The following is a 230686-nucleotide window of genomic DNA, read 5'->3' on the forward strand; positions in this document are numbered from 1 at the left end:
CACCACGACGGCGATCTCGGTGTCCACCCCGGTCTGCCGGACGACGGCCCCGCCGAGCAGTGCTATCCGCCGCTGCTCGGCGGCGGGCAGCAGGGCGGTCGCCCCGTCGGGCACCGGATCGACGAGGGAGAGCTGCCCGATGTCGTGCATGAGGGCCGCGTACTCCAGCACGGTCAGCTCGGACCCGGACAGCCCGAGCTCCCGGCCGACGGCGGTGCAGAGCATCGCCACCCTGCGGGCGTGCCCGTGCGGGGTGTAGCCGGCGATCTCGGTCGACCGGGCGAGCGAGGTGATGGTCTGCCGGTAGGTGGTCCGCACAGCGACGAACCGGCGGAACGACACCTGGGTCAGCAGCAGCGGTACGCAGAGCACGGGCAGCGCCCACAGTCCGGCGACGGCGACGCCCAGGGCCATCACCGCCCCGGTCGCGCAGACCGCCGACCCGATGCCCAGCAGGGCCCGCAGCTCGTCGCGGAGCAGTGGCCCGTAAGGGAAAGGGGTACGCGACCGCAGCAGCAGGGCGCCGAGCACGGCGTCGCACAGGGCGGTGAGCCCGAGCAGTACGAGCAGGAAGACCGCGAAGTACGGGCCCTCGCCGAACCAGATGGCGGACCGGCCGGAGGTGTACAGCGGCTGGAAGCACACGGCGGCGAAGGAGACGAGCACGATCCGCCGGGCCGCCTGATCGGCGGTGGGCCCGTTGCCGCGCGCCACATGGGGCACGGCGGCGACGAGCTGCGCGGCGACGAGCACGGCGATGACCTGGAACACCCCGTGGCCGGCGGGCCCGCCGCCGCTGCGTCCGAGCAGTGCGTAGGCGAGCGCCCCGGCGGCGCCGAGCGGGGCGGGCTCCCGCTCCCCGGGCAGCGCACCCCAGCGGGCCAGCTCACCGACGGTGATGAGCACCCCGAAGGCAAGGGCGTGCCCGGGCTGGTGGACACCGTGCCAGAGGGTGTGGGCAAGCCCGGCAACGGCGAGCAGAACGGCGGCGGCGCGGACGGCGAGAACGGCAGGAGGCGGCCGCGTCCGCCCCCGGCCGGGGCTCACCGCGGCCGGGGGCGGCCCGACGCCACCCCCGGCGTTCGTTCGATCCCGTCCGCGGACGGCACCCCGCCGGTCGCCCCATCGGCCCCGCACGCAGGCGGCGCCCCACCGGCCGTCACATCACGTCCCTCCGACGACGACGCACCCGTCATCTCAACCAGCCCCTCCGGCGATCGAGGAGGAACCGGCCCCCGGACGGCCCCGGTGTCCCCGCCCACCCGCGGCACCGGCACCCGCACCGCCCCCGCCTCGTCCGCGGTCGACGCCGCCGACCACCCGTGCCGGTCCAGCCCCCGCGCCAGCGCCCGCACCATCTGCGGATCGAACTGCGTGCCCGCACACCGCTTCAGCTCCTCCACCGCCGCCTGCACCGGCCTCCCCCTCCGGTACGACCGCGTCGACGTCATCGCGTCGAACGCATCGGCCACCGCGACGACCCGCGCGAACTCGGGAATCTCCCGTCCACTGAGCCCGTACGGATATCCGCTGCCGTCGAGCCGCTCGTGATGGTGCAGGATCGCCGCACGCGCCTCGCCCAGAAAGCCGATGCCCCGGACGATCTCGTGCCCGTACTCCGGGTGCAGCTCGATCACGCGCCGTTCCTCCGGGGTGAGCGGCCCGTCCTTGCGCAGCACCCTGGTCGGGACGCAGAGCTTGCCGACGTCGTGCAGGATCCCCGCGAACCGGAGCACTTCGAGCCGCTCCTCCGCCATGCCGAGTTCCCTGGCGATCAGCACGGATGCCCGCCCGACGCGCTCGCTGTGCCCGCGGGTGTAGGTGTCCTTGATGTCGACGGCCTGCACCAGCGCCCTGATGGTCGCGCGGTGGGCGGCGTGCTCGCGGTGGTACTGGGCGAAGACCCAGCAGGAGATGTACATGGGCAGCAGGACGAAGAGCGCGGACAGCGGCCCGTAAGAGCTGCGCCACAGCACGGCCATCATGAGCCCCGCGAGACCGTGCACCAGGTGCGGTCCGAGCGAGCGCGGCAGGAGCCCGCTCCAGGCACGTCGCAGCGGCAGCCGTTCGGCCGTCACCAGGATCGATCCGTCGAGCGCGGTGAGGACAAGGCTGAAGGCCAGCGCGGCGGCGCAGGCCGGCACCAGTGCGTACGGGAAGTCGGGCAGACGTTCGAGACCCGGACCGCCGAGCGTGGCGGCGCCGCCGAGCAGACCGTGGACGAAGGACGCCGCCCAGACGGTGAGAGCGAGCTGCGCCGCCCGCCACACGCGGCGGGCCGTCGCCGGCGCGGTCTCCACCCGTCCGACGAGCGAGCCGGGGATCACGACCAGCGCGGCGGCGGCGGGCGGCAGCAGGAACGCGGCGGCGAGCAGCAGCGGGAAGAACGACCCGGTGCTGATCGGCACGGAGCCGCCGAGGAACCGGCAGCGGCCGGGGAGTTCGCAGGCCAGATAGAGCGCCGCGAGAAGACCGGCGGTGCCCCACGGCACCTCCGCGCCGGGCCGGAGCACGGGCACCGCGCAGAGCGTGGCGCAGACCGCGGTGACCAGAATGTGTGCGCGCGCCGCTGAGGGTGTGGCTCTCAGCCGCCCCATCCCCGCCCCCCAACGATGGTCAATGGAGGCGCCAGGCTAGCGAGTTGGGCGAGCTGTCGAGAGCCGATGAGCCGGATTAGCACGTTCGGGTGATGCGTCTGCGGTACCGGTGGTACGCGTGAGGGCGCGCCGCATCAATCACGGCGCGCCCTCACGCGTACAGAAATCGTCCTGGACGATACCGCCCCTGAGCGGCACTCGCCCGCCGGCCGCCGCCTGTCAGCGACGGCCGCCCATCACTCGCCGGCGGCGGACGGCAGCTGGCTCTCGGCCACCACGTCCTGCTCCGGCACCGCCTGCCCCGAGCGGATCAGATCGATCCGTCCCATGACCTTGGAGCGCAGATCGCTCGGCACGTCGTCGTGCCCGCAGCAGCGCTTCACCAGCTTCTTCACGGCCTGCTCCAGGCCGTACTTCTCCAGGCACGGGGAGCACTCCTCGAAGTGCACCTCGAACTTCGTGCAGTCGCTGTCGGGCATCTCATGATCGAGAAACTCGTAGAGATGATCGAGGACCTCAGAGCAGTCCGTCTCGTGCGGCTCTCCGCAGCTCATGAGCCCGAGCCTTTCCGATCGTCCGACTCCCCGGCGCCGGCCGGGACGAGCCCGCGCTCGCGGGCGTAGTCCTCCAGCATGCCGCGCAGCTGGCGGCGGCCCCGGTGCAGTCGGGACATCACCGTACCGATGGGAGTCCCCATGATGTCCGCGATCTCCTTGTAGGCAAAGCCCTCTACATCCGCAAGATAAACGGCAATGCGGAACTCTTCGGGAATCGCCTGCAGCGCGGACTTCACGTCCGAGTCCGGCAGGTGGTCGAGCGCCTGCGACTCGGCGGAGCGCAGACCTGTCGACATGTGCGACTCGGCGCGCGCCAGCTGCCAGTCCTCGATCTCCTCCGCGGCGCTGCGCTGAGGTTCGCGCTGCTTCTTGCGGTACGAATTGATGAAGGTGTTCGTGAGGATGCGGTACATCCACGCCTTGAGGTTCGTACCCTCGCGGAACTGGTGGAAGGAGCCGTACGCCTTCGCATACGTCTCCTGGACCAGGTCCTCGGCGTCTGCGGGGTTGCGCGTCATGCGCAGCGCCGCCGAGTACATCTGGTCGAGGAAACCGAGAGCGTCCCGCTCGAAGCGCGCATTGCGCTCGGCGGTCGTCTCCTCCGCGCGGCCGTCGTCGGTCCCTGTGTCGGTACCGGTGACCGGACCCACCTCCTCCAACGCTGTGGCGGATCCGAAACCGGAACCGCTCGAATCGGAGAATAGTCGACCTTGCTTCGACGCGGGCTGTCGATCCGATCCGCTCAGTGCCCGCTCGGCAGTGGTCTTCGCCGCATGCAGCACCGTCCACTCCAGGTCAGCGGCGTTCGAGCGGCGCGGGCAGATGGTCGAACCCATGCGACGGACTCCCTCTCCACGTACGACGTTGATGTACCGACGTCCCGGACAACAGTGACCCCCCACTCAACATTCCCGGAGGGTGTGCCCGGTCGACCAGGCGTGGGATCCGGTCACCCGTAAGGGGGTGACGCTCACCCGGAAGGGGGTGCGGAACCTGCGGTACGGGCGACTACGGAAGCCGGTCCAGCCATGCGGTGACGGCGGCAGTGACGATCTCCATCGACTGTTCCTGGGTCGGCCCGGCCTTCTTCGGTACCGCGAACCCGTGGTCCGCGTACGGCACCTCGGTGATCTCGTACTCCCCCGGCGGGAATTCGCCGGGCCGTCCGAACGGGTCGTGGCCGCCCTGGACGACGAGCGTGGGCACGCCCGAGCCGAGCAGCTCGTCCGCCCGGGACTTCTCCGGTCTGCCCGGCGGGTGCAGAGGGAAGCTGAGCGCGAGAACCGCGTGGGCGCCGAGCTCGGTCGCCGTCCGGCAGGCGACCCGGGCCCCGGCGCTGCGCCCTCCGGAGACGACCGGGAGTCCCGGGGCGGCGAGTGCGGGCCACAGGCCGCGCCAGCCGCTGTCCAGGGTTTTCGGGGCGGGTGCGAGCTTCTTCCCGGCGACCCGCCACGGCTGCTCCACCAGGGCGACGCTCACTCCGTGGGCGGGCAGCACGGCGGCCAGGGCCTGGAGGTCGCGGGCCTCGATGCCGCCGCCGGCCCCGTGGCCGACGGCGAGCACCAGGCGGGGCTTCTTCGCGGGCAGCCAGGTGATCCGGGCCGGGCCCGCTTCGGTGTCGACCGTCTCGGTCGTCGTACGACCTGTCTCTGTAGGGCTCACGCGTCTCATCCTGCCCGGTCAGAAGAGTGTGCCGACCTCCGGCGCGGCCAGCTCCTCCAGCAGTTCGGGCCCGTTGTTGCGGACGTTGCTGACGGCCGTGGCCACCGGGTAGGCCCGCATCAGTCCGCCGGGCGGCGGGGCGAGCAGCGCCCGGAGGCCCTCGACGTCGGTGTGCGACGGGTCCAGCCAGGCGTCCCAGCGGTCCGGGGTGAGCATCAGGGGCATCCGGGGGTGGATGTCGGCGAGTGCGGCCGGTCCCTCGGCGGGGGCGACGGCGAGCGGGGTCGTCTCGGCCTCGGTGGTGATCACCGAGCAGGTGACCCACCAGGCCTGCGGGTGGTCGTCGGGCAGGGTGCGGTCGCGCCAGAACTCGTACAGGCCGGCCATGGCGAAGACCGACCCGTCGGCGGGGGTCACGAAGTACGGCTGCTTGCGGGGCCGCTTCTTCTTCCCCTGCTCCTCCAGCTGCCGCTCGTCGGTGCCGGTGACCCACTCGTAGTAGCCGTCTGCGGGCAGGATGCAGCGCCGCGAGACGAACGGGCGGCGGAACGACGGCTTCTCGTGGAGCGTCTCCGACCGGGCGTTGATCATCCGGGCGCCGCCCTCCGGCGACTTGGCCCAGGACGGCACGAGCCCCCATTTCAGTGCGCGCAGCTGCCGAACCGGACGGCGGTCATCCGCGTCTTTCACAGGACGTTCCAGTACGGCGTAGACCTCTTTGGTCGGCGCCACGTTGTAGTCGGGCTCCAGCGTCTCCGCCGGTTCCCACTTCTCGACGCCGAAGAGTCCGGTCAGATCCTCGGGCCGCCGACTCGCTGCATACCGTCCGCACATAAGTGCCAGACTGCCACGACCCACCGGCACGACCGCAAGGAGCCGCCCGCACATGGACAGCACCGATCTCGGCGATCTGTGGGATCGCGTATTCGGCACCCAGCCCGCACCTGCCCAGTGGCTGGTGGTAGTGACCGCCACGGCCGCGCTCATCGCCGTCGTGCCGAACGTCCTGTGGCGGCTCTCCCGCAACGCGATCACCATCGCGCACGAGGGCGGCCACGGGCTGATAGCCCTGGTCACCGGGCGCCGGCTGCAGGGCATACGGCTGCACTCGGACACCAGCGGGCTGACCGTCAGCCGCGGCAGGCCCACCGGTATCGGGATGATCCTCACCGCGGCCGCCGGCTACACCGCGCCGCCGCTGCTCGGGCTCGGCGGTGCCTGGCTGCTGACCAACGGGCGGATCACCCTGTTGCTGTGGGTGGCGACCGCGCTGCTCGCGGTGATGCTGGTGATGATCCGCAATGTGTACGGGGCGCTGTCGGTGATCCTCACCGGCTCGGCCTTCCTGCTGGTGTCCTGGCTCGCCTCGCCCGACGTGCAGTCGCTGTTCGCATACACCGTGGTGTGGTTCCTGCTCCTCGGCGGCGTGCGCCCGGCCTTCGAGCTCCAGTCGAAGCGGCGCCACGGCGGCGCACCGGACTCGGACGCCGATCAGTTGTCCCGGCTCACGGATGTCCCGGCGGCGCTGTGGCTCTTCCTCTTCCATGCGGTGTCGCTCTGTTCACTGATCGGCGGCGGCCGCTGGCTGCTCGGCCTGTGAGCTGCGTCAACACCCGGACCATGGTTCGCCGCGACGGGTACTCGTCTTGTATTACGCCCCGGTTTCCACCTATTTGATCAAGATCTGGGTTTGCTGTGAGCCACTAAAGTGAGGGCCATGACCGAAAGCTCCGTGCACCCCGCCCTCTGGCCCGCTCCCCATGCGAGCGGATCCGTCGACGCCACCGTCACCGTGCCCGGGTCGAAATCGGTCACCAACCGGGCGCTGGTCCTCGCCGCTCTCGCCGCCGAGCCGGGCTGGCTGCGCCGCCCGCTGCGCTCCCGCGACACCCTGCTGATGGCGCAGGCGCTGCGCTCGATGGGCGTCGGCATCGAGGAGGGTGTCGGCCCCGACGGCTCCGGCGAGGCCTGGCGGGTCATCCCGGCCGGGCTGCACGGGCCCGTCACGATCGACGTCGGCAATGCCGGAACGGTCATGCGCTTCCTCCCGCCCGTCGCCGCGCTCGCGGACGGACCGATCCGCTTCGACGGCGACCCGCGTTCGTACGAGCGGCCGCTGAACGGTGTGATCGACGCACTGCGGGTGCTCGGCGCCAGGATCGACGACGACGGTCGGGGCTCACTGCCCATGACCGTGCACGGCGGCGGTGCGCTGGACGGCGGCCCGGTGGAGATCGACGCCTCCTCGTCCTCCCAGTTCGTCTCGTCGCTGCTGCTGTCGGCGCCGCGTTTCAACCAGGGCGTCGAGGTACGGCACACCGGTTCCCGGCTGCCGTCGATGCCGCACATCCGGATGACGGTCGACATGCTGCGGACGGTCGGCGCCCAGGTCGACGAGCCGGAGACGGGCGGCGAGCCGAATGTCTGGCGGGTCTCCCCGTCGGCGCTGCTCGGCCGCGATCTGACGGTCGAGCCGGACCTCTCCAACGCCCAGCCGTTCCTGGCCGCGGCACTGGTCACCGGCGGCCGGGTCACCATTCCCGACTGGCCCCTGCGCACCACCCAGCCCGGTGACGCGCTGCGCGAGATCTTCACCACGATGGGCGGCAGCTGCGAGCTGACCGAGCACGGTCTCACGTTCACCGGTTCGGGCCGCATCCACGGCATCGACGTGGACCTCGGCGAGGTCGGCGAACTCACCCCGGGCATCGCGGCGGTCGCGGCCCTCGCCGACTCCCCCTCCACGCTGAGCGGTGTTGCACATCTGCGGCTGCACGAGACGGACCGGCTCGCCGCGCTCACCAAGGAGATCAACGAGCTCGGCGGCCGGGTCACCGAGACCGCCGACGGGCTCCGCATCGAGCCGCGCCCGCTGCACGGCGGTACCTTCCATACGTACGACGACCACCGGATGGCCACCGCGGGGTCGATCATCGGCCTTGCAGTCCCCGGAGTGGAGATCGAGAACGTGGCGACAACCGCCAAGACCCTGCCGGATTTCCCGCAGATGTGGACCCGAATGCTCGGGGTCTGAGTCATGCGTCGCTACGGCAAGAACCCCGACGAGGACGACATCCGGATCCGCCCCAACCCGAAAGGCAACCGGCCTCGTACGCATACCCGTCCGAAGCACGAGGACGCCGAGGACGGCATGGTCCTCACGGTCGACCGCGGCCGCCTCACCTGCCTTGTCGACGACCGTACGGTCATGGCGATGAAGGCCCGCGAACTGGGCCGGAAGGCCGCGGTGGTGGGCGACACCGTCTCACTCGTCGGCGATCTGTCCGGCGAGAAGGACACCCTGGCCCGTATCGTCCGCATCGGTGAGCGCCGCTCGGTGCTGCGGAGGACGGCGGACGACGACGATCCGTACGAACGGGTGGTCGTCGCCAACGCCGACCAGCTGGCGATCGTCACCGCGCTCGCCGATCCGGAACCCCGGCCGCGGATGATCGACCGCTGTCTGGTGGCGGCGTACGACGGCGGGCTCTCCCCGCTCCTGGTCCTCACCAAGTCGGACCTGGCGTCCCCGGAGAAGCTGCTGGAGGCGTACATCCCGCTGGGCGTCCCGTACATCGTCACCAGCCGCGAGGAACTGGAGAACGGCGATGCCCCGGACCGGGTGCGCGAGCAGCTGAACGACCGGATCACCGCGTTCGTCGGGCACTCGGGGGTCGGGAAGACCACGCTGGTCAACGCCCTGGTGCCGAAGGACCGGCGGCGTACGACGGGTGTGGTCAACGCGGTCACCGGCCGTGGCCGGCACACCACCACCTCGGCCCTGGCACTTCCGCTGCCGGGCGGGCGCGGCTGGGTGGTCGACACCCCCGGTGTGCGTTCCTTCGGGCTGAACCACATCGACCCGTCCCGGGTCATCCACGCCTTCCCCGACCTGGAGCCCGGCACCGAGGACTGCCCGCGCGGCTGCACCCACGACGCCGTCCAACCGGAATGCGCACTGGGCGCCTGGGTGACCGCCGGACATGCCGATCCGGCCCGGCTGGACTCGCTGCACCGGCTGCTGGCCACGCGCGAGCGACGCGAAGGCGACTGACCCAGGCGCGTTTGCGATCTGCTGCTACCGGTAAGTGCATAATCGCTCAGCGGAACAGAGCAGTCACCGACGTGGGAGGGCACCGACGATGGCGTGGCTGCTGGTCGTGGTCGCAGGACTTCTGGAGACCGGCTTCGCCGTCTGTCTGAAGCTGTCGCACGGCTTCACCCGGCTCTGGCCGACGATCGCCTTCTGCGTCTTCGCGCTCGGCAGCTTCGGTCTCCTCACGCTCTCCCTGAAGAAGCTCGACGTGGGGCCCGCCTATGCCGTGTGGACGGGCATCGGCGCGGCGGGCACCGCGATCTACGGCATGGTCTTCCTGGACGATGTGGTGTCCACGCTCAAGCTGATCTCGATCTCCCTCGTGATCGTGGGCGTGATCGGGCTGCAGCTGTCGGGCTCATCCCAGTGACCTGCAGGGATCCGTCGACTGCACCAGGGCCGGCCGGCGAAGCGGCGCCGACGTGGCCCGCCGTCACACCGCGGGCCACCGCTCCACCACCTCGCGCACCAGCGGCGCCGCGTCCGTGGGGACGGCGGACGCGGCGACCGCATACGACAGCGCGAGACGCAGCACGATCTCACAGGTCACGGCCGGCAGAGCCGGGTCGAGCGGCGGGCGCCCCTCGCTCAGGGCGGCCACCGCGCGGTCGCACACCAGACCGAGGAGCTCCGCGGGGGTCGGTGGCCCGGCGTCGGCCCGGCGCTGCGCCGGTACGGGCGAGGAGGACGGCACCGCAAGAGCTGCGGGGCGGGGTAACCACTCGCCCCAACAGCCCGTGAGCAACGCCCTGACCAGGGCGTTCGTGCGGGCGGCCCGCACCGTCCAGGCCGCGGTGGCGGCCAGTCTGTCCCCCGTACCGCCAGGCGGTTCCAACGCCCGCTCGACACCGGCGAGGTAGCCGTCGGCGGCGCGCCGGACGAGGGCCCGGGCCAGCCCGTCCTTGCCGCCGAACTCGTTGTAGAGGGTCTGCCGGGAGACTCCGGCGGCGAACGCGACATCGACCATCCGCACGGACGGCCAGGGCCGGGTGGTGAGCGCCGAGAGGGCGGCGTCCATCAGTGCTTCTCGCGCCGTAGGCATCGTCGCCTCCCACGCCAGGGGTCTGCGGTTCAGAGTTGACTCGCCGCCCCGCACTGTCAAGGGCTCATGCAGCCTCCGGGGTCGTGTAGCCCTGTTCACCTGCGGTCGATACTGTGACGACATGCCCGACTACCACGATGATCTGCGCCTCGCCCATGTGCTGGCGGACGCCGCCGACGCGGCGACGATGGACCGGTTCAAGGCTCTGGACCTCAAGGTCGAGACCAAGCCGGACATGACGCCGGTGAGCGAGGCCGACAAGGCCGCCGAGGAGCTGATCCGCGGTCACCTCCATCGGGCGCGACCGCGCGACGCGATCCTCGGCGAGGAGTACGGGATCGAGGGCACCGGCCCGCGCCGCTGGGTCATCGACCCGATCGACGGCACCAAGAACTACGTGCGCGGTGTGCCGGTCTGGGCGACCCTGATCTCGCTGATGGAGGCGGGCGAGAACGGCTTCCAGCCGGTGGTCGGCGTCGTGTCGGCGCCCGCGCTGGGCCGCCGGTGGTGGGCGGCGAAGGGTGCGGGGGCGTACACCGGCCGCAGTCTGACCTCCGCGACGCGGATGCACGTATCGAAGGTGGAGCGGATCGCGGACGCCTCGTTCGCGTATGCGTCGATGACCGGCTGGGAGGAGCAGGGCCGGCTCGACGGCTTCCTGGACCTGACCCGGGCCTGCTGGCGTACGCGTGGGTACGGGGACTTCTGGCCGTACATGATGGTCGCCGAGGGTTCGGTGGACATCTGCGCGGAACCCGAGCTCTCGCTCTGGGACATGGCGGCGAACGCGATCATCGTCCAGGAGGCGGGTGGCCGGTTCACCAGCCTGGACGGGGTGCCCGGTCCGGGCGGCGGGAACGCAGCGGCCTCGAACGGGCTGCTCCACCACGAGCTGCTGGGGTATCTGAACCAGCGCTACTGAAACAGGTTGCCGCCTGACCTGCGCACTTTCCCTTCCCTCACGCTCCCTGGGCCGTCGTGGGGCCGTCATCGCTCTTCGGGCCGTCCCCGAACACGCGGCTGACGGCCTCCCGCGTGCGCTTCTCGCTGCTCGGCATCAAGTGCGTGTACGTCCGCAGGGTGAAGCCGGGATCGTGGTGTCCCAGGTACTCCGACAGGGCCTTGATGCTCTCCCCCGCGTCCAGCAGCACGGACGCGTAGAAGTGCCTCAGCGCGTGCATGCCGTTCTCGCGCCCGCGCGGCACGCTGGCCGTGTCGAGAGCGGGACGCCAGGCAACCTTGTTGAAGACCACGCGGTTCACCGCGCGTCCCTCGATGTGCGGAAGAGCACGGATGCGGTGACCGGAGGGCCGTCGACCGACCGCCATGGCAGAGACACACCCGTCGGAGGCTGCTGCGCGATGTGCTGCTCAAGCGACCGCGCGACGCTCTCCGGCAACGGGACGGTGCGCGTCTTGCCGCCCCTGGGCAACGCGAACACCTGCCGCCCGGCAAAGAGCTTGACCTGTCGGACCACGTGAACCACGCCCGCGGCGAAGTCGACGTCGTCAACGGCGAGGTCCCGGTGCCTGCAGCCCCAGCGCCCCACCCACGCCGCCCGGCACACCTGCCCGCAGCACGTCGCGCCTTCGATCCGGGCGTTCGCCGTCTCACCCTGATTCATGCTGTCCCAGCTTTGACCAGTGCGTGTAAGCCTTCGAGGTCGCCGCGGGGCAGACACTCGACGAGGAGGTGCGCCTCCTCCAGCGCCTCGCCGTCTAGACTTTCTCCGTCACGCACAGTGAGGAGTCATATGGACAGGGTCACTGAAATGCTGCGTAAACCGTGGCGCCCCCTTGTGCTCGGGGCAGCGCTGATCGTCGTGCTCATCGCGGAGTCGGCTGCGATCGTCGCCCAACAAGAGCAGATCGACGATCTGCAGACGCAGCGCATCGACCTCCAGGGGCACTCCGTCGAGCCCAGCGCCTCCGGTCCGTCCGGCCCCCCTGGTCCGCAAGGTCCCCCCGGCCCGCCAGGCAACGACGGGAAGGATGGGCAGGATGGGCAGGATGGGCGGGATGGGCGGGATGGCCAAGACGGCCCGCCGGGCAAGGACGGGAAGGACGGTCAAGAAGCTGCAGCCGAGCCATCACCGACTGAGACCCAGAGTCGCCGTGGGGAGGCTGACGACAGAGCCCTCCCGGGCAGCTCCGCCGTCATGCACTAGAAGATGTTCAACCCTTCCATGACCGGACGGGGACACTCGCAGTTACAGATGGCGACGGGCGGCGAACTGCAGCAGTGGGTGCTTGTGAGGTAGTCGATCCTGTGGCTGGCCATAAGCCGACGCGCTGCCATGCGGTCGACTCGGGTGGCCGTTGTCTTGTGCCAGCGAACCCGCGAGGTCGCGCTTCGCCGCAATGACGTGCTTCAGCGGCTCCGCGCAGTGATGGACAAACTCGGGGCCTGTGAGGTCGCCACGGGGCAGACACTCGACGAGGAGGTCCGCCTCCTCCAGATCCTCGTCATTTACACTTTCGTCGTCACGCACTGTGAGGAATGATGTGAGCAGTGTAAACGAAGCGCCGCGCAGACCGTGGCACCCCCTTGCGCTCGGCGCCGTGCTGATCGTCGTGCTCATCGCGCAGTCGGCTGCACTCGTCGCCCACCAAATGCAGATCGACGATCTGCAGACACAGCACATCGATCTCCAGGTACACCCCGTCGAGCCCAGTGCCTCCGGTCCGTCCGGCCCCCCTGGTCCGCAAGGCCCCCCCGGCCCGCCAGGCAAGGACGGCAAGCCCGGGCGAGACGGGGAAGACGGTCATAACGGTAGGCATGGTCATAAGGGAAGGAAGGGGAGGGACGGCCAGGACGGGTAAAACGCTGCTGGTACCAGAAGTGGGCCATCGCGTGACACGTCGAAGCCCCCTGGAGGGCTCCGGGGGCCACTGCCACCCTTAGGTGGAGGATCCAGTTGCCTGGTTCCGACCTCGTCCCGGCAGCCCGCCAGGGGGCTCCGTACCGCTCTCGCGGCGCATATGAACAGCACCCCGCCCAAGCCGTGAGTGCGCACTCGCGGGCGCCAATTTCGTCGTCTCCTTATGACCAGCGGCGCTACGCGCGCGGCCTGGTCGACGGCTTTGCTCGGTGTGGTCTCGGTTGCGGTCTCAGTCGCTACACGATCCATCGCTGTCCGTCGTTGTCCGCTGGGGTCCGGCCTCCTTCTGAGCAGGTACGGAGCCCGCTGCGCAGGCGTCCATGGATACCCCCGTACCAAGATCGGACAACTCGTAATGCGTAGAACGCCAGCGTCCTGTGCCTACTGTCGTTCCATCCTTGCTTGGCCTTCTCCCGGGCCGTCTGTGGGCCGTCCGAGGGCGGCCCACCATGACCGACAACGACCAGTGACGCCCACAACCACGCAGCTCTCCGGCATGTTGCGGGCGATGACGCACCCCACCGGAGGGGCGGTTCTATACCGGCGCCACTGATCTGCCTCTGCTGATGCTGATCCGGAACGGCCGATACGAGACGTACGGACCCCCGAGGGGTGTGCGAGGCGAGCGAGGGGGCGCGGTTTACGTCCGCGCGCCCCCCGAATGATCTCCGCGCACCCCTTGTTGCCGTCCCGTAAGGATGCAACGCTGAAGGTCCCCCCACTTGTGAACTTGTGAATCGGCTCACGCAGTCGCTTCACGAAGGAGGTGGCTCCTTTCATGCTCGTCCGTGACGCCATGAGCACGATGGTTCTCACCATCGGCCCCACCCACACGCTGCGCCAGGCGGCCCAGCTGATGTCGGCCCGCCGCATCGGAGCGGCCGTCGTCCTCGACAGCGACACCAGCGGACTCGGCATCCTCACCGAGCGCGACATCCTCAACGCGGTCGGCGCCGGCCAGAACCCCGACTCCGAGACCGCGTCCACCCACACCACCAACGATGTGGTCTTCGCCGCACCCACCTGGACCCTGGAGGAGGCCGCGGAGGCCATGACGCACGGCGGCTTCCGGCATCTGATCGTGCTGGACGACCACGGGCCCGTCGGCATCGTCTCGGTCCGCGACATCATCCGCTGCTGGGCGCCCACCAGGCGTCACCCGGTGGAACTGGTCGGCTGACCTCCCCACGCACATACGCCGGTGGGCCGGCCCCTCGGTGCGAGGGAGCCGGCCCACCGACGTCGTCGGACGCGTCCGTGCCCACTAACCGCGCAGGGCCTGGACCGCTGTCTCCAGCCGCTTGCCGAAGTCGCCGTCCGCCCGGCGGAAGTTGTCGATGGCGCGCTCGGCGATGTCGTCGCGCGAGACCTTGGCGATGAACCCGGCGAGGTTGTCGATCAGCCGGACCTTCTCGTCCTCGGAGTAGAGCCGGTAGAGGTTCCCGGCCTGCACGAAGTCGTCGTCCTCGGCGTGGCGTGGGGCCTCGTGCGTACCGGTCCCACCGCTGACCGTGGTGGCCTCCCACAGCGGCCGGTCGGTCTGGACCGGACCGCCGAAGCTGTTGGGCTCGTAGTTCTTCGCACCCTTGTGCCGGCCGTCGTACAGGTAGCCGTCACGGCTGTTGGTCCGTGCCTCGGTGGCGTGCGGGCGGTTCACCGGCAGGTGGTCGGCGTTGATACCCACGCGGTAACGGTGCGCGTCGCCGTACGCGAAGAGGCGCCCCTGGAGCATCTTGTCCGGGGACGGGCCGATGCCCGGCACGAAGTGCGCGGGGCTGAAGATCGACTGTTCGACCTCGGCGAAGATGTTCTCCGGGTTGCGGTTGAGCTCCAGCTTCCCGATCTCGATCGGCGGGTAGTCCGCGTGCGGCCACACCTTGGTGAGGTCGAACGGGTTGAAGCGGTAGCCGGCCGCGTCTGCCGCGGGCATGATCTGGACCTGCACCGTCCAGGACGGGAAGTCGCCGCGCTCGATCGCCTCGCGCAGGTCGCGCTGGTGGCTGTCCGGGTCCTCGCCGGCGAGCTTGTTGGCCTCCGCCTGGGTCAGGTTCTTGATTCCCTGGTCCGTCTTGAAGTGGTACTTGACCCAGAAGACCTCGCCGGCCTCGTTGTTCCACTGGTACGTGTGCGAGCCGTACCCGTTCATGTGACGCAGTGTGGCGGGGATGCCGCGGTCACCGAAGAGCCAGGTCACCTGGTGGGTCGACTCGGGCGACAGACCCCAGAAGTCCCAGACGTTGTCCGCCTCCTGCGAGCCGGTGTACGGGTCGCGCTTCTGGGTGTGGATGAAGTCCGGGAACTTGATGGCGTCCTTGATGAAGAAAACCGGGGTGTTGTTGCCGACGAGGTCGTAGTTGCCCTCCTCGGTGTAGAACTTCAGCGCGAAGCCGCGGGGGTCGCGCACCGCGTCGGCGGAGCCGAGATTGCCGGCGACAGTGGAGAAGCGCAGGAACGTCTCCGTCTGCTTGCCGACCTCCGAGAGGAATTTCGCACGCGTCCACTGCGAGACGTCGTGGGTCAGCGTGAAGGTGCCGTACGCACCGGCGCCGCGGGCGTGCACGATGCGCTCCGGAATGCGCTCACGGTTGAAGTGCGCGAGCTTCTCCAGCAGCGACTGGTCCTGCACCAGGACCGGACCGCCGGCGCCCGCGGTCTGGCTGTTCTGGTTGTCGGCGACCGGTGCGCCGGCCTCCGTGGTGAGCGGTCCCTGTGTCACGTGCGCCTCCTGCGTCGTTCCTGCACATCGTCATGTCCTGACGCCTGCACAGCCTGTCCCTTGGCGTATGCCGAACTCGATCCTACAATGGACCAAGTCCAAGTCAAGGTGCCATCCAAAGTCACACCTGTTCGGAGCCAGGCTCCCCCACTGTTAGGCTTGCCCTTATGAGTGACCTGCTGGAACGACTGCGCGGACGTGGCTGGCGCATGACTGCGCAGCGGCGCGTCGTGGCCGAGGTCCTCGACGGAGAACATGTGCACCTGACGGCCGACGAGGTGCACGCCCGCGCCGTCGCCAAGCTGCCGGAGATATCCCGCGCCACCGTCTACAACACCCTCGGCGAGATGGTGACGCTCGGCGAGGTCATCGAGGTCTCCACCGACCGCCGGGCGAAGCGCTACGACCCGAACGCACACCGCCCGCACCACCACCTGGTCTGCGCCCGGTGCGGCGCGATCCGTGACGTGCACCCGGCGGGCGATCCACTGGCGGACCTGCCGGCGGAGGAGCGGTTCGGCTTCACCGTCTCCGGCGTCGAGGTGACGTACCGCGGCATCTGCCCGAACTGCGCCGCGACCGCCTGAGGCGGAACGAAGGGCCCGGCGCGAGTGACACTCGCGCCGGGCCCTTCGGCGTCGCACCCGACCGGAACCGGGGCGGACCCGCACGCCGGAGGCATCCGCACCGATCCGCTCCGCGCGCACCCTCTTCCCGAATCTGACGGGTCGTCATGTCGTCGGCGGCGATCGTGTCCGCCCCGCGGCGGATCCACACCTCGACCGCGCGAGGAGAGACCCGTGGGAGATCCGCACCCGACCGCATCTTCACCCGCACCCCCGCCCCCACGCTCCGGGCCCAGGCGCTCACCCGGCATGTGCTGCTGCCCGCCTCGCTGCCCGCGGTGCTGGTCGGCGCACGGATCGCGGCGGGCGTGGCCGTCCTGGTCATCGTCGCGTCCGAGCAGATCGCGGCGGCCGACGGGCTCGGCCATCTGATCTTCGACTCCCGGGCTCTGTTCCGGAACGACGTGATGTTCGTCGGCACCGTCTGCGTGGCGGTGCTCGGCGTCGTCTTCTCCGAAGCGGTGCGGATCGCCGGACGGCTGCTCACCCCGTGGGCCCCGCGCGACCGCGGCCGCAGCCAGTCGTGAACGGCACCCCGCCTGCTCCACCGAGCTCTTCGTACGGAGGCACCGTGCGTACTCGTACCCCTCTCACCTGCACCGTCGCGCTCGTGGCTGCTCGCCGCGGCGGGCTGCGCCACGAACGATCCCGGCAGCGGTGGCGCCGACGCCGCGCCACGCACCGTCGAGCCCGTCGCGGGCAGCTGGACCGACCCCGCCGATCTGGCGGCCGACCGCGAACCGGCGCGCTGCGACAAGGGCGCGCCCGCCCCTCGGCCACTGGCGAAGAAGCGGAAGATCACCGTCGTCACCGGCACCCTGAGCGCGGAGTACGTCGCTCCGCTCCAGGTCGCCGCGGCGAAGGGCGAGTTCGCCAAGGAGGGCCTGGACGTCGAACTGAAGGTGCTTCCCACCCCGGACGCCCTGCCGCTGCTCGCCAAGGGCGATGTCGACGCGCAGGGGGCGGCGCCCGAGACGGCCGTGATGAACGGCATCAACGGCGGCTTCGACATCAAGTGGGTGGCGGGGAACTTCTCCCCCGACCCACTTCCAAGAGCGGCCTCTGGGTGCGTCTCAAGGACGGTGAGAGCGCCGATCACGTCACCATGGCGGGCCGGAGAATGGGCACGATGATCGGCAAGGGCTCGGTCATCGCGTATCCGATGGACAGCTCGCTGAAGAAGCACGGCGGCGGTCTCGACCGAATCAGCTTCCAGCAGCTCGGCTCCGCGGACGTGCTGACCGCCCTGCGCAACGGGGGCGTGGACTCCGCCTGGCTGCTCGACCCGGTCTGGCGCAAGGTGGACGGCGACAAGCGGTACGCGTTCCTGGGCGGGCAGCCGGCCGGCGAACTGCTCTTCGGGCCGAAACTGCTGACCGAGGACCCGGACGCGGGCGTCGCCTTTCTCCGCGCCTATATCCGGACGGTGAACACCTACTTCGCCGGGGACTACAAGTCCGATCCCGCGTTCGTGACGGAACTGGCGAAGCTGATGAAGATCGACGAGGCGACGCTGCTGTCGACGCCGTCGCTGCGGATGGACTGGGAGATCCGGAAGGGTACGACGGACCGGCTGCAGCAGGCCTACACCGACGCGGGCGTCTCGGAAGGCAGGCCGCCGATACCGGAGGAGAAAGCCGTCGACCGGGCGATGTACGGGGAGGCGGTGGGCCACAGGCTCTGACCGGCGCCCCTGCGGCAGGCACGGACGCCGGCATGCACAGAAGGCCGGATCCTCGAAAGGATCCGGCCTTCTGTCTTCAGTAGCGGGGACAGGATTTGAACCTGCGACCTCTGGGTTATGAGCCCAGCGAGCTACCGAGCTGCTCCACCCCGCGTCGGTGAACACAACATTACGTGACGCCCCGGACCAGCGCAAATCCGTTTCCCGGGGCCGTGGGACGCGGCACCGCAGGCCGGTCGGCCCCGTGTCGCGCCCCACCCGCACCGCTACGCCGTCAGTTCCTGGTGCAGTGCCTCGCGGAGCCGGGCGGCCCGCTCCGCCACCTCCGCTGGGCCCAGCTCGACCGCCCGCGCACACCAGCGCTGCCCCTCGGTGAGCTCACCGCGGCGGGCGGCGAGCAGGGCGAGGCGCAGTGCGGCCCGGCCATGGCCGTCGTTGGCCGCGCGGCTCCACCACAGCGCGGCCTCGCGCTCGCTGCCCTCGCGGGCGAGGAGCAGACCGAGGTTGAAGGCACCGTTGCGGCTGCCCGACTCGGCCGCCTCGCGGTACCAGCGCGCGGCGTTCCCCAGATCGCCGCGGGCCGCCGCGAGCATCCCGACGCGCACCTGGGCGCGGCGGTGCCCCTGCTCGGCGGCCCTCTCGTACCAGGCCTCGCACTCGGTCTTCTCCGGCGTCGGCTCGCCGAGCGCCGGCGGCCCCGGCGGCGGCTGACGCGCGTCCAGCACCCCGGCCAGCCGGAAGGCCGCCTCGGCGCTGCCACCGCCCGCGGCGCAGCGCAGATGGCGTTCGGCCTCCTGCTCCTCGCCGTGATGCAGCAGGGCCATGCCGACCTGGAGGGCGGCCTCGGTGTGCCCGGCGGCCGCGGCACGCTCGTACCAGCTCAGGGCCGCCCGGTCCTCGTCGCGCCCGGCGTGCAGGATGCCGAGATTGAAGGCGGCGTCGACGCTGCCCGCCTCGGCGGCCTTGGAGAACCAGGGCTCCGCGCCGGTCGCGTCGCCCGCCTGGAGCAGCAGGACGGCCAGTGCGTTGGCGGCCTCGCGGTGACCGGCGTACGCGGCTCGGCGGTACCACTGCTCGGCCTGCGGCGTACGGTCCTGGGCGGCGCAGAGCAGCCCCAGGTTGTACGCACCGTTGACGTCGCCCGCGTCCATGGCGGCGCGGTACCAGCGCTCAGCGGTCTGCGGCTCGCCGCGCGCGGCGTGCAGGGCGCCCAGGGCGTTGGCGGCGTTCCCGTCGCCCTCCTGGGCGGCGCGCAGCCACCACACGGCCGCACTCTCCTCGTCGCCCGCGTCGCGCAGCAGGAAGCCGAGCGCGCAGGCGGCCCGGGCCTCGCCGGCCTTGGCGGAGGTGAGGTACCAGCGGCCGGCCTCCTTGAGCTCGCCGCGCTGTTCGAGGATGGCGCCGAGGTGCAGGGCGGCGCGGCGGTGGCCGCGCGCGGCGGCCTGCCGGTACCACTGCTCGGCCTCTCCGACGCGCCCGGCGTCGGGGCCCGCCACGGGCCCGTCGTCCTTGCGCCCGCTCGCGCGGCGCGCGACGGGTGCCCCGGTCCTGGCTCCTGCGCCGTCGGAGGCGCCCCCGGCCGCGGGCAGGGCCGCTCCCGTTCCGGCGTCCGCGCCGGGGCGGCCGAAAGCGTCGTGCGGGTCGTCGGTGGCCTTGCGCTCCAGGGTGCGCGCCAGGCGGTACGCGGCCTCCCGGTGCCCCTGCTCGGCGGCAGCGCGCAGCCAGCGCTCGGCACCGACGTCGCCGCGGTGTTCCAGGAGGTCGGCGAGGGCGTACGCGCCCAGCGCATGGCCCTGTTCGGCGGACTGGCGCAGCCAGTACTCGGCGCCGGGCTCGTCGCCGCGCTCGCGGTAGTGGCGCCCCAGCGCGTGCGCCGCGGCGGCGGAACCGGCGACGGCCGCGATGCGCCACCAGCCGGCCGCCTCGTCGGCGTAGCCGCGCTGGTGGAGGAGGACGCCCAGGTTGTTGGCCGCGGCCCGGTCGCCGTCGGCGGTGGCTGCGCGCAGGTAGGGCTCGGCGCCACTCAGATCGCCCCGGCGCAGCAGCAGCGCACCGAGGACGCTCATCGACGCGGTGTCACCGGCATCGGCGGCTCGACGGTACCGCGCCTCGCTCTCGGCGCTCTCGGTGCTCTCGGTACCCGCTGCGGTCCCGGCGTCCGTCGTGGCATCGATCCCGGCGCCGGCGCTCGCGGAGGGCTCAGCGCCCCCCGTGATCCCCTCGTTCTCTACGGCCTGGGCCGCCGCGGCATCGCTTTCGACATCTGCGGCAAAAGCCGCATCTGCCATGTTCCCCATCCGATGGACGCGCCGCTGCACAAACCGCCCTGTCTCCAACAGAGTTGCCCTGTCCCCCATAAATACCATCGTCGCACCACCTGTAACCCGCGTACACCTGGTATATCGCGGCCAGTGAGGTCACTTCAGCGTTTTGTCGACATGCCCACAGAGAGATAAGTCAAACACGTCCGGGCTCAACTCGTGCCCTGCGAACCGCACTTCAGGCCCTCCGCGTAAGAAAGTCTCCGGGACACGACGAAGGCCCGGATCCTCGAAAGGATCCGGGCCTTGGTCTTTCAGTAGCGGGGACAGGATTTGAACCTGCGACCTCTGGGTTATGAGCCCAGCGAGCTACCGAGCTGCTCCACCCCGCGTCGTTGTGTTCAAACCGTACCACGACGCGGGGGTGGTGCTTTACCGGTCCCTACCGGGTCCTACCAGCTGCAACCGTCCCTGCCGGCTGGTGCGACCCATCACTCAGCTGCCCTTCTCCGTCTTGGGCTGGGCCGCCGCCGCACGCTGCAGGGCGTCCTGCAGATCCGCCTGGGCCTTGCCGTAGGCGGTCCAGTCCTGCTTCTTCAGGGCCGCCTCGCCTTCCGCATAGGCCTTCTGCGCATCCGCGATCGCCTGCTTCAGCGCCGCGTCACCGGTGGCCGGTGGCTTCGTGGTGTCGCCCGGCGGCCGGGTGGTCTCCGCCGGCGGCTCCGTGGTGCCGGAGTCCTCCACCCCGAAGACCGAGTTGAGCGCCTCGCCGAGGCTGTTCTCGAAGACGGTCTTCGATCCGTACGAGGCGGCGACCTTGCGCAGCAGCGGGTAGTTCTGCGTGCCACCACGCGTGTACACCGGCTCGATGTAGAGGAAGCCCCCGTCCAGCGGCACGGTCAGCAGGTTGCCGTACTCGATGTCGGAGTCGGTGCCCTTGAGGTTTCTCACGAACTCGGCGACATCGTCGTTGCCGTTGAGCTCGCTCTGCACCTGGCCCGGGCCCTTCACCGTAGTGGTGACTCTCAACAGCCTTATCGTGCCGTAGTCCTTGCTGGCCGCATCCGCGTCCACCGCCATGAACGCCCCGAGGTCGGGCCGCCCCTTCGGGGTGAACGTGGTGGTCAGCGAGAATTTCTGGGCCGTCTGGTCCGGCATCTTTATGCTCAGGTAGTACGGCGGGACAGCACCGGACTCCTTGTTGGTCGGGTCGTCCGGGACCTGCCACGCGTCACTGCCGCTGTAGAACTGCGCGGGGTTGGTGACGTGGTAGCGGGTGAGCAGCTCGCGCTGCACCTTGAACAGGTCCTGCGGGTACCGCAGGTGGTCCATCAGATCCTGCGGGATGTCGGCCCGCGGCTCCACCGTCCCCGGGAACGCCTTGCGCCAGGTCTTGAGGACCGGGTCCTCGGTGTCCCACTCGTACAGCTTGACCTTGCCGTCGTACGCGTCGACGGTGGCCTTCACCGAGTTGCGGATGTAGTTGACCTGGTTCTGCTGGGCGACGACCGCACGCTGGTTGGTGGTCAGCGAGTCGGCCGTGGTGTCACCGAGCGTCGTACGCGAGGCGTACGGGTACCCGTTGGTGGTGGTGTAGGCGTCGACCACCCACTGGATGCGGTGGTTCACCACGGCCGGATAGGCGTCGCCGTCGATGGTCAGCCACGGGGCGACCGCCTCGACGCGCTCCTTGGGCGTGCGGTTGTAGAGAATCCGCGAGCCCTCGCCGATGGCCCCCGAGTAGAGGATCTGCGGCTCGCTGAACGACACCGCGTACGCGGCACGGTTGAAGGCGTTGGAGAGGCTGACCCCGCTGTTGCCCTGGTAGCTGGTGGTCCGCTCGCCGTCCTCCTCGTAGTCGAGCTCCTTCTGGGGCCCGCCGACGATGGAGTACTGCTCCGTCTTCTCGCCGTAGTAGATCTGCTGCTGGTACGAGCCGAGTTCGCCGGTGGTCGGCAGACCTGATTCGGTGAAGTCCGGGGAGCCCTTCGGGTTCTTGCCCGTCGTGGTACCCCGGGCGGCGATGGCGCCGTAGCCGTGCGTGTACGTGAAGTGGTCGTTGATCCAGTTGCGCTTGGGGATGCCGTCCAGGTTGAGCTCGCGCAGACCGATGATCGTGTCCTGGTCCTTGCCGGCGGCGTCCTTGTAGCGGTCGACGTCCAGCGTCTTGGGGAACTGGTAGTAGTTCCTCTTCTGCTGGAGCTGCTGGAAGGCCGGGGACACGACGTTGGGGTCCATCACCCGGTAGCTCGCCGCTTCGTCCGCGGAGGCACGCAGCTTCGCGTCGTCCGTCGTGGTGCTCTTGCCCGTGTAGTCGTCCACCTGCGCGTCATCGATGTCGTACGCGTCACGCGTCGCGTCGATGTTCTTGCGGATGAACGGGGCCTCCTTGGCCTGCTCGTTCGGCTGGACCTGGAACTTCTGCACGATCGCCGGGTACAGCCCGCCGATCAGGATCGCCGAGAGCACCATCAGGCCGAAGCCGATCATCGGGAGCTGCCAGGTGCGGCGCCACAGCGTCGCGAAGAACAGCACGGCGCAGATCGCGGCGATGCAGAACAGGATCGTCTTGGCCGGCAGGTACGCGTTGGCGTCGACGTACCTCAGGCCCGTCCAGTTGTCCGTCGCCTTGAAGTCGCTGGACTTCACCGCGAGGCCGTACCGGTCGAGCCAGTACGCCACGGCCTTCAGCGAGACGAAGACGCCGAGCAGCACCGACAGATGGCCGGTGGCCGCGCCGGTCGCCCGCGCGCCGGGACTGGTGATGCGGAGTCCGCCGTACAGGTAGTGGGTCAGCGCGGCGGCGATCAGCGCGAGCACCGTGGCCGCGAAGCCGAAGCCGAGCAGGAATCGGTACCACGGCAGGTTGAAGGCGTAGAAGGACACATCCAGGTGGAACTGGGGGTCCTTCTGCCCGAACGGCACGCCGTTCACGTACATCAGCCAGGTACGCCACTGGCCCGAGGCGGACGCTCCGGCGATCAGTCCGACGAGCGCGGTGATCGCGAGCAGCACCCACTTCTTGTACGGGGCGAGGCTCATGCGGTAGCGGTCCAGGCTCTGCTGCTCCAGCGACATCGCGCTCAGCGGCGGCCGGAGCCGGTGCGCGAGCCAGATGTTCACACCGACGGCGATCGCCATCAGCAGTCCGAAGACGAGGAACAGCCCGATCTTGGTCCACAGGGTGGTGGTGAAGACGGACGAATACGCAACCGACCGGTACCAGAGCCAGTCCGTCCAGAACCCGGCGAACATGACGAACGCCATGGCGAGAACCGCCAGGACGCCCAGTGTCATGAGCAGGGTACGGGCGCGCCGGGACGGGCGGCCGACTCTGATCCGTGGCCCGGTCGGGCCTCCGCCGCGGTCCGGCATCTGGAAAGCCAACGTGCGCACCTCGAAGTTCGCGGTCGTGTGAAGCGGGCCCAGCGATCGTAGAGCCCACCTATGCAACTTACTGAGGCTTTACCTAGTTCCCGATCCCGGGGCGGAAGGAGGCAGGATATTGAGCATGCCCAACGTTTCCCCTTCAGGCCCTCCGATGGCCGCGAGCCCCCTCACCGTCGCCGTGCTCGAAATCGACGAGTACGCCGCCGGCCTCGGCTGGGACCAGCCGGCCCGACTCTTCGCGCTCGTCGACACCGCCAAGCTGCGCGTCCAGGAGCCCGGCCTCGCCGCCCAGCTCGGTCTCGACAGCCCCGATTCGAAGGCCCCCGCACTCACCCCCATCGAGCAGGAGGAGCTTCCCCGCGGAAAGGCGCTGGACGAGTTCCTCGCCACGATCGCCTGGCCCGACGCGGTGGCCGGCTGCGCCATGACGGTGGAGCGCCTGATGCTGCCGCCGTCCGCCGAGTCCTCCGTACCGGAGGGGCTCAGTGACGCACAGCTGACCAAGTGGGTCGCCAAGCACCCCGACCGGCAGGAGGTGCGGATGACCGTGGCCGTCCTGCGGGACGGTGCCCGGGAGTCGGCCGTACGACTCCGGGAGAAGGACTCCCCGACCGAGGTGCTGACCGGCGCCGGCCTGGTGCCGGGGCTCGCCGAGGCGCTGGCCGCCACATTCGAGTCCTGACCGGATCGAACCGCACCGCCCGTTCCGCCCGCCGGGGCGGCGCGGTCAGCCTGCCGAGCAGCTCGGCAGGCCGGCCGTGTCGCCCGTGCGGATCTTCTCCAGCGACTGCTTCGCGTCGTCGATCGTCTTCACCTTCACCAGGGTGAGCCCGCTGGGGGTGTCGGACGCGGCGGCCTTGCAGTTGTCGGTCGGCGTCAGGAAGTACCTGGCGCCCGCGTTGCGCGCGCCGACCAATTTCATGTTGATACCGCCGATCGGGCCGACCTTGCCCTGGTCGTCGATGGTGCCGGTGCCCGCGACGAACTTGCCGCCGGTCAGCTGCCCGGGTGTCAGCTTGTCGACGATGCCCAGGGAGAACATCAGGCCCGCGCTCGGGCCGCCCACATCGGCGAGCTTGATGTCGATCCGGAACGGGAACGTGTGGTCCGTCCCGGCCTGGATCCCGACGATCGCCCGGTTCTGCTCGGGCGCCTTCTTCGTCGTGATGGTGATCTTCCGGCTGCCCTCGGGCTCCTTGCCGGCCTTCTCGGCCGCGGCCGCCGTCTTCGCGGGGATCACCGTGAAGGTGACGTTCTGCCCGGGCTTGCGCTGGGTGACGAGCTTCGCGACGTCCTCGGGCTGCTTGACCGCCGTACTGTCGACCGCCTTGATCACGTCACCGGCATGCAGCTTCCCCTGCGCGGGGCTGTCCTTGATCACCGTGGAGACCACGACGCGCGAGGTGACCGGGATGCCCAGCTCGTCCAGGGCGGCGACCTTGGCGCTCTCCTGGGACTGGCTGAACTCCTCGGCGTTCTCCTGCGTCGACTGCTCCTCGGTCTTGCCGTTCGGGTACAGCGTGTCGTGCGGCACGACCACGCTGTCGTGGGCCAGCCAGCCGTAGACGGCCTCGACGAGGTTCATGGTGTAGTCGGCGCCGGTGACTCGGACCGTCGTCATGTTGAGGTTGCCGGACGTCTTGTACGTCGGGTGCCCGGAGATCTGCAGAACCGGTTCGCCGTCGACCTTGCCGAGGGTGTTCACGGTCGGCCCGGGAGACATCTCCGAATACGGCACGGTGATCATCACGCCTGCGCAGAGGAGCGCGATGAGGATCAGCGTGGAGGCGAGCATCGTCGCGGTGCGGCGTGGCATGGAACGACAGTACGGGAAGGGTCTGTCAGTGCACCGCCGGGGCCGGTCCGTACGGGGCGGAGGGCCGGGCGTCGTGCTGTGCCGGGTGGCGGGGCCGCCGGGATCCGGATCGGCGACTGCGGATGTTTCGGTGCTGCGTCAGGCGGCGTCGGAACCGGAATCCGATCGCTCCATCGCTTCGCGGAACCGGGCGTATCCGGCAAGTTCGGTGACATCACCGGCTGTGCGATTACGGGCGGCCCAGGTTGCCCATATCGCAGCGCCGATAGCAGCAAAAAGCGGAATCAACAGCCAGGCGAGTGCTGCCATGACGACCTCCCTACCCCATGAGCGACCGCAACTGACCGATCAGCAGATTAACCATCTGCAGAAACAACGCTCATGGCAGGGGTGCGGTTACGCAAATCGGGGCGGATCACGGCCGGACGGGTTTGCGCTCAGCAGGCGCCGACCCACTCCTCCGTGCCGTCGGAAAACCGCTGGTGCTTCCAGATCGGGACCTCGTGCTTGAGGTCGTCGATGAGCCTGCGGCACGCCTCGAAGGCCTCCGCGCGGTGCGGGCAGGAGACGGCGACGACCACAGCCGTGTCGCCCACCTCCAGTTCACCCACTCGGTGGACTGCGGCCAGCGCCCGGACCGGGAAGTCGGCGACGACCTTCTCGGCCACCCGGCGCAACTCGTCCTGCGCCGACGGATGGCAGGAGTAGCCCAGCGCACCGACGTCCTGGCCGCCGTCGTGATTGCGGACCGTGCCGACGAAAAGCGCCGTGCCGCCCGCGGCGTCGTCCCCGACGACGCGGAAGATCTCGTCGACGGACAGCGGTGTGTCCCGGATCTCCAGCAGCCGGATCGGGTCCTGCGCCGCCTGCTCGCCGGGGTGGTCGTGGGTGGATGCCATGGCGTCCATGGTGCCGTACCGCGCCGACATCGCGGAATAGCGCCTTTCACCGGCGGGCTGCCGACCGCCTTGGAGCCTTCTGCAGCCGGTGGCACCGCCCGGACCTGTCTCAGATGCGACGGCGGGCCTTGCGGGCGCGGCGGACCAGAGCAGCGGTGCCGAGCAGCGCGACGGTCGCACCGGCGGCGCCGGCGGCGGTGGCGTCCTTGCGGCCGAGCCTGCGTCCGGCGACGGTGTGGCGGCCCTCGACCTCTTCGAGGAGCGCGGCGAGCACTTCCTCGTTGGTCCACCCGGGGCGCCAGCCCGCATCGTGCAGCCGGCTCACGCTGACCACCCAGGGGTGCATCGTGTAGGCGAGGTCTCCGGCCGGGGACGGGGTGAGGCCGATCCGGTGCAGCCTGGCGGCGGCGCCCAGGGCGACCGCGGAGGGCAGTTCCATCCGGCGCACGCCGCTGAGCTCCTCGACCTCCTCCTGCTCCAGCCAGCCGTCGCAGCCCACCGCGAACTCTCCGTCGATCTTCTCCAGGGCGGCGTACTCCAGGGCCGTCACCAGGTCCTCGACATGGCAGAACTGCCAGGTGGGGCGCGATCCGGCGACCACCAGGAGGCGCGGGGACTCGAAGTAGCGGGTGAGCGCCGTGTCCGTGCCGCCGACCAGGACGGTGGGGCGGACCACGGTGACATTGAGGCCGGGGTGGGCGCGGGGTGCGCGGCGCCCCAGCCGCTCGATCTCCAGGAGGTCGCCGACGCCGGTGGCCTCCGCGGTGGCACGCAGCTCGGCGTCCTCGGAGAGGGGAATGTCGTTGTCGGGAAGCGCCCCGTAGACCATCGCGGAGGTGCAGAGCACGACGCGGTGGACCCCGACGGCCGCGGCGGCGGTCAGCACGGTCTGGGTGCCGCGGACGTTGTACGCCGTGCGGGCGGCGGGGTCCGTCTCCAGGTCGAGATCGAGTGCCAGATGGACGACCACGTCTGCGCCGCGCAGCTTCTCGGCGATGGCGGGGTCACGTACGTCGAGGATGTGCCAGGTCGCCTCGGAGACCTCGCCTCGCCGCTCGTCGATGGCGATGACCTGCTTGACCTCCTCGGAAGCCGCGAGGCGCGCGGTGAGCAGCTCACCGACGCCGGTCGCGGCGCCGGTGACCGCGACGACGGGACCGCGGTTCTTGGAGCTGCTCTTCGAGGGCTTGCTCTCGGGCGAAGGGTCGGCCAGGTTTCGCGCTGCGCGAACCTGAGGATCTGGGGAACTCACCGGGCGTCTCCAGCGGTTGTCTTCAGTACGTACCCGAATGACGCGTACGTACCAGGTGGCGTCCATCCTGCCGCAGGCCGGGAGCCGGCGGAGCACTGAGGCCCCGAGCGGGCCAGGTGTCTACGCTGGATGGTGATGTCGGGCAGTCGCCGTCGGTTCGAGCCGGCGGCCCTACGAGCCGAGGAAACCCGTGAGTGACACCCCATTCGGATTCGGCCTTCCGCCGGAGGAGCCGGAGAACGGCGACGAGGGCAAGAAGAAGGACCCCACCGGAGGTGGGCAGGGTTCGGGCGGGCCGGCGAACCCGTTCGGCTTCGGGCCGGGCGCGGGCGGGGACAATCCGTTCGCGGCGATGTTCGGATCGATGAACCCGAACGACCTGGGAGCCGCCTTCCAGCAGCTCGGCCAGATGCTGAGCTACGAGGGCGGTCCCGTGAACTGGGACATGGCCAAGCAGATCGCCCGCCAGACGGTCGCCCAGGGCACCCCGGACGGCACGAAGGACGCGAGCGTGGGTTCTTCGGAGCGGGCCTCGGTCGACGAAGCCCTGCGGCTGGCCGATCTCTGGCTGGACGGCGTGACGTCCCTGCCCTCCGGTTCCGTCTCGACCGTGGCATGGAGCCGTGCCGAGTGGGTCGAGGCGTCCCTCCCCGCCTGGCAGAAGCTGGTCGATCCGGTGGCCGAGCGTGTCGGCCTGGCCATGGGCGACGTGCTGCCCGAGGAGATGCAGGCGATGGCGGGCCCGCTGATCGGCATGATGCGGTCGATGGGCGGTGCCATGTTCGGCCAGCAGATCGGGCAGGCCGTGGGCGTGCTGGCGGGCGAGGTCGTCGGCTCGACCGATATCGGGCTGCCGCTGGGCCCGGCCGGCAAGGCCGCTCTCCTTCCGCTGAACGTCGAGAGGTTCGGCAAGGACCTGAGCGTGCCGCAGGACGAGGTGCGGCTGTACCTGGCCCTGCGTGAGGCCGCCCACCAGCGGCTCTTCGCCCATGTGCCGTGGCTGCGCTCACACCTGTTCGGCGCGGTCGAGGGGTATGCGCGCGGCATCAAGGTCGACACCAGCAAGCTGGAGGACGTGGTCGGCCAGTTCGACCCGTCGCAGCCCGAGCAGCTGCAGGACGCCCTTCAGCAGGGCATGTTCCAGCCGGAGGACACCCCGGAGCAGAAGGCCGCTCTGGCCAGGCTGGAGACGGCTCTCGCGCTGGTCGAGGGCTGGGTCGACGCAGTGGTCCACGAGGCCGCGAAGTCCCGGCTGACCTCGGCGGACGCACTGCGCGAGACGATGCGCAGGCGGCGCGCCTCGGGCGGTCCGGCCGAGCAGACCTTTGCCACGCTGATCGGCCTCCAGCTGCGGCCGCGGCGGCTGCGGGACGCCTCGCGGCTGTGGGCGTCGCTCACGGACGCGCGTGGCCTCGACGGGCGCGACGCGCTCTGGGCGCACCCGGACATGCTGCCGACGGCCGGCGACCTGGACGACCCGGACGGGTTCGTGCACCACGAGCAGCTGGACTTCTCCGAGCTGGACAAGATGCTCGGCGAGGCGGCGAAGGGGTCCCAGACGCCCTCCCAGACGCCCTCCCAGACGCCCACGGACGAGCAGAGCGACGCCGGCGACAAGGGCGACGGAACCGGCAAGGGCGACACCGACGGCAAGGGCGACACCGACCAGTGAACCTGTACGACGACGCACTCCTCGTACTGAAGCGGTACGAGGACCCCGCGGACCCGGACACGGACCAGGAGCAGCTGCGCCGGGTCTATCTCGACCATCTGGCGCGGCACCCGGACGGCATGTGGAAGGCCTGCGAGGCGGGACATCTGACGGCCAGCGCGCTGGTCGTCGATCCGGAACGCGGCCGGGTTCTGCTGACGCTGCACCGGAAGCTGCAGATGTGGCTGCAGCTGGGCGGTCACTGCGAGCCGGACGACGCCACGCTGGCGGCTGCCGCGCTGCGCGAGGCCACCGAGGAGTCAGGCATCAGCGGTCTGACACTGCTGTCGGGCGGTCCGGTGGCACTGGACCGGCATCCGATCCCGGCGCCCTGCCACTGGCATCTGGATGTGCAGTACGCGGCGCTTGCACCGCACGGCGCCACGGCGCAGATCAGCGACGAGTCGCTGGACCTGCGCTGGTTCACGTACGACGAAGTGGCCGAGGTGGCCGATGCCTCGGTCGTACGGCTGATGGCACGTACGCGCGCGGCGCTGGACGGCGGCTGGTAGCGGCGAGTGACCTCGACGGGTGAGGGGCGCCCTCCCAGGAGGGCGCCCCTCACCCGTTTCCGTGGGGCTTGTCCGTGCGGTGCGGCTCAGTTCCAGGCGTTGTTCTGGTTCTGGCCGTGCGCTCCCTGCGCGCCCATGCCGTACTGGGCGCGTACACCCTGACCGATCTGGGCGTTCTGCGGCGGCAGCACCTCGCTCGGCTGGACCAGGGCGAAGCCCTGTCCGAGGAAGCTGAGCTCCCAGCCCTCGCCGGTGTTGCCGCGCCGCCGCCAGACCCCGGAGGAGTGCGTCTGGGCCTGCATCTGCACCCGCAGCGAGCTGGACCAGGCGACGATCGCATCGGCGTCGACGTTGACGTACTTGTCGGGCGTCACCTGCATCATCAGCGGCTGGCCCGAGGTCATCAGGGCGACCTTGCCGGTGCCGGAGATGTTGAGCTGGTACTTGCCGGTGCCCGAGATGCCGTACTGGCTGTCCACGGCGATGACCTCGGCGTGCAGCGACGAGTCGAGCGCCAGGACATAGGCGCTGTCCACCGTCATGCCGTCGTGGTCCACGTCCACGACGTGGACGTACTGCGCCAGATTGGCGAGGTAGACGGTCCCCTGCCCCGAGCAGCGCATCAGGTCGAGGCCCTCACCGGTCCTCGCGCGGGCGCGGCGCTGCCCCTGCGACTGGTACTCGCCGTCGAACTCCATCAGCCCCTGGTAGGCGACCATCGCGCCCTTGCGGGCGAGGACGTCGTCACGGCCGGTCAGCGACACCCGCAGGAGCTGCGGGTTCTGCAGGGTGTACCGGTCCTGGGACTGCTGTTCCGTGTGGTTGAAAAGCGGACTCTGCATGGTGTGTACTCCCTCCCCCTCAGTTCCGGACCCGCAGGCGGTCCGTACTGTCCTCACTCGGCTGGACGACGACGATGCCCTGGCCGGAGAACGCCATCTGGTACGCCTCGCCGCTTCCGCGCCCGATGAGCGAGGAGGCCTTGAAGCTGCGCTTGCCCTTCACCTTGAGGTTCGGGGACCACGCCACAAGGGCGTCCGGGTCGACGTAGGTCTCGTCCTCGCCGCGTCCGCAGTCGACGACGATCGGCGTGCCGCGTGAGGTGATGGCAACCCAGCCGGTACCGGAGATGCAGACGTTCCACAGGCCCTGGCCGGCGAACTTGGCCAGCCCCTTGACCCGCTCCACACCCCAGGTGAGGTGGCCGTCGAAGGCCAGGACGTTGGTGCCGTTGACCGAGAGGGAGTCGTTGTTGAGATTGATGACGACCACATCGGCGCCGTAGTCCGCGAGGTACAGCAGTCCGTCACCGGCGCACTTCATCAGGGGCGCGCCCTCGCCGGTGATCCACTGGGAGGCGATCTGGCGGACCGCGGGCGGATTGGGTTCGTACTGGATGAAGCCCTCGTACGACACCATCGAGCCGGTACGTGCGTAAAGGTCCTGGCCGGTGGCCATGGCGACCTTGAGCATCGAGTGGCCGTGGTTCTCCATACGGGCCGTGACGGGGGTCGGGGCGAAGCCCGCGAGTTGCTGGTTCATGACGGGCTCCCTCAGACCTCGTAGGGCTGGACGACGATGAAGTTGCCGGGCGCTCCCCGGAACTGCAGGTTCACGGTCTCTCCGCTGTGCCCGGGATACGCGTTGCGACGCAGCCGGACCTGGCTGGAGATGATCACCTGGGACGCCGACGACCAGGCCACGATGGCGTTGCAGTCGGCGAATGTGGTCGGCGTGACCGGCAGCACGACGGGAACGCCGTGCGTCTTGACGACGACCGTGCCGGTGCCCTGGAACTGCATGGTGAACAGGGCGCCACCGGGGATGCCGTGCCCCTCGATCCGGCGGACCTCGTACTGCAGCGACTCGTCGAAGGCGAGGACGCTCTCCGCCGAGACGCAGATGCCGTCGCCCTGGAGCTCGATGGGGTGCAGGTGGGCGGCGTCCTCGGCGAGGAAGACCTGGCCCCGGCCGGTGCACCGCATCAGCTGCATTTCCTGTCCGGTGGCGTTTCCGACCACGCGGCCGGCGAAACCGGCACCCTTGTAGCCGAAGTCGACCTTGCCCTGGTACATCACCATGGAGCCCTGGCGGGCGAGCACGGGCGTGCCGCCCATGGTGAGGTCGACTCGCATCAGCTGCTGGTTCTGCGGGGTCCAACGCTGGCCGGTGGCCGTCTCCTTGTACGGCTGGAGCGCGGCCTGCAGACCGGCACCGGACTGCGGCGCGCCCTGCGGTACGCCCTGGGGCATGCCGGGGGGCTGCTGCCCGAACGGGGCGGGAGCCTGCTGACCGTACGGGGCGGGAGCCTGCTGGCCGTAGGGGGCGGCGGGCACCGGCTGGCCGGGGACCTGTCCGAACTGCGGCTGCTGGGGCGGCTGCCCGTACGGAGCCGGTGCGGGCGCGGGCGGTGGAACGGTGCCGCCCTGCGGCATCATCGGAGCCGCGATCGTCGGCGCCGCATGCATCTGCTGCTGCGGTGCCGGAGCCTGGCCGGCCGGAGCCCCGAAGGACGGTGCAGGCTGCGGAACTTGGGGGGCGGCCGGAGCTCCGAAGGACGGTGCCGGGGCGGCTGGCTGCGCGGGCGGGGCGAACGACGGGGCGGCTGCCTGCGGCTGCGGCGCGGCGGGCGCCTCCTCGGCGACCTCACCGCCGAAGTTCTTCAGCAGCGCGTCGAGGCCGCCGTCGAAGCCCTGGCCGACGGCAGCGAACCGCCAGACGTCCTTCAGGTAGAAGTCGCCCAGCATCACCGCGCGCTCGGTGGTGAACTCTGAGCCGGTGAAGGCGTACCTGACGACTTCCTCGCCGCCCGCGACGATCCGGATGTACCCCGGGCCGACCTGGGACATCTGCCCCGCGCCGTCGACGGTCGCCGTGAAGGAGAGTTTGTGGATGTTCGCCGGAATGCGGTCCAGCGTGACGCGGAACGACTCGGTGTCACCGGCCTGGGCGCCGAGGAGCTGAATGGACTCCTCGGGCGATTTCGGCTGGTTGAAGAAGATGAAATACCGGTCGTCGGAGAGCTGCTCATTGGCATCGAGACCGAAGCAGCTGATGTCAAAGGTCAGCCCCGGGCCGGCGATCTGCACACCTACGTACAGGTCCGTCCCCGGCGTGAGATCACTGATCTTGGCCTTGTGGCCGCGTTGGAATTCCCTGGCCATGCGTAACGACCGTCCCCCATCCCGAATATGAATGCGTCGCGCCAGGCTAGCCGCAAAATCCGACATTGGGCCAAGTCGGTACACACCCGGTACAGAACCACCGCGCGTCACTCACTGCGGGCGGCCGGCAGATGCGGCAGCCGGTCGGCCGCCACCACCCCTTCGAGGTAGCCACGGGCCCGCTCGGTCCGCGGGTACGCCTCCAGCAGCCGCCAGAAGCGCGGACCGTGACCAGGGACCAGCAGATGCGCCAGTTCATGGACGAGCACGTAGTCGACGACGTACTCGGGCATGCCCTGCAGCCGGTGCGACAGGCGGATGCTGCCCTCCGCCGGAGTGCACGAACCCCATCGGGTGTTCTGATTGGTCACCCAGCGAACGGACGCCGGTCTGGCCCGGCCGTTGAAATACTGGGCGGACAACCGCTCGGCCCGCTCCGCCAGTTCACTGTCCCCGAGGATCCGCTTGCTCTCCTGAGCGGCCAGTTTGTCGAGCATCACGCTCACCCAGCGCCGCTCCTCCGCCTCCGACATCCGGGCGGGGATCAGCACGATGGTTCGGTCGCCCTCCCGGTACGCGGAGACCGTTCTGCTGCGCCGGGCGCTCCTGCGGACCTCGACCGCGCTCGTCACCGGGACGCGGGGCGGATGGCTGGCCGCGCTGCGCTGATGATCTCCGGCGCTGCGCGCGGGGGTCTCCCCGGCGAAGCCGGGTGACAGGTCGGCGGGCACGGCACGACGTTACCCGGTGCCGGCAGGGGAAGTCCCGCCCCCTGGGCTGTTGATGCTTGATCCACTCCACGGCATGCACCATTTGAACGACTAATGCCCCCGCCTGTGGACAACTTTCTGCACGTTTCGAGGCCGGACTGCATTCTGGCAACGGATCAAGCGGAGCTCCGCACGAAGGACACCGACCGGGGGAAACCATGCATCCGATGCTGAAGCCCGCGCTGCGCCGCGCCTGGCGCGGCAGGAACACCGTGCAATTCGGAGTGACACGCGCTCACGCTGTGAAGCTCGGCCCGGTGGATATCGCCACGGGCAGTTTCCTGGAACTTCTCGACGGAACGCGCGGACTGCCGCTGCTGCGCGAAGAGGCACGGGCGCTGAATCTGTCGGCCCCTCAGGTGGACACACTGGTACGGCGCTTGGCGGACGCAGGGCTGATCGACGATGTGCGGGCGGGCGGCCCGGAAGCCGATGCCCTGCGGAACCGGACCGACGTCCTGGAGCGGCAGCGCCCCGACCTCGCGTCGCTCTCGGTCGTCCATCCCGAACCGGGCGGCGGACTGCGCCGGCTGGCGGCCCGCCGCTCGATGCGGGTCCAGGTGCGAGGCGCGGGCCGGGTCGGTGCCGCAATCGCCGCGGTGCTGTCCGGGTCCGGAGTGGGCCGGGTCGAGGTTCTGGACGGCGGGCTCGCCGAGCCCTCGGACGTCACACCCGGCGGACTCCCGGCGACAGCGGTCGGAGAGCGCAGGGACACCGCAGCCCGGCAGTTGGTGCGCCGATCGGCCGTCGGCCCTGCGCCGCGGGCGACGGAGACCGCGGCGGCCGGCACCCGAGGAAGTGGCGTCCCGGCACTCGGCGATTCGGCGAACGGCGGGCCCGGGCTGTCCCTGGTCGTCGTCGCCCCCCGGGACGGTCTCGCGGTGTACGCCCCCGACCCGCGCACCGCCGAAACCTGGATCGCCTCCGGCATCCCTCACCTCTATGCCGGGGTGATCGAAGCCACGGGCGTGGTCGGCCCCTTGGTTCTCCCCGGGGGCACGGCCTGCGCGGGATGCCTGGCGCTGACCCGTGCGGACCGCGATCCGCAGTGGCCGCGGATGCTCGCACAGTGGCGGTCCGGTCGGCGCAACGCGGTCCAGGCGTGCGATCTGGGGCTCGCCACGGCGGTGGCGGGTTTGGCGGCAGCCCATGCACTGGCGTTTCTGGACGGCGAACTGCCCGCCACCACCGGGGCCCGGTGGGAGGCTGCTCTGCCGCTGCTGGACTGGCGGTCGGAGCAGATCGGGGCTCACCTGCGCTGTTCCTGCGGTGCGGGTGGGCACACTGAGGGGGAGCGCACCTCGGTGCTCGACGCGGCGCACGACACAATGGCCGGGTAACCGCCGCACGCGGCACAGCAGTCTGGGATTTGGAGGGGCGCATGTCTGATCTTCCCCGGAAAGCGGTCACCCGCACCGCCAAGCTGGCTGCGCTGCCACTCGGCTTCGCCGGCCGTGCCACGTGGGGCCTCGGCAAGCGGATCGGCGGCAGGTCCGCGGAGATAGTCGCCCGTGAGCTCCAACAGCGGACGGCGGACCAGCTGTTCAAAACGCTGGGGGAGCTGAAGGGCGGCGCCATGAAGCTCGGCCAGGCCCTGTCCGTCTTCGAGTCGGCGCTGCCCGAGGAGGTCGCCGGTCCCTATCGGGCGGCGCTCACCAAGCTGCAGGAAGCCGCACCTCCCATGCCGACCCGCACGGTCCACACGGTGCTGGAGGAGCGGCTCGGTGAGGACTGGCGGGAGCTGTTCCTCGAATTCGAGGACAAGCCCTCGGCCGCCGCCTCGATCGGGCAGGTGCACCGGGCGGTCTGGCACGACGGACGCGACGTCGCGGTGAAGGTGCAGTACCCGGGCGCTGGGGAGGCCCTGCTCTCGGATCTGACCCAGCTCAGTCGTTTCGCCCGGCTGCTCGGCCCGCTGATCCCCGGGATGGACATCAAACCGCTCATCACGGAGCTGCGTGACCGGGTGTCGGAGGAGCTGGACTACGAGCTGGAGGCACGGTCGCAGCGGGAGCACGCCGAGGAGTTCGCGGGCGATCGCGATGTGGTGATTCCCGATGTGGTGCACCAGTCCGATCAGGTGCTGGTGACGGAGTGGATCGAGGGGGTTCCGCTCTCCGAGGTGATCACCGGGGGCACACAGGAGCAGCGGGACCGGGCGGGCCAGCTGCTGGCACGTTTCCTGTTCTCCGGCCCGGCGCGCACGGGCCTGCTGCACGCGGACCCGCATCCGGGCAACTTCCGGCTGCTCCCCGCGGACAAGGAGGACGGCGAGGCCGGGCAGTGGCGGCTCGGGGTGCTGGACTTCGGCACGGTGGACCGGCTGCCGGGCGGTCTGCCGCAGCCCATCGGGGACTCGTTGCGGCTGACACTGGAAGGTGACGCGGAAGCGGTGTACGCACTGCTGCGCGAGGAGGGATTCGTCAAGGAGTCGATCGCTCTCGACCCGGAGGCGGTACTCGACTATCTGCTGCCGATCATCGAACCGGCGCAGGTGGAGGAGTTCACCTTCACCCGGAGCTGGATGCGCAATCAGGCGGCCCGGATAGCGGATCCCCGCTCCCCTGCCCATCAGCTGGGCAAGCAGCTGAATCTGCCACCCGCCTATCTGCTCATACACCGGGTGACGCTGAGCACGATCGGGGTGCTGTGCCAGCTGGGTGCGAAAGTGAGGCTGCGGGACGAACTGGAGTCCTGGGTGCCGGGGTTCATGCCGGTCGAGGAGGCGACGGCCGAGGAGGCGACGGCCGAGAAGCTTCCCGGGCAGGGGCAGCTGGTGGGAGACGCGGCGACCGAGGCATAGGCTCTTTCGTTCGGATCAGACCGGATCAGGGAGCGGCCCGCCGCGGAGCGGCTGATGACACCGTGGTGCGTGCAGCTGCAAGGCGGAGGAAGGAGCCCACGCGGAGCGCATGGGGTCTCCCCTGCTCGAGCGAAGCCGAGAGCTCGGGGATGACTGACGACAACGCGGCGGATGCGCGTGCCCGACCCCGCGAGCCCAGCATGATCCAAACGAGAGGCCCCAGGCGGGGATCCGAGTGCGGGGACCGGGCCCGGCCGGGCCCGTCACCACCAGACCGAGTCGAGGCGGCCCTCGATCGCCCTGATGTGGAGGCGGGCACAGTCGTCACAGAAGTACTGGCGTCTGCCGTTCTCCACGGAGCAGACCCAGGTCGGCGGCGCGTAGTCGCTGTCGGCGGCGGCGCCGCACCGGGAACACACCACGGCACCGGCGCCCGGTTGTGCGGGGTGATGAGTCTCCTCGTCCACCACGTGACGATAACTCCGTCCCCACCGCGCGGCGCGGCACCACACAGCACGACCGCGGGGCCGGCCCGTTCGGACCGGCCCCGCGGAAGGGGTACTGACTGCTGTCTGGCAGAGCGGCTGCCCGACAACGGGTGCTGCGCTGGTGGGGCCTGACTAGTGCATGACCGCCATGGCCAGCGCGCGGCGGGCGCGCATCGAAGCGCGCTCCGCCCGGCGCTGCATCCGCCGGGCCGAGACCAGGCGCACGGCCCGGCGCTCGGCGTCGGCTTCCCTCAGGCGGTCGTGCATATGCGCACGAGCCAGGGCTTCTGGGATGAGTTGCATTTCGCGGGTCCTGTTCTGACGCGAGTCGTTCGCGCCGATGGTCGTGGCGTTCGGTGTTGCGGAGCCGATGGGCTCATGTGTGGGGACGGACATTGGTGCCTGATTCCGGGGGTCGTGGGTTCGGGGACGGTCGATGGTTCCGATGCGCTTCATGGGTTTGGGGGCCGTGACCCCCAGGCCGGCGGTCACGCCGCGACCGGGTTCTTGCGCGGACGGCCACGCGGCCGCTTGCGAGCGACGACGACGCCCTGGATGAAGAGCTCGCCACCCCAGACACCCCACGGCTCGCGGCGCTCCTTGGCGCCGGCGAGGCAGGCCTCGACGAGCGGGCAGGTGCGGCAGAGGGACTTGGCGTACTCGACATCGGCCGGCGACTCGGCGAAGAAGACCTCCGGGTCGTAGGAACGGCAGGGGACGGGTACGCCGAGGTTCTCGATGGCGTCGTCGAGCGCGGTGAGCGCAGTGAGGGGGATCAAGGTGGAGTCCTCCGTGAGGCCGGGCGGGGGGATCGTTTCGGAAGGCGGTACGGACGGGGCGTGCGCTTCGAGTTGCACGGTGGTGGTGTCCTCGTCTGGTCGTTCCGGCCGGTCGGCCGGGTGGCTGCTGGTACCGGGTACTGCTTGTCCCGAGGCGCCTTCTCGCTGTGTCGTCCGTTGGGACAAACAAAAGGGCCGCGGATCCCGAGTGGGGTTCCGCGGCCCTGAAGGCGCCGGCCTGATGGTGCATCAGGCTGGATCACTCCAGGGTTCAGGCCCACGGAAGGCCCACATCGTGTGGTGGTGCGTCGTCTGCTGCTCGGCTCCGGCTCCGGCACCGACCGCCGCAAAGGCATAGGCCGCCTTGGCCTGTCCCTTCGCTACTGCTGCCGTCGGTGCCTGGGTCGGTCGCTCATTGCGCTCCCGCACGGGAAGGCTCGCCAGGGACAGCGGGCTGACGGCGGGAATGCCGGACAGACCGGTGCCAAGCAGCGAAGATTCCGAAGAGCAGGCGAGGCCGAGCGAGCAGGCGGAGGCGACCGAGAGATCGGTCATTTTGTTGGTCTTGATGATGCTGATCACGACAATCGCCTCCTCTCGGCGTCTCGGTGGACCGGCCGGGCCGGTCCTGCGTATTCGGATAAGTACAGCACGGGGTCAGGGCTTCAGAGAAGTCGCTGTTCCCGTGGTTAAGAACCTATGGTGATGACTGGGGCGGGCGCAAACTATTTTTTCGACGAGTTTTGCTCACACCTCCCCGTCGTCCTCCCCGCTCTCCTCGTCCGGGTCCTCACCTGCGCAGATGGCCAGTACGGCGGCGCCGAACCGGTCCAGCTTCCGGACACCGACCCCGGCGATTCCCGCCAGTTCGCCGTCGCTGCGCGGGACCGCCTCCGCGATCGCCATCAGCGTCTTGTCGGTGAACACGCAGTAGGCGGGCTGGCCGATTTCCTTGGCTCGGACCGCACGCCAGTCGCGCAGCCGCTCGTACAGCGCCTCGTCCATGTCCGAGGGGCAGTCCTCACAGCGCATCAGCTTCATCTCGCCCGCGTCGGTGAGGGTCTTGCCGCAGACCCGGCACAGGGCGGGGCCACGGCGCCCGCGCCTGACCACCGCGGGCCGTTCGACACCGCCCCCGCCGCCACCCCCACCACCGGCCGCACCGCGCCCGCCGAGCGCAGCCGACCCGGGCCGCAGCCCGTTCAGGAAGCGGCTCGGGCGCCGTCCGCCGCGGCTGCCGGGAGACCGGGACAGGGACCAGGACAGCGACAGATGCAGGCGCGCCCGGGTGACGCCGACGTAGAGCAGCCGACGCTCCTCCTCGATCTGCTCGTCGGTCCTGGCGTAGGTGATCGGCATCATGCCCTCGGTCAGCCCGACCAGGAACACGGCGTCCCATTCCAGACCCTTCGCGGAGTGGAGCGAGGCCAGCGTGACTCCCTGGACCGTCGGGGCGTGCTGGGCAGCAGCCCGCTCGTCCAGCTCCGCCACCAGGTCGGAGAGCGTCGCCCCCGGCCTGGCCTGTTCGAAGTCCTCGGCCAGCCGGACCAGGGCGGCCAGGGACTCCCAGCGGTCGCGCACCGCCCCGGACCCCGCAGGCGGCTCCGTGGTCCACCCCTTGGTGGAGAGCACCGCCCGCACCTGCGAGGGCAGCCCCTCCGCGTCGTCGAGCAAGGAGTCGTTGCCCCCGGCGCGGGCCGCACCGCGCAGGGCGACGCCCGCCTCCCGCACCTCGGCACGCTCGAAGAAGCGCTCCGCGCCCCTCAGCTGGTACGGCACGCCCGCGTCGGCGAGAGCCTGCTCATAGACCTCCGACTGCGAGTTGACCCGGTAGAGCACGGCGATCTCACCGGCCGGCACACCCGCGGCGATCAGTTCACGGATCCGGCGGGCGGTGCCCTCGGCCTCGGCGGGCTCGTCCGCGTACTCCGTGTAGCCCGGCTCGGGGCCCTGCTCGCGCTGCGAGACCAGTTCGAGCCGGTGCTCGGCGGCCCGGCCGCGGGCCTGGCCGAGCAGGCCGTTGGCGAGATGGACGACCTGGGGCGTGGAGCGGTAGTCCCGGACCAGCTTGACCACGGTCGCGTTCGGGTAGCGGGCGCGGAAGTTCAGCAGGTGGTCGGGGGTGGCCCCGGTGAACGAGTAGATCGTCTGGCTGGCGTCCCCGACGACGCACAGACTGTCCCGGTCGCCGAGCCAGAGGTCGAGGAGGCGCTGCTGGAGCGGGCTGACGTCCTGGTACTCGTCGACCACGAAGTGCTGGTACTGGCGGCGGACATGGTCGGCGATGTCGTGGCGGTCCTGGAGGATCGCGACAGTGAGCAGCAGCACATCCTCGAAGTCGATCACCGAGCGGTCGCGCTTCAGCTGCTCGTACATCGCGTAGACCTGGGAGATCTCGGCCGGGTCGCGTGGGGCGTCCCGCTGGGTCTTGGCGACCACGGCCGGGTAGTCGGCGGGCACGGTCTGGGTGACCTTGGCCCACTCGATCTCGCTGGTGACGTCCCGCAGCTCGTTGCGGTCGAGCCGGATGCGGCAGCGGGCCGCGGCCTCGGCGACCAGTTGGACCTTGCGCTCCACCAGCCGCGGCAGATCACCACCGACCGCTTTCGGCCAGAAGTACTGGAGCTGGCGGAGGGCGGCGGAGTGGAACGTCCGCGCCTGCACCCCGGCCGCGCCGAGCTGGCGCAGCCTTCCCCGCATCTCGCCCGCGGCCCGGTTGGTGAACGTGACGGCCAGCACACTCGTCGGCTGAAGTATCCCCGCGCGCACCCCGTACGCGATGCGGTGCGTGATCGCGCGCGTCTTTCCCGTGCCGGCTCCGGCCAGCACGCACACCGGGCCGTGCAGGGCCAGGGCGACCTCGCGCTGCTCGGGGTCCAGCCCGTCGAGCACGGCGTCCGCCGACTCGGGGACCTGGGGGAAGAAAGAGGAATGCGTTGCTGATGTCACCCCGCCATGCTGCCAGGTCGGGAGGGGCGGACGCGGAAATTGTCCACAGGGGAGCAGTATCCGTCGTACTAATGCGGGGTCACCGCGGGAATGGCAACCGGGTCACGTACGTTCCACTCCCAGCGAGGACTCACCTTTCCAGCTTTTCCGCGAGATGTGACGACGCGACGTGACGAGACGAACAAAACAGAGGAGAGCGAAGACATGCCGGGCACTGTGACGATGTACAGCACCACGTGGTGCGGCTACTGCCGTCGGCTCAAGGGCCAGATGGACCGCGAGGGCATCACGTACACCGAGATCAACATCGAGCAGGACCCGGAGTCCGCGGCCTTTGTCGAGAAGGCCAACGGGGGCAACCAGACCGTTCCCACCGTCCTCTTCGCCGACGGTTCGACGCTGACGAACCCCTCGCTGGCCCAGGTCAAGCTGAAGGTCGGCGTCTGACCTCGCGCCCGCGAAGAGCACGAACGCCCGCCTCCTTCCGGCCGGTCCGGAAGGAGGCGGGCGTTCGTGTTCCCGGAAGCCCCGGCCTCGGATCAGGCCGCTGCGGCGCCGAGCTGTCGGGCCGCAGCGGTGACCGTCCGCTCGAGGAGGACCGCGATGGTCATCGGCCCGGCACCGCCGCGGACCAGGGTGATCGGGCGGGCCCGCTCGGCGGCTGTGTCGAAGCCGACATCGCCGACGTTGCCCTCGTCGCGCCGGCATCGATCACCACGGCGCCCGGTTCGATGTCCGCGCCCGCGATGAAGCGCGGCTTGCCGACCGCGGCCGGCAGGACGTCCTCCTGCCGGACCGTCGACATCACGGCCCGTGGCCGGATCAGTGGACCGGAGCCGTTTCCCGGGAGGCGCGAGCGGGCCCACGTCACCGTCAGCCCGCAGACCGTCAACGGCCAGCAGCCAGCGGTCAGCCGACGCTGCCCGGCCTCGGGAGCGGCTTGCCGTACCAGAGTTCGATCAGACGGGCCGCGATCGAGATGCCGAAGGGCGGCAGGACCTCGCCCGACTCGAACGCCGCCGTCAGGTCCTCGCGGGAGAACCAGCGGGCCTCCTCGATCTCCTCGCCGTCCACATCGATCTCCGACGACGTGGCCCGCGCCATGAAGCCGAGCATCAGACTGGACGGGAACGGCCAGGGCTGGCTTGCGACGTACTCGACCTCGCCGACCGTGATGCCCGCTTCCTCGTACACCTCGCGGGCCACCGACTGCTCGATCGACTCCCCGGGCTCGACGAAGCCCGCGAGCGTCGAGAAGCGACCCTCCGGCCAGTGCACCTGACGGCCCAGCAGGGCACGGTCCTGTTCGTCCGTGACCAGCATGATCACCGCCGGGTCGGTGCGCGGGTAGTGCTCGGCGCCGCAGGCCGGGCAGCGACGGATGTGGCCGGCCGCCGCGATGACCGTGCGCTCGCCGCAGCGGGAGCAGAAGCGGTGCAGCCGCTGCCAGTTCTCCAGCGCCACCGCGTGCACCATCAGCCCCGCGTCGCGCGGGCCGAGCAGCAGTCCGGCCTCGCGCAGGCCGGCCGGGCGGGCCGGCTGGTCCATGCGGCCGGGCAGGGAGTCCTTCTGGAGCGCGAAGTAGCTGACGCCGTCCTCGTCGGTGCCGAGGAAGTAGCGGTGGGTCTCGGTGACCGGGGCCTCGAAGGCCGGGGTCATGACGATCTCCGTACCGCCGTCGGCCGTGTCGTCGATCAGCACCTGCCCGCCCGAGACCACGAAGACCCGGGTGGTCGGGTGGCTCCAGGCGGCGGAGAGCCAGGCCTCGTCGAGGCGGTGGTGTGCGGCGCGGTCGATGCCGCTGGGCGCGGTGAGACCGATGGGCCGGTCGGTGGTGGCGTTGTCGAAGGTACTCACAGGTGCTTCCTACTCCCCCGGGATGGATCGGGCGTTCAGAGGATTCAGCGGAGTGCGGCGGACAGTTCACCCCAGAGGTGGGCGGCCGTCTCCACGCCCTTGAGCAGAAGGTCGAGCTCGACCTTCTCGTTGGGGGCGTGCCAGCCGTCGGACGGTACGGAGATGCCCAGGAAGAGGACAGGTGCGCCGAGCACGTCCTGGAGGTCGGCGGCGGGTCCCGAGCCGCCTTCGCGGGTGAAGAGGATCTTCTGGCCGAAGGCCCGCCCCATGGCGCGGGCCACGGCCTGCAGTGCGGGGTGGTCCAGCGGGGTCAGACAGGGGCGGGTGGCCGGGGAGAAGGTGATCCGATGGCGGACACCGGCCGGGAACTGTGCCTCGGCCCAGGCCCGGACGGCCTGCTGGACCCGGTCGGGGTCCTGGCCCGCGACCAGCCGGAAGCTGAGCTTCACGAGGGCGGAGGACGGGATGATGGTCTTGCTGCCTGCGCCCTGGTAACCGCCGCCGATGCCGTTGACCTCGGCGGTGGGGCGGGCCCAGATGCGCTCGAGTGTGGAGTAGCCGGCCTCGCCCGTGGTCGCCTGCGACTTGGCGGCGCGCAGCCAGGTGGCCTCGTCGAACGGCAGCTCGGCGAAGAGGGCGCGCTCGGTGTCGGTGAGTTCCGTCACGCCGTCGTAGAAGCCGGGGATCGCGACCCGTCCGTCCGCGTCGTGCAGCCCGGCGACGAGGCGGGCCACCACGGTGGCCGGGTTGGGGACGGCGCCGCCGAACGATCCGGAGTGGATGTCCTGCTCGGGGCCGTGCAGCTCGATCTCGCACTCGGCGAGGCCGCGCATACCCGTGCAGACCGTCGGGGTCGTCTCGTCCCACATGCCCGTGTCGGAGACGATCACAGCATCGGCGGCGAGGCGTGCGGCCTGCTGCTCGACCAGGGTGCGGAAGTGCGGGGAGCCGGACTCCTCCTCGCCCTCGACGAGGAGCTTGAGGTGCACGGCAGGGGTGGTGCGGCCGGTGGTGGCGAGGTGGGCCCGGACGCCGAGGGTGTGGAAGAACACCTGGCCCTTGTCGTCGGCCGCGCCACGCCCGTACATCCGCCCGTCCCGGATCACCGGTTCGAACGGGTCGGTGTCCCAGCCGTCCTCCCGGGCGGCGGGCTGCACGTCGTGGTGCCCGTAGACCAGGACGGTCGGTGCGTCGGGGTCGTCGGACGGCCACTCGGCGAACACCGCGGGCGCACCCGCGGTCTCCCAGATCTCCGTGACCGGGAACCCGGTCTCCTTGAGCTTGGCGGACAGCCACTCGGCGCTGCGCCGTACGTCTCCGTCGTGCTCCGGCTGGGCGGACACGGAGGGGATGCGCAGCCACTCGGCAAGATCGTCGAGGAAGGCCGTGCGGTGCTGCTCGGTGTACGTACGGACGGCGCTGTCCGGGGTGTCGCTCATGGTCTTGAGCCTATCGGCCCGGCGGAGGTGGCTCGTCCAGGAGGAGCCGTTCCAGCTCGGCCCGGCCCGGCAGACCGGCAGGGTGGACGGCCTCTCCGCTGCGGACGAACAGGAATGTGGTGGTGACGGAGTCGAGCGGTACGTCGTGGAGCTCGGCCCAGGCGAGGCGGTAGACGGCCAGCTGGAGCGGGTCGGCTGCGGGGGCGCCCCGGGCGCCTTCGCGGCTGCTGGGCACGTTGCGGGTGGTCTTCCAGTCGACGATCTCGTACGTGTCCCCGTCGGGGCTCTCGTTGCGGTACACGGCGTCGATCCGGCCGCGGATCACCCGGCCCGCGAGGGTGATCCGGAACGGTGTCTCGACGCGGTAGGGGGTGCGGTGGGCGTACGGGGTGCGCTCGAAGGCCTCCTTGAGTGCGGCGAGGTCGCGCTCGTCCGCGATGTCGGCGTCGCTCTCGTCGCCGCCGGGCAGCTCGTCGGGGCCGAGCATGGGCAGCGGCAGCTCCTCGAATCGCGACTCCACCCAGGCGTGGAACCGGGTGCCGCGGCGGGCCGCGGGCGCGGGCGGGCGCGGCATGGGGCGGGCCAGTTCCTGGGCGAAGCCGTCGGGGTCGTCGGCGAGACGCAGCAGCTGGGTGGCGGAGAGCGAGGCGGGCACGACGACCTCGCGCACGGTGGCGCGGGCGCGGCGCAGCTCACCGGCGAGCGCGTCGAGATCCCTGTCCCAGGAGGCGAGGGTGCGGGACTCCTCCGGGGTGAGCCGTGCGGGGGTGCGTGCCGCGGGGACGTGCGGGACGAGGGCGTCGGGGGCGTGCTGGGCGGGGACGTGGGGAACCGGGAGCTGTGCGGCCGGGGCCGTGGGGGGTTCGTTCGTCCAGGAGTCCCAGTCCGCGGCCTCGTCCGGGTACGGCTCGCCTTCGGCATGCGGGGCGTCCGGGAAGGGATCGTCCGGGAACGGGTACGGCTCGTCGGGGAACGGGACCGCGTCGTCGTCCGCTGCGACGGGATACGCCCCCGGCACAGCGCCGCTCCCCGCCGTCGCCAGCTTCTCCAGATGGGCCAGCACCGTGTCCGCGGCCGCCCGGCGGCGGAGGAGCGCCGTGTCGTCGAGGGGCAGCGGCCAGACGTGGTCGGCGGCCGCCTCGGCCAGCGCCGGGTTCTCCTCGCCGTCCGCCGGCTCGTCCGCCCAGGCCTCGATCTCGCCGTGTCCGGCCGCGCAGTGCTCGTACAGCGCCTGCAGGAAGCCGGACGGGCCGCGCGGCTTCTTCTGGGACGGGCCCCACCAGTGGCCGGAGCCCAGCAGCAGGGAGCGGGGCCGGGTGAAGGTGACGTATCCGAGGCGCAGCTCCTCGGTGTGCTGGTGCTCCTTCATCTCCGCCTTGAAGCCCCCCAGCCCCTTGGCATCCCAGGAGTGGACGACGGGCAGCGTGGCAGCGTCGCCGCGCAGGGCGTGCGGGAGGACCTTGGACTGGGACGTCCACGCGTCGCGGGACTGGCCGCTGGGGAACTGGCCGGTGACCAGGCCGGGCACGGCGACGACGTCCCACTCCAGGCCCTTGGACTTGTGGGCGGTGAGGACCTTGACGGTGTTCTCGCCGCCGGGCAGCGCGTTGTCCAGGCCCTTCTCGTACTGGACGGCGGTGCGCAGGAAGCCGAGGAAGGCCAGCAGCGTCGCCTCGCCGTCGACGGCGGCGAAGCGGGCCGCCACGTCCAGGAAGTTGGCGAGTGTCTCGCGGCGGCGGGCTGCCAGGGCATGCGGCGACGCGGAGAGTTCGACTTCGAGGCCGGTGGTGGCGAGGACGCGGTGCAGGACGTCCATGAGGGGGTCGGCCAGCGACCGGCGCAGGTCGCGCAGTTCGGCGGCGAGGCGGGCGAAGCGGATGCGGGCCTCGGTGGAGAACGGCAGCCCGTCGTCCTCCGTACCGCCGGATTCGAGGAACGTGTCGAGGGCGTCGGCGAGCGAGATCACTTCCGCCGGGTCGATGCCCTCGACGGCTTCGGCGAGCCGGCGGTCGGGGTCGAAGTCGTCGTCGGCGTGGGTCGCGCGGTGGACGAGGAGGCGGGCACGGCGGCCGAGGAGGGCCAGGTCGCGGGGGCCGATCCGCCAGCGGGGGCCGGTGAGCAGCCGGACCAGGGAGGCGTTGGCACCGGGGTCCTGGAGGACTTCGCAGACCGCGACGAGGTCGGCGACCTCGGGCAGGTGCAGCAGCCCGGAGAGGCCGACGACCTCGACCGGGATGTCGCGGGCGACGAGCGCCGCCTGGATCTGCGGGAAGTCCCCGGCGGTGCGGCACAGGACGGCGATCTCGCCGGGCGCCTTGCCGGTCCGAACGAGATGGGCGATCGAGTCGGCGAGCCACTCGATCTCTTCGGTGTGGGTGCGCAGGAGGGCACAGCGGACGATGCCGTCGCGCTCGGCGCCCGGGGCGGGACGCAGTGCCTCGACGCCCTCGTGCATGGCGCGCAGCGGCTCGGCGAGCCCGTTGGCCAGGTGCAGCAGGCGGCCGCCGCTGCGGCGGTTCTCGCTGAGTGCGTAGCGGGTGGCGGGGGTGCCGTCGGCGTGCGGGAAGTGGTGCGGGAAGTCGTCGAGGTTGGCGACGGAGGCGCCCCGCCAGCCGTAGATCGCCTGGCAGGGGTCGCCGACGGCGGTGACGGCGTGCCCGGACGCCGTGCCGTCGGGGCCACGGCCGAAGAGGGCGGAGAGCAGCAGCCGCTGGGCGACGGAGGTGTCCTGGTACTCGTCGAGCAGGACGACCCGGTATGCGTCGCGCAGGATCGCACCGACCTCGGGACGGGTGAGGGCCAGCTCGGCGGAGAGCGCGATCTGGTCGCCGAAGTCGAGGAGGTCACGGCTGCGCTTGGCGTCCCGGTAGCGCCGGGTCAGTGCCAGCAGCTGGCGGCGGGCCTCGGCGGTCTCGGGGATCTTGCGCAGCTCGGCGTTGGTGAGCCGGGCCGATGCGAGCGTCCGGAGGAGCTCGGTGTCGTGCTCGGCAAGCTGTTCGGGACGGACGAGATGCTCGGCCAGCTCGGCGTCGAGTGCCAGCAGATCGCTGACCAGGGTGGAGAACGACCTGGTCAGCGCCGGGTACGGGCCGGGTGCCTCGCGCAGCACGCGGGCGGCGAGCTGGTAGCGGGTGGCGTCGGCGAGGAGGCGGGTGGTGGGTTCGAGCCCTATCCGCAGACCGTGCTCGGTGAGGAGCCGTCCGGCGAAGGCGTGGTACGTGGAAATGCCGGGCTCGCCGGGCGGATCGTCCGGGTCGATGGCGTCCGGATCGGTGACCCCGGCGGCGACGAGGGCCTTGCGGACGCGCTCCGCGAGCTCGCCGGCCGCCTTGTTCGTGAAGGTGAGCCCGAGGACCTGCTCGGGGGCGACCTGCCCGGTCCCGACGAGCCACACCACGCGCGCCGCCATCACCGTGGTCTTCCCGGACCCGGCTCCGGCCACGATCACCTGCGGGGCGGGCGGCGCGGTGATGCAGGCCGTCTGCTCCGGGGTGAAGGGGATCCCGAGGAGCTCCTTGAGCTGCTCGGGATCGGTGATGCGTGAGGACACTCCACAGAGGCTAACCGGGTGCACTGACAAAACGCGCAGGACGACCGGCGGCGGCATCGGTACCAGGTGACCGTCTGGCTGCGAGGGCCGGCCGTCCGCGACCGGTACCCGCGTCACTCCAGGATGTGGCGGCCCTCCGGCTGCGCGCTGCACGAGGCGCGGAACGTGCAGTGGGTGCAGTGCTGACCGGTCGTCGGGGTGAAACGTTCGTCCAGGACGCGGCCGGCGGCGGTGGCCAGCAGGTCGGAGACCCACTCGGTGGCGGGCGGCTCCTGGGCCTGCACCTTGGGAAGCGCGTCGCCGCCCTCCTTCTTGGGGGCGGGCTGCCTCAGCTGTACGAGTTCGGCGCCACCGGGGTCCGGACGGTGGCCGTCGAAGATCTCGTCGACGGCCCCTTCCCGGACGGCCAGCTGGTACACGGCGAGCTGGGGGTGACGCGCGACCTCGTCCTTCGTCGGCGACTGCTTGCCGGTCTTGAAGTCGACGACGTACGCCCGGCCGTCGGCGTCCTGCTCGACGCGGTCCATGGAGCCGCGGATCCGTACCTCGTACTCCCCCGCTTCGAGCGTCACGTCGAAGTCGTGCTCGCTCGCGGCGGCGGTACGGCCGGTGCGGTCCATGACGTGCCAGCGCAGAAAGCGTTCGAGCGCGGCCCGCGCCTGCTCCTTCTCCTGCCGGGACTTCCACGGGGCGTCGAAGACCAGGCCGTCCCAGACGGAGTCGAGGCGCTCCATCAGGACCGCCAGATCGGCGGGGGTGCGGCCGGAGGCGACCTCGTCGGCGAGTACGTGCACGACGTTGCCGAAGCCCTGCGCGGCCGTCGCGGGGGCGTCCGCCTTCACCTCGCGGCCGAGGAACCACTGCAGGGCGCAGGTGTTGGCGAGCTGGTCGAGTGCGCTGCCCGAGAGCGCCACGGGGTGGTCCCGGTCGCGGAGCGGGACGGCCGAGCGGGTCGGCTCGTACAGGCCCCACCAGCGGTACGGGTGGGCCGACGGTACGAGTGGCTGACCCTCGTCGTCCGTGAGCGCGGCCAGCCGGGCCAGCCGGTGGGCCGCCTCGTCGCGCAGGGCGTCGGAGGCATCGGGGTCGACGGTGGTGGCGCGCAGCTCGGCGACGAGCGCGGCGACGGCGAGGGGGCGGCGGGGCCGGCCGGTGACGTCGCGCGGGGTGACGCCGAGCTCGGTGAGGAAGCGCGACGGCTGGTCGCCGTCGTCGGCGGGGGCCTTCACCGCAGTGACGATCAGGCGTTCGCGGGCGCGGGTCGCCGCGACGTAGAAGAGGCGGCGCTCTTCGGCGAGGAGTGCGCCCGGGGTGAGCGGTTCGGCGAGTCCGTCGCGGCCGATCCGGTCCGCCTCAAGGAGCGAACCCCGCCGGCGCAGGTCGGGCCAGAGGCCTTCCTGCACCCCTGCGACGACGACCAGCCGCCACTCCAGCCCCTTCGACCGGTGCGCGGTCATCAGGCGTACGGCGTCGGGGCGCACGACGCGCTTGGACAGGGTGTCGGCCGCGATGTCCTGGGCGTCGACCTCTTCGAGGAAGTTGAGCGCGCCGCGGCCGCCGGTACGTTCCTCGGCGCGGGCCGCGGTGTCGAAGAGCGCGCAGACGGCGTCGAGATCGCGGTCGGCGTTGCGGCCGCCCGCACCGCCGCGCAGCGCGGCCCGTTCGAGCCGCCCCGGCCACGGCGTGCCGGCCCACAGCTCCCACAGGGCCTCTTCGGCGGTGCCGCCGCCTTCGAGGAGCTCCCTGGCCTTGCGCAGGAGTGCGCCGAGACGCTGGGCACCGCGGGCGTACGCGGGGTCGTGCGCGACGAGGCGCTCGGGCTCGGCGAGCGCACGGGCGAGCAGATCACCGGAGGGCGGCGGTACGCGGTTCCCGGCGGCCCGCTCCTCGTCGCGCAGCGCCCGGCCGAGCCGTCGCAGATCAGCGGCGTCCATCGAGCCGAGGGGGGAGCCGAGGAGGGCGAGAGCGGTCTCGGTGTCGAGCCAGGGGGCAGGGGGGTCGTCGGGGGCGGGGTGCGCGGGCAGGGGCTGGGTCACGCCCGCTTCCGCGCCCGGGGCGGTCACGGAGTCCGGAGCCGTGGTCGCGTCGGACGCTGCCGCCGAGGCCGCCACCGAGGCGGGTGCGCGGTACAGCGCTGCCGTGGCGACCGTGCGCAGCGCCGTGAGCAGCGGAGCCACCGCCGGTTCGTGGCGCAGCGGCAGGTCGTCCCCGTCGACCTCCAGGGGCACCCCCGCCGAGGTGAGCGCGCGGCGCACCGCGGGGATCGTGCGGCCGCCGGCGCGTACCAGCACGGCCATTTCGTTCCACGGCACGCCGTCCTCCAGATGGGCGCGGCGCAGCAGGTCGGCGATGTTGTCGAGTTCGGTGGACGCGGTCGGGTAGGTGTACGCCTCCGCGTGGCCGCCCTCGCGGGCCGCGGCGAGCTCCCGGTGGGCGCGCACCTTCGCCGACGGCAGACGGGTCAGCGGCATGCGGCGGGTGAGCAGCCGGGTGGCGGCCAGCAGTTGTGCGCCGGAGCGCCGCGAGGTGGTGAGGACGCCGACCGGGGCCGGGGCGCCGTCCGCCCGCCGGAACATCTCCGGGAAGTCGAGGATGCCGTTCACATCGGCGCCCCGGAAGGCGTAGATCGACTGGTCCGGGTCGCCGAACGCGATCAGATCCCGGCCGCCGCCGGTCCCCGGAGCCGTCCCCCGGTTGCCGGCCAGCGCATGGAGCAGCCGCACCTGCGCCGGGTCGGTGTCCTGGTACTCGTCGACGAACACCGCGTCGTACTGCCCGGTCAGCTGCGCCGACACCTCGGGGCGCTCGGTGAGGAGCACCGCCCGGTGGACCAGCTCCGCGTAGTCCAGCACCCCCTGCGCGTCCAGCACGTCCAGGTACTCGGCGAGGAACTCGGCGGCCGCACCCCAGTCCGGGCGGCCGGTGCGGCGCGCGAAGTCGCCGAGTGCGTCCGGACCGAGACCCAGCTCGCGGCTGCGGGCGAGCACCGCACGCACCTCGTCGGCGAAGCCACGCGTGGTCAGGCAGGCCCGCAGCTCGTCGGGCCAGCGGATGTGCGCGAGGCCCTCCTGCGCCAGTTCGAGCTGGCCGGCCAGCAGATCGCGGACGGTGACGTCCTGCTCGGGCCCGGAGAGCAGCCGCAGCGGTTCGGCGAAGAGGTCGGCGTCCTGATGGGCGCGGACCAGTGCGTAGCAGAACGAGTGGAAGGTGGTGGCCTGCGGACCGCGGGCAGCGCCGAGCCGGGCGGCCATCCGGTCGCGCAGCTCCACCGCGGCCTTGCGGCTGAAGGTGAGCACGAGGATGCGGGCCGGGTCGCCGCCCCGGGCGACCCGGGCGGCGACCGCCTCGACGAGCGTGGTCGTCTTGCCGGTGCCGGGCCCGGCGAGGACCAGCAGCGGGCCGCCGGGGTGGTCAACCACCGCCCGCTGCGCCGCGTCAAGGAGAGGGGGCTCCACGGAACCCGGCCGGGTACGCACCAGTCGGTACGCACCCGTGGTCCTCTGCCGTGCGTGACGGTGCGGACTGTGCCGGGTGAAGGAGGAGGAGCTCACGTGGATCGCCGGTCCTGGTGGGTGTGCTGGTGGTGAGGGGGCGGGGGTGCGCGCCGCGAACTGTCGACGCTACGCCAGCGGGGGCGTGCAATGTGGCGAGTCCGCTGCGTCGATCGTCACGTTCCACATCGCCCGGACGGTCACGCGAAGGGTGGTCCCGAGTGCCGGGTGACCCGGCAATCAGCAGGTCAGGAGGCAGATCAGGAGGTACGTCGCGCAGCCGCTCCCACACGTCGCACGGACCCGGCGCCTCCCGTGGCGGAGCCGAATGGCGGAAGCTGTCAGGTGTGAGCTTCCCCAGTCCTGTCCCCCGCCCCGGTCACGCCGTCCCACCGCGCGCGCTTCATGTCGAGGCGTGGCACGTGGCCGGCCGCGCTGCGGGACGCCTCACGCAGCGGGGTGCTCTCCTCGCGGTAGTGGTCCAGCGCCTGCAGTTCGTGACCGGGGAGGAGTGCCCCGTCGGCGCGGACCACACGCCACCAGGGCGCCGCACCGCCGTACAGCGCCATGACCCGGCCGACCTGGCGCGGGCCGCCCTCACCCAGCCACTCCGCGACATCGCCGTACGTCATGACGCGGCCGGGCGGGATCAGGTCGGCGACGTCGAGCACGCGCTCGGCGTACTCGGGAAGCTCGTCGGGCGCCCGGTCGTCCGTCGCCCCGCCGCCGCTCGTCCGCTGTTCGCTCATCCGGCCCATGGTGCCGTACGCCACCGACAGCCCGGACCGGACGGCGACCGAGCGGACCGTACACCTACGTTCACTGAGTGTGCACGCACGGGCAAAGGGGCGTATGTTGCGCATCGCGCAACCGCGCGATGCACCCTGATGCCCCCCTCTGTCTCCGGGCCGTGCCACCATCATGCGGGCGGTGACCGGTGATACGAGAACACGAAGACCAATCAGAGGCGACGAAGGAGCAGGGCGTGCAGCCACCGAAGGCGGCGGACGCCTCTGATGCCGAGCCGCGCCCGGAGAAGGGGCAGGACCGGACCGGGGCACCGGAGGAGAAGGACCGGGCCGAGGCACCCGGCCAGGAGCGGAAGCCCGACCGGCAGCGGTCCCCGGAGGCGGCGCCCGAGCGGGAGCACCATCTGGTCGGCTCCACCCTCTCCACCGTCGCCGAGGCCGAACAGGCCGACCGTGTCTCCGGGGACGAGCCGCTGCTCCCCGCGCGCGTGCACCGCCCTTCCGACCTCATGCGGCTCCTCGTCGGCGTGCTGGCGATCGCCGTCCTGATCTCCATCGCCGCGTTCGCCCACGGCACGACCACCGGCCTCGAACACGACATCAACAAGGGCACGAACCAGGCACCCGACGTCCTGATCAAGCTCGCCGGTCTGGTCTCCAGCATCGCCGTGCTCCTCGTGCCCGTCGCCTTCGCCATCGAGCGGCTGATCAAACGTGACGGGCTGAGGATCGCGGACGGGGTACTCGCCGCCGTACTCGCGCACGGCGTGACGCTCGCCACCGACCTCTGGGTCGCCAAGTCCGCCCCCGGCACCATTCAGGACGCTCTCACCCAGCCACAGCCCGGTGACGCGCTCACCGATCCCGTGCACGGCTATCTCGCGCCCGTCATCGCCTATATGACGGCGGTCGGAATGGCGAGACGGCCGCGCTGGCGGGTCGTGCTGTGGGTGGTGCTGCTGCTCGACGCCTTCGCCATGCTGGTCGGCGGCTACACGACACCGTTCTCGATCATCCTGACCGTGCTGATCGGCTGGAGCGTGGCGTACGGCACGCTGTACGCGGTCGGCTCGCCGAACGTCCGGCCGACCGGTCAGCATCTGATGGCCGGTCTGCGCCACGTCGGCTTCCGCCCGGTCACCGCGATGCGCGCCGACGACACCCCCGACTCCGGCGACCCGAGCGACCGGGGCCGCCGCTATCTGGTCTCACTGGAGGACGGTCCACCGCTGGATGTGACGGTCGTCGACCGTGAACAGCAGGCACAGGGCTTCTTCTACCGGGTGTGGCGCAGGCTCACCCTGCGCGCCTTCACCCAGCGCCGGTCCATCCAGTCGCTGCGCCAGGCGCTGGAGCAGGAGGCGCTTCTCGCGTACGCGGCGATCGCCGCCGGGGCCAACGCCCCCAAGCTGATCGCCACCTCCGAGCTCGGTCCCGACGCCGTGATGCTGGTGTACGAGCACATCAGCGGACGTTCCCTGGACGCGCTGGAGGACGCGGAGATCACCGACGACCTGGTGCGCGGCGCCTGGTGGCAGGTGAGGGCACTGCAGTCGCGGCGGATCGCGCACCGCAGGCTCACCGGCGACGCGATCCAGGTGGATCGTTCCGGCACGGTGTTCGTCACCGATCTGCGGGGCGGCGAGATCGCGGCCGGTGATCTGGTGCTGCGGATGGACATCGCCCAGCTGCTCACCACCACCGGCCTGCGGGTGGGAGCCGAGCGGGCCGTCGCCGCCGCGCTCGAGGTCCTCGGGCCCGATGCGGTCGCCGACTGTCTGCCGCTGCTCCAGCCGATCGCGCTGAGCCGGTCGACCCGGGCGGCGCTGCGCAGGCTCGCCCGGGAGCGGTCGCAGCGCGAACGGGAGGCGGTCCTCGAGGCGTCGGACGCGGCCAAGCGCGCCAAGGTTCAGGAGTCCGAGGCGCTGGAGCGGGAAGGGACCCCCTCGGTCCCCGCCGACCGCAAGGCTCTGCGCAATGAGAAGCAGGCGGAGAAGCGCGCCGAGAAGCGGGCCATGGACGATGCGCTGGACGAGGCTCGCGAGGAGGACCTGCTCACCCAGATCCGCCGCCAGGTGCTGCTGATCCGGCCGCAGGCACCTGTCGAACCGGTCCGGCTGGAGCGGATCAAGCCGCGTACCCTGCTCAGCTTCATCGCCGGTGCGATCGCCGCGTACTTCCTGATCTCGCAGGTCACGGAGGCCGACTTCGGTGCGGTCGTCGAGCAGGCGGAGTGGGGCTGGGTGGCGGCGGCGCTCGGGTTCTCGGCGCTCAGTTACATCGCGGCCGCGATGAGCCTGCTGGGGTTCGTGCCGGAGCGGGTTCCGTTCGGCAGGACCGTGCTGGCACAGGTGGCCGGCTCGTTCGTGAAGATCGTGGCGCCGCCCGCGGTCGGCGGGGTGGCGCTGAACACCCGGTTCCTGCAGCGTTCCGGGGTGCGCCCGGGGCTGGCCGTCGCGAGTGTCGGTGCCTCGCAGCTGTTCGGGCTCGGCTGCCACGTACTGCTGCTGGGTGCGTTCGGCTATCTGACCGGCACCGAGAAGACGCCGTCCTCGCTCACCCCGTCCAGGACGGTGATCGCGGGGCTGCTGACGGTCGCGGTGCTGGTGCTCGTGGTGACCGCGATTCCGTTCCTGCGGAAGTTCGTGGTGACACGGGTACGGTCGCTGTTCGCCGGAGTCGTACCGCGCATGCTCGACGTCGTGCAGCGGCCGCAGAAACTGCTCACCGGCATCGGCGGGATGCTGCTGCTGACCGGCCTGTTCGTGATGTGCCTGGATGCGTCGATCCGGGCGTTCAGCGGTCCCGACGTACCGCAGCTCAGCTACGCGAGCATCGCGGTGGTCTTCCTCGCCGGCAACGCGCTGGGCTCGGCGGCGCCGACCCCGGGCGGGATGGGCGCGGTCGAGGGTGCGCTGACGCTGGGTCTGATCGCAGTTGGTCTGCCCAAGGAGGTTGCGGCGCCCGCCGTGCTGCTGTTCCGGCTCATGACGCTGTGGCTGCCGGTCCTTCCCGGCTGGATCTGCTTCAACCACCTCACCCGCAAGGGCGACCTGTAGGACCTGGTTCACCGATACGGCCTACGGCCCGGCCTCCCCACCCTCAACCACCCGCATGGACCGTGCCCCGCGCGCCCGCCGGTACCCCGCCGCACGATGGGGCGATGAGCACCTCCCCCGCCCTGCGCGCCGCGGCCCTCGCCGCCACCGCCACCGTTCTGCTGCCCCTCGCCGCGTGTTCGGACGCCGGCAGCGACCCAGCGGCCGGTACGGGCCGCATAGCGAGCTCGCCCCATGCGGCGAACGCCGCCGAAACGACCGCGCCCCGCGACCTGGCGTCCCAGAAGCTGGAGTGGAAGCCCTGCCCCGCCCCGTCCGAGGCCGAGGGCGGCGGCACCGCTCCTTCTCCGCTGCCCGGCGGCGCCGCTTGGGAGTGCTCCTCCATGCGCGTGCCGCTCGACTACGCGAAGCCGGACGGCGACACCATCGAGCTGGCGCTCATCCGTGCCAGGGCGATCAACCAGAACCGGCGGATCGGCTCGCTCATCTTCAACTTCGGCGGCCCCGGCGCCTCCGGCATCACCACGCTGCCGGCCTTCGGCACCACGTACGACAAGCTCCGTTCCCGCTATGACCTGGTGAGCTTCGATCCGCGCGGGGTAGGCCGCAGCGAGGGCGTGGAGTGCCTGGACGACAAGCAGCTCGACGCCTACTTCCAGAGCGACCTCACCCCGGACGACGCCGCCGAGGTGAAGACCTTCGCCAAGGGGCAGCAGAAGTACGTGGCGGCCTGCGAGAAGAACTCCGGCAACGAGCTCCCCTACGTCGGCACCACCAACGCCGCCCGCGACATGGACCTGATGTACCGGGTGCTCGGCGACAAGAAGCTGAACTACTTCGGCATCTCGTACGGCACCGAACTGGGCGGCGTCTACGCCCACCTGTTCCCGAAGAACGTCGGCAGGGCGGTACTCGACGCGGTCGTCGACCCGACCGAGAACTACGAGCAGTCCTCCCTCGGCCAGGCGAAGGGCTTCCAGCTGGCCCTGGACAACTTCACCAAGGACTGCGCGGACCGCTCCGGCGCCTGTCGACTCCCCGGTGCCACCGGCAAGGAGGTCGAACTGTGGATCGCCGACCTTCTCCAGCGGCTGGAGAAGCGGCCGATCCAGGGGCTCGGCACCCGGAAGCTGACGCAGACCCAGGCCGTCACGGGTATCGCGGCCGCCCTCTACTCCAGGGAGACCTGGACCCTGCTGGAGCAGGGGCTCGACGAGGCGGACGGCGGGAACGGCGCGCTGCTCCTGGCCCTCGCCGACTCGCTGAACGGCCGCTCCGACGACGGTCATTACAACAACTTGTCGCCCGCCAACACGGCCATCAACTGCACCGACTCCAAGCAGCGGTTCAACGTCGACGAGGCGAAGGCGAGGCTCCCCGAGTTCCAGAAGGCCTCGGCGATCTTCGGCAGCTACCTGGGCTGGGGCCTGGTGGCGTGCAACGACTGGCCGGTGCCCGGCGCCTGGGACACCCCGGACGTCAGCGCCCCCGGCGCGGCCCCTGTCCTGGTCATCGGCAACACGGGTGACCCGGCGACCCCGTACAAGGGCGCGAAGGCGATGGCCGACGAGCTGGGCCAGGGCGTGGGGGTGCAGATGACGTACGAGGGCCAGGGGCACGGCGCGTACAACAGCGGCAATGCCTGTGTGCAGAAGGCAGTGGGCGGCTACCTGCTGGACGGAAAGGTTCCGGCGGCCGGCACCGTCTGCCACTGAGGGGCTGTCGACGGCGGCCCTTAACATGGCTCGCACGCCGTACACACGGGCCCATCGGGGAGGGACGTCCACGTGGTTCACCACGCACGCGCCGGGGCGCTGGCTGCCGCCGCACTGCTGCTGACGGGGGCACTGGCGGGCTGCGGGGGCGCGGATCCGGTGGCGGACGGGAAGACGGGCAGCAGCGCGGCGCCCTCGTCCGCCACAGCCTCGAAGGCGGCATCCGGCGCTCCGTCCGACGGGACGGACGGGAAGCCCGAGGCGCTGCCCGCCCTGCCGGCGGCCCTCACCTCCCAGCAGCCGGACTGGGGCCGCTGCAAGGCCGTCCGGGGCGGGAGCGCACCGGGTTCCGGCTGGAGGTGCGCGACGGTCGAGGTCCCGCTGGACTACGCGAAGCCGGCCGGTGACACGATCAGGATCGCGCTGATCCGCAAGGAGGCCCGGGACAAGGGCCGCCGGCTCGGCTCGATGCTGTTCAACTTCGGCGGCCCCGGTGGTTCGGGCGTCTCCATTCTGCCGCGCGCCGCCGGCTCGTACGGGAAGCTCAACACCCGCTACGACCTGGTGAGTTTCGACCCGCGCGGGGTCGCGGCCAGCTCCGGGGTGAACTGTCGCACGGACCGGGAGCAGGAGGACGCCGCCCGGAAGATCGACATGACTCCGGACACGGCGACGGAGGAGGCGGCGTTCATGAAGGACGGCGCGGACTTCGGCGCCGGCTGCGAACGCCGCTCGGGCAAGGTCCTCCCGTACGTCGGTACGGCCAATGCCGCGCGGGACATGGATCTGATCCGCGAGGTGCTCGACGACAAGAAGCTCACGTACTTCGGCATGTCGTACGGGACGGAGCTCGGCGGTACGTACGCGCACCTCTTCCCGGAACACGTGGGACGCACGGTTCTCGACGCGGTCGTCGACCCGACCGCCGACACGATCGGGCACGCCCGCAACCAGACGACCGGCTTCCAGCGGGCGCTGGAGAACTACTTCAGGGACCGCGGCCAGGACCCGAAGGCGGGCACCCGGCGCATCACACAGCTGCTGGAGCGGATCGACGGCAAGCCGCTGCCGACCGGCTCGGGCCGGAAACTCAACGAGACGCTGGCCCTCACCGGCATCGTGACGCCGCTCTACTCCAAGAGCAACTGGCCCGTCCTGACGCAGGCGCTGGACGAGGCCGAGAAGCAGGGCACCGGCAATCTGCTCCTGCAGCTGGCGGACTCGTACAACGGCCGTGACGAGAACGGGCACTACGACACCCAGAACCACTCGCAGCGCGCCATCTCGTGCGCCGACAGCAGGCTGCGGCCGACGGCTGCCGATGCGAAGGCACTACTGCCCGAGTTCCGGAAGCTGTCCCCGGTCTTCGGTCCGTTCCTGGCGTGGGACACGGCCGGCTGGTGCTCCGGCTGGCCGGTGAAGGGGGAGCACGACACCCCGGAGGCGAGTGCTCCGGGCGCCGGTCCGATCCTGGTCGTCGGGACGACCGGTGACCCGGCGACGCCGTACGAGGGCGCGCAGAAGATGGCGGACGAGTTGGGCAAGGGCGTCGGCATCATGCTCACCAACAAGGGCGAGGGCCACGGCGCGTACGGCGAGAGCACGTGCGTGACGTCGGCCGTGGACGCGTACTTCCTGGACGGGAAGGTCCCGGCGAACGGCACGACCTGCTCGTAGAGCAGGTCGTGCACACGGCGAAGGGGCCGGTCCGCGGTGTGCGGACCAGCCCCTTCGAAGCATTCGGCTCCGGTGCCGGAGGCTCAGTACACCGGCTTCTCGGGCTCGATCTGGTTGACCCAGCCGATCACGCCACCGCCGACGTGCACCGCGTCGGCGAAGCCCGCCGACTTGAGGACCGCGAGGACCTCGGCGCTGCGGACACCCGTCTTGCAGTGCAGCACGATGCGCTTGTCCTGCGGGAGGTCCTGCAGGGCGTTGCCCATCAGGAACTCGTTCTTCGGGATCAGCTTCGCGCCGGGGATCGAGACGATCTCGAACTCGTTCGGCTCGCGGACGTCGATGATCTCGATCTTCTCCTCGGCGTCGATCCACTCCTTGAGCTGCTTCGGAGTGATCGTGGAGCCGAGCGCCGCCTCCTGGGCCTCTTCCGACACGACGCCGCAGAAGGCCTCGTAGTCGATGAGCTCGGTGACGGTCGGGTTCTCGCCGCAGACCGCGCAGTTCGGGTCCTTGCGGACCTTGACCTGCCGGTACTGCATCTCCAGGGCGTCGTAGATCATCAACCGGCCGACCAGCGGGTCGCCGATGCCGGCGATCAGCTTGATGGCCTCGTTGACCTGGATGGAGCCGATGGACGCGCAGAGCACGCCCAGCACGCCGCCCTCGGCGCAGGACGGAACCATGCCGGGCGGCGGCGGCTCGGGGTAGAGGCAGCGGTAGCAGGGACCGTGCTCGGACCAGAAGACGGACGCCTGTCCGTCGAAGCGGTAGATCGAGCCCCACACGTACGGCTTGTTCAGCAGCACCGCGGCGTCGTTGACGAGATAGCGGGTGGCGAAGTTGTCCGTGCCGTCCACGATCAGGTCGTACTGGGCGAAGATCTCCATCACGTTGTCGGCTTCGAGCCGCTCTTCGTGAAGGACCACGTTCACGTACGGGTTGATGCCCAGGACCGAGTCCTTGGCGGACTGGGCCTTGGAGCGGCCGATGTCGGCCTGGCTGTGGATGATCTGGCGCTGCAGGTTCGACTCGTCGACCTCGTCGAACTCCACGATGCCGAGCGTGCCGACACCGGCCGCGGCCAGGTACATCAGGGCCGGTGAACCGAGACCGCCGGCGCCCACACAGAGCACCTTCGCGTTCTTCAGCCGCTTCTGCCCGTCCATCCCGACATCCGGGATGATCAGGTGGCGGGAGTACCTGCGGACCTCGTCGACGGTGAGCTCGGCGGCGGGCTCGACCAGGGGTGGCAGCGACACAGGAACCTCAACAATGCAGGTGGTCGGTTTATACGTACTTCATCTGCGTACGGTTCTTCTTGCGGTAACACTGCCACGCCCCCCGTCATTCCGAGATACCAGGTCCGATCCGCGAGACGATTTCGTCCCAGTACCCGGGCAGTGCCGCGAATGGGTCGGTTTGCCCGCCGTGGTGGGAACGGACCGTGCGATCGGTGAAGAAGATCGTCCCGGCCCCCTGCCAGCGGGCGATCCGCATGGCCTCGTCGAGGTGGGTGCGCGGAACGCCGTGCACGAAGTGCGCGAAGCGCCCCGGCGGGTAGTCGGCGGTCCACTCCGCCACCTGCGACCAGCGGTAGTCGGTCCATGCCCCGGAGAAGGTGACCAGCTGGTCGGCCGTCTCGGCGTAGCCGGGGTACGGATGGGTGCCGTGCCCGAGCACCAGCAGCCCGCTTCCGGCCTCCTCGCCGCCGTGGTCCACGCCGCCGTCCAGGAGCGCGGCGAGCGTGCTGGTGAGGCGGCGGACCGCCGGGAGGTCGGCGCGCTCGGCCGGGCAGCGGTCGAGATAGAAGCCGTCGACGCGGTACCAGTCGAGGAAGGACTGCGCGTCGGCGACCAGTTCACCGAACGGGCGGTTGCCGAAGGCCAGATCGAGATGGCCCAGCAGCCGTCCGGCGCCCGCCCGGACGGTGTCCTGCGCGGCCCCGCTGCGCACGGCCCGGTCCCGGGCGTTGCGGAGCCGGCCCGCAGCCTCCAGGCAGTGCGGGTCGGGGCGGGCGCCGGGGCCGGCGTCGATGTTGAGGACCGCCCAGTGCAGCGGGGTGCCGGGACGGGTCAGTTCGGCCCATTCGGTCGGCGCGAGCAGCGGATGCGCGTACCCCGGAACTCCGAAGCCGAGCTGGTCGGCGCCGCTGGTCCGGCGGGCGGTTCCGGTACGGGTCAGATGCGGCATGCCGCCTCCATCCAGATGTCGGCGAGGGACTCCTCAAGATTGATCCGCGGGCGCCAGCCGAGCCGGTCGCGGGCGGTACGGACGTCCGCCTGCTGCCAGGCACCGCAGCCGTCGGGGTACGGCGACGGGGTCGCCGAGAGATGTTCGATGACGGACTCGGCGGAGGTACGGGGGGCGCCGATGGGGAGCCGGGCGGGCGGTGTGTCGAGCTCGTGGAGCGCACCCGGATAGCCCGCGACCTTGGCAAGCACGGCGGCCGCGTCGCGCAGCCGCACGGCCCGGCCGGTGCCGATGTTGACGACGCCCTGCGCGGCGGAGAGCGAGGCGGCGTGCACGGCGCGGGCGACGTCCCGTACGTCGACGAAGTCGCGCTGCACCCCGAGGCCGCTGAGCTTCAGTTCGCCGTCGCCGGACTGCATGGCGCGGCGCATCGCCTCGGCGAGCCGGCCCAGCGGGGAGCCGGCCGGGGTGCCGGGGCCGACCGGCGAGAAGACCCGCAGCACGACGGCGTCGAGGCCGGAGCCGAGGACGAGTTCGGTGGCGGCGAGCTTGGAGACACCGTACGGGCCGCCGGGGCGCGGGACGGCGTCCTCCGCGGTCGACGAACCGGGCTGCGAGGGCCCGTACTCCGAGGAACAGCCGAGCTGGACGAGGCGGGCGCTGCAGACGCTGCGTCGCATGGCCTCGCAGACGGTGGCGACGGCGACGGTGTTGTGGCGGGTCAGATCGCGGGCACCGCCGCGGGTGGCACCCGCGCAGTTGACGACGACCCCGGGGTGGACGGCGTCCAGGAAGCGGGTGAGCGCTCCGGGGCTGCCGCCGGCCAGGTCGAACCGCACGTCGGCATCGTCGCCGCGGCCGAGCGCGGTCAGGTGCACCGCGGGGTCGGCGAGCAGCCGGTCGGCCACGAACCGGCCGAGAAAACCATTGGCTCCGAGCAGCAGAACCCTCATCGTGCGCCCCCTTCGAGCCGACGGCGGCCTACCGGTGCGAGGGTTTGGGCGGTCATGTCCGGTGTCTCCTTGGGGAGGTTGCGATCAGTACGGAACAGGCACCCGCGGCGTCGGCTCCGCGGGGTCGTGCGGGGTTACGCGATGGTGTGGGCGGAGGCCCTGGAGAGAGCGACGGTGGCGTGGACCAGCAGCCCGAGCGCGGCCGCGCCGCAGGCGAGGGCAGGAACGGCTCCGGTGCCGCCCGCCGCAATGACGGCGTCGACGGGGCGTGCCACGAAGTGGAGGCCGGGCAGCCGGCCGGTCAGGATCAGGGCGGGCGCCGCCGCTTCGACGGCGCAGGCGGCGGCGAGTCCGGTGGTGGCGGGCTCGGGAAAGCCGTGGACGGTCAGCAGCCGGGCCAGCAGGAGCAGCACACCGAGAGCGGCGGCTGCGACGAGGGAGCCGCCGCCGCCGTACCCGAGGTCGGCGAGGCGGAGCAGTCCGGTGAGAACGCAGAGGAAGAGCGCGACGGTCCCGAAAAGCAGGGGGCGCACACCTGCCGCGAACTCCTCCAGCGCGCGGCTTCCGGCGAGTTTGCGCTGTGCGTGTACGGAAAAGAGGTGCGCGCACCAGGCTGCCGGGGCGACGGCGAGCGCCAGTCCCAGCAGGGGTGCGGGCGTGATCGTCCAGGGCCCTTCGGGGCCGCCGCTGAGCACCTGGTGGAGCAGGGCGTCGCCGTAGAGGACGTATCCGAGGAGCCAGTAGCCGTAGACCGGGGCAGCGGCCGAGGAGTGCCCCTCGACGGCGCGCAGTGGGCCGTTGCGCAGGCACAGACTGAGGCCGACGAGCGCGACAAGCGCCCCGCCGAGGGTCACGGTGAGCCGCATCCCGCCGCCGAGCACCCCGTCGGAGAGCCGCAGCGCGACGGCGGTCGCGACGCAGGCGGCGCCGGGCAACAGCGCGAGGAGCGTCCAGGCGGCACGCGTCTCGACGTCACGCATCGGTGCGGGCGCGGGCGCACGACCGGGCTCGCCCGCGACGGCGGGCACCCGTGCGTAGAGCTCCTCGGCGAGCGAGAAGACATCGCGGTGGCGGTAGCGGGCGGCGGTGCGGTCGGTGACCCCGTGGGCCTCCAGCCCGGCGGCGATCTCCAGCGGGTCGACGGCGCGTTCGCAGAGCTCGCGGTGGCGGTGCATGAGCGTCTTCACGGGGTCGACGGGCCCGCGCCGGGACGTACTGGGCTTGCGCGCGGGGACGGCGGAGGGGTGCGCGATCTCGGGGGCGCGACGGGTGTCTGCGGGGGTGGGCCGAGACGTTCGTGGGGCCGTGGCCGTGTCCGTGCTCTCGGAGGGGCGCGTGGGCTCGGGCGCGGGCGTGACCTCGGCCGTGGGCTTGAGAGGGCGCGTGTTCTCGGGTGCGGGCGTGCACGCGTCCTCGGGCACATGCGTGACCTCGGCCGTCTTCGACGCGGGCGCGGCCTCGGCCGCCGCCGGCTCGGCAGTCGGAGGGCGCCCGGGCCCCGGGGCGGCGCGCCCCTTCGGCGAACGGCGGGTGTCCCTGCGTGAGAGCGGAGCCGGGTGCGGACGTGCAGGCCGGCCCGGCTCCGCGGTCGCGGGGCGGTCACATCCCGGATCACCGGTCGTGTCCGACGGGTGGGACGTGTCCGGGTCCAGGGCGGCGTCCACGTCCCGGCCCCCGGTAGGACCCGGAGCGGCAACCGGGTCCTGACCCCGGTCCCGGTCCAGGTCGGCGTCAGGAGCACGGCCCCGATCCGGACCCAGGGGGGCGTCCCGGCCCTCCCCCCGATACCGGCCCGAGACCGCGTCCTGTTCCTCGTCCCGATCCGCGCCCGGAGCAGCGTCCCGGTCACCGCCCCGATCCGGGTTCGGGCGCCCGCCCCGCTCTGTCGGCCGTCCCATGACCGACACCGCCCCAGCCCCGGAGAGGCCCGGCATCACCGGGGCTGGCGCCGTCCCGGAAAGGCCCGGCACCTCCGACAGCGATGCGGGCAGGTCCCACATCGGTGCGGAGATCTCCGCGACCTGTGCCGCGGAGATCAGGGCCTCCGAGCGGGAGTCCCGGCTTCTGCCGGACATCGGTGTGCCGGGTGCCTCGGTCGGGCGGCCGCCCATGGGGGTTCCTCCGTGTTCTTCGCCTGCTCCGCCGGGCCGGCCGCCGGACGCACCCGGCCGACCCGCCCTCGCGTTCGTCTCCTGCTCACACATCGCCGTCCCCCGTACCTCGCGCGCCGGCGCACACGCCCTCGGCGGCCCAGCTCGGGGTGCGCTGACCGGCCGCGGACGGGACGGGGGCCGTCCAGCTGCCCAGCACGTGGGCCTCCGGCGGCGTCGCGAACGGCCGCGGGGCATCGTTCGTCCGGAGCCCGTCCGTCGGCCGCACCGGGGCCCGCGAGATCAGGTCCAGGTAAATGCCGCGAAATGCCGCAAGGTTCTGTTCGACGGTGAAGAGTTCGAGCGCGCGGGCGCGCGCCGCCGCGCCCAGTCGTGCACGGCGCTCCGGGTCGCGCAGCAGCGCGATGCACGCGTCGGCGAGCGCCCGGGGGTTGCGCGGGGGCACCACCAGCCCCGTACCGCCGATGACTTCGACGACCGCTCCGACGTCCGTCGACACCGTGGCCCGTCCGCAGAACATCGCCTCGACCAGGCTGATCGGGAAACCCTCGACCACGCTGGAGAGGACCACGATCCCGCCCGCCGCGTACGCCTCGGCCAGGTCCGGGAGATCGGCGTCGCCGATGTCCTCGAAGGAGACGGGGTTGTCCCCGACGGCATGTGCGTCGGCGGCCTCGTCGGGGAAGAGCTGGGCGGCGAACGCCCGGCAGTGGGCGAGGTACGTCGTACCCTCCGGGCCCGGCGCCGGTGCGCCGACGATGCGCAGCCGCGCGTCCGGTTCGGCCTTCCGCACCTCGGCGAAGGCGTGCAGCAGCGCGATCAGGTCCTTGGCGGGTTCGACCCTGCCGACCCAGACCAGCGTGTCGGGTCCGCCGTCGTCGTCGCTCTCGCCGAGCGCGGCGAAGCGGGCGGCCTCCATGCCGGGGTAGACGGTGCGCAGCTTGGCCGGGTCGGCGCCGCACCGCTCCTGCCAGCGGCGGGCGTGCGTGTTGCCGGGGGTGATGAGCGCGGCCTGCCGGTACACCTCGGTGGCGAGCCGCCGGTGGAAGCTGGCGAGCAGGGCGCGTACCGGCGCACTCAGCGGCGTGCCGGTCGCGGCGAGGTAGTGCGCCCGCAGCTGCACACCGTGTTCGGTGACCAGCAGCGGCACTCCGAAGAAGCGTTTGGCCAACAGCCCCGGCAGCGCTGCGGCGCCGCCGGACGTGGCGTGGCAGACGTCGACCGCGCCGAGACTCTCCTCGTCGTACCAGTCGAGCGAGAGGGGCCTCAGGACACGGTCCAGCTCAGCGGCGAAGGCGAGGAGGTCGGGGACGGTCGCGGTCTGGACCGTGCGGCTCGTGCCCGGGGCGCGGCACGCGGCCTCCAGCACCCGGACGGCGGTCTCGGAGCGGAGGGCGGCGGTGAGTCCGCCGTGTTCGCGGGCCAGTTCGGCGAGTCCGTAGAGCCCCTCGGTGAACTGCGCATCGGCGGCGCCGGGGGCGCTCGTACGGCGTACGCCGTCCTCTTCGTCGCCTGCCGCCTCCGCCGTGCAGATCGACGTCGCGAGCGCCGTGAAGGACGCTCTGAAGTGGCGCCGTTCACGCCGTCCGTAGGGCCGGCCGCCCCCGCCGGTCAGCATCCGGGCGAGCAGACCCTTGGGGGTTCGGCCGCCCAGGATGTCCTCGTCGGCCATCCACAGCGGCGCCGTCCGCACCCGGCTGACCTGGTGCGGGAGCTGCACCCAGCCCTGGGCCTCCTGCTCGGCGGAGCGGCTGAGCGCATAGAGATCGAACTCGTGCTGCGCCAGCCCGCGCACCAGACGGTCGCACCAGAGTCTGGACTCACCGGTCGCATACGGATAACCACCGTCGGTGAGGAGTCCGATCCGCACGAGTGCACCCCCGATCTCCTTTGTGGGCGGCCGCCGTTGGATCGGCGACTCACAGCGGGACGACCGTAAGCGGATATTCGGGTGGCGCGATGGACGGTTGTCCATCGCGCCACCGAAAGGGGTGAACCGTCGTAACTTTCCCGCCCCGGTAGCGTTCTGTCGCGCTATGAGCGAGATCGGTCACGCTGGGTCAGGCTGCGGCCAGCTCCTTGCGAGCCGCGCGGCGCACGGCGGCGAGCGCCGGATCGAGCGCGGGCACGGCGGCCAGGAGCTGCTTGGTGTACGGATCCTGGGGCGCCCCGTACACCTCGTCGACACGCCCCTGCTCGACGATCCGGCCCTGCCGCATCACCGCGACCCGGTCGCTGACCTGCCGTACGACCGCGAGGTCGTGGGCGATGAAGACCAGCCCGAGGCCGAGTTCGCGCTGCAGCTCGGCAAGGAGTGCGGTGACCTGTGCCTGGGTGGTGACATCGAGCGCGGAGACCGGTTCGTCGCACACGATCAGCTTGGGGTCGGCGGCGAGCGCACGGGCGATGCCCACGCGCTGGCGCTGTCCGCCGCTGAACTCGTGCGGGTAGCGGTCGTACCGGTCGGGGTCGAGCCCGACCCGTTCCAGCAGCTCCTGGACGCGGGCCCGGATCCGGGTGTCGTCGAGCGCGCCGGCTGCCCGCAGCGGATCGGCGACGGATTCACCGACCGAGCGGCGCGGGTTGAGCGAGGCGACGGGGTCCTGGAAGACCATCTGGAGCTCACGCCGGTGCGGGCGCAGCGCCTTGTCCGACAGCGATCCGATCTCCGTACCCCGGTAGTGCAGCCGGCCCGCGGTCGGGTCGAGGAGGCGTACGAGCATCCGTCCGAGCGTCGTCTTGCCGCTGCCGCTCTCGCCGACGATGCCGAGCGTCTCGCCGGGGTGGACGGTGAGCGAGACCCCGTCCACGGCGGTGACCCGGTCACGGCCCCGCCCGAAGGCGCGGCGCAGATCGACGGCTTCGAGCAGCGGCTCACCCACCGGAGCGACGTGAGACACGGCTGCTTCGGGTGCCGGCTCGGCCACGTCGGCGACGCGAGCCGCCGGCACGGGTACGCGTGCCCCCGCCCGCACCGGACGCTCCGCGTCCACCCGCGGTACCGCCGCCAGCAGTTCGCGCGTGTACGGCTGCCGGGGGGCGCCGAGCACCTCGGCGACCGGCCCGCGCTCCACCTCCCGGCCCGACTGCATGACCAGCACGTCGTCGACGCTCTCCGCCGCGACCCCCACGTCGTGGGTGACCAGCAGCAGGCCCATGCCGGTCTCCTTGCGCAGGGTGTGCAGCAGATCGAGGATCTGGGCCTGGACGGTGACGTCCAGCGCGGTCGTCGGCTCGTCTGCGATCAGCAGCTGCGGCTCGCAGGCCAGCGCCATCGCGATCAGCGCGCGCTGTCGCATCCCGCCGGAGAACTCGTGCGGCCGGGACCGTGACCGCCGCACCGCGTCGGGGATGCCGACCCGGTCGAGCACGTCGACGGCCCGCGCCCGCGCCGCCCGCCCCGAGGCGCGTGTATGGACCCGGTACACCTCGGCGATCTGGTCGCCGACCGCGTAGTAGGGGTCCAGCGACGACAGCGGGTCCTGGAAGACCATCGCGGCCTTTGCGCCGCGCAGCGCCCGCAGTTCCGCGTCGTCCGCCGCCTGTACGTCCACGCCGGCGACCCGGATCGAGCCGCCGACCGCGGCCCCGGTCCCCCGGTGCAGCCCGAGCAGGGCGTACGCCGACGCGCTCTTGCCGGAGCCGGACTCGCCGACGACGCCGAGCGCGGCGCCCGCCTCCAGGGTGAAGGAGAGGCCGTCCACGGCTCGTGTGCCGTCCGCTCCGTCGAAGGCGATCGTCAGATCGGATACCTCGACCAGGCTCATGCCAGCACCACCCGACGGTCGGCCATCGCCTGGAGAATGTCCGCGACGGCATTGGCAAGGACGACGAAGAAGCCGGTGACGAGCACCAGGCCGACGACGACCGGAAGGTCGACGTTCTTCACGGCTTCGACGAGTTCGCGACCGACGCCGGGGATGTTGAAGAGTGATTCGGTGAGCACGGCGCCGCCGAACATCGAGCCGATGTCCAGTGCGCCGAGCGCGATCACGGGGCCGAGAGCGCCGCGCAGCGCGTGCCGCCCGACGAGCCGCCGTTCGCTCACGCCGTACGCGCGGAAGGTGCGTACATGGTCCTCGGCGAGGGTCTCCAGCATCGACGCCCGGGTCATCCGGGCGTACGGAGCGGCGGAGACCAGGGCCAGCGAGACCCAGGGCAGCAGCAGGTTCCAGGCCCACTGTTCCGGGTTCTCGGTGAGCGGTACGTAGTCGGGGAACGGCAGCAGTTGCAGCGCCGAGCAGAAGACGATGATCAGCAGCAGCCCGATGACGAAGACGGGTGTCGCCGTGCCGGCCAGGGTCAGTCCGGTGAGGAGCCGCTCGGTCGCGCGGCCGCGCCGCCACACCGAGAGCAGCCCGGTGCCGACGCCGAGCACGATCCACAGCACGAAGGCGCCGATGGCGAGCGATGCGGTGGCCGGGAGCTTGGTGAGGATCATCTGGGTGACCTGCTCGTCGTTCTGGTACGAGCGTCCGAGGCAGGGTGCCTCGCAGTGCAGGATTCCGGTGCCGGTCGAGTAGTCGTGGCCGGCGAAGATCCCCTGGAGGAAGTGCGCGTACTGCAGGTACAGCGGGTCGCCGAGCCGCAGCTGGTCGCTGACCTGTGCCACCTGGGCGGGCGAGCAGCGCGGACCGCAGGCGATCTGTGCGACGTTGCCGGGGGCGACGTAGAAGGCGGCGTAGACGACGACGCTGAGGGCGAGGAGCACGAAGAGTGCCCCGCCGACGCGCCGCAGCAGGAACCGGCTCATGCTCCGGCCTCCTTCTTGCGTCCGGTGCCGACCCGCAGCCGGGAGGCGACGCGCGGGTCGAGTGCGTTGCGTACGCCCTCGCCGAGGACGGTCAGCGCCAGCACGGTGATGAAGATCAGCAGGGCGGGGATCAACAGATATGTGGGCGCCGCCTGGTACCAGGTGTCGGCGTCGCTGAGCATCTGTCCCCAGGACGGCGTGGGCGGCTTGATGCCGACGCCGAGGAAGGACAGCGCCGCTTCGACGACGATGTTGCCGGGGAAGAGCAGCACGGCGTACGTGATGACGGGCGCGGCGAGCGCGGGCAGCAGTTCGCGCCGGGCGATGCGTACCCCGCGCCAGCCGCTGAGCCGGGCGGCCGCCACGTGGTCGAGCGACTTCAGCGCGAGGGTCCGGGCGCGCACGATCTTGGAGATGCCGGACCAGCCGACGAGTCCGACGATCGTGGCGATCAGCACCGGACGCGGGAAGTCCGCGGGGACCACGGCGAGCGCGCCGAGCGCGATCACCATGACGGGCAGGGCGACGACGACGTCGGTGACGCGGCTGAGGACCTGGTCGACGAAGCGGTTGCCCAGCCCGGCGGCGAGACCGACGGCCAGCCCGATGATCACCTGGAGCAGGGTCGCGGCGAGCGCGACGCCGAGGGACACCCTGGCGCCGTACACCACGCGGGCGAAGAGGTCGCGGCCGGTGAGCGGTTCGACGCCGAGCCAGTGGTCGGCGCTGATCCCGCCGAACGAGCCCAGCGGCACGCCGCCGGTCGCGGAGTCGACGAGGTTCGCGTGGTACGTGGTGGGGTCCTGGCCCTCGATACCCACGAGCAGCGGGGCGGCGAGCGCGACCAGGACCAGCAGTGCGACGACGACGGCCGCCACGGCGGCGGACCGCCGGGCGCGCAGCCGCCGCCAGAACGAGGAGGCCCCGGAGGCGGGGGCCTGCACGGCCCCCGCCTCCTTGACCAGCAGAGCTTCGGTCATGGCTACTTGACCGCGACCTGCGAGATGTCGAGAACGCCGGTCCAGTCGCTGATGACGACGTTCTTGACGGCCTCGCCGTAGAGGCGCTGGTAGACGGGGTGGAACAGCGGCACGGTCACCGCCTGCTCACCGATCTTCTTGTCGAGTGCGCCCCAGCGCTCGGCGGCCGCGCTCAGGTCGGTCAGCTTGTTGATCTCGTCGACCTCCTTGTTGACGGAGGCGTCGTCGAGCTGGGAGGCGTTGAAGTTGTAGCCGTTCTTGACGATCTGGCGTCCGTCGAAGATCGGTGCGAGGAACGGACCGCCGGACGGCCAGTCGGCGCCCCACCCGGTGAGGAAGAAGCCGGGCTCGCTCTTCACGTTGTAGATCGTGTCCGAGTACGCGTTGGACTCCAGGCCCTGGAGCTTGACCGTGATCCCGGCCTTCTTCAGCGCCTCCTGGATCGCGGTGGCGATCTCCGGGCTGGTGGCGAAGTTCTTGTCGTTGGAGTGCGTGAGGGTGACGGTCAGGCCCTTGGCGTAACCGGCCTCCTTCAGCAACTCCTTGGCCTTGGCCGCGTTGCCCGTCTTGCCGGCGGGGAAGGCGTCGTACGCGCTGTAGCCGAAGGACGCCTGCTCCGGCAGGAAGGTGGTGGCGGACTCGGCGAGCGAGGAGCCACCGGCCGCGTTGACGACCGAGGTGCGGTCGACGGCGTACGAGATCGCCTGGCGCACCTTCGGGTTGTCGAACGGCTTCACCTTCGGGTTGAAGGCGATGTAGTTGGTGTAGCCGAAGTGGCCGGTGCCGACTCGGGCAGCGAGCTTCTTGTCTCCGGTGACCTTGGCGAGCTCGGCCGGGCCCAGGTTGGTGTCGGTGGTGACAGCGGCGGCGTCGGCACCCCGGGAGGCGGAGAGCCGCTGGTTGATGACGGCGGAGTCGAGGCCGGAGCGAACGTCGATACGGTCCGGGTACGCCTTGCGCTCCTCGTCGGTCGCGGCCGACCAGTAGGTGTTGCGCTCCAGGACGAGGCGCTCGCCGTCGCCCTCGTTCTTGACGACCTTGTACGGACCCGAGGAGATCGGGTGGTTCTCGTACTTCGTGCCGGTGTCCTTGGCCTTCGGGACGGGGGTCGTCTGGGTCTGCGTCGCCAGGTAGGGGAACTCGCCCTCCGGCTTGTTGAGGTGGAAGACGATCGTCTTCGCGTCGGGCGTCTCGATCGAGGCGAGACCCTTCTTGTCCTTGTACGGACCCTCGTAGTCGGCCCCGCCGATCAGCCAGTCACGCAGGTAGGGCGCACCGCCGGAGAGTTCGGCGGCGAACGAGCGCTCGATGCCGTACTTGATGTCGGCGCTCGTGATCGCGGTGCCGTCCTCGTACTTCAGGCCGTCCTTGAGCGTGTACGTCCACACGGTGGCGTTCTTGCTGGGCGTGCCCAGGTCGGTCGCCAGGTCGGGGACGACCTTCGCGCCGGCCGCACCGTCCTCCCGGTTGCGGGTGGTCAGCGTACGGAAGACCAGGGACGGGACGTTGCCGCCGCCCGAGGTGTACAGCCGCGCCGGGTCGAAGTCCTCCTGCGGGCTGCGGTTGAGGACGGTGAGCGTGCCGCCCTTGGCGGGCTTGCCCGCTGCGCCGGAGCCGGCGTCGCTGCCCTTGCTGTCCTGGGGGCCGCAGGCCGCGGCGCCCGAACCCACGACGAGAACCACGACGGCCGCTGCCACGCGGCGCGATATGACGGACGGTTGACGCATCGGAAGATGACCTCTCGGAGTACTGCCTGCGGAGAAAAACGGAAAGGGGGTCCGCGCAGGCTGCGGCGAGAGTGGGGACGAACCAACCGGCCGTCATCAGAAAAGGACGACCGGAAAACCGGAACTGCCGCGCCTGCGGACGTGTGCGCACCGGGCGCGGCAGTCGGAAAGGGCCGTTCGGACCGAGACCAGGGCTCGGAGAAGGGGGTCGACGCGCGCTCGGGCAGGCGTCAGCAACAGTGAATGTCGGCGACGCTGAGCCCGGTCACGCCGATGAGCGCCAGCACAAAGGCGGCGCGCTCGGAGGTGACAGGGCTGCGTGACATGCCGAGAAATATGCGGGACCGGCTCGGCGATGTCAACGCGGGAATGAGACGCCGTCTCACATCATGGACGCCATCCCGGACGTCCGCCTCCTCGCCCCGGGCGCGGACACCGGAAGGCGGTCGGCCGAGGGGCGGCCGGCGAGCACCGGCGGGCACCTGCGCCCCGATCAACTGGCCGGGTACACCCAGGCGTTGGGGCGGCACTTGATGCCGCCGATGTCCAGCGACTTGGTCTGCTGCTGCATCACCGGAGCCAGCGCTCCCGGCGTGCGGCAACTCACATGGTTGTGTCCCAGTCGGTGGCCGACCTCGTGGTTGATCAGCATCTGGCGGTAGGAGAAGAGCTTCTCCGGGCCGAACGTCGACGACCCCTGCGCCCAGCGATAGGCGTTGATCATCACGCGCTCGGTCGCCGCGGAGTCGCACGAGACGTTGTCCTCGGTCGTGTCGAGTCCCGACTTCCTGCACCAGTCGCCGGTGGTTCCCGGACTGGCCAGAGTGATGACGAAATCGGGGTCGCCCGAGGAGATCCGCTCAAATGTCATGGCGCCGTCGTGCGCCCAGCTGCGGTCGTCGTTGAGAGTTTTCTGAACCGCTTCGGCAAAGAGCCCGGCATCGAGACCCAGGCCCTTTTCGACATCGATCCGATAGCGGTACTTGTGCCCCTTGCCCGGAGCTTTCGCCGAGCCCGGGACCACCTCGAAACGCCCGGAACCCTTCATTTCCGGGTCGAGCGGATAGGCCTCGGCCATCTTCTGCGCGTACGAGAGCGGCTTGACCGCGGCCGGTTTCGGCGTCGGCCGGTTGTCCGAGCGCGAAGGGGTGTCGACGCCGCCGTTGCGGTCCACGCCGGACGGCGCCGTGGCGATGCCGACCCGCGCGCTGCCGTCATGGGCGACCTGTCCGGCGACGACGACCGCGAGCACGGTGGTCACCGCCGCGGCCGCGATGCCGGTGAACGTACGGCCCTTGGTGCTCCTGCTGTCCTTGGCGTCCTCGGTCCGGTCGAGGTCTTCACCGGGGGGCCGCTCGTCCCACTCGCCGACCGAGCTGTACGGATCGTCCGACGGGGATCGCGGTGCGGGCGGCGTGAGCGATGCCGGCGGTACGTCGAAGGCGTCGACGAACTCCCGTCGCGGCCCGGGTATCAGCGGCCGCTCATCGACCGCCTGCTGCTGAGCCGTCCGCGGGTACTGCGGCGCCGGCGACCGCCGGGAGGACAGGGGCGAACGCTCGAACATCGACTGCCCGGACATCGACGGCGCGGCCGTCGACGGCTGCTGGGACGTCGGCCGGGGTGCCCCCGGACCTCGGCCCGGGCCACCGCCACCGGGCCGCCCCGGGATCTGCCAGTCGCCGTACCGCTGCTGCGTCCCGGTTCCCCAGCCGCCACCCGGTTCACGCTGCTCGGGGTGGCCACCGCGCACCTGGGGGACCCCCTGGTACGGCGTGTGCCCGTCCGTGCCGGGCGGCGCGTCGGCCGCCCTCCGGCGCCGGCCGCTGCCGGGCTGCGGCCGGACCCCCTCGCGGCCGGCGCCTGCGTTCGCAGCGGCGGCATCGCCCTCGGGTCCCTTGGGCTGAGGGCCCTTTCGACTGTGTCGTCCCACGCCCCGAATCAGCTCCTGCCGCGTTCGTCGAGCAGTTCCCGGAACGCCTGGGCGACCGCCTCCGGGTACTCCATCATCGCCACGTGCCCGGCATCGGGCAGTGTCAGCAGCCGCGAATCGCGGAAAGCCGCGGACGCCCTGCGTGCCATCCGGTACGAGACGAGCTGGTCCCGTCCGCCGTACACGAGCTGGGTCGGAGCGAGTACGCGCTCGGCCTGGCGCCACAGCCCGTGCTGCCCGCCCAGCGTGTACGCATCGACGATGCCACGCGCCGAGCGCGTCATCGCGTCCCAGAAGTACGGCAGTTCCAGCCGTCGCTCCATTTCGGCCACCGCATCGCGGAAGCCGGCCTCGGAGACACGTGCCGGATCGCCGTAACAGAGTGCCATGACTCCGCGGGTGCGTTCTTCCGCGGTCCAGTCCTTCGTCATCCGGGAGAACAGGGTTGCGGCACCCGGAAGGGCGAGCAGTGCGGTCGGCACGGCGGGCCACTGCACCCGGATCTCCGGCAGTGCGGGCGAGATCAGAGTGAGTGTGCGCACCAGATCGGGACGGACGGCCGCGACCCGGGTGGCCACCGCGCCGCCGAGCGAATTGCCGAAGAGATGGACAGGGCCGCGCTCCCCCGCGTCGAGGAGCCGGATCACCGCGCGGGCGTGGCCGGTGACCGAGTAGTTGCCGTCGTCCGGCGGCGGGGAGTCCCCGAACCCCGGCAGATCGACGGCCTCGCCGTCCACCACGTCCTGGAGCAGCTCCATCAGCGCCGACCAGTTCTGCGAGGAGCCGCCGAGCCCGTGCACATACAGCGCGGGCTCCGGGCCGGCCTGCTGCGGCGGCCTGGAGCGGATGTTCAGCGTCAGTCCGGGCAGCGCGACCGAGTGCAGTTCCTCCCCCTCGGCGACCCGGACGGCGCGCCCCGGGGGGACCACGGCGGCAGAGACGTGGACTCCCGGCAGCTCGGTCGAAGACATGCGGCAATGTTACGAGACGATCACACCGTGGTTCGTGTGTTCGCCGTCACAGATCGCATAGCGCCGTGAGGGGCTAGCTCCTAGGCTCGAATCAAGGAAGGGAGTCACCATGACGGTCGACCCCAGTGACCCGGAGACCTTCGAGGACATTCAGCCGGACGAACCGGACCAGGAGGCGCCCGAGGCGGACGCCGCAGAGCAGCATGCCGATCTCCAGCAGAAGAGCGACGAACCGCTGACCAATATCGATCAGGCCACCGCGAATGCGGCGGATGCCGCCGAACAGCACCGTGTCGTCGCACAGGATGAGGACGATTACCGCTGATACGCCCTGCTTTTACCGTGCGGGTCGACAGATCTGTGGCTACCGCAGCGGTCCGGTACGTGAAATTCTGCGTCCGCACCGCGCGCACCCGGGTTACTCAAAAGTACGATGGCCGAACGGCGCAGTGTGCAGGCAACGGCTGTGTTCGATCACAATTTTGGGAGGCGGCGTGACAGCCATCGAGCAGACAGAGGCAGCGCGCCCGCGGGGCACTCGCCTGCCCCGCCGCGCCCGACGCAACCAGCTGCTGGGCGCCGCGCAGGAGGTCTTCGTCGCACAGGGGTACCACTCCGCAGCGATGGACGACATCGCGGAACGGGCCGGCGTCAGCAAGCCGGTGCTCTACCAGCACTTCCCGGGCAAGCTGGAGCTCTATCTGGCCCTGCTCGACCAGCACTGCGAGTCGCTGCTGCAGTCGGTCCGCACGGCACTGGCGTCGACGACGGACAACAAGCTGCGTGTCGCCGCGACGATGGACGCCTATTTCGCCTACGTCGAGGACGAGGGCGGCGCCTTCCGGCTGGTCTTCGAGTCGGACCTGACGAACGAGCCCGCGGTACGCGAACGGGTCGACCGGGTCTCGCTGCAGTGCGCGGAGGCGATCTCCGACGTCATCGCGGGTGACACGGGACTGTCCAAGGAGGAGTCGATGCTGCTCGCGGTGGGCCTGGGCGGTGTCTCCCAGGTGGTCGCCCGCTACTGGCTGTCCAGCCAGTCGGCGATCCCGCGCGACACGGCGGTGCAGCTGCTCACGTCGCTGGCCTGGCGCGGCATCGCCGGGTTCCCGCTGCACGGCATCGACCAGCACTGACCGTGCCGGGCGGGCCCCGGGACCGTTGTTCGCTGCGGGCGTTGCCCGCCGACCCCTGACAGCTCCGCTCACCGGGCTAATGTGTGGTGCGTACGGCGCGGCTCACGCGCAGAGGACTGACCGTCGGAGGGACATAGCCGTGGAGGTCAAGATCGGCGTGCAGCACGCACCCCGGGAGATCGTTCTGGAGAGCGGACTTTCCGCCGAGGAGGTCGAGAACGCGGTAGCCGAGGCTCTCACCGGCAAGGCGCAGCTGCTCAGCCTCACGGACGACAAGGGCCGCAAGGTCCTGGTGCCGGCCGACCGGGTCGCCTACGTGGAGATCGGCGAGCCGAGCACGCGGCGGGTGGGGTTCGGCGCGCTGTAGGAGCACGCTCGACGCACAGCAGTGAGAAGCGGCCCGGTGGGGATCGACCCCCGCCGGGCCGCTTCGTCGTGCGGTGGCCGGGGATCTCCGGCGGGTCGGCGTCGCGGCCCCGGCCGTGATCCGCCGGTCACGGCCTCCCGGCTCTGCGACAGCTGTGCGAAACCTGTGCCGAAAGGGTTGCATTCCACGGCCCACGGGTAGGACCGTCTACGACCGATTTGCCCTCCCCGCACCTTCCCGAACAGGGCAGATCCCCGTCCGCAACCCCCCGCGAGGTGAATGTCTGTGATCTGGGAATCCCTCGGCTCCGTCGTGCTCGGACTCGCCCTCTCCTGGGTGGCGCTCCGATCCCTGTCCGGCCGGCTCCCGGCCCGCCGTACGGTCTTTGCCACCGGCGCTCTGGGAGCCCTGTTCGGCGCGTATCTGACGCACTCGGTGCTGGGCCCGGGCCATGTGCCGGCCACGCTGATCGGCGCGGTATTGATCGCGGCGGTGACGCTGTCCCTGTTGCTGCGCCCGCGTAGCCGCCGTCTGGGCCGATCAGCGGCGGCCTGACCCTCGTACGAGGTCCCTTCTGCACTCCCGTACGAGGTCGGCCGCGGTCCCAGGGGGCTCAGGCAGCAAGTCCGAGCGCGGCCATCCGCTTGGTGTGCGCCTCGGTGATCCGCGAGAACATCCGGCCGACCTCGGCCAGGTCGAACCCGTCGGCCACCCCGCCGACGAGCATCGTCGACAGCGCGTCGCGGTCGGCAACGACCCGCTGGGCCTGCGAGAGCGCCTCTCCCATCAGCCGGCGGGCCCACAGCGCGAGCCGGCCGCCGACGCGCGGGTCGGCCTCGATCGCGGCACGCACCTTCTCCACGGCGAAGTTTCCGTGGCCGGTGTCGTCGAGCACGGCGAGAACGAGCGATCGGGTGTCCGAGTCGAGGCGGGCGGCGACCTCACGGTAGAAGTCACTGGCGATCGAGTCGCCGACGTACGCCTTGACCAGGCCCTCCAGCCAGTCCGACGGAGCGGTCTGGCGGTGGAAGTCGTCGAGCGCCTTGGCGAAAGGTTCCATCGCCGCGGTCGGCTCCGTGTCGATCGCGGTCAGCCGGTCCGTGAGCTGCTCGAAGTGATGGAATTCGGCGGACGCCATCTTTGCCAGCTCCGCCTTGTCGGCCAGCGTCGGCGCGAGTTTGGCGTCCTCGGCGAGCCGCTCGAAGGCCGCAAGCTCTCCGTACGCGAGCGCACCCAGCAGGTCCACGACCGCAGCGCGGTACTGCGGCTCCGCGGATGCGGTGGCCCAGTCCTGGGCGGCGATTCCGGTGGGTGCGGGTGCTTCAGTGGCGTTGTCAGGCGTCTCCATGAACCGCAGAATAGCCCGCCCGTCGAGGGATGGACGGGCCTGGTCAGCCGGTGACATCACACCGTTCCAATGAATTCGCCCAACACACATGCGCGAATCCGGGGTACAGTGGTATTGCGGCTACTGAGTATTTTGGATGTACCGGTGGCGCGAAATTGAATGAGGATGCCCGGTCGGTGGCCCGATCGGCTCCGACCCGACAGCCCTCCACGTGGGTCGTACGACACGTACGACCGCAGATGAGGGGCCCCCTCAGCGGCACGAGCGCTCGAGCGACGGCAGTGGTCCCGCGCCACCCGGCCCATCCACGGCCGGATGACCAACCCCGGCACGGTACGACCCCCAGCGTTCGCCTCGGACCGCGTCTCACAGAAGAGGCAGCACCCTGACTACGTTCCGAGACCTCGGGATCCTTCCCGAGACGGCCGAGGCCCTTGAGGCCGTCGGCATTGTGTCCCCCTTTCCCATCCAGGAGATGACGCTCCCCGTCGCACTCTCCGGCTCCGACGTGATCGGACAGGCCAAGACCGGTACCGGCAAGACGCTCGGTTTCGGTCTTCCGCTGCTGGAGCGCGTCACCGTCCCCGCGGACGTCGAGGCGGGCCGGGCGAAGCCCGAGCAGCTGACCGAGGCGCCGCAGGCGCTGGTCGTCGTCCCCACCCGTGAGCTCTGTCAGCAGGTGACCAACGACCTGCTGACCGCCGGCAAGGTGCGCAACGTCCGCGTTCTCGCGATCTACGGCGGCCGTGCGTACGAACCGCAGGTCGAGGCCCTCAAGAAGGGCGTCGACGTGATCGTCGGCACCCCGGGCCGTCTGCTCGACCTGGCCGGGCAGCGCAAGCTCGACCTGTCGCACGTGCGCGCCCTGGTTCTCGACGAAGCCGACGAGATGCTCGACCTGGGCTTCCTGCCCGACGTCGAGAAGATCATCACCATGCTTCCGCCGACCCGCCAGACGATGCTGTTCTCGGCGACCATGCCGGGTGCGGTCATCGGCCTCGCGCGGCGCTACATGTCGCAGCCGACGCACATCCGCGCCACGTCGCCCGACGACGAGGGCGCGACCGTCGCGAACATCTCGCAGCATGTCTTCCGGGCCCACTCGATGGACAAGCCCGAGATGGTCTCGCGCATCCTGCAGGCCAATGGCCGCGGACTCGCGATGATCTTCTGCCGTACGAAGCGGACGGCCGCCGACATCGCCGAGCAGCTGGAGAAGCGCGGTTTCGCCTCCGGCGCGGTCCATGGCGACCTCGGCCAGGGCGCCCGTGAGCAGGCGCTGCGCGCGTTCCGCAACGGCAAGGTGGACGTGCTCGTCTGCACCGACGTCGCGGCCCGCGGTATCGACGTCGAGGGCGTCACGCACGTCATCAACTACCAGTCGCCGGAGGACGAGAAGACCTACCTCCACCGCATCGGCCGAACCGGTCGTGCAGGCGCCAAGGGCATCGCGATCACGCTGGTCGACTGGGACGACATCCCGCGCTGGCAGCTGATCAACAAGGCGCTCGACCTGAAGTTCCCCGACCCGGTCGAGACCTACTCCACGTCGCCGCACCTGTTCGAGGAGCTCGACATCCCGGCCGGCACCAAGGGTGTGCTGCCGCGCACGGAGCGGACCCGCGCGGGGCTGCGGGCCGAGGAGATCGAGGACCTGGGCGAGACGGGCGGCCGCGGCCGCAAGTCGTCCGGCCCGTCGTCGACGCCTGCGGTACGTGAGGAGCGGGCGCCGCGTACGCCGCGTCAGCGCCGTCGTACCCGGGGCGGGTCCACGGTCGCGGACGGCGCCGCCACCGCGCTGCCGGCGCCCGCCGCAGAGGCCGTGCAGGCCCCGCCGGCCGCTGACGCGCCGGTGGAGCCGCGTACCCCGCGCCGCCGTCGCCGTACCCGTGTCGGTGCCCCTGAGATCGCTGTCGCCGAGGCCGCGGTGGCCGTGGCGGAGGCCCCGGCCAGGGCCGAGGTGACGGTCGAGGAGCCGGTGGCCGAGGCCAAGCCGCGCCGCCGCCGTCCCCGGGTCGCCGCCAAGCCGGCGGACGAGGTCGACTTCCAGATCGCCCCCGTCGCCGAGCCGGTGCAGGAGACGAAGACGGTGACCAAGCCGCGTCGCCGCGCCCGGATCGTCGCCAAGCCGGCGGCGGACGAGGTCGACTTCCAGATCGCGCCGATCGCCGAGCCGGTGCAGGAGAAGCCGCGTCGGCGGACACGGGCCGCTGCGAAGCCGAAGGCGGAGACGGTGGTCGAGGCTCCGGTCGCGGAGGGCGAGGCGAAGCCGCGGCGTCGGCGCGCGTCGCGTGCGGCCACGCAGACCGAGGGCTGATCGCCGTTCCGGGGCTCTGCCCCGGACACCGCTCCTTCCTTGCCGGAGGGGCTTGATGTGCCGGACGGGCTTGAGGGCGACCTCAGGCCCGTCCGGCGTTTGTGGGCACCTGATTCGGCCCGTCCGGCGTGTGAGGACTTAGCCTCGTTCCATGAGTCGGCCGCACACCTTCATCCCGCCCTCCGGCACCCGCACCCACCCGCTCCGTACCGTGCGCGGGGACTTCGCCGTGCTGGACGTCCTGCCGCCCACCGAACCGCGCGGCACCGCTCTCCTGCTGCCCGGTTACATGGGCAGCAAGGAGGACTTCATCGCGCTCCTCGAACCGCTCTCCCACGCCGGATACCGCGTCGTCGCCGTCGATGGGCGAGGGCAGTACGAGACAGAGGGAACAGACCGTCAGGATACCTACGGACAGGGAGAGTTGGCACTCGACGTGCTCGCGCAGGCCGCGGAGCTCGACGGCCCCGTGCATCTGCTCGGGCATTCGCTCGGCGGGCAGATCGCCCGCGCAGCCGTGCTGCTCGACGCCTCGCCGTTCCGGTCGCTGACGCTGATGTCCTCCGGCCCCGCCCAGGTCGTCGAGGCCCAGCAGCTCAAGGTGAAGATGCTCGGCGACGCGCTCGCGACACTGAGCATGGCCGAGGTATGGGCGGCGATGCGCGCCCTCGACCCGCCGGAGGACGCGGCCGCGGCGGACGGCGAGGGTCTGCGCCGGCGCTGGCTGCGGCACCGGGCCGCCCAGCTGATCGCCACCGGCCGGCAGCTGGTGACCGAGCCGGACCGGGTGGCCGAACTCGCCGCCGTACCGCTGCCCGTCCATGTGCTGTCCGGCGAGCGCGACGACACCTGGCCGGTGGAGCTGCTCGACACGATGGCCGAGCGCCTCGGCGCGCGCCGCACCCGGATCGCGGGCGCCGAGCACTCCCCCAACACCGACCGCCCGGAACAGACCGCTGCCGCGCTCGTCTCCTTCTGGGACGGGGTGTAGCTCAGTACTGCGCCTGCAGGTGCTGCCAGAATCCGTCGCGCAGCGCCCGCCGGAGGTGGGCGTGACCGCGCAGCGAGTGCTGGAGCAGTCGTTCCGCCTCGACCAGCAGGTCCTGGTCGACGGAACCCGGCAGGTACGGGTGGCCGGGCAGCAGGTCGGCGAGGGCGTCCCGGCCGCGCGCGGAGAGCCAGGTCGCGGCGATCTGCGCACCGACGAAGCGGACGTCGTCGCGCGAGGGGGCCGGGGTGTCGTCCTCGTAGGTGGTGACGGGGCGTCTGGTGACGTAGGGGCGGCAGAAGTCGAGGTCGAAGGTGCGCTGGCTGTCGACCTCCCAGAGCAGCGGCTCGGCCTGGTTGCGCCCTTCTCCGGCCTCGATGCCCCACAGGTGCACCCGGGCCCCGTAGCCCTGCGCCGCCTCGACCGCCGACACCAGGTCCTCGTCGCCGCCGACGAGCGCCGCGTCGCTGATCGCGCGGTGCCGGGCGAGCGATTCGAGGTCGGTGCGGATGAGTGAGTCGACCCCCTTCTGCTGGTTGTTGGCGTTGAGGTTGCCGAGTCTGACCTTGACGTCGGGCAGTTCGGCGATGGACTGCTGCTCGACGGTGTGGATCCGGCGCCTGGCCCCGTCGTACCAGTACACGCGCAGGAGTCTGCTGTCCGCGAAGATCGTGCGGGCCTTGTCGATGAATGCCTCGATCAGCCCTTCCGCGTCGAGGTCGAAGGAGCGCCGGTCCTCGGTGCCGGTGACGAGCAGCCCGGCTGCCGCGTACACATAGCCCGCGTCCACGAAGATGGCGTGGGTCGAGGGGGTCTTCGACACCTCGGCGAGCACGCGCTGGAGCAGCTCGTTGGTGCGGTTCAGGCGCTCGCCGATCTCTGCGGCCGCTGCCTCGTTCATGCCGGCCTCATCGTCCGTGCCCGGCCTGTCACCTGCTGGTACTTAGACATCCAAAAAATTTCCTTAGCGTAGGGAATGTTTGCAGGAAGCAAGCCGTTGAACCCTGTGGAGCGCGGGACACCGATGACCGGCACTCCACATCCTTGCGGACGGATCATCCGTCCTCCCAGTAGTTCTCCAGCAGGAGGATCAGACGAAGGGAAGCCCTATGCGCTTCGAGATCATGCGACTCGACGATGTCGACGGTACCGCCGTGGACAGCACCGTCGTGGACGCCGCCTCCGTCAACCGGATCGTGCAGCAGGCCGCCGCAACAGGCCAGCGCATCTACATCCGCCCGGCCGACAGCTCGGCTTCGTAACGCCTGACGACGCACAAAGACGAAGCGCCCCCGTACGGACGGTCCGTACGGGGGCGCTGTGGCGTCCGGGGACGCCGTCAGGAGTTCTGCACGATCTGCGTGATGCCGTTGATGATCTGCTGTACGGCGATGGCGGAGAGCATCATTCCCGCGAGCCGCGTCACCAGCACCACACCGCCGTCCTTGATCACGCGGATGATCAGCAGCGAGTAGCGCATGGCCAGCCAGAGGACGACGTGCATGGCGAGGATCGCCGTCCAGACGGAGAGCTGCATGGCGAAGCTGTCGGCGTGCTGCACCGCCAGAATGACCGAGACGATCGCGCCGGGTCCGGCGAGCAGCGGCATGCCCAGGGGCACGAGCGCCACGTTGACGTCCTTCGTCTGTGTCGGCTCGTCGGTCTTGCCGGTGAGCAGATCGAGGGCGATCAGCAGCAGGAGCAGCCCGCCCGCGATCATCAGGGCGGGGACCGAGACATGCAGATAGTCGAGGATCTGCTGGCCGAGCACGCCGAAGACGGCGATCACACCGAAGGCGACGGCGACCGCCTGGAACGCCATCCTCCGCTGGACCTTGGCGGGTCGGCCGGCGGTGAGGGCGAGGAAGATCGGAGTGATTCCGGGCGGATCCATAATCACAAAAAGCGTGAGAAAAAGGGATCCGAAGACAGCAACGTCGAACACAGTGAGGCCTTGCGAGAAGAGAGCGAATCAGAACAGGACACGCGCTGCCGACAGCCGGGTCCGGCCGGGCACGCGAAGAGATCGGAGTGCGCGCGACGCGACGGTCTGTGCGATGCGCGCAGGAACGGCGTTACACAGGGCGGGGTCCGCCGGCGCCCGGCACCGGGAAGGCTCCCGTGGCGCGCCGGGTGATCTCGCCGTAGATCTCCGGGTCGGTGGTGTACTCACCGAGCCGTACGGTCTTCCGGCTGCCGTGGTAGTCGCTGGAACCGGTGGCCAGCAGCCCCAGTTCGCCGGCCAGCCCGCGCAGCCGGGCCCGGGTCGGCTCGTCGTGGTCCATGTGGTCGACCTCGATGCCGTCGAGGCCCGCCGCGGCGAGCCGGGCGATCGACGCCTCGGGCACCACCTCACCGCGCTTGACGGCGAGCGGGTGGGCGAAGACGGTGACGCCACCGGCGGCCTTGACCAGCCGGATCGCGTCGAAGGGGTCGAGTTCGTGCTTCTCGGCGTACGCACGTCCGCCGTTGGCCAGCCACTCGGGCGTGAAGGCGTCGGAGACGGTCTCGACGACACCGAGCTCGACGAGCGCGGTGGCGATGTGCGGTCTGCCGACCGATCCGTCGCCGGCGATCCGGGCGACCTGCTCCCACTCGACGGGAACGCCGAGCGCCTGGAGCTTGCCCACCATCGTCTGCGCACGCGGCACCCGGTCGTCCCGGACCAGCTCGCGTTCGCGCGCCAGCTCGGGCTCGTCGGGGTCGAAGAGGTACGCGAGCATGTGCAGGCTCACACCGTCGATCTGGCAGGAGAGTTCGGCGCCGGTGGCGAGGGTGAGGCCCTCGGGGAGGGCCGCAATCGCCTCGGCGTGGCCGCGGACGGTGTCGTGGTCGGTGAGGGCGACGACGTCGAGGCCCGCCGCTGCGGCGTTCCGCACCAGTTCGGCGGGGGTGTCCATGCCGTCCGAGGCGGTGGAGTGGGTGTGCAGGTCGATGCGCACGACGCGTACTCCAGGGCTCGCAGCAGGACAGGGGGGACGCCCAAGGATAACCGGGATTCGAACACTGCCCGGTCGGCCGCGTCCCCGCCCTCAGGGCGGGTCGAGCAGCCGAGGGGTGAGCGCCCCGACCGGCACCAGGTCGAGCTCGCCCCCGGCCTCGCGCAGATCGGCCAGTATCAGCTCGTCGTACATCAGCAGCGCAGAGTGCTCGGGCCAGACGACCGCCCACAGCCACAGGCCGCGCGCCTCGCCCGCGAAGACCGCCCGGTCGTCGGGGGCTCCCTTGACCTGCCAGAGCGGGGTGGGCCGTCCGCCGGCGAGCACCTTGGCGTCGGGCGGGCCGTCGACGTGGAGGTACGGACCGGGGTCGGGACCGTCGATCCCGGCGTACCGCGCACCGAGCCCGACGCCGAGCTCCTCGGCGACGAGCAGCATCTCGCCCATCCCGCCGAGTGGACCCGGTCCCGAGCAGGCGACGGCGGTGGCGCGGCCGCCACTGCGGTCGTCGCCCGCATACGCCACGCCGGTGAACAGCCAGCCGACCGGCAGCGGCCACGGCATCCACACCGGCACCTGGGCTCGGTGCACCACCACGCCGAGCGACTCGACGCTCGGTGGGATCACCGGCTGCAACGGATACACGGCGCCGTGCACGGCGCACTGCCAGGTGTCGGCGAAAAGACCGGGCGCCCTGACCCGGCCACCGCACTTCGGGCAACTGGGTTCGCCCCTCATAGCGACCAACGGTCCTCCCTGGTCGTCGCCACGTCAAGGACGATCACCCGTCCGCAGCGTGCCTCCCGTCAGGGAAATTAGATGCATGTTGCATCAATTAGGTTCTCTAACTTATTCTGTGTAGGACGCATCGATCTACTGGAGAGCGAGAACCCCCATGTCGGCACAGGATCCGATCGATCAGGGAACGGGCAGCATCCTGCGCCAGCCCAAGGCCGTCTGGGCCACGGCCGGCGCCTCGGTCGTCGCCTTCATGGGGATCGGGCTGGTCGACCCGATCCTGCCGTCCATCGCCAAGGGTCTCGACGCCACGCCCAGCCAGGTGTCCCTGCTCTTCACCTCGTACTTCCTCATCACCGCCTTCGCGATGCTCGTCACCGGCTTCGTCTCCAGCCGCATCGGCGGTCGCAAGACACTCCTGACCGGCCTCGCGCTCGTCGTCGTGTTCGCCGGGCTCTCCGGCACCTCGTCGTCCGTCGCGGAACTCGTCGGCTTCCGGGCGGGCTGGGGGCTCGGCAACGCGCTCTTCGTCTCGACGGCCCTCGCCGTGATCGTCGGCGCGGCGGCCGGCGGCAGCTCGGCGGCGATTCTGCTCTACGAATCGGCGCTCGGCCTCGGCATGGCCTGCGGGCCGCTGCTCGGCGCGCTGCTCGGTGACGCCAGCTGGCGCTACCCGTTCTTCGGCACCTCGGCCCTGATGGCGATCGGCTTCATCTGCATCACGGCGTTCCTGAAGGAACAGCCGAAGCCGGCCCGTAGGACCTCACTGCTCGACCCGGTCAAGGCGCTCGGCCACGGCGGCCTCGCCTCGGTCGCGACCTCGGCGTTCTTCTACAACTACGCGTTCTTCACGATCCTGGCCTTCACACCGTTCGTGCTGAACATGACGCCGTACAGGTCGGGCGCGGTCTTCTTCGCCTGGGGCCTGCTGCTCGCCGTCTTCTCGGTGCTCGTCGCACCGATGCTGCAGAAGCGCTTCGGCTCGCTCAAGGTGCTCGGCGGCTCGCTGGTCCTGCTCGCCGTCGATCTGCTGGCCCTCGGCTACGGCGACCACACGACGGCCATCGTCTGCACGATCCTCTCCGGCGCCTTCATCGGCATGAACAACACCGTCTACACGGAGCTGGCGCTCGGCGTCTCCGACGCACCGCGCCCGGTGGCGAGTGCGGGCTACAACTTCGTCCGCTGGTTCGCCGCGGCGGCCGCCCCGTATCTCGCCCCGAAGATCGAGGAGTGGAGCAACATCCACGTCCCGTTCTTGGTCGCCGCGATCGCGGCCGTGGTCGGTGCGCTCGTCGTCTGGCTCCGGCGTACGGCCCTGACCCACGAGGCGGCGGAGCTGCAGCCGAAGCACGCCACCGAGGACAGCGTCACGGTCTTCGCCAACTGACCACCGCGTCAGCCCTGTTCCGCCCCGCCCGCGGCTCTCCCTCCTGGCCGCGCGGCGGGGCTCCCTGCAGTCCCGTGTGAGGTGTGTCTCAGTCCAGGGTCACGGACGGCCGATGCGGATCACGCAGATCCGTCCCGTGCGACAGCCACCGCTCCTGGAGTTCCTGTGCTCCGCGCACCCGCTTCCACGCCGCCTCGTTGTGCGTCATCGGCAGCAGCGGGAGAAACCGCACCGGCTCCATCGGCTCGTCCAGCTCCAGGTCCTCCACCAGACCACCCGACTCGGCGACGAGCACCGAGCTGAACGGGGCCCCGGGCCACAGTGGTCCGCCGAGGTCCAGTGAGGCGCCGGGCGCGACGATCACCCCTTCGACCTGCGGAGAGGCCGCCAGCACGGCCAGTGCGCGGAGCACCTTGTCGGTGTCGGCGAGCCCGGCCCGCACGGAGAGGACCAGCTCGGCACGCGGCCCCTTCACCGGATCCGCGAGGGTGGCGGTCGGGTCGGCCATCGGCTGCGCGGACATGCCGAGCGTGGCGTAGCGCACCACGTCGCCGTCGACGAAACGGAGCACCTCGATCCGGTCCGTACCGAGGAACGTCACCGCGGCGCGCGCGTCCGGTTCGCCGAGAGCCGTCCGCAGACGGGCCTCGACCAGAGCAAGAATTTCTCCCATGTGGCGAGCATAGAGCGCGTATGGAACGGGCAAAGTAAGGGATTGGCCCGGTGTCGGCTGATAGTCTTGGGCGCTGGTCGGGACAGCACGCAGAAGCGTCGCTCTCAGTCCCGACGACACGTCATCCCCCACGGGGGACCGGCTGGAGGAGGTGGGGCTGCAATGGATCGAAGTCGATCGTGCAGTACCGATCGCTCTTCCGCCCGACACTTTTCCTCGGTGATCTGAAGCCTTCTCGGTCAAGGCTCAGGGCATTGCGCACGACGGAAGAGCACTCCTTTTTTGCCTGTCTGTAGCGAACGCCGTCATCGCGCTGCTGCGGTGCCGCCCGCTTTGCGGATGTGAGCACACGTCCCCATTCCGGGCTGTTCCACGTGCCCGACGACGGCCCCTCCGTGAAGGAGCCAGCCATGTCGATGATCCGTGACCTGCGCGCTGCCGTGCGTCCCTCCCTGCGCAAGACCAACGCCCTGCACAGCAATTACGACACCACCCGTGACCCGTCCGCCTCCAGCGCGGTCGTCGACTGCGCGGTCTACCGCGACGGACGGCGCCAGGAGGGCGGCAACTGCCTCACGCCGCACGAGGCGATGCTCCGGGTGCGCGAGGAGGGCGGCTTCGCCTGGATCGGCCTCCACGAGCCGACCGAGGCGGAATTCGCCGGGATCGCCCGTGAGTTCGGCCTCCATCCGCTCGCCGTCGAGGACGCCGTCCACGCCCACCAGCGGCCGAAGCTGGAGCGGTACGACGACACGCTCTTCACCGTCTTCAAGACCATCCACTACGTCGAGCACGCCGAGCTCACCGCCACCAGCGAGGTCGTCGAGACCGGCGAGGTGATGTGCTTCACCGGACGCGACTTCGTCATCACCGTCCGGCACGGCGGGCACGGCTCGCTGCGTGCGCTGCGGCACCGGCTGCAGGACGACCCCGAACTGCTCGCCAAAGGGCCGTCGGCCGTCCTGCACTCCATCGCCGACCATGTCGTCGACGGCTACATCGCGGTGGCGAGCGCCGTCCAGGACGACATCGACGAGGTGGAGATCGAGGTCTTCTCCACCCCCGCGAAGGGCAGCCCGCGCGGTTCGGACGCCGGCCGGATCTACCAGCTGAAGCGTGAGGTGCTGGAGTTCAAGCGGGCCGTCTCACCGCTGCTGCGGCCGATGCAGCTGCTCAGCGAGCGGCCGATGCGGCTGGTCGACCCGGACATCCAGAAGTACTTCCGGGACGTCGCCGACCACCTGGCGCGGGTGCACGAAGAGGTCATCGGCTTCGACGAACTGCTGAACTCGATCCTGCAGGCCAACCTGGCGCAGGCGACCGTCGCGCAGAACGAGGACATGCGCAAGATCACGTCCTGGGCGGCCATCATCGCCGTACCGACCATGATCTGCGGCGTCTACGGCATGAACTTCGACCACATGCCGGAACTGCGGTGGACCTACGGCTATCCGATGGTGATGGGTGTCATCGGGGTGGTCTGCTTCTCCATCCACCGCTCGCTCAAGCGCAACGGCTGGCTCTGATCCCGGCCCTTGTACGGCTCGAATAGAGTGCGGGGCATGACTGCTGCTGCCGCTGACTCCCTGCTCGGACCGGCCCTCGTCGAGGAGGCCACCAAGAAGTCCGGCCTCATCTGGGTACGGGGCACCGGGCCCGCGCGGGCTCTGTGGCACGTATGGCACGAGGGCGCGGCTCATCTTGTCGGGGACGGCCCCGGCGAGCAGCCGCTCCCGGCCGGTCTCACCGACGGGTCCGCCGCCGAGGTGACCGTGCGGAGCAAGGACAAGGGCGGCCGGCTGATCGCCTGGACGGCTGCCGTGACGGAACTCGCGCCGCACTCCGAGGAGTGGGAGGCGGCGGTCGCCGAACTGAAGGGCAAGCGCCTGAACGCGCCGGACGCCGAGCAGATGACCGAGCGGTGGGCGCGCGAGTGCCGGGTGCTGCGGCTGACGCCCGGCGACTCCCGTACGGAGCTGCCGGACGTCTCGCACGCGGCGGCGCCGCTGCCGACCCCGGCGACCACGCGCCACCCCGTGCCCGACGCGCTCCCGCGCCTGCTACTGAAGCGCCGCCGCAAGAGCTGACGCGGCCGGGCGGCGCTACGAGGAGGACCTGGGGAGCTGCCGTCCGTAGTCGACGGTGTCGCTCTTGTCCGGGGCCTTCAGATCGAAGTCCGTGCCCCAGTCGGCGAGCGTGACGATGCCTGCGCCACCGCCGCGGGCGAACCGCAGCGGATACGGCGTGCCCTTCAGCGAGACGTCGAGCGCACCGCCCTCGCCCTTGCCGCCGAGGATCTGGACGGTACGGACGGAACCCACCTTGCCGTGCTCGCCCTTGTTGACCTTGCCGTGCAACGTGAGCATGCCGTCGAGCAGGGTCTTCATGTCCGTGAAGCCGCGCAGCTGCTTGTACGTGGGGTCGTCCTGGGGAACCTTCACATACTTGTCCTCGAGCTTGTCCCCGGCCGCGTCACCCTTGCTGTCCTCGCCGCCCTTCTCGTCGTGGCTCCAGAAGCCGGAGTCGGCCTTCAGATAGACCTCGTCGCCGATCCGCAACAGCTCGAACGTGCTGCTCTTCGACGTGACGGAGCCCGTGCCGCCGTCCTCCTTGAGCCGCATGTCGATCTTGTACGTGCCGCCCTTGCTGACCAGCGTGCCGGCCAGCCGCACCGCGTCCGCGGAGTCCGCCGCCTTCTGCGCCTGCTTCTCGATCTCCGTCGCCTCGAGTCTGCCGACGCCGTTGGTCCCCTTGTCCGGATCCTCGCTGCCGCACGCCGTCAGGGCTGCGGTCAGACCCGCACAGAGCAGGACGGCAACAGCGGTCCGGCGGCGGGGAGCGACGGGTGGGACAAAAGAGGTCACGGGCGCACTGCCTCTCATCTGCGTGTCGGGGGTGGCTGACGGCAGCGTACCGGTGCCGGGTACGCCGTCCGACGCAGAGCCGTACGGGCGGCTCCACCGGGCCGACCCGCAGCGGCACGGGCTAGCCTGATCACGACATAACGGTTAATAAGCAGAAAATACGGACGGCTCCCTCTCGACGGGGCGGAAGGAGGCGCACCACATGGCATCAGGCACCCCCCGGGTCTTCGTCTCGCACCTCTCCGGTGTGCCCGTCTTCGACCCCAACGGTGACCAGGTGGGCCGCGTCCGCGACCTGGTCGCGATGCTGCGCGTCGGCGGCCGGCCGCCCCGGCTGCTCGGATTCGTCGTCGAGGTGATCAGCCGGCGCCGGATCTTCCTGCCGATGACCCGGGTGACCGGGATCGACTCGGGCCAGGTGATCACCACCGGAGTGGTGAACATGCGGCGCTTCGAACAGCGCCCCACCGAGCGCCTGATCCTCGGTGAGTTCCTGGACCGGCGGGTCCAGCTGGTGGAGACCGGCGAGGAGGTCACCGTCCTCGATGTCGCGATCCAGCAGCTGCCGGCCCGCCGCGACTGGGAGATCGACAAGTACTTCGTACGCAAGGGCAGGGGCGGCGCCCTGCGCCGCAAGGGCGAGACCCTGACGGTGGACTGGTCGGCGGTCAGCGGCTTCTCGCTGGAGGAGCACGGGCAGGGCGCCGAGTCGCTGGTCGCCACGTTCGAGAGGCTCCGCCCCACCGATGTGGCCAACGCCCTGCACCATCTGTCGCCGAAGCGCCGGGCCGAGGTCGCCGCCGCACTCGACGACGACCGGCTCGCCGACGTCCTGGAGGAGCTGCCCGAGGACGACCAGGTGGAGATCATCGGCAAGCTCAAGGAGGAGCGCGCCGCGGACGTCCTGGAGGCGATGGACCCGGACGACGCGGCCGACCTGCTCTCCGAGCTGCCGGAGGAGGACAAGGAACGGCTGCTGATGCTGATGCGGCCGGACGACGCGGCGGATGTACGGCGGCTGATGTCGTACGAGGAGCGGACCGCGGGCGGTCTGATGACCACCGAGCCGATCGTGCTGCGGCCGGACGCCACGGTCGCGGACGCACTGGCACGGGTACGCCGCTCGGACCTGTCCCCGGCGCTCGCCGCGCAGGTGTACGTGTGCCGGCCGCCGGACGAGACGCCGACCGGCAAGTACCTGGGCGCGGTCCACTTCCAGCGGCTGCTGCGCGACCCGCCGTTCACCCTGGTCAGCTCGATCCTCGACAGCGACCTCGTACCGCTGACCCCCGACACCCCGCTGTCGGTGGTGACCAGCTATCTGGCCGCGTACAACCTGGTCTCGGTGCCGGTCGTGGACGAGGGCGGGGCGCTGCTCGGTGCGGTGACCGTCGACGACGTGCTCGACCATCTGCTGCCGGAGGACTGGCGGGAGACCGATATCCACGGCGAGGAGTGGGTCGCCCATGGCGGGTGAGGACCGCTCCCGTACCTCCGGGGCCGGGTCCCGTGTGCCGGGTACCGGGTCGCGGGCATCGGGTGCCGGGTTCCGGGCGTCCGGGTCCGGGCCGGGACCCTCGCTGACGGGGTCGTCGGCGATGACCCGCACCAGGGGCCGGCTCGACCAGCCGAAGGAACCGCGTCGGCAGCTGCTGCCGGAGTACGACCCCGAGGCGTTCGGCCGGTTCTCCGAACGGATCGCCCGCTTCCTGGGCACCGGGCGGTTCATCGTCTGGATGACGCTGATCATCATCGTCTGGGTGCTGTGGAACATCTTCGCCCCGACGCCCCTGCGCTTCGACGAGTACCCGTTCATCTTCCTGACGCTGATGCTGTCGCTCCAGGCGTCGTACGCGGCCCCGCTGATCCTGCTCGCGCAGAACCGTCAGGACGACCGCGACCGGGTCACCCACGAGCAGGACCGCAAGCAGAACGAGCGCTCCATCGCGGACACGGAGTACCTCACCCGGGAGATCGCGTCCCTGCGGATGGGGCTCGGCGAGGTCGCCACGCGGGACTGGATCCGCTCGGAACTCCAGGACATGGTGAAGGACATGGACGAGCGGCTCTCCCTATTCCCGGCCGAGAGTGACGAAGACCGCTGACGGCCCATCCCGGAGGCGGGCGCGGGCGCCGTAACATCGTCGTATGGCTACCGAAGACGCGGTGCGCGAAGCACTGGCGACAGTGAACGACCCGGAGATCCACCGACCGATCACCGAACTCGGCATGGTCAAGTCGGTGGAGATCGCCGCTGACGGTGCGGTCGCTGTGACGGTGTATCTCACGGTCTCCGGCTGCCCGATGCGCGAGACCATCACCAAGAACGTGACCGACGCGGTGTCGAAGGTCGAGGGCGTGACCCGTGTCGACGTCACGCTCGACGTGATGAGCGACGAACAGCGCAAGGAGCTCGCGACGTCGCTGCGCGGCGGCACGGCGGAGCGCGAGGTGCCGTTCGCCAAGCCCGGCTCGCTGACGCGGGTGTACGCGGTGGCGTCCGGCAAGGGCGGCGTCGGCAAGTCGTCCGTGACGGTGAACCTGGCGGCGGCGATGGCCGCCGACGGCCTGAAGGTCGGTGTCGTGGACGCGGACATCTACGGCCACAGCGTTCCGCGGATGCTCGGCGCGGACGGCAAGCCGACCCAGGTCGAGAACATGATCATGCCGCCGTCGGCGCACGGCGTGAAGGTCATCTCCATCGGCATGTTCACCCCGGGCAACGCCCCGGTGGTGTGGCGTGGTCCGATGCTGCACCGGGCGCTGCAGCAGTTCCTCGCCGATGTGTACTGGGGCGACCTGGACGTCCTGCTTCTCGACCTGCCGCCGGGCACCGGTGACATCGCGATCTCCGTGGCACAGCTCGTGCCGAACGCGGAGATCCTGGTCGTCACGACCCCGCAGCAGGCCGCGGCCGAGGTGGCCGAGCGGGCCGGCTCGATCGCCGTACAGACCCACCAGAAGATCGTCGGCGTCGTCGAGAACATGTCGGGCATGCCGTGCCCTCACTGCGACGAGATGGTCGACGTGTTCGGCACGGGTGGCGGCCAGAAGGTGGCCGAGGGCCTGACGAAGACGGTGGGCGCGGAGGTGCCGGTGCTCGGCTCCATCCCGATCGACGTACGCCTGCGCGAGGGCGGCGACGAGGGCAAGCCCGTGGTCCTCTCGGACCCGGACTCCCCGGCCGGCAAGGCGCTCCGCACGATCGCGGACCGGCTCGGCGGCCGCCAGCGGGGTCTGTCGGGCATGTCCTTGGGCATCACCCCCCGCAACAAGTTCTGACGGACACCGAGTCCTCGGTCTCCGCGGCGGGAAACACGCCCGTCCTCAATCTCCCCCACGCCCTTGGGGCCATCGGGGAGATTGAGGACGGAGCGGCAGCCGGCCGCCCCGGTGAAGCGCTCTACGCGTACGCGCCAAGGTCTCCGACCACCGAGAACCCCAGGCCGTAAGCGCTCATCCCCCGCCCGTACGCCCCGATGTGCACCCCGCCGTGCGCCGACCCCGCCAGCACCCACCCGTACTCCGACTCGCGGTAGTGGAACGGCACCGGAACCCCGTCCACCGGCAGGGACAGCACCGACCACGCGGGCCCGCCCAGATCGTCGGCGAGTTCGAACGCCGTCTCCGTCTGCTGGTCCAGCCAGTCGTCGCGCAGCGTGTGGTCCAGCTGCGGGGGCCATGTGTAGGCCAGCAGGCCGGAGCCCGCCAGCCAGGCGGCCGACGAAACCGTGGTCGCCTCCAGCACCCCCGTGCCGTCGCCGCTGTGCCGCACGGGGCTGCTCGCCACGGTCACCACGACCGCGAACCGGTGCTTGTCGCCGGCCGAGTCGCCCCGTACCAGAGGCTCGTCGCCGTGCCCGGTCGATCCGTGCTGCACCGTGCCGTCCGCCGCCGTGCCGACCTGCATCAGCCAGCGCGGCCCGGTGAAGGCCGCATCCAGTCCGTACCAGGGGAACGGCGCCTGCAGATAGCCGTCGATCGTTCGCCGGGCCGCCGGCACCTCCTCCTCGGTGACTGCGCTGGGCGCATCCTCCGCGCCTGCCCGACTCGTCGTCTCCATCTGCCCGGCCGCCTCCTCGATCCCTAGGGTCCGGAGTGGCCCGCCCCCCTCGGGCAGCCTCGCAACCGGACAGTTGGAGAATAGCCATACCGTCCGGACGAGTCGGGATTGACCGGTGTCAGGTGGCGTCTGCGTCGAAGGGCGGACGGTCGTCCTTCGACGGCTCTTCGCGCTTCTTGAGACGGTCGGAAGCGCCCGGGGAGCCGTTCGCCGCGGTGATCGCCGCACTGCCCGACACGCCGGCCGCGGCGTCCGCGGACGTGGTCTCGCGCCCGTTCACCGCGTCGGTGACTTCGGCCATTTCCTTACGGAGGTCGAAGCTCTCGCGGATCTCCTTCAGCCCGAGGTCGTCGTTGCCGTCCATGAGCTGCTTGCGGACGAACGTCTTCGGGTTGAGGTCCTCGAACTCGAAGTCCTTGAACTCCGGGCCGAGCTCCGTGCGGATGTCTTCCTTGGCGCTCTCGGAGAACTCGCGGATCTTGCGGATGAAGCGTGAGGCGTCCTGGATGACCTTGGGCAGCTTGTCCGGGCCGAAGACGAGCACGCCGAGGATCACGAGCGTCACCAGCTCGAGTGCGCCTATGTCATTGAACACCTAGCTGCTCCTCGTGTTCTCCGAGACCATGGACCAGGTCGGATGAGGTCCGGCCCCGGACCACGGTACCCGGCGAAACTGTCCGGGCGGTAGCGTCCCGGTGCTGTCACGTCCCTGTTGCGGACCCGAGGGTCAAAGTCATGGACAGGTCTTTACCACCGCGGGTCAAGCCGAGGTCCAGACGGTCGCCCGGACGGTGTGCGCGGATCTTCACGATCAGCTCCTCGCCGCTGTGCACCCGTTGGCCGTCCACCTCGGTGATGATGTCGCCCGGCTTGATGCCGGCCTTCGCCCCCGGACCTCCCGGTGTCACCGAGGGCTTGCCCTCGGCGCCCTTCGCGCCGACCTTGGCGCCGTCCCCGGTGTACTTCATGTCCAAGGTGACGCCGATCACCGGATGTGTGGCCTTTCCGGTGTTGATCAGCTCTTCGGCGACCCGCTTGCCCTGGTTGATCGGGATGGCGAAGCCGAGGCCGATGGAACCTGCCTGGCCGCCCTCGGTCGTGCCGCTGTCGGCGGCACGGATGGCGCTGTTGATGCCGATGACATGAGCGTCGGTGTCGACGAGCGGGCCGCCGGAGTTGCCCGGGTTGATGGGGGCGTCGGTCTGCAGAGCATCGACATAGCTGACGTCGCTGCCGTCGCCCTTCTCGCCGCCCGCGGTGATCGGCCGGTCCTTGGCGCTGATGATGCCGGAGGTGACGGTGTTCGACAGGTCGAAGGGGGCGCCGATGGCCACAACCGGGTCGCCGACCTGCACATTGTCGGAGTTGCCGAGCGGCAGCGGCTTGAGCCCGGAGACGCCGCTGACCTTGACCACGGCGAGGTCGTAGCCGCTGTCCTTGCCGACGACCTCGGCACGCGCGGTCTCGCCGCCGCTGAACGTCACCGTGATGTCGCCGGAGGCGCCGGCCGGGGCGACGACGTGGTTGTTGGTGAGGATGTGGCCCTCGTTGTCGAGGACGAAGCCGGTGCCGGTGCCCGATTCGGTGGTGCCGCTGACGTGGAGGGTGACCACGCTGGGCAGGGCGCTGGCGGCGATGCCCGCGACGCTGTCGGGGGCGCGGCCGCCACCGTTCTTCGCGGCCTGCGGAAGTTCGACCGTGGTCAGACCGCCGTTGCGCTCGATGTAGGCCCCGATGGCGCCGCCTATGCCGCCCGCCACCAGGGCCAGCAGCAGAGCGCCGACGAGCAGGGAGCCACGCCTGCTCTTCCTGCGTCCGCCGTCGGGTCCGGTCGGCGTACCGGGGTGGGTCAACGGCTGCCGGGGGGCGCCCCAGGGGTCGTACTGCAGCCACTGCGTGGCCTGGGGCGGCTGCGGCGGGGGCGTGAAGGCCGGAGCGGGGCCGGGCACCGGGGCGGGCCCGGGCGCGGGCACAGGGGGCATGGCGGCGCCGTTGGTGCCCGCGTAGGGCGGGGGGACGGGGGTGCCGTGGGCGGGTGTCGGGACCGGGCGCTGCACGGGCGGTGCGGGCGCCCAGGGCCCGGGGCCGCCGTAGGGCGGGGTGCTGTACTCGTCGGGCTCGTGGAGCGGCTTCATTCCGGGGGCGGGCGCCTGGACCGCCGGGGCGGGCGCGGAGGCCGGGGCGACGGGAACCGCGGGTGCGTGCGCCGCCGCCTCCGGAGCTACGGGTTCGGGCGCCACAGGCTGTGCGGGCACGACGGGAGCCGGCGATGCGGGCGGGGCCGCCTGTGCAGGCGGCCCCGGCACGGGTGGGACTGAGGTGTCCGCGGCCCGCGCGTCCTCGACCGCTGCATCCGCCGTGGCTGCTGCATCCTCCGGAGCCGAGGTGGTCGTGGTGCGCCCCGGCGTGGGGCGGCTCCACCACTTCGCCTTCGGCCCGGTGGGCTTCCCGTCGTCCATGTTCTCCCCGCAACTGCCGCAACCGGCCTCTGCACGCCCCCGGAGGGGCGCCCCTCCGGAATTCCTCCCGGGATTCAACCAGGTTTGCGAACGACTGCGCAGACCCGGTCAGCGCCGGGCGGAGAGCGGCAGCGCGTGATCGGCGGAGCTCGGCATGGCCGAGGTCGTTGTGGGTGTCCAGGAGGAGGTCGGCGAGGGCGCGGGGGACGCGGCGGCCACGGGGGGCAGGCCGCTGCCCAGCGCCCGCGTGAACAGGGGGCTGGTGGCTGTCGGACGTATCAGCGGAGGCGCGGACCCATCGGTCAGCACCGAGGCCACGAAGGGATTGGGCATCGTGGGACCCGCACCGAACACCGCCGGCACCAGGCCGTTCGGCTGCCGGAGCGGCGTGGCGACGGTCAGGCGGCTGTCGGGCGCGGCCGGATTGCCGTGCGGGCCACCGCTACGGCGGCTGGTCGCGCCGGCGCTCTCGGCGCGGGAGGCGGCATCGAGCGGAGTCGCGTTGTTCCCGGCGCCCTCGGCACGGATCGCGGTGTCGGAGCCGGAATCCGTCGGCAGTGCGCCACCCAGCGCGATGGCCGCCAGCGAGACGGCGCTGGCCGCCGCGAAGACGAACCTCCGTCCGCGCCACGGCGAACGGTCCGCGTCCCGGCCCACCTCATGGATCCGGAACGCCGAACCCGATGCGGAACCCGGAAGCACGGCCGCAGCGCCGTGCGGCGTCGGAAGATAACCGAAGCGCTCGAGCGGCGATTTCCCCGAAGGCGAATCGCTGCGGCTACCGGAAGGCGGGATCACGGGGAAGATTCCGTCGGCGAACCGTCCGGCGCCGCCGAATGGTCTTCCTTGGCCGTCGTCGTCACCCCCCGGCCCTCCGGGAAGGCCTTGCAGCCGGGCGAGGAACCCCTCGGACGGCGAAGGCGGGGCGGACTGGGCGAAGACGCTCTTCAGCCGCCGCTGGGCGGCGGCCTCGGACTTGCACCTGGCGCATGTCGCGAGATGCGCGAGCACCCGGTCGCGGACGTCGTGTGTGAGCTCACCGTCGACAAGCGCGGCGAGCCGGTCCCCGAGGTGCTGTTCCGCAGGGGTCGGTCCTGTGCCGCTCACGCCGATCCGCCCTCCCCCGCCATCATCGCGCCCGCCAGCGAGCGCTGCTCGGCGCGGGCCTCGGGCGAACGGTGCTGCAGCGCCTTGCGCAGATGCGAGCGCCCGCGGTGGATACGGCTGCGCACCGTGCCCAGCTTCACACCGAGTGTCGCGGCGATCTCCTCGTACGAGAGTCCCTCGATGTCACAGAGCACGACCGCGGCACGGAACTCGGGCGCAAGGGTGTCCAGCGCCTGCTGCACGTCCGCGTCGAAGTGGGTGTCGTTGAAAACCTGCTGCGGGGACGGCTCACGGCTCGGCAGCCGCTCGGCGGCGTCGTCGCCGAGGGAGTCGAAGCGGATCCGCTGCTTGCGGCGGACCGTGTCCAGGAACAGATTGGTCGTGATGCGATGCAGCCAGCCCTCGAAGGTGCCGGGCGTATAGGTCGACAGCGAACGGAACACCCGGACGAAGACCTCTTGCGTGAGGTCCTCGGCGTCGTGCTGGTTACCCGTCAGTCGGTAGGCAAGGCGGTAGACACGACCGCTGTGCGTGCTGACGATCTCTTCCCATGTGGGCAGCGTCCAGGCCTGGGAGTCCGCGTCCGAGGCGAAGGCCGCGGTAGGTGCGGAGTCGGTGGAAGAACGGTCAGCAATGTTGGTCACGGATTTCGGCTCACCCGCCGACCTGAGAAAGCGCCGCAGCACTCCTCCCCGATCCACAGGCGCAGCCGCACCTCCCCTGTCGGCTCCGGTGGTGTCCAGTGGAGCCCCTACCATAGCCACCTCGCCCGTTAGCTCCGGATAAGCCTTTTTCCTGCTGGGGCCGGGATCTCCCCGGAACCACCTGCCGTGACGCACGGTGCCCGTTCCGCGGGCCCTGTCCACGCGCTTTCCCCTGCCTCCTCATAACGCCCGGTCCCATCTGCGGGTTCCCGGGTCCAGCGGATACAGTCACCGTTGCGCCAACTACGGGGACAGGAGAGGGTCATTACCGCCAACCGGCAGACGAGCTGGGCGTTCGCCGACGCCTTTGTCGCCGAGGACGAAGCACTGCGCTGGGCCAGAGACCGGGCCCGGGACGCAGGACTCCGCTCGGTGTCGCCAGGCACCGGCGCCGCGCTGCGCCTGCTCGCTGCCACGACGGACGCCAAAGCGGTGGCCGAGATCGGCACCGGGACCGGCGTGTCCGGCATCTATCTGCTGCACGGGATGCGGCCCGACGGCGTCCTGACCACCGTCGATCCGGAGCCGGAGCGTCAGCAGTTCGCCCGGGAGGCGTTCCGGGCCGCGGGGTTCGCCGCCAACCGGGCCCGGTTCATCCCGGGCCGCGCCCTCGACGTACTTCCGCGGCTCGCGGACGGCGGATACGACCTGGTGTTCTGCGACGGCGACCGGCTGGAGAGCCTGGACTGCCTCGCTGAATCGTTGCGCCTGCTGCGACCTGGCGGTCTGGTCTGCTTCGAGGGCGTCTTCGCGGACGGCCGCACGGTGGACTCCGCGGCGCAGCCCGCAGAGGTGCTGAGGCTGCGGGAGCTGCTGCGGGCGGTGCGGGAGAGCCAGGAGCTCATGGCCACGTTGCTGCCGGTCGGCGACGGGCTGTTGTGCGCGGTGCGGCGGGGATAACCGTCCCGCGCGCTCACGGGGGTGTCCGCCGGTCCGTGGCCGGGGGCGCGTGTGCTCGACGGGCTCCGGACGCACCACTGCCCCGGCACGGGATCCGTGGCGGGGCAGTGGTGAAGTGTGGGCGCCTCTGCGTCAGCCGACGACCTTCTTGAGGGCATCGCCGAGCGCATCGGCCTCGTCCGGAGTCAGCTCCACAACAAGCCGACCGCCGCCTTCGAGCGGAACGCGCATGACGATGCCCCGCCCCTCCTTTGTCACCTCGAGCGGGCCGTCGCCCGTCCGCGGCTTCATGGCCGCCATGCTCGTTCCCCTTCCTGAAACCAGCTCATATCTACCGGCGGCCCCATGACAGGCGCTGTGTCACCGGCATCGAACACATTGCTTCCTGGCCATTATCCCGCATCACCGACCCCGATGACCAACATCGGTCTGCATCGCTTGCGCAACGCGCTCCCGCAAAACCACTCAATTCGGCGATCCGGCTGCGATACTCCGCCGCCATCACCCCCGCATCGGAGCGCAATTGTTAGACGCAGGTCACATGTGCGCGCTCCGTGATGTCGGCCATGCTTGCCTCGACAGGCATTGCCCGAGGCGCAAAGGGGACAGCAAATGGCGGACAACGTGGCCGAAACGGTGCTCTACGAGGTGACCGACGGGCTCGCGACGATCACGATCAACCGGCCCGACGCGATGAACGCCATGAACACGGCGGCCAAGGTGGCGCTCCGTGACGCGTTGCAGTCGGCTGCGGCCGACACCGCCGTACGGGCCGTACTGCTCACCGCGACCGGGCGCGCCTTCTGCGTGGGCCAGGACCTCAAGGAACACGTCGCCACGCTCTCCGCCACCCGCGAGGCCGGCACGGGCAATGCGCTGAGCACCGTGCAGGAGCACTACAACCCGGTCGTACGGGCGATCACCGAGATGGAGAAGCCGGTCGTCGCCGGGGTCAACGGCGTCGCGGCCGGTGCGGGCTTCGGGTTCGCGCTCGCCTGCGACTACCGGGTGGTCGCCGACAGCGCGTCCTTCAACACCTCGTTCGCCGGGGTCGCGCTCACCGCCGACTCGGGCGTCTCGTGGACGCTGCCTCGGCTGATCGGCCGGAGCCGCGCCGCCGACCTGCTGCTCTTCCCGCGTTCGATCTCCGCGCAGGACGCCTACGAGCTGGGCATCGTGAACAAGCTGGTGCCTGCCGCAGACCTCGCCGCCGAGGCGCTGGCCGTGGCCCGCAGGCTGGCGGACGGCCCGACGGTGGCGTACGCCGCGCTGAAGGCGTCCCTGGCGTACGGCGCCGCCCACACGCTGTCCGAGACGCTGGAGAAGGAGGACGAACTCCAGACCAGGGCGGGCGCGTCGGAGGACCACACGATCGCGGTGCAGGCGTTCCTGGACAAGGCGACGCCGAAGTACCTGGGAAAGTAGCCCGCCCGCTACGCCGTGGTGCCCCGGGCCACGCAGTCGGCCATGTGGTCGTCGACCAGGCCGCACGCCTGCATCAGGGCGTAGGCGGTCGTGGGGCCGACGAAACGCACGCCGCGCTTCTTGAGGTCCTTGGCAAGGGCGGTGGACTCCGGGGTGACCGCCGGAACGTCGCCGGGGGTGCGCGGGGCGGGGCGGGTGGCCGGGTCGGGGGCGTACGACCAGATCAGTGCGTCCAGCTCACCGTCCCGCCAGCCGGCCAGCACCTTGGCGTTGGCGAGGGTGGCCTCGATCTTCGCGCGGTTGCGGATGATCCCGGCGTCGGCGAGGAGCCGCTCCTTGTCGGCGTCGGTGAACTCCGCGACCGCGGAGATCTTGAACCCGGCGAAGGCGCTGCGGAACCCTTCGCGGCGGCGCAGGATCGTCAGCCAGGACAGCCCGGACTGGAACGCCTCCAGGCAGAGCCGCTCGAACAGGGCGTCGTCGCCGTGGACGGGGCGGCCCCATTCGGTGTCGTGGTACTGGAGGTAGTCGTCGGTGGACAGTGCCCAGGAACAGCGCAGCCCGCCGTCGGCCGCTGCTGCGACGCCGGCGCCGCTCATCGCTGCCCCTCCTCGTCGGGCCGGTGCCCGGACTCGGGCCCGCGCGAAGGTCCCGACGGTCCCGACTCGGACCCGGAGGGCCGGAACGCAGACCCCGACGGTCCGGACCCGGACCCGGTCGGCCGCGCCGGATGCGGCGGTTCCCAGGGGACCCGGCCGGGCTGCGGCGGCCGGTCCTGCGGGCCCTTGAAGAGCCCCTTGCCGCCCGCCGCGGTCGCCTGGGCACCGGCGAGGGCCGACTCCAGCTCGGCGATCCGCGCGTCCCGTTCGGCGAGCTCGGCGCCCAGGCGGCCGAGGGCGTCGTCCACATCCGTCATCCGGTAGCCGCGCGGCACCACCGGCAGCCGCATGGCCTCGATGTCCGCGCGGCCGACCGGGCGGTTCGCCGGCAGCGGGTCGGTCAGCTGCTCGGGCGCCACGTCCTGCAGGATGTGGCTCCCCCCTCCACCGACCACCGCGAGGGTGACCGCGGCCACGACCACCACCATCGCCAGCAGCAAGAACCAGAACACGCGCATCTCCCCGGGTGCGAAAACCTGTCCGGCTCCGATCGTGCCATGCGCTACCGACAGTTAGGGTCGCAGACGACCCACGGAGCGGTCTGCAGGGCGGTCTACCAGAGGAGATACACGGAATGCGAAGCGGTGCGCTCAGGCTGGGGCGGCGCGAATTCGGGGCGCACGAGCCGGTGATCATGGCGATCGTGAACCGTACCCCGGACTCCTTCTACGACCAGGGCGCGACCTTCCGCGACGAGCCCGCGCTCGCCCGGGTCGAGCAGGCCGTCGCGGACGGGGCCGCGATCATCGACATCGGCGGGGTGAAGGCCGGTCCCGGCGAGGAGGTGACGGCGGAGGAGGAGGCCCGCCGCACGGTCGGGTTCGTTGCCGAGGTACGGCGCCGCCACCCCGATGTCGTCATCAGCGTCGACACCTGGCGGCACGAGGTGGGCGAGGCGGTCTGCGAGGCCGGTGCGGATCTGCTGAACGACGCGTGGGGCGGGGTCGACCCGAAGCTCGCGGAGGTCGCCGCGCGGTACGGGGCGGGGCTGGTGTGCACGCATGCGGGCGGCGCCGAGCCGCGGACGCGGCCGCACCGTGTCGTGTACGACGACGTGATGGCGGACATCCTGCGGGTGACGGTGGGGCTGGCCGAGCGTGCGGTGGAGCTCGGGGTGAGGCCGGACGGCATCATGATCGACCCCGGTCATGACTTCGGGAAGAACACCCGGCACTCGCTGGAGGCGACTCGCCGGCTCGATGAGATGGCGGAGACCGGCTGGCCCGTCCTCGTATCGCTGTCCAACAAGGACTTCGTCGGGGAGTCGCTCGACCGTCCCGTGAAGGAACGGCTGATCGGAACGCTGGCGACGACGGCGGTGTCGGCGTGGCTGGGGGCGCGGGTGTACCGGGTGCACGAGGTGGCGGAGACCCGGCAGGTGCTGGACATGGTGGCGTCGATCGCGGGACACCGGGCACCCGCGGTGGCGCGGCGGGGACTGGTGTAGCCGGGGCGTCGTCGCCTGCCCGCCCTTTCCGGAAACCGGGGCAAGCTCTCGTACTCTCGTCGCACTCAGCCGCCGGACGGGCTCGTTCAAGCCCTCCGGCGGCTGAGGAGCGGGGCCGTCCCCCGCCGGCGGACTCAAGCTGCAGGACCGTGCGGGCCGACCTCCTTGGAGACCAGGTTGACCGCCTCTTCCACGCTGTCCGTGACGTGGAACAGCATCAGATCGCTCTCGGACGCCTTGCCCTGCGCCACCACCGTGTCCCGCAGCCAGTCCACCATCCCGCCCCAGTAGTCCGTACCGAACAGGACGATCGGGAAGCGGGTCACCTTGCCCGTCTGGACGAGGGTGAGCGCCTCGAAGAGTTCGTCGAGCGTGCCGAGCCCGCCGGGCAGGACGACGAACCCCTGCGCGTATTTGACAAACATCATTTTTCTGACGAAAAAGTAGCGGAAGTTCAGCCCGAGGTTCACGTACTCGTTCAGGCCGGACTCGAAGGGCAGCTCGATCCCGAGCCCGACCGAGACACCCGCCGCCTCCCAGGCCCCCTTGTTCGCCGCCTCCATCGCCCCCGGGCCACCCCCGGTGATCACCGCGAAGCCGGCCTCGACCAGGGCCCGCCCGATCTGCACCCCCGCCTCGTACGCCGGCGTGCCCACCGGCGTGCGGGCCGAACCGAAGACACTGATCGCACTCGGCAGCTCGGCCAGCGCACCGAAGCCCTCCACGAACTCCGACTGGATGCGCATGACCCGCCAGGGGTCGGTATGCACCCACTCCGAGTCGCCTTCGGTGTCCAGCAGGCGCTGATCCGTGGTCCCCGGCTGGATCTGATCCTTGCGGCGCAGCACCGGCCCGAGCCGCTGTTCCTCCAGTGCCCGCAGGCCCTCGGAGTCGGGGTTGCTCATCGGCTGCTCCCTTCGCGTACCGGTCGTTCCGCTCAAGCGTAGATCTACGCGGGTTACACGCGAGGGACATCAACATGTCCACCGCGAAAGCCCGGGCCGGACGCCCCACGCCACCGGTGGCCCGGGTGTGCGCCGGGCCGAAGAAGCCGGTCGCACCCGGCGAGCGCGCCGACCCCCTGGACGAACACCGTGGGTCAGCCGGTGAGCCAGGAGCGGAGCCGTTCCTCGCAGTGGGTGATGTGGTCGACCGCCACGTGTTCGTTGCGCTTGTGCGCGAGGAGCGGGTCGCCGGGACCGTAGTTCACCGCGGGGACGCCGAGCGCGCCGAAGCGCGAGACGTCCGTCCAGCCGAACTTCGGCCGGGCGGTGCCGCCGACCGCCGTCATGAACGCCTCGGCCGCCGGGTGGGAGAGGCCGGGCATCGCCGCTCCGGAGTGGTCGTCGACGGTGAATTCGACGACGCCGCAGTCCGCGAAGACCTCGTGGACATGGGCCACGGCCTCCTCGGCCGTGCGGTCGGGTGCGTACCGGTAGTTGACGACGACGGTGCAGGCGTCCGGGATGACGTTGCCGGCGACGCCCCCTTCGATCCGTACGGCGTTGAGACCCTCGCGGTACTCCAGCCCGTCGATCACCGGCCGGCGCGGTTCGTACGCGGCGAGGCGGCCGAGGATCGGTGCGGCCGCGTGGATGGCGTTGGACCCCATCCAGCTGCGTGCGGAGTGCGCGCGCTCCCCCTCCGTACGGAGAAGGACCCGCAGGGTGCCCTGGCAGCCGCCCTCCACCTGGCCGTCGGACGGTTCGAGGAGGACGGCGAAGTCGCCCTCCAGCCAGTCCGGGTGGGCGTCGGCGACATGGCCGAGCCCGTTGAGGTGCGCGGCCACCTCTTCGTTGTCGTAGAAGACGAAGGTGAGGTCGCGGTTGGGCTCGGGCACGGTCGCAGCGATCCGCAGCTGCACGGCGACTCCGGACTTCATGTCGGAGGTGCCGCATCCCCAGAGCACGCCGTTCCCGTCGAGCCGGGACGGAACGTTGTCGGCGATCGGGACGGTGTCGATGTGTCCGGCGAGCACGACGCGTTCGGTGCGGCCCAGCCCGGTCCTGGCGACGACGTTGTTGCCGTGCCGGTCGACGGTGAGATGCGGGAGGGCGCGCAGCGCCGTCTCGATCGCGTCGGCCAGCTCCTTCTCGTCTCCGCTGACCGACGGGAAGTCGACGAGCCGGGCGGTGAGGGACGGGCCGTCCAGGGTGAGGTCAAGCGTGCTGTCAGACATGCCGTCGACCTTAAGGGCTGTCCCGTGATCCCTGGCGGCCGCACGACGACAGCTGCGGCACCTCGCTGCGCTGCCGGAACGCCCGAATACGCCCCGTACGAGGACGCTCCTCCGCCTTGTGATGCACCACATCCGGCGCCGCGTGCCGATCCACCGGGGATGACGGGACGCCCTCAGGGGCTGCGGGGGGGGCGAGGCCATGGGGGACTTCGCCCTCGGCCGCCGCGGGGCCCTCCAGTACGGTGACCCCGTGCCCCGGACCCCCTCATCCTCCCGCCGACACACCGGCCGCAGCCGCCTCTTGCGTATCGCGGCAGCTCTTGCCGTGCTTCTCGCCGTGGCCGGCTATCTGACCGTGCAGTACGTCACCGGCAACAGAGGCACCGAGCAGTGCACGGTGCAGTCCGCCGACGGTTCGGCGGGCCGGGGGCGTACGTACCGGATGAGCCCGGAGCAGGCCGCGAACGCCGCGACGATCTCCGCGGTCGGCACCTCGCGCGGGATGCCGGAGCGCGCGGTCACGATCGCGCTGGCGACGGCGCTGCAGGAGTCCGGGCTGCGCAATATCGAGCACGGCGACCGGGATTCGCTCGGACTGTTCCAGCAGCGTCCCTCACAGGGCTGGGGCACCGAGAAGCAGATCCTGGACCCGGTCTACGCGGCCGGGAAGTTCTATCAGCATCTGGCCAAGGTCCCCGGTTACTCGCGGCTGCCGCTGACGGTCGCCGCGCAGCGCGTGCAGCGCAGTGGCTTCCCGCAGGCGTACGCGAAGCACGAGCCGGACGCCGCGCTGCTGGCCGCCGTGCTGACCGGCCGGACGCCGGCCGCGCTGGACTGCACGCCGACGCGGACGGCGGCCGTTCCGGCCGACGCGGCGAAGGTGCGGACGGAGCTGGTGCGGACCTTCGGCAAGGGCGTGCTGCCCACCACCGGCGCAGCGACCGGTGGGACCTCGGGCGGGGCGTCGACGGCGGGCACGGTCTCGGTGCCGGTGAAGTCCGCCCGTGGTTCCGGGGACGGCGCCACGGCGCAGCGCGGCTGGGAACTCACGCACTGGGCGGTGGCGCAGGCCGAGGCCCTGGACATAAACGAGGTCGCCTACGCGGGCAGGGTCTGGGAGGCCGGATCGGGCTGGCGGACGGAGCGTGCGGAATCGGGCGCCACAGAGGTCCGCATAGGACTCGTCCGCTAGTACGGAAGGTCCCTCGCACGAGCTATCCGGCCTTTCCGGAACCGCCCCTTGTCACGCTCTCCGGGAGCCTTCTCCCCCATGCGCCAAATCCCTTGACAGCAAAGGGAAGTGACGGTTCATCGGGCACCTCGGGAATGCAATGTTTGCCCGGGTTCCTCCATTGCCGATTATGTGACGCATTACCGACTCTTTACCTCGGCACACCGCAACCTCCCCCGCCCCCACGACGGTTGTCACAGCGTCCGATCCACGGACAGACAGATTCCACACCCGTCGAAGGAGCATCATGTCCCTCCCCCTGACCCGTCGGATCGCCCGTGCCGCGCTGCTGATCGCGGCGGGCGCAGCCCCCGTGGTCGGTGCGGCCGGCGCCGCAGGTGCCGCGGAGCTCCCGCAGGCCCCCGAGCTCGGCGGTCTGACCACGGTCGACGGCGCCGGTCTCGGCAAGGCCGTCGACGGCGCGCCCCAGCAGGACACCCAGGCCGCGGGTGCCGCCAAGCTCGTCGGGACGACCCTCCCGGCGGCGGCCAGGACCGTCGGCAAGGCGGGCAGCCAGGCCGCCCCCACCGCGGAGAAGGCCGCGGGCGGCGCCGGTGAGCTGGTCGGCGGGGCCACGGGTGCCGCACCCAAGGGCGGCCTGCCGGCCAAGGGACTGCCGCTGCAGGGCCTGCCGATCGGCTGATCCGGACGACACGTGCGGGAGGGCCCCGGGAGTGCGTACTCCCGGGGCCCTCCCGCACGTCCGCCCGATCACGCGGGCTCCGGCCGTGCGGCCTGGGACCGTGCGGTCGCAGACCGTCATGCGGCCCGGGTCAGGACAGCCGCTTGACCGCGGCCTCGACGCGCTCGTCCGTCGCCGTGAAGGCCACGCGTACGAAGCGGTCGCCCGCCGGCCCGTAGAAGTCGCCCGGCGCCACCAGGATGCCGAGCTCCGCGAGATAGGCAACGGTCTCCCAGCACGGCTCGTCGCGCGTCGCCCACAGGTAGAGGCTCGCCTCGCTGTGCTCGATCCGGAAGCCGTGCGCCTCCAGCGCCGTCCGCAGCGCCGCGCGCCGGTCCGCGTACCGGGTCCGCTGCTCGGCCACATGGGCGTCGTCGCCGAGTGCCGCGATCGTCGCCGCCTGGACCGGGGCGGGCGTCATCATCCCGCCGTGCTTGCGGATCAGCAGCAGCTCGCTGAGGACGTCCGCGTCACCGGCGATGAAGGCCGCGCGGTATCCGGCGAGGTTGGAGCGCTTGGAGAGCGAGTGGACGGCGACGATGCCCTCGTACGTACCGCCGCAGACGTCGGGGTGGAGCACGGAGACCGGTTCGGCCTCCCAGCCCAGCTCCAGGTAGCACTCGTCGCTGAAGACCAGCACGTCGTGCTCGCGCGCCCAGGCGACGATCCGGGTCAGCTCGTCCTTGGCCAGCACACGGCCGGTCGGGTTGGACGGCGAGTTGAGCCAGAGCAGCTTGAGTCCGGCCGGGTCGAGCTCGGTCGGGTCGTCGTAGGCGACGGGCTCGGCGCCGCAGAGCCGGGCGCCCACCTCGTACGTGGGGTAGGCGAGCCGCGGGTAGGCGACCCTGTCGCCCGCGCCGAGGCCGAGCTGGGTCGGCAGCCAGGCCACCAGCTCCTTGGAGCCGACGACCGGCAGCACGTTCTCGTGCGCCACGGAGACCGCGCCGAGGCGCCGCTCCACCCAGCCGGTGAGGGCGTCGCGGAGTTCGGCGGTCCCCCACACCGTCGGATAGCCCGGGCTGTCCGCGGCGGCGACGAGCGCCTGCTGGATCAGTCCGGGCACCGGGTCGACGGGGGTGCCGACGGACAGGTCGACGATGCCGTCCGGGTGGGCCGCAGCGGTCGACTTGTAGGGCGTGAGCTTGTCCCAGGGAAAGACCGGGAGGCGGGAGGAGACTGCTGCGGACACGGATCTCTGCTTTCTCGTACGAGGGTTACGAGGGTGATACGGGTGGTTCGGGGGCTGTCGGCAGCCCGGCCCGGAAAACACCCCGGCCCCGCACGGTGACGAGCCGTACGGGGCCGGGGCGGCGCACGTGCCGGCCGCCGCTTACTGGTTCTGCGGCGGCAGCGCTGCGATGAACGCGTGGTCGCGCTCGATCAGGCCCAGCTTGGAGGCACCACCGGGCGACCCGAGGTCGTCGAAGAACTCGACGTTCGCCTTGTAGTAGTCCTTCCACTCCTCCGGGGTGTCGTCCTCGTAGAAGATCGCCTCGACCGGGCATACCGGCTCACAGGCTCCGCAGTCGACGCATTCGTCCGGGTGGATGTACAAGGACCGCTGGCCCTCGTAGATGCAGTCGACGGGGCACTCTTCGATGCAGGCCTTGTCCTTTACGTCGACACAAGGCTGCGCGATGACGTAGGTCACGCTGTCGTTCCTCCTCGGTAGGGCGTTGGCTCTCGCGCGGGAGCGCGGCGTCGTCGATGCCCGCACCTAGTATCTCCGTTCCTGGGCACGAACCGAACAGGAGGGGCGGACAGAGCTGTGGAATTCACCATCGGCGGACGACTCGAGGTCCGAATTACACCCGCTGACGTGGGCAAACGGGTATCAGTCCGACGCCGCTCCGAGAGTGGTGCGGCCGGGTCGCAGTTCACGGACACGGTAGGTGTTCTCACATCATGGGACGACGGCGTGCTGTCGATCACACCGAAGAGCGGCGATTCCGTCCACATCCCGCAATCGTCGCTGGTGGCGGGGAAGGTCGTACCGTCCGCACCGGCCCGCCGACGGGGCCCGGCGGCCACCTTCGCCGAGCTCGCCCCCGTCTGCGCCCGGGCCTGGCAGCCGGTGGAGAGCGAGCCCCTCGGCGACTGGCTGCTGCGCTCCGCGAAGGGCTTCACCCGGCGCGCCAACTCCGTCCTGCCGCTCGGCGACCCCGGGACGCCGCTCGACGAGGCACTCGCGCGGGTCGAGCGGTGGTACGAGGACCGCGGACTGCCCGCGTACGTCCAGACCGCGACCGGCGCCGAGGGCACGCAGGAGGAGCTGTGCGCGGAGCTGGAGCGCCGCGGATGGCGGCGCGAGGTGACGGCCGAGGTGCGCATCGCGGCGCTGGCCCCGATCGGTGACCAGGACGCGGACGTGGCGCGGGTGCGGCTGAGCCGGGAGATCGACGAGACGTGGCTCTCCCGCTACCAGCGCTTCGACACCCCGGGCCCGCATGTGCTGAAGGTGCTGGGCAGCGGGCCGTCGGTGTGGTTCGCCACCGTGCCGGGCGACACGGAGGGCGACCCGCCGGCGGCGATCGGGCGGTGCGTGGTGGACGGGCGCTGGGTGGGCTTCATGGCCGTCGAGGTCGATGCCGCGTACCGGCGGCAGGGGCTCGCCACCGCCGTGATGACCGCACTGGCCCGGCAGGCGCTGGACGAGGGGGCGTCGGCTGCGTGGCTGCAGGTGGAGGCGGACAACGAGCGGGCGCGGGCGCTCTACGACCGGATGGGTTTCGCGACGCATCACCTGTATCACCACTTCAGGTCGGCGTAGCCGGGGAAGGTACGTACGTGTCCCCCATGGACCCAACGAATCCCCCGAACCCGCCGGGCCCGGGGAGGGACGAGCTGCGACGGCAGTTCGCCGAGGAGGCGCGCGCCGAGCGGCCCGACCTGGCGCTGCTCTGCCTGCTGCTGGCCGCGGAGGCCGACCCGGCGCTGGACACGGACGGGATCGACACGGCGCAGATCGAACTGGACCGGCTGGCGGGCCTGCTTCCGTACGGGATCCGGGGCGGGCGCGCCTGGGCCTCGGCGCTGGCCGAACTGCTGGGTGAGCGGTGCGGATTCGCGGGCTCCTCGGCCGATTACCAGCGGCTGGAGTCGTCGTTGCTGCACGACGTGCTGCGGCGCCGGCGAGGGCTGCCGATCCTGCTGTCGGTGGTGTGGATCGAGGTGGCCCGGCGGGCGGGCGCCCCCGTGTACGGGGTGGCGCTGCCGGGTCATTTCGTCGTCGGGTTCGGCGATCCGGCGGAGCGGGTACTGGCCGACCCGTTCGCCGGCGGCCGTCCGATGACCGGCCAGGACGCGGAACTGCTGGTGACGGGGGCGACCGGGGCGGCGCTGGAACCGTCGATGCTGGTGCCGGCCCGCCCGCTGGAGATCGTGCTGCGGATCCTGAACAACATCAGGGCGTGGGCGGCGGTGCGCCCGGAGTGCACGCGGGTGGCGCTGTGGGCGGTGGAACTGTCGCTGCTGCTGCCTTCGCACCCGGCGAGGCTGCGGTACGAGCGGGCACAGCTGCTCGTACAGAGCGGGGAGTTCCTGCGTGGGGCCGCGGAGATGGAGGAGTACGCGGATCTGGTGGGGGCCGTGGAGCCGACGGCGGCGGAGATGATCCGCGGGCGTGCGCGGGCGGCGCGGGCGTTGCTGAACTAGGGGCTGCAGCGAGGCCCGGCGGCCGGCGGCCCCAAGAGGCAGGCTTTGACATGGGCACGCCAGATCGCAGTCCACTGGACGCACCCGCGCAACCCCGGCCGGCACCGGGGGCGCTTCCGCCGGTCCGGCCGACACCCTTGACGGATCACTCACGGGGGAACAGAATCCGCAGAGAAATATGAACTTAAGTTCATCTGGCGAACAACATGCGTGAGGCGGGCGGATGGACAAGGTGATCGCCTCGGCCGCACAGGCCGTGGCAGATGTCCACGACGGAGCGTCGTTGGCAGTCGGTGGCTTCGGCCTCAGCGGCGTACCGAACACACTCGTCCAGGCCGTGTACGACACCGGAGTCGCCGGACTGGGCGTGGTCTCGAACAACTGCGGCGCCATGGACTCCGGTCTCGCCGTCCTGCTCTCGGCAGGCCGGATCGCCCGCGTCACGGGCAGCTACATCGGCGCGAACAAGGAGTTCGCCCGGCAGTACCTCGCCGGCGAGCTGGAGGTGGAACTGATCCCCCAGGGCACGCTCGCCGAGCGGCTGCGCGCCGGAGGCTGCGGCATCCCCGCCTTCTTCACCCCGGCCGGCGTCGGCACGCAGGTCGCCGACGGCGGACTGCCGTGGCGCTACGACGGCGAGGGCGGGGTCGCGGTGGCATCGCCGCGCAAGGAGACCCGCGAGTTCGACGGCGTCGAGTACGTGCTGGAGCGGGGTATCACCACCGACTTCGCACTGGTCCGGGCCGCCAGGGGTGACCGGCACGGCAACCTGGTCTTCAACAAGTCGTCCCGCAACTTCAACCCGCTGGCCGCCATGGCGGGCCGGATCACCGTCGCCGAGGTCGAGGAGCTGGTCGAGCCGGGCGAGATCGACCCGGACCAGGTGCATCTGCCGGGCATCTTCGTCCAGCGGGTCGTGGCGCTCACTCCCGAACAGGCCGCTGACAAGAAGATCGAGAAGCGCACCACCAGGGAGGTGTCGGCCTGATGGCCTGGACGCGAGACGACATGGCCGCCCGCGCGGCCCGCGAGCTTGCCGACGGCGAGTACGTGAACCTCGGCATCGGGCTGCCCACGCTGATCCCGAACCACCTCCCCGAGGGCGTCCAGGTCGTGCTGGAGTCGGAGAACGGCATCCTCGGCACCGGCCCGTTCCCCTGCGACGACGAGGTCGACCCGGATCTGATCAACGCCGGCAAGGAGACCGTCACCGTCCTGCCCGGCGCCTCCTTCTTCGATTCGGCGCTCTCCTTCGGGATGATCCGCGGCGGTCACATCGACACCGCCGTGCTCGGCGCCATGCAGGTGTCCGCCCGCGGCGACCTCGCCAACTGGGCCGTGCCCGGCAAGATGGTCACCGGCATCGGCGGTGCCATGGACCTGGTGCACGGCGCCCGCCGGGTCATCGTGACGATGACCCACACCGCCAAGGACGGCAGCCCGAAGATCGTCGACGAGTGCACCCTGCCGCTCACCGGCAGGGCCTGCGTGGACCGCATCATCACCGACCTCGGCGTCCTGGACGTCACCGACGACGGGCTCGTCCTGGTGGAGTGCGCCCCGGGCGTCGCCGCCGAGGAGATCCGGAACAGGACGGCCGCCCCGGTCCGGATCGCCGCGGCCCTCGAAGGGAGCGCCCGATGACCCGTCAGCTGAGCGACGTCTACGTCGTCGACGCCGTCCGCACCCCGGTCGGCAAGTACGGGGGCGCCCTGTCCGGGGTGCGCCCCGACGACCTCGCCGCCGGAGTACTGCGGTCCCTGCTGGTCCGTACGCCGGACCTCGACCCGGCCAGGATCGACGACGTCTTCTTCGGCAATGCCAACGGCGCCGGGGAGGAGAACCGCAACGTCGCCCGGATGGCCGTGCTGCTCGCCGGACTGCCCGTCACCGTCCCCGGCAGCACCGTCAACCGGCTGTGCGCCTCCGGCCTCGAAGCCGTCGTCCAGGCCGCCCGCGCCATCGCGGTCGGCGACGCATCCGTCGCCGTCGCGGGCGGCGTGGAATCGATGAGCCGCGCCCCCTGGGTACTGCCCAAGCCCGAGCGCGCCTTTCCGGCCGGCAACCAGGAGCTGTTCTCCACCACGATCGGCTGGCGCATGGTCAACAAGCGCCTGGAGCCGCAGTGGACCGTCCCGCTCGGCGAGGGCGCCGAACTGATCGCCGACCGGTACGGCATCACTCGCGAGCAGCAGGACGCGTTCGCCGTGGCGAGCCACGAGAAGGCCGCCCTCGCCTGGAAGAACGGCCTGTACGACGGTGAGGTCGTGCCCGTCGAAGGCGTCGCCCTCACCCGCGACGAGACCATCCGGGACAACACCTCGCCCGAGTCGCTGGCCGGGCTGAAGACCGTCTTCCGCCCGGACGGCACGGTCACCGCAGGCAACGCCTCGCCGCTCAACGACGGCGCCGCCGCACTGCTGCTCGTGGACGAGGAGGGCCTGAAGGCCACCGGCCGTGAGCCGCTGGCCCGTGTCCGCGCCTCGGCCGTCACCGCCGTCGAGCCGCAGTACTTCGGCCTCGGCCCCGTCGAAGCCGTCGGCAAGGCCCTCACCAGATCCGGCCGCGGCTTCGGCGACCTGACCACGTTCGAACTCAACGAGGCCTTCGCGGCCCAGTCCCTGGGCTGCCTGGCCGAATGGCCCGACCTCGACCCCACCGTCGTCAACCCGCGCGGCGGAGCCATCGCCATCGGCCACCCGCTCGGTGCCTCCGGTGCCCGTATCGCCGGAGCCGTCGCCCACCAGCTCGCCGCCGCGGGCTCCGGAACCGGCGTCGCCGCCCTCTGCATCGGCGTCGGACAGGGCCTCGCCCTGGTCCTGGAAAGGTAGGAAACCCCGTATGACCACCCCCCTGACCCAAGGTCGGATCTCTGCCGAGATCGCCGAGCAGCGCGAGGCCTACGCCAAGGCCGTCGCCGGGGGCGCGCCCGAACGCAGCCACCCCGACCGCGGTTACGCCCCGTACCGCAGCAGCGTTCTGCGCCACCCCGGCAAGCCGCTCGTCGCCCTGCACGACCCCGAGGCGGTGGAACTGTCCGGCCCGGTCTTCGGCGTCACCGATGTCACCGCCCTCGACCACGACCTCACCCGGCAGCACCACGGCGAGCCGCTCGGCGAACGGATGAGGGTCACCGGCCGGGTCCTGGACCGCGACGGCCGCCCGGTGCGCGGCCAGCTGGTCGAGGTCTGGCAGGCCAACGCCTCGGGCCGCTACGCCCACCAGCGCGACGACCACCCCGCCCCGCTCGACCCGAACTTCACCGGCGTCGGCCGCTGCCTGACCGACGACCAGGGCCGGTACGAGTTCGTCACCGTCAAGCCCGGTGCCTACCCCTGGCGCAACCACGTCAACGCCTGGCGTCCGGCCCACATCCACTTCTCGCTCTTCGGCAACGCCTTCACCCAGCGGCTGATCACCCAGATGTACTTTCCGGGGGACCCGCTCTTCGCGTACGACCCCATCCTCCAGTCCGTCACCGACGACTCCGCCCGCGAGCGGCTCGTAGCGACGTACGACCACGACCTGTCCACCCCCGAATGGTCGCTCGGCTACCGCTGGGACATCGTCCTCGACGGTCCGGCCGCCACCTGGATCGAGGAGGGCCGCTGATGTCCACCACCCCGTCGCAGACCGTGGGCCCGTTCTACGGCTATGCGCTGCCCTTCGCCAGGGGCGGCGAGATCGCCCCCGCCCGGCACCCCGAGGCCCTCACCGTCCACGGGTACGTCTACGACGGCGCCGGGGCACCCGTCCCCGACGCCGTCATCGAGATCTGGCAGCCCGCCCCCGACGGCTCCCGCCGCGGTGCCCCCGGCTCGCTGCGCCGCGACCCGGTCACCGGAGCGATCATCGGCCGGAGCGACGTCGGCTTCACCGGATTCGGCCGCGTCGGGACCGACGCGGACGGCCACTACGAGCTGCACACTCTGCAGCCCGGCGGTGTCCCCTACCTCTCGGTGATCGTCTTCGCCCGCGGCCTGCTGCACCATCTGCACACCCGGATCTACCTGTCGGGTGCGGCCGGCACCGCGGCCGACCCGCTGCTGGCCGTTCTCGAGCCCGAGCGCCGCGCCACACTCCTCGCCGTACCGGACGGGGAACGCGTGCACCGCTTCGACATCCGTCTGCAGGGTGACGGTGAGCACGAGGAGACGGTCTTCCTTGCCTTCGACTGACCAAGCCGGGGACTTCGGCCTGCTCTCCCCCGGGCAGGCCGGGTCACCGGTCGAAGCCGCCACCGGCGACGCCGCGTACGTCCGCGCGATGCTGGACGCCGAAGCCGCGCTGACCCGCGCCCAGGCCGCACTCGGCCTCGTGCCCGCCGCGGCGGCGCGGGCCGTCACGGCGGCGGCCGCCGAGACCGCCCGCTACGACGTCCAGGACCTTGCGCTGCGCGCCCGCTCCGGCGGCAACCCGGTCATCGCACTCGTCGCCGACCTCACCGCGGTCGCCGCCGCGCACGACCCGCAGGCCGCCGCCCATGTGCACCGCGGCGCCACCAGTCAGGACATCCTGGACACGGCCGCCATGCTGGTCGCCGCCCGGGCCCTGGAACCCGTCCTCGCCGACCTCGCGCGCACAGCCGGCGCCCTGGCGCGGCTGGCCGCCGAGCACCGGGACACTCCGGTCGCCGGACGCACGCTCACCCAGCACGCCGTGCCCACCACCTTCGGTCTCAAGGCCGCCGGCTGGCGCTCGCTGGTGCTCGACGCCCGCGAACGCCTCGCGGCGGCCCGAGCCGCGCTGCCCGTGCAACTCGGCGGAGCGGCCGGCACCCTGGCGGCCTTCCACGCCTTCGCGGAGGCCGACGGCGTACCCGACGGCCCGGATCCGGGCACGGACCTCGGTCTGCAGCTTCTGGCCGGCTACGCGGCCGAGACCGGTCTGGCCGAACCCGCCCTGCCCTGGCACACCCTGCGCACCCCGGTCGCCGACCTCGGCGGCGCCCTCGCCTTCACGGCAGGGGCACTCGGCAAGCTCGCCGCCGACGTCCTGCTGCTGACCCGCACCGAGACCGGCGAGCTCGGCGAGGGCACCGGCGGCGGCTCCTCCGCCATGCCGCACAAGGCCAACCCGGTCCGCGCCACACTGATCGCCGCCGCGGCCCGCCAGGTCCCCGCCCTCGCCTCCGTGCTCTACGGTGCGCTCGCCGCCGAGGACGAGCGCCCGGCCGGCGCCTGGCACGCCGAGTGGCAGCCCCTGCGCCAGGCCCTGCGCCTCGTCGGCGGCGCCGCCCGAGACGCCGCCGAACTGGCCGAGGGCCTGCGCGTCCACCCGCAGCGGATGCGGGACAACCTCGACGCCACCGGCGGCCTGATCATCAGCGAGCGGCTCGCCGCAGTGCTCGCGGCGCTGATCGGCCGCGGCGAGGCCAGGCAGGCGCTCTCCCGGGCCTCCCGCCGCGCCGTCGAACAGGGCAGGGAACTTGCCGAGGTCCTCGGGGAGGAGCCCGCCATCGCCGGTGTCCTCCCCCCGGGCCGGCTGCGCGAGCTGACCGACCCGACGCACTACACGGGTTCCGCGGGTGCACTCGTGGACCGCGCCCTGCTCCGCACCACCGTCGCCCAGGACCCGAACTGACGCAGCGTGACCGCTGCGCGAGGCTCGATGCGCACCGGCGCCGTCCGGCGCCCGCACTGACGCGGCGCCGGATCGAAGCAACGTCGCGCAGCCCCGCCGGCGGCCCCGCGCCACCAGCACGAGGAGACCCCCGGGTGAGCCGACCCTGCGAAGGGCCCGCTCATCCCGAGCAAGAAGGTAGGACCGCATGAGTACTTCAGCCCCCGCGCAGCATCTGCTGCACCACCGCGTGGACGGCCGGGACTCCGCCCCGCCGCTGATCCTGGGCCCCTCGCTCGGCACCTCGCTGGCCGTGTGGGACCCGCAGACCCCGTCGCTGGCCCGGGCCCACCGCGTGGTGCGCTGGGACCTGCCCGGCCACGGCGGGTCCCCGGCCGGGCTGCTGCCCGACGGCGGCTCCGTCGCCGGCCTCGGGCGCCTGGTCCTCGGCCTCGCCGACGCGCTCGGAATCGACGAGTTCGCCTACGCCGGCATCTCGCTCGGCGGCGCCGTCGGCACCTGGCTCGCCGTGCACCACCCCGAGCGCGTCGCCTCGCTCGCGATCCTCTGCTCGTCGGCGCACTTCGGCGACCCGCAGGGCTGGTCGGACCGCGCGGCGCTGGTGCGCGCCAAGGGCACCGCCCCGGTCGCGGAGACCGCCGCCACCCGCTGGTTCACCCCGTCCTTCGCGGCCGACCCGGCCGCCCGGGCGATGGTCGACGACCTGTCCGCCACCGACCCCGCGGCCTACGCCGGGCTCTGCGACGCGCTCGCCGGCTACGACATCCGTTCCGAGCTGTCCCGTATCACCGCACCGACCCTGGTCGTCGCGGGCCGCGAGGACCCCGCGACACCCGTCGCGCACGCCCGGGAGCTGGCCGACGGCATCCCCGGCGCCGCGCTCACCGAGGTGGCGCACGCCGCGCACCTCGCCGGTGTCGAGCGTCCGGTGCCCGTCCTGGCCGCTCTGCTGGGGCACTTCGCGGCCGAGTCCGCACCGCCCGCCGACGACGCCTCCCGGTACGGCGCCGGCATGGCCGTGCGCCGCGCCGTACTCGGCGACGAGCACGTCGACCGGGCGATCACCCGCACCACCGACTTCACCGCCGGCTTCCAGGACTTCATCACCCGCTACGCGTGGGGGGAGATCTGGACCCGTCCCGGACTGAGCCGCAGGACCCGCAGTTGCATCACCCTCACCGCGCTGGTGGCCCACGGCCACCACGAGGAACTGGCCATGCACGTGCGGGCCGCACTGCGCAACGGTCTCACCGCCGAGGAGATCCAGGAAGTCCTGCTCCAGTCGGCCGTCTACTGCGGCGTGCCCGCAGCCAACGCCGCCTTCGCCGTCGCGAACCGCATCCTCGAAGAGGAGAAGTAGTCACCATGGACCACACCACCGTCGGCATCATCGGCGGCGGCCCTGCGGGGCTGCTGCTCGCCCGGCTCCTGCACAACGCCGGCGTCGACTGCGTCGTTCTGGAGAGCCGCGACCGCACGTACGTCGAGCAGCGCCAGCGCGCCGGAATCCTCGAGCAGAGCACGGTCGACGTGTTGCGGGAGTCCGGTGCGGGCGAGCGGCTGGACCGTGAGGGGATGGTGCACGACGGCATCGAGCTGCGCTGGGATCGCCAGGCGCACCGCATCGACTTCCCGTCGCTCACCGGCGGCCGCCGCGTGTGGGTGTACGCCCAGACCGAGGTCGTGAAGGATCTGATCGCCCTCCAGATGACGGACGGCGCACCGCTGTTGTTCGACGCCCATGTGAATGCGGTCGTCGGGGCCGACACGGACCGGCCCGTCATCCACTACACCCACCAGGGCCGTGACAAGACCCTCAACTGCGACTACGTCGTGGGCTGCGACGGGTTCCACGGGGTGACCCGCTCGGCGGTCCCGGACGGCGTCATGCGCACCTTCGAGCGGGTCTACCCCTACTCCTGGCTCGGCATCCTGGCCGACGTCCCGCCGTCCTGCGACGAGTTGATCTACGCCCACTCGCCGCGCGGCTTCGCCCTGCACAGCATGCGCTCCGCCACGGTCGGCCGGCTCTATCTGCAGGTCCCCAACGGCACCGACCCGGCCGACTGGTCCGACGAACGGATATGGGACGAGCTCGCCGCCCGTTTCGCGACCGACGGCGACTGGCGGCTCGAACGCGGCCCCATCACCTCGAAGGCCGTGCTGCCGATGCGCAGCTTCGTCACCGAGCCCATGCGCTGGGGCCGGGTCCTCCTGGCCGGCGACGCCGCGCACATCGTGCCGCCCACCGGTGCGAAGGGACTCAACCTTGCCGTCTCCGACGTCGTCGTGCTCGCCCGGGCCTTCGCCCAGCTGAAGGACAGCGGCTCCACCGAGCTGCTCGATGCGTACTCGGACACCTGTCTGCGCCGGGTGTGGCGCGCGGAGCACTTCTCGTACTTCATGACCACGACGCTGCACACCGACCCGGAGCAGAGCGCGTTCGAAACCCGGCTCCAGACCTCCCAGCTCGACCGCATCGCGGCCTCTGCGCATGCTGCCGCCGAACTGGCCGGAAACTACGCCGGCCTGACGATCGAATAGGTCTCGCCCCGCAGCGGCGGTACGCCCGAGGGGCGGGTGCACTCCGTCCGGACGGGACCGGTCCGGCTCCTGACGGCACCCGGCCGCGCCGGTGCGCAGGGGCCGGGCGCCGGTCTCCTCACGTCTCGCCGAGGTCCCCCGGCACTCCGATTCCCCCCCGGCCACCGCGCACCGCCCGATGAAGGAACCGGCCGAGCGGGGGCGCCCCCCGAACGCGAACCGAGAGGCTGCACCGGCCTGCGCCCGGGGGAGATCCCCTCGCTCGTCGCCCGGATGAGCGCGTGGTGCGGCCCGGCCGCCCCGCGCCGCCACCGCGCGTCCGACGGTACGGTTTCCGGACATCCCAGAGCTTCGACGAGGAGGACGCATGCCGCATGCCGCGACCGCATCCGGGGCGGACGCCGCAGCGCCCGGCGGCGAGCCGGTCGGGCCGCTGGAGCGCGGTCTGGCCGTGCTGCGTGCCCTGGCCGCCCACCCCGGGCCGCGGATGCGCCCGGGCGACCTGGCCCGCACCACGGGCCTGGCCCGCTCCACCGTCGACCGCATCGTCACCACGCTGACCCGCCTGGGCTATCTGCGCATCGAGGACGGCCGCGACGTGGTGCTCGCCCCGCGCCTGATGGAGCTGGGCAATGCCTACCTCGCCTGCTGCGGCCTCCCCGACACCCTGGAACCGTTGGCCGTCGCGTTGGCCGACGAGCTGGACGAGTCCGTCTCCCTCGCGGTGCCGGACGGCGCCGGAGTGCGGTTCATCAGCCAGTCCACCCGACGCCGCACCATGGCACTGGCCTTCCAGATCGGAGACCTGCTGCCCGCCGAGCGCTGCGCCCCGGGCGTCCTCTTCGCCGCCGACTGGAGCCCCGAGCAGCGTGCGGCATGGCGCACCCGGCTGCATGACGACCCCCGTGACCTCGGTTTCCCTGCCGTCCCTCCGCGTCCGGAACCCCCGGCCTCCGACGAGGTGGAGGCTGCCTTCCGGCAGCGGGAGGCCGACGCCCGGAAGGCCGGCTGGGCCGTCGACGACCAGCTGATCGAGCCCGGTCTGGTCGCCGTCGCCGTGCCTGTGCACGCATCCGACGGCAGCACGGTGTGCGCGCTCAGCGTGGTCAGTCACACCAGCAGGCACAGTGCCCGGTCGCTGGCCGAGCACGCCCTGCCCCGGTTGCGGGGGTGCGCGGCGCGGATGGAGGCGGCACTGGAGTCCCCCGTACCGGCCACCGCGCGGCCCGCGCCCGCCGGCCCGGACCGCTCCCGAGCCCCCAAGGAGGAGCTGGGCCCGGAGTTCCTGCAGTCGCTGGCCCGCGGGCTGGCCGTGCTCACCGCCCTGGGCTCCGCACCCGGTGGGCTCACCCTGTCCGGCGCCGCGGAGGCCACCGGCCTGCCCCGGGCCACCGCCCGCCGGGCGCTGCTCTCCCTCCAGCAGCTGGGGTACGCGGCCTCTGCCGGCGACGGGCGCCGCTTCACCCTGCTGCCCACGGTGCTGGAACTGGGCTACGCCCGGCTCTCCCGGCTGGCGTTCGCCGAGATCGCACAGCCCCACCTGGCCCGGCTGGTGGAGCAGGTGCACGACTCGGCTTCCGTCGCCGTGCTGGCCGGCGACGACATCATGTACGTCGCTCGGGTGCACACCGTGCGCATCATGAGCGTCAGCATCACGGTAGGTACCCGCTTCCCTGCGTACGCCACGTCCATGGGCCGGGTGCTGCTGGCCGGTCTGCCCGAGCAGGAGGCGGCCGCGCGGCTGGCCCGCGCCCCGGTCCGGCGGCTGACGCCGTTCACCAGAGTCGGCGCCGCCGAACTTGCCGAGGCCGTGGCACAGGCGCGCCGGGACGGCCATGCCCTGGTGGACCAGGAGCTGGAGGAGGGGCTGCGGTCGATCGCAGTGCCGGTGCACGACCGCGCGGGCCAGGTGGTCGCCGCGGTCAACGTCTCCACACACGCCAGCCGGGGCACACCGGACGACGTGCGGCGCGCACTGCTGCCATCGCTCACGGACGCGGCTGCCGCGATCGAGGAGGACCTGGCCGTCGTGACGGAACGGGCCGGACTCCCGATCCCCTGACCGGTCCGCTCGCCCCGTCACACGAGTTCAGTGCCCGCCCGCTCCGGCACGGGCGGGACCGGCCCCTCCCGTCCGGGCACCGGCTACCGGGACTCCCCCTGCCCGGCGATCCTGCGGACCGTGTGCAGCAGGTACTCCTTGCGGTTGAGCGGGTTGTGGTCCGTACGCGGGCGGTCCGGGACCGTGCCGACGACCGCCCGGTACGAGTCGAAGGCGGTCTCCAGAACGCCCTCCCCACGGGTGAGCGCCGGGAGTTGCTGCTGCAGCTCATGGACCCGAGCTGCCGGAATCTCCCCCTCCAGCACGCACGAAGCCCCCTGCACGGCCGGTGTCCGCGGCACGGCCCGCAGCCGTGCGAGCACGGGCAGGGCAGGGCCGAGCGTGTCCGCCGGAAGCTCCAGCCGGAACCGGTGCATCGGCTCGTGCACCGTGGTGCCGGCCTGTTTCAGTGCGGTCATCAGGACCAGAGGTGTCAGATTGCGGAAGTCCCCGGCGGTACTCGACATCGATTTGTCGAACACCGCATGGGAATGACTCTGCCGGGGCCAGTAGCCGGAATGCGTCATCGTGACGATGCAGTCGGTGACCTGCCAGCCGTGAATTCCCTGCCGCAGCGTCTCCCCGACCGTCTCCTCGACCGCCCTCATCAGTGAGAACGGCATGGATCCGAGTTCCACCTCCAGCCGGTACTGCACTCCGCTGCCGATCGGACCGGGATCGACGCGCAGGCCGATGGTCGCCAGGAAAGGATTGGGATCCTTGTCCCCGACCTCGAAAGCGGATCCGGTGCCGACCACCCGTTCCAGACAGATGGTCGTCGTCCTGCGGAAAGTGACGTCGATACCGAATTCATCGGCCAGCGTCGCCTGAATTACTTCCTTCTGCACCTCACCGTAGAGGGATACGGACACTTCCTTCCGGATGTCGTCCTGGCGCAGATTGATCAGCGGGTCCTGTTCGGCAAGTTGCGCAAGCGCGAAATGCAGTTCGCCGCGGTCGGCCGGAGGGCAGGGAACGACGACTGATTCGAGCGTGGGCGGGGCGAAGAGGTGATCGATCGCACCGGCGTCGGCCACGCCGACAGCATCGCCGATCCGGACGTCGCCGAGCCCCCAGAGCTTCCCGATCTGCCCCGCACGGACCGACGCGGCGCGGACCGTGGAGCCCTGGTCGAAGACGCTGATGGCGGTGACCTTGGCCTCGTCGCGCCTGCCCGGCTCACCCCGCTCGCCGCTTTCGCCGCGTCCGCCGCCCCGGCCGAACGGCAGCCGGTCACGGGTCCGCACGGCCCCCGAGAACATCCGGACGTAGGCGACCTTCTCGCCGGCCGGACCGCGCTCGACCTTGAACACGGTGCCCGAGACCGGCCCGTCGGCGTCGCCCCGGGAGGCAGGCAGCAGTTCCCTGATCCCGCTGATCAGCGCGTCGACGCCCGCCCCGGTGATGGCCGAGCCGAAGAAGACCGGGTGGATGAGCGCCTGCCCGGTCTGTGCGGCCAGCGCCTCACGGAGCCTGCTGTACGGAAGCGGCGCGCCGTCGACGTATGCGGCGAGGAGAGCATCGTCGCGCTCGGCGAGCAGCTCGGTCAGCCGGGAGACGAAGACGGGGTCGGATTCCCCGAACGGCGCACAACGGGCGCCGCGCGTACCGATTCCGTCGACCGAACCCATCGCGACCACGGCGGGGGTGAGCTTCTCGGACACGGCCCGCAGGACGGACGCGTACCGGGCACCGCCACGGTCGGTCTTGTTCACAAAAACGATCGTGGGAATGCGCAGCCGTTGCAGGGTCCGCATCAGCACACGGGTCTGCGCCTGCACACCCTCCACGGCAGAGATGACCAGTACCGCACCGTCGAGCACACTCAGTACCCGTTCCACCTCGGCGATGAAGTCCGGGTGCCCGGGCGTGTCGATCAGATTGACCGTGATGTCGTCGATGGCGAACGAGACGACGGCCGATTTGATGGTGATGCCGCGCTGTCGTTCGAGCGCCAGAGAATCGGTCCGGGTGTTTCCGTCGTCGACGCTGCCGATCTCGTCGATGACACCGGCGGTGTGGAGCAGCCGCTCGGTCAGGCTTGTTTTACCGGCGTCGACATGCGCCAGAATTCCCAGGTTCAGCAGGTGCACGAAGCTTCATGTCCTCGAGATCGGTGGCAAATTCCGTCTGAATGAACATGAAAGTTCCGCGCATGACCGTCTCCCGGGTCGATGGCCAATGGCCGATCAGCTGATTCCGGGAGTACAGCAGGACACCGCCCGGCCGGGCAACCGATTAAGGGCCGGATTCACGACCGGTACTGCCGGGTGCCCGACTGCCCGCCGACGTCCGGCGCCCTCAACCGATGCCGGTCCCGGCTCCTCATGTCCCGTCGGGTGACATGACCACGCACGGCCGACGCACTCAACCAGCCGCACCGCCAAGCCAGTTCGCGCATGCGGCAACGAGTTTCCCGACCTCGCCGAACGGCCCGTCACCATGAGGCGCCGTCAGCAAACGGGTGGTGCGGCACACCCAAACCTCATTACTGCAGGGAATGCAGTCCAACGGGTGATTATGGGCATATTACCACCCGAAAAGACCACGACTTAGCTCCCTTGCGGAGCGCCCCGGTCGCGCGACGGGGCATTCCGATCGACGGTGGATCACGTCGAGACTGCGTCACCTTGAGTCGGCAGCCAGTCACTCATCGCAGTTGCGTCGAAAGGAATGTGTTCAGATGCGCTCTGCCCGCACCCTGTTCGCTACGGCCGCTATCAGTGCGGTCCTCGCCATCACCTCCCCTTCCGCCTACGCCCTCGCCGTGGCCGACGGAAGCAGCGGCTCCTCCTCCTCCTACGGCGAAGACCACGGCGGCAAGTCCGGCCGCGGCGGCGACTACGAAGACGATTCCGACTACGGCGGCAACGAGGAGAGCAGCGGCTACCTCGAGAAGCACGGCGGTGACAAGAAGGAGAGCGGCCACCTCGAGAAGCACGGCGGCGACAAGAAGGAGAGCGGCTACCTCGAGAAGCACGGCGGCAAGGGCGGCCACGGCAGCCAGCCCAACGGCGGCATGCGCACGGGTGGCGGTGCCCTGGCCAAGGTCGTGGCCGATGACGACGGCTACGACGATGACGGTGGTTACGACGGCGGCGACGAGGAGGACAGCGGCTACCTCGCGAAGCACGGCGGTGACAAGGAGGGCAGCGGCCCGACTGAGAAGGAGTGCCGTGACAAGAAGGGCAGCGGCTACCTCGAGAAGCACTGCGGTGACAAGAAGGGCAGCCACGGCAGCCAGCCCATCGGCGGCGTGCACACGGGTGGCGGTGCCATGGCGAAGGTCGTGGCCGGTGACGAGGGCTACGGCGACGACGGTGGTTACGACGACGGCGAGGGCTACGGCGACGACGGCGATGGCTACGGCGGCGACCGCGGCGGCAACAGCGAAGACAGGCCGCGCGGTGGCGTCCACACCGGCGGTGGCGGTACGGCCATGACCGGCAGCGGCCTGGCCGCCGGTTCGGCGCTGCTCGTCGGCGGCCTCGGTGTCGGTGCGTACAAGCTGCGCCGCCGTCAGGTCGTGGGCGGTGCGGTGGCCTGAACAACCTGAGCCACCTGAACCGGTTGCGCATCTGTCGCGGTCGCTGTCCTTCGGGGCGGCGGCCGCGGCGGCTGCGTTTCTCCGCCCGACGTGCCGAACGGCCGACCCCACACCTGACTTGACGCCACATGGAAGAAAGGCTTCCGCCCATGGTCGCCCCGCAGTCGTCCGACCCCAACCCATCCCAGCCCGGCTCCTTCGCCATCGGCCGCGCCCTGCTCTGGCCCGCAGCGGCGGCCGGGCTGGGCATGATTCTGATCTTCAACTCCTTCGGTACGTCGGACGACAGCAAGCCGCTGGCCGCCCCGTCGGTGGTCGCGCCCGCAATGCCCGCACCTGCTCCCCCTGCTCCCCCTCCCGCCCCGTCGGCTGACGCCTCTCCCAGCCCGACGGGGCTGGCCATGCCGCGTTCCGCGCCGAAGCGCATCCAGATCCCGTCGATCGCGGTCGACGCCCCCTTCACCCCGCTGACCCTCTCCGCCAGCGGTCAGCTCAACGCCCCGCCGCCGAACGACAAGAACCTGGTCGGCTGGTACAAGAACGGTGCCACGCCCGGTGAGCGCGGCTCGTCGATCGTCGCCGGCCACGTCGACACGAAGACCGGACCTGCGGTCTTCCTCCAGCTCCAGTTCCTCAAGCCCGGATCCACGGTCGTCATCACCCGGGCGGACGACAGCGTCGCCACGTTCAAGGTCGACAGCGTCGAGAAGTTCAGCAAGGCGAAATTCCCCAACCAGAAGGTGTACGCCAACACTTCGGACGCGGAGCTGCGGGTGATCACGTGCGGCGGCGACTACGACAGGAAGGTGAAGGACTACAAGGACAACGTGGTGGTGTTCGCCCATCTGGACTCGATGAAGCGCGCCTGACTCATCGGACGGTCTCCGTCCGTTCCAGCTCCTTGAAGAAGTGGTGACGGGTGTGGCCGCCCGGTATCCCACCGCCGCTGCCGGTCTCCTGCCGGCCCTGCCGACGGTCGGAACCGGGCGCCCGGAAGGGCATCGACGAGGCGATCATCGATGTGCTGCCGAAATCTGTCCTGGCCAGGCCGGTGACGGAGCTGCCTCCCCCGGCCCGTTCGTAGGGTGACGTGGGTGATCGTTCGCGAGGGCGCAGTGAACGCAGGCGGTCGTCGGCGGCCGGGCTATCAGGCTGCGGCAGCGGTGTTCGCCATCGGGATGGCAGGGACCACTCTGCCCACACCGTTGTACGGGCTCTACCAGGAACAGATCGGGTTCTCCGAGCTGTTGGTCACCGTGGTCTTCGCCGTGTACGCCGTCGCGGTCATCACCGTGCTTCTGGTGGCGGGAAACTACTCCGACAAGGTCGGCCGCAGACCCGTGCTCCTGTGCGCCATGGCCCTGTCGGCCGCAAGCGCGGGATGCTTCCTCCTGCAGAGCGGTCTGCCTCTGCTCTTCGTGGGACGCGTGCTGTCCGGCTGCGCGGCCGGCCTGCTGAGCGGCGCGGCTACAGCAGCCGTGATCGAGCTGGCCGGTCCCGGGCAGAAGGCGCGTGCCGGATTCGCCGCCACGGCGGCGAACATGGGTGGTCTGGGCTGTGGGCCACTGCTCTCCGGCCTCCTGGCGCAGTACACGCCCTGGCCGCTGATGCTGCCGTTCTGGGTCCACCTGGGGCTGGTGGCTGTGGCCACCGGGATCACCTGGTTCCTGCCGGAGACCGTGGCGGAGCCGAAGAGATGGCCACCTCTGACGCCGCAGGGCATCACGGTGCCTCCCGAGGTGCGGGGTGTGTTCACGCCCGCCTCGCTGGCGGCGTTCGCCGGCTTCGCCCTTCTCGGGCTGTTCACGGCGGTCGCGCCGAGCTTTGCCGCGCAGACGCTGGGCGTGCACAACCTGGCCGTCTCCGGCGCCGTGGTGTTCTCCGTGTTTCTCGCGTCGACCCTCGGGCAGTCCCTGACGCAACGGATCGGCGCGCGCCTCGCGCTCCCCGTGGGGTGCGGCGTCCTCATCGTGGGCCTGCTGCTGGTGGCGTCCTCACTCATCGCCGAATCCATGCTCCTGCTCGTCCTGGGCGCCCTGTGCGGCGGCGGCGGCCAGGGACTGGCCTTTCGCGCGGCACTCACCCTGGTCAGCCGTGCGGCCCCGGCACAGCATCGTGGCGGCACCATTTCGGCGTTCTTCGTCGTCGCCTACGCCGGGATCTCGGTGCCGGTGGTCGGGGTCGGTGCCATGGCCACCTGGCTCGGGCTGCGCCCGGCCGGGCTGATCTTCACGGGCTGCGTGATCCTGCTGGCGGCAGGAGCGGGAACGTACGCTGCGCGCAGGCCGCCGGCGGGGACGTGATCCGTCGCCGATGCAGGCCGTCCACGCGCATGCCCCGACCGCAACACGGAGTGAACCCCCTCGCGACCGCGCTCCCTTGCCGCGGGCGCTGTTCTCGCTCTTACGTCAGGCATCAGTGGGGCCGTGTACAGGGAGTGGTCCGGAATTTTCGCGGCGGACCCCGTCGCCCGGGGCGACAGGCCCGCAACGCGTACCGGCTCTTCAGCCCCGGCAGCCTCCTGCTCGCCGTCGCGGTGCGCAACTTCCGCCAGAACGGCGCCACTTGCCCGCGGGGCATCACTGCCGTACGCGCGGGACCAAGCGCGCGAAGGGGCCGGTGGCGCGGCCACGTGTCAGTGAGCGTCCGCCACGCATCCCTGTCGCTCACGGATCATCGCCAGGCCGTCGACCGCCGCCGGGGACAGCACGGAATCCGTCAGCCCGGCCAGCGGCATCCAGGTGACCGCGGCGGTGGTGTCGTCGGGCTTGGTGACGGTGAGCGGACCGGGGGTGAACTCGATGGCGTAAAAGAGCCCCACCAGGTGCCAGCTCACGCCGAGCCGGTGGGCCGTGTAGCTTCGCGCGTCCACCAGGCGGGCGCCGCGCAGCTCCAGGCCTGTCTCCTCGCGCAGTTCGCGGGCGAGTGCCTCGTGCGGCTGCTCCCCGGGGTCGATGCCGCCGCCCGGCAGATGCCACAGCCCGGGCGCGAAGACCGGTGAGGAACCGGCGAGGCGCGTCAGGAGCAGCGCGTCGTCCGAGGTGGCGAGCGCATACGCCGAGACGCGCTTGCGTACGGGTTCTGCCATGGCTACAGCCAGCCCTTCTCTCGTGCGATCCGCACCGCTTCCGCCCTGTTCCGTGCCGCCAGCTTCTGGATCGCCGTGGACAGGTAGTTGCGTACCGTGCCCTGTGAAAGGTGGAGTGCGGTGGCGATCTCCACGTTGGTCGAGCCGTCGGCCGCCGCGCGCAGGACATCGCGTTCACGCTCGGTCAGGGGGCTCGCCCCGTCGGCGAGCGCGGCCGCCGCCAGCGTCGGGTCGATGACGCGTTCTCCGGCCAGCACCTTCCGTACGGCGTCGGCGAGTTGGGACGCAGGGGCGTCCTTGACCAAGAAGGCGTCCGCGCCCGACTCCATCGCGCGGCGCAGATAGCCGGGGCGGCCGAAGGTCGTGACGACGACGACCTTCACGGCCGGGAGTTCGCTCCGCAGCAGACCCGCCGCTTCGATGCCGGTCAGGCCCGGCATCTCGATGTCGAGGAGGGCGACATCGACGGCGTGCTCGCGGGCCGCGGCGAGGACCTCGTCGCCGCGGGCGACCTGGGCCACCACCTCGATGTCGGGTTCCAGGCCGAGCAGTGCCGCGAGGGCCTCGCGCACCATGGACTGGTCCTCGGCGAGGAGGAGTCTGATCATGCTCATTCCCATGATCCTAGGCCGGATTCGAGCGGCACACTGAGGATGAGGGTGAAGCCTTTGCCTGAACGGGCGTCGGTGGGCCGGGTGATCATCGTGCCGTGGACCGTGGCGAGGCGCTCCGTGATGCCGGTGAGGCCGTTGCCGGGCTTCGTGCCCGAGGTGCCACCGCCGTCGTCCGCCACGGTGAGTTCGAGGACGCGGCCGCCGAGCGTCTGGCGCGGGGCGAGAGCGACCGTGCAGCGCCGGGCACCGCTGTGGCGTACGACGTTGGTGACGGCTTCCCGCAGCGCCCAGGCGAGGACTTCCTCCGGCTTCTCGGGGACGTCGGCGGGGGGATCCGCCGGGACGTCGGCGGTGATGCCCGCGGCGGCAAGTGCGGTACGGGCCCCGGCCAGTTCGCCCGGGAGCGTCGGCCGCCGGTAGCCGGTGACCGCGCTGCGCACATCCACCAGGGCCTGGCGGCTGACCTGTTCGATGTCGGCGACCTGGAGCGCCGCCTGCTCGGGGTGGTCGGGCAGCATCCGTCCGGCCAGCTCGCTCTTGAGCGTGATCAGGGAGAGCGAGTGGCCGAGCAGGTCGTGCAGATCCCGGGCGAGCCGCAGCCGCTCCTCATTGGCGGCGAGCTGGGCAACGGTGGCACGGGCCTCACGGAGTTCGATCGTCGTACGGATCATCTGCCGGACGCCGGTCATCGCGAACCCGCCGAGAAGTGCGGGGACGACCAGGGCGGTGATGATCTCGCGCGGGTGGTCGCCGGTCAGGCCGATGCCGACGAGTACGGCGGTGACGGCGGGGATCAGCCAGCCGGCGGTCCTCAGGGGCAGGGTGGCCCCGACGGTGACGGAGACGTACACGAAGAGGACCAGCCACGGGGTGCCCAGCGTCAGGGAGAGGGCGACGGCCAGGGCTCCGAGGAAGGCGATCGTCGTCCCGACCCGGCGACGGTCCAGTGCCTTCGACGTGTGGCGGAAGACGAGGACCAGGTACGTCCCGACGAAGACCACCAGGCCGAGGGCGCCCAGCGCGGTGGCCCACGGCGTGTGGTTGCCGTCGAGGAGGTCCTTGACCGGGGCGCTCATGAACGCGAGCCAGATGCCGATCCAGAGCAGCTTGACGCCCACCTGACGGCGGTTGGTCGGCGGGCGCCCGATCCCTACGAACGTCGCGTCATCGTTCACGCCTTGAGGGTGTCCTTCCGGTAGAGCCAGGCCGCGCCGCCCGCGAAGAGCAGGAAGTAGACGAAGAGGATGCCGACATCCTTGGCGTGCGGCGAGCCGCCCATCTCGACGGCCTGGCCGAGCGAAGCGTACGCGTGGGTGGGCAGCCACTCGGAGATGTTCTGGAGCCACTGCGGGAAGGTCGCGCTGGGCATCCACAGGCCGCCGAGGATCGACAGCGCAAAGTAGATGATCATGGTGATCGGACGTACCGCGTCGCCGCTGGCGATGTAGCCGATGGCGACCCCGAGCGCGGCGAAGACCAGCGAACCGGCCCAGATGACCCCGACCAGCGCGAACCACTGCCAGGCGTCCATCCGCACGTGCTTGACGGCAGCGGCGACCAGGAAGACGACCACGATGCACGGCAGGGTGACCATCGCGGCGCTGGCGATCTTCGCCAGGACGTAGCCGCGGCTGGGCAGTGCGGTCAGGCGAAGCTGGCGGACCCAGCCCTTCTCGCGCTCCTTGGCGATGCGCTCGCTGTTGCCCATCAGCACGGCGGTCAGCGCGCCGAACGAGGCCATCGAGACCATGAAGAAGGCCTGCAGGGTCAGGTCGGTGTGCGGGACCTTGTCGGTGGTGTTCTGCGTGCCGGAGATCAGCAGGTAGATCACCGACGGGTAGATGACCGAGAAGAACATGAACTTCTTGTTCCGCAGCGTGCGGGTCACTTCGAGCCTGATGAGTGTCCACGAGAAGAAATTCATCATGCGGTCCTGGCCTCCTCGGCCTCGGTGATGGCGACGAAGGCCTGCTCCAGGCCGAGTCCTGCGACTTCGAGTTCGCGCGGGTAGAGGCCGAGCGCGTAGACCGCGTGGACGGTCGCGTCGGCGTTGTGCGACTGGATACGGACCCTGTTGCCGCCGATGTCGAGCGTGGACAGGAACGGCAGGCCGCGCAGGGCCGCTTCGTCGACGGGGCCCTCCAGCTCGAAGGAGATCCGGCGGGCCCCGGCCTTCGCCTTGATCTCGGCCGCGGTGCCGTCGGCGAGGAGCCGGCCCTTGTGGAGGACGAGGACGCGGTCCGCGATCGCGTCGGCCTCTTCGAGGTAGTGGGTGGCGAACAGAACGGTACGGCCCTGCTCGGCCTGCTCGCGCATGGTGGCCCAGAAGGCCTGGCGGGCGGTGACATCCATGCCGGTGGTCGGCTCGTCGAGGACGATCAGGTCGTTGGCCCCGGCGGTGGCGAGCGCGAACCGTACGCGCTGCTCCTGGCCGCCGGAGAGCTTGTTGACCATCCGGTCCGCGATCGACGCGATGCCCGCGCGGGCCAGGACGTCGGAGACCGGGTACGGGCGGGGGTGCAGATCGCAGACGAGCCGGACGATCTCCTCGACCGTGACGTCCTCCATCAGGCCGCCGCTCTGCAGCATCGCGCCGACCCGGCCCCCGGCGATCGCCTCCTGCGGGGACGTACCGAAGAGCCGGACCGTGCCGGAGTCCGCGGTGCGCAGACCGAGGAGTAGATCGAGGGTGGAGGACTTGCCGGCGCCGTTGGGGCCGAGGAGCGCCACGGTCTCGCCGGGGTGCAGGTCGAGGGAGAGCCCGTCGACGGCGCGTACGTCCCCGTACGCCTTGCTGACCTGGTCGAAGCTGACCACGGCGGCTTGCGCGGTGGTGGCTTCGGTGGCTGTCGTCGTCATGCGCCCAGCCTGACGGAGGCGGGTGGGCGCCCGGCAGGGTCACGGGTCGTGAATCGGGGATGACAGATGTCATGCCGGACGCATGACACCGCCCGTGCGGCGCGTTCCCGGCGCACCGGACGAGGGCCGCGGGGCGGCGCGAAATGCTGACGGCGCCGCCCCCGCCCGGAGGTCCGGGCGGGGGCGGCGCCGTGCGTGCTGTGACGGTACGGGGTGCTGCTACCCGTTGCCGTCGAGGGCGATCGTGGCGGTCCGCTCGACGGGGGTCTTGCCGAGCAGTGCGCTCTGCATGGCATGCGCCACGTCGTCCGCACTGAGCTGGTGCTGCTTGCCGTCAGCCTTGGTGATCATGATGCCGTCGAAGACGCCGTCACAAAGAGTGTCGATCGCCTTCTTGTTGTAGACCTCGACCAGCCGGCCGTTGATCGCCTTCATCGACAGGATCTGCGGCAGCGACTTCGCGGGTCCGAACTGGATCTCCTTGGGCCCGGCCTTGATGGTGATCAGGCCGGACATCGCGGGCTTCGCGAACTCGTTCATGGCCCGGTCCAGTTCGGCCTGGTCGATGGTGGGCTCGCGGGTGGCGACCGGCAGTTCGACCGTGGCCGGCTTGCCCGTCTGCACCTGGGCGCGGTACGCATCCCGCACGGAGATCATCGAGCGGTTGACGTCGAGCGCCTTGCCCACCTTGCCGGGGACCTTGACGGCCTTGCCCGGCTCGAACTTGATCGTGCCGTCGTTGGCCGAGCCGGAGGTGCCCGCCAGGTCGCTCAGCGCGACGCCGAGCTTCTCCTCGTCGACCGGGATGACCGGGTCGGCCTGGCGCTCGCCACCGAAGAGGGAGCCGATCACCGACACCGGGTTGTAGTCGCTGCCCGCGGCGCCGCGCACGGTCTCCTGGCTGTCCAGGGAGAGCCCTGCCTTGTCCGGGGCGAGCTGCGTCTTCCTGCCGTCCACGGACAGCTGGAGAGGCGTCTTGGCGCGCTGGCCGAGCGCCGCGTCCAGCTTGGCGACCGCTTCCTCCTTCGTGCCGCCGCCGATGTCGACGCCGAGGACGGTGGTGCCCTTGGGGACCTCGGAGTGGTTCATCAGCAGGCCCGCACCGTACGCGACACCGGCCAGGCCGATGACTCCCACGCAGAGCAGAACCAGCTTGGAGCGGCCCTTCTTCGCGGGGGCCGGGGCGGGGCGGGCCGCGGCGGGGGCGGGCGACGGGGCGGCAGGGCCGCCCGGCCGTCCCGGTCCGCCGGGTCCGGTGCCCCTCGGGTCGTCCTGGAAACGGGGCGTCGGGCCGGGGCCCGGTGCCCCGGGTCCGCCGGAACCCGGGCGTGCGAACGGCGACGGGGCGGACGGCGAGCGGTGCTCCGGCGGGACGACGGGGATACCGCTGGTGAGCGTGTCCCCGGAGACATGCCCGCCGGGGCCGGGGGCGGGCGCCGCGAACTGCGGCGTCAGGACGGCCGTGTCGTCGGACATCCGCGGGGGTACGCCGCCGGGGGCGCCGGGACCTGCCGGGCCGCCGGGACCGCGCGGGCCGGGACCGCCCGGAACACCGAGGTCCGGGGTGAGCGACGAGGTACCGGTGACCGGGCCCGTGGTGGCCCCGGACGGGCCCGGCGGACGCACACCGAGGTTCGGGGTGGCGCGCGGCTCGCCCGGGACCTCGTCGCGTGCGCCGGGGCGGGGTGCGCCCTGGTCGCCTGCGCGCTGCGGGCCGTCCGAGAAGTACGGCAGGTCGCCGCGCGGCGGGGTGGATCCACCGGGGCCGCCGGGTCCGGCGGGCGCAGAGGATCCGGAAGGTCCGGCGGGTACGCCGGCGCCTTCGGCCGGCCCCGCGCCCACGCCACCGGCCGCCGGCATGCCCGTCGGGGCCTTGCGCGGTGCGAACCAGTCGCTGCCGCTCTTCTCTCTGGCCGGCTTCTCGGCAGCCGGTTCCGCAGCCGCCGCACCGTCCCGCGCATCATCGGCCGGTCCGCCCTGCGCGCCCTGGGGTGCGGGTACGCCCGGACGCGGCGTGCTGCCGGTGCGCTCGCGCGAGGCGTCCGCCTCGGCGTCGCTCACTGGCGTACGCATGACAACCGGCGGGATGGGACGCGAGCCGGGGATATTGATCCGGATACGCGTCGTCAGCGTCGTCTCGGTTCTCGGCTCTTCGGGCTGGGACGGCTCCGCAGACTCCGGGGACTCCTCCGGGGCGTCCTGCGAAGGATGCAGCGACGGATACTGGCGTGATCCGTACGGCGGCGTACCCGATGGGTACGCGGCTCCCCCGCGCCCCTGGGGCCCGGAGGACGAACTGTCAGTTTCACGACTCAAAGCAGGTTCTCCCGATTGGCTCCGCCGCCCGTACTTCCCCCATGCCGCAGGCCAGGGGACGGCTCGGCGCGCGAACCACCATACTGGCCGCCGCCGACAGACACTCCGCGACCGGGGGAAAGGGCGGTGCACCCGCGGGGCGGGCGGGGGGCATTACGGGATCGGACGTGGCACATTACTTGCCAGGTCGGCCGCTGTCGTCACCTTGTCGGGGCGACCGCGACATGGTGGCACAGATCACAGCGACAGCCATCCCGCCCAGCATGAAAAGCGTGAGGCCCACTTCGTCACCGAAGACGTAGTCACCCTCAGGGCGTCCACCGAGCAGAAGAATGATGGAGATCAGCCATCCCGCGGCGGGTGCGAGGGTGCCGATCTGGGTGCCGGTGAGCAGCCGGCCGCCGTAGAAGAGTCCGGCGGCGGCGACCAGCGCGAGCAGCAAACCACCGGGGAACCACGCGGCTTGGACGAACGCCCCGGCGATCCCGACGAGCACGCCGAGGACCGCGAGGCCCAGGTAGGCGCCGATGCGGCCGGGGTTGAGGGGTGCGGCGAGACCGGTGGGCACCGGCTCACGGGCCGGGACGCCGGTGCGGGGCGGGCGCTGCTTGCCGTTGCTCATGTCCGTGCTCCCGGCCGTGCTTCCGGTACGCCTGCGAAGAGGTCGTGTTCCCGTGCGCCCTCGGGGGCTCCCGGGGTTCCGCGTACCAACTCGTAGTACTCGGTGGTGAAGACGGGTTGTCCCAGATCGTTCGAAAGGGCGAAGAACGGACCCTCCACGGCGATCTGTGTGCCGTGCGCCCGCATGGCCGCCGTCTTGGCCGCCGCATGGGCCGCGCCGTCGATCTCCGTGGTGATCTGCGTGTCGTTCACCACACCCGGTACGTCGTCGATCGTGGCGATCCCCGGGAAGGCGTCGGGGGCGGTGGCGCGCAGCCGGGCGAAGGCCTGCTCGGCGACGGAGCGGGGCACCCGGTTCCAGTAGATCTTCTCGATGGCGTGCGGGGCGGCGGTGTGCGGGGTGCCGGGCCCGTTCCGGTACGCGGGGTCGGCCGCGAGGTCCGCGGCGCGCATCGCCACGCGGTGCGCCTGGATGTGGTCGGGGTGCCCGTAGCCGCCGTCGGGGTCGTACGTGACGAGGACCTGAGGGCGTACCGAGCGGATCACCTCGACGAGGTACCCGGCGGCGTCGTCCACGGCCGTGTTCCAGAAGGCGCCGGGCCGGTGGTTCTGCTCGGCGCCCATCATGCCGGAGTCGCGGAACCGGCCGGGTCCGCCGAGGAACCGGTGGTCGGCAACCCCGAGCTCCTTCATCGCGGCGGCGAGTTCACCGATGCGGTGGGCGCCCAGGGCGTCGTCCCGGTCGGCCGTGAGGTGCGCGAGCTCGGGCGGGATGACCTCGCCCTCCTCGCCGAGCGTGCAGGTCACCAGGGTGACCTGGGCGCCCTGGGCGGCGTACAGGGCCATCGTGGCGCCGTTGTTGATCGACTCGTCGTCGGGGTGCGCGTGCACCAGGAGCAGACGACGGGCGGGAAGGTCCGTCATGGCACCCACCCTACGAGCCGACTGCCCCACGGGCCGACCGCGGAAGGCTCCGGATCAGAACTTGATGCCTCCGATCATGCCGGCCACGTTCGTGGTCAGCTCCGAGATGGTGGGGGCGATGGACGAACTGGCGAGATAGAAACCGAGCAGCATGCAGACCACCGCATGTCCGCCCTTCAGTCCGGATTTCCGGATCAGCAGGAAGACGACGATCGCCAGCAGCACCACCGCCGAAATCGAGAGTGCCACGGCGGTTCACCTCCATCGGTACGGTCGGGGACAGGCAGCACACATGGAGCCAGCAGGTTCTTACCCACCGAGCGCTACGGATCATAACTATCCGTGCCACCGCATTGATCGGGGCACAGCAGCACGAGGGGCGCACGACCGGGTGGTCGGGCGCCATGTCCGGTCTCTGTCCCGGTCCTCGGACCTCGGCCGGATCAGGCCCTAGGGTTCGGGGTTATGACCTTGCAGAAGCTTTCGTTTCCCCGACAGCACGCCAGGACTCAGCGGTTCACCCTCGGCGCTCCCCGTGCGTTCACCGTCTCGCCGGACGGGGAGCGGGTGATCTTCCTGCGGTCTGCCTCCGGCACGGACCGGTCCAACCGGCTCTGGGTACTGGAACTGACGGCCGACGGCTCACCCAAGGAGCGCGTCGTCGCCGATCCCGTGGCGCTGCTGGGCGGTTCGGCGGAGAAGCTGTCGGCGCAGGAGCGGGCACGGCGCGAGCGGAGCCGCGAGGGCTCCTCGGGGATCGTCGGCTACGCGGTCGACGCAGCGGCCGAGTTGGCGGCGTTCGCGCTGTCCGGGAAGGTGTACGTCGCGGAGTTGCGGGCCGGTACGGCGCGCGCGCTGCCGGTGCCGGGGCCGGTGCTGGACCCGCGGCCGTCGCCGGACGGGCGCCATGTCGCGTACGTGTCGAAGGGCGCACTGCGCGTCGTGGGGGCGGAGGGTGACGGGGACCGGGCGCTGGCGGAGCCGGAGAACGCGCACATCTCGTACGGTCTCGCGGAGTTCATCGCAGCCGAGGAGATGAAGCGCCCGCGCGGCTTCTGGTGGTCGCCGGAGTCGGACCGGCTGCTGGTCGCCCGGGTCGACGACAGCCCCGTGAAGCGGTGGTGGATCGCCGATCCGGCGCACCCCGACCGCAAGCCCGCCGAGGTCGCGTACCCGGCGGCAGGGACGCCCAACGCCGAGGTGCGGCTGCTGGTGGTGGGGCTGGACGGCACCCGTACCGAAGTGGTCTGGGACCGGGCCCGCTATCCGTATCTGGCGCAGGTGCACTGGTCGTCGGCCGGCGCCCCGCTGATCCTGGTCCAGGCCCGCGACCAGCGCAGTCAGCTCTTCCTCGCGGTGGACACGGAGAGCGGTACGACGCGGACGGTGCACGTCGACGAGGACCCGGTGTGGCTGGATCTCTTCGCCGGGGTGCCCGCGTGGGCGCCGGACGGGCGGCTCGTGCGGATCGCGGACGAGGGCGGCGCGCGGGTGCTCGCGGTGGGCGACCGGCCGCTGACCGGGGCGCAGTTGCAGATCCTGGCGGTGCTGGACATCGGCGAGTCGGACGTCCTGGTGTCGGCGTCGGCGGGCGAGGACGCGGCGGAGCCGGAGATCGGCGAGAGCCATGTGTACCGGGTCAACGAGCTGGGCGTGGAGCGGGTCTCCGAGGGGGCGGGGGTGCACTCGGCGGTCCGGGCGGGCGGAGTGACCGTGCTGGTCTCCACCGCGCTGGACCGGCCGGGGGCATCGGTGCAGGTGATGCGGGACGGCAAGCGCATCGCCACGGTCGCGACCCATGCGGAGGAGCCCGTTCTGTCGCCCCGGGTGCAGCTCACCGAGGGGGGCGCACATCGGATTCCGTGCGCCGTGCTGCTCCCCACCGGTTACCAGGAGTCGGACGGTCCTCTTCCGGTGCTGATGGATCCGTACGGCGGACCGCACGGCCGACGGGTCGTCGCCGCACACAATGCGCACCTCACCTCGCAGTGGTTCGCCGATCAGGGCTTCGCGGTCGTCGTAGCGGACGGCCGGGGCGCCCCCGGGCGCTCCCCCGCCTGGGAGAAGGCCGTCAAGAACAATCTGGTCCTGACGCTGGAGGACCAGGTGGAGGCACTGCACGGACTGGCCGGCCGGTTCCCGCTGGATCTCGGCAAGGTGGCGATCCGCGGCTGGTCGTACGGCGGTTACCTCGCGGGCATGGCCGTGCTGCGGCGGCCCGATGTCTTCCACGCGGCCGTCGTGGGCGCTCCGGTGACCGACCAGCGGCTGTACGACACCCACTACACCGAGCGCTATCTCGGTGATCCGTCGACGCAGCCCGAGGTGTACGCCCACAACTCGCTGCTCACCGACGACGGACTCTCCGAAGCCGCCGATCAGATCCGGCCGATGATGATCGTCCACGGGCTGGCGGACGACAACGTGGTGGTCGCGCACTCGCTGCGGCTGTCGTCGGCGCTGCTCGCGGCCGGACGGCCGCATGAGGTGCTGCCGCTCAGCGGGGTGACGCACATGACGCCCCAGGAGCAGGTCGCGGAGAATCTCCTGCTGTTGCAGGTGGACTTCCTCAAGCGATCGCTCGAGCTGGACGCGTAGGGGCCTGGACGGGCAACCGGCCGGGGGAACGTGGAAGTCCTCCCGGCCGGTTCACGGCACCCGCACGGCCGTACGCTGTTCATGCTGACTCGTTCGTATATCGGACGTGCGACGGTCAAGTTGCCCGTGCGTTAACGAATCCGGGGGTCCGTCCCCGGCCCGCCCGGCTCTTCACCCGGCTCCTCGTCCGGTCCCCCGCCCGGCTCCGCCGCCTCTTCGCCCGGCTCCACCGGTTCCTCCCGCACCTCTTCGCCCGGCTCCACCGGTTCCTCCCGCACCTCTTCGCCCGGCTCCACCGGCGGCACCACCTGCTTCTCCTCCGCGAAGTGGCACGCCGAGTCGTGCGCGGCCGGGGTGTCCGTCAGCCGGAAGACCGCGGGCACCGCAAGTAGCGGCACCTCCAGTGCGCACCGCTCCTGGGCCTTCCAGCAGCGGGTACGGAAGCGGCAGCCGGACGGCGGGTTGGCCGGCGACGGCACGTCACCGTGCAGGATGATCCGCTCCCGGTGCTCGCGCGCCATCGGGTCCGGCACCGGCACCGCCGAGAGCAGCGCCTGGGTGTACGGGTGCGTGGGGTGGTCGTAGATCTGCTCGTCCGTACCGATCTCGGCGATCCGGCCCAGATACATCACACCGACCCGGTCGGAGATGTGCCGGACGATCGACAGGTCGTGCGCGATGAAGACGTAACTCAGGCTGAACTCCGCCTGCAGCCGGTCGAGCAGGTTGATGACCTGGGCCTGCACGGAGACATCGAGGGCCGAGACCGGTTCGTCGGCGACGATGATCTCCGGGTTGAGGGCCAGACCGCGGGCGATGCCGATGCGCTGGCGCTGGCCGCCGGAGAACTGGTGCGGGTAGCGGTTGATGTACTCCGGGTTGAGACCCACGACATCCAGGAGGTCCTGCACCTTGCGGCGCCGGTTCCCCTTCGGGGCCACCTCGGGATGGATCTCGTAGGGCTCCCCGATGATGTCGCCGACCGTCATTCGCGGGTTGAGCGAGGTGTACGGGTCCTGGAACACCATCTGGATGTTGCGCCGTACGGCCTTCAGCGCACGGCCGGACAGCTTGGTGATGTCCTCGCCCTTGTACGAGATCGAGCCGGACGTCGGCTGTTCCAGATGGACGAGCATCTTGGCGACGGTCGACTTTCCGCAGCCGGACTCCCCCACGATGCCGAGGGTCTCGCCCGCGGCCAGCTGGAAGGAGACACCGTCGACCGCCTTGACCGCACCGACCTGCTTCTTGAACAGGATGCCCTGGGTCAGCGGGTAGTGCTTGACGAGGTCGCGGACCTCCAGGATGGGTTCGCCGCCCGCGCGTGTGCTCCCCGGTTCAGCGTTCATCGAGCGTCTCCTTCCAGAAGTAGCAGGCGCTCTCACGGTGCTGGGCGACCTCGAACAGCGGCGGTACCTCGCCACGGCAGATGTCCTGGGCCATCGGGCACCGGGGGTGGAAGGCACAGCCGGGCGGGATGTGCAGCAGGTTCGGCGGCAGGCCCTTGATCGCGTACAGCTCCTGGCCCTTCTGGTCCAGCCGTGGGATCGACTGGAGGAGGCCCTTGGTGTACGGGTGGGCAGGGGCCTTGTAGATCTCGTGGACAGGGGCCGCCTCGACGATCCGGCCCGCGTACATCACGGCGATGTAGTCGGCGACGTCCGCGACCACGCCCAGGTCGTGGGTGATCAGGATGAGTCCCATGTTGAGCTCGCGCTGGAGCTCGGCGAGGAGGTCCATCACCTGGGCCTGGACGGTCACGTCGAGGGCGGTGGTGGGTTCGTCCGCGATGATCAGGGAGGGTTCCAGCGCCATCGCCATGGCGATCATGATGCGCTGGCGCATACCGCCGGAGAACTGGTGCGGGTAGTCCCCGACGCGTTCCTTCGCGGCCGGGATGCGGACCCGGTCCATCAGCTCGATGGCCCTCAGTTTGGCGTCCTTGCGGGACATCCCACGGTGCACGACGAACATCTCGCCGAGCTGTTCCCCCACGCTGAGCACGGGGTTGAGGGACGACAGCGCGTCCTGGAAGATCATGGCCATCTCCTGGCCGCGGATCTTCCGGCGCTCCTCGGCCTTGAGCTTCAGCAGATCGCGGCCCTTGAAGGCGATCTCGCCGCCGCTGATCTTCCCCGGCGGCATGTCGAGAATGCCCATGATCGCCTGCGCGGTGACCGACTTGCCGGAACCGGACTCTCCGAGGACGGCGAGCGTCTCACCCTCGGACACCGAGTAGTTGACCCCGTTGACGGCTTTGACCACCCCGTCCCGGGTGTGGAACTCCACGTGCAGATCGCGCACTTCGAGCAACATGGCAACGGGCTCCTCAGCGCAGCTTGGGGTCGAGGGCGTCGCGCACCGCGTCGCCGAGCATGATGAACGCGAGCACGGTGATCGCCAGCGCTCCGGCGGGCCAGAGCAGCATGTGCGGGGCGTTGCGGATGTACTGGGAGGCGGCCGAGATGTCGATGCCCCAGGAGACGGCCGGCGGTTTCAGTCCGACGCCGAGGAACGACAGGGTCGCCTCCAGGGAGATGTACGTACCGAGGGCGATGGTCGCGACGACGATCACGGGGGCCACCGCGTTGGGGGCGATGTGGCGCAGCATCATCCGGGAGTTGGAGGCGCCCAGCGCCCGGGCCGCCTGGACGTAGTCGTTCTGCTTGGCGGTGATGACCGAGCCACGGGCGATGCGGGCGATCTGCGGCCAGCCCAGCAGCACGATGAATCCGATCACCGGCCAGATGGTGGAGCTGGTCACCACGGAGAGGAAGACCAGGCCGCCGAGGACGACCGGGATGCCGAAGAAGATGTCGGTGAGCCGGGAGAGGACCGAGTCCCACCAGCCGCCGAAGAAGCCGGCCAGCCCGCCCAGGATGCCGCCGAGGATCGAGACTCCGACGGTGGAGCAGACGCCCACGGTGACCGAGGTCCTGGCCCCGTAGACGGTACGGGTGTAGACGTCGCAGCCCTGTCCGTCGAAGCCGAACGGGTGGCCGGGCTGGGAGCCCTGCTGGGCCTTGCTCAGGTCGCAGTCGAGCGGGTCCTGGTCCGTGATCAGCGACGGCCAGATCGAGATGATCACCAGGAAGAGGATGATCAGGGCGGAGACGATGAAGACCGGGTTGCGGCGCAGGTCGCGCCAGGCGTCGGACCAGAGACTGCGGGGCTTCTCCGCCGGTCCGGTGCCCTCGGGGCCGCCCGGTGTCTTCTCCAGGGTCGCCCCTTCCGCCAGGGCGAGATCCATGGCTGCTCCTGCTCCGCCCGGGGAGATCGCTTCGTCCGGCGTCTGCTCAGGCATAGCGGATCCTCGGGTCGAGTACGGCGTACAGGAGGTCGACGATCAGGTTGGCCGCCAGGAAGACGAGGACCAGGACGGTGACGAACCCGACGACGGTCTGGGAGTTCTGGCGCAGGATGCCCTGGTAGAGCTGGTAGCCGACGCCGTGGATGTTGAAGATGCGCTCGGTGACGATGGCCCCACCCATCAGGGCACCCACGTCCGTGCCGATGAAGGTGACCACGGGGATCAGCGAGTTGCGCAGCAGGTGCCGGATGACGACCCGCCGCCTGGGGAGGCCCTTGGCGGTGGCGGTACGGACGTAGTCGGCGCGGGCGTTCTCGGCGATCGAGGTCCGGGTGAGCCGGGTGACGTACGCCAGGGAGACCGAGGCGAGGACGAGTCCGGGGACGAGGAGTTCGTTGAACGGCGCCTCCGGGGAGACGGAGGGCTTGATGATGCCCCACTTGACGCCGAGGAGGAGCTGGAGCAGCAGACCGGTGACGAAGGTCGGGATGGAGATGACGACCAGGGTCAGGATCAGCACGGTGGTGTCGACGGGCCGGCCGCGGCGCAGGCCGGTGATGACGCCGAGGGTGATGCCGATGACGATCTCGAAGACGATCGCGATGATGGTGAGCCGGATGGTGATGGGGAAGGCGGTCCCCATCAGCTCGGTGACCTTCTGGCCGTTGAACGCGGTGCCGAAGTCGCCGGTGAAGACATTGCCCATGTAGGTGGCGTACTGCTGCCAGACCGGCTTATCGAGGCCGAACTCCGAGCGGAGCTGGGCGGCGGTCGCCGGATCGCACTGCCGGTCGCCGCAGAGGCCCGCGATGGGGTCGCCCATCACGTTCACCATGAGGAAGATCAGCAGTGTGGTGCCGAAGAAGACCGGGATCATCTGCAGCAGCCGCCTGATCACATAACGTCCCATGAAAACTCCGGGGGTCGCGGGGCTCGGTGGCGCAGGGATGCGGAAGCCGGGTGGCCGGTGCGGCACAGCGCACCCACCACCCGGCCCCGCGTGACTACTTGACCTTGATCTGCTCGTAGACCGGGACGCTGAACTGGTTCAGCGCGACGTTGGTGATCTGGTCCGAGTAGCCGGCGCTGCCGTTCTGGTACCAGAGCGGGATGACGGGCATCTGCTCGGCGAGGACCTTCTCCGCGTCCTGGAAGGTGGAGACCGCCTTGGCCTTGTCGGACTCGGCGTTGGCCTTGTCGATCAGGGCGTCGAACCTCTTGTTGCTCCACTTGCCGTCGTTGGACGAGGCGTCGGTGTAGTAGAGGGGCTGCAGGAAGTTCTGGATCAGCGGGTAGTCCATCTGCCAGCCCGCGCGCCAGGCGCCGGTGAGCTTCTGCTGCGAGACCTGGCTGCGGAAGTCGGCGAAGGTGCCGATCGGGGAGCCGACGCAGGCCTTGTTGTTCCCCAACACCTTGTTGATGCTGTTGCAGACGGCGTCGACCCACTCCTTGTGCGAGCCGCTGTCCGCGTTGTACGAGATCTTCAGCTGGCCGCCGGGGATGCCACCGCCTTCCTGGATCAGCTTCTTGGCGTCCGCCGCGTTGTACTCGCACGGGGCGCCGCACAGCCCCTCCTTGAAGCCGCCGTCCGCGCCGAGGACCGGTGACGTCCAGTCGGAGGCGGGGGTGCGGGTCTTCTGGAAGATCTGGTCGGTGATCTGGTCGCGGTTGATCGCCATCGACAGGCCCTGGCGGACCTTGATGCCGCCGGGGGTGTCCCACTTCTTGTCGTAGAAGGGGAAGGCGAGGGTCTGGATGATGCCGGCCGGGGTGTTGATGTACCGGTCGCCGAGGTCCGCCTTGACGTTCTTCAGCTGCGAGGCCGGTACGTCGTCGACGAGGTCGAGGTTGCCCGCGATCAGGTCGGTGTAGGCGGTGTTGTTGTCGGTGTAGACCTTGAGGTCGATGCCGCCGTTCTGCGCCTTGTCGTCACCGGGGTACTTGTCCCATTTGCGCAGGCTCATCGAGGAGCCCTTGGTGTACTTCTCGATGGTGTACGGACCGTTGCCGATGGGCTTGGCGAGCCAGCCGGCGTGGTCGGTGAAGAAGGCCTGCGGCAACGGGGCGAAGGCCGGGTAGCCGAGGGTATCCGGCCAGAGCGAGAACTTCTGCGACAGCTTGACGGTGAAGGTCATGGGGTCGACGATCTTGAGACCGGAGAGCGTGCCCGCACGGGAGCTGCCGCTGGTGGGGTGGACCTGGTCGTAGCCGTCGATGTAGCCGAAGAAGTAGGCGTTCTTCTGGTTGTTCTTCAGCAGGGCGCCGTAGTTCCAGGCGTCCACGAAGGACTTCGCCGTGATCTTCTCGCCGTTGCTGAAGGTCCAGCCGTCCTTCACCTTGATGGTGAAGGTCTGCGAGTCGGTGGTATCGATCTTCTCGGCGAGCATGTTCGTGGCCGCGCCGGTCTTCGGGTCGTACTTCTTCAGTCCCCGGAAGACCATGTCGAGAACCTTGCCGCCCTGCACCTCATTGGTGTTGGCGGGCTCCAGCGGGTTCTGCGGGTCCCCCCAGGAGGAACTGACGATCCCATTGGCGCCGCCGCCACCGCCACCGCCGCCTTCCCCCCCGCCGCCGCAGGCTGTCGCCGCCAGGGCGACGGCCACGGCACCTGCGGCCCACTTGGCCTGTGTGGCTCCGCGCATGGAAATGCCTCCTCGTCGAGCGCTGTCTCACTTGGAGTCAAATATCACCTCATTGGGAATTTTGCGCATATGGACACCACCCATCCGAGTGCGGCCGCACCCGTCCGTTCCGCGATCGGCGGCGTCGCCGCATCCCTCACCCGCCGGGCGGGCATCCGGCCCACATCGATCCAGATATGCCATGCACCTGACAAGTTATCGGGCACCTGTACGCACGCGTCGGTGCCGGCGAGCAGCCGCGAGGCCCCATGGGCAGGGGGACGACCGGACCGAACACCTCGCCCTGGTCGTGCGCGACGGCCGGAAGCCGTGACGTCCTCGCCGCTGCCGGCAGCATCACCACGAGAGCGTGGCGATGCGGCCCGGGCCGTGGTGCCCTCGCTGCACCGCTCCGGGGACGTCACCGGCGCAACCGGCCCTGACGCCGGCCCGCCGCTGTTCAGCGCGTCATAGCTGTCAGGCCCGGGTGCCGGGACGCCTGCGCGTCCGGGCACCCGGGCCTGACAGCCGATCCGAGTGGTGTCAGCCCTTGGTGGCCTGATCCTCGAGAGCGGAGAGCGCCGGGTCCATGACGATGGCCTTGTCGCGGCCCTCGGTCGTCGGGTCCTCCGGAAAGTGGCACGCGGTCAGGTGCCCCGCGCGGTTGCCGGAGATCTGCACGAGCGGCGGCTCCTCCGTCGCGCACTTGTCCTGCGCCTTCCAGCAACGGGTGCGGAACCGGCAGCCGGACGGGGGCGAGATCGGGGACGGCACATCGCCCTCGAGCCGGATGCGCTCCTTGGACGCGCTGTCGACGTCCGCCTCCGGAACGGCCGACAGAAGGGCGTGCGTGTACGGGTGCCGGGGTCGGTTGTAGAGCGAGTCGCGGTCCGCGACCTCCACCACCTTGCCGAGGTACATCACGGCCACGCGCTCGGAGAAGTGCCGGACGATCGCCAGGTCGTGTGCGATGAACACGAAGGCGATGCCCAACTCCCGCTGCACCTTCTGCAGCAGGTTCACCACCTGGGCCTGGATCGAGACGTCGAGAGCCGAGACCGGCTCGTCGGCGATGATCAGCTTCGGCTGGAGCGCGAGAGCACGGGCAACGCCGATGCGCTGGCGCTGGCCGCCGGAGAACTCGTGCGGGAAGCGGTTGTAGTGCTCGGGGTTCAGGCCCACGAGCTCGAGCAGCTCCCGCACCCGCTTCTCCATGCCCCCGGCAGGCTTGATGCCGTTGACCTCCATCGGGCTCTTGATGATGCTGCCGACGGTCTGGCGCGGGTTGAGCGACGAGTACGGGTCCTGGAAGATCATCTGGATCTCGGACCGAATGGGGGCCAGCTGCTTCCGGCTGGCGTGGGTGATGTCCTGGCCCTGGTAGAGGAGCTTTCCGCCGGTGGGCTCCAGCAGCCGGGTCATCATCCGGCCCGTGGTGGACTTGCCGCATCCGGACTCGCCCACGAGGCCGAGGCTCTCGCCCTCGTACACCGTCAGGTCGATCCCGTCGACCGCCTTGACCGCACCGACCTGACGCCGGAAGGGGAAGCCTCCGTAGATCGGGAAGTGCATGGCCATGCCCTGGACGGACATCAGCTCGCGGCGCTCACGAACTTCATCCTCTGAACCCTGCTGTTCAGGCAGAGTGACGTTTTCACTCATGTCTCTGCGTCTCCCTAGCCCAGCCGGGGCTTGATGTGATCGATGAAGATGGTGTTCCTCTGCTCCCCTGTGAGGTGGCAGGCCGCGGCCCGGCCGTCGGCCAGCAGCGGCCTCTCACCGCTGCACCGCCCGCCGTCCACCTTGTCGGTGAAGGCGCACCGCGGGTGGAAGGCACAGCCGGAAGGCGGGTTGAGGAGGCTGGGCGGAGATCCGGGGATCGGTTCCAGCGCCTCGTTGATGTCGCTGCTCAGACGCGGCATCGAGCTCAGCAGACCCCAGGTGTAGGGGTGCTCGGGCGCACGCAGGACGTCGCGGACGCTGCCGCGCTCCACTGCCCGCCCGGCGTACATCACCAGCAGGTCGTCCGCCATGTTGGCGATGACGCCGAGGTCGTGGGTGATGAAGATGATCGCCGACCCGAACTCCTGCTGGAGGTCCTTGAGAAGGTCCAGGATCTGGGCCTGCACGGTCACGTCGAGCGCGGTGGTCGGCTCGTCGGCGATCAGCAGGTCGGGGTCGCACATCAGCGCCATGGCGATCATCGCGCGCTGGCGCATACCGCCCGAGAACTGGTGGGGGTAGTCGTCGAAGCGCATCGCGGGCTGCGGGATGCCGACCTTCGTCAGCATCTCGATCGCCCGGGCCTTCGCCTCCCTCTTGGAAGCGCCGGTGTGCTTGCGGAACGGCTCGGAGAGCTGACGTCCCACCGTGTAGTACGGCGAGAGGGCGGTCAGCGGGTCCTGGAAGATCATCGCGGCCTTGTTGCCGCGGATGCCCTCCATTTCCTTCTCCGTGGCGCCGGTCAGCTCCTGGCCGTCCAGGATGATCTCTCCCTGGACCTGCGAGCTCTGCGGGTTGTGCAGCCCGAGGATGGCCAGGTTGGTCACGGACTTCCCGGAGCCCGATTCGCCCACGATACCCAGCGTCTTACCGCGCTCGACATCGAAGGAGAGTCCGTCGACCGCGTTGACGATGCCGTCCTCGGTGGAGAACCGCACCCGCAGGTCGCGTACCGAGAGGAAGCCCTCCGGCCCGGTCGGGGCCGGCGTGTCTTCGGTCTTGGTCAGTGTGGTCACGGTCGTTCTCCTAGGCGAGGCGCACGCGCGGGTCGATGTAGGCGTAGGTGAGGTCCACGATGATGTTCAGGATCAGGATGAAGAAGGCCCCGAACAGCATCACGCCCATCGTCAGCGGCAGGTCCTTGGTCAGCGACGAGTCCACTGCCAGGCGGCCGACACCGGCCAGCTGGAAGGTGAACTCGGTGACCACGGCACCGGCAAGGAGCGCGCTGAGGTCCATGCCGAGGATGGTGACGATGGGAGCGAGAGAGCCGCGCCAGGCGTAGCGGAAGAACACGTACCGCTGTGGCATGCCCTTGGCCCGCGCGGTGCGGACATGCTCTTCCTGAAGCTGCTCGATCATGGTGGAGCGAGCCATACGCGTGTACTGGGCGGTGAAGATCGTCGCCATGACGGCCCAGGGAATCAACAGCCCGTAGGCCCAGCCGATCGGATCGTCCGTGAACGGAACGTACTTGGGGCTTTCCATCCACCCTGTCTGGTAGACGAAGATGCCAAGAACGATCGGCCCAAGGAAGTAGATCTGGAACGAGCTGAGCACCATCGAGGCGCCACTGACGGCCTTGTCGACCGCGGTGCCGCGCTTCCACGCAGCGATGAGTCCCGACGCGAGTCCCAGCACCAGGAAGATGATGAGACCGCCGATGGTCAGCGACAGCGTCAGCGGGAAGCGGTCCATGATGGACGCCCAGACGAAGTCACCGGTGCTGAAGGAGACTCCGAGGCACGGTGCGGGGCAGTGGCCGACAGGGAAGTCCCGGCCGGTGACGATGCCGACCATGAAGTCCCAGAACTGGGTGGTGATCGGCTTGTCGAGGCCGAGATTCTCGCGGATGACCGCGATGTTCTCCGGCGAGCAGTTCTTGCCGCAGGAGAGCTCGGCGAAGTCCTGAGGGATTGTGTAGAACAGGAAGAACGTGAACGCGCCGATCAGGAACATGATGACGACGGCGCCGGTCAACCTGCGGATGAGGAACTGAAGCATCGCGGGAGGCTGCTCTCTTCGGAAGCGGCGGGGTAGTAAGGGGGGAGGGTCCGTGGGGGTGCGCTCCGCCTGGCGCACACCCCCACGGATCAGCCGTGATTCGGTGTTACGGCTGGATCAGGTACAGACGGTTGATGTCGATGTAGCTCGAGTTCGTGCTGTACCGGGCGCCACCGATGTTGGAGCCGAAGAGCTGGATCTGCTTCGAGTAGTAGACCGGAGCAGCCGGGTTGATCTCCTCGACGATGCGGTGGTGAGCCTCTTCCCACTTCTTGGCCGCGGCCTCGGGCTGCAGGACCAGGGCCTCCTGGATGAGGCTGTTGACCTTCGGGTCATTGATGTGGGAGTAGTTCGACGCGCCGTCGGAGACCAGCGTGCCGTCGTAGACCGGGGTGACGACCGTCGACGGGGAGGACCAGTCCTGACCCCAGCCCGTCATGTACATGTCGTACGGGTTCTTGACCTTGCCGACCTGCTCGTAGAAGCTGGCGCGCTCGATCTCCTTGGCCTGGACGTCGAAGCCGATGGCGTTCAGCGCGTCCTTGATGATGACCATCTGCTTCTGGCCACGCGGCGTGTTGGAGTAGGCGTAGGTGAGCTTCGTGCCCTGCTTGAAGCCCGCCTCCTTCAGCAGCTGCTTGGCCTTCTCCGGGTCACCGTTGGGCTTCTTCAGCTTGCCGAACGGGTCGTACGTCGGGTCGAAGCCCGGCAGGGTCGGCGCGAACAGACCGCCGGCCAGCTCGCCACCGTACTTGCCACCGTCAGCCTGGATCATGCGCTGGTTCGGGAGGGCGTAGGTGATCGCGTCGCGGATCTTCTTGTCCTTGATGCGGTCCAGGTTGAAGGTCAGCTGCCACACGTAGGGCTGGTAGCCCTTGATCGTGCGCTTGTTGACCGCCGCGTTGGTGATCACGGACTGCATCTGGGCCGGGTCGACCGAGTCCGTGAACTGGATCGCGTTCTTGGCGTCGCCCTGGTCGGCGATCAGACGCTTGGTCTGGCTCGGGCCGTCGATCGTCGTGGTGAAGTTGTAACCGTCGACGTACTGGTGACGCACGGCGTCCGTCTTCGGGTCCCAGTTGGTGTTCTTGACCAGCGTCAGGGACTTGCCGGACTTGTACTCGGCGATCTTGTACGGGCCGAGAGACTTCGGGGCCTTGTCGTACTTCTCCTTCGTGTCGTCCTTCTGCGGGACGATGCCGTAACCGGCCATGGCCAGCGCCTGCGGGAGGTCCGGGCGGGCCTTGTCGAAGTGGAAGACGACCGTCTTCGCGTCCGGGGTCGAGAGGACGGAGTCCGGAAGGTGCTTGCCCTTGTACGGGCCGTCCGGCAGCGCCTTGCGGTAGTCGGAGCCGGAGAGCCAGGTCTGGACGAAGCTGGGACCGTCGAAGATGACCTTCGAGTACTGGCGCTCGATGGTGTGGCGGACGTCGGCCGAGGTGATGACGTTGCCGTCCTCGTCCTTGATGCCGTCCTTGAGCGTGTACGTCCAGGTCTTGCCGCCGTCGGAGGACTTGCCGGCGTCGGTGGCGATGTCACCGACGACGGTCAGGTTGCCCTTGTCGTCCTCCTGGTAGTTCGTCAGCTTGCGGTGAAGCAGGTTGGCGAACTGGCCCGCGTCACTGACGTAGATCTGACCCGGGTCCATGTGGGACAGGTCGGACTGCGTGTAGACGTTGATGGTGCCGCCGGGCTTGGCGCCCGGGACCTCTGCCGCCGGACCGTTGGACTGAGCCGCGGTGCCGTAGACGACGGGCTGCGACTGAGCCGCAGCGTCCTGCTTGGACTTCGACTCGTCCTTGGCGTTCTTACCGCTGTCCTTGGAGCAGCCGGTGAGCGCCAGCGAGCCCGCCGCGACTGCGACGATCATGGCGCGTGCGGAGCGCGAGTGAATGGGCTTCATGATGCTCGTTACACCTACCTGTCGGTTGTTATCCAGAAAAGCTGCCTGACCGTCCGGTTGCCCGGTGCGGGGGCGGCAGTTACCCCCACCCACGGACGTCACCGTCCGGTCTTGGGGTCGAATGCGTCCCGGACCGAGTCACCAAGGAGGTTGAAGCAAAGAACGAAAACCACCATGGCGACGCCCGGGAAGATCATGAACGCCGGGTCCTGCTCGTAGATCCCGGAGCCGATCGCGAACATCCGCCCCCAGTCGGGGGTGGGTTCGACGAAGCCGACACCGACGTACGAGAGGAACGCGATGCTCAGGATGGAGCTGGGCAGCGTGTAGGTGCCCTGGACAAGGATCGGCGTGACGATGTTCGGGAGAATCTCCTTGCGAACGATCCGCCACCGTGAGGCGCCCGAGACCTTGGCCGCCTCCACGAACTCCCGCTCCCGCAGGGAGAGTACGGAGCTTCGGACCAGACGGGCCATGCCCATCCAGCCGAGGAACCACATCACCAGCAGGATCGCGACGACGCGCAGGTAGGTGGGGGTCTCGTCCGCCGGAGAGACGAACAGCGCGGTCACGACGGGCATGAAGGCGATGAAGAACAGCTGGCTCGGGAAGGCGAGGAAGAAGTCGGTCGTCCGGCCCAGCCAGTAGTCGACCCTGCCACCGAAGTAGCCGCCCACCATACCGATGATCACGCCCGTACCCACGCTGAGGATCGTCAGGACGAGCGCCAGGTACAGCGAGGTACGCATGCCGTACAGCAGCATGGTGAACACATCGCGGCCCAGGTTGGGTTCGACACCGAACCAGAAGTCGCTGGAGATGCCACCGAAGCTGCCGGCGGGCATGGCGAAGTCGTCGAGTATGTTCGCGTACTCCGGCTTCGTCGGGTAGAGCGTGTAGGGATCCTTGCCGTACAGGGCAGAGATCACCGGCGCCAGCGCCGCGATGACGAAGAAGAACAGCACCACCCAGGCGGAGATCACGCCGGTGCGGTCGCGCTTGAAGCGCATCCACATCAGTTGCCCCGGAGAGCGGCCGACGGGCGCCTTCGCGTCCGCTGCTGTGGTCTGTTCGTCCAAGGCGACAGAGGCCGTGGCGTCCTCGGCCTCGATTGGACTGGTCATGATGTGTCCATTCACAGATGTCGGGTACCGGCGCCCCGGCAGGTTGCGACGGTTGAGTCAGTTGCACTCACCGCGTCGGACCTGCTGCGTGACGGTCCCCGGCTGCCTACCGGTACCCAGCATGGGTACGGTGGCAGGGCCGACGCCTGACGGAGATCACCCCAGGGCGGTACGGCAGAAAGGGAGCGTCGACAGGAGTGGGTTTCACTCCCGGGAACGCGAGTTGAGCGGTAGGACGGGCTGAGAAATCGTCAGCCGTTGCCGGCGACGGGACCGGGTGAGCCGCTATGAACGAAACCGGCCTGACGCGCCGTCCAGGACGACGCACCCCCACTGGCGCTCAGGGCACCGCGCATGGGTTCCTCCTCGTGAGTCCACGTAAACAGTATTGGCACCGGACCATCCGTCGACACCCCTGACGACGGATGAGCAGTACCTCGTGTGCTCGTGAGTCGGCACTCCCCACAGCGCGTGACCCATTGACCCGAGCTCAATGGAGCCAACTATTAAGTACGACCAGGCTGTAAACCACACTTAAAGTGTCTCGGTTTGACAACATCGATACCCCCCGAGCGCCCGAAATCCGGACAAAGTCATCCCAGACAGACGCACCCGAAACGGACTGTTAACACGTGTTCCGGAGAGCGACGCCCGATACTCGGACATCTCGCCGGGAAAACGGGTTGCGCCCGGCCCGATGGACCCGCTCCCGCGACTCCGCCGCCGGAACGGACCGGTGCCCCGGCCCCCCGGAAGAATCCGGGCGCCCGGGGCACCTGCCGACCACACGACGTCCTGACCCGCCGAACGGATCAGCAGCAGGCCGTCGCTTCGACTCAGCAGTACGTCTTCCTCACCACCTCGGCCAGGGAGCCCTTCGGCGGCTTGGTGCCACAGCGTAGACCGCCCTCGACCGCCGTCGTCCAGCTCTGGGCCTTGCCGTAGCGGCCGGTCTTGATCCACTTCGTGCCGCGGTCGCACCGCCACTGCGTGTAGTAGCCGCCGGCCTTCCTGGTGCCGGCGAAGAATACATAAGTGCCGTTCTTGCTCACTTTGTAACTGATCGACTCCGCGGTCTTCTTGGTCCTCTTGCCCTCCGCCTTGAGCTCGAGGCCGATGGACCCCTCCAGGCTCGCGAGAACGATCTTCCCGCTCACCTTCGAACCCGCCGTCGCCGTCACCGAAGCAGTGATTTCGCGCACCTTCTCCGCGCTGAACGTCTTCGTCGCCGTACCGCCCGTGTAGTTCTCCAGAACCTTCCGGTGCGTGACCACCCACGGCTTCGCCTTGCCGGTCCAGGTGAGCTTCGTACGCCCGGGGCTGCACATCGGGTCATTGCCCGAGGATGCCGCCACGGCGGGCGCCACCAGCAGGGCCGACATCGCCGCGCCGGTCACTGCCACTGCAATGATTTTCCGCACAACTTCCCCCTTGCTTCTGCGAACAAACTACGTCCGCGACACATTCGGTCGCCGCACCGGTCAAGTGCGACGGGGCCAATATTGGCTTCAACAGGGGTGCCTTACCAGCGAGTTGAGCAAGTTCTGAGGTTTGGGTGCACATGTCACCACGAAGGGTAACCGGAATCACGTCATCCACATAGTCTTTGCGTATGCGCACCCCCATGCGCCGTCCTGCACCACTGGACGCAAAAAAACCCGGCCCCCACACCGTGGGGGCCGGGTTTGTGTCCCGGGTCGGACCGACCGCAGCCGGACGGTCCGACCGGAGGTCAGCGCTTGGCGCGCGACGCGGCGCGGCCGCGCTCCTTCTGGTCCAGGACGACCTTACGGATACGCACGGTCTCCGGGGTCACCTCGATGCACTCGTCCTCGCGGCAGAACTCCAGGGACTGCTCGAGCGACAGCTTCCGGGCGGGCACCACGTTCTCCGTGGTGTCCGCGGAGGCGGCACGCATGTTGGTGAGCTTCTTCTCCTTGGTGATGTTCACGTCCATGTCGTCGGCGCGGGAGTTCTCGCCGACGATCATGCCCTCGTAGACCTCGGTGCCGGCCTCGGTGAAGATGACACCGCGCTCCTGCAGGTTGACCATCGCGAACGGGGTCACCGAACCCGAGCGGTCCGCGACCAGCGAACCGTTGTGACGGGTGCGCAGCTCGCCGAACCACGGCTCGTGGCCCTCGAAGATGGAGTGCGCAATGCCCGTACCGCGGGTCTGCGTCAGGAACTCCGTGCGGAAGCCGATCAGGCCGCGGGACGGGACGATCCACTCCATGCGGACCCAGCCCGAACCGTGGTTCGTCATCGTCTCCATGCGGCCCTTGCGGGTCGCCATCAGCTGCGTGATCGCACCGAGGTGCTCCTCGGGGGAGTCGATCGTCATGCGCTCGATCGGCTCGTGCGTCTTGCCGTCGACCTGCTTGGTGACGACCTCCGGCTTGCCGACCGTGAGCTCGAAGCCCTCACGGCGCATCTGCTCGACGAGGATGGCCAGCGCGAGCTCACCGCGGCCCTGGACCTCCCAGGCGTCGGGGCGCTCGGTGTCCAGGACGCGGAGCGAGACGTTACCGATCAGCTCACGGTCGAGGCGGTCCTTCACCTGGCGGGCAGTAACCTTGTGGCCCTTGCCCCCCTTGCCGACGAGCGGCGAGGTGTTCGTACCGATGGTCATCGAGATGGCCGGCTCGTCGACCGTGATCAGCGGCAGCGCGATCGGGTTCTCGGGGTCGGCCAGCGTCTCGCCGATCATGATGTCCGGGATACCGGCGATCGCGCAGATGTCGCCCGGGCCCGCCTTCTCGGCCGGCTTGCGGGTGAGCGCCTCGGTCATCATGAGCTCGGTGATGCGGACGTTGGACATCGTGCCGTCACGCTTGATCCAGGTGACGGTCTGGCCCTTGCGCAGCTCGCCCTGCTCGACGCGGCAGAGCGCGATACGACCGAGGAAGTTGTCGGCGTCCAGGTTGGTGACGTGGGCCTGCAGCGGCGCCTCGTCGTCGTACTCCGGGGCCGGGACGTGCGACAGGATCGTGTTGAAGAACGGCTCCAGGTTCTCGCTGTCGGCCGGGACGGTGCCGTCCTCCGGCTTGGTCAGCGAGGCGACGCCGTCACGGGCGCAGGCGTAGACGATCGGGAACTCGATCTGGTCCTCGTCCGCGTCCAGGTCCAGGAACAGGTCGTACGTCTCGTCGACGACCTCGGCGATCCGGGAGTCGGGGCGGTCCGTCTTGTTGATGCAGAGAATGACCGGCATCTTCGCGGCGAGCGCCTTGCGCAGCACGAAGCGGGTCTGCGGGAGCGGGCCCTCGGACGCGTCGACGAGCAGCACGACCGCGTCCACCATCGACAGACCGCGCTCGACCTCGCCGCCGAAGTCGGCGTGGCCGGGGGTGTCGATGATGTTGATCGTGATCGGGTCCCCGCCGTCCTTGGGGTGATACTTCACCGCCGTGTTCTTGGCGAGGATCGTGATGCCCTTCTCACGCTCCAGGTCGTTCGAGTCCATCATGCGGTCGTCGAGCTGCTCGGCAGCGTGCGCGGCGAAGGCGCCGGCCTGCTTGAGCATGGCGTCGACCAGCGTGGTCTTGCCGTGGTCGACGTGGGCGACGATGGCTACGTTACGGATGTCGTGGCGCGTGGGCATGGGTGGCTTGCGCTTCTCTCGGATCGTGGGATCAGGCGTCTTAGTCGGTCTCAAGTCCTCGTACGCCCGCCGGGCGGACACGCCACGGCTAACCCCCATGGTACGGGGCTGGCACCGTGACGGCTTCCCGGGCAAGCGATACCGGCCGCAGGAGCGGGCGCCCGGCCACGAGGGCCGGGCCCGATGCGTCCTGGGAGAGCGGCCCTTCGCGGTGGAGGTCTCCGCTGCCCAAAGTGCCGCAGGTCACCACGGCCGACTGAAGGCAGCTGTCCTGCTCGGAGCGGTCGCGTCCGCGTCCCACCCGGTGTTCGCGCCCCCGTACACATCTGTTCCGGGGATCTTCACCGGTGGTCATGGACGCGGTCTCCCACGCGGGGCGCTCTACGCGGGAATGTGCGCAACTCCGGAGGTGGGGGCTCCGGAGCTGCGGCTCCGAGTGGTGCGCGGAGTTGGGGCTCCGAGGTCAGCACTCAGCAGTGAGGCGCATGTGGGTGGGGGGAGAGCGGCTACCCGGGTCAACAGGTGCTCATGACCTTGCCCGCCGGGGCCCCGGCGGGCAAGGGGGTCGAGCCATTTCTGAGCTTCCTCTGAGGTTGTGACCTGCTACTTCTTACGATTCGCGGGGGAACCGGCCGCTTGCGGCTTCTTGAAGCCGATGTCCTGGTAGTGGGGCACTCCGAAGCCGAAGGCGCCGACGTTCACGAGCTTCCGGTCGGCGGCCACCAGCTGCGGACGCTGATAGAGCGGAATCGATCCCGCGGCGGCCCAGATCCGGGCGTCCGCCTGCCTGATCAGGTCCTGGGCAGCATCCTCGTCGAGCTCGGCGACCGCCTGGTCGAAGAGCTGGTCGATGTGGTCCGTGCCGACGCGGGTGTAGTTCTGCTCGACCAGCAGGGATCCGTCGGTGGCGGGCACCGGCTTGGCGAAGATCGGCCGGTCGTCGGTGGCCGGGTAGGCGGTGGCCGGCCAGGAGTACAGCGCCAGGTCGTACTCGCCGGCGGCGATGTGATCCTTGAAGTAGCCGGCGTCCGCGACCTTGATGATCTCCGTGCGGATACCGATCGCATCGAGCATGGCCGAAATCTTGTCCCCGACGGTCCGCAGCGACTCCGATCCGGGACCGGACGGCAGGACGAAACGCAAGCTCAGCGGCTTGCCGTCCTTGCCGAGGGTGCCACGGGCCGAGTCGGCGACCCCGGCCGGAGCCGCCGGGGCCGCGGTTCCCGCGGGGGCGTAGGCACCGGCTGCGCCGCCCGTCCTGCGCTCCCGGACGGTGACCGTCGCACGGGCGCCTTCGGAGGTGTCGGTGCCGGCGGGGGCGCCGACATAGGGACTGGTGAAGGCGTCGGCCTGGCGCAGCAGGGAGACGCTCTGGACGGCGGCGGCCGTGGCGGGGGCGAGGATGTGACCGGAATCCTCGTCGTCGCGCGGCCTGCTGTCACGGCCGGGCTTGCCGTCGTCGCCCGGCTTGTCGTCGCCACCGGGCTTGTTGCGGTCGCCCACGACGTACAGGCTGTCATCGGCGGTCTGCTTGCGCTTCTCGCCCGCACCGGCCGTCCTGCCGGCGCTCCTGCCGGCCCTCGCGGCCTTGTCCGCCGCAGCTTTCTCGGCCCTCTCGGCCTTCTCGGCCCTCTCGGCCCTCTCGGCCGCCCTGTCCTCCGCGGCCTTCTCGGCCTCGGCCGCCTCTTTCTGCCGCTCCGCCTTGCCCTTCGCCTTCTCGCCCTCGCTGCCCGCCTTCGTCCCGGCGGACTTCTGCGTCGCGCCTTCCCGCGTCCAGCCGGCGTCGGCCAGCAGCGCCTGCGCCTCCTTGGGGTCCTGGTCGCCGACTGCGCCGCTGCTGTCCTGGTACCCCGGCTGCCCGGCCAGCGCCAGGTGGCTGCCGAGCGGGGTTGCGGGCAGCCCGAGCGGCGTCAGTACTGCGTCGGCGAGTTCCTGGCGGTCGAGGGCACGGGCCACCGCGCGACGCACCCGGTCGTCGGCCAGCGGCCCGGACTCGCCGTTCAGCGCGAGCTGCGTATAGGCGGGCTCCAGGGACTTGCGTACGGCATAGGCGCGCAGCCCGTCCTGTTCGGCGGCGTACACCTCGGCCGCGGCCCGGGTCTTCGCCCGGGCGGCCCGGGCGGCGGCCGCCGCCTTCGCGTCGGAGCCGTGCGCCACGGCCCAGGAGCGCAGTGCGGCGGCCGGGCTGATCTCCGAGCCGGGGCCGTGGGTGAGCGGCTGCCCGTTCCCGCCGTTGTCGCGTGCCGCAGCCACGATCCGGTGCGCCGCCTCGGCGTCGATGTCGGCGACGTCGACCTTGCCGTCGGCCAGCGCCTCGACCCGGTCCTGCGGCTTGACCCTCCGGAAGACCAGCGAGTCGAGCTTGGTCGGGCTTCCCCACCAGCGCAGGCTGCGGACCAGCGTGACGGTGCCCGCCTTCTTGTCCACACCGCTGAGGCGAAACGGCCCCGATGTCGCCGCGAGGGTGGTGCGCGCTCCGTCGTTGAAGGCGTCCGGGGAACTGGTCACCTGCTTCGGGTACAGCGGTGAGAAGAGGGAGCGCCAGTCCGCGTACGGCTTGGCGAAGGTGACCCGGACCTCCAGGTCGTCCTTGCCGCGCTCGATCCGCTCGATCCGGTCGTAGCCCGCATTGCGGGCGGTCCAGAACGCCGTGTCCTTGCCGCTCAGCGCGCGCCACTGGGCGACGAAGTCGGGGGCGCCGATCTCCCGGCCGTCGCTCCAGACCGCCTTCTGGTTGAGCCGGTAGAGCACGACCTGCTTGGGCTCCCGCTCGATGATCTTCGCCGATTCCAGATAGTCCGGATTCAGCCGGGGGACGCCCTTGGTGTCGAGCGGGAAGAGCGTCGGCAGCAGGGCCCCGGTGATGCGGGTGGTCGAGGCGTCGGCATCCGCCTGGAAGGCGTTGAAGGTGGTGGGCATCGCATCGATCGCCCAGTGGATCGTGCCCCCTTCGGCGACCTGGCTCCGGAGGGCGGGGGCCACATCCTGCGGTACGACGGTGGCAGTGGTCTCCGCCTTGTCCGAACTGCTGCACCCGGCCAGCACGGGCACCGCGAGCACACCTGTCGCGAAGAGCGCGAGCGAGCGGCGCTTTCGAACCGTCCCGCGCGGGACGCCGACGTAGGACATGGCTGATACCTCCGAGGCCGGCCCGGTCCACTCGCATGCGAATGGACTGGATTATGCGTTTTGGTGGCATTTGCAGTTGATCACACTGGTTCCGCTCATCCACTGAAGGTGCCCGCGCACGAGAGGCGGCGCCGACACGGCGCACCGGCCCGGAACCTCACCCGCGCGGCGGAGCATCCGATCGAGCCGGAACGGCCCGCTCTCTTCCCAAAGGGGATGTGACGCGCGACACTCGCATGCGCATGAGCACTGCCACCCGCAACCGCGGAGGTGAGAGCAAGTCATGTCACTGCAGGACGAATTGACGGCTGTTCAACATCGCCTCGACGACCTCGTCCGCACCGTCGGACGGCTGGAGCGGAGCCTTGCGCAGCTGCGCACGGCCGAAGCCGGGCCGCAGCCGCTCGGAGCCGCCGGTGGCGCCGACCGCCCCGACGGCGGCGCCGCGGTCACCGACATCATCACGATCACCGAGGCGCCGTACGACGCCACCCTGTGGACGGACTCGGACGACGAGGGTCTGGGCGTCCGCGGCAGGCACGCCCCCTAGGAGAGTTCCTTGGCCACCGGAACGGAACCAGGTACGGAACCACCACAACTGAAGAGGACGGCCCGGCCCGGCGCCCGCGGCCGGCCGTCCGGTGTGCACGACGCCTCACGGGCCGCCATCGCCGCCCGCCATCTGCGCACCGACCGCTGGTGGCTGGCGCCCGCCGCGACCGCGGGCGGCCTTCTGGCCTTCATCGTCTACTCGACCTGGCGGGCCTTCTCGAACGCGGACTACTACGCCGCCCCCTATGTGTCGCCGTTCTACTCGCCCTGCCTGGCGGAGAACTGCGCCCCCATGCGGCACGGCCCCAACTGGGATCTCTTCGGCAGCTGGTGGGGCCTCTCCCCCGCCCTGCTGATCCTGATCTTCCCGCTCGGCTTCCGGCTGACCTGCTACTACTACCGCAAGGCCTACTACCGGGGCTTCTGGGCCTCGCCCCCGGCCTGCGCGGTCGCCGAGCCGCACACCACGTACACCGGCGAGACCCGCTTCCCGCTGATCATGCAGAACATGCACCGGTACTTCTTCTACGCCGCGGTGCCGGTCGCCGGGATCCTCACGTACGACACCGTGCTCTCCTTCCGCGACGAGCACTACGCCTGGGGCCACATGGGCCTCGGCTCCGTGATCTTCCTGGTCAACATCACGCTGATCTGGGCGTACACCCTGTCCTGCCACTCCTGCCGGCACATCATCGGCGGCCGGCTGCGGCACTTCTCCAAGCACCCCGTGCGCTACCGGCTGTGGGGCTGGGTGGGCCGGCTCAACGCCCGGCACATGCTGCTCGCCTGGGCCTCCCTGATCAGCGTGGCGCTCGCCGACTTCTACGTGTATCTCGTCGCCTCCGGCGCCTTCGACGATCCGAGGTTTTTCTGAATGACAGAGCTCGAACGGCAGCAGTGGGACGTCGTCGTGGTCGGTGCCGGAGGCGCCGGGCTGCGCGCCGCCATCGAGGCACGGGAGCGCGGAGCCCGTACCGCAGTGATCTGCAAATCGCTTTTCGGCAAGGCGCACACCGTCATGGCAGAGGGCGGCATCGCCGCCTCGATGGGCAATGTGAACTCCGGGGACAACTGGCAGGTGCACTTCCGCGACACCATGCGCGGCGGGAAGTTCCTCAACCAGTGGCGGATGGCGGAGCTGCACGCCAAGGAGGCGCCGGACCGGGTCTGGGAGCTGGAGACCTGGGGTGCGCTCTTCGACCGGACGCCGGACGGAAAGATCTCGCAGCGCAACTTCGGCGGCCATGAGTACCCGCGGCTCGCACACGTCGGGGACCGTACCGGCCTCGAACTGATCCGCACCCTCCAGCAGAAGATCGTCCAGCTGCAGCAGGAGGACTACCGCGAGCACGGCGACTACGAGGCCCGGCTGAAGGTCTTCCAGGAGTGCACCGTCACCCGCGTGCTGAAGGACGGCGAGCGGGTCAGCGGGACCTTCTGCTACGAGCGGGAGTCCGGCCGCTTCTTCGTCCTCGAAGCCCCCGCGGTCGTCCTGGCCACCGGCGGCATCGGCAAGTCCTTCAAGGTGACGTCGAACTCCTGGGAGTACACCGGCGACGGCCACGCCCTCGCGCTGCTGGCGGGAGCGCCCCTGCTGAACATGGAGTTCGTGCAGTTCCACCCGACCGGCATGGTCTGGCCCCCGTCGGTGAAGGGGATTCTCGTCACCGAGTCGGTGCGCGGCGACGGCGGGGTGCTGCGCAACTCCGACGGCAAGCGGTTCATGTTCGACTACATCCCCGATGTGTTCAAGGAGAAGTACGCGCAGTCGGAGGAGGAAGGCGACCGCTGGTACGAGGACCCGGACCACAACCGCCGCCCGCCCGAGCTGCTGCCGCGCGACGAGGTCGCCCGCGCGATCAACTCCGAGGTGAAGGCGGGCCGCGGCTCGCCGCACGGCGGGGTGTTCCTGGATGTCTCGACCCGGATGCCCGCAGAGCGGATCCGGCGGCGGCTGCCCTCGATGTATCACCAGTTCAAGGAGCTGGCGGATGTCGACATCACCGCGGAGGCGATGGAGGTCGGCCCGACCTGCCACTACGTGATGGGCGGCATCGCCGTCGACTCGGACAGCGCGGCGGCCGTCGGCGTGCCCGGACTGTTCGCCGCGGGCGAGGTCGCGGGCGGCATGCACGGCTCCAACCGGCTCGGCGGGAACTCCCTCTCCGACCTCTTGGTCTTCGGCCGGCGGGCCGGACTGCACGCCGCCGAGTACGCGACCGGGATGTCCGCCGTCCCCGAGGTGGATGACGAGCAGATCGACGAGGCAGCTGCGGAGGCACTGCGTCCGTTCAGCGCGGAGGGCCTGGAGGACGGGGCGGCGGCCGAGAACCCGTACACGCTCCACCAGGAACTCCAGCAGACGATGAACGACCTGGTCGGCATCATCCGGCGGGCACCCGAGATGGAGCAGGCCCTGGAGAAGCTGGCCGCACTGCGGGGACGGGCGCGCCGCGCCGGGGTCGAGGGGCACCGGCAGTTCAACCCGGGCTGGCACCTCTCGCTGGACCTGCGGAACATGCTGCTGGTCAGTGAGTGCATCGCCCGCGCGGCGCTGGAGCGCACGGAGAGCCGCGGCGGGCACACCCGCGAGGACTGCCCCACGATGGAGCGCTCCTGGCGGCCGGCCAATCTGCTGTGCCGGCTGACCGACGGCGGCGCCACGGCGCAGGACGACCGCATCGAACTCGTACGCAGGACGACCGAACCCATCCGCCCGGATCTGCTCGCCCTCTTCGAGAAGGAGGAGCTGGTCAAGTACCTCGCCGAAGAGGAGCTGTACGAATGAGCAGCTACGACGCACGGTTCAGGGTGTGGCGCGGCGACACCGAAGGCGGCGGTCTCGAGGACTTCACGGTCGAGGTGAACGACGGCGAGGTCGTCCTCGACATCATCCACCGGATCCAGGCCACCCAGGCGGGCGATCTGGCGGTGCGCTGGAACTGCAAGGCCGGCAAGTGCGGTTCGTGCAGCGCGGAGATCAACGGGCGCCCACGGCTGATGTGCATGACCCGCATGTCGGTGTTCGGCCGGGACGAGACGATCACCGTCACTCCGCTGCGGGCGTTCCCGGTGGTCCGCGATCTGGTGACGGACGTGACGTTCAACTACACCAAGGCACGGGAAGTGCCCGCCTTCGTACCGCCGGAGGGGGTGAAGGCGGGCGACTACCGGATGCAGCAGGTCGATGTGGACCGCTCGCAGGAGTTCCGCAAGTGCATCGAGTGCTTCCTGTGCCAGGACACCTGCCATGTGGTCCGCGACCACGAGGAGAACAAGAAGGCGTTCGCCGGGCCACGCTTCCTGATGCGGGTCGCCGAGCTGGACATGCACCCCCTGGACGCCGCCGCCGAGTCGGGACTCGACCGGAAGGCGACGGCCCAGGAGGAGCACGGGCTGGGCTACTGCAACATCACGAAGTGCTGCACGGAGGTGTGCCCCGAGCACATCAAGATCACGGACAATGCGCTGATCCCGCTGAAGGAGCGGGCGGTGGACCGCAAGTACGACCCGCTGGTGTGGCTGGGCAACAAGATCGGCCGGCGCCGGGACGCTCCGTGACCGGGTTCGGGCCGGGCCCCATCGGGTCGATGGGGCCCGGCCCGAACGGGACGTTCCCGACGGGGCTCAGCCGAGCAGCTTGACGATCGCCTCGGTGGTGTCCGTCTCGCCGAGCCGCGGGAAGATCTTCTCGATGCTGTTGGTGTGGGCGCCGCCGTCCATGTCGGTGACCGCGTCCGTGACGACGGTGACGTGGTAGCCGTGCTCGTGTGCGGACCGCGCGGTGGACTCCACGCCGATGCTGGTGGCGATGCCCGTCACCACGACCTGGGTGACGCCGCGACGGCGCAGCTGGAGGTCGAGGTCGGTGCCGTAGAAGGCGCCCCACTGCTGCTTGGTGACCACGATGTCGCCGTCGCGCGGGCCGAGCTCGGCGACGATGTCCGCCCAGTCGGCGGCCGGCTGCCCGGAGCGCTGGGCACCCTCGGTGCGGCCGGGGGCGCCGCCGGTGACACGGACCAGAACGACCGGGAGGCCCTTGGCGCGGAACGCGTCGGCGAGGGTCGCGGACTTCGCGACGACATCGGCCGAGGAGTGGGCGGTGGGGAGGTCGACGATGCCCTTCTGAAGATCGACGACGACCAGGGCGGTGTTCGGGTCGAGGGTGGTGGCGGTCATGGTGGCGCTCCTCTTGGGGGATGGACGGTGCTTGCCTGTAGTGGTCAGGTACGGGTGCGCAGGGCGCGGTCGGTGACGGTCAGGATGATCAGCAGCAGGCCGAGCACGGCAGAGACCGCTGCCATGAGATGGAGCCCGCCGACACTTGCCGACTGGCCGTAGGCGAGCGCGATCAGGCTGGACGCGGTTATGGCCCCGATGTACTGGGCGGTGCGCTGGAGTCCCGCGGCGGAACCGATGCTCTCGGGCGGCGCGTACGCCTGGACGGCGGCCTGGTTGCTGGTACCGATCAGCCCCTGCGGGATGCCGAAGCAGGCTCCGGCGAGCAGCAGCACGGCGACCGGCGTGGAACCGGAGAGGAACATCAGCACCGCGGCCCCGACGGTGAGCAGCACGCAGGCCAGTGTGAGCGGGCCGCGGATGCCCTTCGTGCGCGCGCCGAGCAGCGAACAGACCAGGGCGGCGACCGACATCGGCAGCATCAGCAGTCCGGTGTATCCGGACGAGTAGCCACGCGCCTCTTCCAGCCACTGCGTGAATCCGTACATCACGCAGTAGATCAGCAGATAGCTCAGTCCGTGCCGCAGATAGGTGCGGGCGAGTGCGGCGTTGCCCGCGATCATCCGCAGGTCGATGAAGGGCTGCGGGCGACGCAGTTGCCACCACACCAGCACGGCGGTCAGCACGGCGAAGGGTGCGAGCAGCCACCACAGCGGATGGGAGAGATCGAGCAGGAAAAAGACCAGCACGGTCAGGGCGGTGGAGAAGAGGCCGATGCCGAGAGGGTCCAGGTCGAGCCGGGGCACCCCTGCGTCGGCGTCGCGCGTGCGCGCCGGATCCGCCGGGATCCAGAACAGTGCGGCGCCGAGCGCGACGAGGGCGACGGGCACGTTGACGGCGAAGATTCCGCGCCAGCCGACGACCATGACGAGCAGCCCGCCGAGCGTGGGCCCGACGGCGGCACTGCCGAGCGCGGCGAAGGAGAGCCGGGCCAGAACGGGGCGCGGGGTGACGCGGCCGACCCGCCGGGACTCGTCGCGCAGGACCGACATGGCGGCCGGATAGGCGGCCGACGTACCGATACCGAGCAGCAGCCGGGACGCGATCAGCCAGCCGAAATTCGGCGCGAACATACCGACGAGTCCGGACGCGATCACGACGAGCAGACCGGCGACGAAGACGCGGCGGGGGCCGAGGGCGTCGGCGAGCTTGCCGAGCACGGGCTGGGCGACGGCGCTGGCCAGGTAGAGGACCGAGATGAGCCAGGCGGTGTGGGCGGCGCCGATGCCGAATTGGTGCCCGATCGCCACCAGCGCCGTGGAGATCATGGTGGTGTTGAGCGGGTTGAGCAGGGAACCGAGGAGCAGCGGCGCGGTGAGGCGCCCACTGAAACCGGGACCAGGTGCGGTGGCCGCGGTGGTCGCGGTGACCGGGGGGAGGCCGAGGCCGGTGGGGGCGGCGACCGCGGTCGCTTCCGGTGCGGGCCGGTCGCTCGTCACCTTCACGTCCACGTTCACTTTCACCACCTCCGCCGCCGGTGTCGGTGTCGGTTCCGTGGCGGTCACTTCCCGACCAGGCGGTCGAGGAGGGCCGTGGCCTCGGCGACGGTACGGCGCTCGGCCCCGTCGAGTTCGGCGGCGATCGCTTCGGCGAGCCAGTTGTGTTTGGCGGCCCTGACCGCGCCGAGCGTGGTCCGGCCGACGTCCGTGATCGACATGACCGACTTTCGGCCGTCGGCGGGATCCGGCGCCCGCTCGACGAGCCCCTGGCCCTCCAGCACCCCGAGGGTCAGCCGCATGGACTGGGGCCGTACGTACTCGGCGCGGGCCAGCGCGGCCGTGGTGGCCGGGCCCTCGCCGTCGAGACGGGCCAGCACCGAGCGCTGGGTCGGGGTGAGCAGGCTGTCCGCCGAGGTGGTGCGCAGCCGGCGCAGCAGCCGATTGACGACGGCCGTCAGCTGCGTCGCGACCTGCTCGGCGCTCGGCTCGGTGGGTGTGGCTTCGGACGATGATTCCCGCATGCCTCGATCCTAGAAGATGCACAGGCCATCTTGCAAGGTTGCCTGTCTATTTTTATGGCGCTCTTGCTCGACGCACGGCGCGACGACCGTCGCCGCCGCCAGGCTCGGCGTGATCAGGGATGCCACGATGCACCGCAGGCTGGAGCGCACCGTCCGGACCGTGGAGAACTGGAGCGCCACCACGGCTTCTGGCTCAACTGGTACGACGCACACGACGGTTCGGTGCTGACCGAGTGGCCTGGTACCGGGGACCCGGTCCGGCCGTTCCTCTCCTCCGTCGACAACGCCTGGCTGATCACCGGCCTGCGCATCGCCGCCGACGCCTCGCCCGCGCTGCGTCCGCGCATCGCCCGGATCCTGGCGACCGCCGACTGGTCGTACTACTACACGCCGTACGACCCGGCCGACCCGGTCACCGGCCCGGGCCAGCTGCGGGGCGGCTTCTGGCCCGACACCGAGGAGCCCACCGGACATCACTACGACGCACTCAACACCGAGCCCCGCATGGCCAGTTATCTGGGCATCGCGGACGGTTCACTGCCCGCCGACCCCTACTGGCACCTGCTGCGCACAATGGTTCCCGAGAACGAGCAGGAACAGCATCCGCAGGGCTCGTACGTCGTCGTGGACGGCATCCGCGTCTGGCAGGGCCACTACACGCACCGCGGCCGCAGGCTCGTACCCAGCTGGGGCGGTTCGATGTTCGAGGCGCTCATGGTGCCGCTGTTCGTGCCGGAGCCGCTCCGTCAATGTCCGTACCGGACGGGTCAGCGACTACATGCTCGCCCTCGACCAGGGCATGATCGCCGCGGCGCTGGCCCAGGTGATCCGCCCCGGACTGCTCCAGCAGCCCTTCCGGACGGGCGGGTTCCGGTCGAAGGTACGTCCGCTGCTCGCCAGGGAGCAGTTCTCCATCTGACGCCGGGCACCGCGCACCGCGTCAGTTCCAGCCCTCGCGGTATGCCGTCCAGTCGCCTTCCCGCGCCGCGAAGTCGACATAGAGCGCGACTCCGAACCGTTCCCGGCCACGGTCCGTGCGCCCCAGACCCAGTCTGGTGCCGCGGACCGCGGACGCGACCGTTTCCGCCGACTCATGGTGTCCGAGGTCGTCCTCGTGGAAGAACGGCAGCCCCATCAGCAGATCGGTCTCCGGGGGTGTCACCTCCAAAGCGAGCGCGGTCTGTTCGGCGACGTAACCGCCGTACATACCCTCGAGCGGCATCCAGCTGTCGTACGACATGACGGCTATCTGGTCGACGCGCTGCGCCACCTGCCCGAAGAACGTCTGGGACCACCACTTGGGACTGCCGCTGAGCGCACCCACGACCCTGTGTGCGGCAGGCAACGGGTCGATCTGGTGGGCGGCGACGGAGAGCGGAGCCCTGCGGGACTTCGTGAGGGCGTGCAGGTCGTCGAGGAGCGAGAGGTAGTGACGGTCGCCGGAGTGCAGAGGCTCGAGATCGAAGTGGACACCGTCGAAACCGGCGTCGAGGATCTGCCGCGCGGAGCCGACCACCTCGGTGCGGGTGGCGGTCCGCTCCAGGCGCAGCCCGTCGGGCCCTTCGGTCGCGAGTACGTCCCCGAGCCAGGCCTGCACCCGGATGCCGGGCAGGGTGCGGTGCACGGCATCCAGCAGCCACCGCGCCTTCGGGTAGCGGCTCGCGGGCAGTGCGCCGTCGTGTTCCAGCGGTCCCGCGTGGACGTACAGGTCCTTGATCCCTGTCCCCCGGATCCGGTCGGCGAACACGGCGAGGTCCTTGTCGCTCCTGCGCCCGTCGACCCAGGCGTGTCCGAGCCAGATGGCATCGCGGCCGCGAGTACGGGTGCCGGCGCCCGGATCACCCGAGTAGTTGAGCCGCAGGGCAGCACCGGCCGTGAGCAGCGGGACCACGATCACCAGGACGACGCCCAGCGCGACCCGCCGCGGCCAGGTCCGCCACATCCCGATCCTGCGGAACCGGGCCGCCCCGTTCCGCACAGCCCTCGTCATTCCCGCCATACGCGTACGCACTCCCGCTACCCCCTGATTGTCGGCGTGCCGTGGCAGTATGACCGGCATGACTGCCTCCTGCTGAAAGGCCGATGCCGCGTAGGCGGCCCGGCGCGGTGCGCGCCGCTCAGCAGAGAACGCCCGGATGGCTGTGCGAGCCGGGCAGAATCCACCGGCTCTCCCTCTCCACCAGTGCCGCGATCGGTCACGTGGAGCATGAGAGCGGTCTGTACGAGATCTTCCCGGGGGTCACTGCCGTGGCCCTGGGCCGCTGCTGCTCCTTCCTCCGGCTTCCCGGCCGCACTCTGTATCCCGGTCTCGCCGACTGCCCCTGCCGCGGCTGCTCGCTCGACGACGTGACCCATGCCCGGGACGTGCTGGGCGACATCCTGGCCGCGCTGCCGCCACGGCCGCAGACCGAGCTGGGGCGCCTGCTCGCCCGGATCGACGCGGAGCTGCTGCGCCGGACCCTGCCCGATCCGCGCGCGTCCGGCTGTCCGTGGCGGCGGGAGGCGTGGTGGCGGATGCGCCTGCACGACGGGGTCGTCGGTCCACCGCGGCGGCACCCGGGGCAGGGCGTGCACCCATGGAGTTCCGTCGGTGGATTGCCAGGTCGCGGGTGACTGAGGGTGGACATAGCCTCACACATGTGATGCAGCTCGTGAGCCGTACCCGGATTCTCATACCGGGCCGCGCCCTCGTGGCCGTCCTGATGGCAGTGTGCTGGCTGGCCCTTCCCGCTGCGGTGATCGCCCACGCCGACGACCCCGTCACGCTGTCCCGGGACGGGCAGATCACCGACAAGGTGGGGGCGCTCGGCGACCGCCGGGGCCAGGTGGCCGCCGCGCTCGACCGTCTCTACACAGACCGGCGCATCCAGCTCTTCGTCGTCTATGTACATGACTTCTCCGGCCGTTCGGCACAGAGCTGGGCCGACGACACGGCAGACAGGAACGGACTCGGCCTCGACGACGTGCTGCTCGCCGTCGCCACCCACGACCGGCGGTACGCGTACACCGTCGACCCGGGCTCCCGTCTCACCGACACCCAGCTGCAGGACGTGGCGACCACGGCGATCGAACCTGCCCTCAGGCAGAACGACTGGGCGGGCGCCGCGATCGGCGCGGCCGACGGCTACGCCGCCGTGGTGGCCGGGAAACCGGTACCGACGCCCACGATCACTCCCGGTGCGGCCGATCCCGGAACAGGCGGTTCCGGTGGGACGAGCACCGGGGACCTGCTGCTCCCCGTGGTCCTCGTCGGCGGGGCGGGAGCCGTCGCCGCCTATGCGTACGCCCGACGGAAGAGGCGCTCCACGACCCGCACCACTCCCGGGGCGACGGGTTGGGGGCAGGGGGCCGCACCGTCGGTTGAGCCGCCGGCTCCGCTGCCCGAGCTCGATGCCCGGGCCAAGCAGACGCTGGTGGGCACCGACGACGCGGTCCGCACCAGCGAGGAAGAACTCGGTTTTGCCACCGCACAGTTCGGGGAAGAGGCCGCCGCCCCGTTCACCGAGGCCGTCACTTTCGCGAGAGGCGAATTGATGGCCGCATTCCGGTTGCGTCAGCAGCTGGACGACGCCTTCCTCGAGGACGATGCGACACGTCGTCGGATGCTGGACGAGATCATCGCCCGCTGCACGGAGGCCAACGCCCGCCTCGACGCCGTCTCCGAGGACTTCGACCGGTTGCGCGCCCTGGAACGCAACGCTCCACAGGCCCTTTCCACGGCCGAGGCCGCTTTCCGTGCCCTCGCCGGCCGGGTGTCGGCCGCCGAGACGTCCCTGGCCTCCTTGCGCAGCCGCTACGCGGAATCGGCCTCCTCCTCCGTCGCCGGCGACGTCGAGCAGGCGAAGGACCGTCTCGTCTTCGCGACGTCCAGCCTGAACCGGGCGCGGCAGGCGGTGGACGGGGGCAACAACGCGTCGGCCGCGGTGTACGTACGGGCCGCCGAGGGCGCGGTCGACCAGGCGACCACCCTTGTCGACGCCGTGGACCGGCGTGCCCGCGAACTCTCGCAGGCGGCTGCCGAACTACCGGCTGCGCTCACCGAGACGGAGACCGATCTGGCCGATGCGGACGGGCTGCTCGAAGGCACCACCGAGGGAGTGTCCACCGCGGATCTGCGGGGCCGGATCGCCCGCGCCCGGTCGGTGCTGGGCGAGGTGAAGAGGGAGCAGCAGGCCGGCCCCCACGACCCGATCGATGCGCTGCGCAGGGTGCAGGAGGCCGATACCGCGCTGGACGAGGCGTTGGCCGGGGCCCGTGAGCGGGAGCAGGGCGATCGCCGGGCCCGGTCCCTGCTCGAACAGGCGGTGCTCACCACACGCTCGGCCATCGCTGCCGCCGCCGACTACATCTCGACGAACCGGGGGGCGGTCGGCAGCCAGGCGCGGACCCGGCTCGCGGAGGCCCAGCGGCGTCTGGAGCGGGCCGGACAGCTGGCCGGTGCGGACGATCCGCAGGGTGCGCTGGCCGAGGTCCATCAGGCCGACTCGCTGGCCGGGCAGGCGCAGAGCCTGGCCGAACAGGATGTGCAGGCATACGGGAACCGGAACGGTCCGGGCGGTGTACAAGGAGGGGGCGGCGGGGTCGGCGGCGCCGTCCTCGGCGGAATCATCCTCGGCGGGCTCCTGGGCGGAGGCAGGGGCGGGGGGTATGGAGGAAGTTTCGGCGGCGGGTTCGGCGGAGGCGACGGCCCCGGCAGCTTCGGCGGCGGGGGCACTCGTGGCCGGCGGGGCGGCGGCGGCCGCTTCTGAGCCTTCGGCAGCGCATGCATCGGGAGCGTTCATCGGGCCCGTACCGGCGTTCCCGAAGTCCACACCAAGGAGAGGTGCCATGACCAAGCAGACCATCCTCGGCCGCGTCACTCAGCTGGCGAAGGCCAATATCAACGCGCTGCTGGATCAGGCGGAGGATCCGCAGAAGATGCTGGACCAGCTGATCCGCGACTACACGGCGAACATCGCGGAGGCCGAGCAGGCAGTGGCGGCGACCATCGGCAATCTGCGGCTGATGGAGCAGGACCATCAGGAGGATGCCGACGCGGCCAAGGAGTGGGGCGACAAGGCACTCGCCGCCAGTCGCAAGGCGGACGAGTTGCGGGCCGCCGGGTCGGCGCCGGAGGCCGACAAGTTCGACAACCTGGCCAAGGTCGCACTGGGGCGGCAGCTCCAGTCGGAGAAGGAGGCGAAGACCGCAGAGCCCACGATCGCCTCGCAGACGGAGGTGGTGGACAAGCTCAAGTCCGGCCTGGACCAGATGAAGTCGAAGCTGACGGAGCTGAAGGCCAAACGGGACGAGCTGGTCGCACGCGCCAAGTCCGCGCAGGCGCAGAACCAGATGATGGACGCCGTCAAGAACATCAATGTTCTCGATCCGACCAGTGAGCTCAGCCGCTTCGAGGACAAGGTGCGACGGGAGGAGGCGAAGGCGATGGGCCAGCAGGAGCTCGCCGCGTCGTCCCTGGACGCCCAGTTCGAGCAACTGGACGGTCTGGGCGACAGCGCGGAGATCGAGGCCAGGCTCGCCGCCCTCAAAACGGCCTCATGACCACCGCATCCGTGACCACTGCGCCCGGAGCGCTCACCGCCCCCTCAGCACGTCCGGTTCTCAGAACATGCTCAGCAGCTCCTCGACCGTGCGCTCGGCAGCCGGCTGACCGTCGGGCAGCGGCAGTTCGAACCAGACGGTCTTGCCGCGCGGTGTCCGCCGCGAACCCCAGGCCGCACTCAGCAGACCGACCAATTGCAGACCCCGCCCGCCTTCGTCGGTGTCGCGCGCCCGGCGTCGCCGTGGCTGGACGAGACCCGCGTCCCATACCTCGCACACGAGTGTGCGGTCGCGCAGCAGCCTGAGTCTGATCTCACCCTCGCCGTACCGCAGGGCGTTGGTGACCAGCTCGCTGACGAGCAGTTCGGTGGTGTCCACCAGATCGCCCAGGTCCCAGGCGATCAGCCGGCCGCGGGCCAGCTCCCGGGCACGGCCGACGGAGCGGGGTTCGCGTGGCAGCCGCCAGTCGCCCACCGCGTCGGCCGGGAGTCCCTGGATGCGGGCCATCAGCAGGGCGATGTCGTCCTCACCGTGCCGGGTGTCGAGGGTGGTCAGGACGTGGTCGCAGACGTCCTCGAGCGGGAGGGCGGGTTCGACGAGGGCGTTGCGCAGAGCCTGCAGCCCTTCGTCGAGCGGGTGGTCACGGGACTCGACGAGACCGTCGGTGTAGAGGGCGAGGAGGGCGCCCTCCTTCAGCTCGACCTCGACTTCCTCGAAGGGTTCGCCGCCGACGCCGAGCGGCATTCCGGGCGGGACGTCGAGCAGCAGGGCCGGTTCGCCCGGCTCGACCACGACTGGGGGGAGGTGGCCGGCGTTGGCAAAGGTGCACCGCCGGGTGACCGAGTCGTAGACGGCGTAGACACACGTCGCCAGGTAGATCTCGGAGAGGTCTGCGTCGCGGGATTTGTGGGAGGCCCGGGAAGGCCACTGGGCGCCGCCGCCGAAGCCGTCGGAGGCGGTGCTGCCACCGGGCGCGCCCAGGCCGCGGGCGACTTCGTCGAGCGCCGAGAGCACTTCTGCGGGTTCCAGATCGAGCAGGGCCAGAGTCCTTACCGCGGTCCGCAGTTCGCCCATGGCGACGGCGGCCCGCAGTCCGCGGCCCATGACGTCACCGACGACCAGGGCGGTGCGGTGCCCTGGGAGTTCGATCACGTCGAACCAGTCACCGCCCACCTCGGTGGCCGCGTTGCCGGGCAGATAGCGGCAGGCGATGTCGAGGCCCGCGGCCTCGGGGTCGCCTGGTGGCAGCAGGCTGCGCTGGAGGATCAGCGCACGCTCGTGTTCGCGCCGGTAGAGCCGGGCGTTGTCGATACAGACCGCGGCACGGGCGGCGAGTTCGGTCGCAAGGGCCCGGTCGCGTTCGCCGAAGGGCTCGCTGCCCTTCGTGCGGGAGAACCGGACGAGGCCGACGACGGTGTCGTGGGCGACCATCGGCACGGCGAGGGTCGACTGGACGAAGCCACGTTCGTCTCCGGGGACGTCCTCGACATGACCGGTGCGCAGGGCGATGGCGCAGGGGGAGTTGAAGGGGTAGCGGTGCACGGCTCCGAGTGCGGGCGGGCCGGTGTCGCCGCCGGTCGCGGCGGTGTCGGGAACGGTCGATGGCAGGGCGTCCGACACAGCGCTGGCGAAGGCGACGCGGCGCAGTTCGGCCGAGCCGCCGACGGGCTCCTGACGAGGCGAGCCCCAGCTGCCGGGCGGTGCCTCGTCGCCGGTGAGGAGCCCCTGGTAGAGGTCGACGGAGGCGAGGTCGCAGAAGCCGGGTACGGCGACGTCGAGAAGTTCGCGGGCCGTGGTCTCCAGGTCCAGGGAGTTGCCGATACGGGCGCTGGCCTCGTTGAGCAGAGCGAGGTTGCGGCGGGCGCTGGCGGCCTCGCGGGCGGCGATATGACGGCGGGTGACGTCGGTGGCCAGTCCGGCGATGCCGATGGGGCGGCCCGCTCCGCTGTGTACGCGGTAGAGGTTCATCGACCAGTGGCGGCTCTCCGCATGGCGGGGGGTCGTGCCGACCAGCTGGAGATCGGTGACGGACTCTCCGGTCTCCAGTACCCGCTTGAGGGTTGCGGTGAGCCGCTCGGCCTCGGGGCGGGCGAGGTAGTCGTCGACCGTGCGGCCGCGGTGGTCGTCTGCCAGGCCGCCGAAGACGGTGGCGAAGCGCTGGTTGGCGCGCACGACCGTGAAGTCCGTACCGAACAACACGAAACCGAAGGGAGATTGGCCGAAAATGGCCTGCGATGCCGCCAGGTCCGTCTCGATGCGCCGCAAGGCGCGGACGTCCACGACGATACAGACCGCGGCCCGTTCCCCGCTCCCCGTCTCACTGGGCATCACATACAGCTCGGCGACCCCGTGGACGGCCTCCGCGCCCGGCATCCGGAAGGGGACGAGGCCCGTCCACTCCTTGCCGTCGAGTATCTCGCCGACCCGGCGATGGCCGTCCGAGCGCAGCTCAGCGGGCATGAATGCCTCGACCGGATCCTTGCCCACCGCTTCGTCTGCGGCAATGCCGAAGAGACCGGCGGCCCGGCGGCTCCACTGCTCGATCAGACCGTCGGGGCCGATCGAGAAGGAGGCGACCCTGATGTAGTCATAGATCGAGCCAGGCGGGCTGCTCTGCCACACGACAGTGCCCGCTGTCCCAGGTATTTCGCTCACGCGACCGTCCCCTCCAGCTCACCCACCGGACCGGTCCTGCCCGCAGTATTCAGCACTACGGCGCTTACCGACACGGCGTTCACGATCACAGCAAGGTCTCAGTCCCTTTCGGCCAGACTGTCCGACCCTTGGTGATCGCTGTGCGTCCCACCCCCACTCCTAACCGGGGAGCGCCAGCTCGAACCACACCGTCTTGCCACTCTTTCCACGCCGCGTCCCCCAGCGGCGAGCAGAACAAGCCACCAGCTGCAGTCCCCGGCCCCCTTCGTCGTCGGGTCCCGCGGCGCGTTCGGTGGGCGGATCCGGAAGCGGATCGGAGACTTCCACAAGGAGTCCGGGGCGGGCGTCCGGGGTCTCGCCATCGGGATGGGGGCGCACCAGTCGTACGCCGATGGGGCCCGAGGTGTACCGCATGGAATTGGTCACCAGCTCACTGACCAGCAGAACGGTCATGTCACCGACGGCCGTGTCGAGCCCCCAGCCGCGCAGCGCCTCATGGACCGCATGCCGAGCGGAGCGCACGGCGCCGGGCAGAGCCGGAAAAGTCCACTCGGCGCAGTCGCCTTCGGTATCGATCACGCCGATCACTTCCCAAGACCAGCAGCAGGGAATGTCCTGTTTATGGGGGCTAATCAGCACATACCCGATATTTGGGGCAGAGTATCGCCGCGATCGACACGTGGGGCGTACGGGTGCACAGCGCGGTGTCGCGCACACCGTACGGGGCGCACAGTCAGCGGTGTGCGCCGCCCGACGGCCCCCCGGTCGGTGCGGTCCCGTCGCGGAAGACTCCGTCCGGGGCGGCCCCACCGCGGGCGGTTTCGTCCGGGGCGGCCCCGGACGGCAGGCGGCGCATGGCCTCGGCCACGGCAGCACGGTCCTGGTCCAGCCAGTCGACCGTGCCGCTCTCGCCCGGTCCGAGCCATCGCAGTTCGTCGTGGTCCTCGAGCGGGGCGGGCACACCGGAGACCAGCCGCGCGGTCCACACCTGGAGCACATAGCCGGGCGTCAGCGGCCACTCGCCCGGGATGCGCTCCAGGGGTTCCACCTCCACGCCCAGCTCCTCGCGGAGTTCACGTACGAGCGCTTGCTCGCCGGTCTCGCCCGGCTCCAGCTTTCCGCCGGGCAGCTCCCAGCGGCCGGCCAGCTCGGGCGGAGCGCTGCGCCGCGCGGCCAGCAGGCGCCCCTGGTCATAGACGGCTCCGGCCACCACCACGCGATCGTTCATAGGCCGGAGCGTAACCCCCGGAGATTGCGGTCAGGGGCGCGCGCTCTGCCCCATGCGCTCCACCCAATAGAGCTGCTTGTGGCCTCGGCTGTCGAGCTTGTCGGCAATCTTCTGCGCCTCGTCCTGTGTGGCATACCTGCCGACGCGGTAACGATTGCCGTTGTCGTCCTGCCTTATCACCAGCCAAGGGAGCACGGCCCCACTGTCGCTCATCGTGTCCCTCCCGAGCATGGCACCCCTCCCCTGAACGGCGTGCACGACTCTAAAGATCCCCAGGAAACCGCAGTACGCATATGCCCGAGCGTACGCCTGACCTTCACGGAACGAATACGTAATTACACAAAGAGATACCGATCCGGCCAGCGCAAAGGGGGCGCATCGCTCGCGATACGCCCCCTCGCCCGTACCCCCGATGTGCCGCGGGCCCGGCATGATCCGAACGAAAAACTCTGATCAGGCCTCCTGCCCGGCAGGCGGCCGTACGCTCGGCATCGGCATGGGAACCGGTCCGTCAGCCGGTTCCTTGCGGCAGACGTCCCCGCACTCCGCGGCCGGCGAGCAGATCGGCCCCGACCGGACGGGGCAGTCGGCTATGTCCAGCAGTTCGTAGGCGGTGTCGCAGACCGCGCAGGTATAGGTGGCGGTGATGTCCTCGATCACGACGCCCAGGCCGTTCACCCGGTTGGCGCGGGCAAGGCAGTACCTCGCCTTCGTCGCCCAGGCGATCAACGGGCAGAGCGTCAGCGAGAGTCCGGCCGCGATGAAGATCGAGAAGCCCTCCGCGTAGGCACCGAACAGCCGGAAGAAGGCGAGGATCGAGACGGTCGAGGCGATCGCCATCGCGCCGAATCCCGCCGGGTTCACCGCGTACAGGTGGGCGCGCTTGAACTCGATGTACCGCGGGCTCGGCCCGATCCGCTTGTTGATGACCCGGTCGGCGGCGACGGCCGCGCGATGGGGAGGTCGAGGAAGATGTACCAGACCCGGCCCGGGTGCCTGTGAGTGATCCGCGAGAAGAAGTTCGACCAGGACGGCGAGCTGCTGCAGGCGTTGGTCACATTGATTTGGATCTGCGACACGATCACGAACACTGCGGCGGCCGGCAGGGCGAACGAGCCCCGCCACGGTTTCAGGGCATCGATCTGCGGTGCGACGGGTTCCAGGGCATGCGTCCTGCCGACCGCCTCAAGCGCCACGAACGCAAGCAGCGCACCGCCCAGTTGCTTTGCCGCTCCGATGACGACCCATCCGGGACCTGCGGCCGGCACCGCGAGGTTCCAACGCCGCTTGTCGGCCTCGGTCTTCGGGGGCATGGAACGCAGGTGGTCGGCCTGCTCACGGATCTGGGCGATGAACGAAAGGGCCACGCCCGTACCGAGCCCGAAGCCGATCCAGGAGAAGCCGGATCCCGCACCCTCCGTAACACCGAAGGAGCCGAACGCGCCCCAGGCGTCAGGGGCTTCGAAGGCGAGCACGACGAACGGCGGGACCATGTCGGTGATCCAGACCGGCCGGGTCCACGCCTGCACCTTGGCGAGCGCCTTCATGCCCCGGAAGACGATCGGGATGACGATCAGCGTGGTGAGCAGATAGCCGTCCTCGACCGGCAGCCCGACGGCCTGGTGCATGGCCTGCGCCATGATCGAGCCTTCGAGGGCGAAGAAGATGAAGGTGAAGGAGGCGTGGATCAGCGAGGTCGGCGTCGAGCCGAAATGGCCGAAGCCGGCGCCGGATCATCTGACAGGAAGGTGGTAGGCGATCCGGTAGCGGTCGGCGGGCACCACCACGTCCGCCGTCTCGACCGGCCGCCCCGATGCGTAGTACGTGCGTCCGATCACCATCACCACATGGCCCGGCACGCCGCCGAGCGCCAGGAGTTCCTCCGCCAGCCCCGGGCGCGCGCCGACCTGCTCGACCACGTTGTCCACGACGAGATCGATCGCGGCCATCCGCTCGACCACCCCGCAGCCGCCCAACGGGCCTTCCTCCGGGAGCATCACGGGTGTGCGTCCCGTGATGGCGAGGGGCTCCCAGGAGGTGGAGAGCATCATCGGCTCCCCCGCCTCCCGGAAGACGTATCTCGTACGCATCACCCGGTCACCCGGTTCGACACCGAGGCGTTCGGCGATCTCCGGACTCGCCCCTTCCTGTTCACTGCGGGACTCCCACGTCCCTCGCACGCCTTCCGCCGTCTGTTCCTGACGGAACGGGCTCGCTCCGGCGTCCGGCCGGTAGCCGGAGCGTGCGATCCGGCGCGGCACCGGGCGCTCGCGCACGTACGTACCCGAACCGGAGCGCCCCTCGACCAGCCCCTCCGCCATCAGCACCTTGCGCGCCTCCAGCGCGACGGTGTCCGAGACCCCGTACTCCTCGCGGATACGGGCCTGCGACGGCAGCCGCGTATGCGGCGGCAGCGAACCATTGACGATCTTCTCTCTGAGATCGCTCGCAACGCGCAGATAGGCCGGCTGCTCACCGAATGTCACAGGGCACTCCCAACAGGTTGACCGTCTGCAACAGCCTGGCAACCGTCGGTTGTGAACCGCAAGCACAGGCCAGAGTTTCACCCGAAGTGATGATCCGGCCCTGCCCTGCGCATATCCCTGCCCGGACCAGCGCAGAAATCCCGATAACCCTCGCCCCCGCCCGGTGCCTCGGAGCCTCGCGATTGCCTTCGATCACCGCAGCCCTCTTGACCCCTTTTGGTCCAGACCAATAGTTTCCTCACCACACAGCACGGCTCTCGCACCTCTCAGCGCACTCCACAGGAACGGGCCTCATGCGTCGAAGAACCCTGTCCAGACTGGCCATTGCCGCCTGCGCCCTCTCACTGGCGGCCGGAATGGCTCCCGCCGCCACCGCGTCCACCTCCCACTCCGGCTCGCACTCCCCCGCGTCCTCCGCCGCCTACAAGCGTGTCGGTTACTTCACCCAATGGGGCGTCTACGGGCGGGACTTCCAGGTCAAGGACCTGGACACGAGCGGTGCCGCGGCCAAGCTCACCCACATCAACTACGCCTTTGGCAATGTCAGCGCCGACGGCAAGTGCTTCACCGGCAATGTGCCCGGCGAGGCCGACGCCTGGGCGGACTATGTCCGTCCGCTGGACGCCGCAGGATCGGTGGACGGCGTCGCGGACACCGACACCCAGCCTCTCGCGGGCAACTTCAACCAGTTGCGTGAGCTGAAGGCCAAGCACCCCGGCCTGAAGGTGCTGATCTCCCTGGGCGGCTGGAGCTGGTCCACCCACTTCTCGGACGCGGCCCGCACCGCCGCCTCCCGCAAGGCGTTCGTCTCCTCGTGCATCGACCTGTACATCAAGGGCAACCTGCCGGTGGACGGGGCGCGTGGCGGCGAGGGCGCGGCGGCCGGGCTCTTCGACGGCGTGGACATCGACTGGGAGTGGCCCGGCTCCGCGGGTGACACGGACACGGTCTACCGCCCCGAGGACAAGCGGAACTTCACGGCGCTGGTGCACGAGTTCCGTACCCAGCTCGACGCCTATGCGAAGAGCACCGCCAAGACCGCGAAGGGACATGGGCACGGCGCCAAGCCCAGGCACTACGAGCTCTCGGCGTTCGTCCCCACCGCCCCGGCCAAGATCGACGCGGGCTTCGACGTCCGCCGCATCATGCGGGACTTCGACTTCGTGAACCTTCAGGGTTACGACTTCCACGTCTCCGGCGAGGCGACCACCGCGCAGCAGTCCGCGCTGTACGCGAAGGGCGACTTCAGCGTCGACCAGACCGTCCGGGAATGGATCGAGCGCGGCGCCCCTGCCCGCAAGCTGGTGATGGGCATGCCGTTCTACGGTCAGGGCTGGACCGGCGTGACGGGCGGCGGCGACGGGCTCGGCCAGCCGGCCACGGCTCCCGCCCCCGCCACCTGGGCCGCGGGTTACGAGGACTACAAGGCCCTCAAGAAGCTGGCCGAATCCGGTGCGTACACGATCCACCGGGACGTCACGAACGGCCACGCGTGGCTGTTCGACGGCACGACTCTGTGGACCTACGACGACCCGCAGGTGCTGCGCACGAAGACGGCGTACATCCGTCAGCACGGTCTCGGTGGCGCGATGTTCTGGTCACTGGACGGCGACACGGACGACGGCGAGCTGATGACCGCGGTCGACCAGGGCCTCGGCCGGCACTAGCGACGTACGAACAGCATGATGCGGGGGCGGCCGCCGATGCGGCCGCCCCCACGCGGACGTTCGGTTCACCACCTCAAGGACGGCTTACGGGCACGCCATCAGAACGGCTGGGTCAAGGAGTTGCCCCTCCCGGTGTCCGCCGCAGCATTGCCGCCGACCCGCAGCGTGCGCAGTCACCCCGTCGCTGCCCGCGGCGACCTGCGCGGTCGCGCCGGATCCGCTGTCGTCGAGGATGCGGACTGCGACGATCCCGGCCCCCTTGGCGAGGCCGTACGAGGAGCCGGCCACCGTGCCCGCGACATGCGTGTCCAGCCCCCAGAAGAGGCCCATGAGCGTGCCAGGCCTTCGCGTTCGCCCGCCGCACGTCTGACATGCTCGCGGGCATGGTCACCTACCTCTGCCCCCAGGACGGCACCCGCGCCGACACCAACACCCTGACCTGGTGCTGCCCGGTCTGCCGCGGCCCGTGGGACCTCGACTACGAACCCGTCGGACGACTGTCGCTCAACTCCCTGACCACCCGCGTCAATTCACTGTGGCGTTATGAAGAGGTGCTGCCCCTCTCGTCGCCCGCCACCAGCCTCGGTGAAGGCCGCACACCGCTCGTACCGCTCACCGGCACGGTCTCCGCCAAGCTCGACTTCCTGATGCCGACGCTGTCCTTCAAGGACCGCGGGGCCGTGATGCTCGCCGAACTGGCCCGCCGACTCTCGCCCGGACGCGTCGTCGCGGACAGCAGCGGCAACGCGGGTACGGCCGTCGCCGCGTACTGCGCGCGGGCCGGGCTGCCCTGCACGGTGTACGTCCCCGAAGGCACCTCCCCGAAGAAGACCGAGCAGATCCGGGCCCACGGCGCCCGCCTGGAGATCGTCCCCGGCGGCCGCGAGGCCACCGCGCTCGCCGCCCGGACCGCCGCCGACGCGCCCGGCACCTTCTACGCCTCGCACGTCTTCAACCCGTACTTTCTGCACGGCACGAAGACCTACGTCTACGAGATGTGGGAAGACCTCGACGGCCGCCTCCCCGACGCCATCGCCGTACCGGTCGGCAACGGCACACTGCTCCTCGGTGCGGCGCTGGCGACCGCGGAACTCCATGCCCAGGGCCTGATCGACGAACGGCCGGCGCTGATCGCCGTACAGGCCGAGGCCGTGTCGCCGCTGGCCGCCGCGTTCCGCGCCGGGGCGGACGGCCTGCTCGGCGATCCCGGTACCGACGAAGCCGCCACCCCCACCCTCGCCGAAGGCATCGCCATCCCCCGACCGCCGCGGGCACGCCAGATCCTGGCTGCGGTACGGGAGTCCGGCGGCACTTTCCTCACGGTGACGGAGTCCCAGATTCGTGAGGCGCAGCTGGACCTGGCGGCCCGCGGCCTCTACGTCGAGACGACCGGCGTCGCCTGCTGGGCGGCGGTCGGCGACTGGGTGGACCGCAGCGTGGTCGTCCCGCTGTGCGGCGCGGGCCTCAAAACGGGCCTGGCGGCCTGACGCCGGGCCATGCCCCGTACGGCGGCCGGTGCGTCCGGCCGGACCCGCCGGGCCGGTCCGCAATCGACGTTCTCAGAATTGCCGACGTTTTCCTCGGCACTTCAAATATCTGGGGTACCGGTTCGAACGAATACTTCTTGGTATCGGAAAATTTCTCCGCCGAAAGGAACACGAACGTACCGATGCCGGCACGCACGCCGAGGATGACTGGAGAACTGGAATCCAGCCCGTGGCACGCTTGTCTCGCCGCGAACGATTTCCTTGCGAGAGCAGTCGCTCCCACCGGGCCGGAGCGGGGTACCTGAGCACTGCGGAGCTCCGCAAAGCGCTCCTGCATTTCTCGCTCGAACACCGGGAACGAGAGATCCCCGCTGATTCCGACGCGGAACACAGCACGACGATCCCAGGAGCCGGAAGCGCCTTCAGATCACGAGACGGTACAGAATTCTCACCCATATTCGCCAGACATGGTCCCGATTGTCTCAGGTCGCATGTGAGCGTCCTGGACGTCACCGGTTCAGCCTGATGTATTCTCCGGCGGGTTCACCAGGCAGCAAGACGCAATGCCACTGAACCCTCGCGAGGGAAGGAACCCGAGTTGGACCGCCTCGACGCGCCCCTTGTCTCTGCGACCCCTTCAGCGGCTACCGATGCGGTACGTGTCAGCGGGTCGGGGCCGATCTGTGGTCCGCCGCTCGACCGGCACACGCCCGGCGACCCCGTCGCCGATGAACCGATCTCCGGAAGGTGACCCGGTGGACGTCATCGAAGTCGCGGCCATCGGGGCTGCGGGCATCGCCGCAGGAACGATGAATGCCGTGGTGGGTTCGGGCACCCTCATCACCTTTCCCACGCTGGTCGCCTTCGGTTATCCGCCGGTGCTCGCCAATGTGTCCAACAACATCGGGCTCGTACCCGGCGTGTTCAGCGCCGCGTACGGCTACCGGCGTGAACTGCGCGGTCAGCGGCGACGGTTGGTCAAGTTCGGTATCGGATCACTCATCGGCGGACTGACCGGCGCACTGCTGCTGCTCCGGCTTCCCGCCGGGGCGTTCGACGCGGTGGTGCCGGTACTCATCCTGGCCTCCTGTGCACTCGTCCTGCTTCAGCCCCTCCTCAACACATGGCTGAAGAAGCGCGAGGGCCACGACGGCAAGGACGGTGGCGTGCCGCTGTGGTGCGGGGTTCTGTTGACAGGCGTGTACGGCGGCTACTTCGGCGCCGCCCAAGGCGTGCTGCTCATGGGGCTGTTCGGCAGTTTCCTGCGCGACGATCTGCAGCGCCTGAACGCGGCGAAGAACGTCCTCGCCACCATCGTGAACGGTGCGGCCGCCGTGGTCTTCATCGCCGTCGCCAAGGTCGACTGGACCGCTGCGGCGGTCATTGCCCTGGGCTCCACACTCGGCGGACTGCTCGGCGCCAAGGTGGGCCGCAGACTGCCTCCCGTCGCGCTCCGCACCATCATCGTCGTCGTCGGTGTCACGGCGTCGGTGCTCATGATCGCCTTCTGACCCCCTCCGGCACTCGACCAGCCACCCGAGCGCGCCGGTCCCGTGGGCCGTCAGTGGCAAACCGGCACGCATCCGCTTGCGCCTGCCGTCGGGCCACCGTGCCGAGCTGAACAATCGCCCTGGTCAAGACGTACGGACCGATCTCAGCGCACCGAAGGGAACGACCGATGGACAGAACGGCGCATTCGGATCGCAGAGCCCTGCTCGCCGGCGGACTCGCGGTCGCCACGGTCGCGCTCGCGGGGTGCTCGTCGACGAGCGCCACCCCATTGGTGACCAACACTTCACCCGAGGCGCGGCCGACCACGCCCGCCGCAGCGTTCGCGAGACTGATGGACGGCAACAAGCGCTGGGTGAGCGGAGACCTGCACCATCCCGACCGGGATCCGACCCGGCGCCAGCTCGTGGCCCAGGAGCAGGAACCCTTCGGATCGGTCCTCTCGTGCATCGATTCCCGGGTGCCACCGGAACTGCTCTTCGACACCGGGCTGGGTGACCTCTACGTGATGCGCACCGGCGGGGAGGCGGTCGGCCCGGTGGTCACGGGGTCCGTGGAGTACGGGCCCCTGACGAGTGGCACTCCGCTCATCGTGGTCCTCGGGCATCAGCGTTGCGGCGCGGTTGCGGCGGCGTACAAGTCCATCCGTGACGGCAAACCACTGACGGGAAACCTGCAGGCGATCACCACGGCTCTGCAGCCGGCGTACGACCGGGCGTTCAAGGAAGGCGGCACCGACCCGGTCGAGACCATGGCCCGCGCCCAGGTCGAGCTGACGGCCGCAGATCTGCGCTCCAACCAGGACCTGGCCCCACTCGTGCGAAAGGGCGCCCTTGCTGTGGTCGGCGCGTATTACTCGCTCGACACCGGAAAGGTGGAAGTCCTGGCCGGCGCACCTTCCTGACCGGTCGGACGAGATGTACGCGCGTCGTCGCGCCGGTGAGGATGCACGGCGCGACGACGGACTGCCGGAGCTCTCGCCTGCGACCGGGAGAGCTCAGAAAAGGGCTCTCCCCCCGTGGATGTGATCAACTACGCTGCGTGCGACCGGCCCCCAGGGGACATCGGCGCACACACGATTGACATGACGGGGGACGCGCATGGCGCGCATGGGTCCGAGACGACTGTGGACCACGGTCCTGGGACTGGGCGGGGGCATCTACCTGATCGGCGCGAGCATGTTGCGCGCGGACACCCAACTGACCGGTACCGCCGGGCAGTTCCGGGCCGAACACTGTGAGGTCGCGGAATCGCGACGGGGCGAGAGCAACTGGACGTGCCGCGGTCCGTTCGAGGCCGACGACCACACGTTCAGGATCGCGCAGGTCGAGGTCGACACCACGTTCGACAAGCCACCGACATCGGCCGTGGCCACGCGGGTGGACGGGCCGTCCTCGACCGCTGCCGTGGAGGACAGCGCCAGCGGCTGGCTACTGCCCGGGGGGACCGGGCTGCTGTGCCTCGGCGTGGCGTCCTGGAACATCCGCTCGGCCTTCAGGCGGCCCGCGTCGGCGTCCACCGCGCAGACGGCGTGAGCCGGCCCGCCCGGGCCGATGAGGCCCGGCCCCGCCGATGAGGTCCGGCCCGGGCCCAACGGCGGGAACGGCAGCAAGGCGGCTCCGGAAGGGGCGACCCCGCTCGACCTGTGTCATCACCGGAGCGCGTACCCGGATGCCATGGCCGGCGCCGGACGTCGACGCGGAACGGCCCCTGCTCAATCGACGGCCCTGGCGTACAGGCCAGGAGTGGTGCCCATGATCCGCTTGAAGTGCCGGGTGAGGTGGGACTGGTCGTGAAAGCCTGCGGCGGCCGCCACCTCGCGCGGCGGCTGTCCGTCGAGCAGGAGACGGCGGGCCAGGTCGACGCGGCGGGACACCACGTACTGGTGCGGGGCGATACCGAAGGCGCCGCTGAAAGCACGTACGAGATGAGCGGGGTGGGCGTGGAGCGAGCGCGCGGCCTCGTCCAAGGTGACGCCGGCGATCAGTCGTTCGTCGAGGAGGTCACGCAGGCTCCGGGCGACGCTGCGGCCGGGCGCTGCGCTACCGATGGTCACGCTGGGGCGCAAGTGCATGCGCAGCCGCTCGCCGATCAGGGCCAGCCGGCTCTCCGCCTCCAGCTCCTCGCCCCGGTTCGCGAGGACCGTGTGCAGCTGCCCGACGCGTCTGCGCAGGAGAGGGTCGGTGAGGTCCGGGCCGTCCACCGCCGGCCCGATGAAACGCTCGTCCAGCTGCGTCATGTCGAGGTAGAGCACGCGCTTGCGGAAACCGTCGGGGGTGGCAGGTGAGCCGTTGTGCGGGACCTGCGGCGGAAGCAGGCTCACGGTGTCCTTCGGAGTGCCGTGCTCGTGGCGGTCCAGGTCGTAGCGGACCGCGCCGTCGTCGACGATCAGCAAAGTCCAGGCGTCGTGGACGTGCATGGGGTACGCGTGCTCGGTGAAGCGGGCGTGGAACACCTCCACGACACCCGCGACCGGTGGGCGCCAGGCTGAGATCTCCTGCCTCGGCATCACGCAAAGAACGTACAAGACCGGGAGGCCGTGCACCCGGCAGTCTCACGGCATGAGAATCACGAACGAATCCGAGGCCGGCGCCGGCGCCGGGACCGAGGTCGGACCCGGGACCGGTGCGGGGGACGAGGACATGCCTGTCCGCTTCGACACCAAGATCGCAGTTCTGCTGCGCGACGACCTTGAGCATTGGCAGCGGCTGAACGTGACCGCCTTCCTGGTCAGCGGGCTCGGCACGGTGTCACCCGAGGTGATCGGGGAGCCGTACACGGACGCCGACGGCACGCCGTACCTGCCGATGTTCCGCCAGCCCGTACTGGTCTTCGAGGGAACGAAGGAGACACTGACCGCCGCACACAGTCGTGCGCTGTCCCGCTCGCTCCCCTGTGCCGTGTTCACATCGGATCTGTTCGCCACAGGCAATGACCGGGACAACCGGGCGGCGGTACGAGCCGTGGGCAAGGACCAGCTCGATCTGGTGGGGATCGCCGTGTACGGGCCGCGCAACGCGGTGGACAAGGTGCTCAAGGGTGCGCGCATGCACCCCTGAGCAACGCGGCCTCGCCACAGGGACTTTGCCTGCGGCCGTCGACCACCCGGTCGGCGGCCGCAGGCGGTCATCACGAGCCCGCAACCGGGCGGAGGCGGCGACAGGACGCCTCGTCGGCGGGGTCGTACCGCTCCATCAGGAAGGCGGGCATACCGAGGCCGACCGGCGGCAAGGGTGACCGGCCCGACGCGTACGCGGTCTCCGGCCGGAGCACCTCGGACAGGTGACCGGATGCCGATCACGCCACTCCCACCTGCAGAAACACGGTTCCGAGAGAACCGAGAGGCCGTCAAGGTCCGACACGCCGACCGCCGTCGCGCCAACGGGGCCGGCGCCGACGCCGCAGTGCCTCGCGGGGCGAGGACTCGACACGGCCGGACGCCTCTGCCCGACCCGCCGGGCACTTCCTTCATGGACCGTCAGGCGTCAAAGCGGAACACCTGACGCGGAACCTCCGCCTGCGGAAACGCTGCCCTGCCGGGTGAGCCCGCCTCCCGGCGTGGCGGTCTCCATCGCGGTCCGTGGCATCTGAGGCATAGCGTTCACCTCCATTCATTGCAATGACCGAGATGAGGGCTGTTGCATTAGACGGCAAACCATTGCAACAATTTCACGCCTTTCACCTGCAATTACCGTAATAGTGCGCAACAGATTCGTTGCCAGATCTCTGAATGCAACGTAGCTTTTCCATCATCAGAAACGGCGGGCCGACGGAGCGCACGCCGCAGAAGAGTGGAGAGCATGATGCAGAAGTTCGACAGCCCCGCACCGATCTCCGCCGTCCTCGACATCCCCGCAGGGCGCATCCAGATCATCGCCGCCGACCGGGCCGACACCACGGTCGAGGTCCTGCCCGCGGATGCCTCGAAGGGCCGCGATGTGAAGGCGGCGGAGCAGATCACGGTCGAATACGGCGACGGCGTCCTGCGGATCGAGGCCTCACCGGCGAAGAACCGGATCCTCGGCAGCTCCGGATCCGTCGAGGTGACCGTCCAGCTGCCCGCCGGCTCCCGCATCGAGGCGAAGGCGGCCGGCGCCGAGTTCCGAGGCGTCGGACGGCTCGGCGACGTCGCTTTCGAGAGCGCGCAGGGCTCGGTCAAGATCGACGAGGTCGCGAGCGCCCACCTCACCCTCCTCGCCGGCGACGTCTCGGTCGGCCGCCTGGGCGGCCCCGCTCGGATCAGCACCCAAAAGGGTGACCTCCGGATCGCCGAGGCCGTGCGCGGCACGGTCACTCTGCGCACCGAGTCCGGCGAGATCTCGGTCGGCGCCGCCCGCGGCGTCTCCGCCTCCCTGGACGCCGGCACCACCTACGGCCGGGTCCACAACGCGCTCAAGAACACCGACGGCGACGCCGCCGGCCTGAGCATCCACGCGACCACCGCCTACGGCGACATCACCGCCCGCAGTCTCTGACCCGCAGCTTCCAGAAGGAGCACCCCTCATGACCAGCTTGGCCATCGCGGCGAACGGGCTGCGTAAGTCGTACGGCGACAAGACCGTGCTCGACGGCATCGACCTGGCCGTCCCGGCCGGGACCGTGTTCGCGCTGCTCGGCCCGAACGGCGCCGGCAAGACCACCGCCGTGAAGATCCTGTCCACGCTCATCTCCGCCGACGGCGGCCAGGCCCAGGTCGCGGGCCACGACCTGAGCGCCGACCCGCAGGCCGTGCGGACCGCGATCGGTGTCACCGGCCAGTTCTCCGCCGTCGACGGGCTGATCACCGGCGAGGAGAACATGCTCCTCATGGCGGACCTGCACCACCTGTCCAAACGCGAGGGCCGGCAGGTCGCCGCCGAACTCCTGGAGCGCTTCGACCTCGTCGACGCGGCGAAGAAGCCCGCCTCCACCTACTCCGGCGGAATGAAGCGCCGCCTCGACATCGCCATGACCCTGGTCGGCAACCCCCGGATCATCTTCCTCGACGAGCCCACCACCGGACTCGACCCACGCGCCCGCCACAACATGTGGGGCATCATCCGCGAACTCGTCACGGGCGGTGTCACCGTCTTCCTCACCACCCAGTACCTCGACGAGGCCGACGAACTCGCCGACCACATCGCAGTACTTCATGACGGCAAGATCGCCGCCGAGGGCAGCGCCGAGGAACTCAAGCGGCTCATCCCCGGCGGACACATCCGGCTCCGCTTCACCGACCCGGCGGCGTACCAGTCGGCCGCCTCCGAGTTGGGCGAGGCCTCCCGGGACGACGAAGCACTGTCGTTGCAGATCCCCAGCGACGGCAGCCAGCGCGAACTGCGCTCGATCCTCGACCGGCTGGACTCGGCCGGCATCGAGGCGGACGAACTGACCGTGCACACCCCCGACCTCGACGACGTGTTCTTCGCCCTCACCGCCAACACCACCGTGCCCAACCAGCCCAACCAGCCCAACCAGCCCAACCAGCCCAAGGAGACAGTCCGATGAGCTCCCTCTCCCTCGCCGTGCGCGACTCCTCCACAATGCTGCGCCGCAACCTCCTGCACGCCCGGCGCTACCCGTCCCTGACCCTGAACCTGCTGCTCACCCCGGTCATGCTGCTGCTGCTCTTCGTCTACATCTTCGGCAACACCATGAGCGCCGGCATCGGCGGCGCCGACCGCTCCGCGTACATCGCCTACATCGTCCCGGGCATCGTGCTGATGACCATCGGCAGCACCGTCATCGGAGCCGCCGTGTCCGTCTCCACCGACATGTCCGAAGGCATCATCGCCCGCTTCCGCACCATGGCCATCCACCGCGGCTCCGTCCTCATCGGACACGTCATCGGCAGCGTCCTGCAATCGATCGCCAGCGTGATCCTCGTCGGCGCCGTCGCCGTCGCCATCGGCTTCCGCTCCACCGGCGCCACCGCCCTGGAATGGCTCGCCGCATTCGCACTGCTCACACTCTTCGCCCTGGCACTCACCTGGATCGCGGTCGGCATGGGCATGGCCAGCCCCAACGCCGAGGCAGCCAGCAACAACGCCATGCCCCTGATCCTCCTGCCACTCATCTCCAGCACCTTCACCCCGATCGACACAATGCCCGGCTGGTTCCAGCCGATCGCCGAATACCAGCCCTTCACCCCCGCCATCGAAACCCTGCGCGGCCTCCTCCTCGGCACCGAGATCGGCCACAACGGATGGCTCGCCCTCGCCTGGTGCCTGGTACTCGCAGCACTCGGCTACCGCTGGTCGGCAGCCTCGTTCAACCGCGACCCGAAGTAACCACCATGAACACGCGGGCCACCCCCCGCACCCCGTCCCACCCAAGGGCGGCGCACACCGACACCCCGTCGGCGTACGCCGCCCACCGGCATCCCCAGCCACCTGCCAGGCGCGCGCGCACCCACGGACATCGACAGCCGGAACTCCATTGACACGCCGAGCGGTTCGGCCAGCACGAGCAACGGCACCACGGAAGGGGTGTCCGGACGAGCGAGCAGTGCGCACCCGGCGCCGCAGCTCCCCGAGCGGTTTCCGCCACTCGTTCCAGTCGCCCGCCCACGCGTGCGCAGCCACCCCGGTTCTGAGGATCCGCGGCGCCCAGGAATGCGCATACGGATCAGGGCCGTGCAGCGGCCGGGGGCCATCCCAGCGCCGGAAAAGCCAGGGGTCGACCCGCTACGGAGTCGGCCCCTTATGAGCTGCATGTTTGCTGGACACCCAACGTGGTGTCATCCATCCGCTCACACGTCGAAGCGGAATGTCTGCGGGCTGATCCTGGCCTGAGGCGGACCGAAACCGGCGAGGCGCACTGTCGCGGAACGAGCCGGACAGCGACCGCGGGCGACACCGCTGTGCAAGCTCCGGCGCGCTGCCCCACGTATGTGGCGCGGCCGGACCGCTTCCGCGGCGCGCATGCGTGTTTCGTGCAGACAGATGCGCGGATCGTGCAGGAGTTCTCGCGGACACCCTTCGCATACTCGGTGGCCAAGCAACCGACGTATCCGGATGACAGACGGAGGCAGAACTCAATGGGGACGTTCGTCTACACATCACATCCCTCGCGGGTGGTGTTCGGTACCGGCGTAGCCGAGCGCCTCCGTGCGGAGGTCGAGCGGCTCGGCTGCTCCCGGGTGCTGCTGCTGTCCAGCCAGTCCCTGGCGGCGGCCTCGTCGCGGGTCCGTGAGGCGCTCGGCGGCCTCGTGGTGGACGAGTTCGAGGGCGCGGCCATGCACACACCGGTGGAGGTGACCGAGCGAGCCCTCGAGGTGCTCACGGAAGCCAACGCCGACGGCATCGTGGCGGTCGGGGGCGGCTCGACGACTGGCCTGTCGAAGGCACTGGCCCTGCGCACAGACCTCCCGCAGATCATCCTGCCGACCACGTACGCGGGCTCCGAGGTGACCCCGGTACTCGGCGAGACCCGCGACGGGCGCAAGGTGACGCAGTCGTCCCCCGCGATCCTTCCCGAAACCGTCGTCTACGACGTCGACTTCACCCTCACCCTGCCGCTGTCCGTGACGGTCACGAGCGGCGTCAACGCGCTCGCGCACGCCGTCGAGGCCCTGTACTCCGCGGAAGCCAACCCGGTCACCGACCAGCAGGCCCTCGACGCGATCGCCCGCATCGGACGGGCGCTGCCCCGCCTGGCAGCCGACCCGGCCGACCGGGAGGCACGTGCGGACCTGCTCCAGGCGGCCTGGCTTGCCGGAACCTGCCTCGCCACGGTCGGTATGGGCCTGCACCACAAGCTGTGCCACACCCTCGGCGGCAGCTTCGACCTGCCGCACGCCGAGACGCACACCGTCGTCCTCCCGCACGCCATGGCCTACAACGCGCCCACGGTGCCCGATGTGATGCGCCGCATCGCCGACGCCCTAGGCGTGCCCGACGCCCCCAGTGGCGTGTACGACCTGATCGTCTCCCTGGGCGGTCCCACCTCGCTGCGCGACCTCGGCATGCCCGAGACGGGCCTCGCCCGCGCGGCCGAGCTGGCCACCTCGACGCCGTACCCCAACCCACGTGAGCTGACCACCGAGGGCATCGCGGAAATGCTGACCGGTGCCTGGCAGGGACGCCGCCCCGAGGGTCCCCCCACCACGGAGGCCAAACTGGCCCGGCTCACAGAACAGGTCGTGGCGAGCTTCGCGCAGGCACCCGACCCCCGTGTCCGCACCCTGCTGAGCGACCTCGTCCGGCACCTGCACACCTTCGTCGCCACCAACGACGTCACCGACGCCGAATGGCAGTACGCCATCGACTTCCTCACCCGCACCGGGCAGATCTGCAGCCTGACCCGTCAGGAGTTCGTACTGCTGTCGGACACCCTCGGCGTCTCCAGCGTGGTGGACCTGCTCACCAACTCCCGCACCCCCGACACCACTCCGTCCGCGGTGCTCGGCCCCTTCTATGTGGAGGGCCCGCCCGAGGCCGCGCACAGCAGCGACATCTCCGGAGGGCTGCCCGGCACCCCGCTCTGGGTGGACGTGCGGGTCACGGACACCGACGGCTCGCCGGTCAAGGACGCGGTCGTGGACGTGTGGCAGTCCAACGAGGACGGCTTCTACGACGTCCAACTCCCCGATCTGGACGGGCCGGTGCTCCGGGCCAGGCTACGCACCGACGCCGAGGGACGGATCAGCTTCTGGTCCATCCTGCCTTCGGACTACCCGATCCCCGAGGACGGACCGGTCGGGCAGATGCTCGCCGCGGTCGGGCGCCATCCCTACCGCGCGTCCCACCTCCACTTCATGTTCGACGCGCCCGGCCACCGCAAGCTCGTCACCCAGCTGTTCGTGTCAGGCGGTGCCTACCTGGACAGCGACACGGTCTTCGGCGTCAAGGACGAGTTGATCGTCGACTTCGCGCCGCAGGCCGGCCCCGCCCCCGACGGCCGCCCGGTCGACGGGGAGTGGTGCCGTCTCGACTACACCTTCCGTCTCGCCCCCCAGGCCGGATGACCGAGGAGCGCCCACCCATGGCAACCACCGACGCGCACGACACGTACGACACCGACGTTCTCGTCGTAGGCAGCGGCCCCGCCGGCGGCTCGGCCGCCCTGGCACTGGCCACCTACGGCGTCCGCACCCTGCTGGTGACGAAGTACGGCTGGCTGGCCAACACCCCGCGTGCACACATCACCAACCAGCGGACCATGGAGGTCCTGCGCGACCTCGGCGTCGAGTCCGAGGCGCTGACGTTCGGCAGCCCGTCCCACCTCATGGGGGACACGGTGCTGTGCACCGCGCTCACCGGGGACGAGATCGGGCGTATCCGCAGCTGGGGCACGGGGCCCGCGACGGCCACCGAGTACGGCTCGAAGAGCCCCTGCGAGATGATCGACCTGCCGCAGACCTACCTGGAACCGATCCTGGTGAACAACGCGGCGGCCCGCGGTGCCAAGGTCCGCTTCGACACCGAGTTCCTCAGCTTCACCCAGGACGACGACGGTGTCACCGCCCTGCTGCGCGACCGGATCCGCGGCGACGAGTTCACCGTGCGGGCCCGCTACTTGATCGGCGCGGACGGCGGGCGCAGCGCGGTCGCCGAGCAGCTCGGCCTCCCCTTCGACGGCCGCATGGCCAAGGCCGGCAGCATGAACATCGTCTTCAAGGCCGACCTCACCCAGTACTGCGCCCACCGGCCGAGCGTCCTGTACTGGGTGCTGCAGCCCGGCGCGGATACCGGCGGCATCGGCATGGGCCTGGTCCGCATGGTCCGCCCGTGGAACGAATGGCTGCTGGTCTGGGGCTACGACATAGAGCAGCCGCCGCCGGAGGTGGACGAGGAGACGGCGCGGCAGATCGTGCGCGACCTCATCGGCGATCCCGACCTGCCCGTGGAGATCACCTCCACCTCACTGTGGACCGTCAACCACGCCTATGCCGCGGAGTACTCGTGTGGAAGGGTCTTCTGCGCGGGTGACGCCGTGCACCGCCACCCGCCGTCGAACGGGCTCGGCTCCAACACCTCCGTCCAGGACTCCTACAACCTCGCCTGGAAGCTCGCCATGGTGATCCGTGGCGAGGCCGGACCCGAGCTGCTCAACAGCTACACCGCCGAACGCGCCCCCGTCGGACGGCAGATCGTCGAACGGGCCAACCTCAGCCGCGACCAGTTCGGTCCGATCTTCGAGGCGCTCGGCGTCGGCGGCGGCAGCGCCGAGGCGGCCATCGCCGAGGGGCTCGCGCAGCTCCGGGCCCACACACCCGAGGGCGCCAAGAAGAGGCGGCGCCTCGAAGAGGCGGTCCAGCTCAAGAACTACGAGTTCAACGCGCACGGCGTCGAGATGGGCCAGCGCTACGTCTCCTCGGCGGTACTCCCCGACGACGGCGATGTCGAAGTCTGGGAGCAGGACCGCGAGTTGGTGCACCAGCCGACGACGCGGCCCGGCGCCAAGCTGCCGCACGCATGGCTCGTCGACGCGCAGGGCGAGCGCGTGTCCACACTGGACGTCGTCGGTAAAGGTGCCCTCACCGTACTGACCGGCCTGTCGGGCGGCGCCTGGGACACGGCCGCACGCGCGTGCCAGGAGGCCCTCGGTGTGCCACTGCGGGTGGTGCGCGTCGGCGACGAGAACTCCCGTGACGCGTACGGCGAATGGAGCCGCGTCTCGGAGATCGGCGAGGACGGCGTGCTGCTGGTGCGCCCGGACGGTCATGTCGCCTGGCGGCGCGCCACCGCCCCCGAGTCCGGACAGTCGGCGCGGGACGAACTGCTCGGCGCACTCCGCCGGGTGCTGGCACGATAGGGAGAGCGGTATGGACAAGCTCGTGGCCACGGCCGAGGAGGCCCTGGCGGACGTGACGGACGGACGGTCGTTCGCCGTCGGAGGCTTCGGACTGAGCGGTGTTCCGGAGGTCCTCATCGGCGCCCTGCACGCGACCGGGGCGAGCGGCCTCACGGTCGTGTCGAACAACTGCGGCGTCGACGGCCGCGGCCTCGGCATCCTGCTGGCCGCGGGCCGTATCGCCCGGGTCACGGGCTCGTACATCGGCGAGAACAAGGAGTTCGCGCGCCAGTACCTGGCGGGTGAGCTGGAGGTCGAGCTGACACCGCAGGGCACCCTCGCCGAGCGGCTGAGGGCGGGCGGCAGCGGGATCCCGGCCTTCTACACCACGGCCGGCGTCGGTACGCAGGTCGCGGAGGGCGGCCTGCCCTGGCGCTACGCCGCGGACGGATCGGTCGCCGTCGCCTCCCCAGCCAAGGAGGTGCGGACCTTCGACGGCGTGGACCACATCCTGGAGCATGCCATTACCACGGACTACGCGCTGGTCAAGGCCGCGCGCGGGGACCGGCACGGCAACCTCGTCTTCCATCGTGCGGCGCGGAACTTCAATCCGGTGGCCGCGATGGCCGGGCGCGTCACCGTGGCCGAAGTGGAGGAGATAGTCGAGCCGGGACAGCTCGACCCCGACGAGGTCCATGTGCCGGGGGTGTTCGTGCAGCGCGTCGTGGTCCTGACCCCGGAGCAGGCGGCCGACAAGGGAATAGAGAAGAGGACGGTGCGCGAGCGATGAGCTGGAGCAGGAACGAGATGGCGGCACGCGCCGCGAGCGAGCTGCGGGACGGCGACTACGTCAATCTCGGCATCGGGCTGCCCACCCGCGTGGCCGACTTTCTGCCACCGGGCGTCGACGTTGTCCTGCACTCGGAGAACGGGCTGCTCGGCGTCGGACCGTACCCGTCGCCCGACGAGGTCGACGCCGACCTCATCAACGCGGGCAAGGAGACCGTGACCGTCTTGCCGGGAGCCTCCTTCTTCGACTCCTCGCTCTCCTTCGGCATGATCCGCGGCGGCCACATCGACACCGCCATCCTGGGCGCCTTTCAGGTCTCCGTCCGCGGCGACCTGGCCAACTGGGCGGTTCCCGGAAGGATGATCAAGGGGATGGGTGGGGCGATGGACCTGGTTCACGGCGCCCGCCGGGTCGTCGTGCTCATGGACCACATGACGAAGGACGGCAGCTCCAAGATCGTCGAAGAGTGCACGTTGCCGCTCACGGGCCGCGGCTGCGTGGACCGGATCATCACGGACCTGTGCGTGCTCGACATCACCCCGCACGGCCTCGAACTCGTGGAAACCGCACCCGGTGTGACGGTCGATCAGGTCACTGCCCGGACGCCCCTGACCGTCCACCGCCAGCCCGCTGAGGAGCCCCGATGATCGAGCGACCGCGTGACGTGTACATCGTAGACGCCGTCCGTACCCCCTTCGGCCGTTACGGCGGCGCACTGTCGGGCGTACGCCCCGACGACCTCGCCGCCGGTGTGCTGCGTGCCCTCGTCGACCGCAGTCCCGACCTGGACCCGGCGCGCATCGACGACGTGCTGCTGGGCAACGCCAACGGCGCGGGGGAGGAGAACCGCGACGTGGCCCGCATGGCCGTCCTGCTCGCCGGACTCCCGGTCAGCGTGCCCGGAGCCACCGTCAACCGGCTCTGCGGATCCGGTATGGAGGCCGTCATCCAGGCGGCCCGCGCCGTGGCGCTCGGCGACGCGTCCATCGCGGTGGCGGGCGGTGTCGAGTCGATGAGCCGCGCGCCCTGGGTGCTGCAGAAGCCGGAGCGGGCTTTCCCGGCGAAGGACCAGCAGCTTCACTCGACGACACTCGGCTGGCGGCTGGTGAACCCCCGGATGCCCAGGGAATGGACGATTCCGCTCGGGGAGAGTGCGGAACTGGTCGGAGCCAAATACGGCATCACCCGCGCGGTACAGGACACATTCGCGCTGGCCAGCCATCGCAACGCCGCCCGTGCCTGGGGCGACGGTGCCTACGAGGGGGAGGTCGTCCCGGTCGAGGGCGTAGACCTGTCCCGGGACGAGGGCATCCGCGACAACACTTCCCTGGAGGCGCTGGCCGCGCTCAAGCCGGCCTTTCTCCCGGACGGCACGATCACAGCGGGCAACGCCTCGCCCCTCAACGACGGGGCGTCCGCGCTGTTGCTCGCCGACGAGGAAGGACTCGCGGCGATCGGCCGCGAGCCGCTGGCACGGGTACGGGCGGTGGCAGTGACGGGCATCGAGCCGCAGTACTTCGGACTCGGCCCGGTCGACGCGATCCGCAAGGTCCTTGCCAAGGCAGCGGTTGCTCCCGACAGTCTGCACACGATCGAGCTGAACGAGGCCTACGCGGCCCAGGCCCTGGCCTGCCTGGCCGCCCTGCCGGCACTCGACCCGGGCATCGTCAATCCGCGGGGCGGCGCCATCGCCATCGGGCACCCGCTGGGCGCGTCGGGCGCCCGCATCACCGGCGCGGTCGCCCACCAGCTGGCCGCGGCGGGTACGGGTAAGGGCCTGGCGGCGCTGTGCATCGGGGTGGGCCAGGCGCTGGCTCTGGTACTGGAGCGCTGAGAGCCCGTCGAGTGGCCTTCGATCGAAAGGTGAACGGTGCCTTGTGCGTGCGATCACAAGGCGCCGGAAGATCCTCGTAGCGGAGCTACCAGGACATTTCGGCAACGCCGCGAGCGTGCATGCCGGGCGTCGCGAGCCGGGCGCCCATTTTTGTGAGCTCCTCCGAGGACGGTCGGTCCCCCCCTGGCCCGCTCTTGCCCCCGCGCCGACGCTCAGCCGGCTCGGCGGAAGGCGGCCGGGGTCGTGCCGAGCCGGGCGCGCATCACCCGAGTGAGGTGTTCCTGGTGGGAGAACCCGGAGGCGATGGCCACCTCCGGGATCGGGGCAGTACCGGTGCGCAGCAGCCGGCATGCCTGTTCAAGGCGCAGCCGCAGCAGGTACTGGTGCGGTGACTGGCCCGTGCTTGCCCGGAACTGCCGGGTGAACTGGCTGCAGCTCAGTGAGGCCGCGGCGGCGAGGTCCGCGATCGGCAGTGGTTCGCCGCGCCGCTGCTCCATGAGCTCGCGTACGGCGGTGAGTTGCCGGGCGGACAACCCGCACGGCGCGGGCGGGGGCGGGGCCGTGCCGACGTGGTGCCCGTGCACGAGCTGAGCGGCCAGCATGTCGGTCAGGTGGTCGGTGTAGGTGCGGGCCGACGGCTCCCACGAGCGCACCGCGCCCTCCAGGGCGATCATGAGCTGCTCGGCGAGCGGATCCGTTGTGCCGAACTCCTCCGAGAGCTCCACGGGCCGCCCGTCGTTCGCGTCACGCAGCGCCTCGTCCGTGAGGTAGGCGTGGATCGTGTCCAGCTTGCCGCCGAGCTCGACGGCGAGAGTTCGGTCGGCCGGCTGCAGAAAGAGCCCGCCGGCCCCGATCGTGCGTGACCGCGCACCCGCTCCATTCCCGCGTCGCACGGTGACGGGGCCACTGCGGTGCAGGATCAGCAGATGCGTGCGGGCCGGATCGAACGCGGCGCGATACGGCTGCTCCTCCTGAGCGGACAGATACAGCCGTTCCCAGCCCAGCCCGGAGCTGCTGCGCCGCGTCCGTATGCCGGGTCGTCGCAGGATGCCGACCGTGTCGGCCAGACCCAGTTCCGCCATGGCATGACCTCCTCGTAGCACCATTTATTGTTGAACAACAAATCATAAATTGGCATTCCGAGAAGAACCCTTGGCGAACGACGTGAGCCGTCGCCCATCGCTTCCGAGATCGGGAAGCCCCCCACATGCCGATGCCGAGTGGTTACTTGCGCGCTCAAGCACTGCGCCCGTTTGCTTGATCGCGACAAGCGAGGGCAGTCGGTGGAAACGCTCGCGGAACAGCACGACGTGTGTACGCCGGACCCCAACCTCTCAGACAGCCTGCATCTCAGTTCCGGCACGCGCCCGGCCGGAACCTCGCGCCGGCACGTCGGAAACCAGGGGCTCGACCGTGGATAGTCGGCCCCTTTCCGAACTGCACATGTGCCAGATCAGCGATGTGGTGGCATTTCACCGCTACACGTTGAAGCGGAACGTATCCAGGTCGAATCTGACCTGCGGCGGAGCGACGATCACGGCTCTGACCAGGCACTCTGGCGTTGCCTTGCGTTGGCTTTCGACCGGGGTCTACGAGCGTCCTGCGGACTGCCTGCGGACCGCCTGCCCTCCGCAGGCAGTCCGGGCCCACCATCATCGGTTCTCACCGTTCCAGCCTCAGGTCCGGACGGCCGCGCCAGCGGTACGCGAAGGAGCCATACCGGTGGTTCCGTGAGTCCTCGGGTCAGGCCATTGCCTGGGCCGGCTCGCTGGCCGTAGACGCGTCGCCGATGCCGGCGAGGTAGCGCTCGGCGTCCATGGCGGCGGCGCAGCCGGTGCCGGCCGCGGTGATGGCTTGGCGGTAGGAGTGGTCGACGACGTCACCGGCGGCGATCACCCCGGGGATGCCGGTGCGGGTGGTGGGGGCTTGGACGGTGATGTAACCCTCTGAGTCGAGGTCGAGCTGGTCGGCGAAGAGCTCAGTGCGGGGGTCGTGCCCGATCGCGATGAACAGCCCGGTCACGTCCAGGCGGCGGTCTCCTCGGTGAAGACATCGCGCAGCGTCACTCCGGCGAGCATGCCGCTGCTCTCGTGGAGTTCGGCGATCTCACGGTCGAAGGCGAAGGAGATCTTGTCGTCGGCGAATGCGCGGCTCTGCATCACCTGCGAGGCTCGCAGGCGGCTGCGGCGGTGCACGATCGTCACCGAGCGGGCGAAGCGGGTCAGGAAGGTCGCTTCTTCCATGGCGGTGTCCCCGCCGCCGACCACGACGATGTCCCGGTCACGGAAGAAGAAGCCGTCGCACGTCGCGCACCAAGACACCCCGCGCCCCGACAGATCCTCCTCACCCGGCAGTCCGAGCTTGCGGTAGCCGGAGCCGGTGGCGACGATCACCGTCTTGGCGCGGTGGACGGCACCTTCGGAGTCGGTCAGCTCCTTGAGGCCCCAAGGACTACCGCGGCGAGGGCAAGACCGACGCAGAGGACCCGGCGTGATCGCAGGCCAGGATCGCATCAGGTCGGCCGGGTAGCGGTGTCGCGTGTTCGGCGCTCGCCCTGTTCCGCGGTGGGTGAGGTGTCAGGTCGTGCCGAGGCCGTTCAGGAAGGTGGCGGCGACAAGATCGGCGGCCTGCGGAGGTTCCAGGTCGGGGAACCGGTGGGCGACAGTGTCGACGAGTTCGTCCAGAATCGTCCGCGCCCAGGCCGCGTCAACGTCGGCGCGCAGGTATCCCTCGTCCAACGCGCGGCGAATGAAGGCGTCGAGGCGCGCACTCTGCTCCTGTCGGCGGACACGGGCGGCGGGGTCTTTCTGCATCATGAGGCGCGTGTCGACCGGCCATTCGCGGCTGACGGGGATGATCCCCTCCAGGTAGCGGTGGAGGGCGACCGGCAGGGGGGCCTCCACCAGACGGGCTTCGTCCAGAACGCGTTCGGCGGAGTCGAGCTTGGCCTGGAAAACGGCGCTGAGCAGGACTTCACGGTTTGCGAAGCGACGGTGGACGGTGGTCCGGTCCACCCCCGCGGCGCTGGCGATGGCCGCCATGGAGGTGCCAGGGTCCTCGGCCAGGAGTTGAGCTCCGGCATGGAGGACGGCAGTCAGATTACGCGCGGCGTCGGCTCTCATGATTCCGCCATTCTACTCAGGAGCTCCACTTAGATGCCGAGCATCCCATTGTGAGATGCAATACTACTAATTACTGCATCACCCTTGTTGCAATTAAGGCAATTTCGTCTACGGTGGAGTTGCTGTCCCGTTCGGGGTGGTGAACAAGTGACGAAACGAGGCACGCGTCATGGCACGGACTTGGCTGATCACGGGGGGCTCGCAGGGCCTGGGTAAGGCTCTGGTGCTCGCGGCCCTGGAGGCCGGCGACAACATTGTGGTGACTTCCCGCAAACCAGAGGCGCTGGCTTCCCTGGAGGCCGAGCACCCGGACCAGCTGGTGGCGGTGGCGCTGGACGTCACCTCTCCGTCCCAGTCCCGGGACGTGGTGGCCGCGGCGGTGGAGCGGTTCGGATCGGTTGACGTCGTCGTCAACAACGCCGGCTACGCCACCAGCGGCTCGATCGAGGACTTCCCCGAGGACAAGTTCCGCGCGCAGGTCGATGCCAACCTGTACGGCGTGGTCAACATGACCCGGGCGGTCCTTCCTGTCATGCGCCGCCAGCGGTCCGGGCACATCGTGCAGATCTCCTCAATCGGCGGACGTGTGGGTGGTACGCCGGGCCTGAGCGCCTACCAGACCGCGAAGTTCGCCGTCGAGGGGTTCTCCGAGGCATTGGCGAACGAGGTGGCACCGTTCGGTGTCAACGTCACCATCGTCGAGCCGGGCGGCATCCGCACCGGCTGGGCCGCGGGTGCGGCGGAGCCTTCCGGTCCCATAACCCCCGACTACGAGGAGACCGTGGGCCTGTGGCTGGCCCGGTTCGCGGACTACGCCGGCAACGAGCCCGGCGACCCGGACCGCATGGCCCGCGCGATCATCGGCGCCGTGAATGCCGAGGAGCCCCCGCGCCGGCTGCTGCTCGGCAGCGATGCCCTGGGGATCGCAATCAGCTCGGAGGAAGGCCGTCTGGCCGAGGCCAAAAAGTGGGCCGCGGTCAGCCGTTCCACGGACTACCCCACCACCTGACGGCACCGTGCGGGCGCGGCGGCGGGGTGATCGAAGCACCGGTTCCCCGGGCCGCCCGTAGCCCGGACCTCCCGCGTCAACCGACTGCCCCGCTCCGCCGGGTAGGCCACCGATTCCCAGTAGGGACGAGAAACAATGACCAAGACCTTTCTGATAGCCGGTGCCGCCAGGGGCTTGGGCGGCCGTGTCGTCGCGGCGGCGCTCGCCGCCGGCCACAACGTCGTGGCGACCGACCTGGCACCCGTCACGGTGCCCGTCCCCCACGAGCACCGTGACCGGCTGCGCGTACGCGCCCTGGACGTGACCGACCCGGCCTCCGCGCGTGACGCGGTCGCCCACGCGGTCGCCGAGTTCGGAGCCGTCGACGTGCTCGTGAACAGCGCCGGCGTCCGAAGTATCGGCTCGATCGAGGACACGTCCGAGGACGAGTTCCACCGCGATGTGAACGTCAATTTTTTCGGCGCGGTCAACACGGTGCGTGCCGTGCTTCCGGTGATGCGCCCGCGTCGTTCGGGCAGCATCATCAACCTCTCCACCATCGGAGGCCGGCGCAACCAGCCAGGTCTGGGTGCCTACCAGTCGTCGAAGTGGGCGCTGGGCGGGTTCACCGAGATCCTCGCGCGTGAGGTCGGCCCCATCGGGATCCGCGTCACGCTGGTGGAGCCGGGCGGCATCTGCACCCCCTGGGCGGCCGCCCCGATGCCGGTGCCGGACATCCACGACGAGTACGAGGAAACGGTCGGCGCCTTCGCCCGAACCTACAACAACAACCCCGACGTGCAGCGTGGTGACCCGGCCAAGATGGCCGCCGTGATCCTGCGCCTCACCGAGGAGCCAGCCCCGCCGACGCGGCTTCTTCTGGGCTCCGACGCGGCCTGGCTCGCGCCGCAGATCGCCCGGGCACGTGCTGTGGAGGACGCGCAGTGGCGTGAGCTCAGTGTGTCCACCGACCGCGACGGACTCGGCGATTTCGCCGACTCCGCGGTCGCCCAGATGGTCCGCCCACCCGAAAAGGGCTGACCGGGAGCGCTCCACGGGCCGGCCGCCCGGGCCGCGTCCGCCCCTGCCCGACTGCCGGCGACATCACCACAACGAACTTCTGCGCGCTGCTGGGCGCACGCCCCAGAGCGTGCGACCACGACCGACGGCAACGTAGTCCCCGGCCGCACCCGCAGCTCGTCCGCCGGCGCAGCACCGATCGGGGTGCGCACCGGCGATGCGTGCCCCACATCTCCCTCCTTCTTCCTTATCCGCCAATGCACTTGAAGGAATGACAGACATGACTGTGCGCGACAATCTGTACATCGGTGGTTCCTGGGTTTCTCCCAGCGCTCCGGAGCTGACGCTCGACATCCTCTCCCCGCACGACCAGTCAGTGCTCGGCCGCGTGGCGCAGGCCGCGCCGGCCGACGTGGACAAGGCCGTCACCGCGGCCCGCGCTGCCTTCGACCACGGTCCGTGGCCACACACCACGCCGACAGAACGTCAGGAAGTCGTGCGTCGTTACGACGCGCTGCGTACCGCCCGCGCCGACGAGATTGCCGCGGCGATCTCCGCGGAGAACGGTTCCGCCGGCTGGTTCACCAAGGTCGGCCAGCCCTTTCTGACCCGCCAGGTCAACGCCTACCTCAAAGCGGCCGAAGAGTTCGGCTGGGAAGAGGTCGTCGCGCCGTCCGACCCGTCGGTGACCTTCGACACCATCGTGCGCCGCGAGGCAATCGGTGTGGTCGCCGCGGTCATACCGTGGAACTCGCCGTTTTCCGCCGCCACCGCCAAGCTGATCCCGGCCCTGTTGGCCGGTAACACCGTCGTGCTGAAGGTCTCCCCGGAGAACTCGCTGAGCATGGCCCTGCTGGCGGACCTCTGGCATGAGGCCGGCCTGCCCGAGGGCGTGCTCAGCGTCCTTCCGGCGGACCGTCAGACCAGCGAGTACCTCGTCTCGCATGCCGGGGTGGACAAGATCTCCTTCACCGGTTCGACGCGGGCCGGCCGCCGCATCGCCTCCATCGCCGGCGAGCAGCTTAAGCGGGTGGGCCTGGAGTTGGGCGGCAAGTCCGCCGCACTCATCCTGGACGATGCGGACCTCACGGCCGCAATGCAAGGTCTGCGGTTCGGCTCCCTGGGCAACAACGGCGAGGCGTGCATCCTGCAGACCCGCATCCTGGCCCCCCGCAGCCGTTACGAGGAGGTCGTGGCCGCGGTGAAGGAGATGGTCGAGTCACTGAAGGTCGGCGACCCCTCCGCCCCCGACACCTTCATCGGCCCGATGATCCGCCGTGACCAGCAGCAGCGCGTCATCGACTACATCAACATCGGTATCGAAGACGGCGCGCGTCTGGTGACCGGCGGCCCGCACGTCCCCGAAGGCCTGGGGAAGGGCAACTACGTCACCCCCACCGTGTTCGCCGACGTCGACAACAGCATGCGCATCGCGCAGGAGGAGATCTTCGGCCCGGTTCTGGTCGTCATCGCCTACGACTCCGATGACGATGCCGTCCGCATCGCCAACGACTCCGAGTACGGCCTGTCCGGCGGTATCTGGACCTCGGATCCCGACCGCGCCCTGGCCACCGCCCGACGGCTGCGCACCGGCACAGTCACGCTGAACGGATCACCGATCAGCTTCGACGGCCCCTTCGGCGGCTACAAGGCCAGCGGCCTCGGCCGCGAGTACGGCAAGGTCGGTCTGACCGGCTACGTCGAGCACAAGTCGATCACCCGCACCCGGTAGTCACACCCCAGCGGGACGGGCTGCCGGAGAACGAAGGGGCCGTCCCGCATTGCTCCCCGATCTGCCCACCACCCAGGGGCCCGCTCGAAGACCACGGGGGAGCCCCGCCGTCGCAGTCCGGACGGGACATTCGATCCACGCCCTGTAGCCCGGACGGTTCCCCCGACCGAGCAGATCGATTGCACACGGTGCGAGCGTGGAAAACAGCTTGGTGCGACGAACAGTTGTCCCGCCACCCCGGCGAAGCAGCAACCCGCAACGAGTGGGGAACCACCCTGACCCGCAACTGAGCTCTGAACGGTGCGTGGTGGTCCGGACCGCCGGCTCACAACCCCGTACGACCAACCAACAAGGAGTAGAGATGGGCACGGACAACGTCTACGAGCAGGCGCTAAACACCGCAAGTGAACTCTTGGGTCAGCGCCTAGAACTCCCGATGAGCCCCGGCGAACCGGCCTCCGGAGCCGACTTCCGCAAGGTCGCGACGGTGCATGCGTTCGGGGACTCATGGACCCGTACCGCTCTGTCGACGCACGACCGATCCCTGGTCTCCGTCGCCATCGCCGCGACACTGGGCGCGTTCGAACCGCTGCGCGGGCAGTTGCGCATCGCGCTCAACAGCGGCGTCAGTCAAGACGAGATCGTTGACCTCTTCATCCACCTCGCCGTCTACGCAGGAGCGGCCCGCGCCTTCGAGACGTACCAGGTCGCCTTGTCCGTCTTCGCCGAGGACACTTCCTCCAACCCCGTCTGACGCCAGTGGACGTCCTCCAGTCATACCCGAGGGAAACCGCGCCCTGGCCCGGCCCATTGCCGCACTGCCGGCTACCAGCGCATGCCGAGTGCGACGAGTTCGGAGTGCCGCTCCGGCGACAGCTTGTCGGCTCTGCGGCGGGTTTTGTCCACGACATGCCCAACTTGCATGGCACGCCGTCCACTTCCTCGACGTGCTTCCTGGGCACCTGGAGGCTTCCCTCACGGACGTGGACCTGCCGGGCGGCCCGAATGCCGCCCACTTGTCGGCCTGTGTACGGGACGCCTGCGGCTTTTCCTCGGGTGCTGCGGGGCTGAGGTCGAGCATGTTCTCCAGCATCCAGGCCTGCGCGGGAAGCAGGGTGTCCCAGTTCAGGCGCTGCGCCCGGACCCACTTGCCCAGGTCCTCGCCCTGGACCGTCATCTCGCCGGGCCGGCTGAGCAGCGGGGCGCCGGCTTCGAACAGGTCGTGGCAGAGCCGGTAGCAGCGCTGCCAGCCGACGTCCCACGGCGGCCACCACGAGGGGTCGATGTCATCGAGGGCGTCGCGGCGCTGTTCGGACAGCACGCCTGCGATGGAGCCGACCGGCAGCCCCGCCTCCCCGCACTCGTTGATCTCGGCCGCCAGGCGACCGGCCGTCCGCTGGTTTTGGGCCCAGACCCCAACGGGGTATCCGTTCCGGACCGCTGTCGCGGGCGGCAACAGGTGCCCGTGTTCGGCCGCCCACCACGGAGGCGTCGCGAATTTATGGGTTACTTACGGTACTTGGGTTCGTCGATGTGATAGGGGCCGTTTCGATGAGTTGATCGGCCCGATGCGTGCGAAGTTCGAGGCGGTGACTCCGCATCTCAACGAGCGGCAGTGCCGTCTGCTCTATGCGGCGGAAGCGCGGCAACTCGGACATGGCGGGATCGCTTGCTGTTCGCGGAGGCGAACAGGTTCGGCGCCGACTACCGCATGGTGCTGCTTTCGCCGACCGGAGCGGACGTCACCTTTTCCCTCGAAATCAGGATCGGGGTCGACGACGCCGCAACCTCGGCCGCCGCCCACACGCTCATGGTGTCCGGCACGGACTTCTACCCCCGTGATCCCGTCGCGCACGTGGCGTCATCGAGGCCGTATCCACTCTGGCACTCGGTGTGGGCAGGATGGTGTCCATCAACGGGGCGTTCGTCCTCGCAGCCGCCGGGCTCCTGAACGGTAAACGTGCGACCACGCACTGGAAGGCCGCGCACGGGCTCGAGTCACGTCGATCCCGACGCGAACCCCGTCCGTGACGGCGCCACATACACCTCGGCGGGTATGACGGCCGGCATCGACTTGGCGCTGGCGCTTGTCGAAGAGGACCACGGACGCGCTCTGGGCCCCCGAGTGCGGTACCGAGGTTCTGCGGACTGTTACGGACAGCCGTGCGGCCCGACCTGCATCGCTGCAGGTCAGGCCACCTCTGACGACGCGCTCACACGTTGAAGCGGAACTCCACCACGTCGCCGTCCTGCATCACGTAGTCCTTGCCCTCCATGCGGGCCTTGCCCTTCGCACGGGCCTCGGCGACCGAGCCCGTCTCGACCAGGTCCTCGAAGGAGACGATCTCCGCCTTGATGAAGCCCTTCTGGAAGTCGGTGTGGATGACACCGGCCGCCTCGGGGGCCGTGGCGCCCTTCTTGATCGTCCAGGCGCGGGCTTCCTTCGGGCCTGCCGTGAGGTAGGTCTGGAGGCCCAGGGTGTCGAAGCCGACGCGGCCGAGGGTGGCCAGGCCGGGCTCGTCCTGCCCCATGGACTGGAGGAGTTCGAGGGCCTCGTCGTCGTCGAGCTCGATCAGTTCGGACTCGATCTTGGCGTTGAGGAAGATCGCCTCGGCGGGGGCGACCAGGGCGCGCTGCGTGTTCTTGAAGTCCTCGTCGACCAGCTCGTCCTCGTCGACGTTGAAGACGTAGAGGAAGGGCTTGGTGGTGAGGAGGTGCAGCTCGTGCAGGAGCCTGCCCTTCTCCGTGCCGGCGGTGATGCCCGCGTGGAAGAGGGTGTCGCCCGCCTCCAGGATCTTCTGGGCCTCCTCGACCGCCGCGAGGACCGCGACCTTGTCCTTCTGGAGGCGGGATTCCTTCGTGAGGCGCGGGATCGCCTTCTCGACGGACTGGAGGTCGGCGAGGATCAGCTCGGTGTGGATCGTCTCGATGTCGTCCTTGGGCGAGACCTTGCCGTCGACGTGGACGACGTTCTCGTCCTTGAAGGCCCGGATGACCTGGCAGATCGCGTCCGACTCGCGGATGTTCGCGAGGAACTTGTTGCCCAGCCCCTCGCCTTCGCTCGCGCCGCGGACGATGCCGGCGATGTCGACGAAGTCGACGGTCGCCGGGAGCAGGCGCTGCGAGCCGAAGATCTCGGCCAGCGTGTTCAGGCGGGCGTCAGGGACGCCGACGACGCCGACGTTCGGCTCGATCGTGGCGAACGGGTAGTTGGCCGCCAGCACGTCGTTCTTGGTCAGGGCGTTGAACAGGGTCGACTTGCCGACATTCGGCAGACCGACGATTCCGATCGTGAGCGACACGTTGGCGACTTCCTGGAGTAAGGACGGGTGATCCGACTCTCCAGTTTACGGGCGGGGGCAAGCGGGCAGTCACGCGTGCGGTCGCGGGCCGGCCCGCCTCCTGTTCGGCCATGTGGCATCGAACTCACCGCCAAGGTCATTCAAAGGGCGTGTCCAACGCCTCTCCACTCCCGTCCCGCGACCTACGTTGTCCCGGTGGAGCAGCCCAGAACCCGTCCCCCTCAGCACCGGCAGTCGTCGCAGCAGGCCCCGCTGTCCCCGCAGGGCACCCTCGACGACGCATCCACCGTCTACCGGGTGGTGCGCATGCCCGGCGGGCGCACACGACCGGTGCCGCCCGCCGTGCTCGCCCTGCGCAGGCTGCCCAATCCACGGCTGACCGGCATCGGTGCGGGACTGTTCGCCGCCGCCGTCATGTTCGCGCTGGCCTGCCTCGACTGGCTGCTGTTCGATGGCTCGTCGGTCCTGTACGGGGTGCTGTTCCTGCCGGTCAGCGCCCTGACCGCACTCTGGGTGCGGCCCGCGGACCTGGTGACGGCGCCGATCAGCGTGCCGATCGCGTTCACCGTCGGTGTGATTCCGATCGCGGGCGGCACGGGGGGCTTCGGCGGTCAGACGATGGCGGTCGTCACCGCACTCGCCGTCCATGCCGGCTGGCTGTACGGCGGCACGCTCATCGCGGGGGTCATCGCCAGCGTGCGCAAGGTCCGGCTGATGCGGCAGCGCCGTCGGCGGCGGCTGCTGGCTGCTCAGGCGGCGCGCGCCGCACGGACCGAGCCCCCCGCCCGGCCTCCCCAGCGTCCCCAGGCGTGACGCGCGAGGGCGGGAGCGGGACCGTTACCGGCCTGCCGCCGCCATGGCCGCACCCACGATGCCCGCGTTGTTCTGCAGCTCCGCGGGCACCATCTCGGCCCGTACGTGCTCGATCAGCGGCAGGAACTTGTCGGCCTTGCGGCTCACTCCGCCGCCGATGATGAACAGCTCGGGCGAGAACAGCATCTCCAGATGGGCCAGATACTTCTGCACCCGGTGCGCCCAGTGGTGCCAGCTCAGGTCCTCGTCCTCCTTGGCCTTCGTGGAGGTGTGCTTCTCCGCTTCGTGGCCGCCGAGCTCCAGATGGCCGAGCTCGGTGTTGGGTACGAGCTGCCCGTCGATGAAGACCGCGCTGCCGATCCCCGTACCGAGCGTCAGTACGATCACGGTCCCCTTGCGGTCGCGCCCCGCGCCGAACCTCATCTCGGCGATTCCCGCCGCGTCGGCGTCGTTGAGGACGGTCACCGGAAGGCCCAGCCGTTCGCCGAGCAGCCTCCGGGCGTCCTGGTCGATCCAGCCCTTGTCGACATTGGCCGCGGTGCGTGTGACGCCACCGGTGACGACACCCGGGAAGGTGATGCCGATCGGGCCCGACCAGTCGAAATGACCGACCACCTCGGCCACGGAGTCGGCCACGTCCTTGGGCGTGGCGGGCTGTGGTGTCAGTACTTTGTGGCGCTCCTGCGCCAGGTCTCCGCGGTCCAGGTCCACGGGAGCACCCTTGATCCCGGATCCGCCGATGTCCACGCCGAAGATCTGCATGCGATCCACGGTACGGGCTGGCGCCGCGCCCCGCTCCTCTTCCAGGAGCGTGCACCGGTCACCCCGGAGCGAGCAGAACTCGCTCCGGGGCGTACGGAAACGCGTTACTCCGCGGCGAGTGCCGCCGCCTCCGCGCGCAGGTCGCGGCGGAGCTCCTTGGGCAGCGAGAAGGTGATCGACTCGTCGGCCGTCTTCACCGTCTCCACGTCGCCGTAACCACGCTCGGCCAGCCACTCCAGCACGCCGTCCACGAGCACGTCGGGCACCGAGGCACCGGAGGTGAGACCGACCGTGGTGACACCCTCCAGCCAGGCCTCGTCGATCTCGCTCGCGAAGTCCACCAGGTGCGCCGCGGGGGCGCCCGCGTCCAGGGCGACCTCGACCATGCGGATGGAGTTCGAGGAGTTCTTGGAGCCGACGACGATGACCAGCTCGGCGTCCTCGGCCAGCTTCTTCACCGCGATCTGGCGGTTCTGCGTGGCGTAGCAGATGTCGTCGCTGGGCGGCGAGACCAGCTGCGGGAACTTCTCCTTCAGCGCGTCCACCGTCTCCATCGTCTCGTCGACCGAGAGCGTGGTCTGCGACAGCCAGACGACCTTCGACTCGTCGCGCACGGAGACATGGGCGACGTCGTCGGGGCCGTCGACCAGCGTGATGTGGTCGGGCGCCTCGCCGCTCGTGCCGATGACTTCCTCGTGGCCCTCGTGGCCGATCAGGAGGATGTCGTAGTCCTCCTTGGCGAACCGGACGGCTTCCTTGTGGACCTTGGTCACCAGCGGGCAGGTCGCGTCGATCGTGGCGAGCTTGCGCTCGGCGGCCTCGGCGTGGACGGTCGGCGCGACGCCGTGCGCGGAGAACATCACGATGGAGCCCTCGGGGACCTCCGCGGTGACGTCGACGAAGATCGCGCCCTTCTTCTCCAGGGTCTGCACGACGTACTTGTTGTGCACGATCTCGTGACGGACGTAGATCGGGGCCCCGTACTGTTCCAGGGCCTTCTCGACGGCGATCACGGCACGGTCCACGCCCGCGCAGTAACCACGGGGCGCGGCGAGCAGGACACGGCGCGTGGCGCCCTCGCTCGGGGCGGCGGCGGGTGACGGGCTGGACGAAGCAGTCATGCGTCCCATCGTAAGGCCGTACCGAACAGGCGAGGCTTCGACCGGGTCGACAGACTGATCCGTACGCGACGTCCGGCACGTGTACGCCCCGTACGCCACGTACGCGACCGTGTTCATGCGAGCGACGGAGGGGCGATGGCCGACGGCGGCACGACGGGCCGGGCGACACTGCGGCGCACACTCGGGTTCCGGGACCTCGTCGTCTACGGGCTGCTGTTCATCGCTCCCATGGCGCCCGTCGGTGTCTTCGGCACGCTCGACGCGAAATCGGACGGCGCGGTCGCGCTGGTGTATGTCGCGGCGACCGTCGTCATGGCCTTCACCGCGTTCAGTTACGCCCAGATGGTGCGCGTCGCCCCGCAGGCGGGTTCGGTCTTCGCGTATGCGCGCAAGGGGCTCGGGGAGGGGCCCGGGTTCGTCGCCGGATGGATGGCGATGCTCGACTACCTGCTGATTCCGGCGGTCGCCTATCTCTTCTCCGGGATCGCGCTGAACGCGCTGGTCCCGGAGATCTCGCGATGGGTGTGGACGGCGCTCGCGGTGGTCGTGACGACCCTGCTCAACCTCTGGGGGGTACGGGCCGCCGCCCGGGTCGGTTTCGCGGTGCTCGCCATGGAGATCGTGGTGCTGGCGGTGTTCCTGGTGTCGGCCGCGGTCGTTCTCGTGCGGGACGGGGCGCAGCGCGGCTGGTGGACGCCGTTCACCGGTGACTCCGGCTTCTCGCTCGAAGCGGTGCTCGGCGCGGTGTCGGTGGCCGTGCTCTCGTATCTGGGGTTCGACGCCATCGCCTCGTTCGCGGAGGAGGTCACCGGCGGCTCGGAGAAGGTTGCGCGGGCCGTGCTGTTCTGTCTGGTCCTCGCGGGGGTGCTGTTCGTAGCGCAGGGCTATCTGGCGGCGCTGCTGGAGCCGATGACGTCGGCGGAGCTGGCCGCCGAACCGGCCAGGCAGGGGTCGGCGTTCTACGACACGGTCGACTCCGCGGTCGGCACGTGGCTGCACGACCTGGTGGCGCTCAGCAAGGCGATCGGGGCGGCGTTCGCGGCGCTGGCCGGGCAGGCGGCCGCGGGGAGGCTGCTCTTCGCGATGGCCAGGGAGCAGCGGCTGCCCTCGCTGCTGGCCCGGGTCGACCCGCGGTCCGGGGTGCCGCGGACGGCGATCCTGATCGCCGCGGCCGTGACGCTGGTGGCGGCGGTGTGGGCGGCCCGCCGCGACGACGGCCTCGACCATCTGGTGTCCGTGGTCGACGTCGGCGCGCTGACGGCGTTCGTGCTGTTGCACGCGTCGGTGATCGGCTGGTTCGCCGTGCGCCGGATGAACGGGCCGCCCAGCTGGTGGCGGCATGTGCTGGTGCCCGTGGTGGGTGCGGGAGTGCTGGTCGCGGTGATCCTCGCGGCGACGACCAGTGCGCAGGTGGTGGGGGTCTGCTGGCTCGGGGTGGGGCTGGTGGTGCTGGCGCTCCAGTGGGGGCCGCACCCGCCTGCACAACGCCGGTGAGCGGCGGCGGACACCCGGCGGTGCGGAGCCTCCTCGTTGTCGGTGGGGGCCGATACGCTCGCTCGCATGGCTCTCAATACGTCCGCGGAAGCTCCGTTGCCCGTCGGTGAGGTGTCACGGCTCATCGGCGGATGGATCGACCGGCTCGGGGCCGTCTGGGTCGAGGGGCAGATCACCCAGCTGTCGCGGCGTCCGGGTGCCGGCGTGGTGTTCCTGACGCTGCGCGACCCGTCGCACGACATCTCGGTGAGCGTGACCTGCTTCCGGCAGGTCTTCGACCGGATCGCTGATGTGGTGACGGAGGGCGCCCGCGTCGTCGTCCTCGCCAAGCCCGAGTGGTACGCGCCCCGGGGCCAGTTGTCCCTGCGAGCCACGGAGATACGGCCGGTCGGCATCGGGGAGCTGCTGGTCCGGCTGGAGCAGCTGAAGAAGTCCCTGGCGGCCGAGGGGCTCTTCGCCCTGGACCGGAAGAAGCCGCTGCCGTTCCTGCCGCAGTTGATCGGCCTGGTCTGCGGGCGTGCGTCGGCGGCCGAGCGGGACGTTCTGGAGAACGCGCGGCGGCGCTGGCCCGCCGTCCGGTTCGAGGTGCGGAACACGGCGGTGCAGGGCGTGCACGCGGTGAACCAGGTGGTCCAGGCGGTGAAGGAGCTGGACGACCTGCCGGATGTCGACGTGATCATCGTGGCGCGCGGCGGCGGCAGCGTGGAGGACCTGTTGCCGTTCTCGGACGAGCAGCTGATCCGTACGGTGGCCGAGTGCCGTACGCCGGTGGTGTCGGCGATCGGGCACGAGCCGGACTCCCCGCTGCTCGACCTGGTCGCGGATCTGCGGGCATCCACGCCCACGGACGCGGCGAAGAAGGTCGTGCCGGACGTGGGCGAGGAGCTGGACCGCGTGCAGCAGCTGCGGGACCGTGCTCTGCGGACCGTACGGGGTCTGCTCGACCGGGAGGAGCGGGGGCTGGCGCACACGCTGGGCCGGCCCTCCATGCAGCAACCGGAGCGGATGGTGGACGAGCGCGCGGCGGAGGTCGACGCACTGACCGGGCGCAGCCGCAGGGTGCTGGGGCATCTGCTGGACCGGGCGGATTCGGAGCTCGCCCACACCCGGGCGCGGGTGGTTGCGCTCTCGCCCGCGGCGACGCTGGAACGGGGGTACGCGGTGCTGCAGCGGCCGGACGGACATGTGGTGCGCTCCCCCGCCGAGGCCGGGGCGCCGGGCGACGAGCTGCGGGCGCGGGTGTCGGAGGGCGAGTTCACCGTACGGGTGGCCGAGTGACCCCTGCGCCTCCTTCCGGTGCCCTCCCTGCTCCTCCCCGGCCTCCTCGCTGCGGCTCGGAACCTGTCCGGACCTGGCTGTCGTAGCCCACACATAAGGTGGATCACATGACGGACGACGCGACAACGGCAGCTGCCGCCACGGACACGCTCGGATACGAGCAGGCGCGCGACGAGCTGATCGAGGTTGTACGGCGCCTGGAGGCGGGCGGCACGACGCTGGAGGAGTCGCTCGCGCTGTGGGAGCGGGGCGAGGAGCTGGCCAAGATCTGCCGACACTGGCTGGAGGGTGCCCGGGCCCGCCTGAACGAGGCCCTTGCACAGCCCGGGAAGGACGAGCCGGGCGACGCCGGCTGACCTCGGAGGACGAGCCGGGGCACACCGGCCGACCTCGGGTCCGGGGCTCCTGGGGCCCCGCGGACCGGCCCGGTCCGGAATGAATCCTGCACACGTGGCCGTCGACGCGCCCGCCCATGGCCGGCGCGGCCTGTCACGGCATCCGCACGCGTCTGTGGAGTGGATCACTCGGGTCCGGTTTTAGTTGAAAGTTAACCTACCTCTCGGTTACGGTCGCCGCATCGCTTGATCCGCATTTCATTCGGAAGGTAATCCGCAAGATGTCCCTCGCTCTTGACGCCGCCGCCCAGGACCTCCTCTTCCGTGAGGCCCGCACCGCCAACACGTTCACCGACGAGCCGGTCACCGAGGAGCAGATCCAGGCGATCTACGACCTGGTCAAGTACGGTCCGACCGCCTTCAACCAGTCGCCGCTGCGTGTCGTGCTGGTCCGCTCCGACGACGCCCGCGCGCGCCTCGTGAGCCACATGGCCGAGGGCAACCAGCCGAAGACCTCCACCGCCCCGCTGGTCGCGATCCTGGCCGCCGACAACGAGTTCCACGAGGAGCTCCCGGCCCTGTTCCCGCACTTCCCGCAGGCCAAGGACGCGTTCTTCTCCGAGCGCCCGGTCCGCGAGTCGTCCGCCACGCTGAACGCCGCCCTGCAGGCCGCGTACTTCATCATCGGCGTCCGCGCCGCCGGCCTGGCCGCCGGCCCGATGACCGGCTTCGACGCCGCGGGCATCGAGAAGGAGTTCCTCGACGGCGACCACAGCGTGCTGATGGTCGTCAACATCGGCAAGCCGGGCGAGGACGCCTGGTTCCCGCGTTCGCCGCGTCTCGCCTACGACGAGGTCATCACGACCGTCTGATCCTTCCGGTCATACGGAGAAGGGCCCTGGAGCACGCGGTGCTCCAGGGCCCTTCTCCGTATGCCGTGCGCACGTATGCCGTGCGCCCCGCTCAGGAGGTCCTGAGTGCGGCGGCCATCTCCGCCAGCCGCTGCGGCGACGCCGAACCCGTGACGACCGTGGTCGCACCGCCGTCGTGGCGCACCAGGGCGTCGTACTTCGCGCCCTCCCAGTGCTGCCACGTCTCGCCCGCGACCTGCTGCGTGCGCCCGGTGTTCTTCGCGTCCTGGCTGACCTCGGGCACGTACTTCTTCGCCGGGGACGTGGACTGCTCCACCGCGACGTACTTGCCGTCCGGGTCGAGGAAGCCCAGGTGCCAGCCGTTGCCCGACTCGCGCTCGTAACTGACCGAGGTGGGCTTCCAGTCCTTGGACAGACCGGCCGGAGCGGCCACCGGATACGGCGCCGCGCGCCGCGCCGTCAGGAGCTCCACCCGGTAGTCGACCGCCTTGACCGGGTTGGCCTTGTCGTCGTGCGGTACGAAAATGTAGACACCTCCGGCGACGGCGGAGATCACCGCCATCGACAGGAACATGTCCCGCACTGTCTGCTTGCCTCGCTTGCTTGCCACGGGTCCATGTTCGCATTAGGCCCGGCGGACCCGTCCGAGGGGCAGGCACCCTCGACAACCGGCCAGTGGGCCGCTCAAACGTGACCCGGGCTGCTCATATTGTCGCCCTGGCGATAGAGTCACATCACCCTCTTCCGGTCGTCGTCGTACAGAAAGGTGCGCTCCGATGTCCGAACATCATCTGCCGTCTCAGCTCGAGGTCTCCCCGGAGGCCCCCGACCGCAACCTGGCCCTTGAGCTGGTCCGGGTCACCGAGGCCGCTGCCATGGCCGCCGGGCGCTGGGTGGGCCGCGGCGACAAGATCGGCGCCGACGGCGCCGCCGTCAAGGCCATGCGGACCCTCGTCTCCACCGTCTCGATGAACGGCGTCGTCGTCATCGGCGAGGGTGAGAAGGACGAAGCCCCCATGCTGTTCAACGGCGAGCGGGTCGGCGACGGCACCGGCGCCGAGGTCGACATCGCCGTGGACCCGATCGACGGCACGACCCTGAACGCCAAGGGCATGCCCAACGCGATCGCCGTGCTGGCCGCCGCCGACCGCGGCACCATGTTCGACCCGTCCGCGGTCTTCTACATGGACAAGCTGGTCACCGGTCCCGAGGCCGCCGACTTCGTGGACATCAACGCCCCGGTGTCGGTGAACATCCGCCGGGTCGCAAAGGCGAAGAACTCCGCTCCCGAGGACGTCACCGTCGTCATCCTGGACCGCCCGCGCCACGAGGGCATCGTCAAGGAGATCCGGGAGACCGGCGCCCGGATCAAGTTCATCACCGACGGCGATGTCGCCGGCTCGATCATGGCCGCCCGCGAGGGCACGGGCGTCGACCTGCTGATGGGCATCGGCGGCACGCCCGAGGGCATCATCTCGGCCTGCGCCATAAAGTGCCTCGGCGGTGTCATCCAGGGCAAGCTCTGGCCGAAGGACGAGGCGGAGCGGCAGCGCGCGCTGGACGCCGGGCACGACCTGGACCGGGTGCTGTCCACGAACGACCTGGTCAGCGGCGACAACGTGTTCTTCGTCGCGACCGGCATCACGGACGGCGAGCTGATGCGCGGCGTGCGGTACCGCAGCGAGACGGCGACCACCGAGTCGATCGTGATGCGGTCCAAGTCCGGCACGATCCGCAAGATCGACTCGACCCACCGGCTGTCGAAGCTGCGCGCCTACAGCGCGATCGACTTCGACCGAGCGCAGTAGCGCAGACGTCGGCGCAGGTGTGGCACCGCGTGAAGCGGCGCCACACCCCGACAGGCCACGCGCAGGCCGTGTGCAGGCCGCGCGAAAGCCGCCGAACGCGGAGAGGCGCCCCCCATGTGCGGTGGGGGCGCCTCTCCGCGTCGGTGCGGAACCGTGCGCGCCGGCGGTCAGCCGGCCGCGGCGATGCGGTCCGCCGAGGCGGCCGCCTTGAGCTCCATCTCGCGCCGCCTGCGGCGGGCGAGCACCACACGGCGTTCGGCAGCGGTCAGGCCGCCCCACACCCCGTACGGCTCGGGCTGCATCAAGGCGTGTTCGCGGCATTCGATCATCACGGGACAGCGCGCGCAGACCCGCTTCGCGGACTCCTCGCGCGACAGGCGGGCAGCAGTCGGCTCCTTCGACGGGGCGAAGAACAGCCCGGCTTCGTCCCGGCGGCACACCGCCTCCGAGTGCCAGGGGCCGGCCTGGTCCTCCCGAGCAGGGGTGCGCTGGGTGGGAACGGCGGCGACCTGCAGAGGCTGATGCGGCAGTTGCAGCACGGTCTACTCCTGACGACGGCTTCGCGAGCGAGAGACGATGCAGCACTCCCTACCCGTTGTGCGCGCGCCTAAGCACTGAGTGGCACGGGGTTCCGGGTGACGGAATTGCGGTCGAGAGGAATTTTGGCCGGATCCAGGGCGGTGCGGACCGTTGCGCAGCGACGCGGTGCGGAATCAGTGACCGAGGTGTTTGCGCAGCTGGTCGCGGAGATCCGTAATGAGTTTCCCGCGCTTCGGCTTTGCCTCGACGTTTCCGAACACGGAATAGCCGTTGACGACGACCACCGGAGCCTCCGGGTCCGCGGAATCCAGGTTGACGACTTCGAAATTGCCGAAGACGCCCGTTCCGCTCCCTCTCAGCGAGATGTTCTCCGGAACCTTGATCTCGATGCTTCCGAAGAGGGAGGTCGCGTTGATGACGGTGAGCCGCTGGCCGAAAAGGGCCTCGGTCAGATCGATCTCCACGCTGCCGAAGAGCGCGAACGCGTTCGTACGCCCACCCACCCGCCAGCGCCCCTTGCGGGTGGAACTGCTGAAGACCGCGACCAGGCTCTCGGCCGGACCCGCGGGGGCCTCGGGGCCGTACGCGTACGGCGTGCCGGACGACGGGCGGGTGGAGCCGCCGGGGGCCGGCAGATCCCCTACCAGCGGCTCGAGTTCACCCACGGTCCTGGCACGGTAGACGGCGTCGACCCGCTCGGCGTGCTCCTCGGCCGTCAGCCGGCCCTCGGCCATGGCGTCCCGCAGGATGTCCGCGAACCGGTCCCGGTCTGCGTCGGAGGCGCGGATACCGGCGGGCGCGGGCTGCGCCGGGGCGGCGGGCTGCTGAGGGTGCTTTTCGAGGTCCACCGGCCCAGGGTACCCAAACGCGATAGATCGCGACAGGCCCCAGGTGACCGACGCCGGCGGGTCCCGAACTGAGCCTTACCTCACAGGTTCGGTGCACTCACGGCGTTCTACCCTGGTGGGTGCGCTGCCCAAGGGTGGACAGCCGCTGTCGCCGAGTGAGGAATGGCCGTAATGCCAGAGTTTGCGTACTCCGATCTGCTCCCTCTGGGAGAGGACACCACGCCGTACCGGCTGGTGACCGCCGAGGGCGTCTCGACCTTCGAGGCCGACGGCCGTACGTTCCTCAAGGTCGACCCGGAGGCACTGCGCACCCTGGCCGCCGAGGCGATGCACGACATCTCGCACTATCTGCGCCCCGCCCACCTGGCGCAGCTGCGGCGGATCATCGACGACCCCGAGGCGTCGTCCAACGACAAGTTCGTCGCGCTCGACCTGCTGAAGAACGCGAACATCGCCGCCGCGGGTGTCCTCCCCATGTGCCAGGACACCGGCACCGCCATCGTCATGGGCAAGCGCGGGCAGAACGTGCTGACCGAGGGCGGTGACGAGGAGGCCCTGTCGCGCGGCATCTTCGACGCGTACACCAAGCTCAACCTGCGCTACTCGCAGATGGCCCCGCTGACCATGTGGGACGAGAAGAACACCGGCTCGAACCTCCCGGCCCAGATCGAGCTGTACGCCACCGACGGTGGCGCGTACAAGTTCCTCTTCATGGCCAAGGGCGGCGGCTCGGCCAACAAGTCGTTCCTCTTCCAGGAGACGAAGGCCGTTCTCAACGAGGCCTCCATGATGAAGTTCCTGGAGGAGAAGATCCGTTCGCTGGGGACCGCGGCCTGCCCGCCGTACCACCTGGCGATCGTCGTCGGCGGTACGTCGGCCGAGTTCGCGCTGAAGACCGCCAAGTACGCCTCCGCGCACTACCTGGACGAGCTGCCCGCCGAGGGCTCCCCGACCGGTCACGGCTTCCGGGACAAGGAGCTGGAGGAGAAGGTCTTCGAGCTGACGCAGAAGATCGGCATCGGTGCGCAGTTCGGCGGCAAGTACTTCTGCCACGACGTGCGGGTGGTGCGTCTGCCGCGCCACGGTGCCTCGCTGCCCGTCGCGATCGCCGTGTCCTGCTCGGCCGACCGCCAGGCCGTCGCGAAGATCACCGCCGAGGGAGTCTTCCTGGAGCAGCTGGAGAAGGACCCCGCGCGCTTCCTGCCGGACACCACCGACGAGCACCTCGACGAGGCGGGCGACGTCGTCGAGATCGACCTGAACCGGCCGATGGACGAGGTCCTCGCCGAACTGTCCAAGTACCCGGTCAAGACCCGGCTCTCGCTGACCGGCCCGCTGGTCGTGGCGCGCGACATCGCGCACGCCAAGATCAAGGAGCGGCTGGACGCGGGCGAGGAGATGCCGCAGTACCTGAAGGACCACCCGGTCTACTACGCGGGCCCGGCGAAGACGCCCGAGGGGTACGCCTCCGGCTCCTTCGGGCCGACGACGGCAGGCCGCATGGACAGCTATGTCGCGCAGTTCCAGGCGGCGGGCGGCTCCAAGGTGATGCTCGCCAAGGGCAACCGGTCCCAGCAGGTCACCGACGCGTGCGACGCGCACGGCGGCTTCTACCTCGGCTCGATCGGCGGCCCGGCGGCGCGCCTCGCCCAGGACTGCATCAAGAAGGTCGAGGTCGTCGAGTACGAGGAGCTCGGCATGGAGGCGGTCTGGCGGATCGAGGTCGAGGACTTCCCCGCGTTCATCGTCGTCGACGACAAGGGCAACGACTTCTTCGCTCCGCAGCAGCTGTCCCAGCCGACGTTCACGCACATTCCCACCAGGAAGGCGTAGCCGTCCGGGACAGCCCCTGATCGCCCCGGAGACAGCAGAACGGCCCGGCACCCATGAGGGAGGCCGGGCCGTTCCGCGTACGGCCTGCGGCGCGGCGTCGCGCGATCCGAGCAGGACCCCCGGGACCACGGCCCGACGTGCTCCTGCCCGAGCCACGTGCCAAGCAGCGAAGGGTGGAGACGACGGCGAGGCGGCGCAGGCGCGGGCTGTTGGACGCGTTTCCCGGGGCTGGGGCCCGAGCATCCGCGCGGCCCTGACCGCCGTCAGGGCCTCCGGGCGCGGGACGGGAGGGCATGCGCCGCACCCGTCCCCGGAAGCGTCGCCCCCGCAACCCATCGCGCCATGAGCCACGGATAGCCTCCCGCCATGGACACCTCACAGAGCCGAGAGAACGACATTCGCAGGCTCCAGGGGCCGCCCCGCGCCTCGGCCCTCGACGAGCTCATTGCGGACCTCCGCTCCCCCGATCCTGTCGTGCGCGACGATCTGGCGTACCTCACGGCCAGGCGTTGGATACCGGCGCTCGAGCCGTCGGAGCTGCGGTACGTGGGAGACCGCATGGCGGCACATTTCGCTTCCCCCGCCATTCAGGCCCGCACCTTTGCGCCGCTCGTCCTCGCCCTCATCGCCGACCGGGGCGAGTGGAAGCAGGAGTGGTGGAGAGCCTTCGCCGACTGGTTCCCTGCCGAAACCGACCTGCGGGGGCATGACCCGGAGCTCGGCTGGTTGCACGCTCCCGCACACGGGGCCGACCTGCTGGCCGCCCTCTCCCGCCATCCCCAACAAGACCCGTACCCGCTGGCCGAACTGGCGGTGTGCCGGCTGCTGGCAGCCACGGACCATCTCTTCGACGCGCAGGAGGACGACCGTCTGGCCTTCGCCCTGGCCCAGATCCTCAGCCACCCCGGCCTCACCACCGCCCAGTCGGTGCAGTGGCTGGATCCCATCGCTGCGGCCTTCCGCACAGGAGAGCCGGGGCCGGTACCTGCCTGGGCCTCCAACACCATGCGCACGCTGCGCATGCTCTACATCCTGGCCGACCGCGGCTTTCACGGTCCCGGCGCAGGAGCACCTCGTACACCCACCCATCGCGCCATGGTCCTCGACGCCATCGCCGAAACCCTGACGATCGTGGCCCCGTACGCCGGGTGACACACCCGTGCCTGCCGGGTCGTCCCATGCGAAGGGCCGGAGCACCGGCTGTCCTGTGCTCGCCGGGTCGGCGCAGCTCGCCTCACGCAGACCCGAGTCGTAGATCCGGGTCAGGCAGGAACGGCCTCGGCGGCGCGGACGGCCTCCGGCTCGGGCGGGAGGGGGTGGATGCGGTAGGGGTGAAACCGGACCTGGCGGCCGCGCCTGCCGGTCCGGCGGCCGCGACCGCACAGCGGAGTCCGTGTCCGGTGCGCCTCATTGCGCCTCCCCGGGTTGTGGGTACTCCCGGGTATTTACTGGCCGGCAGGAGACTTGGGAATACACAGAACCAGACAAGTGCTCAACTTTTTCAGGAGGTTGAAACCCATGGACGACGCACAGAACCCCGCCGGCGGCACGGAATTCCGCATCGAGCACGACTCGATGGGCGAGGTGAAGGTCCCCGCACACGCCCACTGGCGGGCACAGACCCAGCGCGCCGTGGAAAACTTCCCGATCTCCGGCCAGCGCCTGGAGCGGGCCCACATCGAGGCCCTGGCCCGGATCAAGGCCGCGGCGGCCAAGGTCAACGCCGAACTGAAGGTCCTCGACCCCGGCATCGCCGCGGCGATCCAGGACGCGGCCGCCGAGGTCGCCGATGGGCGCTGGGACGCGCACTTCCCGATCGATGTCTTCCAGACCGGCTCCGGTACGTCGTCCAACATGAACATGAACGAGGTCGTGGCCACCCTCGCCACCCGGCGCCTCGGACGCGAGGTCCACCCCAACGACCACGTCAACGCCTCGCAGTCGTCCAACGACGTCTTCCCGTCCTCCATCCACATCGCCGCGACCGCGGCCGTCACCGGCGAGCTGATCCCCGCACTGGACCATCTGGCGACCGCGCTGGAGCGCAAGGCCGTCGAGTTCGCGGAGGTCGTGAAGTCGGGCCGGACGCATCTGATGGATGCGACACCGGTGACCCTGGGTCAGGAGTTCGGCGGATACGCGGCGCAGATCCGGTACGGCGTCGAGCGGCTGAACGCGTCCCTGCCGCGCCTCGCCGAGCTCCCGCTGGGCGGCACGGCCGTCGGCACTGGCATCAACACCCCGCCCGGCTTCTCCGCCGCGGTGATCGCCGAGGTCGCGCGCGCCACCGGACTGCCGCTCACCGAGGCCCGCGACCACTTCGAGGCGCAGGGCGCGCGCGACGGACTCGTCGAGACGTCGGGCCAGCTCCGCACGATCGCCGTCTCCCTCACCAAGATCTCCAACGACCTGCGCTGGATGGCGTCCGGACCGCGCACCGGACTGGCCGAGATCAGCCTTCCCGACCTCCAGCCGGGCTCGTCGATCATGCCGGGAAAGGTGAACCCGGTCATTCCCGAGGCCGTCCTGATGGTCGCCGCCCAGGTGATGGGGAACGACGCGACGGTCGCCGTCGCGGGCGCGGCGGGCAATTTCGAACTGAACGTCATGCTGCCGGTCATCGCGAAGAACCTGCTGGAGTCGGTCCGGCTGCTGGCCAACGTCTCCCGGCTGCTCGCGGACCGTACGGTCGACGGAATCACCGCCGACGTGGAACGGGCCCGGGAGTACGCGGAGTCCTCGCCGTCCGTCGTCACCCCGCTGAACAAGTACATCGGCTACGAGGAGGCGGCGAAGGTCGCCAAGAAGTCGCTCGCCGAGCGGCGGACGATCCGCGACGTGGTGCTGGCCTCGGGGTATGTCGAGCGCGGCGACCTCACGGTGGAACAGCTCGACGAGGCGCTCGACGTGTTGCGTATGACCCGCCCGTGACGTGGATCGCAGCGACCCGCCCGGCGCATCCGTAAGATCTCTTCATGCCAGGTACCGGAGACACCGCGCGCGCAGAGACCGAGCCCTCGGACATCGCGTCCTGGGCGCCGGGCGACCAGATCCTGTGGCGCTACCGGGGCAACGGCCCCCGGGCGCACGGCGCCACCCGGAAGCCGGTCCACATCTGCCGGCCGGTCACCGTCGTGCAGGACACCGCCGAACTGCTCGCCGTGTGGATGGCGCCCGGCACCGAATGCGTCAGACCGGTCCTCGCCGACGGCACCAGCGTGCACGCCGAACCGCTCGCCACCCGGTACACCGCACCGCGCACCACCGCCCGCTCGACGTGGTTCGGCACGGGCGTGCTGAAGCTCGCCCGGCCCGGTGAACCCTGGTCGGTCTGGCTGTTCTGGGACCGCGGCTGGAGCTTTCGCAACTGGTACGTGAACCTCGAGGAACCACGCACCCGCTGGGCGGGCGGCGTCGACTCGGAGGACCACTTCCTCGACATCGCCGTGCACCCGGACCGCAGTTGGCGCTGGCTGGACGAGGACGAATTCGCCCAGGCGCAGCGGGTCGGCCTGATGGACCGTGAGACCGCGCAGCGGGTACGGGAGGCGGGCCGCGCGGCCGTCGGAGTGATCGACGCCTGGGGTGCGCCGTTCCGGGACGGATGGGAGAACTGGCGGCCCGATCCGCGGTGGCGGGTACCCGCGCTGCCGGATGACTGGGACCGTACGCCCTCGCATATGCCGTCGTGAGACCCTTGATGCACCCCAGGGGGGCAAACGTAGGATCGTCCTCCGGAGGGCTGCTCCGCTTCAACCGGCGGGCGCGGCACAGGACCTGACCGCAAGTCATCGCACGAGTTGCATGATCTTCATGAGCCGCTTCAGTTGCATGAGCAGCAAGAACCGCAGGAGCCACTACGAGGGGGTGGAAAGGTGCACGCTCTCCGCCGCCCCGACGCCGGAAACGTTGTCACCCGCCCACCGCGCGGGCATACGGTTTCGGCCCCGCGAAGCTGGGCATGCGGTGACAGCCGTTGTCATCACCGCTCTTCCCGGGGCACAGTGGCGCTCCACAAGGTGATTGCCTCATACAACCGGCCCGGACGGACGGAACCCCACGCGTGACGGAGCATCCCACCTCCCACGAAGGCCGGCAGCCTCTCGCCGCCCGGCCGCAGGAACGCGCCCGGCCGCGGCAGCAGGACGCCGCGGCGATCCCCGGCCAGGCCGCGACGCCCGGCCCGAAGCCGTCGGCGCCGGGTCCCGGCTCGAATCCGACACCGATTCCCGGCCCCGCCACGTCATCGAGCGCCGCCACGGCGGCCGGCCCCACCGCCGCGACGGGACCGGACCCGCAGACCGTGGCCCGCCGCGAGGGCGACCGGCTGCGCTTCGTGGGCGCCGCGACCCGCCGGATCGCCCGAGGCATAGATCTGGACGAGATCGTTCTCGGCCTGTGCCGGGCCAGCGTGCCGACGTTCTCCGACGCCATACTCGTCTACCTCCGCGACCCGCTCCCGGTCGGCGACGAGCGTCCGGTCGCCCCGTTCATCCTGCGGCTGCGCCGGTCCGACCGGCTGCGTTTAAACGAAGAGGAGACCGAGGCCGCAGCCCTGGAGACCGATCGGCTGCGCCCGCCCACCATCGACCCGCACGCCGATCTGACGCCCGCGGCAGAGCTCTGCGAGGTACGGGCGGGCGGCGCGCTCGCCGAGGTGCTGCGTGGAGTACGGCCCGTCTTCGGGGACTCCGCCGCGGCCCGCGTCGCCCTGCCCGAACTGCTGGGTGCCGGACGCACCGTCCCCTCCGGCCACCGGGTGATCCTCGCTCCGCTGCGCGGCCGGCGACGGGTGATCGGCGCCGCCGTCTTCCTGCGCGGCACCGAACGGCCGCCGTTCGAGGCCAACGACCTGCTGGTCGCCGCCCAGCTGGCTACGCACACCGCACTCGGCATCGACAAGGCCGTGCTGTACGGGCGCGAGGCGTACATCGCCGACGAGCTGCAGCGCACCATGCTGCCCGACTCGCTGCCGCAGCCCACCGGCGTCCGCCTCGCCTCCCGCTATCTCCCGGCCGCCGAGACGGCCCGGGTCGGCGGCGACTGGTACGACGCGATCCCGCTGCCCGGCAGCAGGGTCGCCCTCGTCGTCGGTGACGTCATGGGCCACTCCATGACGTCCGCGGCGATCATGGGCCAGCTGCGCACCACCGCCCAGACCCTCGCCGGACTCGACCTGCCGCCGCAGGAGGTGCTGCACCATCTGGACGAGCAGGCGCAGCGGCTCGGCAGCGACCGGATGGCCACCTGCCTGTACGCGGTGTACGACCCGGTCTCGCACCGGATCACCATCGCCAACGCGGGACACCCGCCGCCGGTGCTGCTCCACCTGGGCGGCCGTGCCGAGGTGCTGCGGGTGCCGCCCGGCGCCCCGATCGGCGTCGGCGGCGTGGACTTCGAGGCCGTCGAGCTGGACGCGCCCTCGGGCGCCACGCTGCTGCTGTACACCGACGGCCTGGTGGAGTCCCGGCTGCGGGACGTCTGGACCGGGATCGAGCAGCTGCGGGAGCGGCTCGCCGCCACCGCCCAGCTCACCGGGCCGGACCATTCGCCGCCGCTGGAGGCGCTCTGCGACGACGTCCTCGACATGCTCGGCCCGGGCGACCGGGACGACGACATCGCCCTGCTCGCCGCCCGCTTCGAAGGCATCGCACCCAGCGACGTCGCGTACTGGTTCCTGGATCCGGAGGACTCCGCCCCCGGACGCGCCCGCCGGCTGGCCCGCAGGGCGCTCAGCCGGTGGGGCCTCGACGAGCTCTCGGACTCGGTGGAACTGCTGGTCAGCGAGGTGGTGACCAATGCGGTGCGGTATGCGGAGCGGCCGGTGACGCTTCGCTTGCTGCGCACCGACATCCTGCGCTGCGAGGTCGGCGACGACGCGCCTCAACTGCCCCGGCAGCGCCGGGCCCGCGACATGGACGAGGGCGGTCGCGGCCTGTTCCTGGTGAACCGGCTGGCCAGACGGTGGGGTGCGACCCGGTTGTCGACCGGCAAAGTCGTCTGGTTCGAGATGCCCACCCGCAGCCAGTGAGTGGGGCATGACAGCTCGGGCGAATCAGCCCAAGCATGGACAAGATCTACATGTTGCCGACCTCTCGTCGTCGGAGTTGACTCGGTCGTGACCGGGCGCTGCCTGGGCATGCCCGACCGACACCCCGCACCGACGGGAGGACGCTCGTGACCGAGGAAACCAAGAACGCGCCTTACACCACGAACAATGCCGGGATCCCGGTGGAGAGCGACGAACATTCGCTCACCATCGGCTCCGACGGCCCGATCCTGCTCCAGGACCACTACCTCATCGAGAAGATGGCCCAGTTCAACCGTGAACGGGTCCCCGAACGAGTGGTCCACGCCAAGGGCGCCGGCGCCTACGGCACCTTCGTCGTGACCAACGACGTCAGCCAGTTCACCAAGGCGGACCTCTTCCAACCGGGCAAGCAGACCGCCATGCTGGCCCGCTTCTCCACGGTCGCCGGTGAGCAGGGCTCCCCCGACACCTGGCGCGACCCCCGCGGCTTCGCGCTGAAGTTCTACACGGAGCACGGCAACTACGACATGGTCGGCAACAACACGCCGATCTTCTTCGTGCGGGACCCGATGAAGTTCCAGGACTTCATCCGCTCGCAGAAGCGCCGCCCGGAGAGCGGGATCCGCGACCACGACATGCAGTGGGACTTCTGGACCCTCTCCCCCGAGTCCGCGCACATGGTGACGTGGCTGATGGGCGACCGGGGCATCCCGAAGACGTACCGCAACATGAACGGCTACAGCTCGCACACCTATATGTGGGTGAACACGGGCGGCGAGCGGTTCTGGGTCAAGTACCACTTCAAGACCGACCAGGGCATCGATTTCTACACCCAGGCCGATGCCGACGACATGGCCGGTACGGACGGTGACGTCCACCGCCGCGACCTCTTCGAGTCGATCAAGCGCGGCGACCACCCGAGCTGGACGCTGTACGTCCAGATCATGCCGTTCGACGACGCACCGGACTACCGGTTCAACCCGTTCGACCTGACCAAGGTGTGGCCGCACGGCGACTACCCGCTGATCGAGGTCGGCCGGATGACGCTGAACGAGAACCCTGAGGACTTCTTCGTCCACATCGAGCAGGCGGCCTTCGAGCCGTCGAACCTGGTGCCCGGCGTCGGCCCGTCGCCCGACAAGATGCTGCTCGGTCGGCTCTTCTCGTACCCGGACACCCACCGTTACCGGATCGGCCCGAACTACGCACAGCTGCCGCCGAACCGTCCGCGCTTCTCCCGGAACTCGTACGCGAAGGACGGCCCGATGCGCTACGAGCCTTCGCGTACCGGAGCGGTCTACGCACCGAACTCGTACGGCGGACCCGCCGCGGACACCGAGCGCTTCGGCGACCCGGCGGGCTGGGCCTCGGCGGGCGAGATGGTGCACGAGGCGTACAAGCTGCACCGCGAGGACGACGACTGGGGCCAGGCGGGCACGATGGTGCGCCAGGTGCTCGACGACGCGGAGCGCGACCGGCTCGTGTCGAACATTTCCGGCCATCTCCTGGACGGCGTGAGCCGCCCGGTCCTGGAGCGGGCGGTGCAGTACTGGCGCAATGTCGACAAGGACCTCGGCGACCGGATCGCGAAGGAGGTCAACGGCGGCTGACCGCGAAAAGACGGAGAGCGGAGGGTGCCACGGAACATTCCGTGGCACCCTCCGGCCGCTGCGTCAGTTGCCGGTGTTCACTCTGGTGCCGTCCCGGCCGTCTCCGGGGAGCGGGGGATCGATGGAGGTCGACGGGTCCGGCTCGATCGGCGGCTCGCTCGTCTCCCCGTCCGCGGGCGGCGTCACCGGCGGCGACGACGGGGGCTCGCTCTCCGTCGGCGGCTCGGATGTCGACGGCTCGTCGGTCGGCTCGTCCGAGGCACTGGGCTCGTCGGAGGGCTGCTCGCTCGGGTCCGGCGACGCCGAGGTCGGCGGCGGGGTGATCGCCGCACCCAGGTCGGTGTCGAGATCGAACTCGGCGGGCTCGCCCATCACCTGGAACGTGTAGTCCGCCCAGATCCGGGCCGGGAATCCGCCACCGTTGACCCGGCCGCCCCCCGCCGCGCCCTTCAGGCTGACCTGCGAACCCTTGATCACCTTGCCGTCGGCCGTCTTGTGGGTCTCGGCGGCCTCGCCGAAGAGACCGACCGAGGTCACCAGGTTCGGCGTGTAGCCGGAGAACCAGGCCGATTTGTTGTTGTCCGACGTACCCGTCTTGCCGGCCACCTGCTGGCCGTCCCGCGCCGGGGCGTCGCGCACCGAGGCACGGGCCGTACCGTCGTCGACCACTCCGGTCAGCACCGAGGTCACCTCGTCGGCGGCCTGCCGGCTGATCACCTGCTCGCCGATCGGGTCGGGCAGCTCGATCGGGGCCGCACCCTGCCGGGAGGCGGACTTCACGATCTGCGGGGTGACCTTCCTGCCGTGGTTGTCGAGGGTCGCGTAGATCCCCGCCATCTCCATGGGGCTCGCGCCCATCGAGCCGAGCGTCTGCGCGGGCACGACCGGAAGGCCCTCCACGTCCATGCCCAGCTTGCCCGCGGTCTGCATCACCTTGTCCATCCGCACGTCCACGCCCATCTGCGCGAAGACGGAGTTGATGGACTTGTTCATCGCCGTCTGGACGGTGACCTGGCCGTAGTCCACCTCGTCCTCGTTCGGCGGTGCGAAGGCGATGTCGCTGCCCACGACCGGGCGGCGGTTGCTGCCGTCGTAACGGGTGTTGGCGTTGATCGGCCGGCCGTCCTGCGTCTGCGCCTCCTCGTCGAGGGCCGCGGCGAGGATGATCGGCTTGAAGGTGGACGCGGGCTGGTAGTCGCGCCGGGTGGCGTTCGACGTCCAGTGCTCGGTCAGGCCGGTGCCGCCGTAGAGGGCGACGACCGCTCCGGTCTTCGGATTCACCGAGACCGCACCGGCCTGCACGTCCTTGTCGACGGCCCGGTCCTTCGTGTCGAGCTTGCCGGTCAGCTGGTCCTTGACCGCGCGCTCCAGCTGCTTCTGCTTCTTCTTGTCGATGCTGACGGTGATGGTCCAGCCGCCGGCGTCGAACTGCTCGTCGCTGAGGTGTTCCTGCCTCTGCACCGCGGCCCGCGCCGCGTTGACTATGTAGCCCTTCTGGCCGCTGAGGCCGTCCGCGGGCTTGGGGTCGTGCGGCACCGGGAACGCCAGGCCCTGGCGCGTACCGGCGTCCAGCCAGTGCTCCTCGGCCATGTTGTTCAGTACGTAGTTCCAGCGCTCCTTGACCAGCCGCTTGCCGGTGGGCGTGGCGACGGCCCAGTCGTACTGGCTCGGCGCCTGGAGCAGAGCAGCGAGGTAGGCACCCTGGGCGACGTCCAGGTCCCGGGCGTCCTTGCCGTAGTAGGCCTGGGCCGCCGCCTGTATGCCATAGGCGCCGCGGCCGTAGTAGCTGGTGTTGATGTACCCCGCGAGGATGTCGTTCTTGCTCTTCTGCCGGTCGACCTTGAGAGAGATCACCAGCTCCTTGAGCTTGCGGGTGACCGTCTGGTCCTGGTCGAGGTAGTAGTTCTTGACGTACTGCTGGGTGATGGTCGAACCACCCTGCTTGCCCTTGCCGGACAGCGTGTTGATCAGGCCGCGCGCAGTGCCCCTGAGGTCGACGCCCTTGTCCGTGTAGAAGGACTTGTTCTCGGCGGCGACAAAGGTCCGCTGCACGTCCTTGGGCACCTCGGAGAGGCCCACGATCTCCCGGTTGACCTTGCCGGTCCGGGCCAGCAGCGAGCCGTCGGAGTACTTGTAGACGTTGCTCTGGAGCTTGGCCTGGGCATTGCCCTCGGGCACGTCCACGATCGCGTACAGCACGACGAACGCACCCATGCCGAGCAGGCAGAACCCGAAGAACGTACCCAGCAGTTTCTTCCAGGTGAAGAGTCTGCGTATGCCGCCGCTCTTCCCGGCCCGCCGCGCACCGCGCTGCTGGGCTCGTCGCGCATCCGCTCGACCCATCGCTGTATCGCTCCCGTTTCTCTGCTCGGCCGGATCGCCTCAGCCTCGCCAGCTAACACTGTCGTCGGGGACAAAAGGCAAGCGATCCGGTCTTTTCCGGACGTGACAATCAGCACCCGCTCTTTAGGGAACCGACTCCCGAGAGGTGCGCAAGGTTGCGAATTCGCTTAATGTGTAATCACATTGCTAGCACCGTGCTGGACGCGCAAACAGGGGGAATCATGACTGATCAGCTGATAACGGGGCAGACCGACGACGCACCGGAGATGCCCGAACCGCAGGTCCGCGAGACCACGGCCCACTCCATTCCCGGCGGCCTCGGCCTGCTCCTGACGGTCCTCGGCGTGCTCCTCGGCGTCGGCCTGGCGATCACCGGCGGAGCCCTGGGCGCCAACGGGCACAACGGGCCGGGAATCGCACTCGTCGTGGTCGGTGTACTCCTCGCCATCGCCTCCTTCTTCTGCATGAGCGGCGTCAAGATGGTGGCGCCCGGCGAGGCCCGCGTCATCCAGCTCTTCGGCCGGTACGTGGGCACGATCCGCGCCGACGGACTGCGCTGGATCAACCCGCTGACCAGCAGCCGCAAGATCTCCACCCGGGTCCGCAACCACGAGACCGCGGTCCTCAAGGTCAACGACGCCTACGGCAACCCGATCGAGCTCGCCGCGATCGTCGTCTGGAAGGTCGAGGACACCGCGCAGGCGCTCTTCGAGGTCGACGACTTCCAGAAGTTCGTCGCCACGCAGACCGAGGCGGCCGTCCGCCACATCGCGATCGAGTACCCGTACGACGCCCACGACGAGGGCGGCCTGTCGCTGCGCGGCAACGCGGACGAGATCACCGAGAAGCTGGCCGCCGAGCTCACCGCCCGGGTGCGGGCCGCCGGCGTACGGATCATCGAATCCCGCTTCAGCCACCTCGCGTACGCCCCCGAGATCGCCTCCGCGATGCTCCAGCGCCAGCAGGCGGGCGCGGTGGTCGCGGCCCGTCAGCAGATCGTCGAGGGCGCGGTCGGCATGGTCGAGATGGCGCTGACCCGGATCGCCGAGCAGGACATCGTCGAGCTCGACTCCGAACGCAAGGCGGCGATGGTCAGCAACCTGATGGTGGTGCTGTGCGGTGACCGTGCGGCGCAACCGGTCCTCAACACGGGCACGCTCTACCAGTGACGGAAGAAACCCCGAAGCGCAAGCAGATGCTGCTGCGGCTGGACCCAGCGGTGCACGACGCGCTCGCCCGCTGGGCCTCGGACGAGCTGCGCAGTGCGAACGCGCAGATCGAGTTCCTGCTGCGCAGGGCGCTGGCGGAGGCGGGCCGCCTGCCGAAGTCGACGTCCCCCATCCCCCGCCGGGGCCGCCCCCCGAAGTCCCCGCCGGAGTAGACGGGGGCGGGCGCCCGCCGCTCGGCGCCGGACGGGCCGGCACATCCGGCCCGTCCGGCGCTCACGGACACGCAGCCGTCGCCGCCGGCGGACGCCCACCGGCCGGGCCCCTACGTCCCGTCGGGCCGCTCACGGGCAGGTCGACGAGGGGAGCCAGGCCGACGGAGCCCCGGCTGCGGGTTGTTCCTCCTTCAGATGCCTCTCGTTCACGAGGGGTACCGCACCCACGCCTACGTTCGCTCGTGAAGACTTTGCAATTCACGAGGAGCTGTTGTGAACAGACGCGTGCGTAGTGCGCGATGGGGAGCACCCGTCGCTGCGGCCGTTGTGGCCGCCGTCGCCACGATGGTGCTCAATCCGACGCTCGGTGCGTCGGCCACTGCCCCGCAGTCGGCGGCGAAGGCGAAGGCCCCGACGGCGAAGAACGTCATCTTCATCAACGGTGACGGCATGGGTGCCTCGATGCGCGAGGCAGCGAGGCTCAACCTTTCGGGCCTGGACGGCCAGCTGGCGATGGACCGCCTCACGGCGTCCGGCCAGCTCACCACCACCCCGCACGACCCGAAGGCCGTCGTGACGGACTCCGCCGCGGCGGCGACCACGTGGGCCACGGGCGAGAAGACCTACAACGGCGCGATCAGCGTCGACGTCGACGGCAACCCGCTGGCGACCCTCGGCCAGCAGGCCAAGGCGGCCGGCAAGGCCACCGGCCTGGTGACCACCGCGCAGGTCACCGACGCGTCCCCGGCCGCGTTCTTCGCCAACACCGCGGACCGCGGGCAGCAGGACGAGATCGCCCGTCAGTACCTGGACGTCAGCAAGCCCGACGTCATCCTGGGCGGTGGCGAGGACTGGTGGCTGCCGGCCGGTACGCCGGGCGCGTTCACGGACAAGCCGGCGGAGGACACGAGCGAGGGCAGCCGCGGCACCAAGGGCAACCTGATCAAGAAGGCCGAGAAGGCCGGCTACTCGTACGTCAACAGTGCGAGCGGACTGAGCAAGGCCAAGAACGGCAAGATCCTCGGCCTGTTCAGCAACGAGGAGATGTTCCAGCAGCGTCCCGAGGGGCAGGGCGACGTCTACAGCCCGGTCGTGGACCTCGGCACGATGACCAGCAAGGCCCTGGCCAGCCTGGACAAGAACAAGAAGGGCTTCTTCCTCATGGTCGAGGAGGAGGGCACCGACGAGTTCGCGCACTCCAACAACGGCACGCGCGTCCTTCAGTCGATGCAGCAGCTGGAGAAGGCCGTCGCGGTGGCCCGCGCGTACATCGCGACGCACCCCGACACGCTGCTGGTCGTCACCGGTGACCACGAGACCGGCGGTCTCTCGGTCGAGGAGGTCGACGCAGCCGACGAGTCCGGGGACGCCATCTCCGCCGAGGACGGCCCGTTCTCGATCCGCGGCAGCGACCGCAAGTTCATCATCGACTGGACCACGTCGGGGCACACCAGCGTGGACGTGCCCGTGACGGCGAGCGGTCCGCTCTCCGACAGCTTCACGGGCAAGCACCCGAACACGTACGTGCACGACGTGCTCAAGCAGGTGCTGACACCGCGCCGCTGAACGACGGTGACGACGGAACGGGCCCCGGGAGAACGCTCCCGGGGCCCGTTCCCGCACGTGGACGCGATGCCGTCGGACGGCGACGGCCCAGGCGCAAGGCCCGCCCGGGGCGGCGCCGAACCGTGCCGGACGATGCCCCGCCCCGTCTCGGAGAGGACCGCTCCACCCACGTATACACGCGAGGTATACACACCGTGTACAGTGCCGCACATGTCTATCGGCCACACCCTCCTCGGACTCCTCGAGTCCGGCCCCCGCCACGGCTACGACCTCAAGCGCACTTTCGACGAGAAGTTCGGCCACGACCGCCCCCTCCACTACGGCCAGGTCTACTCGACCATGTCCCGCCTCCTCAAGAGCGGCCTCGTCGAGGTCGACGGCATAGAGAGCGGCGGCGGCCCCGATCGCAAGCGGTACGCCATCACCGAAGCCGGTGTCACCGACGTCGCCACCTGGCTCGCACAGCCCGAGAAGCCGGAGCCGTACCTCCAGTCGACGCTGTACACCAAGGTCGTCCTGGCCCTGCTCACCGGCCGCAGCGCCGAAACCCTCCTGGACACGCAGCGCGCCGAGCACCTGCGCCTCATGCGCATCCTCACCGACCGCAAGCGGGGCGGCGATCTCGCGGATCAGCTGATCTGCGACCACGCCCTCTTCCACCTGGAGGCCGACCTCCGCTGGCTGGAACTGACCGCCGCCCGGCTCGACCGCCTCGCCGGCGAGGTGGTCGCATGACCCCCGCCGGCTCCCTTCTCGTCGCCCACGACCTGCACAAGTCCTACGGCTCGACACCCGCACTGGACGGCGCCTCGTTCTCCATCCACCCCGGCGAGGTCGTCGCCGTGCTGGGCCCGTCCGGCTCCGGCAAGTCGACCCTGCTGCACTGCCTCGCCGGCATCGTCACTCCCGACAGCGGCACGATCACCTACGCGGGCCGCGAGCTCTCCGCGATGTCCGACGCCGAACGCAGCGCCCTGCGCCGCAGCGAGTTCGGTTTCGTCTTCCAGTTCGGACAGCTCGTCCCGGAACTGACCTGCGTGGAGAACGTCGCCCTGCCGCTCCGCCTCGGTGGTGCCAGGCGCAAGGACGCCGAGCGCACCGCCCTCGGCTGGATGGAGCGCCTGGAGGTGGACGACCTCGGCGCCAAGCGTCCCGGCGAGGTCTCCGGAGGCCAGGGCCAGCGCGTCGCCATCGCCCGCGCGCTGGCCTCCTCCCCGAAGGTGATCTTCGCGGACGAGCCGACCGGCGCCCTGGACTCCCTCAACGGCGAGCGGGTGATGAACCTGCTCACCGAGGCCGCCCGGTCCGCCAATGTCGCCGTGGTCCTGGTGACCCACGAAGCCCGCGTCGCCGCCTACTCCGACCGTGACGTCACGGTCCGGGACGGCCGGGCACGCGATCTGGAGCACGCCTCATGAGGCTGCTCGACCGGAAGACGGTCCCGCCGACCGAGGAACTCCGGCCCACCGAGCCCTCCCGGGCCACGGGCCTGCTGCACGATCTCGGCCTCGGCATCCGGTTCGCCTCCTCCGGCGGGCGTGAGGGCTGGACCCGCACCGTGCTCACCGCGGTCGGTGTGGGCCTCGGTGTGGCGCTGCTGCTGTTCGCCTCCTCCATACCGCATCTGCTCGAACAGCGTTCCGCCCGCGACCAGGCCCGCGCCGAGGCCCGCGTCTCGCGCGACCACACCGTCCCGAAGTCGGACACGACAGTGCTTCAGATCAGTGTGCTGTCCGAGTACCGCGGCCGCTCCGTCGAGGGCTCCCTGATGCGCCCGGAGGGGGCACACCCGGTCACCCCGCCCGGTGCGGCGCACTTCCCCGGCCCGGGCGAAATGGTCGCCTCGCCCGCCCTGAAGGAGCTGCTGGGCTCCCCGGAGGGCGGTCTCCTCAAGGAGCGGCTGCCGTACCGGATCACCGGCACGATCGCCGACCCGGGCCTGATCTCCCCGGGCGAGCTGCGCTACTACGCGGGCAGCGCCACCCTGACCCCCGCCGCGGGCGGCCACCGGCTGTCCGGTTACGGCGCCCAGGACCCGTCCGAGCCGCTGTCCCCCATCCTCGTCGTGCTGATCATCATGATCTGCGTCGTCCTGCTGGTGCCGGTCGCGATCTTCATCGCGACGGCCGTGCGCTTCGGCGGGGACCGCCGCGACCGCAGGCTCGCAGCGCTGCGCCTGGTCGGCGCGGACATCCGGACGACCCGCCGGATCGCGGCCGGTGAAGCGCTCTTCGGCACGGTGCTCGGCCTGCTCACGGGGCTGGTGTTCTTCCTGGTGGCACGTCAGTTCATGGGCGCCGTCGAGGTGTGGGACGTCAGCGCCTTCCCCGCCGATCTGGTCCCGGTTCCCTGGCTGGCGGCGCTGATCGCGGTGGCAGTACCGGTGGCGGCCGTGCTCGTCACCCTGACCGCCCTGCGCTCGGTGGTGATCGAACCGCTCGGCGTCGTACGCCACAGCCGCAGCCGCAGGCGCCGGCTCTGGTGGCGGCTGCTGATGCCGGTCGCTGGAGTGGCGGTTCTCGCGCAGACCGGAACGGTCGACGAGTACGCCCCCGTCAATCCGTATCCGATCGCGGGCGGCGCCGTGCTGGTCCTGGTCGGGCTCGCGCTGCTGCTGCCCTGGCTGGTCGAGGCGTGCGTGAACCGGCTGCGCGGCGGCCCGGTGCCCTGGCAGCTCGCGACCCGCAGGCTCCAGCTGAGCAGCGGGGCGGCGTCCCGCGCGGTCAGCGGCATCACGGTCGCGGTGGCGGGCGCGGTGGCGCTGCAGATGCTGTTCGCTGCGGTGAACGACGACTTCAACCGGGTGACGGGGCAGGATCCCGCGCGGGCCCAGTTCACGGCATCCTCCGAGAAAGTGACCGGTGACGCGGCCACGCGCACCATCAAGGAGTTCCGGGCCACCAAGGGCGTGAAGGCCGTCATCGGTACGGTGGAGGTGTATGTCACCCGGCCCGGAAAGTACGAGGGCGACATCCGGCCCACCACCTCACTGTCCATCGGCGACTGCGCGACCCTGCGCGAGCTCGCCCGGATCGGCTCCTGCAAGGAGGGCGACGCCTTCGTCGTCCACCCCGAAAACGACAAGGACCAAGCCGCCTGGGTGGACCAGACGGCCCGCAAGGGCAAGGAGGTCGAGATCACCTCGTACGACGGGCAGTCGAAGCGCTGGACCCTGCCCGCCGACGCCCGGACCGTCGTCTCCCGCCGCGATCCGACGGGCGAGGACCACTGGGGCATCATGGCCACCGTCGGCGCGGTCGACCCGAGTACGCTGCCCGGCGCGACGGTCAACGCGCAGATCAAGGTCGACGAGAGCGTCGCGGACGTCTCCGAGTACGTGCGGAACACGGCGGCCAGGATCGACCCCGGCATGAGCGTCGCCTCCCTGCATTCGGTGACGCGCGACCGGCAGTACGCGAGCGTGCAGACCGGCCTCCAGGTCGGCGCGACCGCGACCCTGCTCCTGATCGCCGCCTCGATGCTGGTCTCCCAGCTCGAGCAGTTGCGGGAGCGCCGGCGCCTGCTGTCGGTTCTGGTCGCCTTCGGCACCCGGCGCACCACCCTCGGCTGGTCGGTGCTCTGGCAGACCGCCGTGCCGGTGGTCATCGGCCTGGTCGTGGCGGTCGCGGGCGGGCTCGGGCTCGGCGCGGTGATGATCAGGATGGTCGCCAAGAGGGTCACCGACTGGTGGCTGTTCCTGCCGATGGTGGGGGCGGGCGCGGCGCTGATCCTGCTCGTCACCCTGATCTCGCTGCCACCGCTGTGGCGGCTGATGCGGCCGGACGGCCTGCGAACCGAATGACGACGGCGCAGCGGTGACACCAGGGGTGCGGTCCCTCCTCAGGAGGGACCGCACCCCTCTTCACGCGTGTGACGTGCCCGTGGTCACCCGTACCGGCAGCATCCGCATCGCCTCACGCAGCGCGGC

At 70.3% G+C, this 230686-nt stretch carries 199 protein-coding genes, 2 tRNA genes and 7 pseudogenes (2 of these 208 only partly in view); 95 read left to right on the plus strand and 113 right to left on the minus strand.

All coding sequences use genetic code 11. The features are described 5' to 3' along the window. From OG878_RS14360 to OG878_RS14385, 6 genes are all read right to left on the minus strand, one after another. Positions 1–1047: the 5' portion of an HD-GYP domain-containing protein gene (locus OG878_RS14360; RefSeq protein ID WP_328887165.1), read on the minus strand. The gene continues 219 nt to the left of window position 1, outside the view; the window shows 1047 of its 1266 coding nt (coding positions 1–1047); its start codon is at positions 1045–1047; its stop codon lies beyond the left edge, outside the window. After that, on the minus strand, positions 1044–2588 hold the full coding sequence (locus OG878_RS14365; RefSeq protein WP_328891239.1) for an HD-GYP domain-containing protein: 1545 nt from the start codon (positions 2586–2588) through the stop codon (positions 1044–1046). Before OG878_RS14365 ends, OG878_RS14360 begins: the two co-directional genes overlap by 4 nt. A gap of 245 nt (positions 2589–2833) precedes the next feature. Continuing rightward, entirely contained in the window at positions 2834–3151 is a 318-nt protein-coding gene (gene rsrA, locus OG878_RS14370; protein ID WP_277328285.1) for a mycothiol system anti-sigma-R factor, read from the minus strand. Next, a complete protein-coding gene (locus tag OG878_RS14375; protein ID WP_266990480.1) occupies positions 3148–3804 on the minus strand; it encodes a sigma-70 family RNA polymerase sigma factor in 657 nt (218 codons plus the stop codon). The genes rsrA and OG878_RS14375 overlap by 4 nt, the downstream gene beginning before the upstream one ends. A gap of 358 nt (positions 3805–4162) precedes the next feature. Next, the gene (locus OG878_RS14380; RefSeq protein WP_328887166.1) at positions 4163–4816 is read right to left on the minus strand and encodes an alpha/beta hydrolase family protein; all 654 of its coding nucleotides are present in this window, start codon (positions 4814–4816) and stop codon (positions 4163–4165) included. An 18-nt stretch (positions 4817–4834) separates the two neighbouring features. Then, positions 4835–5650, minus strand: a complete 816-nt coding sequence (locus tag OG878_RS14385) for an SOS response-associated peptidase (RefSeq protein WP_328887167.1) — start codon at positions 5648–5650, stop codon at positions 4835–4837. A gap of 52 nt (positions 5651–5702) precedes the next feature. On the opposite strand from OG878_RS14385, the gene OG878_RS14390 reads away from it, so the two are divergent. The 4 genes from OG878_RS14390 to OG878_RS14405 all read left to right on the plus strand — a co-directional run bounded on the left by OG878_RS14390 (position 5703) and on the right by OG878_RS14405 (position 9282). Next, on the plus strand, positions 5703–6416 hold the full coding sequence (locus tag OG878_RS14390; RefSeq protein ID WP_328887168.1) for a M50 family metallopeptidase: 714 nt from the start codon (positions 5703–5705) through the stop codon (positions 6414–6416). 117 nt (positions 6417–6533) lie between these two features. Beyond that, positions 6534–7850: a 3-phosphoshikimate 1-carboxyvinyltransferase gene (gene aroA, locus OG878_RS14395; protein WP_328887169.1), complete on the plus strand. Its 1317-nt coding sequence runs from the start codon at positions 6534–6536 to the stop codon at positions 7848–7850. Positions 7851–7853: 3 nt separating this feature from the next. Continuing rightward, positions 7854–8870, plus strand: coding sequence for a ribosome small subunit-dependent GTPase A (gene rsgA / locus OG878_RS14400; RefSeq protein ID WP_328887170.1), 1017 nt, complete (start codon positions 7854–7856; stop codon positions 8868–8870). An 88-nt stretch (positions 8871–8958) separates the two neighbouring features. Continuing rightward, positions 8959–9282, plus strand: coding sequence for a DMT family transporter (locus OG878_RS14405; protein WP_328887171.1), 324 nt, complete (start codon positions 8959–8961; stop codon positions 9280–9282). A 63-nt stretch (positions 9283–9345) separates the two neighbouring features. On the opposite strand, the gene OG878_RS14410 is transcribed toward OG878_RS14405, so the two are convergent. Then, positions 9346–9954, minus strand: coding sequence for a TetR/AcrR family transcriptional regulator (locus tag OG878_RS14410; RefSeq protein WP_328887172.1), 609 nt, complete (start codon positions 9952–9954; stop codon positions 9346–9348). Positions 9955–10075: 121 nt separating this feature from the next. Here OG878_RS14410 and hisN point away from each other — a divergent pair, with 121 nt between their 5' ends. Beyond that, complete coding sequence (gene hisN / locus OG878_RS14415; protein WP_328887173.1) at positions 10076–10876, plus strand: histidinol-phosphatase; 801 nt, start codon at positions 10076–10078, stop codon at positions 10874–10876. A gap of 37 nt (positions 10877–10913) precedes the next feature. Here the strand turns inward: hisN and OG878_RS14420 are convergent, their stop codons facing one another. From OG878_RS14420 to OG878_RS14435, 4 genes are all read right to left on the minus strand, one after another. Beyond that, the gene (locus tag OG878_RS14420) at positions 10914–11216 is read right to left on the minus strand and encodes a tyrosine-type recombinase/integrase (RefSeq protein ID WP_328887174.1); all 303 of its coding nucleotides are present in this window, start codon (positions 11214–11216) and stop codon (positions 10914–10916) included. Beyond that, positions 11213–11578, minus strand: coding sequence for a hypothetical protein (locus OG878_RS14425; protein ID WP_328887175.1), 366 nt, complete (start codon positions 11576–11578; stop codon positions 11213–11215). Before OG878_RS14425 ends, OG878_RS14420 begins: the two co-directional genes overlap by 4 nt. Positions 11579–12163: 585 nt before the next feature. Then, the gene (locus tag OG878_RS14430) at positions 12164–12445 is read right to left on the minus strand and encodes a hypothetical protein (protein ID WP_328887176.1); all 282 of its coding nucleotides are present in this window, start codon (positions 12443–12445) and stop codon (positions 12164–12166) included. Beyond that, positions 12438–12614 carry a hypothetical protein gene (locus OG878_RS14435; RefSeq protein WP_328887177.1) on the minus strand — a complete coding sequence of 59 codons (177 nt, stop codon included), beginning with the start codon at positions 12612–12614 and terminating at the stop codon, positions 12438–12440. Before OG878_RS14435 ends, OG878_RS14430 begins: the two co-directional genes overlap by 8 nt. Before the next feature lie 999 nt (positions 12615–13613). Here OG878_RS14435 and OG878_RS14440 point away from each other — a divergent pair. Next, the gene (locus tag OG878_RS14440; protein WP_277328276.1) at positions 13614–14015 is read left to right on the plus strand and encodes a CBS domain-containing protein; all 402 of its coding nucleotides are present in this window, start codon (positions 13614–13616) and stop codon (positions 14013–14015) included. Between the two features lie 84 nt (positions 14016–14099). On the opposite strand, the gene OG878_RS14445 is transcribed toward OG878_RS14440, so the two are convergent. Next, positions 14100–15551: a catalase gene (locus tag OG878_RS14445; protein WP_328887178.1), complete on the minus strand. Its 1452-nt coding sequence runs from the start codon at positions 15549–15551 to the stop codon at positions 14100–14102. Between the two features lie 167 nt (positions 15552–15718). Here OG878_RS14445 and OG878_RS14450 point away from each other — a divergent pair, with 167 nt between their 5' ends. The 3 genes and pseudogenes from OG878_RS14450 to OG878_RS14460 all read left to right on the plus strand — a co-directional run bounded on the left by OG878_RS14450 (position 15719) and on the right by OG878_RS14460 (position 17861). Next, positions 15719–16138 carry a Fur family transcriptional regulator gene (locus OG878_RS14450; RefSeq protein WP_328887179.1) on the plus strand — a complete coding sequence of 140 codons (420 nt, stop codon included), beginning with the start codon at positions 15719–15721 and terminating at the stop codon, positions 16136–16138. A gap of 284 nt (positions 16139–16422) precedes the next feature. After that, positions 16423–16704: pseudogene (locus OG878_RS14455) on the plus strand (ABC transporter permease); the annotation flags it as partial. An 87-nt stretch (positions 16705–16791) separates the two neighbouring features. Continuing rightward, a pseudogene (locus tag OG878_RS14460) lies at positions 16792–17861 on the plus strand (ABC transporter substrate-binding protein). A gap of 80 nt (positions 17862–17941) precedes the next feature. Here OG878_RS14460 and OG878_RS14465 read toward each other — a convergent pair. From OG878_RS14465 to OG878_RS14480, 4 genes are all read right to left on the minus strand, one after another. Further along, positions 17942–18015 (minus strand) — tRNA-Met (locus tag OG878_RS14465). A gap of 112 nt (positions 18016–18127) precedes the next feature. After that, complete coding sequence (locus tag OG878_RS14470) at positions 18128–20227, minus strand: tetratricopeptide repeat protein (RefSeq protein WP_328887180.1); 2100 nt, start codon at positions 20225–20227, stop codon at positions 18128–18130. A 213-nt stretch (positions 20228–20440) separates the two neighbouring features. Further along, positions 20441–20514, minus strand: a tRNA-Met gene (locus OG878_RS14475). Positions 20515–20617: 103 nt separating this feature from the next. Beyond that, complete coding sequence (locus OG878_RS14480; protein WP_443049108.1) at positions 20618–23419, minus strand: UPF0182 family membrane protein; 2802 nt, start codon at positions 23417–23419, stop codon at positions 20618–20620. A gap of 214 nt (positions 23420–23633) precedes the next feature. Here OG878_RS14480 and OG878_RS14485 point away from each other — a divergent pair, with 214 nt between their 5' ends. Beyond that, positions 23634–24194, plus strand: coding sequence for a PPA1309 family protein (locus OG878_RS14485; RefSeq protein WP_328887181.1), 561 nt, complete (start codon positions 23634–23636; stop codon positions 24192–24194). A 45-nt stretch (positions 24195–24239) separates the two neighbouring features. Here OG878_RS14485 and OG878_RS14490 read toward each other — a convergent pair whose 3' ends face one another. The 4 genes from OG878_RS14490 to OG878_RS14505 form a co-directional block, all read right to left on the minus strand. After that, the gene (locus tag OG878_RS14490) at positions 24240–25328 is read right to left on the minus strand and encodes a YlbL family protein (RefSeq protein ID WP_328887182.1); all 1089 of its coding nucleotides are present in this window, start codon (positions 25326–25328) and stop codon (positions 24240–24242) included. 138 nt (positions 25329–25466) lie between these two features. Then, the gene (locus OG878_RS14495; protein ID WP_328887183.1) at positions 25467–25637 is read right to left on the minus strand and encodes a hypothetical protein; all 171 of its coding nucleotides are present in this window, start codon (positions 25635–25637) and stop codon (positions 25467–25469) included. A gap of 128 nt (positions 25638–25765) precedes the next feature. After that, a complete protein-coding gene (locus tag OG878_RS14500; RefSeq protein WP_328887184.1) occupies positions 25766–26227 on the minus strand; it encodes a molybdenum cofactor biosynthesis protein MoaE in 462 nt (153 codons plus the stop codon). Between the two features lie 109 nt (positions 26228–26336). Beyond that, on the minus strand, positions 26337–27479 hold the full coding sequence (locus tag OG878_RS14505; RefSeq protein ID WP_328887185.1) for an SDR family oxidoreductase: 1143 nt from the start codon (positions 27477–27479) through the stop codon (positions 26337–26339). A gap of 190 nt (positions 27480–27669) precedes the next feature. Here OG878_RS14505 and OG878_RS14510 point away from each other — a divergent pair, with 190 nt between their 5' ends. Both OG878_RS14510 and OG878_RS14515 read left to right on the plus strand, forming a co-directional pair. Next, complete coding sequence (locus OG878_RS14510; RefSeq protein WP_328887186.1) at positions 27670–29151, plus strand: zinc-dependent metalloprotease; 1482 nt, start codon at positions 27670–27672, stop codon at positions 29149–29151. Beyond that, positions 29148–29702: an NUDIX hydrolase gene (locus tag OG878_RS14515; RefSeq protein WP_328887187.1), complete on the plus strand. Its 555-nt coding sequence runs from the start codon at positions 29148–29150 to the stop codon at positions 29700–29702. The genes OG878_RS14510 and OG878_RS14515 overlap by 4 nt, the downstream gene beginning before the upstream one ends. A gap of 86 nt (positions 29703–29788) precedes the next feature. Here OG878_RS14515 and OG878_RS14520 read toward each other — a convergent pair whose 3' ends face one another. From OG878_RS14520 to OG878_RS14535, 4 genes are all read right to left on the minus strand, one after another. Next, the gene (locus OG878_RS14520; protein ID WP_328887188.1) at positions 29789–30544 is read right to left on the minus strand and encodes an AIM24 family protein; all 756 of its coding nucleotides are present in this window, start codon (positions 30542–30544) and stop codon (positions 29789–29791) included. A 19-nt stretch (positions 30545–30563) separates the two neighbouring features. Next, positions 30564–31244: an AIM24 family protein gene (locus OG878_RS14525; protein WP_328887189.1), complete on the minus strand. Its 681-nt coding sequence runs from the start codon at positions 31242–31244 to the stop codon at positions 30564–30566. Between the two features lie 11 nt (positions 31245–31255). Next, a complete protein-coding gene (locus OG878_RS14530; RefSeq protein ID WP_328887190.1) occupies positions 31256–32866 on the minus strand; it encodes a TerD family protein in 1611 nt (536 codons plus the stop codon). A 107-nt stretch (positions 32867–32973) separates the two neighbouring features. Then, positions 32974–33597 (minus strand): M48 metallopeptidase family protein, encoded by a 624-nt coding sequence (locus tag OG878_RS14535; protein ID WP_328887191.1) that lies wholly within the window; start codon positions 33595–33597, stop codon positions 32974–32976. A 197-nt stretch (positions 33598–33794) separates the two neighbouring features. Between OG878_RS14535 and OG878_RS14540 the strand changes: the two genes are divergently transcribed. Then, positions 33795–34976, plus strand: a complete 1182-nt coding sequence (locus OG878_RS14540) for a ThiF family adenylyltransferase (RefSeq protein ID WP_328887192.1) — start codon at positions 33795–33797, stop codon at positions 34974–34976. 41 nt (positions 34977–35017) lie between these two features. Further along, a complete protein-coding gene (locus tag OG878_RS14545) occupies positions 35018–36439 on the plus strand; it encodes an ABC1 kinase family protein (RefSeq protein ID WP_328887193.1) in 1422 nt (473 codons plus the stop codon). A 263-nt stretch (positions 36440–36702) separates the two neighbouring features. Here the strand turns inward: OG878_RS14545 and OG878_RS14550 are convergent, their stop codons facing one another. From OG878_RS14550 to OG878_RS14570, 5 genes are all read right to left on the minus strand, one after another. Continuing rightward, positions 36703–36906 carry a hypothetical protein gene (locus OG878_RS14550; protein WP_328887194.1) on the minus strand — a complete coding sequence of 68 codons (204 nt, stop codon included), beginning with the start codon at positions 36904–36906 and terminating at the stop codon, positions 36703–36705. A gap of 153 nt (positions 36907–37059) precedes the next feature. Next, the gene (locus OG878_RS14555; protein ID WP_328891241.1) at positions 37060–37383 is read right to left on the minus strand and encodes a hypothetical protein; all 324 of its coding nucleotides are present in this window, start codon (positions 37381–37383) and stop codon (positions 37060–37062) included. A gap of 32 nt (positions 37384–37415) precedes the next feature. After that, positions 37416–37784 (minus strand): WhiB family transcriptional regulator, encoded by a 369-nt coding sequence (locus OG878_RS14560; RefSeq protein WP_030915514.1) that lies wholly within the window; start codon positions 37782–37784, stop codon positions 37416–37418. A 171-nt stretch (positions 37785–37955) separates the two neighbouring features. Then, positions 37956–38288 carry a hypothetical protein gene (locus tag OG878_RS14565; protein WP_328887195.1) on the minus strand — a complete coding sequence of 111 codons (333 nt, stop codon included), beginning with the start codon at positions 38286–38288 and terminating at the stop codon, positions 37956–37958. A 165-nt stretch (positions 38289–38453) separates the two neighbouring features. Beyond that, positions 38454–40655: an ATP-dependent DNA helicase UvrD2 gene (locus tag OG878_RS14570; RefSeq protein WP_328887196.1), complete on the minus strand. Its 2202-nt coding sequence runs from the start codon at positions 40653–40655 to the stop codon at positions 38454–38456. Positions 40656–40859: 204 nt separating this feature from the next. Here OG878_RS14570 and OG878_RS14575 point away from each other — a divergent pair, with 204 nt between their 5' ends. Further along, on the plus strand, positions 40860–41102 hold the full coding sequence (locus tag OG878_RS14575; protein ID WP_328887197.1) for a mycoredoxin: 243 nt from the start codon (positions 40860–40862) through the stop codon (positions 41100–41102). A gap of 92 nt (positions 41103–41194) precedes the next feature. On the opposite strand, the pseudogene OG878_RS14580 reads toward OG878_RS14575, so the two are convergent. The 6 genes and pseudogenes from OG878_RS14580 to OG878_RS14605 all read right to left on the minus strand — a co-directional run. Then, positions 41195–41451, minus strand: a pseudogene (locus OG878_RS14580) (bifunctional 5,10-methylene-tetrahydrofolate dehydrogenase/5,10-methylene-tetrahydrofolate cyclohydrolase); the annotation flags it as partial. 113 nt (positions 41452–41564) lie between these two features. After that, positions 41565–42512 carry an NAD(+) diphosphatase gene (gene nudC / locus OG878_RS14585; RefSeq protein WP_328887198.1) on the minus strand — a complete coding sequence of 316 codons (948 nt, stop codon included), beginning with the start codon at positions 42510–42512 and terminating at the stop codon, positions 41565–41567. Between the two features lie 44 nt (positions 42513–42556). Beyond that, positions 42557–43951: a dipeptidase gene (locus tag OG878_RS14590; RefSeq protein ID WP_328887199.1), complete on the minus strand. Its 1395-nt coding sequence runs from the start codon at positions 43949–43951 to the stop codon at positions 42557–42559. Between the two features lie 10 nt (positions 43952–43961). Next, complete coding sequence (locus OG878_RS14595; RefSeq protein ID WP_328887200.1) at positions 43962–47501, minus strand: ATP-dependent DNA helicase; 3540 nt, start codon at positions 47499–47501, stop codon at positions 43962–43964. 113 nt (positions 47502–47614) lie between these two features. Next, a complete protein-coding gene (locus tag OG878_RS14600; RefSeq protein ID WP_328887201.1) occupies positions 47615–51052 on the minus strand; it encodes an ATP-dependent helicase in 3438 nt (1145 codons plus the stop codon). A gap of 281 nt (positions 51053–51333) precedes the next feature. Then, a complete protein-coding gene (locus OG878_RS14605; RefSeq protein ID WP_277328249.1) occupies positions 51334–51741 on the minus strand; it encodes an MGMT family protein in 408 nt (135 codons plus the stop codon). A 236-nt stretch (positions 51742–51977) separates the two neighbouring features. Between OG878_RS14605 and OG878_RS14610 the strand changes: the two genes are divergently transcribed. The 3 genes from OG878_RS14610 (at position 51978) to OG878_RS14620 (ending at position 58192) form a co-directional block, all read left to right on the plus strand. Then, positions 51978–54800 carry a lysylphosphatidylglycerol synthase domain-containing protein gene (locus OG878_RS14610; RefSeq protein ID WP_328887202.1) on the plus strand — a complete coding sequence of 941 codons (2823 nt, stop codon included), beginning with the start codon at positions 51978–51980 and terminating at the stop codon, positions 54798–54800. Positions 54801–54904: 104 nt separating this feature from the next. After that, entirely contained in the window at positions 54905–56515 is a 1611-nt protein-coding gene (locus OG878_RS14615) for an alpha/beta hydrolase (protein WP_328887203.1), read from the plus strand. A 72-nt stretch (positions 56516–56587) separates the two neighbouring features. Then, positions 56588–58192: an alpha/beta hydrolase gene (locus OG878_RS14620; protein ID WP_328887204.1), complete on the plus strand. Its 1605-nt coding sequence runs from the start codon at positions 56588–56590 to the stop codon at positions 58190–58192. An 83-nt stretch (positions 58193–58275) separates the two neighbouring features. On the opposite strand, the gene moeZ is transcribed toward OG878_RS14620, so the two are convergent. The 12 genes from moeZ to OG878_RS14680 form a co-directional block, all read right to left on the minus strand. Next, a complete protein-coding gene (gene moeZ / locus OG878_RS14625; RefSeq protein ID WP_328887205.1) occupies positions 58276–59454 on the minus strand; it encodes an adenylyltransferase/sulfurtransferase MoeZ in 1179 nt (392 codons plus the stop codon). An 85-nt stretch (positions 59455–59539) separates the two neighbouring features. After that, positions 59540–60385 (minus strand): spherulation-specific family 4 protein, encoded by an 846-nt coding sequence (locus OG878_RS14630; protein ID WP_328887206.1) that lies wholly within the window; start codon positions 60383–60385, stop codon positions 59540–59542. Then, the gene (locus OG878_RS14635; protein WP_328887207.1) at positions 60373–61338 is read right to left on the minus strand and encodes an NAD-dependent epimerase/dehydratase family protein; all 966 of its coding nucleotides are present in this window, start codon (positions 61336–61338) and stop codon (positions 60373–60375) included. Before OG878_RS14635 ends, OG878_RS14630 begins: the two co-directional genes overlap by 13 nt. Positions 61339–61472: 134 nt before the next feature. Beyond that, positions 61473–62759: a hypothetical protein gene (locus OG878_RS14640; protein ID WP_443049256.1), complete on the minus strand. Its 1287-nt coding sequence runs from the start codon at positions 62757–62759 to the stop codon at positions 61473–61475. A gap of 775 nt (positions 62760–63534) precedes the next feature. Continuing rightward, the gene (locus tag OG878_RS14645; protein ID WP_328887208.1) at positions 63535–65319 is read right to left on the minus strand and encodes a DUF3492 domain-containing protein; all 1785 of its coding nucleotides are present in this window, start codon (positions 65317–65319) and stop codon (positions 63535–63537) included. Between the two features lie 190 nt (positions 65320–65509). Then, a complete protein-coding gene (locus OG878_RS14650) occupies positions 65510–67216 on the minus strand; it encodes an ABC transporter ATP-binding protein (RefSeq protein WP_328887209.1) in 1707 nt (568 codons plus the stop codon). Then, positions 67213–68202, minus strand: coding sequence for an ABC transporter permease (locus tag OG878_RS14655; RefSeq protein WP_328887210.1), 990 nt, complete (start codon positions 68200–68202; stop codon positions 67213–67215). Before OG878_RS14655 ends, OG878_RS14650 begins: the two co-directional genes overlap by 4 nt. Continuing rightward, a complete protein-coding gene (locus OG878_RS14660) occupies positions 68199–69182 on the minus strand; it encodes an ABC transporter permease (protein ID WP_328887211.1) in 984 nt (327 codons plus the stop codon). Before OG878_RS14660 ends, OG878_RS14655 begins: the two co-directional genes overlap by 4 nt. A gap of 2 nt (positions 69183–69184) precedes the next feature. Next, complete coding sequence (locus OG878_RS14665) at positions 69185–70909, minus strand: ABC transporter substrate-binding protein (protein ID WP_328887212.1); 1725 nt, start codon at positions 70907–70909, stop codon at positions 69185–69187. Positions 70910–71139: 230 nt separating this feature from the next. Further along, positions 71140–71235: an Ms4533A family Cys-rich leader peptide gene (locus OG878_RS14670; RefSeq protein ID WP_328887213.1), complete on the minus strand. Its 96-nt coding sequence runs from the start codon at positions 71233–71235 to the stop codon at positions 71140–71142. A gap of 167 nt (positions 71236–71402) precedes the next feature. Next, the gene (locus OG878_RS14675) at positions 71403–72842 is read right to left on the minus strand and encodes a DUF3152 domain-containing protein (RefSeq protein WP_328887214.1); all 1440 of its coding nucleotides are present in this window, start codon (positions 72840–72842) and stop codon (positions 71403–71405) included. A gap of 8 nt (positions 72843–72850) precedes the next feature. Beyond that, a complete protein-coding gene (locus OG878_RS14680) occupies positions 72851–73813 on the minus strand; it encodes an alpha/beta fold hydrolase (RefSeq protein WP_328887215.1) in 963 nt (320 codons plus the stop codon). A gap of 109 nt (positions 73814–73922) precedes the next feature. Between OG878_RS14680 and OG878_RS14685 the strand changes: the two genes are divergently transcribed. The 4 genes from OG878_RS14685 to OG878_RS14700 all read left to right on the plus strand — a co-directional run bounded on the left by OG878_RS14685 (position 73923) and on the right by OG878_RS14700 (position 75871). Beyond that, positions 73923–74138, plus strand: a complete 216-nt coding sequence (locus OG878_RS14685; protein ID WP_277328235.1) for a hypothetical protein — start codon at positions 73923–73925, stop codon at positions 74136–74138. A 169-nt stretch (positions 74139–74307) separates the two neighbouring features. Continuing rightward, positions 74308–74949, plus strand: a complete 642-nt coding sequence (locus tag OG878_RS14690; protein ID WP_277328234.1) for a TetR/AcrR family transcriptional regulator — start codon at positions 74308–74310, stop codon at positions 74947–74949. Between the two features lie 139 nt (positions 74950–75088). Next, a complete protein-coding gene (locus OG878_RS14695) occupies positions 75089–75316 on the plus strand; it encodes a DUF3107 domain-containing protein (protein ID WP_328887216.1) in 228 nt (75 codons plus the stop codon). Between the two features lie 285 nt (positions 75317–75601). After that, on the plus strand, positions 75602–75871 hold the full coding sequence (locus tag OG878_RS14700; protein ID WP_328887217.1) for a hypothetical protein: 270 nt from the start codon (positions 75602–75604) through the stop codon (positions 75869–75871). 58 nt (positions 75872–75929) lie between these two features. On the opposite strand, the gene OG878_RS14705 is transcribed toward OG878_RS14700, so the two are convergent. Further along, a complete protein-coding gene (locus tag OG878_RS14705) occupies positions 75930–76664 on the minus strand; it encodes a ferritin-like fold-containing protein (protein ID WP_277328231.1) in 735 nt (244 codons plus the stop codon). Between the two features lie 475 nt (positions 76665–77139). Here OG878_RS14705 and OG878_RS14710 point away from each other — a divergent pair, with 475 nt between their 5' ends. Both OG878_RS14710 and OG878_RS14715 read left to right on the plus strand, forming a co-directional pair. Continuing rightward, positions 77140–78981, plus strand: coding sequence for a DEAD/DEAH box helicase (locus OG878_RS14710; RefSeq protein WP_328887218.1), 1842 nt, complete (start codon positions 77140–77142; stop codon positions 78979–78981). 151 nt (positions 78982–79132) lie between these two features. Next, entirely contained in the window at positions 79133–79972 is an 840-nt protein-coding gene (locus tag OG878_RS14715) for an alpha/beta fold hydrolase (RefSeq protein ID WP_328887219.1), read from the plus strand. 1 nt (position 79973) lies between these two features. Here OG878_RS14715 and OG878_RS14720 read toward each other — a convergent pair whose 3' ends face one another. Next, on the minus strand, positions 79974–80870 hold the full coding sequence (locus OG878_RS14720; protein ID WP_328887220.1) for an NYN domain-containing protein: 897 nt from the start codon (positions 80868–80870) through the stop codon (positions 79974–79976). Between the two features lie 208 nt (positions 80871–81078). On the opposite strand from OG878_RS14720, the gene OG878_RS14725 reads away from it, so the two are divergent. Then, positions 81079–81231: a hypothetical protein gene (locus tag OG878_RS14725; protein WP_006127395.1), complete on the plus strand. Its 153-nt coding sequence runs from the start codon at positions 81079–81081 to the stop codon at positions 81229–81231. Positions 81232–81308: 77 nt separating this feature from the next. Here OG878_RS14725 and OG878_RS14730 read toward each other — a convergent pair whose 3' ends face one another. From OG878_RS14730 to OG878_RS14740, 3 genes are all read right to left on the minus strand, one after another. After that, positions 81309–81914 carry a MarC family protein gene (locus OG878_RS14730; protein ID WP_277328227.1) on the minus strand — a complete coding sequence of 202 codons (606 nt, stop codon included), beginning with the start codon at positions 81912–81914 and terminating at the stop codon, positions 81309–81311. A 130-nt stretch (positions 81915–82044) separates the two neighbouring features. Further along, positions 82045–82911, minus strand: a complete 867-nt coding sequence (locus OG878_RS14735) for a PHP domain-containing protein (protein WP_328887221.1) — start codon at positions 82909–82911, stop codon at positions 82045–82047. A 90-nt stretch (positions 82912–83001) separates the two neighbouring features. Then, a complete protein-coding gene (locus tag OG878_RS14740; RefSeq protein ID WP_328887222.1) occupies positions 83002–83646 on the minus strand; it encodes a DUF6758 family protein in 645 nt (214 codons plus the stop codon). A 157-nt stretch (positions 83647–83803) separates the two neighbouring features. Between OG878_RS14740 and OG878_RS14745 the strand changes: the two genes are divergently transcribed. Next, complete coding sequence (locus OG878_RS14745) at positions 83804–85036, plus strand: MFS transporter (protein WP_328887223.1); 1233 nt, start codon at positions 83804–83806, stop codon at positions 85034–85036. Positions 85037–85124: 88 nt separating this feature from the next. Here the strand turns inward: OG878_RS14745 and OG878_RS14750 are convergent, their stop codons facing one another. Next, the gene (locus OG878_RS14750; protein ID WP_328887224.1) at positions 85125–85709 is read right to left on the minus strand and encodes a suppressor of fused domain protein; all 585 of its coding nucleotides are present in this window, start codon (positions 85707–85709) and stop codon (positions 85125–85127) included. A 410-nt stretch (positions 85710–86119) separates the two neighbouring features. Between OG878_RS14750 and OG878_RS14755 the strand changes: the two genes are divergently transcribed. Further along, positions 86120–87235, plus strand: a complete 1116-nt coding sequence (locus tag OG878_RS14755) for a magnesium and cobalt transport protein CorA (protein WP_328887225.1) — start codon at positions 86120–86122, stop codon at positions 87233–87235. 36 nt (positions 87236–87271) lie between these two features. Then, complete coding sequence (locus OG878_RS14760) at positions 87272–87796, plus strand: hypothetical protein (RefSeq protein WP_328887226.1); 525 nt, start codon at positions 87272–87274, stop codon at positions 87794–87796. Positions 87797–87811: 15 nt separating this feature from the next. Here OG878_RS14760 and OG878_RS14765 read toward each other — a convergent pair whose 3' ends face one another. Continuing rightward, positions 87812–88573, minus strand: a complete 762-nt coding sequence (locus OG878_RS14765) for a hypothetical protein (RefSeq protein ID WP_328887227.1) — start codon at positions 88571–88573, stop codon at positions 87812–87814. 202 nt (positions 88574–88775) lie between these two features. Here OG878_RS14765 and OG878_RS14770 point away from each other — a divergent pair, with 202 nt between their 5' ends. The 3 genes from OG878_RS14770 (at position 88776) to OG878_RS14780 (ending at position 91855) form a co-directional block, all read left to right on the plus strand. Then, positions 88776–90050: a magnesium transporter MgtE N-terminal domain-containing protein gene (locus OG878_RS14770; protein ID WP_328887228.1), complete on the plus strand. Its 1275-nt coding sequence runs from the start codon at positions 88776–88778 to the stop codon at positions 90048–90050. Positions 90051–90171: 121 nt separating this feature from the next. Further along, entirely contained in the window at positions 90172–90678 is a 507-nt protein-coding gene (locus OG878_RS14775; RefSeq protein ID WP_328887229.1) for a DUF1003 domain-containing protein, read from the plus strand. 43 nt (positions 90679–90721) lie between these two features. Next, positions 90722–91855, plus strand: a complete 1134-nt coding sequence (locus OG878_RS14780) for an Mrp/NBP35 family ATP-binding protein (RefSeq protein ID WP_277328217.1) — start codon at positions 90722–90724, stop codon at positions 91853–91855. 121 nt (positions 91856–91976) lie between these two features. Here OG878_RS14780 and OG878_RS14785 read toward each other — a convergent pair whose 3' ends face one another. From OG878_RS14785 to sigE, 5 genes are all read right to left on the minus strand, one after another. Beyond that, the gene (locus tag OG878_RS14785; RefSeq protein ID WP_328887230.1) at positions 91977–92636 is read right to left on the minus strand and encodes a hypothetical protein; all 660 of its coding nucleotides are present in this window, start codon (positions 92634–92636) and stop codon (positions 91977–91979) included. Between the two features lie 118 nt (positions 92637–92754). Next, positions 92755–93231: a sec-independent translocase gene (locus OG878_RS14790; protein WP_328887231.1), complete on the minus strand. Its 477-nt coding sequence runs from the start codon at positions 93229–93231 to the stop codon at positions 92755–92757. 106 nt (positions 93232–93337) lie between these two features. Beyond that, positions 93338–95095 (minus strand): S1C family serine protease, encoded by a 1758-nt coding sequence (locus tag OG878_RS14795; RefSeq protein ID WP_328887232.1) that lies wholly within the window; start codon positions 95093–95095, stop codon positions 93338–93340. Positions 95096–95203: 108 nt separating this feature from the next. Then, entirely contained in the window at positions 95204–96202 is a 999-nt protein-coding gene (locus OG878_RS14800; protein ID WP_328887233.1) for an anti-sigma factor family protein, read from the minus strand. Beyond that, the gene (gene sigE / locus OG878_RS14805; RefSeq protein ID WP_328887234.1) at positions 96199–96960 is read right to left on the minus strand and encodes an RNA polymerase sigma factor SigE; all 762 of its coding nucleotides are present in this window, start codon (positions 96958–96960) and stop codon (positions 96199–96201) included. The genes OG878_RS14800 and sigE overlap by 4 nt, the downstream gene beginning before the upstream one ends. 180 nt (positions 96961–97140) lie before the next feature. Here sigE and OG878_RS14810 point away from each other — a divergent pair, with 180 nt between their 5' ends. Then, the gene (locus tag OG878_RS14810) at positions 97141–97806 is read left to right on the plus strand and encodes an O-methyltransferase (RefSeq protein ID WP_030915381.1); all 666 of its coding nucleotides are present in this window, start codon (positions 97141–97143) and stop codon (positions 97804–97806) included. A 132-nt stretch (positions 97807–97938) separates the two neighbouring features. On the opposite strand, the gene OG878_RS14815 is transcribed toward OG878_RS14810, so the two are convergent. Beyond that, positions 97939–98106 carry a DUF3117 domain-containing protein gene (locus OG878_RS14815; RefSeq protein ID WP_003966491.1) on the minus strand — a complete coding sequence of 56 codons (168 nt, stop codon included), beginning with the start codon at positions 98104–98106 and terminating at the stop codon, positions 97939–97941. 312 nt (positions 98107–98418) lie between these two features. Here OG878_RS14815 and OG878_RS14820 point away from each other — a divergent pair, with 312 nt between their 5' ends. Further along, complete coding sequence (locus OG878_RS14820; RefSeq protein WP_328887235.1) at positions 98419–99231, plus strand: enoyl-CoA hydratase/isomerase family protein; 813 nt, start codon at positions 98419–98421, stop codon at positions 99229–99231. A gap of 8 nt (positions 99232–99239) precedes the next feature. Here OG878_RS14820 and OG878_RS14825 read toward each other — a convergent pair whose 3' ends face one another. Together OG878_RS14825 and OG878_RS14830 are read right to left on the minus strand one after the other, a co-directional pair. Further along, positions 99240–99830: a DNA-3-methyladenine glycosylase I gene (locus tag OG878_RS14825; protein WP_328887236.1), complete on the minus strand. Its 591-nt coding sequence runs from the start codon at positions 99828–99830 to the stop codon at positions 99240–99242. Continuing rightward, on the minus strand, positions 99827–100342 hold the full coding sequence (locus OG878_RS14830; RefSeq protein WP_328887237.1) for a DivIVA domain-containing protein: 516 nt from the start codon (positions 100340–100342) through the stop codon (positions 99827–99829). The genes OG878_RS14825 and OG878_RS14830 overlap by 4 nt, the downstream gene beginning before the upstream one ends. A gap of 122 nt (positions 100343–100464) precedes the next feature. Here OG878_RS14830 and folP point away from each other — a divergent pair, with 122 nt between their 5' ends. Beyond that, on the plus strand, positions 100465–101337 hold the full coding sequence (folP, locus tag OG878_RS14835) for a dihydropteroate synthase (RefSeq protein ID WP_328887238.1): 873 nt from the start codon (positions 100465–100467) through the stop codon (positions 101335–101337). Between the two features lie 134 nt (positions 101338–101471). On the opposite strand, the gene OG878_RS14840 is transcribed toward folP, so the two are convergent. Both OG878_RS14840 and dapE read right to left on the minus strand, forming a co-directional pair. Next, the gene (locus tag OG878_RS14840; protein ID WP_328887239.1) at positions 101472–102242 is read right to left on the minus strand and encodes a TIGR00730 family Rossman fold protein; all 771 of its coding nucleotides are present in this window, start codon (positions 102240–102242) and stop codon (positions 101472–101474) included. 194 nt (positions 102243–102436) lie between these two features. After that, entirely contained in the window at positions 102437–103516 is a 1080-nt protein-coding gene (gene dapE, locus OG878_RS14845) for a succinyl-diaminopimelate desuccinylase (RefSeq protein WP_328887240.1), read from the minus strand. Between the two features lie 250 nt (positions 103517–103766). Between dapE and OG878_RS14850 the strand changes: the two genes are divergently transcribed. Next, positions 103767–104708, plus strand: coding sequence for a hypothetical protein (locus tag OG878_RS14850; RefSeq protein WP_328887241.1), 942 nt, complete (start codon positions 103767–103769; stop codon positions 104706–104708). A gap of 286 nt (positions 104709–104994) precedes the next feature. Beyond that, positions 104995–105390, plus strand: coding sequence for an ATP-binding protein (locus OG878_RS14855; RefSeq protein ID WP_328887242.1), 396 nt, complete (start codon positions 104995–104997; stop codon positions 105388–105390). A gap of 130 nt (positions 105391–105520) precedes the next feature. Here the strand turns inward: OG878_RS14855 and dapC are convergent, their stop codons facing one another. Continuing rightward, entirely contained in the window at positions 105521–106618 is a 1098-nt protein-coding gene (dapC, locus tag OG878_RS14860; protein WP_328887243.1) for a succinyldiaminopimelate transaminase, read from the minus strand. 141 nt (positions 106619–106759) lie between these two features. Then, positions 106760–107080, minus strand: a complete 321-nt coding sequence (gene fdxA, locus OG878_RS14865) for a ferredoxin (RefSeq protein ID WP_018956287.1) — start codon at positions 107078–107080, stop codon at positions 106760–106762. Positions 107081–107197: 117 nt separating this feature from the next. On the opposite strand from fdxA, the gene OG878_RS14870 reads away from it, so the two are divergent. The 11 genes from OG878_RS14870 (at position 107198) to OG878_RS14920 (ending at position 119272) form a co-directional block, all read left to right on the plus strand. After that, positions 107198–108199, plus strand: a complete 1002-nt coding sequence (locus OG878_RS14870; RefSeq protein WP_328887244.1) for a GNAT family N-acetyltransferase — start codon at positions 107198–107200, stop codon at positions 108197–108199. Positions 108200–108225: 26 nt separating this feature from the next. After that, positions 108226–109083 (plus strand): transglutaminase-like domain-containing protein, encoded by an 858-nt coding sequence (locus OG878_RS14875; protein WP_328887245.1) that lies wholly within the window; start codon positions 108226–108228, stop codon positions 109081–109083. 223 nt (positions 109084–109306) lie between these two features. Next, on the plus strand, positions 109307–110071 hold the full coding sequence (locus OG878_RS14880; protein ID WP_328887246.1) for a CoA transferase subunit A: 765 nt from the start codon (positions 109307–109309) through the stop codon (positions 110069–110071). Then, positions 110071–110727, plus strand: a complete 657-nt coding sequence (locus OG878_RS14885) for a CoA transferase subunit B (protein ID WP_328887247.1) — start codon at positions 110071–110073, stop codon at positions 110725–110727. The genes OG878_RS14880 and OG878_RS14885 overlap by 1 nt, the downstream gene beginning before the upstream one ends. Beyond that, entirely contained in the window at positions 110724–111914 is a 1191-nt protein-coding gene (locus tag OG878_RS14890; protein ID WP_328887248.1) for a thiolase family protein, read from the plus strand. Before OG878_RS14885 ends, OG878_RS14890 begins: the two co-directional genes overlap by 4 nt. 10 nt (positions 111915–111924) lie before the next feature. After that, positions 111925–112695, plus strand: a complete 771-nt coding sequence (gene pcaH / locus OG878_RS14895; RefSeq protein WP_328887249.1) for a protocatechuate 3,4-dioxygenase subunit beta — start codon at positions 111925–111927, stop codon at positions 112693–112695. Continuing rightward, positions 112695–113261, plus strand: a complete 567-nt coding sequence (pcaG, locus tag OG878_RS14900) for a protocatechuate 3,4-dioxygenase subunit alpha (protein ID WP_328887250.1) — start codon at positions 112695–112697, stop codon at positions 113259–113261. The genes pcaH and pcaG overlap by 1 nt, the downstream gene beginning before the upstream one ends. Beyond that, positions 113248–114666 carry a 3-carboxy-cis,cis-muconate cycloisomerase gene (gene pcaB / locus OG878_RS14905; RefSeq protein WP_328887251.1) on the plus strand — a complete coding sequence of 473 codons (1419 nt, stop codon included), beginning with the start codon at positions 113248–113250 and terminating at the stop codon, positions 114664–114666. Before pcaG ends, pcaB begins: the two co-directional genes overlap by 14 nt. A 187-nt stretch (positions 114667–114853) precedes the next feature. Then, the gene (gene pcaDC, locus OG878_RS14910; RefSeq protein WP_328887252.1) at positions 114854–116026 is read left to right on the plus strand and encodes a bifunctional 3-oxoadipate enol-lactonase/4-carboxymuconolactone decarboxylase PcaDC; all 1173 of its coding nucleotides are present in this window, start codon (positions 114854–114856) and stop codon (positions 116024–116026) included. Between the two features lie 5 nt (positions 116027–116031). Then, positions 116032–117210 carry a 4-hydroxybenzoate 3-monooxygenase gene (locus OG878_RS14915; protein ID WP_328887253.1) on the plus strand — a complete coding sequence of 393 codons (1179 nt, stop codon included), beginning with the start codon at positions 116032–116034 and terminating at the stop codon, positions 117208–117210. Between the two features lie 367 nt (positions 117211–117577). Next, positions 117578–119272 carry an IclR family transcriptional regulator domain-containing protein gene (locus tag OG878_RS14920; protein ID WP_328887254.1) on the plus strand — a complete coding sequence of 565 codons (1695 nt, stop codon included), beginning with the start codon at positions 117578–117580 and terminating at the stop codon, positions 119270–119272. 83 nt (positions 119273–119355) lie between these two features. Here OG878_RS14920 and OG878_RS14925 read toward each other — a convergent pair whose 3' ends face one another. Next, the gene (locus OG878_RS14925; protein ID WP_328887255.1) at positions 119356–121404 is read right to left on the minus strand and encodes a translation factor GTPase family protein; all 2049 of its coding nucleotides are present in this window, start codon (positions 121402–121404) and stop codon (positions 119356–119358) included. Between the two features lie 590 nt (positions 121405–121994). Here OG878_RS14925 and OG878_RS14930 point away from each other — a divergent pair. The 3 genes from OG878_RS14930 (at position 121995) to OG878_RS14940 (ending at position 125161) form a co-directional block, all read left to right on the plus strand. Next, positions 121995–122858: a hypothetical protein gene (locus OG878_RS14930; RefSeq protein WP_328887256.1), complete on the plus strand. Its 864-nt coding sequence runs from the start codon at positions 121995–121997 to the stop codon at positions 122856–122858. Between the two features lie 149 nt (positions 122859–123007). After that, positions 123008–123727 carry a class F sortase gene (locus tag OG878_RS14935; protein WP_328887257.1) on the plus strand — a complete coding sequence of 240 codons (720 nt, stop codon included), beginning with the start codon at positions 123008–123010 and terminating at the stop codon, positions 123725–123727. A gap of 225 nt (positions 123728–123952) precedes the next feature. Continuing rightward, positions 123953–125161 (plus strand): MFS transporter, encoded by a 1209-nt coding sequence (locus OG878_RS14940; RefSeq protein ID WP_443049109.1) that lies wholly within the window; start codon positions 123953–123955, stop codon positions 125159–125161. A gap of 332 nt (positions 125162–125493) precedes the next feature. On the opposite strand, the gene OG878_RS14945 is transcribed toward OG878_RS14940, so the two are convergent. The 9 genes from OG878_RS14945 to OG878_RS14985 form a co-directional block, all read right to left on the minus strand. Beyond that, positions 125494–125946: an NUDIX hydrolase gene (locus OG878_RS14945; protein WP_328887258.1), complete on the minus strand. Its 453-nt coding sequence runs from the start codon at positions 125944–125946 to the stop codon at positions 125494–125496. 2 nt (positions 125947–125948) lie between these two features. Continuing rightward, positions 125949–126560: a response regulator transcription factor gene (locus OG878_RS14950; RefSeq protein ID WP_277328187.1), complete on the minus strand. Its 612-nt coding sequence runs from the start codon at positions 126558–126560 to the stop codon at positions 125949–125951. Beyond that, on the minus strand, positions 126557–127735 hold the full coding sequence (locus tag OG878_RS14955) for a sensor histidine kinase (RefSeq protein ID WP_328887259.1): 1179 nt from the start codon (positions 127733–127735) through the stop codon (positions 126557–126559). The genes OG878_RS14950 and OG878_RS14955 overlap by 4 nt, the downstream gene beginning before the upstream one ends. Next, positions 127732–128487: an ABC transporter permease gene (locus OG878_RS14960; protein WP_443049110.1), complete on the minus strand. Its 756-nt coding sequence runs from the start codon at positions 128485–128487 to the stop codon at positions 127732–127734. The genes OG878_RS14955 and OG878_RS14960 overlap by 4 nt, the downstream gene beginning before the upstream one ends. Beyond that, positions 128484–129419, minus strand: coding sequence for an ABC transporter ATP-binding protein (locus OG878_RS14965; RefSeq protein ID WP_328887260.1), 936 nt, complete (start codon positions 129417–129419; stop codon positions 128484–128486). Before OG878_RS14965 ends, OG878_RS14960 begins: the two co-directional genes overlap by 4 nt. 219 nt (positions 129420–129638) lie before the next feature. Then, positions 129639–131735, minus strand: a complete 2097-nt coding sequence (locus OG878_RS14970) for a hypothetical protein (protein ID WP_328887261.1) — start codon at positions 131733–131735, stop codon at positions 129639–129641. A gap of 175 nt (positions 131736–131910) precedes the next feature. Continuing rightward, positions 131911–132357 carry a DUF6113 family protein gene (locus OG878_RS14975; protein WP_328887262.1) on the minus strand — a complete coding sequence of 149 codons (447 nt, stop codon included), beginning with the start codon at positions 132355–132357 and terminating at the stop codon, positions 131911–131913. Beyond that, entirely contained in the window at positions 132354–133280 is a 927-nt protein-coding gene (mshB, locus tag OG878_RS14980; protein ID WP_328887263.1) for an N-acetyl-1-D-myo-inositol-2-amino-2-deoxy-alpha-D-glucopyranoside deacetylase, read from the minus strand. The genes OG878_RS14975 and mshB overlap by 4 nt, the downstream gene beginning before the upstream one ends. Positions 133281–133334: 54 nt before the next feature. Next, a complete protein-coding gene (locus tag OG878_RS14985) occupies positions 133335–133529 on the minus strand; it encodes a hypothetical protein (RefSeq protein ID WP_030915260.1) in 195 nt (64 codons plus the stop codon). Positions 133530–133745: 216 nt separating this feature from the next. Here OG878_RS14985 and OG878_RS14990 point away from each other — a divergent pair, with 216 nt between their 5' ends. Next, positions 133746–135878, plus strand: coding sequence for a S9 family peptidase (locus OG878_RS14990; protein ID WP_328887264.1), 2133 nt, complete (start codon positions 133746–133748; stop codon positions 135876–135878). A 131-nt stretch (positions 135879–136009) separates the two neighbouring features. On the opposite strand, the gene OG878_RS14995 is transcribed toward OG878_RS14990, so the two are convergent. The 13 genes from OG878_RS14995 to OG878_RS15055 all read right to left on the minus strand — a co-directional run bounded on the left by OG878_RS14995 (position 136010) and on the right by OG878_RS15055 (position 155295). Then, a complete protein-coding gene (locus tag OG878_RS14995) occupies positions 136010–137227 on the minus strand; it encodes an ABC transporter ATP-binding protein (RefSeq protein ID WP_328887265.1) in 1218 nt (405 codons plus the stop codon). After that, complete coding sequence (locus tag OG878_RS15000) at positions 137217–138194, minus strand: ABC transporter ATP-binding protein (RefSeq protein ID WP_328887266.1); 978 nt, start codon at positions 138192–138194, stop codon at positions 137217–137219. Before OG878_RS15000 ends, OG878_RS14995 begins: the two co-directional genes overlap by 11 nt. Positions 138195–138207: 13 nt before the next feature. Then, complete coding sequence (locus tag OG878_RS15005) at positions 138208–139182, minus strand: ABC transporter permease (RefSeq protein WP_328887267.1); 975 nt, start codon at positions 139180–139182, stop codon at positions 138208–138210. Next, on the minus strand, positions 139175–140098 hold the full coding sequence (locus OG878_RS15010; protein WP_328887268.1) for an ABC transporter permease: 924 nt from the start codon (positions 140096–140098) through the stop codon (positions 139175–139177). The genes OG878_RS15005 and OG878_RS15010 overlap by 8 nt, the downstream gene beginning before the upstream one ends. Before the next feature lie 94 nt (positions 140099–140192). Next, positions 140193–141830 (minus strand): peptide ABC transporter substrate-binding protein, encoded by a 1638-nt coding sequence (locus OG878_RS15015; protein ID WP_328887269.1) that lies wholly within the window; start codon positions 141828–141830, stop codon positions 140193–140195. Positions 141831–142352: 522 nt separating this feature from the next. Further along, on the minus strand, positions 142353–143471 hold the full coding sequence (locus tag OG878_RS15020; protein ID WP_328887270.1) for an ABC transporter ATP-binding protein: 1119 nt from the start codon (positions 143469–143471) through the stop codon (positions 142353–142355). A gap of 14 nt (positions 143472–143485) precedes the next feature. Then, positions 143486–144547, minus strand: a complete 1062-nt coding sequence (locus OG878_RS15025; protein WP_328887271.1) for an ABC transporter ATP-binding protein — start codon at positions 144545–144547, stop codon at positions 143486–143488. 10 nt (positions 144548–144557) lie between these two features. Then, the gene (locus tag OG878_RS15030; protein WP_328887272.1) at positions 144558–145535 is read right to left on the minus strand and encodes an ABC transporter permease; all 978 of its coding nucleotides are present in this window, start codon (positions 145533–145535) and stop codon (positions 144558–144560) included. 106 nt (positions 145536–145641) lie between these two features. Next, positions 145642–147438: an ABC transporter substrate-binding protein gene (locus OG878_RS15035; RefSeq protein WP_328887273.1), complete on the minus strand. Its 1797-nt coding sequence runs from the start codon at positions 147436–147438 to the stop codon at positions 145642–145644. A gap of 98 nt (positions 147439–147536) precedes the next feature. After that, positions 147537–148562 (minus strand): ABC transporter permease, encoded by a 1026-nt coding sequence (locus OG878_RS15040; RefSeq protein WP_328887274.1) that lies wholly within the window; start codon positions 148560–148562, stop codon positions 147537–147539. An 836-nt stretch (positions 148563–149398) separates the two neighbouring features. Next, entirely contained in the window at positions 149399–149965 is a 567-nt protein-coding gene (locus OG878_RS15045) for a hypothetical protein (RefSeq protein WP_328887275.1), read from the minus strand. Positions 149966–150294: 329 nt separating this feature from the next. Beyond that, complete coding sequence (gene typA, locus OG878_RS15050) at positions 150295–152166, minus strand: translational GTPase TypA (RefSeq protein WP_328887276.1); 1872 nt, start codon at positions 152164–152166, stop codon at positions 150295–150297. Positions 152167–152769: 603 nt separating this feature from the next. Next, positions 152770–155295, minus strand: a complete 2526-nt coding sequence (locus OG878_RS15055; RefSeq protein ID WP_328887277.1) for an ABC transporter family substrate-binding protein — start codon at positions 155293–155295, stop codon at positions 152770–152772. Between the two features lie 283 nt (positions 155296–155578). On the opposite strand from OG878_RS15055, the gene OG878_RS15060 reads away from it, so the two are divergent. The 4 genes from OG878_RS15060 to OG878_RS15075 are packed head-to-tail and all read left to right on the plus strand — an operon-like array spanning position 155579 to position 159408. Beyond that, complete coding sequence (locus tag OG878_RS15060) at positions 155579–155845, plus strand: hypothetical protein (RefSeq protein WP_328887278.1); 267 nt, start codon at positions 155579–155581, stop codon at positions 155843–155845. A 9-nt stretch (positions 155846–155854) separates the two neighbouring features. Continuing rightward, on the plus strand, positions 155855–156721 hold the full coding sequence (locus OG878_RS15065) for a hypothetical protein (protein ID WP_443049111.1): 867 nt from the start codon (positions 155855–155857) through the stop codon (positions 156719–156721). Then, positions 156722–158635 (plus strand): fumarate reductase/succinate dehydrogenase flavoprotein subunit, encoded by a 1914-nt coding sequence (locus OG878_RS15070; protein ID WP_328887279.1) that lies wholly within the window; start codon positions 156722–156724, stop codon positions 158633–158635. Next, the gene (locus tag OG878_RS15075) at positions 158632–159408 is read left to right on the plus strand and encodes a succinate dehydrogenase/fumarate reductase iron-sulfur subunit (RefSeq protein WP_328887280.1); all 777 of its coding nucleotides are present in this window, start codon (positions 158632–158634) and stop codon (positions 159406–159408) included. Before OG878_RS15070 ends, OG878_RS15075 begins: the two co-directional genes overlap by 4 nt. A 66-nt stretch (positions 159409–159474) precedes the next feature. Here the strand turns inward: OG878_RS15075 and OG878_RS15080 are convergent, their stop codons facing one another. The 3 genes from OG878_RS15080 to OG878_RS15090 are packed head-to-tail and all read right to left on the minus strand — an operon-like array spanning position 159475 to position 162046. Then, positions 159475–160026, minus strand: a complete 552-nt coding sequence (locus tag OG878_RS15080; RefSeq protein ID WP_328887281.1) for an isochorismatase family protein — start codon at positions 160024–160026, stop codon at positions 159475–159477. A gap of 44 nt (positions 160027–160070) precedes the next feature. Continuing rightward, a complete protein-coding gene (locus OG878_RS15085) occupies positions 160071–161543 on the minus strand; it encodes an MFS transporter (RefSeq protein ID WP_328887282.1) in 1473 nt (490 codons plus the stop codon). A 44-nt stretch (positions 161544–161587) separates the two neighbouring features. After that, on the minus strand, positions 161588–162046 hold the full coding sequence (locus tag OG878_RS15090; RefSeq protein ID WP_328887283.1) for a MarR family winged helix-turn-helix transcriptional regulator: 459 nt from the start codon (positions 162044–162046) through the stop codon (positions 161588–161590). Between the two features lie 82 nt (positions 162047–162128). Here OG878_RS15090 and OG878_RS15095 point away from each other — a divergent pair. After that, a pseudogene (locus OG878_RS15095) lies at positions 162129–162965 on the plus strand (hypothetical protein); the annotation flags it as partial. Between the two features lie 21 nt (positions 162966–162986). Here OG878_RS15095 and OG878_RS15100 read toward each other — a convergent pair. Continuing rightward, positions 162987–164045: a hypothetical protein gene (locus tag OG878_RS15100; protein ID WP_443049112.1), complete on the minus strand. Its 1059-nt coding sequence runs from the start codon at positions 164043–164045 to the stop codon at positions 162987–162989. A gap of 200 nt (positions 164046–164245) precedes the next feature. Between OG878_RS15100 and OG878_RS15105 the strand changes: the two genes are divergently transcribed. The 3 genes from OG878_RS15105 to OG878_RS15115 all read left to right on the plus strand — a co-directional run bounded on the left by OG878_RS15105 (position 164246) and on the right by OG878_RS15115 (position 167587). Beyond that, the gene (locus tag OG878_RS15105; RefSeq protein WP_328887284.1) at positions 164246–164659 is read left to right on the plus strand and encodes a hypothetical protein; all 414 of its coding nucleotides are present in this window, start codon (positions 164246–164248) and stop codon (positions 164657–164659) included. Positions 164660–164688: 29 nt separating this feature from the next. After that, entirely contained in the window at positions 164689–166794 is a 2106-nt protein-coding gene (locus OG878_RS15110; RefSeq protein ID WP_328891247.1) for a TPM domain-containing protein, read from the plus strand. Between the two features lie 79 nt (positions 166795–166873). After that, positions 166874–167587 (plus strand): PspA/IM30 family protein, encoded by a 714-nt coding sequence (locus tag OG878_RS15115; RefSeq protein WP_328887285.1) that lies wholly within the window; start codon positions 166874–166876, stop codon positions 167585–167587. A 60-nt stretch (positions 167588–167647) separates the two neighbouring features. On the opposite strand, the gene OG878_RS15120 is transcribed toward OG878_RS15115, so the two are convergent. From OG878_RS15120 to OG878_RS15145, 6 genes and pseudogenes are all read right to left on the minus strand, one after another. Then, on the minus strand, positions 167648–170209 hold the full coding sequence (locus OG878_RS15120; protein WP_328891248.1) for a SpoIIE family protein phosphatase: 2562 nt from the start codon (positions 170207–170209) through the stop codon (positions 167648–167650). Between the two features lie 192 nt (positions 170210–170401). Further along, the gene (locus tag OG878_RS15125) at positions 170402–170830 is read right to left on the minus strand and encodes an ATP-binding protein (RefSeq protein WP_277328152.1); all 429 of its coding nucleotides are present in this window, start codon (positions 170828–170830) and stop codon (positions 170402–170404) included. A 145-nt stretch (positions 170831–170975) separates the two neighbouring features. Then, positions 170976–171470, minus strand: coding sequence for a (deoxy)nucleoside triphosphate pyrophosphohydrolase (locus OG878_RS15130; protein ID WP_328887286.1), 495 nt, complete (start codon positions 171468–171470; stop codon positions 170976–170978). A gap of 30 nt (positions 171471–171500) precedes the next feature. Next, positions 171501–171701 carry an SPOR domain-containing protein gene (locus OG878_RS15135; protein WP_328887287.1) on the minus strand — a complete coding sequence of 67 codons (201 nt, stop codon included), beginning with the start codon at positions 171699–171701 and terminating at the stop codon, positions 171501–171503. Positions 171702–171923: 222 nt separating this feature from the next. Further along, positions 171924–173200 (minus strand): annotated as a pseudogene (locus tag OG878_RS15140) (purine-cytosine permease family protein); the annotation flags it as partial. Between the two features lie 3 nt (positions 173201–173203). After that, positions 173204–173956 carry a GntR family transcriptional regulator gene (locus OG878_RS15145; protein WP_328887288.1) on the minus strand — a complete coding sequence of 251 codons (753 nt, stop codon included), beginning with the start codon at positions 173954–173956 and terminating at the stop codon, positions 173204–173206. Positions 173957–174249: 293 nt separating this feature from the next. On the opposite strand from OG878_RS15145, the gene OG878_RS15150 reads away from it, so the two are divergent. Continuing rightward, entirely contained in the window at positions 174250–175623 is a 1374-nt protein-coding gene (locus tag OG878_RS15150; RefSeq protein ID WP_328887289.1) for a glycoside hydrolase family 18 protein, read from the plus strand. Between the two features lie 84 nt (positions 175624–175707). On the opposite strand, the gene OG878_RS42265 is transcribed toward OG878_RS15150, so the two are convergent. Further along, complete coding sequence (locus OG878_RS42265) at positions 175708–175953, minus strand: hypothetical protein (protein WP_443049113.1); 246 nt, start codon at positions 175951–175953, stop codon at positions 175708–175710. A 53-nt stretch (positions 175954–176006) separates the two neighbouring features. On the opposite strand from OG878_RS42265, the gene OG878_RS15160 reads away from it, so the two are divergent. From OG878_RS15160 to OG878_RS15175, 4 genes are all read left to right on the plus strand, one after another. After that, positions 176007–177110: a threonine synthase gene (locus OG878_RS15160; RefSeq protein WP_328887290.1), complete on the plus strand. Its 1104-nt coding sequence runs from the start codon at positions 176007–176009 to the stop codon at positions 177108–177110. 755 nt (positions 177111–177865) lie between these two features. Next, positions 177866–178621, plus strand: a complete 756-nt coding sequence (locus OG878_RS15165; protein WP_328887291.1) for a sulfite exporter TauE/SafE family protein — start codon at positions 177866–177868, stop codon at positions 178619–178621. Between the two features lie 167 nt (positions 178622–178788). After that, positions 178789–179523, plus strand: coding sequence for a carbonic anhydrase (locus tag OG878_RS15170; RefSeq protein ID WP_328887292.1), 735 nt, complete (start codon positions 178789–178791; stop codon positions 179521–179523). A gap of 196 nt (positions 179524–179719) precedes the next feature. After that, positions 179720–180154, plus strand: coding sequence for a hypothetical protein (locus OG878_RS15175; protein WP_328887293.1), 435 nt, complete (start codon positions 179720–179722; stop codon positions 180152–180154). 179 nt (positions 180155–180333) lie between these two features. Here OG878_RS15175 and OG878_RS15180 read toward each other — a convergent pair whose 3' ends face one another. After that, positions 180334–181128 carry a helix-turn-helix transcriptional regulator gene (locus OG878_RS15180; RefSeq protein ID WP_328891249.1) on the minus strand — a complete coding sequence of 265 codons (795 nt, stop codon included), beginning with the start codon at positions 181126–181128 and terminating at the stop codon, positions 180334–180336. Between the two features lie 52 nt (positions 181129–181180). Between OG878_RS15180 and OG878_RS15185 the strand changes: the two genes are divergently transcribed. From OG878_RS15185 to OG878_RS15225, 9 genes are all read left to right on the plus strand, one after another. Continuing rightward, positions 181181–181678 carry a DUF2000 family protein gene (locus OG878_RS15185; RefSeq protein ID WP_443049114.1) on the plus strand — a complete coding sequence of 166 codons (498 nt, stop codon included), beginning with the start codon at positions 181181–181183 and terminating at the stop codon, positions 181676–181678. A 744-nt stretch (positions 181679–182422) separates the two neighbouring features. Further along, positions 182423–183094 (plus strand): DUF4097 family beta strand repeat-containing protein, encoded by a 672-nt coding sequence (locus OG878_RS15190; RefSeq protein ID WP_328891251.1) that lies wholly within the window; start codon positions 182423–182425, stop codon positions 183092–183094. 28 nt (positions 183095–183122) lie between these two features. Then, the gene (locus tag OG878_RS15195) at positions 183123–184106 is read left to right on the plus strand and encodes an ATP-binding cassette domain-containing protein (RefSeq protein ID WP_328887294.1); all 984 of its coding nucleotides are present in this window, start codon (positions 183123–183125) and stop codon (positions 184104–184106) included. Further along, positions 184103–184888: an ABC transporter permease gene (locus tag OG878_RS15200; protein WP_328884926.1), complete on the plus strand. Its 786-nt coding sequence runs from the start codon at positions 184103–184105 to the stop codon at positions 184886–184888. The genes OG878_RS15195 and OG878_RS15200 overlap by 4 nt, the downstream gene beginning before the upstream one ends. Positions 184889–185637: 749 nt before the next feature. After that, a complete protein-coding gene (locus tag OG878_RS15205; RefSeq protein WP_328887295.1) occupies positions 185638–187566 on the plus strand; it encodes a maleylacetate reductase and hydroxyquinol 1,2-dioxygenase domain-containing protein in 1929 nt (642 codons plus the stop codon). 17 nt (positions 187567–187583) lie between these two features. Beyond that, positions 187584–189356, plus strand: coding sequence for an FAD-dependent oxidoreductase (locus OG878_RS15210; RefSeq protein WP_328887296.1), 1773 nt, complete (start codon positions 187584–187586; stop codon positions 189354–189356). Positions 189357–189366: 10 nt separating this feature from the next. Beyond that, positions 189367–190125 carry a CoA transferase subunit A gene (locus OG878_RS15215; protein WP_328887297.1) on the plus strand — a complete coding sequence of 253 codons (759 nt, stop codon included), beginning with the start codon at positions 189367–189369 and terminating at the stop codon, positions 190123–190125. Next, positions 190122–190772: a CoA transferase subunit B gene (locus tag OG878_RS15220; RefSeq protein ID WP_328887298.1), complete on the plus strand. Its 651-nt coding sequence runs from the start codon at positions 190122–190124 to the stop codon at positions 190770–190772. The genes OG878_RS15215 and OG878_RS15220 overlap by 4 nt, the downstream gene beginning before the upstream one ends. Continuing rightward, positions 190769–191959 (plus strand): thiolase family protein, encoded by a 1191-nt coding sequence (locus tag OG878_RS15225; protein WP_328887299.1) that lies wholly within the window; start codon positions 190769–190771, stop codon positions 191957–191959. The genes OG878_RS15220 and OG878_RS15225 overlap by 4 nt, the downstream gene beginning before the upstream one ends. A gap of 212 nt (positions 191960–192171) precedes the next feature. Here OG878_RS15225 and OG878_RS15230 read toward each other — a convergent pair whose 3' ends face one another. The 3 genes and pseudogenes from OG878_RS15230 to OG878_RS15240 form a co-directional block, all read right to left on the minus strand. Next, positions 192172–193041, minus strand: coding sequence for a helix-turn-helix transcriptional regulator (locus tag OG878_RS15230; RefSeq protein ID WP_328887300.1), 870 nt, complete (start codon positions 193039–193041; stop codon positions 192172–192174). Between the two features lie 661 nt (positions 193042–193702). Then, positions 193703–194400: pseudogene (locus OG878_RS15235) on the minus strand (NAD(P)/FAD-dependent oxidoreductase); the annotation flags it as partial. A 135-nt stretch (positions 194401–194535) separates the two neighbouring features. Then, positions 194536–195081, minus strand: a complete 546-nt coding sequence (locus tag OG878_RS15240) for a TetR/AcrR family transcriptional regulator (RefSeq protein ID WP_328887301.1) — start codon at positions 195079–195081, stop codon at positions 194536–194538. A 169-nt stretch (positions 195082–195250) separates the two neighbouring features. Between OG878_RS15240 and OG878_RS15245 the strand changes: the two genes are divergently transcribed. From OG878_RS15245 to OG878_RS15260, 4 genes are all read left to right on the plus strand, one after another. Next, positions 195251–196090, plus strand: a complete 840-nt coding sequence (locus OG878_RS15245; protein WP_328887302.1) for an oxidoreductase — start codon at positions 195251–195253, stop codon at positions 196088–196090. Between the two features lie 135 nt (positions 196091–196225). After that, positions 196226–197110: an SDR family NAD(P)-dependent oxidoreductase gene (locus OG878_RS15250; RefSeq protein WP_328887303.1), complete on the plus strand. Its 885-nt coding sequence runs from the start codon at positions 196226–196228 to the stop codon at positions 197108–197110. Positions 197111–197369: 259 nt separating this feature from the next. Further along, positions 197370–198821, plus strand: a complete 1452-nt coding sequence (locus tag OG878_RS15255) for an aldehyde dehydrogenase (RefSeq protein WP_328887304.1) — start codon at positions 197370–197372, stop codon at positions 198819–198821. 361 nt (positions 198822–199182) lie between these two features. Further along, positions 199183–199575, plus strand: a complete 393-nt coding sequence (locus OG878_RS15260; protein ID WP_328887305.1) for a carboxymuconolactone decarboxylase family protein — start codon at positions 199183–199185, stop codon at positions 199573–199575. Positions 199576–200112: 537 nt separating this feature from the next. Here OG878_RS15260 and OG878_RS42270 read toward each other — a convergent pair. Further along, positions 200113–200289 (minus strand): annotated as a pseudogene (locus OG878_RS42270) (helicase associated domain-containing protein); the annotation flags it as partial. A 745-nt stretch (positions 200290–201034) separates the two neighbouring features. Further along, a complete protein-coding gene (gene ychF, locus OG878_RS15265) occupies positions 201035–202123 on the minus strand; it encodes a redox-regulated ATPase YchF (RefSeq protein WP_328887306.1) in 1089 nt (362 codons plus the stop codon). Between the two features lie 195 nt (positions 202124–202318). On the opposite strand from ychF, the gene OG878_RS15270 reads away from it, so the two are divergent. Continuing rightward, positions 202319–202936 carry a DUF6542 domain-containing protein gene (locus OG878_RS15270; RefSeq protein WP_443049115.1) on the plus strand — a complete coding sequence of 206 codons (618 nt, stop codon included), beginning with the start codon at positions 202319–202321 and terminating at the stop codon, positions 202934–202936. Between the two features lie 24 nt (positions 202937–202960). Here the strand turns inward: OG878_RS15270 and ppgK are convergent, their stop codons facing one another. Then, positions 202961–203698 carry a polyphosphate--glucose phosphotransferase gene (ppgK, locus tag OG878_RS15275; RefSeq protein WP_328887307.1) on the minus strand — a complete coding sequence of 246 codons (738 nt, stop codon included), beginning with the start codon at positions 203696–203698 and terminating at the stop codon, positions 202961–202963. Between the two features lie 104 nt (positions 203699–203802). Then, a complete protein-coding gene (locus tag OG878_RS15280) occupies positions 203803–204828 on the minus strand; it encodes a 4-hydroxy-3-methylbut-2-enyl diphosphate reductase (RefSeq protein ID WP_443049116.1) in 1026 nt (341 codons plus the stop codon). A gap of 126 nt (positions 204829–204954) precedes the next feature. Between OG878_RS15280 and OG878_RS15285 the strand changes: the two genes are divergently transcribed. The 4 genes from OG878_RS15285 (at position 204955) to OG878_RS15300 (ending at position 208798) form a co-directional block, all read left to right on the plus strand. Further along, the gene (locus OG878_RS15285; RefSeq protein WP_328887309.1) at positions 204955–206313 is read left to right on the plus strand and encodes an APC family permease; all 1359 of its coding nucleotides are present in this window, start codon (positions 204955–204957) and stop codon (positions 206311–206313) included. Between the two features lie 66 nt (positions 206314–206379). Next, positions 206380–207591 carry an exodeoxyribonuclease VII large subunit gene (gene xseA / locus OG878_RS15290; protein WP_328887310.1) on the plus strand — a complete coding sequence of 404 codons (1212 nt, stop codon included), beginning with the start codon at positions 206380–206382 and terminating at the stop codon, positions 207589–207591. Between the two features lie 107 nt (positions 207592–207698). Beyond that, a complete protein-coding gene (locus OG878_RS15295) occupies positions 207699–207947 on the plus strand; it encodes an exodeoxyribonuclease VII small subunit (RefSeq protein WP_277328128.1) in 249 nt (82 codons plus the stop codon). 260 nt (positions 207948–208207) lie between these two features. Beyond that, positions 208208–208798, plus strand: coding sequence for a malonic semialdehyde reductase (locus OG878_RS15300; protein WP_328887311.1), 591 nt, complete (start codon positions 208208–208210; stop codon positions 208796–208798). Between the two features lie 91 nt (positions 208799–208889). Here the strand turns inward: OG878_RS15300 and OG878_RS15305 are convergent, their stop codons facing one another. Then, positions 208890–209408: a DUF4245 domain-containing protein gene (locus OG878_RS15305; protein ID WP_328887312.1), complete on the minus strand. Its 519-nt coding sequence runs from the start codon at positions 209406–209408 to the stop codon at positions 208890–208892. Between the two features lie 166 nt (positions 209409–209574). On the opposite strand from OG878_RS15305, the gene glpX reads away from it, so the two are divergent. Next, positions 209575–210606, plus strand: a complete 1032-nt coding sequence (glpX, locus tag OG878_RS15310; RefSeq protein ID WP_328887313.1) for a class II fructose-bisphosphatase — start codon at positions 209575–209577, stop codon at positions 210604–210606. A gap of 167 nt (positions 210607–210773) precedes the next feature. On the opposite strand, the gene OG878_RS15315 is transcribed toward glpX, so the two are convergent. Beyond that, the gene (locus OG878_RS15315) at positions 210774–211145 is read right to left on the minus strand and encodes a WhiB family transcriptional regulator (protein ID WP_277328124.1); all 372 of its coding nucleotides are present in this window, start codon (positions 211143–211145) and stop codon (positions 210774–210776) included. A gap of 174 nt (positions 211146–211319) precedes the next feature. After that, complete coding sequence (locus tag OG878_RS15320) at positions 211320–211994, minus strand: DUF1707 SHOCT-like domain-containing protein (RefSeq protein WP_328887314.1); 675 nt, start codon at positions 211992–211994, stop codon at positions 211320–211322. A gap of 171 nt (positions 211995–212165) precedes the next feature. Here OG878_RS15320 and OG878_RS15325 point away from each other — a divergent pair, with 171 nt between their 5' ends. From OG878_RS15325 to OG878_RS15350, 6 genes are all read left to right on the plus strand, one after another. Further along, complete coding sequence (locus OG878_RS15325) at positions 212166–213827, plus strand: fumarate hydratase (protein ID WP_328887315.1); 1662 nt, start codon at positions 212166–212168, stop codon at positions 213825–213827. A 366-nt stretch (positions 213828–214193) separates the two neighbouring features. Continuing rightward, a complete protein-coding gene (locus OG878_RS15330; protein ID WP_328887316.1) occupies positions 214194–214979 on the plus strand; it encodes a DUF2785 domain-containing protein in 786 nt (261 codons plus the stop codon). A 366-nt stretch (positions 214980–215345) separates the two neighbouring features. Further along, positions 215346–216758 carry a class II fumarate hydratase gene (locus OG878_RS15335; RefSeq protein WP_328887317.1) on the plus strand — a complete coding sequence of 471 codons (1413 nt, stop codon included), beginning with the start codon at positions 215346–215348 and terminating at the stop codon, positions 216756–216758. Between the two features lie 44 nt (positions 216759–216802). Further along, entirely contained in the window at positions 216803–217519 is a 717-nt protein-coding gene (fomD, locus tag OG878_RS15340; RefSeq protein ID WP_328887318.1) for a cytidylyl-2-hydroxypropylphosphonate hydrolase, read from the plus strand. 371 nt (positions 217520–217890) lie between these two features. After that, positions 217891–219858 carry an ATP-binding SpoIIE family protein phosphatase gene (locus OG878_RS15345; RefSeq protein WP_328887319.1) on the plus strand — a complete coding sequence of 656 codons (1968 nt, stop codon included), beginning with the start codon at positions 217891–217893 and terminating at the stop codon, positions 219856–219858. A 146-nt stretch (positions 219859–220004) separates the two neighbouring features. Further along, a complete protein-coding gene (locus OG878_RS15350) occupies positions 220005–221468 on the plus strand; it encodes a catalase (protein WP_328887320.1) in 1464 nt (487 codons plus the stop codon). 63 nt (positions 221469–221531) lie between these two features. On the opposite strand, the gene OG878_RS15355 is transcribed toward OG878_RS15350, so the two are convergent. Then, positions 221532–223811: a transglycosylase domain-containing protein gene (locus OG878_RS15355; protein WP_328887321.1), complete on the minus strand. Its 2280-nt coding sequence runs from the start codon at positions 223809–223811 to the stop codon at positions 221532–221534. Positions 223812–224032: 221 nt separating this feature from the next. Between OG878_RS15355 and OG878_RS15360 the strand changes: the two genes are divergently transcribed. The 6 genes from OG878_RS15360 to OG878_RS15385 all read left to right on the plus strand — a co-directional run bounded on the left by OG878_RS15360 (position 224033) and on the right by OG878_RS15385 (position 230560). Beyond that, complete coding sequence (locus OG878_RS15360; RefSeq protein WP_328887322.1) at positions 224033–224980, plus strand: SPFH domain-containing protein; 948 nt, start codon at positions 224033–224035, stop codon at positions 224978–224980. Between the two features lie 26 nt (positions 224981–225006). Continuing rightward, positions 225007–225192, plus strand: a complete 186-nt coding sequence (locus tag OG878_RS15365; RefSeq protein WP_328891253.1) for a hypothetical protein — start codon at positions 225007–225009, stop codon at positions 225190–225192. A gap of 273 nt (positions 225193–225465) precedes the next feature. Then, a complete protein-coding gene (locus OG878_RS15370; RefSeq protein WP_328887323.1) occupies positions 225466–226758 on the plus strand; it encodes an alkaline phosphatase in 1293 nt (430 codons plus the stop codon). 210 nt (positions 226759–226968) lie between these two features. Beyond that, positions 226969–227493, plus strand: coding sequence for a PadR family transcriptional regulator (locus OG878_RS15375; protein WP_328887324.1), 525 nt, complete (start codon positions 226969–226971; stop codon positions 227491–227493). Next, positions 227490–228176, plus strand: a complete 687-nt coding sequence (locus OG878_RS15380) for an ABC transporter ATP-binding protein (protein WP_328887325.1) — start codon at positions 227490–227492, stop codon at positions 228174–228176. The genes OG878_RS15375 and OG878_RS15380 overlap by 4 nt, the downstream gene beginning before the upstream one ends. After that, complete coding sequence (locus OG878_RS15385) at positions 228173–230560, plus strand: ABC transporter permease (protein ID WP_328887326.1); 2388 nt, start codon at positions 228173–228175, stop codon at positions 230558–230560. The genes OG878_RS15380 and OG878_RS15385 overlap by 4 nt, the downstream gene beginning before the upstream one ends. Positions 230561–230620: 60 nt before the next feature. Here OG878_RS15385 and OG878_RS15390 read toward each other — a convergent pair whose 3' ends face one another. Continuing rightward, positions 230621–230686: the 3' end of a hydrogen peroxide-inducible genes activator gene (locus OG878_RS15390; RefSeq protein ID WP_328887327.1), read on the minus strand. It continues 903 nt past the right edge of the window; the window shows 66 of its 969 coding nt (coding positions 904–969); its start codon lies beyond the right edge, outside the window; it ends in the stop codon at positions 230621–230623.

It is taken from the genome of Streptomyces sp. NBC_00316, assembly GCF_036158715.1.
In the GTDB taxonomy this organism is placed as follows: Bacteria; Actinomycetota; Actinomycetes; order Streptomycetales; family Streptomycetaceae; genus Streptomyces.

Excerpts from the sequence above, each read along its gene's own strand:
- xseA (WP_328887310.1), top strand. The coding sequence starts at position 206,380 with ATGGCTCTCAATACGTCCGCGGAAGCTCCGTTGCCCGTCGGTGAGGTG.
- OG878_RS15380 (WP_328887325.1), top strand. The coding sequence starts at position 227,490 with ATGACCCCCGCCGGCTCCCTTCTCGTCGCCCACGACCTGCACAAGTCC.
- glpX (WP_328887313.1), top strand. The coding sequence starts at position 209,575 with ATGTCCGAACATCATCTGCCGTCTCAGCTCGAGGTCTCCCCGGAGGCC.
- pcaH (WP_328887249.1), top strand. The coding sequence starts at position 111,925 with ATGACCACCCCCCTGACCCAAGGTCGGATCTCTGCCGAGATCGCCGAG.
- OG878_RS14385 (WP_328887167.1), bottom strand. The coding sequence starts at position 5,650 with ATGTGCGGACGGTATGCAGCGAGTCGGCGGCCCGAGGATCTGACCGGA.
- OG878_RS14795 (WP_328887232.1), bottom strand. The coding sequence starts at position 95,095 with ATGGACGACGGGAAGCCCACCGGGCCGAAGGCGAAGTGGTGGAGCCGC.
- OG878_RS14705 (WP_277328231.1), bottom strand. The coding sequence starts at position 76,664 with ATGGAGACGCCTGACAACGCCACTGAAGCACCCGCACCCACCGGAATC.
- OG878_RS15040 (WP_328887274.1), bottom strand. The coding sequence starts at position 148,562 with ATGACCAGTCCAATCGAGGCCGAGGACGCCACGGCCTCTGTCGCCTTG.
- OG878_RS15175 (WP_328887293.1), top strand. The coding sequence starts at position 179,720 with ATGGCGCGCATGGGTCCGAGACGACTGTGGACCACGGTCCTGGGACTG.
- OG878_RS14680 (WP_328887215.1), bottom strand. The coding sequence starts at position 73,813 with ATGTCTTCGACCGAGCTGCCGGGAGTCCACGTCTCTGCCGCCGTGGTC.
- OG878_RS14470 (WP_328887180.1), bottom strand. The coding sequence starts at position 20,227 with ATGGTATTTATGGGGGACAGGGCAACTCTGTTGGAGACAGGGCGGTTT.
- fomD (WP_328887318.1), top strand. The coding sequence starts at position 216,803 with ATGCCAGGTACCGGAGACACCGCGCGCGCAGAGACCGAGCCCTCGGAC.
- OG878_RS15130 (WP_328887286.1), bottom strand. The coding sequence starts at position 171,470 with ATGAACGATCGCGTGGTGGTGGCCGGAGCCGTCTATGACCAGGGGCGC.
- OG878_RS15375 (WP_328887324.1), top strand. The coding sequence starts at position 226,969 with ATGTCTATCGGCCACACCCTCCTCGGACTCCTCGAGTCCGGCCCCCGC.
- OG878_RS14495 (WP_328887183.1), bottom strand. The coding sequence starts at position 25,637 with ATGGCAGCACTCGCCTGGCTGTTGATTCCGCTTTTTGCTGCTATCGGC.
- OG878_RS14545 (WP_328887193.1), top strand. The coding sequence starts at position 35,018 with ATGTCTGATCTTCCCCGGAAAGCGGTCACCCGCACCGCCAAGCTGGCT.
- OG878_RS15240 (WP_328887301.1), bottom strand. The coding sequence starts at position 195,081 with ATGAGAGCCGACGCCGCGCGTAATCTGACTGCCGTCCTCCATGCCGGA.
- OG878_RS14750 (WP_328887224.1), bottom strand. The coding sequence starts at position 85,709 with ATGGGAGAAATTCTTGCTCTGGTCGAGGCCCGTCTGCGGACGGCTCTC.
- OG878_RS14485 (WP_328887181.1), top strand. The coding sequence starts at position 23,634 with ATGCCCAACGTTTCCCCTTCAGGCCCTCCGATGGCCGCGAGCCCCCTC.
- OG878_RS15255 (WP_328887304.1), top strand. The coding sequence starts at position 197,370 with ATGACTGTGCGCGACAATCTGTACATCGGTGGTTCCTGGGTTTCTCCC.
- OG878_RS14875 (WP_328887245.1), top strand. The coding sequence starts at position 108,226 with ATGGACCCAACGAATCCCCCGAACCCGCCGGGCCCGGGGAGGGACGAG.
- OG878_RS14995 (WP_328887265.1), bottom strand. The coding sequence starts at position 137,227 with ATGAACGCTGAACCGGGGAGCACACGCGCGGGCGGCGAACCCATCCTG.
- OG878_RS14450 (WP_328887179.1), top strand. The coding sequence starts at position 15,719 with ATGAGTGACCTGCTGGAACGACTGCGCGGACGTGGCTGGCGCATGACT.
- OG878_RS15160 (WP_328887290.1), top strand. The coding sequence starts at position 176,007 with ATGGTCACCTACCTCTGCCCCCAGGACGGCACCCGCGCCGACACCAAC.
- OG878_RS14605 (WP_277328249.1), bottom strand. The coding sequence starts at position 51,741 with ATGAGCGAACAGCGGACGAGCGGCGGCGGGGCGACGGACGACCGGGCG.
- OG878_RS14710 (WP_328887218.1), top strand. The coding sequence starts at position 77,140 with ATGACGCTCCCCGTCGCACTCTCCGGCTCCGACGTGATCGGACAGGCC.
- OG878_RS15215 (WP_328887297.1), top strand. The coding sequence starts at position 189,367 with ATGGACAAGCTCGTGGCCACGGCCGAGGAGGCCCTGGCGGACGTGACG.
- OG878_RS15365 (WP_328891253.1), top strand. The coding sequence starts at position 225,007 with ATGCTGCTGCGGCTGGACCCAGCGGTGCACGACGCGCTCGCCCGCTGG.
- aroA (WP_328887169.1), top strand. The coding sequence starts at position 6,534 with ATGACCGAAAGCTCCGTGCACCCCGCCCTCTGGCCCGCTCCCCATGCG.
- OG878_RS15230 (WP_328887300.1), bottom strand. The coding sequence starts at position 193,041 with ATGGCGGAACTGGGTCTGGCCGACACGGTCGGCATCCTGCGACGACCC.
- OG878_RS14785 (WP_328887230.1), bottom strand. The coding sequence starts at position 92,636 with ATGGAGACGACGAGTCGGGCAGGCGCGGAGGATGCGCCCAGCGCAGTC.
- OG878_RS14775 (WP_328887229.1), top strand. The coding sequence starts at position 90,172 with ATGACCCGCACCAGGGGCCGGCTCGACCAGCCGAAGGAACCGCGTCGG.
- OG878_RS15295 (WP_277328128.1), top strand. The coding sequence starts at position 207,699 with ATGACGGACGACGCGACAACGGCAGCTGCCGCCACGGACACGCTCGGA.
- OG878_RS14930 (WP_328887256.1), top strand. The coding sequence starts at position 121,995 with ATGCGCTCTGCCCGCACCCTGTTCGCTACGGCCGCTATCAGTGCGGTC.
- OG878_RS15020 (WP_328887270.1), bottom strand. The coding sequence starts at position 143,471 with ATGAGTGAAAACGTCACTCTGCCTGAACAGCAGGGTTCAGAGGATGAA.
- OG878_RS14725 (WP_006127395.1), top strand. The coding sequence starts at position 81,079 with ATGCGCTTCGAGATCATGCGACTCGACGATGTCGACGGTACCGCCGTG.
- OG878_RS15090 (WP_328887283.1), bottom strand. The coding sequence starts at position 162,046 with ATGCGGGAATCATCGTCCGAAGCCACACCCACCGAGCCGAGCGCCGAG.
- OG878_RS14885 (WP_328887247.1), top strand. The coding sequence starts at position 110,071 with ATGGCCTGGACGCGAGACGACATGGCCGCCCGCGCGGCCCGCGAGCTT.
- OG878_RS14720 (WP_328887220.1), bottom strand. The coding sequence starts at position 80,870 with ATGAACGAGGCAGCGGCCGCAGAGATCGGCGAGCGCCTGAACCGCACC.
- OG878_RS15150 (WP_328887289.1), top strand. The coding sequence starts at position 174,250 with ATGCGTCGAAGAACCCTGTCCAGACTGGCCATTGCCGCCTGCGCCCTC.
- OG878_RS14935 (WP_328887257.1), top strand. The coding sequence starts at position 123,008 with ATGGTCGCCCCGCAGTCGTCCGACCCCAACCCATCCCAGCCCGGCTCC.
- OG878_RS15135 (WP_328887287.1), bottom strand. The coding sequence starts at position 171,701 with ATGCTCGGGAGGGACACGATGAGCGACAGTGGGGCCGTGCTCCCTTGG.
- OG878_RS15205 (WP_328887295.1), top strand. The coding sequence starts at position 185,638 with ATGGGGACGTTCGTCTACACATCACATCCCTCGCGGGTGGTGTTCGGT.
- OG878_RS14540 (WP_328887192.1), top strand. The coding sequence starts at position 33,795 with ATGCATCCGATGCTGAAGCCCGCGCTGCGCCGCGCCTGGCGCGGCAGG.
- OG878_RS15355 (WP_328887321.1), bottom strand. The coding sequence starts at position 223,811 with ATGGGTCGAGCGGATGCGCGACGAGCCCAGCAGCGCGGTGCGCGGCGG.
- OG878_RS14945 (WP_328887258.1), bottom strand. The coding sequence starts at position 125,946 with ATGGCAGAACCCGTACGCAAGCGCGTCTCGGCGTATGCGCTCGCCACC.
- OG878_RS14855 (WP_328887242.1), top strand. The coding sequence starts at position 104,995 with ATGTCCCTCCCCCTGACCCGTCGGATCGCCCGTGCCGCGCTGCTGATC.
- OG878_RS15335 (WP_328887317.1), top strand. The coding sequence starts at position 215,346 with ATGGACGACGCACAGAACCCCGCCGGCGGCACGGAATTCCGCATCGAG.
- OG878_RS14440 (WP_277328276.1), top strand. The coding sequence starts at position 13,614 with ATGCTCGTCCGTGACGCCATGAGCACGATGGTTCTCACCATCGGCCCC.
- OG878_RS14630 (WP_328887206.1), bottom strand. The coding sequence starts at position 60,385 with ATGCCGCATCTGACCCGTACCGGAACCGCCCGCCGGACCAGCGGCGCC.
- OG878_RS14890 (WP_328887248.1), top strand. The coding sequence starts at position 110,724 with ATGACCCGTCAGCTGAGCGACGTCTACGTCGTCGACGCCGTCCGCACC.
- ppgK (WP_328887307.1), bottom strand. The coding sequence starts at position 203,698 with ATGCAGATCTTCGGCGTGGACATCGGCGGATCCGGGATCAAGGGTGCT.
- OG878_RS14670 (WP_328887213.1), bottom strand. The coding sequence starts at position 71,235 with ATGTCACGCAGCCCTGTCACCTCCGAGCGCGCCGCCTTTGTGCTGGCG.
- rsrA (WP_277328285.1), bottom strand. The coding sequence starts at position 3,151 with ATGAGCTGCGGAGAGCCGCACGAGACGGACTGCTCTGAGGTCCTCGAT.
- OG878_RS14950 (WP_277328187.1), bottom strand. The coding sequence starts at position 126,560 with ATGAGCATGATCAGACTCCTCCTCGCCGAGGACCAGTCCATGGTGCGC.
- typA (WP_328887276.1), bottom strand. The coding sequence starts at position 152,166 with ATGCCCACGCGCCACGACATCCGTAACGTAGCCATCGTCGCCCACGTC.
- OG878_RS14685 (WP_277328235.1), top strand. The coding sequence starts at position 73,923 with ATGACGGTCGACCCCAGTGACCCGGAGACCTTCGAGGACATTCAGCCG.
- pcaDC (WP_328887252.1), top strand. The coding sequence starts at position 114,854 with ATGAGTACTTCAGCCCCCGCGCAGCATCTGCTGCACCACCGCGTGGAC.
- OG878_RS14555 (WP_328891241.1), bottom strand. The coding sequence starts at position 37,383 with ATGAAGCGCATCGGAACCATCGACCGTCCCCGAACCCACGACCCCCGG.
- OG878_RS15195 (WP_328887294.1), top strand. The coding sequence starts at position 183,123 with ATGACCAGCTTGGCCATCGCGGCGAACGGGCTGCGTAAGTCGTACGGC.
- OG878_RS15180 (WP_328891249.1), bottom strand. The coding sequence starts at position 181,128 with ATGCCGAGGCAGGAGATCTCAGCCTGGCGCCCACCGGTCGCGGGTGTC.
- hisN (WP_328887173.1), top strand. The coding sequence starts at position 10,076 with ATGCCCGACTACCACGATGATCTGCGCCTCGCCCATGTGCTGGCGGAC.
- OG878_RS14780 (WP_277328217.1), top strand. The coding sequence starts at position 90,722 with ATGGCTACCGAAGACGCGGTGCGCGAAGCACTGGCGACAGTGAACGAC.
- OG878_RS15225 (WP_328887299.1), top strand. The coding sequence starts at position 190,769 with ATGATCGAGCGACCGCGTGACGTGTACATCGTAGACGCCGTCCGTACC.
- OG878_RS15220 (WP_328887298.1), top strand. The coding sequence starts at position 190,122 with ATGAGCTGGAGCAGGAACGAGATGGCGGCACGCGCCGCGAGCGAGCTG.
- OG878_RS14525 (WP_328887189.1), bottom strand. The coding sequence starts at position 31,244 with ATGAACCAGCAACTCGCGGGCTTCGCCCCGACCCCCGTCACGGCCCGT.
- OG878_RS14965 (WP_328887260.1), bottom strand. The coding sequence starts at position 129,419 with ATGACGACGACAGCCACCGAAGCCACCACCGCGCAAGCCGCCGTGGTC.
- OG878_RS15005 (WP_328887267.1), bottom strand. The coding sequence starts at position 139,182 with ATGCCTGAGCAGACGCCGGACGAAGCGATCTCCCCGGGCGGAGCAGGA.
- dapE (WP_328887240.1), bottom strand. The coding sequence starts at position 103,516 with ATGTCTGACAGCACGCTTGACCTCACCCTGGACGGCCCGTCCCTCACC.
- OG878_RS15110 (WP_328891247.1), top strand. The coding sequence starts at position 164,689 with ATGCAGCTCGTGAGCCGTACCCGGATTCTCATACCGGGCCGCGCCCTC.
- OG878_RS14480 (WP_443049108.1), bottom strand. The coding sequence starts at position 23,419 with ATGACACTGGGCGTCCTGGCGGTTCTCGCCATGGCGTTCGTCATGTTC.
- OG878_RS14530 (WP_328887190.1), bottom strand. The coding sequence starts at position 32,866 with ATGGCCAGGGAATTCCAACGCGGCCACAAGGCCAAGATCAGTGATCTC.
- OG878_RS15245 (WP_328887302.1), top strand. The coding sequence starts at position 195,251 with ATGGCACGGACTTGGCTGATCACGGGGGGCTCGCAGGGCCTGGGTAAG.
- mshB (WP_328887263.1), bottom strand. The coding sequence starts at position 133,280 with ATGACGGACCTTCCCGCCCGTCGTCTGCTCCTGGTGCACGCGCACCCC.
- OG878_RS14425 (WP_328887175.1), bottom strand. The coding sequence starts at position 11,578 with ATGAATCAGGGTGAGACGGCGAACGCCCGGATCGAAGGCGCGACGTGC.
- OG878_RS15015 (WP_328887269.1), bottom strand. The coding sequence starts at position 141,830 with ATGCGCGGAGCCACACAGGCCAAGTGGGCCGCAGGTGCCGTGGCCGTC.
- OG878_RS15360 (WP_328887322.1), top strand. The coding sequence starts at position 224,033 with ATGACTGATCAGCTGATAACGGGGCAGACCGACGACGCACCGGAGATG.
- OG878_RS42265 (WP_443049113.1), bottom strand. The coding sequence starts at position 175,953 with ATGGGCCTCTTCTGGGGGCTGGACACGCATGTCGCGGGCACGGTGGCC.
- sigE (WP_328887234.1), bottom strand. The coding sequence starts at position 96,960 with ATGGTAGGGGCTCCACTGGACACCACCGGAGCCGACAGGGGAGGTGCG.
- OG878_RS14760 (WP_328887226.1), top strand. The coding sequence starts at position 87,272 with ATGACTGCTGCTGCCGCTGACTCCCTGCTCGGACCGGCCCTCGTCGAG.
- OG878_RS15200 (WP_328884926.1), top strand. The coding sequence starts at position 184,103 with ATGAGCTCCCTCTCCCTCGCCGTGCGCGACTCCTCCACAATGCTGCGC.
- OG878_RS14880 (WP_328887246.1), top strand. The coding sequence starts at position 109,307 with ATGGACAAGGTGATCGCCTCGGCCGCACAGGCCGTGGCAGATGTCCAC.
- OG878_RS15325 (WP_328887315.1), top strand. The coding sequence starts at position 212,166 with ATGCCAGAGTTTGCGTACTCCGATCTGCTCCCTCTGGGAGAGGACACC.
- OG878_RS15300 (WP_328887311.1), top strand. The coding sequence starts at position 208,208 with ATGTCCCTCGCTCTTGACGCCGCCGCCCAGGACCTCCTCTTCCGTGAG.
- OG878_RS15080 (WP_328887281.1), bottom strand. The coding sequence starts at position 160,026 with ATGACCGCCACCACCCTCGACCCGAACACCGCCCTGGTCGTCGTCGAT.
- OG878_RS15075 (WP_328887280.1), top strand. The coding sequence starts at position 158,632 with ATGAGCAGCTACGACGCACGGTTCAGGGTGTGGCGCGGCGACACCGAA.
- OG878_RS15210 (WP_328887296.1), top strand. The coding sequence starts at position 187,584 with ATGGCAACCACCGACGCGCACGACACGTACGACACCGACGTTCTCGTC.
- OG878_RS14740 (WP_328887222.1), bottom strand. The coding sequence starts at position 83,646 with ATGAGGGGCGAACCCAGTTGCCCGAAGTGCGGTGGCCGGGTCAGGGCG.
- OG878_RS14975 (WP_328887262.1), bottom strand. The coding sequence starts at position 132,357 with ATGAGCAACGGCAAGCAGCGCCCGCCCCGCACCGGCGTCCCGGCCCGT.
- OG878_RS15185 (WP_443049114.1), top strand. The coding sequence starts at position 181,181 with ATGAGAATCACGAACGAATCCGAGGCCGGCGCCGGCGCCGGGACCGAG.
- OG878_RS14520 (WP_328887188.1), bottom strand. The coding sequence starts at position 30,544 with ATGCAGAGTCCGCTTTTCAACCACACGGAACAGCAGTCCCAGGACCGG.
- pcaG (WP_328887250.1), top strand. The coding sequence starts at position 112,695 with ATGTCCACCACCCCGTCGCAGACCGTGGGCCCGTTCTACGGCTATGCG.
- OG878_RS14410 (WP_328887172.1), bottom strand. The coding sequence starts at position 9,954 with ATGCCTACGGCGCGAGAAGCACTGATGGACGCCGCCCTCTCGGCGCTC.
- OG878_RS14500 (WP_328887184.1), bottom strand. The coding sequence starts at position 26,227 with ATGGCATCCACCCACGACCACCCCGGCGAGCAGGCGGCGCAGGACCCG.
- OG878_RS14655 (WP_328887210.1), bottom strand. The coding sequence starts at position 68,202 with ATGAGCCGGTTCCTGCTGCGGCGCGTCGGCGGGGCACTCTTCGTGCTC.
- OG878_RS14390 (WP_328887168.1), top strand. The coding sequence starts at position 5,703 with ATGGACAGCACCGATCTCGGCGATCTGTGGGATCGCGTATTCGGCACC.
- OG878_RS15280 (WP_443049116.1), bottom strand. The coding sequence starts at position 204,828 with ATGGGACGCATGACTGCTTCGTCCAGCCCGTCACCCGCCGCCGCCCCG.
- OG878_RS14405 (WP_328887171.1), top strand. The coding sequence starts at position 8,959 with ATGGCGTGGCTGCTGGTCGTGGTCGCAGGACTTCTGGAGACCGGCTTC.
- OG878_RS15285 (WP_328887309.1), top strand. The coding sequence starts at position 204,955 with ATGGCCGACGGCGGCACGACGGGCCGGGCGACACTGCGGCGCACACTC.
- OG878_RS14840 (WP_328887239.1), bottom strand. The coding sequence starts at position 102,242 with ATGAGCAACCCCGACTCCGAGGGCCTGCGGGCACTGGAGGAACAGCGG.
- OG878_RS14665 (WP_328887212.1), bottom strand. The coding sequence starts at position 70,909 with ATGCGTCAACCGTCCGTCATATCGCGCCGCGTGGCAGCGGCCGTCGTG.
- OG878_RS14745 (WP_328887223.1), top strand. The coding sequence starts at position 83,804 with ATGTCGGCACAGGATCCGATCGATCAGGGAACGGGCAGCATCCTGCGC.
- OG878_RS14825 (WP_328887236.1), bottom strand. The coding sequence starts at position 99,830 with ATGAGCGGCGCCGGCGTCGCAGCAGCGGCCGACGGCGGGCTGCGCTGT.
- OG878_RS15330 (WP_328887316.1), top strand. The coding sequence starts at position 214,194 with ATGGACACCTCACAGAGCCGAGAGAACGACATTCGCAGGCTCCAGGGG.
- OG878_RS15115 (WP_328887285.1), top strand. The coding sequence starts at position 166,874 with ATGACCAAGCAGACCATCCTCGGCCGCGTCACTCAGCTGGCGAAGGCC.
- OG878_RS15055 (WP_328887277.1), bottom strand. The coding sequence starts at position 155,295 with ATGTCCTACGTCGGCGTCCCGCGCGGGACGGTTCGAAAGCGCCGCTCG.
- OG878_RS14755 (WP_328887225.1), top strand. The coding sequence starts at position 86,120 with ATGTCGATGATCCGTGACCTGCGCGCTGCCGTGCGTCCCTCCCTGCGC.
- OG878_RS15100 (WP_443049112.1), bottom strand. The coding sequence starts at position 164,045 with ATGGCGGGAATGACGAGGGCTGTGCGGAACGGGGCGGCCCGGTTCCGC.
- OG878_RS15000 (WP_328887266.1), bottom strand. The coding sequence starts at position 138,194 with ATGTTGCTCGAAGTGCGCGATCTGCACGTGGAGTTCCACACCCGGGAC.
- OG878_RS14590 (WP_328887199.1), bottom strand. The coding sequence starts at position 43,951 with ATGAGCGACACCCCGGACAGCGCCGTCCGTACGTACACCGAGCAGCAC.
- OG878_RS14960 (WP_443049110.1), bottom strand. The coding sequence starts at position 128,487 with ATGATGAATTTCTTCTCGTGGACACTCATCAGGCTCGAAGTGACCCGC.
- OG878_RS15070 (WP_328887279.1), top strand. The coding sequence starts at position 156,722 with ATGACAGAGCTCGAACGGCAGCAGTGGGACGTCGTCGTGGTCGGTGCC.
- OG878_RS14815 (WP_003966491.1), bottom strand. The coding sequence starts at position 98,106 with ATGGCGGCCATGAAGCCGCGGACGGGCGACGGCCCGCTCGAGGTGACA.
- OG878_RS15250 (WP_328887303.1), top strand. The coding sequence starts at position 196,226 with ATGACCAAGACCTTTCTGATAGCCGGTGCCGCCAGGGGCTTGGGCGGC.
- OG878_RS15010 (WP_328887268.1), bottom strand. The coding sequence starts at position 140,098 with ATGGGACGTTATGTGATCAGGCGGCTGCTGCAGATGATCCCGGTCTTC.
- OG878_RS14915 (WP_328887253.1), top strand. The coding sequence starts at position 116,032 with ATGGACCACACCACCGTCGGCATCATCGGCGGCGGCCCTGCGGGGCTG.
- OG878_RS14650 (WP_328887209.1), bottom strand. The coding sequence starts at position 67,216 with ATGAGCCTGGTCGAGGTATCCGATCTGACGATCGCCTTCGACGGAGCG.
- OG878_RS14615 (WP_328887203.1), top strand. The coding sequence starts at position 54,905 with ATGAGCACCTCCCCCGCCCTGCGCGCCGCGGCCCTCGCCGCCACCGCC.
- OG878_RS14660 (WP_328887211.1), bottom strand. The coding sequence starts at position 69,182 with ATGACCGAAGCTCTGCTGGTCAAGGAGGCGGGGGCCGTGCAGGCCCCC.
- OG878_RS14490 (WP_328887182.1), bottom strand. The coding sequence starts at position 25,328 with ATGCCACGCCGCACCGCGACGATGCTCGCCTCCACGCTGATCCTCATC.
- OG878_RS15035 (WP_328887273.1), bottom strand. The coding sequence starts at position 147,438 with ATGAAGCCCATTCACTCGCGCTCCGCACGCGCCATGATCGTCGCAGTC.
- OG878_RS14770 (WP_328887228.1), top strand. The coding sequence starts at position 88,776 with ATGGCATCAGGCACCCCCCGGGTCTTCGTCTCGCACCTCTCCGGTGTG.
- rsgA (WP_328887170.1), top strand. The coding sequence starts at position 7,854 with ATGCGTCGCTACGGCAAGAACCCCGACGAGGACGACATCCGGATCCGC.
- OG878_RS15260 (WP_328887305.1), top strand. The coding sequence starts at position 199,183 with ATGGGCACGGACAACGTCTACGAGCAGGCGCTAAACACCGCAAGTGAA.
- folP (WP_328887238.1), top strand. The coding sequence starts at position 100,465 with ATGCGAAGCGGTGCGCTCAGGCTGGGGCGGCGCGAATTCGGGGCGCAC.
- OG878_RS14635 (WP_328887207.1), bottom strand. The coding sequence starts at position 61,338 with ATGAGGGTTCTGCTGCTCGGAGCCAATGGTTTTCTCGGCCGGTTCGTG.
- OG878_RS15385 (WP_328887326.1), top strand. The coding sequence starts at position 228,173 with ATGAGGCTGCTCGACCGGAAGACGGTCCCGCCGACCGAGGAACTCCGG.
- OG878_RS14715 (WP_328887219.1), top strand. The coding sequence starts at position 79,133 with ATGAGTCGGCCGCACACCTTCATCCCGCCCTCCGGCACCCGCACCCAC.
- OG878_RS15190 (WP_328891251.1), top strand. The coding sequence starts at position 182,423 with ATGCAGAAGTTCGACAGCCCCGCACCGATCTCCGCCGTCCTCGACATC.
- OG878_RS14575 (WP_328887197.1), top strand. The coding sequence starts at position 40,860 with ATGCCGGGCACTGTGACGATGTACAGCACCACGTGGTGCGGCTACTGC.
- OG878_RS14920 (WP_328887254.1), top strand. The coding sequence starts at position 117,578 with ATGCCGCATGCCGCGACCGCATCCGGGGCGGACGCCGCAGCGCCCGGC.
- OG878_RS15030 (WP_328887272.1), bottom strand. The coding sequence starts at position 145,535 with ATGCTTCAGTTCCTCATCCGCAGGTTGACCGGCGCCGTCGTCATCATG.
- OG878_RS14820 (WP_328887235.1), top strand. The coding sequence starts at position 98,419 with ATGGCGGACAACGTGGCCGAAACGGTGCTCTACGAGGTGACCGACGGG.
- OG878_RS15060 (WP_328887278.1), top strand. The coding sequence starts at position 155,579 with ATGTCACTGCAGGACGAATTGACGGCTGTTCAACATCGCCTCGACGAC.
- OG878_RS14990 (WP_328887264.1), top strand. The coding sequence starts at position 133,746 with ATGACCTTGCAGAAGCTTTCGTTTCCCCGACAGCACGCCAGGACTCAG.
- OG878_RS15170 (WP_328887292.1), top strand. The coding sequence starts at position 178,789 with ATGGACAGAACGGCGCATTCGGATCGCAGAGCCCTGCTCGCCGGCGGA.